At 43.2% G+C, this 230,686-nt stretch carries 219 protein-coding genes, 3 pseudogenes, 4 riboswitches and 1 other annotated feature (1 of these 227 cut by a window edge); of the genes and pseudogenes, 66 read left to right on the top strand and 156 right to left on the bottom strand.

What is annotated here, in order from left to right; genetic code table 11:
• Positions 1 to 1,247, bottom strand: the 5' portion of a protein-coding gene (mgtE, locus tag SFC25_RS15085; protein ID WP_411216077.1) for a magnesium transporter. The gene continues 118 nt to the left of window position 1, outside the view; only the first 1,247 of its 1,365 coding nucleotides appear in the window; its start codon is at positions 1,245 to 1,247; the stop codon falls past the left edge of the window.
• Between the two features lie 229 nt (positions 1,248 to 1,476).
• On the opposite strand from mgtE, the gene SFC25_RS15080 reads away from it, so the two are divergent.
• A complete protein-coding gene (locus tag SFC25_RS15080) occupies positions 1,477 to 2,655 on the top strand; it encodes an FtsW/RodA/SpoVE family cell cycle protein (RefSeq protein WP_411216076.1) in 1,179 nt (392 codons plus the stop codon).
• A 62-nt stretch (positions 2,656 to 2,717) separates the two neighbouring features.
• Positions 2,718 to 3,455, top strand: a complete 738-nt coding sequence (prpE, locus tag SFC25_RS15075; RefSeq protein ID WP_411216075.1) for a bis(5'-nucleosyl)-tetraphosphatase PrpE — start codon at positions 2,718 to 2,720, stop codon at positions 3,453 to 3,455.
• Here the strand turns inward: prpE and SFC25_RS15070 are convergent.
• The 3 genes from SFC25_RS15070 to yjbM are packed head-to-tail and all read right to left on the bottom strand — an operon-like array spanning position 3,444 to position 5,754.
• A complete protein-coding gene (locus tag SFC25_RS15070; RefSeq protein WP_411216074.1) occupies positions 3,444 to 4,307 on the bottom strand; it encodes an RluA family pseudouridine synthase in 864 nt (287 codons plus the stop codon). The genes prpE and SFC25_RS15070 overlap by 12 nt on opposite strands.
• Positions 4,308 to 4,312: 5 nt before the next feature.
• Entirely contained in the window at positions 4,313 to 5,110 is a 798-nt protein-coding gene (locus SFC25_RS15065; protein WP_411216073.1) for an NAD kinase, read from the bottom strand.
• Between the two features lie 14 nt (positions 5,111 to 5,124).
• A complete protein-coding gene (yjbM, locus tag SFC25_RS15060; RefSeq protein WP_411216072.1) occupies positions 5,125 to 5,754 on the bottom strand; it encodes a GTP diphosphokinase in 630 nt (209 codons plus the stop codon).
• Between the two features lie 132 nt (positions 5,755 to 5,886).
• Between yjbM and SFC25_RS15055 the strand changes: the two genes are divergently transcribed.
• The 5 genes from SFC25_RS15055 to SFC25_RS15035 all read left to right on the top strand — a co-directional run bounded on the left by SFC25_RS15055 (position 5,887) and on the right by SFC25_RS15035 (position 9,166).
• Entirely contained in the window at positions 5,887 to 6,465 is a 579-nt protein-coding gene (locus SFC25_RS15055; RefSeq protein ID WP_411216071.1) for a CYTH domain-containing protein, read from the top strand.
• Between the two features lie 102 nt (positions 6,466 to 6,567).
• A complete protein-coding gene (locus SFC25_RS15050; protein ID WP_411216070.1) occupies positions 6,568 to 6,969 on the top strand; it encodes a globin domain-containing protein in 402 nt (133 codons plus the stop codon).
• Positions 6,966 to 7,844: a ClpXP adapter SpxH family protein gene (locus SFC25_RS15045; protein WP_411216069.1), complete on the top strand. Its 879-nt coding sequence runs from the start codon at positions 6,966 to 6,968 to the stop codon at positions 7,842 to 7,844. The genes SFC25_RS15050 and SFC25_RS15045 overlap by 4 nt, the downstream gene beginning before the upstream one ends.
• A 102-nt stretch (positions 7,845 to 7,946) precedes the next feature.
• Positions 7,947 to 8,744, top strand: a complete 798-nt coding sequence (locus tag SFC25_RS15040) for an alpha/beta fold hydrolase (protein ID WP_411216068.1) — start codon at positions 7,947 to 7,949, stop codon at positions 8,742 to 8,744.
• Between the two features lie 236 nt (positions 8,745 to 8,980).
• Positions 8,981 to 9,166: a hypothetical protein gene (locus SFC25_RS15035; protein ID WP_411216067.1), complete on the top strand. Its 186-nt coding sequence runs from the start codon at positions 8,981 to 8,983 to the stop codon at positions 9,164 to 9,166.
• Positions 9,167 to 9,180: 14 nt separating this feature from the next.
• Here SFC25_RS15035 and pepF read toward each other — a convergent pair whose 3' ends face one another.
• From pepF to SFC25_RS14980, 11 genes are all read right to left on the bottom strand, one after another.
• Entirely contained in the window at positions 9,181 to 10,992 is a 1,812-nt protein-coding gene (gene pepF / locus SFC25_RS15030; protein ID WP_411216066.1) for an oligoendopeptidase F, read from the bottom strand.
• Positions 10,993 to 11,132: 140 nt separating this feature from the next.
• Positions 11,133 to 12,239, bottom strand: a complete 1,107-nt coding sequence (locus SFC25_RS15025; RefSeq protein WP_411216065.1) for a competence protein CoiA — start codon at positions 12,237 to 12,239, stop codon at positions 11,133 to 11,135.
• A gap of 108 nt (positions 12,240 to 12,347) precedes the next feature.
• Positions 12,348 to 13,019, bottom strand: coding sequence for an adaptor protein MecA (gene mecA / locus SFC25_RS15020; RefSeq protein ID WP_411216064.1), 672 nt, complete (start codon positions 13,017 to 13,019; stop codon positions 12,348 to 12,350).
• A gap of 284 nt (positions 13,020 to 13,303) precedes the next feature.
• Positions 13,304 to 13,699: a transcriptional regulator SpxA gene (gene spxA, locus SFC25_RS15015; protein WP_038559379.1), complete on the bottom strand. Its 396-nt coding sequence runs from the start codon at positions 13,697 to 13,699 to the stop codon at positions 13,304 to 13,306.
• 226 nt (positions 13,700 to 13,925) lie between these two features.
• The gene (locus tag SFC25_RS15010; RefSeq protein ID WP_411216063.1) at positions 13,926 to 14,516 is read right to left on the bottom strand and encodes a GNAT family N-acetyltransferase; all 591 of its coding nucleotides are present in this window, start codon (positions 14,514 to 14,516) and stop codon (positions 13,926 to 13,928) included.
• A 91-nt stretch (positions 14,517 to 14,607) separates the two neighbouring features.
• Positions 14,608 to 15,807 (bottom strand): putative glycoside hydrolase, encoded by a 1,200-nt coding sequence (locus SFC25_RS15005; protein WP_411216062.1) that lies wholly within the window; start codon positions 15,805 to 15,807, stop codon positions 14,608 to 14,610.
• 192 nt (positions 15,808 to 15,999) lie between these two features.
• Positions 16,000 to 16,944 carry an ABC transporter ATP-binding protein gene (locus tag SFC25_RS15000; RefSeq protein WP_411216061.1) on the bottom strand — a complete coding sequence of 315 codons (945 nt, stop codon included), beginning with the start codon at positions 16,942 to 16,944 and terminating at the stop codon, positions 16,000 to 16,002.
• Entirely contained in the window at positions 16,944 to 17,996 is a 1,053-nt protein-coding gene (locus SFC25_RS14995; RefSeq protein ID WP_411216060.1) for an ABC transporter ATP-binding protein, read from the bottom strand. The genes SFC25_RS15000 and SFC25_RS14995 overlap by 1 nt, the downstream gene beginning before the upstream one ends.
• Before the next feature lie 18 nt (positions 17,997 to 18,014).
• On the bottom strand, positions 18,015 to 19,166 hold the full coding sequence (gene opp3C / locus SFC25_RS14990) for an oligopeptide ABC transporter permease (protein ID WP_411216103.1): 1,152 nt from the start codon (positions 19,164 to 19,166) through the stop codon (positions 18,015 to 18,017).
• A 4-nt stretch (positions 19,167 to 19,170) separates the two neighbouring features.
• Complete coding sequence (gene opp3b / locus SFC25_RS14985) at positions 19,171 to 20,097, bottom strand: oligopeptide ABC transporter permease (RefSeq protein ID WP_411216059.1); 927 nt, start codon at positions 20,095 to 20,097, stop codon at positions 19,171 to 19,173.
• A 136-nt stretch (positions 20,098 to 20,233) separates the two neighbouring features.
• Entirely contained in the window at positions 20,234 to 21,940 is a 1,707-nt protein-coding gene (locus SFC25_RS14980) for a peptide ABC transporter substrate-binding protein (protein WP_411216058.1), read from the bottom strand.
• Positions 21,941 to 22,274: 334 nt separating this feature from the next.
• Here SFC25_RS14980 and SFC25_RS14975 point away from each other — a divergent pair, with 334 nt between their 5' ends.
• Entirely contained in the window at positions 22,275 to 22,631 is a 357-nt protein-coding gene (locus SFC25_RS14975; protein WP_411216057.1) for a DUF3899 domain-containing protein, read from the top strand.
• Positions 22,632 to 22,685: 54 nt separating this feature from the next.
• Positions 22,686 to 22,891: a binding site (T-box leader), on the top strand.
• A gap of 56 nt (positions 22,892 to 22,947) precedes the next feature.
• Positions 22,948 to 23,934 (top strand): tryptophan--tRNA ligase, encoded by a 987-nt coding sequence (gene trpS / locus SFC25_RS14970; protein ID WP_411216056.1) that lies wholly within the window; start codon positions 22,948 to 22,950, stop codon positions 23,932 to 23,934.
• 31 nt (positions 23,935 to 23,965) lie between these two features.
• Here the strand turns inward: trpS and SFC25_RS14965 are convergent, their stop codons facing one another.
• Complete coding sequence (locus tag SFC25_RS14965) at positions 23,966 to 24,718, bottom strand: YjbA family protein (RefSeq protein ID WP_411216055.1); 753 nt, start codon at positions 24,716 to 24,718, stop codon at positions 23,966 to 23,968.
• A gap of 203 nt (positions 24,719 to 24,921) precedes the next feature.
• Positions 24,922 to 26,160: a beta-ketoacyl-ACP synthase II gene (fabF, locus tag SFC25_RS14960; protein WP_411216054.1), complete on the bottom strand. Its 1,239-nt coding sequence runs from the start codon at positions 26,158 to 26,160 to the stop codon at positions 24,922 to 24,924.
• Positions 26,161 to 26,389: 229 nt separating this feature from the next.
• Here fabF and SFC25_RS14955 point away from each other — a divergent pair, with 229 nt between their 5' ends.
• The gene (locus tag SFC25_RS14955) at positions 26,390 to 26,596 is read left to right on the top strand and encodes a hypothetical protein (protein WP_411216053.1); all 207 of its coding nucleotides are present in this window, start codon (positions 26,390 to 26,392) and stop codon (positions 26,594 to 26,596) included.
• Between the two features lie 18 nt (positions 26,597 to 26,614).
• On the opposite strand, the gene SFC25_RS14950 is transcribed toward SFC25_RS14955, so the two are convergent.
• Positions 26,615 to 27,208, bottom strand: a complete 594-nt coding sequence (locus SFC25_RS14950) for a hypothetical protein (protein WP_411216052.1) — start codon at positions 27,206 to 27,208, stop codon at positions 26,615 to 26,617.
• Positions 27,209 to 27,314: 106 nt separating this feature from the next.
• On the opposite strand from SFC25_RS14950, the gene SFC25_RS14945 reads away from it, so the two are divergent.
• Entirely contained in the window at positions 27,315 to 27,494 is a 180-nt protein-coding gene (locus SFC25_RS14945; protein ID WP_411216051.1) for a DUF2929 family protein, read from the top strand.
• Positions 27,495 to 27,523: 29 nt separating this feature from the next.
• Here the strand turns inward: SFC25_RS14945 and SFC25_RS14940 are convergent, their stop codons facing one another.
• The 3 genes from SFC25_RS14940 to SFC25_RS14930 form a co-directional block, all read right to left on the bottom strand.
• On the bottom strand, positions 27,524 to 27,856 hold the full coding sequence (locus SFC25_RS14940) for a hypothetical protein (protein ID WP_411216050.1): 333 nt from the start codon (positions 27,854 to 27,856) through the stop codon (positions 27,524 to 27,526).
• A 91-nt stretch (positions 27,857 to 27,947) separates the two neighbouring features.
• Complete coding sequence (locus SFC25_RS14935; RefSeq protein WP_038559343.1) at positions 27,948 to 28,259, bottom strand: metal-sulfur cluster assembly factor; 312 nt, start codon at positions 28,257 to 28,259, stop codon at positions 27,948 to 27,950.
• A gap of 83 nt (positions 28,260 to 28,342) precedes the next feature.
• Complete coding sequence (locus SFC25_RS14930; protein WP_411216049.1) at positions 28,343 to 29,107, bottom strand: prolyl oligopeptidase family serine peptidase; 765 nt, start codon at positions 29,105 to 29,107, stop codon at positions 28,343 to 28,345.
• A gap of 155 nt (positions 29,108 to 29,262) precedes the next feature.
• Here SFC25_RS14930 and SFC25_RS14925 point away from each other — a divergent pair, with 155 nt between their 5' ends.
• The 3 genes from SFC25_RS14925 to SFC25_RS14915 all read left to right on the top strand — a co-directional run bounded on the left by SFC25_RS14925 (position 29,263) and on the right by SFC25_RS14915 (position 30,508).
• Entirely contained in the window at positions 29,263 to 30,090 is an 828-nt protein-coding gene (locus tag SFC25_RS14925) for a Cof-type HAD-IIB family hydrolase (RefSeq protein WP_411216048.1), read from the top strand.
• Positions 30,091 to 30,195: 105 nt separating this feature from the next.
• Positions 30,196 to 30,339 (top strand): hypothetical protein, encoded by a 144-nt coding sequence (locus SFC25_RS14920; RefSeq protein ID WP_170937469.1) that lies wholly within the window; start codon positions 30,196 to 30,198, stop codon positions 30,337 to 30,339.
• Position 30,340: 1 nt separating this feature from the next.
• A complete protein-coding gene (locus SFC25_RS14915) occupies positions 30,341 to 30,508 on the top strand; it encodes a DUF3813 family protein (RefSeq protein ID WP_411216047.1) in 168 nt (55 codons plus the stop codon).
• A gap of 36 nt (positions 30,509 to 30,544) precedes the next feature.
• Here SFC25_RS14915 and SFC25_RS14910 read toward each other — a convergent pair whose 3' ends face one another.
• The 4 genes from SFC25_RS14910 to SFC25_RS14895 form a co-directional block, all read right to left on the bottom strand.
• Positions 30,545 to 33,754, bottom strand: a complete 3,210-nt coding sequence (locus SFC25_RS14910; RefSeq protein ID WP_411216046.1) for an ATP-binding protein — start codon at positions 33,752 to 33,754, stop codon at positions 30,545 to 30,547.
• A complete protein-coding gene (locus tag SFC25_RS14905; protein ID WP_411216045.1) occupies positions 33,747 to 34,109 on the bottom strand; it encodes a response regulator transcription factor in 363 nt (120 codons plus the stop codon). The genes SFC25_RS14910 and SFC25_RS14905 overlap by 8 nt, the downstream gene beginning before the upstream one ends.
• A gap of 15 nt (positions 34,110 to 34,124) precedes the next feature.
• Positions 34,125 to 35,693 carry a GGDEF domain-containing response regulator gene (locus SFC25_RS14900; protein ID WP_411216044.1) on the bottom strand — a complete coding sequence of 523 codons (1,569 nt, stop codon included), beginning with the start codon at positions 35,691 to 35,693 and terminating at the stop codon, positions 34,125 to 34,127.
• An 84-nt stretch (positions 35,694 to 35,777) separates the two neighbouring features.
• Positions 35,778 to 36,218, bottom strand: a complete 441-nt coding sequence (locus SFC25_RS14895) for a hypothetical protein (protein ID WP_411216043.1) — start codon at positions 36,216 to 36,218, stop codon at positions 35,778 to 35,780.
• Between the two features lie 128 nt (positions 36,219 to 36,346).
• Here SFC25_RS14895 and SFC25_RS14890 point away from each other — a divergent pair, with 128 nt between their 5' ends.
• On the top strand, positions 36,347 to 36,610 hold the full coding sequence (locus SFC25_RS14890) for a NifU N-terminal domain-containing protein (protein WP_366249278.1): 264 nt from the start codon (positions 36,347 to 36,349) through the stop codon (positions 36,608 to 36,610).
• 32 nt (positions 36,611 to 36,642) lie between these two features.
• Here the strand turns inward: SFC25_RS14890 and SFC25_RS14885 are convergent, their stop codons facing one another.
• From SFC25_RS14885 to SFC25_RS14870, 4 genes are all read right to left on the bottom strand, one after another.
• Complete coding sequence (locus tag SFC25_RS14885) at positions 36,643 to 37,491, bottom strand: YitT family protein (protein ID WP_411216042.1); 849 nt, start codon at positions 37,489 to 37,491, stop codon at positions 36,643 to 36,645.
• 151 nt (positions 37,492 to 37,642) lie between these two features.
• Complete coding sequence (gene asnB, locus SFC25_RS14880; RefSeq protein ID WP_411216041.1) at positions 37,643 to 39,490, bottom strand: asparagine synthase (glutamine-hydrolyzing); 1,848 nt, start codon at positions 39,488 to 39,490, stop codon at positions 37,643 to 37,645.
• Between the two features lie 116 nt (positions 39,491 to 39,606).
• Complete coding sequence (locus tag SFC25_RS14875; RefSeq protein WP_411216040.1) at positions 39,607 to 39,987, bottom strand: DUF1516 family protein; 381 nt, start codon at positions 39,985 to 39,987, stop codon at positions 39,607 to 39,609.
• A 59-nt stretch (positions 39,988 to 40,046) separates the two neighbouring features.
• A complete protein-coding gene (locus SFC25_RS14870; protein ID WP_411216039.1) occupies positions 40,047 to 41,249 on the bottom strand; it encodes a DUF418 domain-containing protein in 1,203 nt (400 codons plus the stop codon).
• A gap of 124 nt (positions 41,250 to 41,373) precedes the next feature.
• Between SFC25_RS14870 and SFC25_RS14865 the strand changes: the two are divergent.
• Positions 41,374 to 41,665 (top strand): annotated as a pseudogene (locus SFC25_RS14865) (PH domain-containing protein); the annotation flags it as partial.
• A 330-nt stretch (positions 41,666 to 41,995) separates the two neighbouring features.
• On the opposite strand, the gene SFC25_RS14860 reads toward SFC25_RS14865, so the two are convergent.
• Positions 41,996 to 42,850 (bottom strand): MBL fold metallo-hydrolase, encoded by an 855-nt coding sequence (locus SFC25_RS14860; RefSeq protein WP_411216038.1) that lies wholly within the window; start codon positions 42,848 to 42,850, stop codon positions 41,996 to 41,998.
• 284 nt (positions 42,851 to 43,134) lie between these two features.
• On the opposite strand from SFC25_RS14860, the gene SFC25_RS14855 reads away from it, so the two are divergent.
• The 5 genes from SFC25_RS14855 to SFC25_RS14835 all read left to right on the top strand — a co-directional run bounded on the left by SFC25_RS14855 (position 43,135) and on the right by SFC25_RS14835 (position 48,347).
• Positions 43,135 to 44,307 carry a nucleotidyltransferase domain-containing protein gene (locus SFC25_RS14855; protein WP_411216037.1) on the top strand — a complete coding sequence of 391 codons (1,173 nt, stop codon included), beginning with the start codon at positions 43,135 to 43,137 and terminating at the stop codon, positions 44,305 to 44,307.
• On the top strand, positions 44,304 to 45,020 hold the full coding sequence (locus tag SFC25_RS14850; protein ID WP_411216036.1) for a hypothetical protein: 717 nt from the start codon (positions 44,304 to 44,306) through the stop codon (positions 45,018 to 45,020). The genes SFC25_RS14855 and SFC25_RS14850 overlap by 4 nt, the downstream gene beginning before the upstream one ends.
• A gap of 25 nt (positions 45,021 to 45,045) precedes the next feature.
• The gene (locus SFC25_RS14845) at positions 45,046 to 45,840 is read left to right on the top strand and encodes a hypothetical protein (RefSeq protein ID WP_411216035.1); all 795 of its coding nucleotides are present in this window, start codon (positions 45,046 to 45,048) and stop codon (positions 45,838 to 45,840) included.
• A 194-nt stretch (positions 45,841 to 46,034) separates the two neighbouring features.
• Positions 46,035 to 47,027, top strand: coding sequence for a hypothetical protein (locus tag SFC25_RS14840; protein WP_411216034.1), 993 nt, complete (start codon positions 46,035 to 46,037; stop codon positions 47,025 to 47,027).
• Positions 47,028 to 47,123: 96 nt separating this feature from the next.
• A complete protein-coding gene (locus tag SFC25_RS14835; RefSeq protein WP_411216033.1) occupies positions 47,124 to 48,347 on the top strand; it encodes a hypothetical protein in 1,224 nt (407 codons plus the stop codon).
• 127 nt (positions 48,348 to 48,474) lie between these two features.
• On the opposite strand, the gene SFC25_RS14830 is transcribed toward SFC25_RS14835, so the two are convergent.
• Genes SFC25_RS14830 through SFC25_RS14815 form a run of 4 tightly spaced genes read right to left on the bottom strand, consistent with a single transcriptional unit; the run spans position 48,475 to position 54,187 of the window.
• Positions 48,475 to 48,957: a DUF6262 family protein gene (locus tag SFC25_RS14830; RefSeq protein WP_411216032.1), complete on the bottom strand. Its 483-nt coding sequence runs from the start codon at positions 48,955 to 48,957 to the stop codon at positions 48,475 to 48,477.
• Positions 48,954 to 50,753: an integrase gene (locus SFC25_RS14825; protein WP_411216031.1), complete on the bottom strand. Its 1,800-nt coding sequence runs from the start codon at positions 50,751 to 50,753 to the stop codon at positions 48,954 to 48,956. Before SFC25_RS14825 ends, SFC25_RS14830 begins: the two co-directional genes overlap by 4 nt.
• Positions 50,740 to 52,989, bottom strand: coding sequence for a tyrosine-type recombinase/integrase (locus SFC25_RS14820; protein ID WP_411216030.1), 2,250 nt, complete (start codon positions 52,987 to 52,989; stop codon positions 50,740 to 50,742). Before SFC25_RS14820 ends, SFC25_RS14825 begins: the two co-directional genes overlap by 14 nt.
• Positions 52,990 to 53,011: 22 nt before the next feature.
• Positions 53,012 to 54,187 carry a tyrosine-type recombinase/integrase gene (locus tag SFC25_RS14815; RefSeq protein WP_411216029.1) on the bottom strand — a complete coding sequence of 392 codons (1,176 nt, stop codon included), beginning with the start codon at positions 54,185 to 54,187 and terminating at the stop codon, positions 53,012 to 53,014.
• Positions 54,188 to 54,579: 392 nt separating this feature from the next.
• On the opposite strand from SFC25_RS14815, the gene SFC25_RS14810 reads away from it, so the two are divergent.
• Positions 54,580 to 54,762 (top strand): YvbH-like oligomerization domain-containing protein, encoded by a 183-nt coding sequence (locus SFC25_RS14810; RefSeq protein WP_411216028.1) that lies wholly within the window; start codon positions 54,580 to 54,582, stop codon positions 54,760 to 54,762.
• 35 nt (positions 54,763 to 54,797) lie between these two features.
• On the opposite strand, the gene SFC25_RS14805 is transcribed toward SFC25_RS14810, so the two are convergent.
• Entirely contained in the window at positions 54,798 to 55,073 is a 276-nt protein-coding gene (locus SFC25_RS14805; protein WP_411216027.1) for a GNAT family N-acetyltransferase, read from the bottom strand.
• 175 nt (positions 55,074 to 55,248) lie between these two features.
• Between SFC25_RS14805 and SFC25_RS14800 the strand changes: the two genes are divergently transcribed.
• Positions 55,249 to 56,568, top strand: a complete 1,320-nt coding sequence (locus SFC25_RS14800; protein WP_411216026.1) for a DUF2254 domain-containing protein — start codon at positions 55,249 to 55,251, stop codon at positions 56,566 to 56,568.
• A 34-nt stretch (positions 56,569 to 56,602) separates the two neighbouring features.
• Here SFC25_RS14800 and addA read toward each other — a convergent pair whose 3' ends face one another.
• From addA to SFC25_RS14780, 4 genes are all read right to left on the bottom strand, one after another.
• Positions 56,603 to 60,328 carry a helicase-exonuclease AddAB subunit AddA gene (gene addA, locus SFC25_RS14795; RefSeq protein WP_411216025.1) on the bottom strand — a complete coding sequence of 1,242 codons (3,726 nt, stop codon included), beginning with the start codon at positions 60,326 to 60,328 and terminating at the stop codon, positions 56,603 to 56,605.
• The gene (addB, locus tag SFC25_RS14790; RefSeq protein WP_411216024.1) at positions 60,312 to 63,815 is read right to left on the bottom strand and encodes a helicase-exonuclease AddAB subunit AddB; all 3,504 of its coding nucleotides are present in this window, start codon (positions 63,813 to 63,815) and stop codon (positions 60,312 to 60,314) included. Before addB ends, addA begins: the two co-directional genes overlap by 17 nt.
• A gap of 128 nt (positions 63,816 to 63,943) precedes the next feature.
• Positions 63,944 to 64,486, bottom strand: coding sequence for a signal peptidase I (gene lepB / locus SFC25_RS14785; RefSeq protein WP_411216023.1), 543 nt, complete (start codon positions 64,484 to 64,486; stop codon positions 63,944 to 63,946).
• Positions 64,487 to 64,540: 54 nt separating this feature from the next.
• Positions 64,541 to 65,188 (bottom strand): TVP38/TMEM64 family protein, encoded by a 648-nt coding sequence (locus tag SFC25_RS14780; protein WP_411216022.1) that lies wholly within the window; start codon positions 65,186 to 65,188, stop codon positions 64,541 to 64,543.
• A gap of 198 nt (positions 65,189 to 65,386) precedes the next feature.
• Between SFC25_RS14780 and SFC25_RS14775 the strand changes: the two genes are divergently transcribed.
• Positions 65,387 to 65,776, top strand: a complete 390-nt coding sequence (locus SFC25_RS14775; RefSeq protein ID WP_411216021.1) for a YhjD family protein — start codon at positions 65,387 to 65,389, stop codon at positions 65,774 to 65,776.
• Here the strand turns inward: SFC25_RS14775 and SFC25_RS14770 are convergent.
• From SFC25_RS14770 to SFC25_RS14755, 4 genes are all read right to left on the bottom strand, one after another.
• Complete coding sequence (locus tag SFC25_RS14770; protein ID WP_411216020.1) at positions 65,724 to 66,248, bottom strand: competence protein ComK; 525 nt, start codon at positions 66,246 to 66,248, stop codon at positions 65,724 to 65,726. The two genes, SFC25_RS14775 and SFC25_RS14770, sit on opposite strands and share 53 nt — an antisense overlap.
• A gap of 130 nt (positions 66,249 to 66,378) precedes the next feature.
• Positions 66,379 to 67,548, bottom strand: coding sequence for a M48 family metalloprotease (locus tag SFC25_RS14765; RefSeq protein WP_411216019.1), 1,170 nt, complete (start codon positions 67,546 to 67,548; stop codon positions 66,379 to 66,381).
• A gap of 50 nt (positions 67,549 to 67,598) precedes the next feature.
• The gene (gene lplA / locus SFC25_RS14760) at positions 67,599 to 68,594 is read right to left on the bottom strand and encodes a lipoate--protein ligase (RefSeq protein ID WP_411216018.1); all 996 of its coding nucleotides are present in this window, start codon (positions 68,592 to 68,594) and stop codon (positions 67,599 to 67,601) included.
• 91 nt (positions 68,595 to 68,685) lie between these two features.
• Complete coding sequence (locus tag SFC25_RS14755; protein WP_411216017.1) at positions 68,686 to 69,462, bottom strand: MBL fold metallo-hydrolase; 777 nt, start codon at positions 69,460 to 69,462, stop codon at positions 68,686 to 68,688.
• A gap of 112 nt (positions 69,463 to 69,574) precedes the next feature.
• On the opposite strand from SFC25_RS14755, the gene SFC25_RS14750 reads away from it, so the two are divergent.
• The gene (locus SFC25_RS14750) at positions 69,575 to 70,132 is read left to right on the top strand and encodes a DUF6434 domain-containing protein (protein ID WP_411216016.1); all 558 of its coding nucleotides are present in this window, start codon (positions 69,575 to 69,577) and stop codon (positions 70,130 to 70,132) included.
• Between the two features lie 62 nt (positions 70,133 to 70,194).
• Here SFC25_RS14750 and hemY read toward each other — a convergent pair whose 3' ends face one another.
• The 4 genes from hemY to SFC25_RS14730 form a co-directional block, all read right to left on the bottom strand.
• The gene (hemY, locus tag SFC25_RS14745) at positions 70,195 to 71,616 is read right to left on the bottom strand and encodes a protoporphyrinogen oxidase (protein ID WP_411216015.1); all 1,422 of its coding nucleotides are present in this window, start codon (positions 71,614 to 71,616) and stop codon (positions 70,195 to 70,197) included.
• The gene (gene hemH, locus SFC25_RS14740; protein WP_411216014.1) at positions 71,609 to 72,556 is read right to left on the bottom strand and encodes a ferrochelatase; all 948 of its coding nucleotides are present in this window, start codon (positions 72,554 to 72,556) and stop codon (positions 71,609 to 71,611) included. The genes hemY and hemH overlap by 8 nt, the downstream gene beginning before the upstream one ends.
• 15 nt (positions 72,557 to 72,571) lie before the next feature.
• The gene (gene hemE / locus SFC25_RS14735) at positions 72,572 to 73,621 is read right to left on the bottom strand and encodes a uroporphyrinogen decarboxylase (protein WP_411216013.1); all 1,050 of its coding nucleotides are present in this window, start codon (positions 73,619 to 73,621) and stop codon (positions 72,572 to 72,574) included.
• A 123-nt stretch (positions 73,622 to 73,744) separates the two neighbouring features.
• Positions 73,745 to 75,928, bottom strand: a complete 2,184-nt coding sequence (locus SFC25_RS14730; RefSeq protein ID WP_411216012.1) for a transglycosylase domain-containing protein — start codon at positions 75,926 to 75,928, stop codon at positions 73,745 to 73,747.
• Positions 75,929 to 76,095: 167 nt separating this feature from the next.
• On the opposite strand from SFC25_RS14730, the gene SFC25_RS14725 reads away from it, so the two are divergent.
• Positions 76,096 to 76,590, top strand: coding sequence for an antibiotic biosynthesis monooxygenase family protein (locus SFC25_RS14725; protein ID WP_411216011.1), 495 nt, complete (start codon positions 76,096 to 76,098; stop codon positions 76,588 to 76,590).
• Positions 76,591 to 76,636: 46 nt separating this feature from the next.
• Here SFC25_RS14725 and SFC25_RS14720 read toward each other — a convergent pair whose 3' ends face one another.
• The gene (locus tag SFC25_RS14720) at positions 76,637 to 77,293 is read right to left on the bottom strand and encodes a phosphatase PAP2 family protein (RefSeq protein WP_411216010.1); all 657 of its coding nucleotides are present in this window, start codon (positions 77,291 to 77,293) and stop codon (positions 76,637 to 76,639) included.
• Positions 77,294 to 77,390: 97 nt separating this feature from the next.
• Between SFC25_RS14720 and SFC25_RS14715 the strand changes: the two genes are divergently transcribed.
• Positions 77,391 to 77,852: a ferritin-like domain-containing protein gene (locus tag SFC25_RS14715; protein WP_411216009.1), complete on the top strand. Its 462-nt coding sequence runs from the start codon at positions 77,391 to 77,393 to the stop codon at positions 77,850 to 77,852.
• A 124-nt stretch (positions 77,853 to 77,976) separates the two neighbouring features.
• Entirely contained in the window at positions 77,977 to 79,140 is a 1,164-nt protein-coding gene (locus tag SFC25_RS14710; RefSeq protein WP_411216008.1) for a M20 family metallopeptidase, read from the top strand.
• 38 nt (positions 79,141 to 79,178) lie between these two features.
• On the opposite strand, the gene SFC25_RS14705 is transcribed toward SFC25_RS14710, so the two are convergent.
• Genes SFC25_RS14705 through SFC25_RS14695 form a run of 3 tightly spaced genes read right to left on the bottom strand, consistent with a single transcriptional unit; the run spans position 79,179 to position 81,858 of the window.
• Positions 79,179 to 79,892: an EcsC family protein gene (locus SFC25_RS14705; RefSeq protein ID WP_411216007.1), complete on the bottom strand. Its 714-nt coding sequence runs from the start codon at positions 79,890 to 79,892 to the stop codon at positions 79,179 to 79,181.
• A 12-nt stretch (positions 79,893 to 79,904) separates the two neighbouring features.
• Positions 79,905 to 81,119 (bottom strand): ABC transporter permease, encoded by a 1,215-nt coding sequence (locus tag SFC25_RS14700; protein WP_411216006.1) that lies wholly within the window; start codon positions 81,117 to 81,119, stop codon positions 79,905 to 79,907.
• The gene (locus SFC25_RS14695) at positions 81,112 to 81,858 is read right to left on the bottom strand and encodes an ABC transporter ATP-binding protein (protein WP_411216005.1); all 747 of its coding nucleotides are present in this window, start codon (positions 81,856 to 81,858) and stop codon (positions 81,112 to 81,114) included. Before SFC25_RS14695 ends, SFC25_RS14700 begins: the two co-directional genes overlap by 8 nt.
• Before the next feature lie 440 nt (positions 81,859 to 82,298).
• Between SFC25_RS14695 and SFC25_RS14690 the strand changes: the two genes are divergently transcribed.
• Positions 82,299 to 82,724: an HIT family protein gene (locus tag SFC25_RS14690; RefSeq protein ID WP_411216004.1), complete on the top strand. Its 426-nt coding sequence runs from the start codon at positions 82,299 to 82,301 to the stop codon at positions 82,722 to 82,724.
• Positions 82,725 to 82,793: 69 nt separating this feature from the next.
• Entirely contained in the window at positions 82,794 to 83,168 is a 375-nt protein-coding gene (locus SFC25_RS14685; RefSeq protein ID WP_322787227.1) for a YtxH domain-containing protein, read from the top strand.
• Between the two features lie 29 nt (positions 83,169 to 83,197).
• Here the strand turns inward: SFC25_RS14685 and SFC25_RS14680 are convergent, their stop codons facing one another.
• From SFC25_RS14680 to SFC25_RS14650, 7 genes are all read right to left on the bottom strand, one after another.
• Positions 83,198 to 84,124: a class F sortase gene (locus SFC25_RS14680; protein WP_411216003.1), complete on the bottom strand. Its 927-nt coding sequence runs from the start codon at positions 84,122 to 84,124 to the stop codon at positions 83,198 to 83,200.
• A gap of 65 nt (positions 84,125 to 84,189) precedes the next feature.
• Positions 84,190 to 85,524: a copper amine oxidase gene (locus tag SFC25_RS14675; protein WP_411216002.1), complete on the bottom strand. Its 1,335-nt coding sequence runs from the start codon at positions 85,522 to 85,524 to the stop codon at positions 84,190 to 84,192.
• Positions 85,525 to 85,655: 131 nt separating this feature from the next.
• On the bottom strand, positions 85,656 to 86,408 hold the full coding sequence (locus tag SFC25_RS14670; RefSeq protein ID WP_411216001.1) for an anti-sigma factor: 753 nt from the start codon (positions 86,406 to 86,408) through the stop codon (positions 85,656 to 85,658).
• 1 nt (position 86,409) lies between these two features.
• Complete coding sequence (locus SFC25_RS14665) at positions 86,410 to 86,961, bottom strand: RNA polymerase sigma factor (RefSeq protein WP_102706741.1); 552 nt, start codon at positions 86,959 to 86,961, stop codon at positions 86,410 to 86,412.
• Positions 86,962 to 87,150: 189 nt separating this feature from the next.
• The gene (locus tag SFC25_RS14660) at positions 87,151 to 88,038 is read right to left on the bottom strand and encodes a glycine betaine ABC transporter substrate-binding protein (protein WP_411216000.1); all 888 of its coding nucleotides are present in this window, start codon (positions 88,036 to 88,038) and stop codon (positions 87,151 to 87,153) included.
• A 52-nt stretch (positions 88,039 to 88,090) separates the two neighbouring features.
• Positions 88,091 to 88,948: an ABC transporter permease gene (locus SFC25_RS14655; RefSeq protein ID WP_411215999.1), complete on the bottom strand. Its 858-nt coding sequence runs from the start codon at positions 88,946 to 88,948 to the stop codon at positions 88,091 to 88,093.
• Positions 88,941 to 90,137 carry a quaternary amine ABC transporter ATP-binding protein gene (locus tag SFC25_RS14650; protein ID WP_411216102.1) on the bottom strand — a complete coding sequence of 399 codons (1,197 nt, stop codon included), beginning with the start codon at positions 90,135 to 90,137 and terminating at the stop codon, positions 88,941 to 88,943. The genes SFC25_RS14655 and SFC25_RS14650 overlap by 8 nt, the downstream gene beginning before the upstream one ends.
• A 326-nt stretch (positions 90,138 to 90,463) precedes the next feature.
• Between SFC25_RS14650 and SFC25_RS14645 the strand changes: the two genes are divergently transcribed.
• A complete protein-coding gene (locus SFC25_RS14645) occupies positions 90,464 to 90,901 on the top strand; it encodes a GbsR/MarR family transcriptional regulator (RefSeq protein ID WP_411215998.1) in 438 nt (145 codons plus the stop codon).
• A gap of 89 nt (positions 90,902 to 90,990) precedes the next feature.
• Here the strand turns inward: SFC25_RS14645 and SFC25_RS14640 are convergent, their stop codons facing one another.
• The 4 genes from SFC25_RS14640 to SFC25_RS14625 form a co-directional block, all read right to left on the bottom strand.
• Positions 90,991 to 91,878 carry a glycine betaine ABC transporter substrate-binding protein gene (locus SFC25_RS14640; RefSeq protein ID WP_411215997.1) on the bottom strand — a complete coding sequence of 296 codons (888 nt, stop codon included), beginning with the start codon at positions 91,876 to 91,878 and terminating at the stop codon, positions 90,991 to 90,993.
• A gap of 55 nt (positions 91,879 to 91,933) precedes the next feature.
• Positions 91,934 to 92,788 carry an ABC transporter permease gene (locus tag SFC25_RS14635; protein WP_411215996.1) on the bottom strand — a complete coding sequence of 285 codons (855 nt, stop codon included), beginning with the start codon at positions 92,786 to 92,788 and terminating at the stop codon, positions 91,934 to 91,936.
• Positions 92,781 to 93,977 carry a quaternary amine ABC transporter ATP-binding protein gene (locus SFC25_RS14630; protein WP_411215995.1) on the bottom strand — a complete coding sequence of 399 codons (1,197 nt, stop codon included), beginning with the start codon at positions 93,975 to 93,977 and terminating at the stop codon, positions 92,781 to 92,783. The genes SFC25_RS14635 and SFC25_RS14630 overlap by 8 nt, the downstream gene beginning before the upstream one ends.
• A 459-nt stretch (positions 93,978 to 94,436) precedes the next feature.
• A complete protein-coding gene (locus SFC25_RS14625; protein ID WP_411215994.1) occupies positions 94,437 to 94,784 on the bottom strand; it encodes a DUF1878 family protein in 348 nt (115 codons plus the stop codon).
• Between the two features lie 174 nt (positions 94,785 to 94,958).
• Between SFC25_RS14625 and SFC25_RS14620 the strand changes: the two genes are divergently transcribed.
• Both SFC25_RS14620 and SFC25_RS14615 read left to right on the top strand, forming a co-directional pair.
• Positions 94,959 to 95,495 carry a DUF3267 domain-containing protein gene (locus SFC25_RS14620; RefSeq protein WP_411215993.1) on the top strand — a complete coding sequence of 179 codons (537 nt, stop codon included), beginning with the start codon at positions 94,959 to 94,961 and terminating at the stop codon, positions 95,493 to 95,495.
• A gap of 152 nt (positions 95,496 to 95,647) precedes the next feature.
• The gene (locus SFC25_RS14615; RefSeq protein ID WP_411215992.1) at positions 95,648 to 96,526 is read left to right on the top strand and encodes a peptidylprolyl isomerase; all 879 of its coding nucleotides are present in this window, start codon (positions 95,648 to 95,650) and stop codon (positions 96,524 to 96,526) included.
• Between the two features lie 48 nt (positions 96,527 to 96,574).
• On the opposite strand, the gene SFC25_RS14610 is transcribed toward SFC25_RS14615, so the two are convergent.
• The 8 genes from SFC25_RS14610 to SFC25_RS14575 form a co-directional block, all read right to left on the bottom strand.
• Complete coding sequence (locus SFC25_RS14610; protein WP_411215991.1) at positions 96,575 to 96,754, bottom strand: sporulation YhaL family protein; 180 nt, start codon at positions 96,752 to 96,754, stop codon at positions 96,575 to 96,577.
• A gap of 63 nt (positions 96,755 to 96,817) precedes the next feature.
• Complete coding sequence (locus tag SFC25_RS14605) at positions 96,818 to 98,083, bottom strand: MDR family MFS transporter (protein ID WP_411215990.1); 1,266 nt, start codon at positions 98,081 to 98,083, stop codon at positions 96,818 to 96,820.
• Positions 98,084 to 98,117: 34 nt separating this feature from the next.
• Positions 98,118 to 99,065: a 3'-5' exoribonuclease YhaM gene (gene yhaM / locus SFC25_RS14600; protein ID WP_411215989.1), complete on the bottom strand. Its 948-nt coding sequence runs from the start codon at positions 99,063 to 99,065 to the stop codon at positions 98,118 to 98,120.
• 67 nt (positions 99,066 to 99,132) lie between these two features.
• Entirely contained in the window at positions 99,133 to 99,681 is a 549-nt protein-coding gene (locus tag SFC25_RS14595; RefSeq protein ID WP_411215988.1) for a GbsR/MarR family transcriptional regulator, read from the bottom strand.
• A gap of 84 nt (positions 99,682 to 99,765) precedes the next feature.
• The gene (locus SFC25_RS14590; RefSeq protein ID WP_411215987.1) at positions 99,766 to 102,591 is read right to left on the bottom strand and encodes an ATP-binding protein; all 2,826 of its coding nucleotides are present in this window, start codon (positions 102,589 to 102,591) and stop codon (positions 99,766 to 99,768) included.
• A complete protein-coding gene (locus tag SFC25_RS14585) occupies positions 102,588 to 103,814 on the bottom strand; it encodes a metallophosphoesterase family protein (protein WP_411215986.1) in 1,227 nt (408 codons plus the stop codon). The genes SFC25_RS14590 and SFC25_RS14585 overlap by 4 nt, the downstream gene beginning before the upstream one ends.
• Positions 103,815 to 103,929: 115 nt before the next feature.
• Entirely contained in the window at positions 103,930 to 104,280 is a 351-nt protein-coding gene (locus SFC25_RS14580; RefSeq protein ID WP_411215985.1) for a YlbF/YmcA family competence regulator, read from the bottom strand.
• A 72-nt stretch (positions 104,281 to 104,352) separates the two neighbouring features.
• A complete protein-coding gene (locus tag SFC25_RS14575; protein ID WP_411215984.1) occupies positions 104,353 to 105,480 on the bottom strand; it encodes a DUF445 domain-containing protein in 1,128 nt (375 codons plus the stop codon).
• A 92-nt stretch (positions 105,481 to 105,572) separates the two neighbouring features.
• Here SFC25_RS14575 and SFC25_RS14570 point away from each other — a divergent pair, with 92 nt between their 5' ends.
• On the top strand, positions 105,573 to 106,454 hold the full coding sequence (locus SFC25_RS14570) for a PucR family transcriptional regulator (protein ID WP_411215983.1): 882 nt from the start codon (positions 105,573 to 105,575) through the stop codon (positions 106,452 to 106,454).
• Positions 106,455 to 106,499: 45 nt separating this feature from the next.
• Here SFC25_RS14570 and SFC25_RS14565 read toward each other — a convergent pair whose 3' ends face one another.
• The 6 genes from SFC25_RS14565 to SFC25_RS14540 all read right to left on the bottom strand — a co-directional run bounded on the left by SFC25_RS14565 (position 106,500) and on the right by SFC25_RS14540 (position 111,360).
• Positions 106,500 to 106,703, bottom strand: a complete 204-nt coding sequence (locus tag SFC25_RS14565; protein WP_411215982.1) for an alpha/beta-type small acid-soluble spore protein — start codon at positions 106,701 to 106,703, stop codon at positions 106,500 to 106,502.
• Between the two features lie 87 nt (positions 106,704 to 106,790).
• Positions 106,791 to 108,176, bottom strand: coding sequence for a class II fumarate hydratase (gene fumC / locus SFC25_RS14560; protein WP_411215981.1), 1,386 nt, complete (start codon positions 108,174 to 108,176; stop codon positions 106,791 to 106,793).
• 319 nt (positions 108,177 to 108,495) lie between these two features.
• Entirely contained in the window at positions 108,496 to 109,335 is an 840-nt protein-coding gene (locus SFC25_RS14555) for a M15 family metallopeptidase (protein WP_411215980.1), read from the bottom strand.
• Between the two features lie 122 nt (positions 109,336 to 109,457).
• The gene (locus tag SFC25_RS14550) at positions 109,458 to 109,697 is read right to left on the bottom strand and encodes an IDEAL domain-containing protein (protein WP_411215979.1); all 240 of its coding nucleotides are present in this window, start codon (positions 109,695 to 109,697) and stop codon (positions 109,458 to 109,460) included.
• Positions 109,698 to 109,779: 82 nt separating this feature from the next.
• Positions 109,780 to 111,048: an MFS transporter gene (locus SFC25_RS14545; protein ID WP_411215978.1), complete on the bottom strand. Its 1,269-nt coding sequence runs from the start codon at positions 111,046 to 111,048 to the stop codon at positions 109,780 to 109,782.
• A 90-nt stretch (positions 111,049 to 111,138) separates the two neighbouring features.
• Positions 111,139 to 111,360: a hypothetical protein gene (locus SFC25_RS14540; RefSeq protein ID WP_411215977.1), complete on the bottom strand. Its 222-nt coding sequence runs from the start codon at positions 111,358 to 111,360 to the stop codon at positions 111,139 to 111,141.
• 118 nt (positions 111,361 to 111,478) lie between these two features.
• Between SFC25_RS14540 and SFC25_RS14535 the strand changes: the two genes are divergently transcribed.
• A complete protein-coding gene (locus SFC25_RS14535; protein WP_411215976.1) occupies positions 111,479 to 112,339 on the top strand; it encodes a cation diffusion facilitator family transporter in 861 nt (286 codons plus the stop codon).
• Between the two features lie 36 nt (positions 112,340 to 112,375).
• On the opposite strand, the gene map is transcribed toward SFC25_RS14535, so the two are convergent.
• Together map and psiE are read right to left on the bottom strand one after the other, a co-directional pair.
• Positions 112,376 to 113,131 (bottom strand): type I methionyl aminopeptidase, encoded by a 756-nt coding sequence (gene map, locus SFC25_RS14530; protein WP_411215975.1) that lies wholly within the window; start codon positions 113,129 to 113,131, stop codon positions 112,376 to 112,378.
• Positions 113,132 to 113,229: 98 nt separating this feature from the next.
• Positions 113,230 to 113,652, bottom strand: a complete 423-nt coding sequence (gene psiE / locus SFC25_RS14525; RefSeq protein WP_411215974.1) for a phosphate-starvation-inducible protein PsiE — start codon at positions 113,650 to 113,652, stop codon at positions 113,230 to 113,232.
• Between the two features lie 145 nt (positions 113,653 to 113,797).
• On the opposite strand from psiE, the gene SFC25_RS14520 reads away from it, so the two are divergent.
• Together SFC25_RS14520 and SFC25_RS14515 are read left to right on the top strand one after the other, a co-directional pair.
• Positions 113,798 to 114,520 carry an ABC transporter ATP-binding protein gene (locus tag SFC25_RS14520; protein ID WP_411215973.1) on the top strand — a complete coding sequence of 241 codons (723 nt, stop codon included), beginning with the start codon at positions 113,798 to 113,800 and terminating at the stop codon, positions 114,518 to 114,520.
• Entirely contained in the window at positions 114,513 to 116,147 is a 1,635-nt protein-coding gene (locus SFC25_RS14515) for a putative ABC transporter permease subunit (protein ID WP_411215972.1), read from the top strand. The genes SFC25_RS14520 and SFC25_RS14515 overlap by 8 nt, the downstream gene beginning before the upstream one ends.
• Before the next feature lie 45 nt (positions 116,148 to 116,192).
• Here SFC25_RS14515 and SFC25_RS14510 read toward each other — a convergent pair whose 3' ends face one another.
• The 4 genes from SFC25_RS14510 to SFC25_RS14495 all read right to left on the bottom strand — a co-directional run bounded on the left by SFC25_RS14510 (position 116,193) and on the right by SFC25_RS14495 (position 118,505).
• Positions 116,193 to 116,315, bottom strand: coding sequence for a YjcZ family sporulation protein (locus tag SFC25_RS14510; RefSeq protein WP_411215971.1), 123 nt, complete (start codon positions 116,313 to 116,315; stop codon positions 116,193 to 116,195).
• 78 nt (positions 116,316 to 116,393) lie between these two features.
• Positions 116,394 to 117,149, bottom strand: a complete 756-nt coding sequence (locus tag SFC25_RS14505; RefSeq protein WP_411215970.1) for a (S)-benzoin forming benzil reductase — start codon at positions 117,147 to 117,149, stop codon at positions 116,394 to 116,396.
• Complete coding sequence (locus tag SFC25_RS14500; protein ID WP_411215969.1) at positions 117,146 to 117,673, bottom strand: mismatch-specific DNA-glycosylase; 528 nt, start codon at positions 117,671 to 117,673, stop codon at positions 117,146 to 117,148. The genes SFC25_RS14505 and SFC25_RS14500 overlap by 4 nt, the downstream gene beginning before the upstream one ends.
• Positions 117,674 to 117,752: 79 nt before the next feature.
• Complete coding sequence (locus tag SFC25_RS14495; RefSeq protein WP_411215968.1) at positions 117,753 to 118,505, bottom strand: C39 family peptidase; 753 nt, start codon at positions 118,503 to 118,505, stop codon at positions 117,753 to 117,755.
• 136 nt (positions 118,506 to 118,641) lie between these two features.
• Here SFC25_RS14495 and SFC25_RS14490 point away from each other — a divergent pair, with 136 nt between their 5' ends.
• Positions 118,642 to 118,776, top strand: coding sequence for a small, acid-soluble spore protein L (locus SFC25_RS14490; protein WP_141234158.1), 135 nt, complete (start codon positions 118,642 to 118,644; stop codon positions 118,774 to 118,776).
• A gap of 33 nt (positions 118,777 to 118,809) precedes the next feature.
• On the opposite strand, the gene SFC25_RS14485 is transcribed toward SFC25_RS14490, so the two are convergent.
• From SFC25_RS14485 to SFC25_RS14470, 4 genes are all read right to left on the bottom strand, one after another.
• Positions 118,810 to 119,469, bottom strand: coding sequence for a class I SAM-dependent methyltransferase (locus SFC25_RS14485; RefSeq protein ID WP_411215967.1), 660 nt, complete (start codon positions 119,467 to 119,469; stop codon positions 118,810 to 118,812).
• A 155-nt stretch (positions 119,470 to 119,624) separates the two neighbouring features.
• Complete coding sequence (locus tag SFC25_RS14480) at positions 119,625 to 120,146, bottom strand: GNAT family N-acetyltransferase (protein ID WP_411215966.1); 522 nt, start codon at positions 120,144 to 120,146, stop codon at positions 119,625 to 119,627.
• On the bottom strand, positions 120,139 to 120,738 hold the full coding sequence (locus SFC25_RS14475) for a nucleotidyltransferase family protein (RefSeq protein ID WP_411215965.1): 600 nt from the start codon (positions 120,736 to 120,738) through the stop codon (positions 120,139 to 120,141). The genes SFC25_RS14480 and SFC25_RS14475 overlap by 8 nt, the downstream gene beginning before the upstream one ends.
• Positions 120,725 to 121,030, bottom strand: coding sequence for an MGMT family protein (locus SFC25_RS14470; RefSeq protein ID WP_411215964.1), 306 nt, complete (start codon positions 121,028 to 121,030; stop codon positions 120,725 to 120,727). Before SFC25_RS14470 ends, SFC25_RS14475 begins: the two co-directional genes overlap by 14 nt.
• Positions 121,031 to 121,198: 168 nt before the next feature.
• Between SFC25_RS14470 and SFC25_RS14465 the strand changes: the two genes are divergently transcribed.
• Positions 121,199 to 121,564, top strand: a complete 366-nt coding sequence (locus SFC25_RS14465) for a thiol-disulfide oxidoreductase DCC family protein (RefSeq protein ID WP_411215963.1) — start codon at positions 121,199 to 121,201, stop codon at positions 121,562 to 121,564.
• A gap of 28 nt (positions 121,565 to 121,592) precedes the next feature.
• On the opposite strand, the gene SFC25_RS14460 is transcribed toward SFC25_RS14465, so the two are convergent.
• Complete coding sequence (locus tag SFC25_RS14460; protein WP_411215962.1) at positions 121,593 to 123,002, bottom strand: SpoVR family protein; 1,410 nt, start codon at positions 123,000 to 123,002, stop codon at positions 121,593 to 121,595.
• Positions 123,003 to 123,085: 83 nt separating this feature from the next.
• Positions 123,086 to 124,453 (bottom strand): dipeptidase, encoded by a 1,368-nt coding sequence (locus SFC25_RS14455; protein ID WP_411215961.1) that lies wholly within the window; start codon positions 124,451 to 124,453, stop codon positions 123,086 to 123,088.
• 115 nt (positions 124,454 to 124,568) lie between these two features.
• Between SFC25_RS14455 and SFC25_RS14450 the strand changes: the two genes are divergently transcribed.
• Positions 124,569 to 125,339 carry a type 1 glutamine amidotransferase domain-containing protein gene (locus tag SFC25_RS14450; RefSeq protein WP_411215960.1) on the top strand — a complete coding sequence of 257 codons (771 nt, stop codon included), beginning with the start codon at positions 124,569 to 124,571 and terminating at the stop codon, positions 125,337 to 125,339.
• A 17-nt stretch (positions 125,340 to 125,356) separates the two neighbouring features.
• On the opposite strand, the gene SFC25_RS14445 is transcribed toward SFC25_RS14450, so the two are convergent.
• From SFC25_RS14445 to SFC25_RS14430, 4 genes are read right to left on the bottom strand one after another with little or no spacing between them, the layout of a single operon-like run.
• The gene (locus SFC25_RS14445; RefSeq protein WP_411215959.1) at positions 125,357 to 126,493 is read right to left on the bottom strand and encodes a bifunctional cystathionine gamma-lyase/homocysteine desulfhydrase; all 1,137 of its coding nucleotides are present in this window, start codon (positions 126,491 to 126,493) and stop codon (positions 125,357 to 125,359) included.
• Positions 126,490 to 127,416, bottom strand: coding sequence for a PLP-dependent cysteine synthase family protein (locus SFC25_RS14440; RefSeq protein ID WP_411215958.1), 927 nt, complete (start codon positions 127,414 to 127,416; stop codon positions 126,490 to 126,492). The genes SFC25_RS14445 and SFC25_RS14440 overlap by 4 nt, the downstream gene beginning before the upstream one ends.
• A 9-nt stretch (positions 127,417 to 127,425) precedes the next feature.
• The gene (locus tag SFC25_RS14435; protein ID WP_411215957.1) at positions 127,426 to 127,890 is read right to left on the bottom strand and encodes an S-ribosylhomocysteine lyase; all 465 of its coding nucleotides are present in this window, start codon (positions 127,888 to 127,890) and stop codon (positions 127,426 to 127,428) included.
• Between the two features lie 15 nt (positions 127,891 to 127,905).
• On the bottom strand, positions 127,906 to 128,544 hold the full coding sequence (locus tag SFC25_RS14430; RefSeq protein ID WP_411215956.1) for a class I SAM-dependent DNA methyltransferase: 639 nt from the start codon (positions 128,542 to 128,544) through the stop codon (positions 127,906 to 127,908).
• Between the two features lie 217 nt (positions 128,545 to 128,761).
• Here SFC25_RS14430 and ltaE point away from each other — a divergent pair, with 217 nt between their 5' ends.
• Positions 128,762 to 129,793 (top strand): low-specificity L-threonine aldolase, encoded by a 1,032-nt coding sequence (gene ltaE / locus SFC25_RS14425; RefSeq protein ID WP_411215955.1) that lies wholly within the window; start codon positions 128,762 to 128,764, stop codon positions 129,791 to 129,793.
• A 30-nt stretch (positions 129,794 to 129,823) separates the two neighbouring features.
• Here the strand turns inward: ltaE and SFC25_RS14420 are convergent, their stop codons facing one another.
• Positions 129,824 to 130,477 carry a YhcN/YlaJ family sporulation lipoprotein gene (locus tag SFC25_RS14420; protein ID WP_411215954.1) on the bottom strand — a complete coding sequence of 218 codons (654 nt, stop codon included), beginning with the start codon at positions 130,475 to 130,477 and terminating at the stop codon, positions 129,824 to 129,826.
• 155 nt (positions 130,478 to 130,632) lie between these two features.
• Between SFC25_RS14420 and SFC25_RS14415 the strand changes: the two genes are divergently transcribed.
• The gene (locus SFC25_RS14415; RefSeq protein ID WP_374077384.1) at positions 130,633 to 130,869 is read left to right on the top strand and encodes a YhdB family protein; all 237 of its coding nucleotides are present in this window, start codon (positions 130,633 to 130,635) and stop codon (positions 130,867 to 130,869) included.
• A 36-nt stretch (positions 130,870 to 130,905) separates the two neighbouring features.
• Here the strand turns inward: SFC25_RS14415 and SFC25_RS14410 are convergent, their stop codons facing one another.
• From SFC25_RS14410 to SFC25_RS14390, 5 genes are all read right to left on the bottom strand, one after another.
• Positions 130,906 to 132,468, bottom strand: coding sequence for a GNAT family N-acetyltransferase (locus SFC25_RS14410; protein WP_411215953.1), 1,563 nt, complete (start codon positions 132,466 to 132,468; stop codon positions 130,906 to 130,908).
• Positions 132,469 to 132,604: 136 nt separating this feature from the next.
• Positions 132,605 to 133,858 (bottom strand): anti-sigma factor domain-containing protein, encoded by a 1,254-nt coding sequence (locus SFC25_RS14405; protein WP_411215952.1) that lies wholly within the window; start codon positions 133,856 to 133,858, stop codon positions 132,605 to 132,607.
• Positions 133,858 to 134,589, bottom strand: coding sequence for an RNA polymerase sigma-I factor (sigI, locus tag SFC25_RS14400; RefSeq protein ID WP_411215951.1), 732 nt, complete (start codon positions 134,587 to 134,589; stop codon positions 133,858 to 133,860). Before sigI ends, SFC25_RS14405 begins: the two co-directional genes overlap by 1 nt.
• A 266-nt stretch (positions 134,590 to 134,855) precedes the next feature.
• Positions 134,856 to 136,889 carry an ABC transporter ATP-binding protein gene (locus SFC25_RS14395; protein ID WP_411215950.1) on the bottom strand — a complete coding sequence of 678 codons (2,034 nt, stop codon included), beginning with the start codon at positions 136,887 to 136,889 and terminating at the stop codon, positions 134,856 to 134,858.
• Complete coding sequence (locus SFC25_RS14390; RefSeq protein ID WP_411215949.1) at positions 136,886 to 138,637, bottom strand: ABC transporter ATP-binding protein; 1,752 nt, start codon at positions 138,635 to 138,637, stop codon at positions 136,886 to 136,888. The genes SFC25_RS14395 and SFC25_RS14390 overlap by 4 nt, the downstream gene beginning before the upstream one ends.
• 512 nt (positions 138,638 to 139,149) lie before the next feature.
• Here SFC25_RS14390 and SFC25_RS14385 point away from each other — a divergent pair.
• Positions 139,150 to 139,716, top strand: coding sequence for a beta-class carbonic anhydrase (locus SFC25_RS14385; protein WP_411215948.1), 567 nt, complete (start codon positions 139,150 to 139,152; stop codon positions 139,714 to 139,716).
• Positions 139,717 to 139,723: 7 nt separating this feature from the next.
• Here the strand turns inward: SFC25_RS14385 and SFC25_RS14380 are convergent, their stop codons facing one another.
• From SFC25_RS14380 to SFC25_RS14340, 9 genes are all read right to left on the bottom strand, one after another.
• Positions 139,724 to 140,803: an undecaprenyldiphospho-muramoylpentapeptide beta-N-acetylglucosaminyltransferase gene (locus tag SFC25_RS14380; RefSeq protein ID WP_411215947.1), complete on the bottom strand. Its 1,080-nt coding sequence runs from the start codon at positions 140,801 to 140,803 to the stop codon at positions 139,724 to 139,726.
• A gap of 212 nt (positions 140,804 to 141,015) precedes the next feature.
• On the bottom strand, positions 141,016 to 142,179 hold the full coding sequence (gene yhbH / locus SFC25_RS14375; RefSeq protein WP_411215946.1) for a sporulation protein YhbH: 1,164 nt from the start codon (positions 142,177 to 142,179) through the stop codon (positions 141,016 to 141,018).
• Positions 142,180 to 142,260: 81 nt separating this feature from the next.
• Positions 142,261 to 143,379 carry a Ger(x)C family spore germination protein gene (locus tag SFC25_RS14370; RefSeq protein ID WP_411215945.1) on the bottom strand — a complete coding sequence of 373 codons (1,119 nt, stop codon included), beginning with the start codon at positions 143,377 to 143,379 and terminating at the stop codon, positions 142,261 to 142,263.
• A complete protein-coding gene (locus tag SFC25_RS14365) occupies positions 143,376 to 144,485 on the bottom strand; it encodes a GerAB/ArcD/ProY family transporter (RefSeq protein WP_411215944.1) in 1,110 nt (369 codons plus the stop codon). The genes SFC25_RS14370 and SFC25_RS14365 overlap by 4 nt, the downstream gene beginning before the upstream one ends.
• The gene (locus tag SFC25_RS14360) at positions 144,472 to 145,968 is read right to left on the bottom strand and encodes a spore germination protein (protein ID WP_411215943.1); all 1,497 of its coding nucleotides are present in this window, start codon (positions 145,966 to 145,968) and stop codon (positions 144,472 to 144,474) included. Before SFC25_RS14360 ends, SFC25_RS14365 begins: the two co-directional genes overlap by 14 nt.
• 114 nt (positions 145,969 to 146,082) lie before the next feature.
• A complete protein-coding gene (gene odhB, locus SFC25_RS14355) occupies positions 146,083 to 147,345 on the bottom strand; it encodes a 2-oxoglutarate dehydrogenase complex dihydrolipoyllysine-residue succinyltransferase (protein WP_411215942.1) in 1,263 nt (420 codons plus the stop codon).
• Complete coding sequence (locus tag SFC25_RS14350) at positions 147,342 to 150,185, bottom strand: 2-oxoglutarate dehydrogenase E1 component (RefSeq protein WP_411215941.1); 2,844 nt, start codon at positions 150,183 to 150,185, stop codon at positions 147,342 to 147,344. Before SFC25_RS14350 ends, odhB begins: the two co-directional genes overlap by 4 nt.
• A gap of 306 nt (positions 150,186 to 150,491) precedes the next feature.
• Positions 150,492 to 156,296 (bottom strand): lamin tail domain-containing metallophosphoesterase family protein, encoded by a 5,805-nt coding sequence (locus SFC25_RS14345; RefSeq protein ID WP_411215940.1) that lies wholly within the window; start codon positions 156,294 to 156,296, stop codon positions 150,492 to 150,494.
• 158 nt (positions 156,297 to 156,454) lie between these two features.
• The gene (locus SFC25_RS14340; RefSeq protein WP_411215939.1) at positions 156,455 to 157,351 is read right to left on the bottom strand and encodes a LysR family transcriptional regulator; all 897 of its coding nucleotides are present in this window, start codon (positions 157,349 to 157,351) and stop codon (positions 156,455 to 156,457) included.
• 94 nt (positions 157,352 to 157,445) lie between these two features.
• Between SFC25_RS14340 and SFC25_RS14335 the strand changes: the two genes are divergently transcribed.
• Positions 157,446 to 158,216 (top strand): sulfite exporter TauE/SafE family protein, encoded by a 771-nt coding sequence (locus SFC25_RS14335; RefSeq protein ID WP_411215938.1) that lies wholly within the window; start codon positions 157,446 to 157,448, stop codon positions 158,214 to 158,216.
• A 42-nt stretch (positions 158,217 to 158,258) separates the two neighbouring features.
• Here SFC25_RS14335 and SFC25_RS14330 read toward each other — a convergent pair whose 3' ends face one another.
• From SFC25_RS14330 to SFC25_RS14310, 5 genes and pseudogenes are all read right to left on the bottom strand, one after another.
• Positions 158,259 to 160,154, bottom strand: coding sequence for a PrkA family serine protein kinase (locus tag SFC25_RS14330; protein ID WP_411216101.1), 1,896 nt, complete (start codon positions 160,152 to 160,154; stop codon positions 158,259 to 158,261).
• Positions 160,155 to 160,252: 98 nt separating this feature from the next.
• Positions 160,253 to 161,275, bottom strand: coding sequence for an HD-GYP domain-containing protein (locus SFC25_RS14325; RefSeq protein ID WP_411215937.1), 1,023 nt, complete (start codon positions 161,273 to 161,275; stop codon positions 160,253 to 160,255).
• A gap of 54 nt (positions 161,276 to 161,329) precedes the next feature.
• A riboswitch (cyclic di-GMP riboswitch) is annotated at positions 161,330 to 161,415 on the bottom strand.
• Positions 161,416 to 161,486: 71 nt separating this feature from the next.
• Positions 161,487 to 161,690: pseudogene (locus tag SFC25_RS14320) on the bottom strand (helix-turn-helix domain-containing protein); the annotation flags it as partial.
• 162 nt (positions 161,691 to 161,852) lie between these two features.
• The gene (trmL, locus tag SFC25_RS14315; RefSeq protein WP_411215936.1) at positions 161,853 to 162,326 is read right to left on the bottom strand and encodes a tRNA (uridine(34)/cytosine(34)/5-carboxymethylaminomethyluridine(34)-2'-O)-methyltransferase TrmL; all 474 of its coding nucleotides are present in this window, start codon (positions 162,324 to 162,326) and stop codon (positions 161,853 to 161,855) included.
• A 55-nt stretch (positions 162,327 to 162,381) separates the two neighbouring features.
• Positions 162,382 to 163,233 carry an amidase domain-containing protein gene (locus SFC25_RS14310; RefSeq protein ID WP_411215935.1) on the bottom strand — a complete coding sequence of 284 codons (852 nt, stop codon included), beginning with the start codon at positions 163,231 to 163,233 and terminating at the stop codon, positions 162,382 to 162,384.
• A gap of 246 nt (positions 163,234 to 163,479) precedes the next feature.
• Between SFC25_RS14310 and nfsA the strand changes: the two genes are divergently transcribed.
• Complete coding sequence (gene nfsA / locus SFC25_RS14305) at positions 163,480 to 164,229, top strand: oxygen-insensitive NADPH nitroreductase (protein WP_411215934.1); 750 nt, start codon at positions 163,480 to 163,482, stop codon at positions 164,227 to 164,229.
• A 26-nt stretch (positions 164,230 to 164,255) separates the two neighbouring features.
• On the opposite strand, the gene SFC25_RS14300 is transcribed toward nfsA, so the two are convergent.
• Entirely contained in the window at positions 164,256 to 165,080 is an 825-nt protein-coding gene (locus SFC25_RS14300; protein ID WP_411215933.1) for a methyl-accepting chemotaxis protein, read from the bottom strand.
• Positions 165,081 to 165,260: 180 nt separating this feature from the next.
• Positions 165,261 to 166,409, bottom strand: a complete 1,149-nt coding sequence (gene queG, locus SFC25_RS14295) for a tRNA epoxyqueuosine(34) reductase QueG (protein WP_411215932.1) — start codon at positions 166,407 to 166,409, stop codon at positions 165,261 to 165,263.
• Between the two features lie 273 nt (positions 166,410 to 166,682).
• Here queG and dat point away from each other — a divergent pair, with 273 nt between their 5' ends.
• Positions 166,683 to 167,546 (top strand): D-amino-acid transaminase, encoded by an 864-nt coding sequence (gene dat / locus SFC25_RS14290; protein WP_411215931.1) that lies wholly within the window; start codon positions 166,683 to 166,685, stop codon positions 167,544 to 167,546.
• A 19-nt stretch (positions 167,547 to 167,565) separates the two neighbouring features.
• Here the strand turns inward: dat and SFC25_RS14285 are convergent, their stop codons facing one another.
• Both SFC25_RS14285 and SFC25_RS14280 read right to left on the bottom strand, forming a co-directional pair.
• Positions 167,566 to 167,724, bottom strand: a complete 159-nt coding sequence (locus SFC25_RS14285) for a hypothetical protein (protein ID WP_411215930.1) — start codon at positions 167,722 to 167,724, stop codon at positions 167,566 to 167,568.
• Between the two features lie 159 nt (positions 167,725 to 167,883).
• Positions 167,884 to 168,525, bottom strand: coding sequence for a TVP38/TMEM64 family protein (locus SFC25_RS14280; RefSeq protein ID WP_411215929.1), 642 nt, complete (start codon positions 168,523 to 168,525; stop codon positions 167,884 to 167,886).
• A 318-nt stretch (positions 168,526 to 168,843) separates the two neighbouring features.
• On the opposite strand from SFC25_RS14280, the gene murA reads away from it, so the two are divergent.
• The 3 genes from murA (at position 168,844) to SFC25_RS14265 (ending at position 171,470) form a co-directional block, all read left to right on the top strand.
• Complete coding sequence (gene murA / locus SFC25_RS14275; protein ID WP_411215928.1) at positions 168,844 to 170,124, top strand: UDP-N-acetylglucosamine 1-carboxyvinyltransferase; 1,281 nt, start codon at positions 168,844 to 168,846, stop codon at positions 170,122 to 170,124.
• Between the two features lie 93 nt (positions 170,125 to 170,217).
• Positions 170,218 to 170,724 (top strand): metallophosphoesterase family protein, encoded by a 507-nt coding sequence (locus SFC25_RS14270; RefSeq protein ID WP_411215927.1) that lies wholly within the window; start codon positions 170,218 to 170,220, stop codon positions 170,722 to 170,724.
• Between the two features lie 5 nt (positions 170,725 to 170,729).
• Complete coding sequence (locus SFC25_RS14265; protein WP_411215926.1) at positions 170,730 to 171,470, top strand: SDR family NAD(P)-dependent oxidoreductase; 741 nt, start codon at positions 170,730 to 170,732, stop codon at positions 171,468 to 171,470.
• Positions 171,471 to 171,508: 38 nt separating this feature from the next.
• Here SFC25_RS14265 and SFC25_RS14260 read toward each other — a convergent pair whose 3' ends face one another.
• The 9 genes from SFC25_RS14260 to SFC25_RS14220 all read right to left on the bottom strand — a co-directional run bounded on the left by SFC25_RS14260 (position 171,509) and on the right by SFC25_RS14220 (position 180,500).
• A complete protein-coding gene (locus SFC25_RS14260) occupies positions 171,509 to 172,294 on the bottom strand; it encodes a glucose 1-dehydrogenase (protein ID WP_411215925.1) in 786 nt (261 codons plus the stop codon).
• Positions 172,295 to 172,310: 16 nt separating this feature from the next.
• Positions 172,311 to 173,171 (bottom strand): GRP family sugar transporter, encoded by an 861-nt coding sequence (locus tag SFC25_RS14255; protein WP_411215924.1) that lies wholly within the window; start codon positions 173,169 to 173,171, stop codon positions 172,311 to 172,313.
• A 94-nt stretch (positions 173,172 to 173,265) separates the two neighbouring features.
• Positions 173,266 to 174,999, bottom strand: coding sequence for a thiol reductant ABC exporter subunit CydC (cydC, locus tag SFC25_RS14250; RefSeq protein WP_411215923.1), 1,734 nt, complete (start codon positions 174,997 to 174,999; stop codon positions 173,266 to 173,268).
• Positions 174,986 to 176,707, bottom strand: coding sequence for a thiol reductant ABC exporter subunit CydD (gene cydD / locus SFC25_RS14245; protein ID WP_411215922.1), 1,722 nt, complete (start codon positions 176,705 to 176,707; stop codon positions 174,986 to 174,988). The genes cydC and cydD overlap by 14 nt, the downstream gene beginning before the upstream one ends.
• Positions 176,707 to 177,723, bottom strand: a complete 1,017-nt coding sequence (cydB, locus tag SFC25_RS14240; RefSeq protein WP_411215921.1) for a cytochrome d ubiquinol oxidase subunit II — start codon at positions 177,721 to 177,723, stop codon at positions 176,707 to 176,709. Before cydB ends, cydD begins: the two co-directional genes overlap by 1 nt.
• Entirely contained in the window at positions 177,710 to 179,110 is a 1,401-nt protein-coding gene (locus SFC25_RS14235; protein ID WP_411215920.1) for a cytochrome ubiquinol oxidase subunit I, read from the bottom strand. The genes cydB and SFC25_RS14235 overlap by 14 nt, the downstream gene beginning before the upstream one ends.
• A gap of 262 nt (positions 179,111 to 179,372) precedes the next feature.
• Positions 179,373 to 179,843, bottom strand: a complete 471-nt coding sequence (locus SFC25_RS14230) for a GNAT family N-acetyltransferase (protein ID WP_411215919.1) — start codon at positions 179,841 to 179,843, stop codon at positions 179,373 to 179,375.
• Positions 179,844 to 179,855: 12 nt separating this feature from the next.
• Positions 179,856 to 180,038 (bottom strand): DUF4177 domain-containing protein, encoded by a 183-nt coding sequence (locus SFC25_RS14225; protein WP_411215918.1) that lies wholly within the window; start codon positions 180,036 to 180,038, stop codon positions 179,856 to 179,858.
• A gap of 45 nt (positions 180,039 to 180,083) precedes the next feature.
• The gene (locus tag SFC25_RS14220; protein WP_411215917.1) at positions 180,084 to 180,500 is read right to left on the bottom strand and encodes a GNAT family N-acetyltransferase; all 417 of its coding nucleotides are present in this window, start codon (positions 180,498 to 180,500) and stop codon (positions 180,084 to 180,086) included.
• Between the two features lie 260 nt (positions 180,501 to 180,760).
• Between SFC25_RS14220 and SFC25_RS14215 the strand changes: the two genes are divergently transcribed.
• Positions 180,761 to 181,258, top strand: coding sequence for a GNAT family N-acetyltransferase (locus SFC25_RS14215; protein ID WP_411215916.1), 498 nt, complete (start codon positions 180,761 to 180,763; stop codon positions 181,256 to 181,258).
• Between the two features lie 63 nt (positions 181,259 to 181,321).
• Here SFC25_RS14215 and SFC25_RS14210 read toward each other — a convergent pair whose 3' ends face one another.
• From SFC25_RS14210 to SFC25_RS14200, 3 genes are all read right to left on the bottom strand, one after another.
• On the bottom strand, positions 181,322 to 182,188 hold the full coding sequence (locus SFC25_RS14210; RefSeq protein WP_411216100.1) for a GAF domain-containing protein: 867 nt from the start codon (positions 182,186 to 182,188) through the stop codon (positions 181,322 to 181,324).
• 143 nt (positions 182,189 to 182,331) lie between these two features.
• Positions 182,332 to 182,472 (bottom strand): hypothetical protein, encoded by a 141-nt coding sequence (locus SFC25_RS14205; RefSeq protein WP_411215915.1) that lies wholly within the window; start codon positions 182,470 to 182,472, stop codon positions 182,332 to 182,334.
• A gap of 118 nt (positions 182,473 to 182,590) precedes the next feature.
• Positions 182,591 to 183,589 (bottom strand): acrylyl-CoA reductase family protein, encoded by a 999-nt coding sequence (locus SFC25_RS14200; RefSeq protein ID WP_411215914.1) that lies wholly within the window; start codon positions 183,587 to 183,589, stop codon positions 182,591 to 182,593.
• Positions 183,590 to 183,820: 231 nt separating this feature from the next.
• On the opposite strand from SFC25_RS14200, the gene SFC25_RS14195 reads away from it, so the two are divergent.
• Both SFC25_RS14195 and SFC25_RS14190 read left to right on the top strand, forming a co-directional pair.
• Positions 183,821 to 184,669, top strand: coding sequence for a YitT family protein (locus SFC25_RS14195; protein ID WP_411215913.1), 849 nt, complete (start codon positions 183,821 to 183,823; stop codon positions 184,667 to 184,669).
• A gap of 254 nt (positions 184,670 to 184,923) precedes the next feature.
• Complete coding sequence (locus tag SFC25_RS14190) at positions 184,924 to 185,934, top strand: STAS domain-containing protein (RefSeq protein ID WP_411215912.1); 1,011 nt, start codon at positions 184,924 to 184,926, stop codon at positions 185,932 to 185,934.
• Positions 185,935 to 185,953: 19 nt separating this feature from the next.
• Here the strand turns inward: SFC25_RS14190 and SFC25_RS14185 are convergent, their stop codons facing one another.
• The 4 genes from SFC25_RS14185 to celB all read right to left on the bottom strand — a co-directional run bounded on the left by SFC25_RS14185 (position 185,954) and on the right by celB (position 189,213).
• Positions 185,954 to 186,433 carry a GNAT family N-acetyltransferase gene (locus tag SFC25_RS14185; protein WP_411215911.1) on the bottom strand — a complete coding sequence of 160 codons (480 nt, stop codon included), beginning with the start codon at positions 186,431 to 186,433 and terminating at the stop codon, positions 185,954 to 185,956.
• 338 nt (positions 186,434 to 186,771) lie between these two features.
• The gene (locus SFC25_RS14180) at positions 186,772 to 187,059 is read right to left on the bottom strand and encodes a hypothetical protein (protein ID WP_411215910.1); all 288 of its coding nucleotides are present in this window, start codon (positions 187,057 to 187,059) and stop codon (positions 186,772 to 186,774) included.
• 84 nt (positions 187,060 to 187,143) lie between these two features.
• Complete coding sequence (locus SFC25_RS14175) at positions 187,144 to 187,731, bottom strand: hypothetical protein (RefSeq protein ID WP_411215909.1); 588 nt, start codon at positions 187,729 to 187,731, stop codon at positions 187,144 to 187,146.
• A gap of 168 nt (positions 187,732 to 187,899) precedes the next feature.
• Positions 187,900 to 189,213, bottom strand: a complete 1,314-nt coding sequence (gene celB, locus SFC25_RS14170; RefSeq protein ID WP_411215908.1) for a PTS cellobiose transporter subunit IIC — start codon at positions 189,211 to 189,213, stop codon at positions 187,900 to 187,902.
• Between the two features lie 203 nt (positions 189,214 to 189,416).
• Here celB and SFC25_RS14165 point away from each other — a divergent pair, with 203 nt between their 5' ends.
• Entirely contained in the window at positions 189,417 to 190,244 is an 828-nt protein-coding gene (locus tag SFC25_RS14165) for a dihydrodipicolinate synthase family protein (protein WP_411215907.1), read from the top strand.
• Positions 190,245 to 190,305: 61 nt separating this feature from the next.
• Here the strand turns inward: SFC25_RS14165 and SFC25_RS14160 are convergent, their stop codons facing one another.
• Both SFC25_RS14160 and SFC25_RS14155 read right to left on the bottom strand, forming a co-directional pair.
• Positions 190,306 to 190,476, bottom strand: coding sequence for a hypothetical protein (locus SFC25_RS14160; RefSeq protein ID WP_411215906.1), 171 nt, complete (start codon positions 190,474 to 190,476; stop codon positions 190,306 to 190,308).
• Between the two features lie 149 nt (positions 190,477 to 190,625).
• Positions 190,626 to 192,806 (bottom strand): MMPL family transporter, encoded by a 2,181-nt coding sequence (locus SFC25_RS14155; protein WP_411216099.1) that lies wholly within the window; start codon positions 192,804 to 192,806, stop codon positions 190,626 to 190,628.
• A 223-nt stretch (positions 192,807 to 193,029) separates the two neighbouring features.
• Between SFC25_RS14155 and SFC25_RS14150 the strand changes: the two genes are divergently transcribed.
• Complete coding sequence (locus SFC25_RS14150) at positions 193,030 to 193,572, top strand: TetR/AcrR family transcriptional regulator (protein ID WP_411215905.1); 543 nt, start codon at positions 193,030 to 193,032, stop codon at positions 193,570 to 193,572.
• 163 nt (positions 193,573 to 193,735) lie between these two features.
• Here the strand turns inward: SFC25_RS14150 and SFC25_RS14145 are convergent, their stop codons facing one another.
• Positions 193,736 to 194,260, bottom strand: coding sequence for a hypothetical protein (locus SFC25_RS14145; protein WP_411215904.1), 525 nt, complete (start codon positions 194,258 to 194,260; stop codon positions 193,736 to 193,738).
• Positions 194,261 to 194,360: 100 nt separating this feature from the next.
• Here SFC25_RS14145 and pdxR point away from each other — a divergent pair, with 100 nt between their 5' ends.
• Positions 194,361 to 195,821 carry a MocR-like pyridoxine biosynthesis transcription factor PdxR gene (pdxR, locus tag SFC25_RS14140; RefSeq protein WP_411215903.1) on the top strand — a complete coding sequence of 487 codons (1,461 nt, stop codon included), beginning with the start codon at positions 194,361 to 194,363 and terminating at the stop codon, positions 195,819 to 195,821.
• Positions 195,822 to 196,029: 208 nt separating this feature from the next.
• On the opposite strand, the gene SFC25_RS14135 is transcribed toward pdxR, so the two are convergent.
• From SFC25_RS14135 to SFC25_RS14110, 6 genes and pseudogenes are all read right to left on the bottom strand, one after another.
• Complete coding sequence (locus SFC25_RS14135; protein ID WP_411215902.1) at positions 196,030 to 196,854, bottom strand: MBL fold metallo-hydrolase; 825 nt, start codon at positions 196,852 to 196,854, stop codon at positions 196,030 to 196,032.
• Positions 196,855 to 197,062: 208 nt separating this feature from the next.
• Entirely contained in the window at positions 197,063 to 198,358 is a 1,296-nt protein-coding gene (locus SFC25_RS14130; RefSeq protein WP_411215901.1) for an aldehyde dehydrogenase, read from the bottom strand.
• A gap of 189 nt (positions 198,359 to 198,547) precedes the next feature.
• Positions 198,548 to 199,129: a pyridoxal 5'-phosphate synthase glutaminase subunit PdxT gene (gene pdxT / locus SFC25_RS14125; RefSeq protein ID WP_411215900.1), complete on the bottom strand. Its 582-nt coding sequence runs from the start codon at positions 199,127 to 199,129 to the stop codon at positions 198,548 to 198,550.
• An 18-nt stretch (positions 199,130 to 199,147) separates the two neighbouring features.
• The gene (pdxS, locus tag SFC25_RS14120) at positions 199,148 to 200,032 is read right to left on the bottom strand and encodes a pyridoxal 5'-phosphate synthase lyase subunit PdxS (RefSeq protein ID WP_411215899.1); all 885 of its coding nucleotides are present in this window, start codon (positions 200,030 to 200,032) and stop codon (positions 199,148 to 199,150) included.
• Between the two features lie 97 nt (positions 200,033 to 200,129).
• Entirely contained in the window at positions 200,130 to 200,324 is a 195-nt protein-coding gene (locus tag SFC25_RS14115) for a DNA polymerase IV (protein ID WP_411215898.1), read from the bottom strand.
• Between the two features lie 22 nt (positions 200,325 to 200,346).
• Positions 200,347 to 200,602: pseudogene (locus tag SFC25_RS14110) on the bottom strand (hypothetical protein); the annotation flags it as partial.
• A 249-nt stretch (positions 200,603 to 200,851) separates the two neighbouring features.
• Between SFC25_RS14110 and SFC25_RS14105 the strand changes: the two are divergent.
• Positions 200,852 to 202,093 (top strand): hypothetical protein, encoded by a 1,242-nt coding sequence (locus SFC25_RS14105; RefSeq protein WP_411215897.1) that lies wholly within the window; start codon positions 200,852 to 200,854, stop codon positions 202,091 to 202,093.
• A gap of 172 nt (positions 202,094 to 202,265) precedes the next feature.
• On the opposite strand, the gene fucO is transcribed toward SFC25_RS14105, so the two are convergent.
• The 8 genes from fucO to SFC25_RS14065 all read right to left on the bottom strand — a co-directional run bounded on the left by fucO (position 202,266) and on the right by SFC25_RS14065 (position 212,013).
• Positions 202,266 to 203,438, bottom strand: coding sequence for a lactaldehyde reductase (fucO, locus tag SFC25_RS14100; protein ID WP_411215896.1), 1,173 nt, complete (start codon positions 203,436 to 203,438; stop codon positions 202,266 to 202,268).
• A 134-nt stretch (positions 203,439 to 203,572) separates the two neighbouring features.
• The gene (aldA, locus tag SFC25_RS14095; protein ID WP_411215895.1) at positions 203,573 to 205,033 is read right to left on the bottom strand and encodes an aldehyde dehydrogenase; all 1,461 of its coding nucleotides are present in this window, start codon (positions 205,031 to 205,033) and stop codon (positions 203,573 to 203,575) included.
• Positions 205,034 to 205,614: 581 nt separating this feature from the next.
• The gene (locus tag SFC25_RS14090; RefSeq protein ID WP_411215894.1) at positions 205,615 to 206,517 is read right to left on the bottom strand and encodes a DMT family transporter; all 903 of its coding nucleotides are present in this window, start codon (positions 206,515 to 206,517) and stop codon (positions 205,615 to 205,617) included.
• Between the two features lie 135 nt (positions 206,518 to 206,652).
• A complete protein-coding gene (gene lipA / locus SFC25_RS14085) occupies positions 206,653 to 207,573 on the bottom strand; it encodes a lipoyl synthase (protein WP_411215893.1) in 921 nt (306 codons plus the stop codon).
• Positions 207,574 to 207,585: 12 nt separating this feature from the next.
• Positions 207,586 to 208,347, bottom strand: coding sequence for a lipoate--protein ligase family protein (locus SFC25_RS14080; protein ID WP_411216098.1), 762 nt, complete (start codon positions 208,345 to 208,347; stop codon positions 207,586 to 207,588).
• A 258-nt stretch (positions 208,348 to 208,605) separates the two neighbouring features.
• Positions 208,606 to 209,712, bottom strand: coding sequence for a 5-methyltetrahydropteroyltriglutamate--homocysteine S-methyltransferase (locus tag SFC25_RS14075; RefSeq protein WP_411215892.1), 1,107 nt, complete (start codon positions 209,710 to 209,712; stop codon positions 208,606 to 208,608).
• Positions 209,713 to 209,728: 16 nt separating this feature from the next.
• On the bottom strand, positions 209,729 to 210,901 hold the full coding sequence (locus SFC25_RS14070) for an aminotransferase class I/II-fold pyridoxal phosphate-dependent enzyme (protein WP_411215891.1): 1,173 nt from the start codon (positions 210,899 to 210,901) through the stop codon (positions 209,729 to 209,731).
• A gap of 11 nt (positions 210,902 to 210,912) precedes the next feature.
• Positions 210,913 to 212,013: a methionine biosynthesis PLP-dependent protein gene (locus tag SFC25_RS14065; protein WP_411215890.1), complete on the bottom strand. Its 1,101-nt coding sequence runs from the start codon at positions 212,011 to 212,013 to the stop codon at positions 210,913 to 210,915.
• 80 nt (positions 212,014 to 212,093) lie between these two features.
• A riboswitch (SAM riboswitch) is annotated at positions 212,094 to 212,197 on the bottom strand.
• 199 nt (positions 212,198 to 212,396) lie between these two features.
• Positions 212,397 to 212,500: riboswitch (SAM riboswitch) on the top strand.
• 110 nt (positions 212,501 to 212,610) lie between these two features.
• Between SFC25_RS14065 and SFC25_RS14060 the strand changes: the two genes are divergently transcribed.
• The 6 genes from SFC25_RS14060 to SFC25_RS14035 all read left to right on the top strand — a co-directional run bounded on the left by SFC25_RS14060 (position 212,611) and on the right by SFC25_RS14035 (position 219,318).
• On the top strand, positions 212,611 to 213,807 hold the full coding sequence (locus SFC25_RS14060) for a M20 metallopeptidase family protein (RefSeq protein ID WP_411215889.1): 1,197 nt from the start codon (positions 212,611 to 212,613) through the stop codon (positions 213,805 to 213,807).
• Between the two features lie 12 nt (positions 213,808 to 213,819).
• Positions 213,820 to 215,406, top strand: coding sequence for an ABC transporter substrate-binding protein (locus SFC25_RS14055; RefSeq protein WP_411215888.1), 1,587 nt, complete (start codon positions 213,820 to 213,822; stop codon positions 215,404 to 215,406).
• 69 nt (positions 215,407 to 215,475) lie between these two features.
• Positions 215,476 to 216,420, top strand: coding sequence for an ABC transporter permease (locus SFC25_RS14050; RefSeq protein WP_411215887.1), 945 nt, complete (start codon positions 215,476 to 215,478; stop codon positions 216,418 to 216,420).
• Between the two features lie 21 nt (positions 216,421 to 216,441).
• Positions 216,442 to 217,290: an ABC transporter permease gene (locus SFC25_RS14045; protein WP_411215886.1), complete on the top strand. Its 849-nt coding sequence runs from the start codon at positions 216,442 to 216,444 to the stop codon at positions 217,288 to 217,290.
• A gap of 13 nt (positions 217,291 to 217,303) precedes the next feature.
• Positions 217,304 to 218,320: an ABC transporter ATP-binding protein gene (locus tag SFC25_RS14040; protein ID WP_411215885.1), complete on the top strand. Its 1,017-nt coding sequence runs from the start codon at positions 217,304 to 217,306 to the stop codon at positions 218,318 to 218,320.
• A complete protein-coding gene (locus SFC25_RS14035; protein ID WP_411215884.1) occupies positions 218,317 to 219,318 on the top strand; it encodes an ABC transporter ATP-binding protein in 1,002 nt (333 codons plus the stop codon). Before SFC25_RS14040 ends, SFC25_RS14035 begins: the two co-directional genes overlap by 4 nt.
• A gap of 101 nt (positions 219,319 to 219,419) precedes the next feature.
• On the opposite strand, the gene SFC25_RS14030 is transcribed toward SFC25_RS14035, so the two are convergent.
• A complete protein-coding gene (locus SFC25_RS14030; protein ID WP_411215883.1) occupies positions 219,420 to 219,920 on the bottom strand; it encodes a GNAT family N-acetyltransferase in 501 nt (166 codons plus the stop codon).
• A gap of 145 nt (positions 219,921 to 220,065) precedes the next feature.
• Between SFC25_RS14030 and SFC25_RS14025 the strand changes: the two genes are divergently transcribed.
• Both SFC25_RS14025 and SFC25_RS14020 read left to right on the top strand, forming a co-directional pair.
• The gene (locus SFC25_RS14025; RefSeq protein ID WP_411215882.1) at positions 220,066 to 220,368 is read left to right on the top strand and encodes a hypothetical protein; all 303 of its coding nucleotides are present in this window, start codon (positions 220,066 to 220,068) and stop codon (positions 220,366 to 220,368) included.
• The gene (locus SFC25_RS14020; protein WP_411215881.1) at positions 220,369 to 220,572 is read left to right on the top strand and encodes a helix-turn-helix transcriptional regulator; all 204 of its coding nucleotides are present in this window, start codon (positions 220,369 to 220,371) and stop codon (positions 220,570 to 220,572) included. It begins immediately after the preceding gene.
• A 201-nt stretch (positions 220,573 to 220,773) separates the two neighbouring features.
• Here SFC25_RS14020 and SFC25_RS14015 read toward each other — a convergent pair whose 3' ends face one another.
• The 5 genes from SFC25_RS14015 to dhaK form a co-directional block, all read right to left on the bottom strand.
• Positions 220,774 to 221,340, bottom strand: a complete 567-nt coding sequence (locus SFC25_RS14015) for a histidine phosphatase family protein (protein ID WP_411216097.1) — start codon at positions 221,338 to 221,340, stop codon at positions 220,774 to 220,776.
• A 42-nt stretch (positions 221,341 to 221,382) separates the two neighbouring features.
• Positions 221,383 to 221,997: an NUDIX hydrolase gene (locus SFC25_RS14010; protein ID WP_411215880.1), complete on the bottom strand. Its 615-nt coding sequence runs from the start codon at positions 221,995 to 221,997 to the stop codon at positions 221,383 to 221,385.
• 27 nt (positions 221,998 to 222,024) lie between these two features.
• Positions 222,025 to 223,080 (bottom strand): NAD(P)H-dependent flavin oxidoreductase, encoded by a 1,056-nt coding sequence (locus SFC25_RS14005; protein ID WP_411215879.1) that lies wholly within the window; start codon positions 223,078 to 223,080, stop codon positions 222,025 to 222,027.
• An 18-nt stretch (positions 223,081 to 223,098) separates the two neighbouring features.
• Complete coding sequence (locus SFC25_RS14000; protein ID WP_411215878.1) at positions 223,099 to 223,572, bottom strand: VOC family protein; 474 nt, start codon at positions 223,570 to 223,572, stop codon at positions 223,099 to 223,101.
• A gap of 174 nt (positions 223,573 to 223,746) precedes the next feature.
• Positions 223,747 to 225,489: a dihydroxyacetone kinase subunit DhaK gene (gene dhaK / locus SFC25_RS13995; RefSeq protein ID WP_411215877.1), complete on the bottom strand. Its 1,743-nt coding sequence runs from the start codon at positions 225,487 to 225,489 to the stop codon at positions 223,747 to 223,749.
• 126 nt (positions 225,490 to 225,615) lie between these two features.
• A riboswitch (SAM riboswitch) is annotated at positions 225,616 to 225,720 on the top strand.
• Positions 225,721 to 225,820: 100 nt separating this feature from the next.
• Between dhaK and sfnG the strand changes: the two genes are divergently transcribed.
• Both sfnG and SFC25_RS13985 read left to right on the top strand, forming a co-directional pair.
• Positions 225,821 to 226,903, top strand: a complete 1,083-nt coding sequence (sfnG, locus tag SFC25_RS13990; protein ID WP_411215876.1) for a dimethylsulfone monooxygenase SfnG — start codon at positions 225,821 to 225,823, stop codon at positions 226,901 to 226,903.
• A 230-nt stretch (positions 226,904 to 227,133) separates the two neighbouring features.
• The gene (locus SFC25_RS13985) at positions 227,134 to 228,333 is read left to right on the top strand and encodes a DUF4317 domain-containing protein (protein ID WP_411215875.1); all 1,200 of its coding nucleotides are present in this window, start codon (positions 227,134 to 227,136) and stop codon (positions 228,331 to 228,333) included.
• A gap of 44 nt (positions 228,334 to 228,377) precedes the next feature.
• On the opposite strand, the gene SFC25_RS13980 is transcribed toward SFC25_RS13985, so the two are convergent.
• Positions 228,378 to 230,474, bottom strand: coding sequence for a bifunctional metallophosphatase/5'-nucleotidase (locus SFC25_RS13980; RefSeq protein WP_411215874.1), 2,097 nt, complete (start codon positions 230,472 to 230,474; stop codon positions 228,378 to 228,380).
• Between the last annotated feature and the right edge of the window lie 212 nt (positions 230,475 to 230,686).

Raw genomic sequence — 230,686 nt, 5'->3', positions numbered from 1 at the left:
TGCATAAGCAGCGGGATAATCGCTCCTGCCAGCGTAGCAATGATCAAAGTAGCAAAGATGGATAAACCGACGAGCAGACCCAGGAAAAAGTCCTGCTGCCAGAAGGCTACTACTACAGTAATAACGATACCGCAGCTAAGGCCCGTCATAATACCTGTCAGCCCTTCCCGCATCACCATACGCATTTTTCCGCGTTTGGCAACATCTCCTGTAGCCATACCACGGACCGCAACTGCCAGCGCCTGGGTACCGGTATTTCCCCCCATGCCGCCGATAAGCGGGATAAAACTCGCTAATATGGCCACTTGACTGAGCGTATTCTCAAATCGACTGATCAAGCTGGCCGTGATCATACCAAGGAAAAGGAGAACAACGAGCCATGGCAGCCTTTTGCGAGCAGACACAAAAGCACTGTCTTCCCCTCTTTCCGTATCACTGACCCCTGCTAAACGGCTGTAATCCTCATCTGCTTCTTCTTCCATGACATCGAGGATATCATCTACTGTGATGATACCAAGTATATGATTTTGAAAATCGACAACCGGCAGTGCCAGGAAATCATAATCACGCATCATTTGGGCAGCATGTTCCTGATCGTCTCCGACAGCGACACTCACGATCCTGTCGCTCATCACTTCAGAAATGAGCCAGTCTTTTTCCGCTATAATGAGGTTACGCAAAGAAATAACGCCGACCAGCTTCTTATCTAAGTCTACAACATACGTATAGTAGATAGTTTCTGCATCAGGTGCCTCTGCTCTGAGATGCAGCATCGCTTCCCGCACTGTATCTGTGGCACTGACACTGACGAATTCCGTCGTCATTATACTTCCGGCCGTCTTATCTTCATAATGCAGAAGATGCTTGATTTCATCGGCGGATTCTTTGTCCATGATCGTAATGAAACTAGCAACCTTGTTCTTATCCATTTCCTTTAGGATATCTACTGCATCATCCGCAGACATTTCGGCTAGTACCTGCGCTGCATAACGAGAGTACATCTCCGTAAAATACAGATCAGCATTTTCCCAGTTGACGTTCTCCATGATTTCTGCGGTTTCGTCAGGTGAAAGATAGGAATAAATCTGCTTCCGTATTTCTTCAGGCTGTTCCTCGAAAACAGCTGCTTGGTCATACGGGTGCAATTCTAGGTATTCTGCACGAAATTGGTCAATTTGCTGGTTAGCTAGTGCTTCCCTGATTTTATTTTGGTATAGTAAAATTTCTTGGTTTTCCAAATGATCCATACGTCTGCCTCCTCGCTTGCAAGAACACTCAATAGTAAGTAATATCTTGCTCCTTGTCAACGTAAAAACGGCTATTCTGTGAAAGGTTTAAGAAACTTTAATAGAGTTCACTTAATTTATCCGTCATTTTGTTGTAAACTGTAACAAGATTATATTCCACTCATTTGCAAAATCTAATCGCTTTTATAGCAGCTAGAGATGCGGAAGGAACGAAAGAAAGGTTTTGTGTATGAATTCTAACAAATTCCGGTTAGATCTAACAATTATATTAGTTTTGATATTGCTTTGTATCGTCTCTTCATTTACGTTGTTCGAGTTGCAGCCAACATTATCCGGCCTGGCAGCCCAAACACAATATATGCCGCGCCAGATCATGTGGTACGTACTTGGTGCTGTTGTCATTGCTGTTATGATGCTGCTCGACTATGACCGGCTTCGCCAGCTTGTGTGGATTTTCTATGGAATCGGCATCATCATGCTTTTGATGCTATTCTTCAGATTCCCAGCAGCTATCATCAATGAAGCAAACGGTGCGACAAGCTGGTTCATCCTGCCAGGTATCGGCTCGATGCAGCCTGCCGAATTTGTAAAGGTGTTTGTCGTCATCGCATTGGCTCATGTCATCATGTCCCATAACGAGAAGAATACAGTCCGCACGAATAAAACAGATTTGTTCCTGCTTGCAAAATTGTTTGCAGTTGCACTTCCACCAATGCTGTTGGTTGCTTCACAGCCAGACCTTGGCGGATTCTTGGTATTAAGTGCAATCCTTGGCGCAACCATCTTAGTCTCTGGAATAAGCTGGCGTCTCTTATTGACTATTCTCGGGATTATCTTAGGTATCGGTGTATTTGTGGCTATCCTGTCGTTTATCTTTCCGAACCAAGTTGGCGGTTTCTTACAGGAAACGATTTTCAAGCACGTGGAAAGCCGATTCCTCGGCTGGCTTTATCCGGAGAAGTATCCGGACTCCAGTTATCAGTACCGATTGGGATTGATGGCTATTGGATCAGGAATTCTTTTCGGGAAAGGTGCTTCCAACTTCCAAGTATCCATCCCGGAACGACATACGGATTATATTTTTTCTGCCATTGCGGAACAATTTGGGTTCATCGGATCAGCAATCGTGCTTTTCCTATTCTTCATCCTTATTTATCGGATGATTCAAGTAGGATTGGAGAGCAATGAGCCATTCGGCAGTTATTTGGCAGCCGGGTTCATCGGGATGTTCACGTATCAGATTTTCCAAAACATCGGAATGTCGGTAGGGCTTGTACCGATTACCGGACTTCCGCTTCCGTTCCTCAGCTACGGAGGCAGTTCGACACTCGCCTATATGATTGCAATCGGTATTGTGCTCAATATCCATTCGAGGACACGTACATTCATGTTCGAAACACAGAAATAAGCCTCATGAAAAAAGGGAAAGCTACTATAAGCTTTCCCTTTTTGTATATAGGAGTGATTCATATGAAATTAGATTTTATCGGAGATGTGCATGGCTGCTTGCCAGAGCTTCACGAGCTCTTCGGCACATTAGGATATGACATGCGTGAAGGATTGCCTGTTCACCCAGACAACCGCCGGCCATTTTTCATCGGGGATTTGACGGACCGAGGCCCTGATTCATTGGGTGTGATTGAACTCGTCTACCGTCTTGTTGAAGAAGAGCTTGGATTTTATGTGCCAGGCAATCATTGCGATAAGCTTTACCGGTATTTGCTCGGCAATAATGTTCAAGTGAAGCATGGATTGGAAACGACTGTAGCAGAGCTACAAAACTGTGAGCCGAATAAGCGCAGGAAACTATCGAATATGTTCATGCAGCTTTACAAAAAAGCCCCTCTCTATAAACAAATTCCTGATCTAGGTGTCGTTGCAGCACATGCAGGTATTAAAGAGTCCCTTATCGGCAAAGAAGGGAAAAAAGTCAAAAGCTTTGTCCTTTATGGAGATACGACTGGTGAAATGGACGAACTAGGTCGGCCGGTCAGACTGGACTGGGCCAAGCATTATCATGGGAACGATTGGATCGTCTATGGTCATACACCAGTTCTGGAGGCCCGTATCATTCATCATACGATCAATATCGATACAGGCTGTGTGTTCGGCAACAAGCTCACCGCCTGCCGCTTTCCAGAACAGACCTTACACAGTGTCCCGTCCCAGCAGCTGTTCGTCGAGGAGAAATTCCGCTCATTCGATTAGAAAGTCAGCCGGGATCGGTGAATGGAAGGTCAGGACGCGCTTTGTAAACGGATGAATGAAGCGCAGCTGCTGCGAATGCAGTGCCTGCCGGCCAATAATATCCGCACTGCCGCCATACAGTGTATCACCTGCCAGCGGGTAACCAATGGATGCCATATGAACACGGATTTGATGTGTCCTTCCAGTCGCAAGCTTGATTTCAACCAATGTATGATCAGCGTAACTGATCTGCCTGCGAAAGTGCGTGATTGCTGTCTGCCCATCTGGGCGGACTTCCCGCTCGATGATCGAGCCTTCCTTCCTGCCGATTGGTTTTGTAATTGTACCAGAGGATTCTGACACACAGCCCTCCACAAGAGCAATATACGAACGCTGGATTTCCCCTTGCTTTTGGTCGGCAGCCAATAGCGTATGAGCATAGCGATGTTTAGCGACAAGCATAAGTCCTGAAGTATCCCGGTCCAGCCTTGTCAGGATATGGACTGTATAGACAAGCCCTTGTTGTTGATAATGCCATAGCAACCCATTCGCAATCGTGCCTGATGGCTGATTCATGGATGGTATAACCGCAATCCCTGGTCGTTTATCCAAAACAAGAACATGTTCATCTTCAAATACAATAGGCAGTTCAAGCGGCTCTGCCGCCATATACGCACCGGCTTCTTCCTGCGGCAGCTCCACTTCCAAGCTATCACCGGCTTTGCCGATATGCCAAAGAGGCGCCGGCTGCTGATTGAGTGTTACCAGCTGCGGCTCCTCTTTGAAAGTCTTGAATAACCTTCTTGAAACGCCTTGCTGTTTGAGGAAATCCTTGATAACGATTTCCTCCTGCAAGGTCCAGCTTAGTTTCATAGCTTTTACCTCTTATCTGCGATGAATGAGTCATGCACTCTTTTCCAGAAAGGGAACGGGCGAAAGCGCGCAAACCGGACGCGCTGCTTCGCGACTGAACAAGTGATGGACTCGATATCTGAATGATTTTCTGTCATGTGATCGATGGCAATCAGGAAACTTTTGTCCAACGTCGGTCTTAGTGTACATGGATGATGGCTTGGCAAAATGAGCGGAGAACCAATCGTCCGAAATACCCGATTATTAATCGAAGCAAGCTCCGTCACTTGTATGGATGCCAAGGAAGGGTGAATGATGGCCCCATTCAGCGCCTTGTTATATGCTGTACTGCCGGAAGGCGTTGAGATGACAAGACCATCTCCACGGAATGTTTCGAAATGCTCTCCCTTTATGGAAACATCAAGTACAACCGAGCCATCCGGTGTTTTAACAGAGCATTCATTCAGCGCCAGATGCTCGTCCACCCTCCCATCTTTATGGGTAATGGATATATCAAGCAAAGGATACTCCACGATGTGATATGGTTTATTGGCAATCTGCAGCAGCAGTTTCTCCAATTCCTCCGGAACCCAATCAGCGTAGAATCCTAGATGTCCGGTATGGATACCGATAAATGCAGTACTGTCCAAACGATGGACATATGTATGGAAATTCTCCAAAAAAGTCCCGTCTCCCCCGACGGATATCGCAAGAGCCGGCTCCTTGTCATCATATTCGAAATTGAAATGCGCCAAATGCTCGATAATGGTTTCCTTGATCGCATTTGACTTCTCATCTCCCCGTGAAAGAACCGTATATTTCATCCCAGCTTACACCCCTATTTATGCTTTTTGATTTGCTGCTGATCATGATAAATCCGCTGCGCTTCCTGCACTTCATCCCGGATTTTGGACATTTCCTCATCCAGTCGGAATGCAGCTTCTGCCGCCGTTTTCAATCGTGTTTTCAATTCTGCAGGTATTTGACCATCGTATTTATAATTGAGCGAATGCTCATTTGTCGCCCAAAAATTCATTGCAAGTGTTCGAATCTGAATTTCGGCCAATACTTTTTTTTCACCGTGGATCGTTTCGACTGGATATTCGATTATCATATGATACGACCGATAACCGCTTTCCTTCGTTTCGACAATATAATCAATCTCATTTACGATATTGAAGTCATTCCGTGCTTTTAGCATGCCCACAACCGTATAGATGTCATCGACGAACTGTGTCACGATTCTAAGCCCGGCAATATCCTGTATTTCTTGATGTAACAGGTCGACTGTAACCTGCTTATTTGCCGCTTTTTGGAGGATGCTGCGTACTGGTTTTACCCGACCAGTGATGAATTCAATCGGAGAATGACGTGATTCATTTTCGAATTGCGAACGCATCCCCTTCAGCTTCACTTTCAGTTCTTCTACTACCTGTACATATGGTGCTAAAAATACTTCCCAGTTCATGCTCTTCATAGCCCCTTTTCTTCCCAGCAGCGTCTAGTTGTTCCAGATGCATTATATCTGCTTTCAGTGTATCATAAAAGCAGCTTGGCATAACAATGGAATACAACATATGGACACACTGGGGGTATCAGCATGCCGCAAGAGATAGAAATCGAATTCAAGAATCTGCTCACCGAAGCAGAATTCCGTAAATTATATAAAGCATTTGATATGGCAAACGCACCTGAAATACAGCAGGTGAACCATTATTTTGAAACAAATGATTTTCAGCTCAAACAGCATGGAGCAGCACTCCGGATCAGGGAAAAGAATGGGAAATATCAATCCACACTGAAACAGCCCCAAGGAGATGGGCTGCTGGAAACACATGACTATCTGACAGAGCAGGAGGCGAATTCCTGGCTGCAAGGACATATAACGCTTGGCCCTGAAATCAATAAGCAGCTGCAGGAGATGGGTATCGCAGCCGCTGATTTGACTTATGGCGGATCTTTGGAAACTATTCGCCGCGAGAAGTCATATAATGATACAATCATCGTCCTTGATAAAAGTAATTACGGTGATATAACCGATTATGAATTGGAGTTGGAAGCACAAAGCTTTGCCCATGGGGAGCGTGTTTTCCATACCGTCCTTACCGAAAATGGCATAGCGAAATGCGAGACACCGAATAAGATTGAGCGATTCTATGACAGCCTCCGAAACAGATAAGTTGCCCAACTTAGCTAGTGGCTGATAAAATAAATTTACAGTCAACCCCCACTTGGGGCAGATGTTAAGTTGATTGCTCTTTGCATAAGAAAGGAAGAATCAATGAATCAAGCTGAAACATTGTATGATGGTATTGGCGGACAAGCCATATTAGAGCAGCTGGTAGATGCATTCTACCGACGCGTGGCAGAGCATCCAGATTTAAAGCCGATTTTCCCGGATGATTTGACGGAGACCCGCCGCAAACAACAGCAGTTCCTGACACAATTCTTCGGCGGCCCGCCGCTTTATACAGAAGAGCACGGCCACCCGAAGCTAAGATACCGGCACCTCCCTTTCGAAATCACACCTATGCGCAAGGATGCATGGCTTTCCTGCATGGCAGCTGCCCTAACGGAAACTGACATAGAGGAACCGTACAGAAGCATAACATATGAACGTCTTGCGTTAACCGCACATCATATGATGAACACACCAGACGAAGAGAAAGGAGAATCGATATGAGCTGGGAATCTTCTAATTCAATACAGCAAAGGCCTGAGGATGACTGTGGCGGATTTTGCGGACTATTTCCTTCTTCGAAAAAACCCGTGGAGATTTACGTTTTTATCGATCCGCTTTGCGAAGATTGCTGGTCACTCGAGCCTTTTCTCAAAAAACTTACAATGGAATATGGTCAATATTTCACTTTACGCCCGATACTGACAGGTGATTATCAGCCGCTCGTCCGTGAACGGAGCGAGTGCAGCTACCCGAAAACGGTACTGCAGCCGGATAACATCTTGTTAAATAATGCCGTGTCCTTCCCATGGCGCACGTCACTGGCAATAAAAGCAGCGGAGCTGCAAGGAAGAAAAGCAGGTACCCGTTTCCTCCGGACTATCCAGGAAGCACTGTTTTTAAACAAACAAGATATTACTGCAGATGAAATCCTGATTGAATGTGCTAAAATCGCTAAGCTCGATTTGGAAGAATTTCGTGAGGATATGTATTCTGCTTCCGCGAAAAAAGCATTCCAATGCGATGTGAAGCTTTCAAAGGAACTGGAAATCGACGAATCTCCTTCCATTGTCTTCTTTAATGAATCCGAAGAAGATTCCGGCATTAAGATTTCTGGTTTATATAGCTACGATGTCTATGTCAATGTATTGCACCAAATGCTGCAGAGAGATCCGCAGCCGGCAGCGAAACCGCCTGTGGAGGAATTCCTTTCCAGCTATAAATTTGTCGGCAGCAGGGAAATTTCATTGATTTATGATTGGACAAATGCACAGACCGAGAAGGAAATGAAAAAGCTGCAGCTGAAACAGATGGTAGAACGCATCCCGATCAAACACGATACTTTCTGGAAATATAACATTACTTCGAAAGCTGAATAACTTTTTGCTGCACTTATTCCAAACAGCCGCACATTATGTGCGGCTGTTTTTCATTGCCTGGAATCGGGAAACGAAGAAGATGTACGAAGGAGGTCAAAAACAATGGAACAGCATTATTTCGATTCTAACGACTTACAGCTAGCTTATTTGGACAACGGTGCAGAGTCAGATTATGTCCTTGTACTGATGCACGGCTTGTTTGCACGTGCGAGTCTTTACAAGCCATTTATGGAAAGGACAGCAGATTGGCGAATCATCGCTCCTGATCTGAGAGGACACGGCAAAAGCGAGCATGCAGCAGAACTGAATAGTTATGACAGAAACGCCTACCTGCAGGATTTAGAGGCTTTACTCGAAGAAATAGGTGAAACGAAACGACTCATTCTTCTTGGCCATTCCTTATCCGGCGTGACAGCTTATCAATTCGCAGCCAAGTATCCAGACCGTGTAGATGGACTTATTATAGAAGATATGGGTCATAAAGTTTCGGGTGAACTAACATATGCCTTAGAGTTCGAGCAGCCAGCAAACACGCTTGCCGCGCTGTCACACAGCATTGAACAAGTACAGAATGAAAATCACTTCCTCTATTACGCAGAAAGTGCGTATGAAGCAAATGACGGCTGGAGGCTGTGCTTTCATCCCCAAGGGATTAAAGCATCACAGGACTATATGAATGGCGATTATACAGATACCTATCAAAAAGTCACTTGTCCGACATTGCTTATGCGTGGTGCCCACTCCCCTATCTTGTCTGAAGATGTATGGGAAGAGATGAAGCAGCTGCGGCCGGAAGCAGAAGCCGAACAATTTGATACATGCGGTCATAGCATCCATTTTGAGGATCTGGACAGCTTCACCCGCTCGGTTCACCAGTTCTTAAGAAAATGGAAAGCATAACAAAAAGGCCTGCCTTTCGGCAGACCTTTTTGCATGTATAACTTCTACTGAGGGGATGGGAGAACAATAATCCAAACAAAGGGGACTTGTTTGTGATGTTTCTCACAAATATAATGTACCATAACATATTATAGGATGGCAACTATTATGTGCACAATTTCACAAAAAAGTCACAAGCTCTCGTAGTCTAGTCTTTTCCAGATCAGCATAAAGTGATGATAGTCGGAGGTGGTAAGATGAAAGGAATCGGAATCCTGCTGATCGCCTGGGTCATTTTTGCTTTGTGTTTCAATATTCTCGGTATGCTTCATTTTGTATCCATGGCGATTACATTGCCCTTGCTGTTTCTATCATTACTGGCTGCATGTTTTTTCTTTACCAGAAAACGGACCTTCAAAGGCATGAAAAAACCGACGCGTTAGCGCCGGTTTTCTTCTTATTTCTGCAATAGTTTTTCCATTTCATCAAGCTTCGCCTCGAACACATCGAGCGCAGATAGAATGGTCTGTTTATCCGTCATATCTACTCCAGCAGACTTCAGCACCTCAATTGGGTAATCGCTGCTTCCAGCCTTCAAGAAGCCTACGTACTTATCGACAGCCGGCTCTCCCTCTTCCAGGATCTTAGCAGATAGTGCAGTAGCAGCTGCGTAGCCAGTAGCGTATTGATACACATAGTAATTGTAATAGAAATGAGGAATACGCGCCCATTCCAATCCAATTTCTTCATCAATGGTCAAACCATCACCGAAGTATTTCTTGTTCAAATCATAATACATGGACGTCAGATTCTCTGCTGTCAATACTTCTCCGTCTTGCTGATGCTTATGGATCATATGCTCAAATTCAGCAAACATTGTTTGACGGAAGACCGTACCACGGAATCCTTCCAGGAAATGATTCAGCAAATACAGCTTCTCCTGCTCATCTTCCACATTATTGATCATATATTCATTCAGCAAAGCTTCATTGCACGTAGATGCAACCTCGGCAACAAAGATGGAATAGTTGCCATAACGGTATGGCTGATTTTTGCGTGTATAATAGCTGTGCACAGAATGACCGAACTCATGCGCCAAAGTGAACAGATTGTTGACGTTGTCTTGCCAGTTCATCAGGATATAAGGGTTTGTACCGTACGCACCAGACGAGTATGCTCCGCTGCGTTTACCTTTATTTTCTTCCACATCAACCCAGCGGTTCTCGAAGCCTTCCTTCAGGATAGACTGATACTCCTCACCCAGTGGCTCCAATCCTTTTAGAACATAGTCCTTGGCTTCGTCGTATGTTACTTTCATATCGACATCTTTGACTAGCGGCGTATAAAGATCATACATATGCAAATCATCGATACCAAGCACCTTCTTGCGGAGTGCTACATAACGATGAAGCAATGGCAGACGCTCATTGACCGCTGCTACGAGGTTATCATAAACCTGTTCCGGGATCTTATTATTGTCCAGCGCAGACTGACGGGCTGACTCATAATTCCTTACTTTCGCATAAAAGTTATTTTTCTTCACTGTACCTGAAAGTGTAGAAGCAAAAGTATTGCGGAATTGACCAAAAGTATCATACATGGACTTGAATGCGTCCCGGCGGACACGCTGATCCTTTGATTCCAGGAATGTGACATAACGGCCGTGTGTCACATCTACTTCTTCCCCTTCTTCGTTCTTGATGCTCGGGAAAGTTAAATCCGCGTTATTAAGCATACCGAAAGTAGCAGAGCCATTATCTGTGACTTCGGAAGCCTGAGCAAGTAAAGTCTCTTCTTTTTCAGACAGCACATGCGCACGCTGGCGGCTTATTTCGTTCAGGGTATGCTCGTACACTTTAAGGTCATCGTTCTCTGTCAGAAACGATTGGATACGGCTCTCGTCAATCGCAAGTAATTCTGGAACAATATAGCTCATTTTGCTTGAGATCTGTGTAATCAATAGCTCCGCCTTTGATTGCAGTGCCTGATAATGCCCGTTCGTCGTATCTTGGTCATAACGCATATGCGCGTATGTATAAAGCTTGCCGATACGCTCAGACAGCTCATCCTGCAGCTTGAACATCTTAAACAAAGTGTCTGCGGATTCATCAAGCTTGCCTTGGAACGCTGAGATTTTATCTCCGTCCTCAGCCAATGCTTTACGCTCTTCTTCCCACAGGTCATCTGTCGCAAATATATTTTCAAGGTTCCAAGTTTTTTCTACTGGTACCTCACTTCGTTTTGGTAAAGATTTAGCTGATTTTGACACGAACATCCTCCTCCAATGCTGCTTACCTTTTTCTGTTCCAATTAACTATTTCGTATAGTAGCCGGGAAAATCCTTCAACTATAAGCATTTTCTCTCTTATATTATATATAAAAGCAAGAGAATCATGCGAAGAATTTACCTCAAAATAGAGATAATGCCTTTTTCTTCACGAAGGTATCAGCATCAATTTGCTCAAACCATCCGAGCTGGCATAGACGCTGCATATACGATTCCACCGGATGCGTACTGATAGGTACGGCAAAAGGTCTTGTGGCAGCTTCCCATCTTCTGCAGGCATACTTTAACCGATGAAGAGGGACGCTTTCCATTACAGATAATTGATCTAATTGCTCAAGCCACAAATCCGTCTGCCAAATATATGGCGGCACAGACATCTGATATTGTGTTTCAACAGGCTGTAAAACAGAAAGCGGTATATCTTGAAGAAGCAATCCTGCTTCATACAAGCGCATCACCCAGCTTTTAACAGAAGCAGGAGCAAATGTGAGCGGCCTCGCTACCGCTCTTGCTTGGATACTTTGCCACACCTTATGTTTTTCTTCAACATTTTGAGGGAGAACTTGGAATAAATGAGGAAAGAGTAATTTAGGAAGAGGGCGGAAAAAGAACTGACCAACAGTCTGTTTTTTTCCAGTGAGGAGAATGTTTTGGACGTTACAAAATGTTTTACTGTCCGAGCAATAATATAACATCTGTAATGGCAAGTTCTGCTTATATTGCATCAAGAAGCGCTGTTCCCTTTTTGGTAAGTCGAGCATATAAGTAGATGTACGTTTTAACCTGTTGCCGCCTAAGATCCATATAGGAACTATCCCGTTCCGCTCGTATGCTTCATTTCGCCGCAGCAGCTCTTCATCCGATATGGATGCACATTGATATTCGATTGCAAGTTCCCTTCCGCCAGCGGTATACAGAAGTAAATCTGGACGTCTTGTTGTATCTTTGACGTATTCCTCCAACTTTACGGTATAACCTTGGTTTTTCAGCCAATGGAACAGCTGCAGTTTGCCTCGCATATGGTATAAGCTTTCTCCTGTTCGGTCCAGCTCGCAGTCGTGGATTTGCTCGTGGGCGAAATGAGGAACAACCTTATTGCCTGCACGTATGATGACTGACTTTTTGCAGGAAGGACACAGAAAACGCCGCTTTCTGAAATCGTGGATCTGCTCCTTTCGATGTGCAGCAAGCAGGATCAGACTGCCATCCTCCAACTGCGCCTGCAACATAGCTATCACCTCCTTGGAGCTAGTATATAACAGGAAACAGTCAACGCAGAAAAAAGGCTCAAAAAAGCAATTTAAAAGCAAAAAAAATAGACATTCTGTAATGAATGTCTATTTACGAGGGAAGTATTGCTTCACGTTTGTAAGTGCGTCATCAGCGAAAATCACCTTGCCGTATTCTTCCAATCGGTAAATCGTTGTTTGGGAATCATAGCCGAATTCAAGTATCTGACTCAGAATATCCTCCTGCTCATCATCTCCGAGAATGGTGTCATCGAATTCCACATACAGCATATATCTGTCTTTGTAATGGAATAATTTGTTTTCAATGCCATACGTCTCTTCGAAATAGTGACTGAGCTGGATCACATCCTCGAAGTCTCGGAATTGAATAACAAAGGACAATTCTTCTTCATCCTCTTCTTCACTATCTTGCTGATGTGAACCGAATTTCTCCTCAAGGACCGAATCGACTTTCTCTTCCACAGAGGAATGGATCGTTTTATCATCTACATTCAGTTCTAAACTTTCTCCATCTTTGGAAAGCTGAGCCTTCGTTACGACAATTTCCAATCCTTTATCCATTGCCTGTACTTGAATCCAAAGCGGGCCATCGACACTGAAGTCCTCTTTATAATTGACTTCATCCATCATCTGCCAGAACAATTGCTCACTTCGTTCACGGTTATACCAAATATCTTCTTTATCGAAGCCGCGATCTTCAATATCTATATAAGATATATAAAATTTGATTGTATTCTCATTTATTCTTTCTATTTCCATGGTTTTCTCTCCCTCCAGTAAAGTGGCAGGTGAAAAACGCCCTCTTGCCTTTACACTTCCCGTATTCCCTTACCCTCAATCTAACTTTTTCTGTGTGTATTTCTATTTTATGATAAATCCTTCTGTATGGAAAACAGAAAGGCTTAAAATTGCCGAAAAAAGGCGAATGACCTTAGAAGGATTCTGTCCATTGTAGCGCATTTCAGAATATTTGTCACTTGAGGATGACTGGAAAGAAAAAAGGACGCAGATCCGAATGGATCTGCGTCCTTTTTTGTATAAGGTCAGTTGACCATACGCTGTGCTTCACGCAACTGGAAGGTACGCACAGTTCTTGGCAAGAAGCGGCGAATTTCATCCTCATTGTAACCTACTTGCAAACGTTTCTCATCAAGGATGATCGGACGTCGCAGCAGACCTGGGTTTTCTTGAATCAAGCTATATAACTTCTTCAATGGTAATTGATCTAAGTTCATATTTAGGCTTTGGAAAACCTTGGAGCGTGTAGAGATGATCTCATCTGTACCATCTTCTGTCATACGCAGGATTTCCTTGATTTCATCAAGTGATAATGTCTCGGAGAAGATGTTCCTCTCTGTGAACGGAATATCGTGCTCTTCTAACCAAGCTTTAGCTTTGCGGCAAGATGTACAACTTGGTGAGGTATAAAGTGTTACCATTTAACTTCACTCCTCAATACAGAATATGTTTCTATTTCTTTGCCCATGGAAAGATTTTATTTAAAATAATTTTAATTTAATCTCTCTATGTACAAGTATACTACAGTGGTCAAGTTATTAAAAGGCTTCCTGAAAGATACCACAGATTTTACACAAATATACGTATGCGTCGTTGTTATGGTTACTATTTACCCTGCATTCAGGGTTTCAAACACATTTTAATAAATTATTTCTGATTTTCTTTCAATGTATCAAAAATACTATCCTTTTCCGTATCCTTTGAAAATGTCAGCACTTCATCCGATGTCTGATAGGACTCTCCATACAGCTGCTTATCTTTGTACGTGTGGATTTGTTCATACATTTCCCGCATGGCGTCGAATATCTCCTCCTCTGTCTCACCATTAGGTGCCCAGTACAGGATCTCCATCGGATTTTCTTCTGCGGTGGCAAGGGAACGCCGGTTATAGCCTATCGTCTGAGCGTGCTGGAAACCTTGTTTTTCGTAGAAACGAAGACGTTTTTGGGAATCGGAATCATCATACTGCAGTGGTTCTACTTCAAGCAGGATAGGCTTTCCGCGCTGCTTCAGCTTATCAATCAGCTTGCCTCCGATGCCTTGTCCGCGCGTTTTAGCAGCAACATAGACATAATCGATAAATAGAAAATGGTCAAATTCAGCATACATCAGGACATGATCCGCGCTTTCATCCTTAAAGTATACATCTGCTTTTTCTTTCAGCAGTAATTCCATGTGTTCTTTCGATTTCATCTCTTCTATTGGAAAATACTTGCTCAGTTTCTCATACCAATTCATAAGGCATCTCCTTCAGCGACTTAATAACATAGTTATACCCGCGAACCCTCTTCATAAACAAAGCAGCCTCCCTTGAGGAGGCTGCTTTGGATCATGGTGTAAAATCGACACCTTCTGTATAGTTGTTTGCTGCATTCCAAATGAGAAATTCATCGATTCCATTCTCATTTAGCGCACGGATTTGGTCTTCTACTTCTTGCTTGCCATACTGTTTGGAAGACACCCATGGGGCCTCGAAATCCTGAATCCATGGTCTTGATACCGGTTTATTTTCAAGCTTGCCCAACACTTCATTCTCCACTTTGGCATATTCAGCTGTCAGCTCATACGGATGATCATTCGGAACATCCAATCCGAAATAAGACGTCCAATGGCTCGGATAAATCATGGAGGAGATAACATCAACATTGGATGAAATTTTGGAGAAGTTCTGACCAATCCCTGGTGCTTCCTCCAAAGTAGCTGCGTAGCCGAATATATCAACCGATGTCTGTACATCATAATTGGATAGTTCCTCTTTTGCATATGCGACAAAATCTGTTACTGCATTTACACGTTTTTGGACATTATCGGTATTTTCATCCGTATAGTCACCAAGGTCATATTGCAGTTCATCATCCTTCGTCTCAAATCCTTCCGGGAAACGGACGTAATCAAACTGGATTTCTTCGAAGCCCATCATCGCTGCTTCTTTCGCCAGTTCAACATTGTACTCCCATACTTCATGCTGGAAAGGGCTGACGAATGCTTCCCCGCGTCCATTTTTCCACACACTGCCATCTGTATTGCGGAAAGAAAGCTCCGGCTTCTTCTCCGCTAGCAACGTATCTTTAAATACAACGATACGGGCAATCGGGTAGATTTTATGCTTCTCTAATTCCTCCAGCATCTTCTGCGGATCGTCTATGTAGTTTTGTGCGATATCATAATAGGGTGATTTTTCATCGGGCTTATATGTAATGTTACCATGATCGTCTTTAATATCGATGACCATTGCATTGAGATCTGTTTCGTCCACCATCTTCACTAAACTGTCGAACTTCGCTCCCCCTGCACTGGGTCCTGTCACGTATATGCCTCTGACAGCATCGGGATAGTCAAAGGATAGATCTGATGAATATGTAAATCGTTTCATCACTTGCGGCACTTCATACGTTTCCACGGTCGAGGAGCGGGCAGTAAGCTGCTTTCCTTCCAGTTGCTCTCCTTCATTAGCTGCAAAGGCAGCTGTTGGCATTAGCACTGTAACAGCAAGTGCGGCGGTCATCATCGACTTCTTGAGTTTTCCCATTCTATCAATCTCCTATTTGGTAGTTAGTTTCATTATAAGGGAGATATTTGGCAGATGAAACCGGTTTTACCAAGTCTCTGACGAAATCTCCAAGTTTATGTCGCATTATACCCCCTCTTCCTAGTTATCCTTTTTTTTCATAGAGCAAACCTAAATATAAAAAACCGCAGCCAGAGGCTGCGGTTTTGCACATTAGTTAGTAACTGTGTTTTGTTTGTCTTTTTTGTATTCTTCAAATTCCTTTGATGTACACAATACCCAATGTCTTGGGCTGATTTCACGGAATTCCGGCTCTTCGCTTGTATCATGCTGACTCGGGTCATATACGATACGTTTGCGGTTGCGCTCGTAAATTGGATCCGGAAGCGGGATTGCGGAAAGAAGGGAGCGTGTATAAGGATGCACCGGATTCTTATAAAGCTCCTCTGCATCAGCAAGCTCAACCAGCTTCCCGAAGTACATAACACCAATCCGGTCACTGATGTATTTTACCATGGAAAGGTCATGGGCGATGAACAAGTAAGTAAGTCCTTTTTCTTTTTGAAGCTGCTTCATCAAGTTGACTACCTGTGCCTGGATTGATACATCAAGTGCTGAAATCGGCTCGTCGGCGATGATGAATTCTGGGTCTACAGCCAATGCACGCGCGATACCCAAACGCTGACGCTGACCGCCACTGAACTCATGAGGATAGCGGTTGGCGTGCTCTTTGTTCAAACCAACTGTTTCCAGCAATTCATATACTTTCGCTTTTCGCTCATCAGCGTTTTTTGCCAAGCCATGGATATCGATTCCTTCTGCAATGATATCCATAACAGTCATACGCGGGTTCAAGGAAGAATACGGATCCTGGAAAATCATTTGCATCTGACGGTTGAATTTCTTCAATTCAGATTTGTTTTTCTTTCCTTGTACGTTTTCTCCTTTGAAAAGCACTTCACCATCTGTGGAGTTATATAAACGGATGATAGAGCGGCCAGTTGTGGATTTACCACAGCCTGACTCGCCTACAAGACCGAATGTCTCTCCTTTATAAATATCAAACGTCAATCCATCTACTGCTTTGACGACGTTATTTCTTCCAAGTTTGAAATGCTGCTTCAGATTCTTGATCTCAAGTAATTTTTCCTGACTCATTATCGCGTCGCCTCCTCGGAATGATCCATTGACTCGATCCGCTTCTTAACAGACTCAGGCGGCTCGACTTTCGGTGCATCTTCATGCAATAGCCATGTTGCCGCATAATGCGTGTCAGACACTTTGAACATTGGCGGCTGCTCAACAAAATCAATTTCAAGTGCGAATTTGTTACGCGCTGCAAACGCATCCCCTTTTGGAGGTGCAATCAAATCAGGTGGTGTACCTGGAATCGCGAACAGTTCCTCTTCATCACTATCAAGTGTCGGCATGGAACCAAGCAGACCCCATGTATACGGATGTTTTGGATTGTAGAACACTTCATCAGTCGTTCCGATCTCAACTATCTTACCTGCGTACATTACGGCTACCCGGTCTGCTACGTTGGCAACTACCCCAAGGTCGTGCGTAATGAAGATGATGGATGTGTCTACTTTTCGTTGGATGTCTTTCATCAATTCTAGAATTTGAGCTTGAATTGTTACATCCAATGCAGTTGTCGGTTCATCCGCAATTAATATGCGCGGATTGCATGCAAGTGCCATAGCTATTACGACACGCTGACGCATACCGCCTGAGAACTGGTGCGGGTATTGCTTCATACGTGATTCCGGATTCGGAATTTGCACTAAATTCATCAATTCAATTGCTTTTTTCTTCGCTTCTTCCTTGCCAAGTTTTTGATGCTTAAGCAAGCCTTCCATGATCTGCGTACCGACCTTCATCGTCGGGTTAAGAGATGTCATTGGATCCTGGAAGATCATCGCCATCTCCTTACCACGGATAGCTTGCATATTTTTGTCTTTCAATTTGGTTATATCTTTATCATCAAAAAGGATAGAACCCTCTTTCACAAAGCCATGCGGCTGCGGGAGCAACCCCATCAATGCTTTTGTCGTTACAGATTTACCAGAGCCTGATTCACCAACGATTGCAAGTGTTTCCCCTTTTTTCAGATCAAAGGAAACGCCCCTTACTGCTTGTACTTCACCGCTATGGGTCTTAAATGAAACTTTGAGGTCATTCACCTCAAGGATATTATCTTTTTTCAAGGTAGTCGCCTCCTTTAATTATTTTCTCATCTTAGGATCGAATGCGTCACGTAGTCCGTCTCCAAGAATATTGAACACGATCATAAGGACTGAGATTATGACTGCTGGGAATACAAGCAACGATGGTGTAGTCAATAATGTTTTGAATCCGTCATTGATCAATGTACCAAGTGATGCTGCTGGTGAAGGCAGACCAAGTCCAATGAAACTTAGGAATGCTTCGAAGAAGATAGCTGATGGGATCGAGAACATTGTATTAACAATAATCAGACCCATAACATTTGGAACTAAGTGCCTTGCGATGATCTTCCGGTTAGGTGCTCCTAATGTGCGGGCTGCGAGAACAAACTCATGTCCTTTAAGCTTCAGCACCTCACCACGAACTATTCTGGCCATACTTGTCCAGCCTGTTATCGTAAGTGCAATGATTATCGCCCAAATACCCGGATCAAGAATCAGGATCATCAATATTACTACAACTAAGTTCGGTATACCGATGATAACTTCTAAGAAACGCATCATATAGTTATCCACGCGGCCGCCATAATAAGCAGCGATACCACCATATGCAACACCGATCACCAAGTCAATTATTGCAGCAGCAACTGCAATTAGAAGGGAAACTCGCGTACCATCCCAAACACGTGTCCATACATCACGTCCTAAACGGTCGGTTCCGAAATAGAAGTATTCATCTTCTACTCCTTTAGCAGCATATTTATCATACGTAGCTTTTACTTCAGCGGAGTTAGGACTTCCGTCTCCCTCGCTGACAGTTTCAAATGTAATAAAGTCAGTTTGATTATCAAACTGTAAATTAGCTTTCATTTCAGCAGCTTGTACATTATTACCATTAAAAGTTTTGGTTTCTGTTCCATCCAAGCCAAGGAAAGAAATGTCTTCAAGTACAGGAATTCTCGGACCCATCAATGAACGATTTAGATCCTGTTCTTTATACGTATAGTCACTTGCAATTGGAGCGAATATACTCATCAGAACGATAACAAGCAAAAGAAACAGTGAAATCATAAAAAATACATTCTTCCGCAGGCTTCTTACTGCGTCCTGCAGTAGTGTCGTACTTTTACGAGCCATGACATCACTTTGCTCTTGGGTGCGGTCAGCAGGACGGAAAAGGTTTTTATCCAGCTCTTTTTTTCGGTTTTCCATCATCTCAGTCCTTTCCAGAAAGCCTAATTCTAGGGTCGATCAATCCGTACAAGATATCGATGATCAATATCATTACAATGAACACGACTGCGAAGAACATTGTCGTACCCATGATGATTGGGAAATCATTCGAGGTAACAGATGTTACGAATTGTTCGCCGATTCCAGGAATTGAGAAGATCTGCTCGATAACCAGCGTACCTGTAAGCAGTCCTACAGCCAGTGGTCCTAAAATTGTAATCAATGGAATTAAAGCATTTCGGATACCGTGCTTGAAGATGATAGCTGCGCCTGCAAGGCCTTTTGCTCTTGCAGTAGTGATATAATCCTCATTTAACACTTCAATCATTTCAGTTCTCATGAATCGAGCGCATGTAGCCATCGGGAAGATTGCTAAAGCAATTGTTGGCAAGATCGAGTATTCAAATCCATTCCAAGTGGCAACTGGAAGGACACCCCATTTTACAGCCACAAAATATTGCAGCAAGCCCGCAAATACAAAGGACGGGATTGATGTACCCAATACAGCGATGATTGTAGATAAATAATCTGATATACCATTGTGATAGATTGCTGACACTAGTCCAAGTAATATACCCAAAACGGTACCGATAATTAAGGCTTGAATACCTAGTTGAGCTGATGGTCCAATACGATCCCCAAGTATGTCGGATACTTCTCGATTATCATATTTAAAGGAAATACCCAAATCTCCTTGGACAAGTCCTCCTAGATAGTTTACATACTGAACTGGAATTGGATCATTCAATCCATACTTTTCATAAATTACTTCTTGCTGTGCTTCAGTTAATTTGTTTGCATTTGCCAAAGGAGATCCCGGCAAAAGCTTCATTAACACGAATGAAATAGTAGCTATTAGAAATAGCGTGATTATCATGTAGATGACTCGCTGCCCTATATAACGTGCCATAAGAGCACCTCCTGAATTAATTGTCGAAAAATTCCCTATTATTCGATAACGCTCACCAATGGAAAAGAGAGTATACGCCAATAACGGGCTATACTCTCTTTCTCCTCATTCACTTCATATAAGTTTATTTTTAAACTTATTCTTCTGCAGCAGCGTTATCTGCATATGCCCATTTGTATTCAAAGTCGTTTCCGGCTGGGTTAGAGAATACGCCTTGCAATTTCGGGCTCTGTAGGTAGGAGTAACCTGCTTGATACAAAGGAGCAATTGCTGCATCCTCAAGCAATACTTTCTCTGCATCCAGGAAATTCTGCCAACGAGCTTCTGGGTTTGTCGCATTGTCAGTAGAAGCTTGCTCTACTAAAGAATCATATTCTTCACTTGAATATGCCATACGATTGTTTTCCCCATCAGTAACAAATAGGTTCATGAAAGTGTAAGGGTCGATATAATCCGGTCCCCATCCTGATACTTGGATATCAAAGTCTCCGGCAGTATCCAGGTCAAGTCTTTGTTGGAATGGTACTTGCATTGTTTCGATTGTAAGTCCTTCCAGGTTACTTTCTAACTGTTCTTTCAAGTAATCTACAATCTGAACAGAAATATCTGCGTCACCTGTAAGGATTTCAAGTGTGATTTCGTCTTGTCCAAGCTCTTCTTTCGCTGTAGCCCAAGCTTCTTTAGCTGCTTCTACATCGTAAGTCAATAGGTCACCATTAGCTTCACGGAAGTCCTTACCATCTGGACCTTTTACAAAGTCTTTAGGCATTAATCCGTTAGATACTGTAGAACCATTGTTCAATACCACGTTAACAAGACCATCTTTGTCGATTGCTTGCGCAATAGCTTTACGTGCATTCAGATTCGCAAGTGGAGTTTCTTCACCTGTGCGATTTTGGTTCAATTTCAAATACCAAGAAGCCATGTCTGGTACTGGTAAGTAATCAGGGTCATTAATACGTTGATCAACAAACTCAGCAGTCAATGAAGTACGATCAACTGCGCCAGTATCATAAAGGTTCACACCAGTAGCTGTATCTTTAACAACTTGAAGATTGATTTCTTCTAGCTGTACAGTATCAGCATCCCAGTACGTATCGTTTTTTACAAATTTCATTGTGCTTCCGTGGTTCCATTCTGTCATTTTGAAAGGACCGTTAGAAAGCAGGTTATCTGCTTCAAGTGCATAGTTTTCGCCTTGTTCTTCAACGAATTTTTGATTCAAAGGCATGAATGTAGGGAATGTAGTTAATGACTCGAAATATGGAACCGGCTTTTCAAGCTGTACTTCCAATGTATAGTCGTCAACTGCTTTAACACCTAGCTCGTCAAGTTCAGCTTCACCTTGGTTAACTTCAGTAGCGTTTTTAATGACGCCACTCATCATGTATGGACCGTATTCAGAACCTGTATCAGGATTGATAGCTCTTTGCCAAGCATAAACGAAGTCATTTGCTGTTACAGGATCACCGTTTTCCCACTCCGCATCTTCACGAAGTTTGAATGTCCAAGTAAGACCATCTTCACTAACTTCCGGATCGCCAGTAGCAATACCTTCTGCTAGGGAACCATCTTCGGCTAGACGGTATAGACCTTCTTGAATTTCGGAAGTCCACTGAATACCATATTGGTCATCCGCAAGTGAGGAATCCATAGATGGAATCTCATCACCGATTGTTAGATTGAATACTTGATCGCCGTTAGCAGAGCCTGAAGCGCTATCTCCGCTTCCGCCTTCTCCGCCGCCGCTGCCGCCTGAGCTGTCAGAGCCACCGGAACATGCAGCAAGGAATGAACTTAGTACTAAAACAAGTGCAAGCAATAGCCAGTTCGTCTTTCTCATGTAAAACATGACCTCCCCAAAAATTCTAAATTTTATCACTTTTCTACGAACAACTTGTTCGCAATTAGAATTATACAAGTTTTCTCACAATTTGTGCACCCCTAATTTTATACGAAATTTACAAAAGTGCGAAAACATTGCATTTTCATAACAAAAAATAGGACAAATTTACTAGTTTATTTTGCGTATTTCATGCTTAATTTTATACTTTTTACACAATTCCAAGTATAATTACCCCTATGAACAATCATACGCAATAGGAATAAATGTTCCCCAACTCCCTTTCATTCTTGTGCTATAATTGTTCATAATCTTTTGAAGGCGGTAATGTATATTGTTTGGTAAAAGGAACTTGATTCTATTATTGATTAATCTGGCAATCACAGGATTGCTTTTCTTCTTATCAGATCAGCACAATCTTCTTACTTTGATAAACTCACTCTTTTATGTTGCTTTCTTTTATTTTATCGCAGCGCTGTTGTTGTTCGTCATAAAAGGAAGAGTACTTGATGGGATAACGAGAAGTTTCCGGAGATTTGGCAAGTATATGAGCAGAGGGATGCTCGACTTTGAAGAAAATGGAGAGCCATCTGAATGGGTAAATCGTTCTTTCCTCAGCTTTATGCAATGTCAAGCTGCTGTCTTAATTGGACTGATGCTTATCCTCCTTGCGATATACTATCTTATCTGACAGACCGGCTTGCAAACCGGTCGCAACATGCATATAATGAATAACTAACAGAATATAAAAGCGACGAAGAAAATATAGTACGATACTCCTCTGGTTCAAGAGAGCTTGTGGCTGGTGGGAACAAGCACCATGGGTAGCGGAAATTGGGTTTTTGGAGCTGCGGGATCATCTCCCGCCGTCTAAGCAGGCGTTATCTGCAACAAGTGATCCTTCGTACAGGAGGATAATTAGGGTGGCACCGCGGTCTATTCGTCCCTGCAGCATATGCAGGTAAGCGAATGGATTTTTTTGTGTCTTTTTTAGGAGGATAATTAACATGAAAACTATTTTTTCAGGTATTCAGCCAAGCGGCAGCTTGACACTGGGCAACTACATCGGCGCTCTTAGCCAATTTCCTGCGTTGCAGGAAGAGAATCAATGCTACTTCTGTATAGTGGATGAGCATGCCATCACTGTACCGCAGGACAGATTGAAGCTAAAGCAGCAGATCCGTTCACTCGCAGCACTTTATCTGGCTGCTGGAATCGATCCGGAGAAGTCTGTTCTCTTCATTCAATCCGAAGTGCCTGCGCACACGCAGCTGGGATGGATGATTCAATCCATCAGCTATATAGGTGAATTGGAACGTATGACACAGTACAAGGACAAATCTGCTGGAAAAGATGGCGTTTCAGCTGCTTTACTGACGTATCCGCCGCTTATGGCTGCCGATATTCTTCTATACAATACGGATATCGTGCCTGTTGGCGATGATCAGAAGCAGCATTTGGAGCTGACACGCAATGTAGCGGAACGATTCAACAACCGTTTCAATAACATCTTTACAATTCCGGATATCCAGATTACAAAAGTCGGTGCTCGGATTATGTCCCTTCAGGAACCGACGAAGAAGATGAGTAAATCGGATGTGAACCTGAAAGCTTCTATCTTCATCCTGGACGAACCAAAGCAAATCGAGAAGAAAATCAAGAGTGCGGTTACCGATTCCGAGGGCGTCGTGCGCTATGATAAAGAAAACAAACCAGGTGTCAGCAACCTGCTAACAATTTATTCGGTTGCGACTAATAAAACAATTGAAGAAAGCGAGCAGGAATTTGCAGGCAGCGGATATGGTGAATTCAAACAAGCCGTTGCGGATGCAGTCGTGAACATGCTTGCTCCTATCCAGAAGCGTTATTATGAATGGATGGAAAGCGATGCGTTGGATGAAGTGCTTGATAAGGGCGCGGAACGCGCACAAGCAGTTGCAAACAAAACATTACGTAAAGCAAAAAAAGCGATGGGATTAGGTCGCGGAAAATAAAAATAACCGGCAGATGATTGCCGGTTATTTTTTATGAAGTTTTTGCTTGATCATTTTGCTCCAGTTCCCATAGTTTTTCATAGAAAGGCTGGCCCTTTACCATTTTTTCACAGAGTTCTTCCTGTTTTTTGCTCCAGCCGACAGAAACTCCATCATATAGCTTCTGCCATGCTTCCTGAAATGCCAATGATCGATTCAGATGATACTCCTCTGGTTTCCATTCTGTCAGCCAGTATCTGACCTGTTCCAAATTTTCACTCGTCTCAAGCTGATCCATCGTCATCATCAAGAGCTGCTTCAGCTGTCGCTCCTTCCTTGTGAGTCCGACCATTAAATCGGGCTTCAGGGATAGGATGTGGTACTCTTTCTTTTCCTCTTCTTCTTGCCAGTTAAAGATCTCGGGCTGGGCATCTTCAATCATCTGGTAAACAAGCCGCTCTTGCCGCGGAATAAGCCTGCTTTTTCTGACAGGTGTAATATACCCCATCGTATCGATTGCAAGGATTGCTTTACCGTTCGTTACAATGCAAGCATAATCGATGGCAATGCGTTCTTGATTTTTCCTTAGGAAAGCTTTGCGGTGAATCATATCCAACATTTGCTTCGGAAGCTCCCTCAAGTCATTCTCGATGTATGCGAACAGCGCATCTTCTATGTAGAGCAGCGGAACCTGATCGAGCAGCTCGATACCGTCTTCCTTTCGCCACTCATGAAAGGAGCATACATTATAGCCATTTTCTTCACCTTCAAACCAGTTCACCCAAATATCATGCATAAATAACATAGATATAACCCTCACTTTACTTTTCGATTCTGCTAATCCGACTCCGGAACGCGCTTGCATGCAGCTGAACCATTGGGTGTAGGAGCGCGCGCCGTGTGGCTTGTAGTAGGATACATTATGACCAACCAGCAAGGATTTATTCTTGAATTATATGATTGAAGCAAATAAAAAAAACCTCCTATTATAATAGGAGGTTTTGTAAATTACTGATATTGTTTGAAAACTAGTGCAGCATTATGGCCGCCAAAACCAAGGGAGTTACTTAAAGCGGCACGGACTTTCTTCTCGCGCTTTTCGTTTGGTACATAATCCAGGTCACAAAGCGGATCTTTCTCAGTTTGATTGATTGTTGGCGGGATCATGCCTTCTTGAATTGCTTTGACACAAATAATCGCTTCTACTGCTCCAGCAGCACCAAGCATATGTCCTGTCATTGATTTTGTTGAAGAAATAGCAGTCTGGTAAGCATGGTCGCCCAGAAGCTGTTTCAAAGCTGCAGTTTCGAACTTATCATTAAGCTCTGTGCTTGTCCCATGTGCATTCACATAGTCGATATCCTCTGCCTGCAACCCTGCATCCTCGATTGCTTGACGCATCGCACGCACAGCACCCTCGCCTTCTGGAGCTGGGGCAGTGATATGATAGGCATCACCTGATGCTCCGTAACCGACGATTTCCGCATAAATCGTTGCACCGCGTTCCAAAGCGGAATCAAGTGATTCTAAAATCAAGATACCCGCTCCTTCTCCCATTACGAAACCATCTCGGTTAGCATCGAATGGACGGCTAGCTGTTTTCGGATCATCATTGAAGGATAGTGCTTTTGCAGCAGAGAAGCCTGCGAAAGCCATTTTTGTCAAAGGCGCTTCTGATCCGCCTGTGATCATCGCATCTGCATCACCGCGTTCGATAACTTTAAAAGCATCACCAATCGAGTTTGCTCCGGATGCACACGCTGTAACGGAGCAGGAGTTGATCCCCTTTGCACCAAGCTGGATGGATACTTGTCCGGAAGCCATATCCGGAATCATCATCGGTACAAAAAATGGACTCACTCGACGCGGACCTTTTGTCATTAGTTTCTCAAACTGTTCTTCATATGTTCCCATTCCGCCAATACCGGAACCGATCCATACTCCAATACGGTTTGCATTTTCCTCTGTGATTTCCAGTTTCGCATCTTCCACAGCCATTTTACTCGCTGCTACCGCATATTGTGTGAAAAGATCCATGCGTTTCGCATCTTTCTTTTCCATATAATCTTCAGGGTTGAAGTCCTTTACTTCCGCTGCCACTTTTGCAGGGTAATCATCTTTATTAACTCGGGTCAAGACATCAACACCCGATTTACCTTCCAAGAGATTCTGCCACGTTGTAGCTGCGTCATTTCCAACTGGTGTCACCGCACCTAGTCCCGTGACAACTACTCTTTTCTTTTCCATACGATTGTTTCCTCCTTCTTCAGCAATAAAGATATGCTGAAGCTGTTCTGACTGGTCTGTTTTAAAATGATGACCATAATAAAGTGCTTAATCTGAAATATATTGTAACGTATTTTTTCTGTTCTGTAAGCTCTTAAGTGAAAACTAAATATCTTCCCTTCCAATAAATAGGTGAAGACATAGACAAGATACAGTCTCCATACATACTGTAGATTATGGAGGTGCGATAATGAGAAGAGACGATCGTATGGATGAATTCCTTTTTGGCAAGAGAAGGAATGCAGTGCCGGAACAAGCGGAATCAAAAAAAGAAGAACAAAAAAAAGAATTCAATTTAATGGAGACAGCAGGTACAATCATGGAAACATATGAGCAGCTTTCTCCATATGTAAAACACCTGAAAAACCACGCTGCAAAATTCATAAAAAAGAAATGAAGATTGGACGGAGCAGGTTTATCCATAAAAGAATCTGAATTGTGCATAGTGTTTGTGTAAAGCAGATAAATCATCCTTTATATTACGTGTGAGAGCGATAGCTGCTCGATCTTCCTGCTCCGGACACACCTCTTTTGAATAAAAGCGATAGTTGTCGATATCTTCATTTCCTGACAGCAGCTTGCTGATTGTTTGCATCACAGGTTTTATCGGGAGCGCATTTCTTTGGAAGTACTCATCATCAAATAGTATTCGTTTGCCATTCCATTCAACTGCTTCCTCATCCCTTGGCATCCATTCACCGTATAAAATCGGTAACATAATTTGTTTTTCACGTTCTGGGGTATCGTCTGCAGCATAACAGATATCTATGCTGGATTTATTTTCAATACTTTTATCCACTGCTCCGAAGAAACTGATATATGCTTTATAATCTGTATTTCTCATTCCTTCGCGGAACATCGCATGACGTCCGATGTACATACTTAAATGTGTCTCTTTGTCTGTTAAGGATTGCCCATGCAGACCTGATACTTCATGACCATCTTCCAATAATGCCTGCACTAGATGATACCCTTCCCAGGAATAACACTGACTGACGAGGAAATGCATGAAATTCACTTCTCCTATCATGTGAGGATTTGCACAAGAATCATTTTCTTTTTGAGCGGAACCTGCTATGATAGAAGTATATGTGTGAATGATAGAGGTGATACTAATGCGGTTTGTCGCAACAATTATTTGGGCTTTCGTCCTTAGTGCTGTCGCAGCTTTTGTACTGACGAGCATGTCCGGTGATCCATACGATATGTCACTAGTTATCGTTATGACAATCATCTTCAGTCTTGGTGTATGGATTGTATCTGCAGTCCTTCCAAACGGAGAAGAACACGAATAAAACCTTGCCATCTGGCAAGGTTTTTTCTTTTACCACGGAATAAGACTAAGTGCTGCCAAACCAACAAGCGGTAAAACCAGCCGGCGAAAACGTCCGCCTGGATATCCATATCCATACCCGTATCCATACCCCGGGTATCCAAATGGATTGCGGTAATCGTCGTCGTCATCCTCTTCTACAAAATCATACTGCTCATCTGCTGGTATTGCGAGATGGACATACTCGTCATCCACATCCAAAACAATCCCATCCATCTGATAGCCATCCATCAGCTGAATAAGGACATATTGATTTTTGTGCTGCCTGCACATTTCCATCATATGATGAGATTGCGTATACGTTTGTTCATAAGAATTCGTCACGATGAACACTCCCCCTTTACACCCACAGCCTATGCCAGGGAAGAGTCCTGTGTGCAAAAAAAGCCCTCTTGCCGAGCAAGAGGGCTTACTATTAATCCGGAATACCGAGTGCTATCTTTGCATAGCGCGACATGCGATCCTTAGACCACGGCGGGCTCCATACTATATTCACTTTCGTTTCCTTCACTTCTGGAATATCCATTAGAACGCGTTTGACATCTTGTTCGATATGGCCAGCCAACGGGCAGCCCATTGCAGTCAATGTCATTGTCACGATACCTGTACCATCTTCATCTATATCCACTCCGTACACCAAACCAAGGTTAACGATATCAATTCCCAATTCAGGATCGATTACGTTTTCCAGAGCACCGAGCATATTCTCTTCCAATGCTTGATCCATTCCTGCTCCTCCTTTATATCAGTTCATGAAACTGTTTGTCTGCATCTATTTAAACATATTTTCGTCAAAATAGAAATAAACTGCTATAGTACCTTCTCCAGCCATGCCGTTCCGGCGAGCATCGCTTTTCTGGAAACTTTGTGGCCAGTTCCCGCTTCCGTGACATATGTAAACTGCTCCTGGTCTGCGGCTTCATATTCCAGTGCCTCATAGAAACTACGGGAATGTATATATGGCACGACAGGATCTTGATCACCGTGCCAGAAGAACAATGGCCGGTCGCCGATTGTCTCTGGATGCAGGGATAGATCAATTTTCTCAAGCGAGCTGAACATCTGCTCCAATTCTTCATCTGCTATATTCATGTCGACGCCGGATTTTTTTACTGCATCCACCATCCCGCGGGCAAATGCCGCAATCTTTGGAGAGCCCATCATGACCATACCTGCTTTGATCCAATCAAATTGTGTCAGCGCCGCACAAGTGGTGATACCTCCCATACTGGTACCGCCAATTGCAAAGCGATCATTCTGTATCAATCCTTTTTCGGATGCGTACTGGTGAAGCTGCTGCAAATCATGCAAATTTTCCTTCACGATTGCGAAGAATTCCATTTGGCGTTTGCTTGAGCTAACGTTATCTTCCCGGATACCATGGTGGAGAGCTTCCGGTAAAAGTACACGATAGCCCTTGGCTGCCAGCATGTACGCAATTGGGAGATTATGTTCCCTGGCACTTGTGAAACCATGGAAATATGTAAACACAGGAAGTTCCTGGTCTTCGGTACCTGCTTGTTCTATACGAAGCAAAGGCACCTCGTTCCAGACTTCTTCTTTAATGACGATCATTTGCTTCATCCTCTTCTACGTTTTCCATTACCTACTGCTTCATCTTAGTATGCCCAGGCATCTTTTGTAAATCGATACTCCTTCGTCTTGACGATTTCTTTACAGATACGTAAGAGAAGGATACACTATAATGTACAATATAGAGGTGATAATAAATGGAAAAACATTTGATAGCACTTGATTTGGATGGAACACTTTTAACAGATGATAAACATATCTCTGAAAAGAACAAGCAAGCCATAGCGGCAGCAATACATGCTGGTCATGTCGTCGTTATCGCAACAGGAAGACCGCACCGTGCTTCCCTGGCTTATTATCGTGAACTCGGGCTTACAACCCCGATGGTGAATTTCAACGGAGCCCTCATCCATCATCCGGATGATAAAAAATGGGACGCTGTCCACTCCCCGATGCCGGTCCGTACGGCACGCAAAATTGTGGATACATGCAATAAGCTTGATGTAAAAAATATCATTGCAGAAGTGATGGACGATGTTTATATCGATCGCTTTGACCAATACTTATTGGATTTGTTTCATTTGGAGGAAGAAGATGATCCGATTAAAGTCGGCAGCCTGACGCAGGCGCTGCAGGATGATCCAACTTCCCTGCTTATTTATCCGCATGAAAACCAAGTTGCTTCCATTCGGGAGACGCTCGAAAAAGAGCACGCTGAAGTAATTGAGCATCGACGCTGGGGTGCACCATATCACATCATCGAGATCATCCGCAAAGGGCTGAGCAAGGCAGTTGGTCTGCAAAAGATCTCACATTATTATGGTATTCCACAGAAAAATATCATCGCCTTCGGTGACGAAGACAATGATTTGGAAATGATCGAGTATGCTGGCGCAGGAGTTGCAATGGGTAATGCAATCGGACCATTGAAAGAAATCGCCAACTATACAACAGGTTCGAATATGGAGGATGGCATCGCATCCTTCCTACACTCTTATTTGAAGCTGGAAGTACCGGCTAATTAACAATTTTTACAATTCATACTTCCTTCGTGCAAGGAGCAAACTAAAAGCGTAATCGGGTAAAGCCGGTTATGCTTTTACTTCTTTAGACGTTCGGAGGGGTAACGAATGAGTAAGAGGAGTAAATCAAAACGGTTCACAAGTCAAGGAGCGCAATCGGTTAGGCAGCATGACGATGTTTTTGTCTACCGTGAACGCTTCAGCGATAGTGTGAAGAAGCATCAATCAGAAAGCCATAATGGAGGGTTTTAGGATGGAAAACTTCTTCGAGAGAGCCAAGCAAAAAGTGCAGGGCTTGACAAATAAGCCAAGCCAGGATGACTCTGCAACAGCGCATGAGGCCATTCAATCTGCATACAACGATGCAACTGGTGAAGAAAAGCAGCAATTGCAGGACTTCGAGCAAAAGCTCGACCAGTAACAAAAAGAGGCAGATCCTTACGGATCTGCCTCTTCCTTATTCCTCTTCTTTTTTAAATGCAATAATTCCTTTGTTTCCATGCTGCAGGATAGCTTGCAAGATGACTGTCGACAGCTTATTAGGCGGGTATGGTTTGATCAAGTAATGATTGATGTGATAGTGCTTTGCCTTGTCCATTTCCTGAATAGCACTAGAAATGAAAATTGGAATGTGCTGCAGTTCTGGATCTTGTTTTATTTCATGAATGACATCCCAGCCATCCACACCATCGCCAAGCATCAAATCGATTACGAATGCTGCTGGCTTTATTTGTGACAGCTGTTTGATCAGCGCTTCTCCTGTAACAAATCTGGTTACGGAAAAGCCGGCATCTTTCAGTTCATCCTCCAGAAGGAGCGCCAAACTGCGATCATCCTCAAGCAGAATAATTTGGCGGCCGCGTTCGACATCAGGCAAGGAGGACTTATCTGCTTCAACCAATGGCAACACAATTGTGAAGACACTGCCCTCCCCCTCGGCAGATCTAACCATGATCTTTCCGTCATGCGCCTCAACGATTTCTTTGCAAATTGCAAGTCCTAATCCAGTACCTCCGATTTTACGGCTGCTGGAATTATCAAGCCGATTGAATTTCTGGAACAACCGTCCGAGTTCCTGATCTGGTATACCTATACCCTCATCCGAAATATGGACATAAAGCTGATGCTCCTGCTGCTGCACAGAAACAACCACATCTCCGCCTTCCGGGGAAAACTTGATAGCATTACTGAGCAGATTCGTCAATACTTGAATCATTTTATCCCGATCCACACTTACATGATCGTAGGTACTATTCTGCTGCAGAACTAGATTATGGTTTGTGTTTGTAGATTGGAAGTTCTCCATAACCTGCTCCACAATTGGGGTGAAAGACTGTTTCTCTTTCACATATTCCTGCTTTCCTGCTTCCATACGCTGCAAATCAAGAAAATCATTAATTAGATTCGTCAGCCTTGTTGCTTCCTGATGAATCGTTTGCAAATATCTCGCTTGGCGTTCCGGCTTCAGATCCTTCGTAATCATCAGTTCTGTATAGCCAAGCACACTAGCCAGCGGTGTTCTGAGTTCATGGCTGACCGTACTGACCAAGTTGGATTTCATTTGATCCACTTCATATTCCGCAGTAATATCGCGGTAAACGAAAAGGGTACCAATCTTCTCATCATGACGTTTGATGCCGACATGATAGAGAAGCAGCACTTTATTCTGCATTCCGCTCACTCGAAGCCTCAAACCAGTCTCAGGCTGTTCCTCTTCAAAAATAGCTTGTTTCACATATGCCTCAAATGCTTCTTTATTTTCAATGTATGTCTTGCTGTATTCCATCCAGCTATCATAATCATTGCAAGCGTCCCGTCGGGATTGTACGGCAGCCAGTTGCAGGTATACTTGCCAGTTGGCATTGTACTGCAGTAAATCCCCATTTTTACTGACAAATTGGATACCTTCATTCACATTATCGATGATATCCTGGTTAAGCTGTCTATTGTATTCTGTGAGCTCATAGGATTCGATCTTATCAAGGAATAAGCTGAGTCTATTCAGGATCCAATTCATTTCTTTCTTCTCCGACTCCCGGAAAGGCAGCTGGAATCTCGTACAGATAAAAACAGCGACCAGTTCTCCAGAAGAGTTCTGCACTGGAATATGAAGATCTTCGCTCATACCTGCTTCACGGTATCCAGCTTCCCCTTTATCTGCTTGTCTTTCGAGTACAAATGGTTCCGGGTTTTCTTTCAGGCGTTGTATCACAGTCTGGAAATGTGCTGCTACCGGCTCATCAAATTGTTTTGAAACACCAATTGCAGCCCACTCAGGAGTCTCCGTCATGAATATGACACCGTGGTCATATTGATAAAGTGCAGCAAGTTCTTTGATGATTGTATCCAGAAGTGCTTGCTTTTCCATCGTAACTGATAATGTGTTATTCATACGGTTCATTCGTTCAATGCCTTTTTTGGTTTCCTCGGTCTCTCGCAAAGAATCTCGGAGCATCCTCTCTGACTCGACAATTCGTGTAATATCCTGCTCGATTACAATAAGCTGCTCCAAAACCTGTTCTTCATTTGAATACGGTACGATTGTTGCATGAACCCAATAGCTAGTCCCATCTTTTTTCCCATGCTCCAGCGTGCCGCTCCACGCCTGCCCTTTAAATAGCTCAGGAAAAGCCTTGTTTATTTCAGATGTATCCTCTTCATGTGCGACAATACTAAGAAAATTCCTTCCAATAAGTTCTTTTTCCGGATACTGAGAAATCGAACTGAAATTCTCATTCACCTGTTTGACGACACCTTTATCGTCGAGGACCAACACCATGGAAGATTCATTCAATGCCCAATTCAGATTACGCAGATCATTGACAAAGCTCTCAAGCTGTTCTTGCTGTTCTGTCAGACGCGTATTCTTTTCGGATAGATTTTGTTCCCGATTTCGTATCCGCTTCGCCATATCCCGGAAGGCATCCGACAATATACCAATTTCGTCGTTACGCTCAAGCGGAGCAAGTGTTACATCCTTCCCTTGAGCCACATCATAGGAAGCAAGGGATAACTCATATAAAGGCTTCCCGATGTTCCGTGTGAACTGCCGGTTAAAGAATAACAAAATACCGAAGATCAGCAGGACAAAGAGAAACAGCATATACGATTCCCTCGTGTTATCCAACATGAATTCATTATGCAGTTCGGTTACAGCATCCTCGTTATACTGCCTTAGACTTTCTGTGATACGGAGAATATCATTGATTTCTGTTATCCGCTCATTAGCAGTACTATCCGTAATCTGCTCAAGGTTATCAGACGCAATAGCCTCCTGGAGCTGGGGGTAATAAGTATCCCAATATAAAGCCTCAAAATCCTGCAGACGAGCAAGGTTCTCACGTTCCTGCTGGGAGAGCTCGAACGCTTCCAGCTCATTAAGGTTATCCACCAAAGAAGCATGGGACCTCTCTCCATTCTGCCTCTCCTGTTCATTGGTATAAAGGGCATATCCCCGCATATGAAATACCATATCAGTGAAATCATTCTTTATATTCTGCAGAACGCCTCGCTTCTCAACAAGAATATTGCGCTCCTGTTCATATTCCTTATTCGTGGAATAATGCATATAAAAGAAGGCAGCTATGCCTACCAACGTAGCGAGCAGAACAAAGAATAGGATATAGAGGAATTGCCGCCTAATCGATTTTCGGAAGTAATTAGGCATCGAGAATATCCTCTACTAATAAAATCAGCTGCGCAGGACTAAACGGTTTGGCCATATAATAAGGTATACCCGCTCTTTTCGTCTCTTCGATATCAGATTGCTGCGTCTTTGCTGTCAGCATAATGATAGGACAATTCTGCTTCCATTCCGCTGAAAGTGCCTGGGCTACTTCGATACCTGTCTTTCCTGGCATCATATTATCCAGGATCACCAAATCAAAGTGGTTTGCTTGCATCTTTTCCAGCGCTTCGTTTCCATCAGCTGCATTTTCAATCTCATGACCTTCATCTTCCAATGTGTCAGTAATTAACATACGCAATACTTCTTCATCATCTGCCACTAATATCTTCGCCATTTTGTTTCTCCTCTCTTAGGTGCGCAGTGTCAGCCTTTTAATTCTTGCTGCCACTTCTTCGACATGGAATGGTTTGGTCATATAATCGTCCGCCCCAAGCTCTAGTGCCTTCACTACATCCTGGTTATCCTGTCTGCCTGTCAGCATCATGACAAACACATTCTTCTCATTCGAATAGGTGCGTAAAGCTGTCAGCACTTCGAGTCCATCCATATCCGGCATGACGCCATCAAGGAGGACAATGTGTTTGCCCGCTTGTCTAATCCAATCGGATTCAAGTAAGGAGCTGCCGGCTGCAAATGCCTTGAGCTGGACACGGTATCCATCCATCCGCAATCCTTCCAGACTATCAGAAAGCAAAGAGCGTATAATCCTATCATCATCTACTACTGATAGATAAAGTGTTTTGTAGGGACCCTCTTCCATTTGATGCTGACATGATTCGTATACATTCACTTGCTGCTTCCCATTACGTTTCCCGAAATACAGCGCTTGATCTGCTTGTTCAATCAGCTCATCCAGCGAGAATCGTTCATCATTTACTTTCGATGCCACACCTGCTGTAAAGGATGCATAAATAGTTGTCTGCGCTAGCTCATGCGTCTTGTGCATGAAACCTTCCAGAATTTCACGTAAGCGGTTCGCTGCAAGTTCGGATGTAATACCTGGCATTAAAAGAAGAAACTCTTCTCCTCCAAACCTGACTACATAATCCTCTTCTCTCACAGCACCTTTCAAAAAAGCAGCAAAATTACGCAGCACAATATCACCGCTAGCGTGACCATATGTATCATTCACTTGTTTGAAATTATCAAGATCAAGCACCGCACAAGTCAATTCTGACTCGCGTCCAGCCGGAAAGCTCGCTAAGAATGACCGATTATATACTTGTGTTAACGGATCGACAACGACTCGCTGCTCCATCGTATCCAAAAGTTTTAATCGGTTAAAAATGAGTTCGATCACCAATTCATCCACTTCATGTTGATCGATTATGTCTGTGATGCCATTCCGGAAGTATCGCTGCTTTTCCTCAAAGTCTAGATTTCCGCCAATAAACATTATTAAAGAGAACATTTTCTGCTGAACATAAACAGTATCTTCTTTCGTGATATGATCTCGCCAGCTGCCATCTATCAACGTTATAAGCGGATGTGCATCATAAAGATGGGCAATTGCGCGTTCCTTGTCCGCCGCTACAATTACTTGAAGCCCTTCCTTTTCAATACGCTCTCTCGCTCGCATGAGCCAGTCATTATTACTGGATATCAGCAGCACAGGCTCCTGTCTGATGAATTCCCTGGGTCTGGAAGGAAGTTCTGCCTGCTGCTGCATTTTTGCTTCGATTGCTTCTATTATCGGCATCCAATTATCCTTAGGCAGACGTTCCCCTTCTAGTTCCGCTATAAGGTGCAGCTGATCCTCCGCCACTTCCGACAAGGTATTTAGACCTATAGATGCACCTGTTCCTTTGATTTGATGGACAATTTGATACAAATCTCCTTTTCGTATCATGTCCTGCTGCTTAAACATCGCAAAACTTTCATTGATTTTTGCCGTAAATATCTCTTGGTACTTCTTCAATCAACACACCTCTATCTTTATTAAGCACTTAACTCTTGGTGTATTAGCTAAGATTGCAGGTTGATTATATCACAACAACAACCTTCAGCTTTGATTCCCTAAAAATTTACTTTTATAAAATATATCTGTTAAAGTTATTACCAATAGACCATACAATAAGTGTCCGCCAAACCAGATAATGATGGCTGACCAATCGTTTACACCAGGTACTGGCTGTTTGGCAACCAGTGACAAAGGAAAGTAAACAAAGGCCGCACAGATACTTAATCCAATACCGATCATCCATCTGCCTATCCGGCATCTTTTCCTCAACCAGAAGTAAACCAGGACAATTGCCCAGGAAATAATGATATGAAAGAGATTCAGCATAAATCCATTCCAATCCACTTGTCGGATAAGCGGAATGAAATCGACGTTCAGTAGTAATGTGTAAACTTTAACAGTAGTAATTTGCTGCCAAAAATACATCCAGACTGATAGCACGACGCCTGTTAAACTGCCAATCCACAGAACACGAAGTAACATTCCGAATTCCTCCTCTTCTTCTTTCACTACCCATACACGTTTCTGGTTAAGCAAGTTATTTCACGCTTTTTAATTCGTTCCCTATCTGCTATGATAGTGGTAAGTATGGACGCTAGGAGGGCAATAGCATGAGTATAAGAGTGGAAAATACACCGAATCCAAACGCAAAGAAATTCACTACTGATAAAATTATCTTTGAAGGCAACGGCAGTGTGTCTGTCATGCCTGGACAAACGAGCGAATACGACATCATGAATCAGCTGATGACAGTTGAGGGTGTCGATAATGTTTTCGGTTTTCAAAATTTCATTACAATCAACAAGCTTCCTAACGCAGATTGGGACGAGCTTTCTGCGAAAGTCGTCGCTGTCATGGAAGAAGCAGGCTATTAAAAAGGCTGAGGAGCAAGGATGCTCCTCAGCTTTTATTTATCTTTACGGAAGAATCCATAGATACCAGCTGTTTCTACAACGTTCATGAAAGCTGATGGATCTACTTCTTTAATGATATGCTCCAAATCATATAATTCATATCGGGTGATGACGAGCATCAGCATATTTTTATCCTGCTGTGTGTACCCACCTTTTACTGGAATGATCGTAATACCCCGTACCATTTTATTATAAATTGCTTTCGACAGCTCGTCCGATTTGGTTGTGACAATCATCGCTGTCACCTTCTCATAACGTGTATGAATCGCATCGATCACTCGAGTCGATACATACAGTGTGACCAATGTATATAGGGCATTCGCCGGTTCATTGAGAACACCGGCAAGAATGATGATTACGCCATTCAAAAGCAAAAAATACGTACCAACCGGTCTATCCTTCAGACGGGATAGAATCATGACCACGATGTCCATACCTCCGGTAGATGCTCCCCATTTCAGCGTCAGACCAACACCGACACCGGCAATAACGCCGCCGAATACAGCATTCAAGATAATATCATCCGACAGAGCCTGAATCGGAAGCAGCTCCAGCATGACTGTCATACAAGCAACCGAAAAGAGACTATAAATCGTAAAACCTTTGCCCACCTTCATCCAGCCTAGGATAGCTACTGGAACATTCAATATGAAAAGCCAAATCCCTGTACCAATCGAGGTGATGCCAAGTACCTGTGAAAAGAAATCGAATAAAAGCTGTGCAGCACCGGTAAACCCGCTGCCATATACACTTGCAGGTATCAGGAAGAAATTCAGTGCCACTGCATTGAGCAAAGCTCCGAAAATAACGACCACGATACGTTTTACTTCAAAATAGAACAATTATGTACCTCCTCATAAGTCCCATACATTAAAAAGCTTGCACAGAACGGCTGAAAGCTATTCCTGCGCAAAGCCCGCGAATCATTATAGCTGAAATCACTCCGAATGAAAATAGTTTTATTATGTAAGGAGCTAATAATAGCTCCCATCGTCATACCCGGATCTTTACATCATTATGTCGCAGCCAAAAGTCGATCTGTCCCAGATGTGCGAGCAGCTGTGGACCAGTCATCAATTGACCGAACCAAGGAGCAGTCACATCCTGCCCCTTGCTTTTGACTAGTGCGTCAATAGCTTTCCGGTCGAATAAGTCGAATAATCGTGCATCATCATCCCGGAGGATTTCTTCCATCCACTGCACGACAGCAGCCGTATAAACTGGATTATGCGTCTTAGGATATGGACTTTTCTTCCGATAAAGTACGTCATCCGGCAGGATTCCTTCGAGGGCTTTTCGAAGTATCCCCTTTTCTTTATTGCCATACGTCTTTATTTCCCATGGGATATTCCAAACATATTCCACCAATCGATGATCACTAAACGGAACTCGGGCCTCGAAGCTTGCTCCCATGCTCATTCGGTCTTTTCGATCAAGCAATGTAGGCATGAACCAATGCATATTCAAGTAAAACATTTGTCTTCGCTTCGCTGCTTCGGCTTCCTCACCGGGCAGCAGTGGCGTTTCATCAATTGTAGCCTGATACCTATCAAGCATATAGCCATGTAAATCAAGGTCTTCCTGCCATTCTTTTTTCAGCAGACTGTTACGGACTTGAGCCGAGCGGATCCAAGGGAAGCCTTCTCTATTCAAGTCATCCTCCCTGTAAAACCATGGGTAGCCGCCAAAAATTTCATCTGCACATTCTCCTGACAGTGCTACCGTAACGTTCTCCTTGATCCGCTCACAGAACCAGAACAAAGAGGCATCAACATCCGCCATACCCGGCAGATCGCGGAGAATGGTCGCTTCCTTCAGGAAGCCAGCTAATAACAGGTTATCCATTACATATGTCTTGTGATTCGTACCAAAAGCCTTCTGCATTTTCTCTACAAATGTCTGGTCACTTGCCGGCTGGAAATCGCTTTTCTTGAAAAATGTATCGTTCCCATCAAAATCAATAGAGAATGTCGATAGTGGCCCTTTGCCTGTTTCCTTATAGTGGTTCGCAGCAATTGCCGTTATCGCGCTGGAATCTACTCCTCCTGAGAGGAAGGTACCAAGCGGTACATCCGATACAAGCTGCCGAATTACCGAGTCTGTGAGCAGTTCCCTTACTTTTGCAGCAGTTTCTTCTATTGAATCCGTATGCTCTTTACTTTCCACATTCCAATAACGAGTCAGCTTTAAGCCATTCCGATCGAATTTTCCAATGTGAGCTGCCCGTAATTCCTTGATGCCTTTGAAAACACCATGGCCAGGTGTCCGTGATGGACCGAGCGCCAAAATCTCCGAAACGCCTTCCTTATCAAGTACTGCTTCCACTTCCGGATGAGCAAGGATTGCTTTCAATTCTGAACCTATCAACAATCCGCCATCTTGTTCCATATAGAAAAATGGTTTTACGCCTAATCGATCTCTCGCAAAAAAGAGGCTTTCCGTTTTGTCGTGCCAAATGGCAAATGCAAAGATTCCATTGAATTTTTCGACACATGCTTCCTGCCATTCGATATAACTCTTCAGCAGCACTTCCGTATCGGAATGTCCTTGAAAGGACCATCCACGCTGCTTCAATTCCTTCCGGATATCTTCTGTGTTGTAAAGCTCACCATTGTAAATCAATGTATAAGTCCCGCGCTCATCAGTGTGCTGCATCGGCTGTTTGCCTCCTGCAGCATCTACCACAATCAGTCGCCGGTGACCGAACAGGACATGTGGTGCGCCCCAATCATTGTACTCATCCGGACCCCGTTTCGATAATGTCTGAGCCATCTTCTGGATCACAGGTTGTTCCTGCACCAGATTTCGTTTGAAATTAACCCACCCGGTAATACCGCACATATGCCCGCTCTACTCCTTTTCTCGCCTATGTCATATATCAAGCCGTTACTTCTACAACATATGAAAAGCGGCGATAAACGTGAGCAAAAGAAAAAAACCTGCCAAAGAAGGCAGGTTTATGGCAGGAATCCCATCGGAAGGATACCGAAGCCAAGCAATAATGTAATCACCAGCGCGATGAAGAAGATAATCCACCAAGCTTTTGCGGATTTTTCCTTCTTCAGTTTCACAAGGATCATCTCCATGCAGACGATGACAATCAATCCGGCAATACCCTTGATGACTGCTTGGACAGTAAAGGAAGATCCAGATGCATCAAAATATCTCCATAACAGTACAAAACCTGTATACAGGATAAGCAGGTAATCAAGCCGAAGGATCATATGCGGAATTGTTGCCTGCTTTACTTTCCTCTCGCTATAAAGAACAAGCGCAAAGAAGAAGAGCAAAAGACCCAGTCCCCAGCCGATTATATGTGTAAGTATCATTCCGTCCATGGTGCGCCTCCTTTTATTATGTACCCGTACATCATACCATGATTCCCATATTTACCGCATCAAGACACACGCTGTTCGTTTTTCTTCCGAAGCGGCTGAATTTTCCCATACGTCAGTATGCGCCACAGCCATTCAATCGGTCCGAAGGTGAAATAACGGAACCAGATTCTGCTCATCATCACTTGGAGAATGAAGACACCGACTACAAAGCACACAAAACCTAACAAGGAGAACTCCGCATATAAACCGAACCCGATATTGTAGAACAAGACGAACATCAATACCGATTGGAACAAATAATTGGACAAAGACATGCGTCCAACATAGCTCAACTGACGTGCAATCCAGCTGAAAACAGGCAGATTTGAAACGAGCGTTATCAAGGAGAGATAAAACAACGCGCATGCTGGTCCGCCAATAGAGTCCTGAACAATGCTCAGCCAATAGGGTGCACCAATCAAATACGGTCCAGCTTTAAAGACCAGAAATAGAAAGCCTGTTATGACCGTAAACCAAATAAGCTTGCGGCGATTGGACACCGGATCATGAAACAGCTTCACACGAGCAAGGTATGCGCCTAGCATCAACAATGGGAGCAGCAAGAACACGTTGAGGATTATGCCGCCAACGCCATTCATTGACCAATCCGCTAGATTCTGCTGCAAGATATCAATGTATGTTCCATTACTATAAGCTGCAATTTTGCTAGGTATATCATTCAAACTGACCAGCATTTCTTCCATGCCTTCCTCGAACATCGATGCTGCTAGATATAATACGGTAAACAGCAGGACCACCGGGAGAAGCAAAACCGGGATCATCGTCAGCAAGACCCATCTTGGTGTGTAAAGAAAAGGAATAAGCAATAATCCTAGAATCGCATATGTAAAGAGAATGTCACCATACCAAATAAGAAATGCATGTACTGCTCCCAGACCAAGCAGCACGATCATCCTTCTGCTTAGGAACCAACCCGGCTTGATGCCGTCACGTTTTCGGCTATCGAATATAAGCTGCATTCCGAATCCAAATAATATGGAAAATAACGTATAGAAACTAGCTTGGAAAAATATATCGATGCCGCCCAACAAAAAAGTATCAAGTGGTGAATCCCATTCAGGGGAGTCAAATCCTGGCATATAGTAAGGAGACCCGAATGAAGGTGCGTTCACCATGAAAATGCCGAGTATTGCTGCCCCTCTTGCCGCGTCTATCCAGTGCAGCCTGTTTGTCTGCGGCATAGGTCTTAATGTCTCCTTCATGTATTTCCGCCTTTCTTTTTTTGAATTAGTACAGATGCACCATTTAACAAAAAAATATGGTTGTCTTCTGTCAAAATTGCTAAAATTAGTATATCACATGCTGCATAGCGGAAAGGGTTAAATTATGTTTAAGAAACTAGCTTCCGATGCTCTAGGCCTCTCAGATATCGGTAAGATCATTCCTCCAAGTGATTATGATAAGACAGATGCTGATGATTATGTCATGAATGAAGATAACGAAAAAATCTACTTTTTGATTAAAACGAAGCAGGATGAGTATTGCTTTACAAATCTCGCTATCATCCCATGTTGACGGTGAAAGTGCCGTTTCTTCCAAACGTACTCTCCGGCGTTATCCATATATGCAGCATCGTATCAGCAATGTTTATTTGGAAACAGCCGGTAAAGTGGACTTATTTAGTTAACTACGAATTGTGTACTATTAATGTATACTATTGATTTTCAACTTTTCACGTTACTCTTCATTAAAACCACCTTTTCACATTGTGTATAAATCTCCTATTTATCCTTAACCTACCCTAGGCTCACATATCTGATCGTTGAAGTACGAACTCAATAATTTTAAATAACACAGAAGACCTATTTTATAGTAATAACTATAAAATAGGTCTTCTAAAATCTAATATGATCATGGCTAATTTTTTTGTTAAGTATAAAAAACAGCCACCTCCATAAGAAAGTGGGCGCCTCGTTATTGAACTAAAGCTACCCGTTAGCTTAAAAAATTAAACTCTTACCAATTGCGTGTCATAAGCAAACTCTACATTTAAACCAGAACTTTTCAACTTCCTTTCTAACTCTTTAAATTCACTAAAACTCAACCCATTCGGTTCTTCGATGTGCGTTAAGATAACATGCTTAGCATCAAGAGTATTGACAATTTCTAATGTTTCATTAAAGGTTGCTTCTTCCTTAAAAACAGGATGGTCTTCGGGTAATAATCTTTCGCCGCTTAATGGATGAAATTCGAATATACCTACTGGTAATATAGCGAGGTCGACACCAATTACATCCTTATTTGGTTTCCAATTATTCAACTCATCAGTAGCAATAAGCACTTTTTTACTATCGCTTTCAATTATAAAAGCATAAACATAATCCTCCGCCAATCTAAATGGAAAAACTTTTGTGTTGTTCAAGACTAAATTCTCTCCATCATTTAGTCGATTTATGTTAGCAAATCCTTGTGATTCAAAAAAGTTTAAATGGTCACTACTACCAAGAAATGCTTTGAAATCTATATCTACTTGTTCAGGAAGGTAAACTTCTATTTTATTATGATGAGGGGGATAGTTAATCCAATCCGCACTGATAGATTCTATAATTCTTCTTCCCATAACATGGTCTGGGTGCCAATGGGAATATATAATCCCGCTAACATTATCAATGGTAGAACGGTTGATTTGATGGTAAATATCTTCTGGTGTATCTATCAATAAATTAGGACCATGTACAAATATACTTGGACCCATTCTACTAAATGGTACTCCTTTATTTATTGCCTCTAAACACACATTACACTTACAAAGTGGTCGTGGTATCGTTATTGCACCACCTGTTCCAAGAAATTCAATTTCCAATTCGAACAACCCCCTTTAAACATTTTCACATTATAAAATATATACAGTTATAATGATTATCTTCTAAAACATTACTGCCCTGTTTGTTCAATAAGCTACTTCAAAATCTGATTGTACCATAAAGTGGATAATGATTACCTTTTCCTAGAAAAATCTATACAAAAAAAGCTATTATCAAAAGATTAATAAAAGTTAAACCTACATATTGTAGGAACAAACATTCTATGTTACTATATTTAGTGTATTTAATTGGTAACATAATCCATTAGTAGAGGTGATATGTAGTGCCAGAAACAACGCATAAGAAAAGTGTTTTAGTTGAAATGATTAATGAATTAGATTTACCTGATTATGTTGTAGAGAAAACAATCCAAAGATATAAGTCATTGGGCGAATGGTTTGGTAGAGAAGGTAGTTCATTTAAAGATGTAGATATAGACATCTTCCCACAAGGTTCTTTTGCGTTAGGTACTACCATAAAACCTATAAACGATAAAGAAGAGTATGACTTAGATATGGGATGTAAAATCAATATCTCTAATTTTAAATCTCTTTTTTCGCAAGAGCAGTTAAAAGAGAAGGTTGGAGCTGAGCTTGAAGATTATCGGGTTGCAAAAGGTATTAAAAAAGAATTAGAAGAGAAGCACCGTTGTTGGAGACTAGAGTACATGGATGAAATAAGATTCCACTTAGATATAGTACCCTGCATTCCATTAAATGACGTTAATCAAGGTGATTATAAGAAGCAGTTAGAAGATGTTTTTAATTATTCGGAGTCTCTAAATAACTCCGTAGTGGATGCTGCAATAAATATAACTGATGATCGAAATGCTAATTATAGCATTATAACACCAGATTGGAATATTAGTAATCCTCAAGGTTACTTGAAATGGTTTGAGAGTCGAATGACAACAGATGAATCAAGAATCTTTAATAGTGCTTCGATAACACCAGTTCCACTTTACAATCGAAAAACAATACTGCAAAGGTGTATTCAATTATTAAAAAGGCATCGGGATAACATGTTTGGGGATAATGAGAGCAAACCAATTTCTATTATAATAACAACATTGGCAGCTAGAGCCTTCAATGGAGAAGCAAATTTAGAAGAAGCAATTTTAAACCTATTGGAAAATATGCCATCATATATTAACACAAGCGGTCCCAGAGTACCGAATCCAGTGAATCCTAATGAAGATTTCACTGATAGGTGGGATACCCCAGAAGGACAAGAATTAGATTTAGAAGGGAACTTCAAAAATTGGTTGTTACAAGCAAGGGTTGACTTTAACAACTTATTAGAAACTAAAAGCTATGAAACTGCTAGTTTAATTTTAAATAATAAGTTCTCTATGAATATAGATACTGACTTTCTAAAAGTTAATTCACAACCCACTAAAGAAAAACCTAGAATTGTAACTTCCCTACCTAAAAATCCACCAAAACCTTGGGGGTGACGGACATAAATATTAAAGAACTTGAAAAGTTTCTGCAAGCACATCCTCAAATGTCTCTAGCTCCTTCAAATAAAGAAGCGTTTATAGTACAAGGGGTTTTATCTTTTGATATTCAAGATGATTCGTATGGGAATATAAAGGATGAATTTCAGCTAAAAGTTGTTATTCCTAAGAGTTTTCCAAGAGATATCCCTATCGTCTATGAACTTGATGAGAGATTCCCTAAGATCGCAGATTATCATGTGTATGCAGATTCTTCTTTATGTTTAGGATCGCCTATGAGCTTAAAGAAACGAATAAAGGACAATCCTACATTGGAAGATTTCATTCAGACTTGCGTAGTTCCTTACTTTTTTGCAATTGCATTGAAACTTCAAGGGAAGGACAACTTTGTATTTGGTGAGTTATATCACGGTACATTAGGAATTATCCAAGATTATTTAGAGGTATTTGACCTTAATAATGTCCAACAAGTTATTGATTTACTAGAGATACTGAGTCTTAAATCCAATAAAGGAAATAAAAACATTTGCCCCTGCGGATGTAATCGTATAGTAACAAAGTGTCCTCTTCATAAGAAGATAGTTGAATATAGAAACGTTATGAGCAGAAAAGAATACGCCGAGGAAAGAGAAATCATCACAAAATATTATAACGAATGGAAAGAATACCAATCAAAAAATGCAACAAAAAAATTAATTCCATCAGTATAGTAACTGATTAGAGGTGCTAGGGATAGTGAAGAAAGTTCTCTTACAATGTTCTATAATTTTGTTACCAGCATTAATAGGTATCTTTTATCCTATTCAGAAGATTTTTTATGGATTGCTTTCTTTATTAACAATAGATGTAACAAAGTTTGATGAAATTTTAAAAAGCATTATTAGTAATGAAAGAATAATATCTATTATTTGTGGTATTATCTTTTCCATATTAATTTATATATGGAGGACAAAGGCTAATAAAGATAAGCAATTCAATACGGCAGACAAATATAACAAGTATCCAATATGGGTATTTTGGTTAGCTAGTAAGGGGCTTGGATACGGAAAAGTCAGTCTAGTTAGAGTACCTATATACTTACAATACAAGTTGCTATTAAAGGATACATTTCATGAAACACTTGTAGACGAAGTAGAAGAAAAAGTACTACCAGTTGTTCTGACCGAAAGAAATATGGATCATGATTCTAAGGAATTAAATTTAGTCTTAATTGATACCTACAATATTACTGATGAACAGATTCCATCAGACAAAATTCAACTTCCCACTATTATCATTAAAAGTGGGAATGAGATAGACAGCAATCGATCGTTTAATCCAGAGTTTATTAAAGAAATAAGAAAAAAAACCCATGCACTTAGCAAGAATTATATTCAATTGAATGTGTTTTCTACGACTAACACAAATCATAATACGTCAATTGTGAATAAGTGTTTCAAAAACGGTGGTAGAACGGGATTTAAAAACGTTTATGTATATCAAGCATCAAGAAGTAATCATGTGTTTAATGACTCTTATAAAGTATTATAAGAATGATGACTAATAACTAAATATAACTTGACGAATAATTTAAATTAATAATTACATATGGAAAAAGCTTTACTTCTTGGAAGTAGAGCCTTTTTCATTTGGAATTCGTGAAGAAAAGCAGGACATAATTATAACCATCTTGCATGTAATCTAACTTGAAGAAAAGTAAATAATTTAATATCAGGAGAATATATATGAGTGTAAAAGTATTAAATAGTTATTACTTATATTATAAAAATGTACTTAAAAATAAAAATCTACCGAATGATCAACTTAAATTAGAAATGCAAAATAAATTCGGAGAAAATAACTTAATAGAAATAAGAGACTGGGGAAGAACAACTAGTTTCAAATCATTAAATATTAGAAAAGGTGAATCAGAAGAATATGTAATTCCCTTACAGTCACCTGAAGAAATACTGTCTCTAAGTAAAACATTTGGCGAGAAACTATTAGAGGATTACAATTGGGTAATTCCACCCTATATTCAAAAGCGTATTATTAATGAAATGATTAAAATAACAAAAATAGATGATGTAGAAATTCTATACAAGTCAACCTATACTCCTATATATTTCGCTTCACAATTAACAAGTACATATCGTGAAATTACTTTATTTCAAAAATATATATCCCTTGTCGAAGAAGCAATTGGATGTTTTTTATTAGGAAAAACCGCTGCCGCAATAACTTTGTTACTTACAATATTAGAGGGCATTGCAAGAGAATTTTGTGATGAACATTCACTTTTATATAATAAGCATGGTTCATCGAGTGCATTTGAAACCTCTATAAAGTACCGAAAGAAAACATGGAGAGATAATGTTTTACTTTATGATTATGAAAATAAAATTAATCAAATTCTCCCTAGTGATTATATGAATGACGAGCTTTTAATAAAAGCGGATGAAGCAATGGATATGTTTGTTTCTTTCGAAAAGTATGGTTTAGATTATTTATATAAATCTGGCTCGGATTTTACTTTAAACCGTCATAGTATTTTACATGGATATAATAGAGATTACTATATACCATTAAATTTTTATAGACTGTTTTCATGCCTAGAAATGCTATCTGTAGTAGTATCCAATAATTTCATGCCAAAAGAGTCAGATCAGCACGAAGAAACGCTTAAAATACTATCAAGATTTCAGGTTCTCGGAAATTTACGTAGGTTTTTCAAATAATAGGATTATCAAAAGTTACTATTGACATAGGAGGTAAAAACAATTAACTTTGCTAATTTATCTATAGAAGCCTCGTACGATTTATTAAGTCAAACAATGGATTTTCAAAACCTAACTCAACAGCATTTAAAAGAATTAATTGATGAATTTGAATCTCTAAATTTTAATATCTCTTCCGTGAATAGTGCTAAACTAATTATTCATGAGGCTTCACATTATCTTGATAATCTGGTTACTTTATCTGGACAAGAAATGCTTGTTAAAACTTATAATGCCTTTAATGAATATGAGCAGTTTAACCAAGCGCTGAATAATAATGCAGCTAAGCCAACTGTACAAAATATTATTGATTTCCTTAACGCATATAACAATTGGACAAATAGAAGTTTCACAACTTTACTGAGCAATGATTCTTATAAGCCTGGATTTAAAAACTGGTCATTTAATTATAGTACAGATAGAAGCTTAGACATTTATAATCAACCAAATGGACCCGAGATTATGTTGTTCACTTTCAAACATCAAGATAGACCATTTGCAAAAATCCCATTTTCTATTGAAGCGCTTTGGGAAACTAATGCAATGTGGGCCGAGATAACCTATCATTTTGAAGTGGCAAGGCAATTAGAAAGAGATGGAATGATTGTAGAAGGCAATGATATGCAAAAAAAGTATGAGGAATATCTATATAACCCAAATTTGTTTGTCTATTCCATAGCTGCTCATCTCACTTCTTCCCTAATAAATATAGGGGATATACTAAACGCATTCAAATTAAGTAAAGCACTTTCAAGTATTAGTTTAAATTTACCTTTTCGATACTATAGTCAGTTAAGGAAGACAAATGGTAAAGTATTTAAAGGTTTGGTCAACAAATTATTAAACAATACTACCAATCTTAATCCATGTACTATTTACTTAGTTTTATTGGAAAATGTAGTTGAATCCGGTATTAATCTCAATGATTTAATAAGTAACGATGGAATAGATTTAAATCAGATTCTTTTTATTAATAATCTGCCAGATAAATCACTTTTAAAAGAAGAAATTCTGTCAAATATGTATAGACTAAACCTTCAGGTTGACGGACCGCATACAGAACTTTATAAATTTCATAAGGACACCGGAATAAATTTATTCACTGTCCATGGTATAGAAGGAGGACTTAATGTTCACCCTGGCTTCTTAATTGATTTGGCTAATAAATCACAAGCTTGCATTTTTCAAGGTTGGGATGAAGAAGCATTACTAGCAGATGAATCAGAAGCGCTGAAGAGGAGGGATTACTTCCAGATACTTTTCAAAAAAATTATTACCTAACATCTTTGCTTTATGCTTCTACTTTATCTTAATATGGAAAAAACGAGAGATTAGTGACAAGAGTTCTCAAATTACATTTGATATATAAATATATAAAAAGCTCTACTTCAAATGGAAGTAAAGCTTTTTATATTCTATGTACATGAACTAGATCGTGCAATCTCTGACATTCTGCTAAAAGTTTCATATTTTTTTCTTTTAATTCTCCTAGCTCAATTTCCTTCACCTCTCTCCTTTTTCTTTCTATCTCTAACTCATCTTCTAATTTATTTTTTTTCTTTTGAATATTAATGATCTGCCTATTTAATTCATCAATTAGATTTTTAAGTACACCGTGCTCTTTAGAGTATTTAACCTCCAACTTCTTTTCTGCCCTCGATTTTTCTGTATATCTCTCTTCCCATAAATTTTTATTCCATACTTTTAGAGTATGTTCTTTATACAGTGCAGAGCGTGATAGATCAGTATAAGATTGAAGTTTTTTAGCAGTAACCGGACTATTTTCTCCTTCAAAATCTTTTATGTCTTGGATGGCTTGATTGATTATATCAATTGTATTTTGCCGACGTTCGTGTTGATACTTTTCAATACCTTTATTTATTTTAATCATTCCACTGTATCACTCCTTAATTGCAACTTTTGTTTAATATTTCTTTTATACTTATCTACACCAATGTCACAAATTTGTATAATTCTTTCTAAGCAATTAACATTCCTTATGGCATTCTCATTAGACGCAGCACGTTTAGGTTGGCCAGTGGTATCATTCATAATACCTCTCCAATATGTTAGTTCCTTTTTATAATCTTCATAATACTCTGCTTTAGGTACAAACCAGTTACATTCGTAACATTCAAAATGTATTGACGTACCATCTGGCTTACAACCAGATATCATACTACATAGTCCAACACCTTTTTTACTGTTTGCTTCCCAGGTAAGATACATTCTAGGATCTTTATTAAGACGTTCAAGCACTTTAGAATCATCTAAGTTAAAGATGCGTCCTTTAAATTCGACAGGAGCTTTCTCTGGACTTTTTAAGCCCGTTGATTCCATCCACATCTTCTTATGCATTTCCTTTTGTTGATGAACATAATTCATCGGCATTGCAGTTCCTTTGTCATTTCTAATAGCAAGTATTTGATCCATTGTATATCCACCAATATAAAGCCTATCAGTTGTGGCGTTATGCCTAAACTGATGACTTGTGATTTTATAAATCTCTCCATCACTGTCGGTTACATTACACAATACTGCTATTCTATTTAAAACGTTATTAAATCTTGTACTGGGAAAAGGCATTAGCTGGTCAAATCTTTTAGTTAATCCTTTCCTCAATCTATCTCTAATTGTGTAATCATGAATCGAATATCCAACTTGATTCATCTTCTCTGATATCTGCTTAGGTGTATCTTCTGGGAATCTTTGTTGATATTCAATTATCTTTTGATAGATATCACCTGGTATGTAAGATTTAATCCTGCCATTCTTAATGGTAAGTTTAAAAACTAATGACAAAAAGAGAAAATTGCTGTATCTTTCTTCAATTGAATGATTCTCAAGTAGTTTTTGTGTCTGCCTTTGAACCTTTTTTATTAATTCAACAATATATTTACCGTGTCCTGAATTTATTATAGGAATTGTTTTTATTTCTTCTGTTATATAGCCACCACTCTGTTTTGTAGTGGGTATGTTAATTACATACATATTGTAGAGTGATTTCAAGCAGTTTATAGGAATGGATGTGACCTCTGTAATCCTATTAGGAAATGAACGTTGCAACCAATAAGCGAGTCTATAGACGTCTGGAATCTCATGCTTTTCATCCTTCATAATTCTATCAAATTGCTTAACCACTTCTGGGGGAATGTACTTATTAGGGTCTGAGATTATTTCTACTCTAAATGGATTTTTAGTCTTAATAGCTAATCTGTCTGGAAACTCTGGAAAAGCACTCATTAGTGAAAAGAATTCCTTTAATACAGCATATTTTCTCATTTTAACATTTTCAGAGTAGCTTCTTTGTTCTCTTAATTTCTTTTCATAGTAATCAATAATTCTACGATTAATTCTTGATAAAGGTAGTGAAGGAAATTCCTCTCTAAAAAATATTAGAAAGTGATTTATATTACCTACTTTTTCTTTAATTACAGGAATACTATTATTTGACATAAGAGAATAATATTTAACCCAAACTCTAAATTCTTCCGTTATAAAACTAAAGACTATGGTATAACTAGACTTTTCGGACGAAGATTTATGCTTTTTATTACAATACCATTTATCATCTTCAAACTGAAAATTTCCATATTGATGCGATTTTAACTTCAACTGTAGTTTAAATGATTCAATATCAGTATTTATTTGCAATGACTTCTTAACTTTATTCTTAGTATTGCTCAATAGAAATTCCTCTCCTTTTAGCGAAGTTTTCTATCTTTTCTATAGTGTTTACGTATACATTAAGTAAATGCGATTCTTGTTGATAGTCTCGATATTCTTGATAGTTTTCAATACCAGAGTTTTTATATTCTTCCTCTAATTCTTTAAGATACTTTTCCTGCTCTCGATATAAGTGATACCATTTTGGTAATTTCTGTGGACCGGATATTAGCATCTTGCATCCTACGCACTTCTTTTTGTGACAAGGGCCGAATGATACATGTTTGACACATGTTCCATGCCCTTCTGGAGTCTCTCTTGAACCTAATTGTATTTCTTTAAAAAGAGCTTGTTTTTCTACCGTATTGTATGTGTCCTTAACTTCCTCACTAATTGTTTCTTCGAATAACTCTTGAAACATTTTGTGATCTAAGTCGGCAATCTTTTTCGCTTCTACATCTCTATAGTATCTTGCAGAAGTTCTCTCTGAATGATTAATATAATCCGCTACTTTTCTCAATGAATGACCCTTTGATAGTAAATCTACTATTACAGTCTTCCTACATTGATGATTAGTGTAGTGGAAGGGGTTCTTATTTTCATCGAATATATTATATTTTTTAATCAATCTATTTATGGATGTTGCCAGGGGTCTTCCCACAAACTCAACAACCTCTGAATGTCTATTGATTGTAACGAATATTTTATCTGTGTCTGCTACGAGTCTTAAATCAGAAGTTAATTGTTTTTGATTCTCTACAGCTTCTACTACAATGTCCGAAACCGGAATTGTATGATATTTTGACTCTCCACTCAAAATCCTTTGACTTTCCATTTTAGTATTTAAATATGTGAATAAATTGGTTCCAATTTCCTCATCGAATGTTATACAACTAGAAGTAATAGCTTGTATGTCTGAGAATCGTAATCCGGTGTTCATCATAATTGTCCAAGCATTTTGATACATATCCGGTAACTCATGCATTACTTTTTCAATCTTCTCTATTACTTCTTCTGGAATATAATTTGTACTTTTACTAAACGACTTTATATTTGGCATCTTGATTTCGCTGAATGGATTACTTTGTTCTGAATCTATCTTTTCAATATACCAATCTAAGAATTGGCCTGCTTGTTGATATAAGTTATATATGTAGGGCAATTTAAAGTACCGTTGACCGTCTGCCTTTTTTAATTGTTGTAGATGATCTAAAAGATGGAGAAGATGATAGTAATTTATATTGAATATAGAATCAACATTATAAGGTAGTTCTGCAAAGTGTTTAATAATAGTTGTAATTGCGTGTACACGCTTATATAAAGCTTTATATTTAATTGCTGTCATTTTATACAATTCATCTATGTGAATTTTTAAATACCTTTTATCATTTTCTGAAAGACCTGAGTAAACTAATGTATGTTTCCTAAATCCTTGTAAGCGCTTTTCTCTTAAAATCCAAATATCATCTTCTAACTTATATGAGGAGGGGGTACCACTTAGAGTATTGTATATATGCGTTGCTACTTCATTTAAAATATTTAATCTGCTAATCTGATTAAATGGTGTACCTACTTCATGTTTTCTTGTCGAACCTTTAAATATGTATCTTACAATTTCAACTTTTGATAATGACATTTCTTGATCAATTAACTTTTCTCCAACTCTCCATAGAAATGCCTCAAAGATCTCTTTGTACTCAATACTGGAATAAATCCTTTTAATTAATGATTTGTCTCCAAGGGATGGAGAGAGCCTCCGTATAGAAACAATATCATCACGTTGACATGCGACAATGAACATGCTGAACCTTTCCCTTAAGAACTTTTGAATCGTTTTTACTGGCGTTGTTATTTCATTGATAATCTCGGCTCTCATTGTAAGTTTACCAGTCAAAGCCTCGGTTACATTATTAGTCTTCATATATCTGAGTATTGTTTTATAAGTAACCTTATTTACATTTAATTCATTAAAAAAATAAGAGCATAAAAACGAGCAATAATCTTCAAATTCCTTTGGACATAAATATTCCATAAACCGGAATAAAGTAGCATTAATATTTTTATATTCTTCAAGAGTTTTAGCAATTCCTGATGTGTCTTTTTCAACTAAGAAACTTCTTAAATTATGAAGTATTTCTACAAGGTCGGATTCTATAAAAGAAACCGGTTTTCTAAGGTGAAATTCATGTTCGTTTATACAGATGACTTTAAAACCATTTCTATCCACTTCTTTTTCTAAGATACTTATATTAAACAAATGAATTATCCTCCCCGGCCCTCTATAGCTTTTTAGCTTGCCTTTCAACAATATCTTTGGCTATTTCAGCTCTTTTTCTTGAATCAAAGACCTTTACATAATTTTTAAGTGAATCAATAGTATTCCAACCCATCTGTTCCTTAATAAAACCTTCAGTTACTTTACCTTCTTCTAATAATTCTAAAAGGTATTGTGCATGAGTGCTTCTACCAGCGTGAGTGATAGTTTCTTCGGGATTTAAACCAGCTCGGTTGGCTGCTCCTTTCAGTATCTTTAAATAGTTCCTTCTTTCTAAGGGATTCCCTTGACCAGGACCTTTATGATTTAAAAATAGGAACTGAGAAAATTTAATGTCTGATTCAAACCTATCCGAACGGATATAATCAATAATTTCCTCGTTTAATGAATCACTGATGTACAATTCACGCTCTTTAGATTTCACGGTAGCATCATTTAAGTTATCATAGTTTTTTTCGAGTTTTAGTATTCCATTGTGAAAATCATAGTGATTCAAATGTAGTCCTAGACACTCACCTATTCTCATGCCAGTTTCCAACAATATTTTAAAAACTATTTTATCTCTTCTTACTAAGAGAGCATCAAGAAGTGCTTCAATTTGAGATTCACTATACCATTTTAAATGGTTACGCCTCTCTTGATATTTAAGCTTACTTGTAATATTATTTTCAGCTACCTCAAAATTGTATATTTGACCAAAAAGAAATCTTTTTCTTAGGTATCTTCTTCCAGTTCTTTTATTACCCTTTGCTCCGTATTTAATGGGGTTTTGTTCTATCATATCTTGATCTTCTAACCATTCATAAAATCCTTTAATTACACTTATATATTGTGCAATAGAGCTAAAAGAACGTTTCCCCTCCATTTTCACCATAACTTCATCACCGTATAAAAGATACTTAATGAATTCCTCTATAATAACTGACGAGCGGACATTTCTATAATGAATTTTATATCTTACTTTCAAGAATCTAAGAAATATCACTAATTTATTTGCATAACTTTCGCCAGTCTTATAACTATTTAAACTTGTTATTTCTAACCATCTATTAACCTCATATAGAGGTAAATCATCTTCAGTTATGTAATATTGGTAGTTGTAATTTTCAGTATTTGATATATACTTCATGCCTTTTTCCACTTTTAAACCATATGTTTCTCTAACAACGTAACCTGACATTATTATCCTCCTAGCTTAAAAAACTATCTTACCGATTCTATTCTGGTATATAAGCTCTTTTCTAACTAGCTAGTTGTAATTTTTTATCAAATATTCCTTTTAACGTCACTATTATCGTATAATAATTTGAAAATATTGTAAAGTAGACACCAGGATTGAGTGTATACTATTTGTCTATGAAGAATCCTGCATTAAATTGTAATATGTAAACTATTAAAACAATAGAATACACATAGTTAACTAAAGATCTGGATATCGAAATTAAATTCTCAATTGATAATCAAGTAATCAGTATCGACGTAAAGAAGGACCAAATCGATCAGCTGAAAGATTTATATAAAGCCCTGCTGCGCATCGCAGAAATCAATTATGAAAACAGCTTGTACACAGATATGGCACATACCAGCCTGGATAAAGCAGCAGCTATCCTGCAGCAATCCCGGTATACGGATGGTACGCTGGATGAGACGTACAAAAAACTGACTGAATTCGGCTTTGAATGGCTAAGCTCCACAAAAGATAAATACCATGCACATGACTTCGGTGCTGTTTACGAAAAATATATCAATAACTAAAAAAGAGTGACTCGTATGATGCGAGTCACTCTTTTTCATAGCGGTCCTTCCCAAACTCCGTCGTATTTCTTATCCGTACTCAATACCTCATGCGCAAATGTACATACAGGCACAATTTGTTTCTTTTGTTCCTTGGCATAATCCACTACTCGATCTATCAATTGTTTCCCAATACCTGCACCTTGCTTATCTTCTATCACCATTGTATGTTCGATGACAATATCATCTGATTCTCTGAATGTCACCTCTGCATCAGGCTGGTCACTGTTTCCGATATAAAAACGCCCTTTTTCTTGCTTGATGTCAGCCATCGTACCACTCCTTCCTTTCCTTACTCTACCCGCATGATCAGTCAGGTATTCATCTGGTCAGCAGGTGTTTGCCGCTTCCAAATGTAGGGTAAAATCGAAAGATGAAACTTTAAGTAGAAAGGCGTCCTATATGCTTATCAAATTCTTACCGAGACCTATACGAAAATATCTACATATGACAAAGCGACAGCGAAAGTATGAGGCACAGCTCAACCTTTGGGTGATGCCAACCATCTATATCGCCGGGACACTTGTTCTCGTATCAATTCCGCTTTTATTAGATCTCTACTTTAATCTGCCGACGAAGACAAATGGATTCTTTAATGCTTCCGCATCAAATACTGGCACTCTCGTCAGCGCATTAGTCAGTGGTACACTGCTTCTGGCGGCTTATACACTGAACTCCATACTAGTGGTGTTAACGAGTTTCAGTTCAGAGTATTCTCCACGTATGTTATTCAACTTTATCTCTGATCGGACGACACAGCATATTCTCGGTCTATTCTATGGAAGCTTTGTCTTTATGCTGATCTCCTTCCTGTTCGTCACAAACAGTTCCCGGGATTATTTTACGGCTGTGCCAATTTCCAGTACGCTGGTCACACTTGCCGCCGTTATAGGCTTTGCTATATTTGTGAACCATACGACTACATGGATGCAAATGCATAATATTGTGGATGCGATGAAAAACGAGTCAGAAAGGATCATCCAGTCAACATTAATTGATGAGCTGGAGCCTTACCGGTCTGATGAGCCTGGCTACACATTTGAGGATTATACGAGTTACACGTGCAAAGCATCTGGTTCTGGTTATGTCCAGCTGATTAACTTTGTGGATATGATCAAGCAGGCTAAGGAAGACAACGTTGTTGTAAAAATGAATGCCAAAGCAGGTGATTTCGTTTTAAAGGGCAACCGATTGTTCAGCTATCGCGGACCTGGCGCGCAGGATGTGCAAATTGAGAAATACAGCAAGCTCATCCAAATCGGGCATAAACGTTCCGAGATACAAGACGTAGATATGAGTATGAACAAACTAAGTGAAGTTGCCATCAAGTCGATTGGAAATGATGATCCAACCTCTGCAATCAATACTTTTCATCAAATGGCGGATCTGATGATCAATATTGATGCGTCCACCACATTGCATCCTTATTTACAGGACGAAGATGAGCAAACACGCGTTGTCTATAACACAGTGACTTTTTCTACTTATCTGCATGAAGGCTTTGGTCGGATACGGCACTATACACAAAAAGACTATCTGCTCATCTTAGAAATGATCCAGATTTTCATCCGGATGACGGATTCGATATCCGAAAAGAATTTCCCGATTATCTGGGAGTTCGCCAAGGACACGATACTCCATATTTCAGGTTCTGCTTTTTTCCAGGCAGACCGGGATCGCTTACTTCAATATCTAAAACATCTCGCAGACGTCACCGGCTACGCAAAAGATTATTATCAGCTGGAACGACATCTGCAGCCAAATTAAAAAAAGGAGACAGCAATACTTGCTGTCTCCTTTCTTATACTTGCCGCAAGAAACCTTTATCAAAGAAATATAGATATCTTTCCTTGACCGGTTTCTTCCAGATTCGTTCAATTGCTGTAGCATATAGTTCAATCTGTACCCGGTACTTCTCTGTCAGAATCTCAGCTCTTCTATTCGGATCTTCTCCATAAAGCGTATCCGTTTTATAATCCAAAAGTACAAGTCCATCTTCTTCCACAAGAATTTGATCGACCACACCCTGTACGACTACTTTATCAGAAGCTGCATCTGTCCAGTCGTTGTACAGTTCATTCGCAGGCAGTGCCAGTGTAAAAGGTGTTTCCCGATAGAAGTGTTCCGCTTGGCGAATGCGATCTGCTATTGGGGAATCCAGGAAATCAAGTATCCGCTCCACATCAATCGATGCTGCAGCATCCTGCTGTAAAAATTCCTTATCTACCAATTCCAGCAGAAATTCCTCCAGCTTCTTCTTATCCCATTCCTTTTTGATATCCAGCTGCTGCAGGACAGCATGAACAGCACTGCCTCGTTCTGCCGGTGTAAGTTCCTTCTCTTCCTGCAGAAAACGTGGTCTGCTGGAAATTGGGGCTCTTTGCTGAATACGGTTCATTACGCCGATATCGCTGTAGCTGTCCCGAATTTCCCGCTGACGCTTAATTTCAGTCACGGTCTGCTTTGCCCGAAACTTTGTTGCTTCCGTGTGCGGATACTGATAAGTCAGACGCTTTGCCACTTCATCTTTCCATTCCGGATCTTCTTCTCCTGGATGCCATTCAGAAATACGCTGAAGCAACTCTTGGTTTGCTTCTTCTTCCTGTTCATCAGACGTTAGGTAGTCCCTGCTTTCTTGGATGCGTATACGCCACTGGGAACTATCTGCCGTGATTTCAGTCGGCAGCTGCCGGGACAGCTCTTCTGCTCTCAGTTCGATGGCTTGTTCATGCCGCATTAGCGCAGGTGCCACCCAATCCAAATAAGACGTTGCTTCCAAGCGATAATGCGAAGGCAGTACCCAAGACGGATGTTCCGCCACCTGATGCCACTTTTGCAGCTTTTTCTCCAATGATGCGACATTACCGACCATGACCAATTTTTCTTTTGCGCGTGTCAAGGCAACATAAAGCACCCGCATCTCTTCTGCAAGTGACTCCCGCTGCTTCTCTGCCTTTAATGCATGGTAAATCAAAGTAGGATACATAAGTCGTTTCACTGGATCAATATATTTACTGCCAAACCCTAAATCTTTATGCAGTAAATAGCGTTCTCTCAAGTCCTGCTGATTGAATGTTTTATCCATCGCACCCGTTATGACGACAGGAAACTCAAGACCCTTGCTTTTATGGATCGTCATGATCCGTACTACATCTTCCTGTTCACCTAAAGCCTTCGCCGCTCCAAGATCGTCTCCGCGTTCCTCCATTCTTTCGATGAACTTCACGAAGCGGAACAATCCGCGGAATGATGTATTCTCGTAGTTTCGCGCCCGATCATAAAGGGCGCGCAGATTCGCCTGACGCTGCCGGCCGCCTGGAATACCGCCCACAAAATCGTAGTAGCCCGTTTCCCTCATGATTGACCAAATCAGAGCTGACAGCGCACCCTGTCTTGCCTCCATTCTCCAGGAACGAAGCCACTCCATCAGCCGTTCGATTTTGATAGAGATCTCATCATTGGCAGTCCGAATATAAGCCCTAGCAGCTTCGTAATAGCTGCTTCGCTGGTCAGCCAGTCTTATTTTGGCAAGATCATCTTCCTTCAGACCGATGATAGGAGAACGCAAAACGGCAGCGAACGGTATATCCTGAAGCGGATTATCGATTATTTTCAGCACACTCATCATCACTTTGATTTCAATGGCTTCCAGATAGCCTGTCGAAAGCTCTGCGTATACCGGGATGCCTTGCTGTTTCAGCTCTTCCACAATCGCCGGCGCCCATGTCATGGAGCGCAGCAGGATGACAATATCGCGATATTGTATATCGCGCTGCTGCTGTGTGGATTTATCGACAACTTTCATTGCATCGTGACCATCGTGACCAATCCATTGCTGAATCATCCTGCTGTACGCACGGCCTTCCAGCTGTGCTTTTTCCAAATCCTCCACCATTTCGGTATCGGTGTCAGCGTCTTCCGTTTCTTCCGTACCATCACGATTGATAATGACTAATTCAACGTCAGTATCATCCTGCTTCAAATCATCATACATTTTATTTGCATAGATGAGCTCCGCTTCCTTTTCATACTGCATTTCCCCGACATCTTCTGAGAAAAGCTGACGGAAAATATAGTTCGCCCCGTCCAGAACCTGCTGCCGGCTGCGGAAATTGCTGGCTAAATCAATGCGCATACCAGGATGTTCTGGGTCAGAGAAAGTTTTATATTTATTCAAGAATAACGTCGGTTCAGCATGACGGAAGCGATAGATACTCTGTTTGACATCTCCAACCATGAACATATTCCCGCTTCCTGAACGGTCAGAAAGCAATGTAACCAATGTTTCCTGTACCAGGTTTGTATCCTGGTATTCATCTAATAATAATTCCTTGAATCGATTCTGATAGCTTTGGGCAATGCTTGAAGCTATGATCTGTTCCGGTGTGCTGTTTTCATCGATCAGCACTTCCAGGCAAAAATGCTCCAAATCTGAGAAATCGACCAGTGCCCGCTCCCGTTTTTCCAATTGATAACGGCTGCGGAATTGCTTGACTAATAATGCGAGCTGCTGGATTGATGGGTAAAGCTCGAGCATATCTGATAAATAGACTTCAAGCTTTCGAGCAAACCAGTCGCCGGCAAGCTTGCCCCATCTCTTCTTATAAGAATCACGCAATGCTTTTGCCTGCGATTTTTTCATGTCATCACAGTCAACCTTTTTACCGGAAAGTCTGCCGAATGACTGCTCTTTGATGAAACTTACAGCATCATCCCAGCTTCCTTCCACAAGCAGTTTCGCTTCAGCAATGAACTTCCTTTCAGCCTCGAACGTTTCTGCGTAATGATACGGTCCATCCGGTTCGCGTGTCAGCGCGAGAGCTTGATCTGCTTCCTGCAGCATCGCCTGCAGCTGATCGTTTGCCTCACGCTTCAACACTTGAAGCCATGGCAATTCATTCTCATCCTGGATAGCCGACACATTATACAGCTCCGCCATCTGATCAAGCCAAGCCTCCGGATATGGATTCTGGGTAGCAAAATCATACAATTTCAGAATAAGATCTTCTACTTCCAAGTCATTGCGGTCATTGCTGAAACGGTCAACTACGCCAAAGAAAGCTGCTTGCTCCTCGCCTTCCTTACCGTACCATTCTTCAAGCAAATCCCCGATTACTTCCTGGCGGATCAAATCTGCTTCCAAATCATCTGCAATACGGAACCCTGGATCCAAGTCCAGAAGATACGCATACTTGCGTACAACGTCCAGGCAGAACGAGTGGAGCGTGGAAATAGACGCGTTCTGCAATAATGACAGCTGCTTGCGAAGATGCTGTGAGGAAGGATTCTCCTCAAGCGCCTTTTCAAGGGCTGTTCCTATCCGGCTGCGCATCTCTTGCGCCGCTGCATTCGTGAAAGTCACGACCAGCAGCTGATCGATATCAACCTGATCGTTTTGATTCACAAGCTTTTGTATGATACGTTCAACCAAAACAGCAGTTTTCCCAGAACCTGCAGCAGCTGCGACTAAGATATCATGACCTTTCGCGTCAATAGCCAGCTGTTGTTCATCAGTCCACTTTACCATGTCGTTCCACCTCCTTTTTAATGCTATTCAAAACATCTTCATCCTTCATATCTTTTATTGCACGATACTGATTGCCGGCAAGTGATGCGTCAAATTGGCACACTGCCTTGAAATCACAAAATGTACAAGCACTTCTATCATGATGGCGATACGGATTCAAGTGCACCCCGCCATTAGTTATATCCAGCCCAGCTTGTTCCATTAAAAATCTAGTATGCTGCTGCAGCGCATGGAAAGTGTCTTGATCTGCCGTCTGGGAGCCAGCTCGGAATGCACCATCCTTTTTCAGGCCTGCCGGAATGATTTTACTCATCCCTGATTCCAGTGATGTATCCATCATCCGGGCAACAGATTCGTTTTCAAGCAGCATGCCCTGCATTTTGAATTTCTTGAATATCTCATCCTCAATATCCACCTGTGATCTGCTTGATTGGGAGATGAGCGGATTATGCACATGGAAGTACAGCACGCCTGCCGGGGTGGCCTTGAGACCGAGCCACTGCTCCGAATGAGACAAAACAACATCCAGATAAGCAAGCATCTGGAGCGCAAGACCATAGTAGACTTCTGTCAGATTCAGCGCTTTGCTGCTGGATTTATAATCAATGATACGAAGAAACAAATCTTCCTGATCGATTGCCTTGTCGACGCGGTCAATTCGCCCTCTCAGCTGTACATCGTAGCCATTTGGCAGTGTGATTTCAATCGGCGGCAGTGTCTGGTTCTCCCCGAAGTCTAGCTCGAGCCCGACCGGAGAAAATTTGCTTTGCCGCGCCTGTTCACTCAGCGTGTAGGCAGCACGTGCAATTATTTCCTGAAGCTTTTGCTGGATATATTTGAACCGATTGGAGCTATGGAGAATCTGGTTCTGCAGTACAGGTGCGAGGCTGCCCATCGCCCGTTTTGCATATCCTGTTGCATCTTCCCGGTTGAGCTGTGCATAATTCCGGTCCTCCAGCTGCACCCAGTCTGTGATTTGCTTTAATGCTTCATGGAAAAGCTGTCCGATATCCGGGGCATCCAGCTTGTATGTCCGTCTGTTTTCCAGACCAAGACTGTACTTGGCAAAATGCTGATAAGAACAGCGATAGTAAGTTTCCAAGCGAGATACACTTGCCTTCACCTTTTTCGGGAAAAGCTGCTCCTTCGTCTCTTCTGCCAAATCCTCTGTTTCATTCCGATATAAGAGACTTTGGAGTATCCTGCCTGTGAGCTCCTCCTTGCTCTCGTGGCTGATGAACCAGTTCAATACGCTATCCCAAACAGGATGAACTGGATAACTCCGCATTTTGCGGGCCAGCTGGGTCGTAAGCGCAGACCGGCTCTGGTCGATGGTAGCAACAAAACGAGCCGTATCCAGGCTGTCCTCCGGATCCTGCAGCATGCGCTCGTCACAGCACCAGTCGAACAGGTCCTTCATGCGCTGTACAAGGGAAGAAGCCATTTTTGCTTTTCCTTCCTGGTCACTGATCGGATAGCTTACCCAAAGCCGCTCACTTGCTGCCGTAAACGCAAGATACATATAAAAGCTTTCATCCAGCAGCTGGCGCTTGCTTCCGGCTGCAAGCTGCAAGCCGTATACAGCCAGTACTTCCCGGTCTTCCTCGCTGATAAGTCCATCAGGCTTCGGCTTCATCGGCCACACACCTTCGTTGACTCCGAGCAGGAAAGCACATTTCAATCCGCTCACCTTACTATGGTCGATCGTACCGACAATCACCTGATCCAGGCTAGGCGGAATATGGGCAAATTCAAGTGATTCAAAACCAGTCTCCATCGTGTGTCGGAAAACTTGCAGGGAAACGCGTTCGTCCCCGACAATCTCCACTGCTTCATCCAACAGCTGAAGTACACTGTCCCAAACCTGATCTTGCTCCCTTGCTCTTTCCAATTCGCCGCGATCATCAAATACAACTTGCATTGCCTCAAGACGCTGCGGTACTTGCAGCTGTTCCAGCCAATTGTAAACAGCAACCGAGCGCTCGCGGAATGTCTTGCCTTCCCGCAGCTTCCGATCAAATTTTTTCATCGCATCCGCTACTTGACGACGGTAATGATTGATCCGTTTCTGGGTTTCCAATTCCTTATCTGTTTGACGCGTTGTATCAAAACCGCGGAACCGCTGGAAAATCCAGTCTTCCTTCTGCAGCCAGCGATCCCTGGAGCGGATACCATATTCCAGGCAATAGTTCTCCAGTTCATCAATCGCTTCTTCCGTCAGCGGATAGACTTCATCGGTAGCTGGGATGAGGCCTGTCTTCAATACACGGAACACAGCTTCATATCGCCAATTCCCGTCAACAACTTCCATCCCTGAGCGGATCAGTTCCAGCAGCGGATGATGGATCATCGGCTTTTTCTGATCGATGAAAACAGGTATATGATAATCCGCAAATACTGTTTCAATCAGTTCATGGTATACATCCGCCTGTCTGAGCAGCAACGCAATATCTTGATAACGGTAGCCTTTTTCCCGTACGAGCTTCACAATCTCCTGCGCCGCACCTTCCACCTCTGCTCTTGGGTGGACTGCCTGTGCCAAAGTGATTGGTACTTCCTGTTTAAATGTCGGGGCTGGACGAGTTTCCAAATGCTTCTCCAAATGAAGGAAAGCAGGATTATTCCCGAAGCGCCCATCAGAGGGACTCAGCTGCTCGATTGACGTAATCGGTACGTTTCTTTCCTGTGCCGTCTGCTTGATCTGAAGGAATGTATCATGTGTACGTGCGAACAAATCCAGCTCGTCGACATCCTGACGGTTTGCACCGTCCAATGTAAGCGTTACTGTCACTTGCTCTGCTTCTGTCATCAGTGCACCAATCACCTCCAGCTCCTGCGGCGTGAATTGATGGAACCCATCCAGATAAATCTCTGATCCTTTGATAGAACGCGACAATGGTATTTTAGATGCCAGCAAATGCAGCTGGTCCTCGCTGTCGATATACTTATCCCGTAAAAGAGCGGTCAGCCGATCGTAAATATAGCTGATATCCTCCAGCTTATCCCGAAGTGTAACTTCAGGGGAATGCTGCTGCTGGAACTGCTCCATCTCCCGGATTTGGGCATGAAGAAGCTCCGGCGTGACACGATAGCGCTTCAGCTCCGTGATCATGCTTTCCAGCTGTCCCATAAAACCGTTCTTCTCGATTGCTTTCTGAAAGACATTCCAGTCAGATTTACGTTCCTCGGTAATTTTCCGGAGCATCATTTGTACACCTGTCGATGTTATGAACTGCTTAGTCGCACCGCCTGTCTCCTGCAGGACATACCAAGCCAGCCGCGACAGACTGTATACCTGCGCACGGATGCTGCCTTCAACTCCGGTCTGCCTGATCAGTGCCTGCTCCTGCTGGAAGGTCATTTGATCCGGAACCAAATAAAATATATTCGACCCCATCGGATCATTGTTTAATTTAGCTGCAATTTCATCGAGACATGCACGGCTCTTTCCCGCTCCGGACCGGCCGATGATAAAACGTACACCCATTCTAAGCTCCACTCCTGTCTTCCAATCTAGTAATCTTATTCTATCATGTTCAGCGGTTTAAAGGAAAACAGATGCGCACATTTGTTCGCTTGTATATACTGGAAAAGCTCCTTATCAAAGATAAGGAGCTAAACCCCAAGTCCCGAAGCGGACATTGGCCAGAACTGGGCATCTACTTTCCCGACAACTTGTTCAATCGGAATGAAGCCAAATGAGCGGCTATCAAGGCTGTCCCTGCGGTTGTCACCCATTACGAACAGCATTCCGTCTGGTACTGTCGTACGCCCGGTAACGTCTTTCAATGTGAAATCATATGTCAGCTGACCATCGACATCCTTCTTATAATTTTCCAGATAATGCTCCGGTCTGTATTCACCGTTTACGAACAGTCTGTCATTCCTTACTTCCACTGCATCCCCCGGCATTCCAATGACACGCTTCACATAATCCTCATCCTCTGTTGCGTGAAAAACGATGACATCGAAACGTTGGATACTATCTGCGTCGTTCATGAACTTGTTCACCATCAGGAAGTTACCGTCCTGCAAGGTCGGCTCCATTGACTCCCCTTCCACACGATAATCCGCAAAGATTAATTCCCTGGAACAGAAAATCAAAAGCACGATGCCGGCAAACAGGAAGAAAAACTTCCAACGTTTTTTCTTTTTCATGTGCTTTCCTCCGGTGTAAGTGTTTTGCAACACTTTACCCCGGCTTGAATATCTTTAATCCTTATGTGATTGCTCCTGCTTCCCATTCTTCTTCTTCAATCTTCCTTCTACGTACTTCCCTATCATCCAAAACAGGATGATTGCAACAGCTACGACGACCGTCTTGATCGGGTTCTCCGCAAAGGAAGTCAGACTGTCACCAACATAAGCAATAGAAAATATCATCAGCGCTTTACCGAGAAATACCGCCAAAGCGAACTGCTGCAGACTGATCCTCGATAAGCCGGCGACTACATTGATGATAGCCGAGGGCGAAAATGGAAAGCATAAAAGAATGAATAACGGGCCAAAACCATGACGATCCAGCCATTCGGTTATTCGATTTACTTGTTTATTATGCCGCAGCCAATTGATCACACGTGTATGTCGGTACCGGCGTATCAGCCAGAAAACAGTAATCGCTCCAAGCGACGTACCAATCCACGAATATAGGAAGCCCCATAGCAGGCCGTACGCCACAGTGTTCGTCAGTACGAAGACAACAAGCGGCAGAAACGGCAGGAAAGCTTCCAAATAGGGAAGCAAAATGCCGGGTATAGGACCCAGATTCTCATATCGATCAAGCAGGGACTTTGCATAATCGTCCCATGTTCCATTACGGAACATTTCCATTAAGTCGTTCCATCCAAAACCTAAGACCATCTAACCATTCTCCTATTCCCAGCAAAACATCTTTTATCTATTCTAAACGAAAAGCCCAAGCATGCAAAGTCTGACAGGATAATCCCTTCTTTTCCTGCATTTGGTTAGTCAATTTGAAAATTACCTGTAGTATCCTGTTTTCACTTTGCATACAATAGGGTATACTAGAACACATGTTCGTATTAGGAGGAAAGGCATATGCGTTGTCTTAGTGAGTCGGAATATAAGCTGGGATCCCGCTTTCTGTTTCTATCAATGGCCATTGTTGTCCTGCAGCAGGATATCCGGATTGTAGAAGAAGGAAAGCATAAGATAAAAGCGCATCTGTTACATACATTACAATCGATGGAGAAAGCTGCATTGGAGGAGCGCCGACAGCTGCGCATCCAGCTTCGTCAGCATAATATGCAGATTGTGACAGCAGAGAAAAACGACGCCTTCACCACCTTCCTTTTCATCACGAAGGAATGTGAGGAAAAGCGGAACTATTTCAATCCCGCAATTCGGAAGAAAGTCGAGGCCATTTTGATGGAGCTTACACAAAAGGCTCCGCAATCTGGTCCCCGCCATACTTCCACAAATGCCTGATCCGCTTATCCAGCAAAAATCGGTATTGCGCAGTTCGCTGTACCTGGTTCATCATGGATCCATATGACACATCAAGGATGAGTGTATGGCCATTTTTAAATGTGAGGGTTGTTCGCTGATGCGGGGCGGCTTCTATCCGCTTGATGTGGGAATGGGAAATCCAGGAGCATGCATGGGAGAGCGGCGAAGAGGTAGGAAAGAAATACATACCGCTGACGGGGTCTATCGATATCGGGGCCTTGTGTGTGATTCCGCATATATCCTTCACACCTGCCTGTCTTCCTTTTAAGCTGCTTCCATAGAACTTGCAAGCCAAATCGATGAATCTGCTCGGAGGAGTGCGAAAGGTAAAACTATCTTCTGTTTCGATAACCTCACAGCCAGGCTGGCCGTTTTCGAGGAGCTTCGGCAGTACAGCCATTGTAAGCGGTGTGAGTTCTGCCATGGTTGGATTTTGTTCTATCTGCTGCATCTTAAAACATCCTTTCTGATGCAGGGAAAAGAGGGATTGATTCTACAATAGCAAAATCTCAAGTCTAAAAACAGGAGAAATCCGCTTTCTTAATAGAATCCTTACAAAAACAGGTAGAGAGCTTATTTCTCTACCTGTTTTCCTGATAAGATTCAATTGTTTCAATACGCTCCTGATTAGATGGATGCGTAGAGCGCAGCCATTCGAACAGCGGCCAAGGATTCGGATCGCCTTTGGAAACCTGCTGCATATTCTGGAACATGCGAATGCCTGCTTCAGTATCAGGTGCATGCTCCAGCGCATAAGTATCTGCCTGCCGCTCCATTTCCCGCGATACATAAAGGGACACAGGCTGACTTGCAAACTGCAATGTGCTAAGGATAAGCAGGAAGAAAGGCACTGCTCTAAGCTGATACGCACGTATCTGTCTTTTAGCCAATAACTTGTCTGATAGTCTTTTTGCCACCCAAAGGAGAATAAAACCAAGAACAAGAAAACCTGCAGTCCCCCAGTACACATGATGCAGTACATAATGACCGATTTCATGGGCGACGATGAACAGCACCTCGTCTTGGTCCAAGCCGTCGACGGTCGTATCATATAGTACCACACGAGCACTGCCGAAAAGCCCCGTCACATATGCATTATACGTAACTGTTTTAGAGCTTTTATCGACTTCCAGCAGTGTTGCATCGGGAATTCCAGCCTCACCAGCCAGCTGTTCTATCTCTGTTCGCAGCTCCCCATCCCGAAGGTGATAGAAATCTTCATAAAGGGGATCAATCCACATCGGCTGGACATAAACAACAAAAATGGCACTTGGTACAAGCAGCAGCCAAAGAAGCAGCCACCACTTTTTACGGAATCTTTTCATTAGAAACTGCGATACGAAAACAACTGCTGTGACAGCCAAATAAAAGAGAAATAAGCTTAGTACATATTCTCCTGCCCAATCCAAGAACGGCTGGACACTGATCTGTGCATGGCGCGCATTCCAATAACCCGCTATCCGGAATGGCAGCTGAATGATGCCGTAGCAGACAGCCAAAAGGAGCAGATAAAAGGCTGTCGCAACAACTTTAGGCAGTCGCTGTTCCATTTTAGCAGCGACTGCCTGCAGCTTATCGCTCTTCCAAACTGCATAAAGGAATAGCGGCAATAACGGAAGCCTTGAAAAATAAACGGCATGACCGATACTTGCGTAAGTGCTCACACCGCTATTCCACTCCGTATAGAAGAACGGAAAGAATATCCAGATTGCCAAAAGAAAAATCATATAAGCAAGCAGTACCCGTTTCATCCGATTCCTCCTGTAAAAAAGAGACGGCCCGGAGGTCGTCTCATAGATGATCAATACATAAGATCAATAAAGTCATCCTTCTCGATCTTACCTAGGTAGTGGCTCACATTTACATCTGCCAGTGCTTGCTGAATCGACTCGCGTTCATAACGGACACCTTTCAGCTTTTCTTCAAGCTCTCCGACTTCGCCGACTCCAAAGTAATCACCGAAAACGCGGATTTGCTCAATGATGCCGTTCTTCACATCCAGGCGGATATCAACATTCCCTGATGGGAATTTATGCGTCTGCTGAATATTGAAGCTCGGCGACTTGCCGTAGTTCCATTCCCATTTCTGATAGCGTTCTTCACTGATTTTATGGATTGCTTTCCAATCTTCTTCTGTCAGCTTGTAACGCGGTACATCCTTTGTATCCTCCACATTGAAAATATAGCGAAGCAGGATGTCCTTGAATTCGTCCATAGGAATTTTGTTATCCATGAATTCCGAGATATTCGCTACACGGCTTCTGATAGATTTGATTCCTTTGGATTCGATTTTCTCTTTCTTCACCTTCAAAGCGGAAACGACATGTTCGATCTCTGAATCGTACATCAATGTACCATGACTGAACATCAATCCGCGAGTCGAGAATTGCGCATTTCCGGAAATCTTGCGTTCACCAACAAGTAAATCATTCCGCCCTTTCAATTCTGCTGGTACACCAAGCTTATTCAAAGCATCCGTAACCGGCTTTGTGAATTTAGCAAAGTCCTGGAAGCTGTTGCCATCATCCTGTGTAATGAAGCTGAAATTCAAATTCCCTAAATCATGGTATACAGCTCCGCCTCCGGATAAGCGGCGTACTACCTTTATACCGTTATCGTCAACGTACTTTGTATTGATTTCTTCAATCGTGTTCTGGTTCCGGCCGATGATGATGGATGGTTCATTGATATAAAAAAGCAAATATGTATCGTCTTTGCCGAAGTTTTTTAGCACATACTCCTCGATCGCAAGGTTGATCCTTGGATCTGTAATACCTTCATTATCGATAAAACGCAAAATAAAGACCCCCAGTGTCAGAAATTGTTTACCCTAGTAATATTCTACCGAATCCTCAGCATGATAGCAATTCAGATAAAACGGGAAGGTGTTACCCTTCCCATGTGAGCCCTTCGTATGCAAGGTTTACTTTCCCGCTGTAGACACTGCTTGCTTCTTCCAGCAGCTGCCTGTGTTCCCCGAAGTGCGGCAAATGACTGAGAAAGAGATGCTTCACACCAGCTTTCTCCGCAATGCCGCCCACCTGCAGGCTGTTCATATGACCGGCAGACTCTCCATCCTGATGCTGGTAGAAATTACAATCCGTGATAAGCAGATCGGCATCCTTGCTGAACTCCGCCCATCCCTCCAAATAACTGGAATCAGCTGTATAAACGATATCAGAGACACCATCTGTAATCCGCATCCCATAGCACGGTACGGGATGTTTTGTTTTCATAAATGTGATAGCAAAAGGCCCAATGCTCAAAATTTCATCCGGCTTGTAGGCAATACCCTCGGTAAATTTATGCGTCAGGTTCTTAAAGCCCTCTTCATCTTCCTCGTGACCATAAATCGGCAGCACGTCTTCTGTACCTTTCAAGCTGTTCTGTACTTGCCAAACATGCTGCAGAGCTCCGATGTCTGCGATATGATCCGGATGATAGTGACTTACGACAACCGCATTCAATTCCTTCGGATCGATGAAAGCCGGCATCCTCGATAGCGCACCGCTTCCGCAATCCAGCAGCAAGGCATACCCGTCCTTTTCCACTAAATAACAAGAGCTTGCACTCTCTCTGCCTGGGTATGCACCCCAAAATCCTATCACTGTCAATTTCATACTTTCTGCACCTCTCCTTCTACTGTTACCATTACCGAAATCCATGCATATAAACCACCTAATCTGTAAGGAGTTCTCCAGTCAAGGACTAGTCTCCTTTCTGTACATATGACATAATATAACAAAAAGAGAAAAAAACGCATGTGGGGGAAATATCATGAGACCAGAATTGACGCGTATCACAAATGCAGATGATTTTTTAGATTATTATTGGCTGAAGGAAGAACTTGTCCAATTCTGCCGGGAAAACGAATTGCCTGTCTCCGGTTCCAAGATGGAAATCACAGCAAGAATTGAAAGCTTTCTGCGGGACGGTCTCATAGAAAAACCAAAACAAAAAAAATCACGCAAAAGAAAGAAATCAAACGAACCACTCAGCTACTCTACTATCATCACAGAAGACCATCGATGCAGCCAGAAAGTACGAGCATTCTTTAAACAGGAAATCGGACCGCATTTCCATTTTTCGACCTACATACAAGACTACTTCCGGGCAAATATCGGCAAAACATACGCAGATGCCATCAATGCGTGGCATGAGGAAGAAACCCGCAAGCAAGACTCTGCTTACAAGAAAGACATTGCCCCTCAGTTCGAATATAACCGATTCATCCGTGACTTTTTCTCTAACCCTATAAATAAAGGAAAATCGCGCAGTCAAGCTATCGAGGCTTGGAACAAGAAAAAAAGCAAGCCATACTCCCATAGTTCCTGATAGCTTCAAGAGCTTAAATATGCTGTCGAGATCAAAAAGAATAATTAAAAAAAGCTTCTCCCTCAGGAGAAGCTTTTTTCGCGTAAGTAAGCAAGTACATTTTGTACCGCTTGTTCGCCACTATCAATACAATCCGGGATACCGATTCCATCGTAGGAACCACCTGCAAGGAATACTCCTGGAAGGTGAATGGCCATATTGGCGCGCACATCAGCGACACGCTGCAAATGGCCGACTACGTATTGCGGCATCGCTTTTTTCCAGCGGCTGACCACGGAAAATTGCGGCTTGCTTTTTATTTTCATGATTTTATTCAAATCTTTTAAAGCGATCCGGACAATTTCCTCATCGGATAAATCCACTATACCGCTGTCATCTGGTCTGCCCACGTAGCAGCGGAGCATGACTTTGCCTTCTGGCGTCGTACCTTCCCACTTTTTATGTGTCCACGTACATGCTGTAATCCGGTACTTACTGTTGCGTGAGATCACAAAACCTGTACCATCGATATCCTTCTTGATAGCAGAGGCATCGAATGTCATCGCTACCGTTGCAACAGATGTTGCCTTCATCTCTTTCAGCTGTTCCATGAAGTCATACTGACTGAACATGCGCTGAACCGCAAAGAAAGGTGAAGCAAGCACTGCGGCATCCGCACGGAATACTTCACCATTGCCGAGCAGCAAATGATAATGATCTGCTTTGCGTTCGATATGATCGACACTTGTTTCCAGATGAACAGTACCAGGATCAAGCTTTGCTTCCATACCTTCCACCAACGACCCAAGTCCGTTCTTCAAAGAAAGGAATGCACCCGGAGGCTTTACATCTTTCTTCTGTTTAGGAGGTTTTGGCATCGTCGCCTGCAATCCTTTGATAACACTTCCATACTGCTGTTCTACTTCATAGAATTTTGGATAAGTTGCCATCAAACTCAATTCATCGATTTCACCCGCATATACGCCAGACAAAAGCGGCTCCAGCACATTCTCTACCAGCTCATCACCGAAGCGTCGGCGGAAGAATAATCCCATGGATTGATCCTGTGCTTCTTTTCCTTTTGGCAGCATCGGTTCAACGCTTATACGCGCTTTTGCTTTGGTAGAAAGCAAACGTGACTGATAAAACGGCTTTAATTCCGTCGGTACACCCATAAAGGCCCGTTTTGGCATCTTATGCAGCTTCTTGCCAGCCAGGATATAGGACTGTCCCGTATTGTTCCGAACAAGATCCTTCTCCATGCCGATGTCATGAATGAGACGGGATGCTGATTCCTTACGTGCTAAAAAAGAATCAGGACCGCGTTCAATTACAAATCCATCTTTTTTAAGCGTGTCAATCTTTCCGCCAAGATGGCTGGACGCTTCAAACAGCTTTACTTCATAATCCAGACGATAGGCGCGTATCTGCTTCTGAAGGTAATAAGCGGTCGTCAGGCCGGCAATACCGCCCCCGACGATCGCTATCTGTTTTTTCTCAGCCATGACGCTCAACTCGTGCCTGCTGCTCCAATACCACCTTCGCCAATGTATTGATGAACTGCTGGTCTGTATTCGGCATTGCAGGACGGTAGTATTTTGCGCCTAATTCGTCACAAACGACCTTACACTCATAATCATTATCATAAAGCACTTCCAAATGGTCAGCGATGAAGCCGACTGGTGCATATACGAAGGAACGATAGCCCTTTTTCTCGTAAAGCTCGCGAGTAAGATCCTGTACATCCGGTCCAAGCCAAGGATCTGGTGTATTACCTTCACTCTGCCAGCCAAGCTCTACATTCTTGATACCAGTCTGTTCTTGGATCAAATCTGCTGTACGTTTCAGCTGATCAGGGTATGGATCGCCATTTTGAAGGATTTTTTCTGGAAGACTGTGAGCAGATACGATCAGTGCTGCTTTATCACGCTCTTCTTTGTCCATACCCGCAAAGATTTCAGAAATATTATCTGACCAATATTTGATGAAGCCTGGTTCGTCATACCAGCTTTCCACAGACGTGATTTGAAGATTGCCAGCTTCTGCAGCTGCTTTATGAGCACGCTCGTTGTAAGATTTCACACTGAATGTGCTGTAGTGTGGTGCCAATACGATTGAAATAGCTTCTGTAATACCATCCTTCGCCATTTCAGCCACACCGTCTTCGATGGAAGGCTCGATATGCTTCAATCCAAGATAAGCTTTGAATTCGATAGCATCCTGATACTTATTCAAAGCAGTTTCCATTGCATCAGCTTGTTCCTGCGTAATACGTGCAAGCGGGGAAATACCGCCGATTGCTTTATAACGGCTAGTCAAATCTTCGAGCATTTCCGGTGTAGGCTTACGTCCGTGACGGATATCTGTATAATAACGTTCAATGTCTTCTTCTTTATAAGGCGTACCGTACGCCATAACTAGTAAACCAACTTTTTTCTTTGTCATGTCTTACACCTCGGGTTATAAATTAGAGTTTTGTTTAACGGAATACGAATGGATGAAGGCAGTCAGCTTCTTCAGCACACTTGGCTGGATTTCCGGCGTGACGCCATGACCAAGATTGAACACATGCGGTCCAGATTCCCGGCCCTGGTCCAAAATCGATTTAGCTCTTTCCTCCAGAACACTCCATTCGCTTGTCAGGAATGCTGGGTCAAGATTACCTTGAAGCGTCTTCGTGATACCTTTTTCCCTTGCTTCTTTAATGGAGATTCTCCAGTCAAGTCCTATTACATCCACCGGCAAATCGTTCCATTCCATGATCAGATGACTTGCTCCTACACCGAATAGGATAAGCGGAACATTTGTCTCACGAAGCTCATTGAATATACGCTCCATTGTCGGCTTGATGTACATACGATAATCTGCTGCATTCAAAGCCCCTACCCATGAGTCGAAAATCTGGATAGCTGATGCTCCGGCTGCCACTTGTGCTTTCGCATAAGTGATAGATACTTCCGCAAGCTTATCCATCAATGCAAACCATGCAGCTGGGTCACTATACATAAGCGACTTTGTCTTATGATAGTTTCTGGATGGTCCGCCTTCGATCATGTAGCTAGCCAATGTAAACGGCGCCCCTGAAAAACCAATCAGCGGTACTTCCAGCTGTTCTTCTGTCAGCAGCTTGATCGTATCCAGTATGTATGGAACGTCACGCTTTGGATCCAGCGTGCCAAGCTTCTCCACATCTTGGATGCTGCGGATAGGGTTGGCGATCACAGGACCGATTCCTGACTTGATATCGACATCTACGCCAATACCTGGCAGTGGTGTCATGATATCTTTATATAAAATTGCTGCATCGACATCATACTGTTCGACTGGCAGTCTTGTCACATAAGCTGCTAGCTCAGGCTGATGCGTAATTTCAAACAGAGAATATTTCTCTTTGAGCTCGCGGTATTCTTTTTGCGATCTCCCTGCTTGGCGCATATACCAAACTGGCGTGTAATCCGTTGCTTCTCCGCGGAATGCACGCAGCATTGTATCATTTTTGATGTTAGGCATAATCGTTCTCCTTCGTCTCCTCATTATCCGTTCCCACTATACGAAATTTCATAAGTATTTGTATAGCATTTGACTCATAAAAACCCCATTTTTTGCAGAATTGTGTCAGAGTCGTGAAAATCGTCAGAATCCGAAACCAGATAGGACAGTATGGTTGGATTCAGCACCGCTTTCATCTGTCAGCGGATTGAACGGAACTACATAATAGGTGGCGTCTTTCAACGGATTGACTTTATCCACTGTAAAGGATCCTTTTCCTTGTACTTCCCCGATTTTCTCTGCACCATCGTCTGTTTCTTTGTAAATATGATAGATGATTCGCTTATCATCGCTTGCTGTCCAGGTCAAATCAGCATTAACGATCCGAAGACCCCCGAAACCGTAGGATATAGAAGCATCCGTAATGGTCGGCAATTCAACCGGACCGCCGATATCTTCTGCGTTTTCCGGCTTCTCGAAGCTTGTCGACATTGTCCTATATTGAGAAACTTGCCGCAAAATTGATTTCGTGAGCGCTGTCGGCATCGAACTGCCGCTCTCCAGATAGTTCTTATCGTTTGTTTTGTCGTAACCCATCCAGCTTACTGCGACATATTCTGGTGTGTATCCAGCAAACCAGGCATCCTTATCCGCACCATCCACAGTCGGATGCTGCGTCGTTCCTGTCTTTCCAGCCAGAGCCCCGTAATACGTACCAGCCGTTCCGGTACCCCCGGTGATGACTCCTTGCAGCATACGTGTCATATCCCAGGCAGTCTGTTCCGAGAATACGTCTTCTGTTTGCGGTTCTGCCTTGAAGGCAGCTTCCCCATTACGGTCATAAATCGCATTGATGGATTGTGATTCAATCCATTGTCCTTCATGTGCAAATGTCCGGAATCCTTCCGCTATTTGAAGCGGCGTCAAGCCTTCCTTCAAGCCGCCAAGGGCAATTGACAGACCTTTATCCTCCGGCAGGTCGATATGCATTTTCTCCAAATACGATTTGCTTGTTTTGATACCGATTTGGTCAAGCAGCCAAACAGCTGTCGTATTCTTCGATTCCTGCAAGGCCTCATACATTGTGATGTCGCCTTCATACTGGTCGTTGTAGTTCGATACAGAATACTTTCCATTGTCATAAGTCTTCTTCTCATCAGGCAGCTCACTGTATGCGTTGTAATCGCCTGTATCCAATGCCGGCCCGTAAACCGCTAGCGGCTTCATGACAGATCCTGGCTGCCGCTGAACTGTCACCCGGTTCAAATCCCCGTATTGAAACTCACGGGCTCCTACTGCTGCGACGATTTTGCCTGAATTCTGATCAAGCATCACAAAGGCTCCTTCAATGCTATCGGTCGAACCATCGAAATACGTATCATCCTGCATCGTATTGTAAGCTGTGCGCTGGATGTCTTCATCCACATTCACCACGATACGATATCCGCCTGTACGCAGATTTTCCAAAGATAGATCATATTTCTCCTGTGCTTCTTCTGCTACCAAATCAATATAACTCTCGATCCAAGGACGCTCTTGTTCTTCCTCAGGCTCGGTTACGCCAAGTTCCTCCGCTTGAGCAGCTTCCTTTTCATCGGCTGTTATATAACCCTGCTCTTCCATCTCATCCAGCACAAGATTACGTCTTTCTTTTGCCAAGTCCGGATTATTATTCGGCGAGTACGTATTCGGTGCTTTTGACAAAGCTGCCAGCATCGCACTTTCCGAGAGCGTCAAGTCGCTTGCACTCTTATTGAAGTAATAATTGGCTGCGGACTCTATTCCATAAAGGCCATGTGCAAAATAAATTTCATTCAGATAATATTCGAGGATCTGCTTCTTCGTGTAATGTCTCTCCAAGTATATAGCAGCCATCGCTTCCTTCGCTTTTCGAGTGAAGGTCTTATCATTTTTGAAAAAGAGATTTTTGGCTGTCTGCTGTGTAATTGTGCTTCCGCCTTCTACTTTGCTCATTGCCAGAATATCACGATACAAAGCTCGTGCCGTCGCACGGAGATCAATACCATGATGACTGTAGAACCTGGCGTCTTCTATGGAAACAAAAGCATTTTTTACATGTTCGGAAATCTCATCGAATTTGACAGGCTCCCGGTTTTCTTCATAGAATTCCGCTATGACTTCCCCATCCTGGTTCTCGACTGTTGAAGCTGCCTTCAACGTCAGATCATCTTTATCAATAACGAGTCTTCCCCCGAAAAATAACAGGATATAGACAGCCGTGATGCCCGCTAAAATAATACCCGTTCCGAAAAGGTACAATGTCTTCCTGCGCATCCGTTTATGCTGCTTATGCTCTGATCGTTTCATAACGTTTCTTTCACCTCTTACAAATCCCCCATGTTCATTCTATAACCCTTATTATACGACAAAAAATGCCATTTACCCATCTTTCTATCCATTGGAGCCCCAGCTTGCATTACGCAATGTGTAATTGCTACACTGACTTTAACATACTGCCAGGAGGTTGAATACAAATGATCGCACACTTTACAAGCGGTACGACTGATTTCCTTCGCCAGCTGAAGGCAAAGAATGAAGCAAAAATTTGGGTATTTGAAGGAGCAGAGGGAGCCCTCGCTTATACAGAAGAACCAAATGCTGCTATATTTTCAGCACCACGCAGCTATGAGCAGGTGACTGGCACAGGTGACCTTCCGGATAAGGGGTATATTGCTATCAACAATATTCCCGTCACAGAGGAAGGCCGTCCGATTTTTGAAGATGTTTTTAAACGCAGAGCCGGCAAAATAGATCAAACTCCTGGGTTCAAAGCGCTCCGGGTGCTGCGGCCTCAGGAAGGAAACACCTATCTTGTGCTGACAGCATGGCAATCCAAGCAGCATTTCGAAGATTGGAAAACGTCAGAAGCTTTCCAGCAGGCTCATAAAAAAGATGCTGATAAGCCGAAGAAACCTCCATTTAGCGGAGGTCCGGCATACGTCACCACGTATCATATCGACAACGATTAATAAAACAAGGCCTGTCCGACTGTACGTACGGACAGGCCTTGTTTTATTAATGGGAACGTATCTTTTCTCTTTTCCCAAGCTTATGCTGCAGCCACTTGTATAACAAAATCCAAATGATAAGAAAGATCATCCCGTATGCAAAGCCGGCCAGCACATCCGTCAAGTAGTGAACCCGGAGAACATACCGGCTAAAGCCAACCAACACGACGATAAAAACTGCCAGGGATGCAGCGATTTTCCGCTGGCTATCATTTAAGTAATGCCAAAGGAAATACAGGATGATGCCATATGTAATAAACGACACCATGGAATGACCTGACGGAAAGCTGAATCCTTCGCCATCCACTAACGCCAAAATCGTCGGGCGTTCTCTTTCTACCAATTGCTTAATGAGAAAATTGAACTGATAACCCAGAGCGGCAGCTGTAAATACAATACCTGCTCCGATTAAATCTCGTTTTCCTATTGCTAAAAACAGTCCAAATGAAAATGCGAGCACGCTTAAAACAATGCTCGATCCAAGCTCTGTAACCCAGCGGAATACATCATACAGAAATGTCCCCTGCAAGGATTCCGCAAACGGTGCTGTCCACTGATCGAGCAGCGGATCTGCGTGCAGCCTGACATCAATTGTGAGTATCACAGCTGCTATAATGGCAATTGTAAATAACAGAATGTATCTGTTCTTATGCTGGATTTCCATTTTGTCACCTCTGACTGATTGTACTATGTCACTTGTTTAGAAAACAAATCCAAGGGGAATATATCCTACAGATAGCCAATCAGAAAGGATGATAAACATGGCAGACAATGTTAGAAAAATCAAAGATGACTCTCAATTACAGGAACTTATTGATGGCTTGAACCTAGACTTGGCAAATGAATATGCCGCTTCCATCATGTATACAACATACAGCTCCGCTGTTTCAGGCCTATATCGTGCGTATTTGAAACCATTTTTCGAGGATGAAATAACAGACGAAATCGGACATGCAAAATATTTGGCAGATAAGATTGTGACACTCGGCGGTGTGCCAACTACTGTTCCGGCTGAAGTTCCGTATCACACCGATGTAAAGAAAATGCTGACAGAAGCACGGGATGCGGAGCAGGATACCATTGATCGCTATGAAAAACGCAGACAGCAGGCAGAAGATCTTAACTTGACTGAGCTTGCTACCAAGCTGGAAGATTTAATTGCGGATGAGACGAATCACCGCGATGAGCTCAACCGTCTTTTGAGCGACTCCCGCTTATCTTAAATTACGGAGCCCATAACCCTTTGGTTATGGGTTTTCTTATGTATTTTCTGAATAAATCAATAATTATTAATAGGAAATATGCTATACTAGTCTTATTTCATATGAATAAGGAGGCTGGTGCAGCATGCTAGCGAATTTTTTTAACAAAATCGATGAACTGTATGAAGATATGGTTGCCACGAGAAGATACCTTCATCAGCATCCCGAACTGTCCTTTAAAGAAGAAAAGACAGCAGCATATATTGCAAATACATATGAGGAACTTGGTATACCCTGCGAAAAGAATGTTGGCGGTAACGGAGTAGTTGCCACTCTCAAAGGCGGAAAACCTGGTAAGAAGATTGCCTTGCGAGCGGATTTCGATGCGTTGCCAATCCAAGAAGAAAATGATGTTCCTTACAAATCCACCGTACCAAATGTGATGCATGCATGCGGTCATGATGGACATACAGCAACGTTGCTTGGTATTGCCAAAGCAGCCAAAGCGTTGCAGGAAGAATTACCAGGCACGCTTGTTTTCGTCCACCAGCATGCAGAAGAATATGCACCGGGCGGAGCGAAGCCGATAATTGAAACTGGTATATTAGATGATGTAGATGCCGTGTTCGGAACACACCTCTGGTCGAACACACCGCTTGGCACAATCGAAACAGCGGATAAAGAATTCATGGCAGGAGCTGATCGCTTCGAAATTGAAATCATCGGTAAAGGCGGTCACGGTGCCCAGCCACACCAGACGAAAGATGCCGTTCTTATCGGATCTCAAGTCGTAACGGCGCTTCAGCAAATCATAAGCCGCCGATTGGATCCATTGTCAACAGCTGTCATCACTGTCGGTACTTTCGAAGCTGGTGCAGCGTTCAACGTCGTCGCCGGAACAGCAAAGCTTACCGGAACAGTCCGTACATTTGACACTGCTGTCCAGGAACAGATCAAAGTGGAAATTGAAAATGTACTAAAAGGTATTACAACAGCCAACGGTGCAAGCTACACATATGACTACATCGAAGGATACCCGCCAGTAATCAATCATCCTGCAGAAGCACAATTGGTACTGGACGCTTCAAAACAAGTCGCGGAAGTTAAAGAAGCAAACAAGGTTCTTCCTACCATGACTGGTGAAGATTTCTCTTATTACTTACATGACAAACCCGGAGCTTTCTTCTTCACCGGTGCAAAGAAAGAAGATCATTATTATCCGCACCACCATCCGAAATTCGACTTTGATGAAAAAGCAATGAGCATTGCTGCAAAGACATTACTCAGCACATGTATTGCTTACCAATAAAAAAAGATCAGCGTGAAAACCAATCACGCTGATCTTTTTTATGTTAACATGCGGATACGATAGGCATGCATGGCAGCTGTACCCAGTTGTTCGAGAAACTTACCGTTGATGATGGCTCCGACGAAAGCTCCGACACCCGGCAGCATCTGCACCATTTTGATCAAATCGATATGATCGCGGTACTCCTGCTGCAGCACCCGCCAATTTACATCCTCAATGGCCCCGGTAACTTTATTCCAATGACGGATTTCTTCCCACAGCTTCACTCTCGTATCACTGCTTGAGAAAGTGGCACTGAAAATCTGCAGCAGGAAAACGCGTTCGCTGAATCCTGTCACATCAAAGCCATAGATTCGGCCTATATCGAACAAGCACTTCATTTTGATGCTAAGAAGAAGCGGAAAGTCAGCCATTCCTAAGAGTATTCCTCCAGCCCCAGTACCAGCACCTTCCAGTCTCGCCGTCGTTTTATAGCGATTGATGACTTTGCGGACCTCTTTTTCACGTTGCTCAAAACTCCATTTTTCATCGACTTTGATTGGATAGATGTAGTTAGAGGACGTCAGACTGAGTTCGATCATTTGCCGAATTGCTGTTGTGATTGCCGTATGGACCGCTGCTGGAATTTTATCGGTAATCACATCCTGGGTACCTTTCGAAAGTCGCTGAAACCTGCCGCCGCGACGCTGCAGGGAATGGTAATAAAACATCGCTTCCTTCAATTTTCTTTCCTTATAATAGTCTTCCTCCATCTGGATCTCCCCCTATTTCAACCGTTTCGGTACATACATACGGACAAATCCGAGACCGAAGGCAAGTCCTGCAACAAGTGCCAAAGCGAAACCGACCACATCGACATGCAGAAGGAAAACAAGACTAAGCAGCACAGCTTGAATGATGGCCAGCTGCTGAAGAAGAGACAGTAACGCACGTTTGCGCGTGTCGCCAGCTACCGGATAAAGATCCATCCAGGCGATAGTACGGTGATGCTTCCACATACCTATTAACTGGAATCCTGTCAAATAAATGAATAACAAAGCAAACGCCAGCTGCACCCAAAGATTCGGAATGAAGTAAATGATAACTCCTGCCAAAATTGTCAGCCGAAGAAAGAGCCCGAAATAGTCCCCGCCTCTGACAAAAGTGACCCGGAACAAATAATCATATGTGTGTTTCTGTGCAAAAGGAACTCGCTTCGTGAAGAGATTGACAATAGACTGCCTTTTATGCACTTTTGTTTTCAAGTGCGGTACATCAGCAAATTGGTTCGCAATACGATAAAATGCCTGCATCCGTGCTTGATCTTTTTCAATCAGCAAGTCCCAAGCCAGCCCACCCTGCCTCCGGCTGATCGTATAGTCTACAAAAAGAAGTACGACAAACAGAACCGTCAAAACAGCAGCAGCGATGAAATTGCCTCGCAAGAACAACCAAAAGCTTCCGACATTCAGCACCAATCGAATTGTCTGCTCGATTCTTCTTATGTTGACATTTCGTATCTTCAGCATCCACCAATTCATGTGAAGATTCCAGAGCTTGAATACAAGCAGAACAACAAATACAAGCAGATAGGATGTAAAGCCCTCTCCTAAGTCTGCCGCAAAGAATAAAGGCGCCAGCGCCGCTGCAGCTAATATCAATAAGTAAAGCTGCGTAAAGAAACTGTAGCCGATCGTCAATTTGAAATAACGGTGCAGCTTAGGTTCAAGCGGCAGCAGGAATATCATATCTGCTTCTTTCAATAAAGTCCGCACAGGGCTGTAACTTGCCAGGAGGCCGAATACAGCACCAATTAATAGCGCAGCAGGAAAGTCCGGAGCTAATCCCTCAAGCCACTGCTGATAATAATAAGCGAGTCCCGAGATCAAAAATAGCATCGCTATCATCAGATGCTGGTTGAATATGTACCGCAAATAGCGATTCATTTCTTTCATATGCTCGGTAAGCCGCTGTTTGAAAAATGTTTCTGCATTAAACATGGCTGTCTTCTTCTTTCGTCAGCTGTACATACACATCATCCAGCGTGGCATCTCGCATGTCAAATTCATTGCGAAGCTCGTCCATTGTACCAGCCGCCCGGAGTTTTCCATCATGCAAAATGACAATACGATCGCAATAGCGCTCGGCTGTAGCCAGGATATGTGTCGACATGAGGACACCGGCACCGTTTTCCTTCGCCTGATTCATCAGCTGTAAATAGGATTGGATTCCCAGCGGGTCGAGTCCGACGAAGGGCTCGTCCACGATGTAAAGATCAGGCTCGACAAGGAAAGAACACATGATCATTACTTTCTGACGCATCCCCTTTGAAAAATGAATAGGGAACATCTTCAGTTTCTTTTCAAGCCGGAATTCCTTCAATAAAGGAGGAAGGCGTTTATCAAAGTCCTCCTTTGACAGATTATATGCTTGCGCAGTGAGTCGCAGATGGTCGTATAACGTCAATTCATCATACAGTACTGGCATTTCCGGTATATAGGAGAAATTGCTTCGATATGTTTCAGGTGAAGCAGCAAATGTGCTACCATTGATCTGGATGCTGCCGCCCTTCGGCTGCATAAGACCGATGATATGCTTGATTGTTGTACTTTTACCAGCTCCGTTGAGGCCTATGAGTCCGACGATTTCCCCTGCATCAACTTTGAACGATATATCGTGCAGGACATTTTTATGTGTATATCCACCTGTCAGTGAATCAATATGTAATAAAGGCTGCATTAACCTTTCCCCTTTCTAAAGCACGCTTCTGCTAAAAGTTTACCAAAGCACGCCGTATTTGCCAAAATAAAACGGTTATAACCTGCGCCAGCCTGCACATACTAATTTCGAAGCAAAGAAGTTGCCAAGGGGTTTCCAAAGCAGGACCCATTCTTAAAAAAATGAGGTGTTGGTAGGAGATACAGACCGCTACGTCCGAAAAGTAAGCTGATTTACATTTGTAAGCAAGCTGAAAGTGTACTGGCGCTAACTGCGTAAGCCGCTGTACAGTTCGAAATGGTTTTACTCTTGGCAACCTTGCTTCCAAGGCAGACACTCCCAAAACGCGAAGAATTCCAATATTCCGGCCGTTACGGGATGTCTGCCTATTTTATTCGACTTACTTTACAAGCATGTCCATTCCTTTATACAATATGTATACACGTTAAAGGAGTGATCGTATGCACGAAAAGGATTGCATCTTCTGTAAAATCGCTGCTGGTGAACTGCCATCTGCGAAAGTTTATGAGGATGAACACGTACTTGCTTTTATGGATATCGGCCAGGTGACGAAGGGGCATACCCTTATCATCCCGAAAACACATACGAAGAATATATACGAAACACCGCCTGAAGTGGCAAAAGAAGTATTTTCCCGAGTACCACAGATTGCCAATGCGATCAAGGAAGCGTTCCAGCCGGCTGGATTGAACGTGTTGAGCAATACAGAAGCTGCTGCAGGTCAAACCGTTTTCCATCTGCATGTGCATCTTATCCCGAGATATGGAAAAGGCGATGGCTTCCACGCTACCTTTGAACAGCATGACAATGTTGCCAGTGAACATCTTGGTGAATTGGCGGAAAAAATCAGCAGTAAAATCCAGTAAGATTGTCTCAATAGGTTTCACTGCTACATAGGAAGAGAAAATAGTATAATGAAGTAGGAAGGAGTGGATATGATGGCAAGTGGCAAATCAATCGCTTTAGGTATACTCGTAGGCAGCACAGTCAGCGCTGCAATCACGTTGCTGACTGCACCGTCCTCCGGCAGTGAACTGCGCGCAGATGCTAAACAGCGCAGTGACGAATGGAAGGTAACATTCAATAACTTGAAGAATGAAGGTACACAATTGAAAGAACAGATCGCCAGAACGTCTAAGGAAGGCGCTGTTATGTTCAAAGAATTATCGGCTGATGTTAAAACTTCTATTGATAGCTGGAAACGCACGGTTGAACCGCACCAAAAGAATATCCAGAAAAGCCTGTCTCAAATCGAGAAAAGCTTGAAAGAACTGGAAGAAAAAGCAAATCAAAAGAACGGCAACGAATAAAAAATGCTCTCCGTTATGGAGAGCATTTTTTATTTCATTTCATTCATTTCGGATTCTTGTTCGTCCATATCAACCGCCGTCACCGCATACGTCGCATCCTGATCATCAATTGAAATATTCTTCCGTTCAAAGGCAGCTACACTTGTAACTAGCTCTCTCTTTTCCCCATTCAATTTGTAGATACGATACCCAACAATATCTTCATCTCGTACCGCATGCCAGCTCAACGCGTTTGTACTCTTCTTTACCTCGGTAGGCGCTTGCGGCAGTTTTGGCTTATCTTGCTTAAGCTCTGTTGTCACAACCAGACGATCCGGATGTGTCTGCCGTTCATGGTCGAATGTGCCTGTACAAGTAATCAGATTCAGTATAGCCTTGTCTGATGCACCAAATATTTGTCTGATTGGTGCATCTTCAGCCGGATACGCATGCATCTCCTTCACAACAAAGGTCAGTTTCTTTCCATCCTTATCTGTAATGTACACTTCATCGCCCTCTTCCAGGTCGGTCAAGTAAAAAAACACTGCCGGTCCCTTCTTACTATCAACGTGGCCAGCGATGACAGAACTACCTGCACTGCCTGGTTCATAACCCGGCTCATACCATCCAGTAATATGATCGTCTGCCGGTACTTCCATCTCTCCGTTCTCCAGTTCCCCCTTCGGTTGTACAGTTGCATCAACATCAATTGCCGGAATTTCAATTCGATCCGGTACTATTCCTTCCATTTGCTTCTTTCTCTCTTCTCGAATTTGATCTAGCTTCTGACTCTGTTTTTCCAAAAGAGGAAATTCCGCAACCTTCTGATCTGAAAATTCATTTTCAGTACTCGTTTGTTCCGTTTTGGTTTCAGTTGTTGGCGGCGGCGCTGCCTGGCGCTGGAATGGATTCATCTTGAGAAGGAAAAAACCGATTACCAGAACACCTGTAATGAGATAAAGTATCGTCAATCGCATCGTATCACCTGCCTATAGCAGAAAGAAGAGAGGACCCACGCCTCTCTCCATTCTAGTGTTTTATTTTATTTTAATTTATTTGCTTTTCTTTGAATAAGGAATCCACTACCGACAACAAATAAACCAGCAGCAGTTACCCAAATGATAGATGCTGCGTGGTCATTGCCGTCGCCTAAGCCTGTATTCGGCATTGCTTCCGGCATGTTCTGACCCGCAAACATATCGGGGTTCTGTTTCACAATTGCATCGCTCAATGTCTGCCCTATTGTGAACATAAAAGCATATCCATCACGATATGTTTGATAAGATTGTTCATAATCACCAGCAACATGCTGTTCAAAAGTCATAATGACACTATTCTCATGCTGCATGATTGCGTCTTTGGCTGCATCCGCTGGTAAGTTTCCTTCTGTTGCAGTACCTAGGAATTCACCGAACTTTGACGCAAAATCATTTTCCAATCTGCTCTTCGCAGCATCGATAGCCTCTTGATCCTCATTTGCTACCGCGCTTGCCAAGTCACCTTGTGCATTGATGTGATCTGTTGTCCATATTTGTTCAAACTGATCCGCACCTTCATCACCATAAACAGAAGCGATAGCTGCTTTGAAGTCAGCTGTGTTCTGATCTTCAGCCCATGTCACGAAGTCATAATCCTCTGCTCCCATTGCTCCTTTAGCCAAACTCATTTCAGCTAAGGCGAAATGCTCAGCAGCTAATTTATTCATTGCTGAACGAAGATCTGCTGCTTGCGTATCAACTGCAGTGTTTTCGAATTTATCAGGGCTTTGTGCTGTAATCGCTCCGGACAACGCTTTACTGATATCGAAAATATTATCAAAGCCTTTTAAATAATCGGAATAAGCTGATTTATAATCACCTTCTACATACGCATCAAATGTATCCTGTACATAATCTTCATGTGCCTGTACAGCTTCAATTGCTGCTTCTTCCGGAAGATTGCCTTCTGTTGCTGTTGCCAGGAAGGATCCAAATTCATTTGCGAAATCCTCCACTTCCTGCTCCGCTTTTGCTTCAGCTTCCTCGTCTCCATCCCTTACAGCCTTAGCCAAGTCATCTGTATACATATTATGCGGAGTGAAAATGTCTTCGAATTGCTGAGCTGCTTCCTCACCATAAATCGATGCAATTACTGGAGTCATATCTTCTCCGTTCTGTTCTAATGCCGCTTGCGCCGCAGCTGCATCTGGCGCACCATCATACGTTTTCATCATGGATTCCACCGCAAGTGTATAATGTTCGGAAAGTAAATGATCCAAATTCGCTCGCAGGTCAGCTGCGGGTGTAGTAACTGTTGGAGCTTCTTCCGCTTGTACGCCGACGGCCGGGAAAACAAGTGCAAGTCCTAGTGCTGGTGCCAGTAATTTTTTCATTTTCATGTGTATCTCTCCCTTTTTGTATTGAAAGACTTTCCTTTCTCTATAACTGGCTAACGCATAGAGTTCTAAAGTGGATCACTATTTTTTTAAAAAAATAAAAAAAGCTGCATCATGTATGATGCAGCTCTCCTTTATGTCAATGGAGCACTCAATAACATATCACCCTGCGGTGTTTCGCTTTCTGGTGTAGGTTCCTTTGTTATAGCTACAGTATCCCAATCTTGCAATTCTTCATCCAAACTGAAGGAAACTGCTCCTTTTCCTTCGGTATCCGGAAGAAAAGTACCTGCACGAGATGGGACGCCATCTTTGAGGAGCCACACCTGATAGGCTTCTTCTCCTTCGAGCGCCTCCAGATTAGCTGCCTGTACGATTAATTCACCTCGCTCACCCTGACCTACGATCGCTGCACTGCCTTGAGCTTCATACCCCTCACTGGCAGCCAAATCGACAGCCTTCCGTGTTTCATCCAAATCAATCGTCCGTTCTTCTGGTATATCATCTTCAGTATTTTCCCTCTCATTCATAACCAAATAAACATTACCAAGTAGAGATGCCGCTAAAGCTGCGGCTAGAACCGGCATGACAATTCGACGCTTCTGCCGTTTCGAAGTATCAGTTGATTGTGGAATAACTGTCTTAACAGAATTGCTCTCTCCATGCTCCTCGGAAAAGATATGATCCAATACACGATTCTTCATACCTGCAGGGGGGGTAACTGCTTCCGATGCATACGGCAAATCATCCATCATTTGCTGCAGTTCTTCTAATTCTTCCCGACAAGAAGGACAAGTTGCCAAGTGCTTTTCAAATTCAGCAGATTCTTCGTTTGTCAGCTGTCCATTCAAGTAATCCAATAGCCGTTCACAATTGTTTTCTTGCATCCTATACCCCCCCTTTCTCTTTCACCAATTTGCTTTTCATATGTTTTAAAGCCAAACGGACACGCCCTTTGACCGTACCGAGCGGAATATCCAGCTGACGTGACAGCTCTGCTTGAGAATATCCTTTGTAATACAGCATTTCGATAATTTGCTGCTGCTCCTTGCTCAAATCTCCCATCGCCTTTCGCAGAATCTCACCTTTTTCTTTCCACTCCACAATGTCTTCTACTACATCCTGATCTGCTTTATCGTCGTTCTTTTCTTCAACTGGTGCCGGGGCCCGCTGCTTCTTCCTGATCAAATCGATACAGGTATGTCTGGTAACCGTCAGCAGCCAAGAAGAGAACTTCCCTTTTTGCTCGCTATAAATATCTCGCTTCGTCCAAAGCTTCAAGAATACTTCTTGCACCGCTTCTTCTGCGATTTCCTGCTGCTGAGTCATGCGGAAGGAGAAGGAGTAAATCAGTTTTTCGTATTTATCATATAGCGTTTCGAGCGCTTGCTTGTCCCCTTGCTGAGTCATGGTATATAACTCAACATCATTTCGACTCATAGCTGCTCCTCATTTCATAAGTAGAATATCTTCCTTGCATAGCGTACCAAAATTCATGTGAAGTAGATAGTCTGTAAGCTAACGGCCGACAGTGACTTTTGGATCACTATACTGTTAATGTAGACCTTCATAATTCTTGTTTATAGGAAAAACCCCTTCCAAAGGGAAGAGGTTTTTCCTATAATTCATTTATTTCGCTTCCAGATCCTCAATAGAATCTGCATCTACATAGTTTGGAACAACTAATCCAGTTTTCGCACCTTCCAAGTTAGGTCCCAAATCGACAACTTGATCCTTGTATTGCCCATACAGATCACCGTGGGTTGTGGGCAGCCAAGCTGCTACCATGGCATCAGCTTCTCCGTTGGCAATCGACTGCCACATAACTGCATTATCAAGCGGGGTAATGGAAGTATTATAGCCCAAGTCGTCCAGTACAACTTTCATCACATTCGTAGAAGCAACTTCAGAATCCCACTCCACATATGCGAGGCTGACCTCCTGGCCGCTACCTTCCTCTGCTCCTTCTGTCCATTCAGCTACATGATCAGCGTGTCCATCAACCCAATTCCGGGCAGCTTCTGCTGGATCCGTACCTTCACTAACTTCCAGCATGACTTCTCCCATATCGTCCGTCGACCAGTTGAATTGATCAAGCACTGTGTTAGCACCTGGTACATCATCAGCAAATCCTTGGCGCGTCATCGTGTTGATTGTTTCTTCACTTCCGAATGAACCCTTCGGATCTTCGAGGTATTTCAGATCATACTTACTGAACATCCAATGCGGAGTCCAACCAGTAATGATGATCGGTTCTTCATCCTTGATAGCCTCACCTAGAGTTGTAGCCATGGCACCGCTGGAGGATGGCTGCAATGTCCAACCATTCAGCTGGTCATACTCTTCGATTGCTCTTTCAGTTGCACTCATAACACCTGCTCCAGCTTCGATTCCAGTAATTGTGTAATCTACTTGTTCGCTGAAGCTGTCTGAACTAGAACTGTCATTACCGCACCCTGCTGCCACTAATGTCAACGCTAGCCCTGCTGCTGCACCTAATGTTTTCCACTTTTTCATGTAATCGAACTCCCCTTTTCCTTTAGTTATTGAAAGCCTGTTTCAGGCTATATCACTTATTTGATCTATCTTTGTAGATGTTCTGTGTAAAACGGTCAATGATGATTGCAAGTACTACGATGCTTAGCCCCGCTACGAAACCAGGACCAACCTGTGCTCGCTGTAAGGAAGACAGTACTTCACGGCCAAGACCTGGTGCACCAATCATGGATGCGATTACGACCATGGAAAGAGCCAGCATAACAGTTTGGTTGATACCAGCCATGATTGTGTACTTCGCCATCGGCAATTCCACTTTAAATAGCTTCTGTGGTCCTGTTGAACCGAAGGCATCTGCCGCCTCTACCAGCTCCTCCGAAACTTGGCGGATACCAAGATTCGTGAAACGGACAGTTGGAGGTGTTGCAAAAATCAGGGAAGCAAAAATACCCGGTACAACCCCGATGCTGAAGAAAGCAACTGCGGGAATTAAATAGACGAAGGCAGGCATTGTCTGCATGAAGTCAAGAATCGGCGTGATGATCGTTTGCGCAATTTTACTTTTGGACATCAGGATACCAATCGGAATACCGATGATAATGCACAAAATACTGGATGTCAGTACAAGTGTAAACGTATCAATCAATTGATCCCATAACCCTTGATTCCAAATGAACAGCAATCCTACAATACTGAATATTGCTAATCCGAATTTCTTACCTGTCATGAAGAAGGCCAATATTGCGACTAGCAAAATGAAAATGACAGGAGGAATAGCATCGAGACCTGATGTGATTACATCCATTAAATCTCCTAGTCCATCCTTAATTGGATCGAACAAGAAAGCAAATGTATCTGTTAGCCAACTAACAAAATCAGTTGTCCATTCTGCAACTGGCAAAGCCTCTATATTTTCCATAAAATTAAGCATTCCCGTTCACCTCACCCTCACCAGCAAGCGCACCGATAACTGCACCTCTGACGATAATTCCTAATAGCTTGCCGTTCTCCGTGACTGCTAACGGAACCGGCGAATCGTGGATGACCGCGAACAAGTCATGCAGCGGTGTGTCCTTCTCTACTGTCGGCACATCTCGCTGGATAATTTCCGATAGGTTTTTCACTTCGTTCTTTCTGGCTTCATTCGCTGCATCGGCAGTGATGATTCCTTGCAGTGCTCTTTTGCTATCGACAACCAGGATGCTCGACAGACCTGCTTCCCTCATACGCTCCAATGCCACACGAGGTCCATGTTTTTCTATGTTGACAGTTTCTGGTCTTTTCATGATCTGCTGAGCAGTGAGTACTTTCGCGCGATCCACATCTTCGACGAACTTCTCGACATAACTATTGGCCGGATTCATGAGGATTTCTTCAGGCGTACCGATTTGGACAATGTTTCCGTCTTTCATCAATGCGATGCGGTCACCGATACGGAGTGCCTCGTCCAAATCATGTGTGATGAATAAGATCGTTTTTTTCATTGTTTCTTGCAGGTCCAATAGTTCATCTTGCATATCTTTCCGGATAAGCGGATCCAAGGCAGAAAAAGCTTCATCCATCAGCATCACTTCAGGATCATTTGCCAGCGCACGTGCCAGTCCGACACGCTGCTGCATCCCTCCGGATAATTGATCTGGATATTGGTCAAGATAGCTTCCCAGTCCAACAAGCTCCAAGGATGTCTTCGCTTTTTCGCTTCTTTCTTGTTTGCTCATTCCTTGCACTTCCAGTCCATATTCTGCATTCTGCAAAATCGTTCTGTTCGGAAATAATCCGAATCGCTGGAATACCATACTCAGCTTTTGCCGGCGTACTCGGCGAAGCTCCTTCTTATCCATCTTCGCTAAGTTTTCTCCATCAATATAAACATCGCCTGTTGTAGGCTCGATCAGGCGGTTGATCAGACGGACCAATGTCGATTTACCACTCCCTGAAAGACCCATGATGACGAAGATTTCACCCGCTTCCACTTCGAATGATGCACGATTCACACCAACTGTGCTTCCAGTTTCTTTTAAAATCTCTTCCTTTGTCTTGCCGGCTTCTGCCAATTGCAATGCAGCCTTCGTATTCTTACCGAATACCTTGGAGAGATTTTCTACTTTTATAATCGGCACAGCATTCACCTCTTTTTTCTGTAACATGATTGTCATCATTAAGATAACTCTTTGTAACAATGACTCGACTCAATTTATGTTAAAGAAAAAGTTCATACAACACAAACTCTATAAATTGTCATTTCAGTCCATAAAGTTCGTACAGAATATACTGAACAAACTTTAACGGCACTTTTCCTCCTATTTCCTCCTTTATGCTCTTAAATGCTGTGTAAGATAGCAGTTCCTTTAACCTTTCATATCATGTAAGCTTAGTACAACTGCAAGGGTAAGGGGAGGTAACAACTATAGTGAATGAAAGAATTTCATCATACGAGGCGCTTATAATGGAATTGACGAGGACAGGTGAAATGTTTCGTTTGTCAGCCACTGAGGCCCGGCTGCTTGCCGTGTTATATATTGAGAACCGTTCACTTACCTTGGATCAAATGGCAAAGTTCATCGGAAAAAGTAAAACAGCTGTAAATATAGCTATCCGTAATTTATCTCACTTGGAACTCGTTGATCGTGTGTGGGTCAAAGGCTCAAGGAAGGATTATTATACGAATGTCGAGCCTTTATATAAAAAGCTGATGACACTGCAAGTCAAACAATGGCATACCCAGACAAACCGGCAGTTTGAAGCTATGGAGCAGTTAAGACAGACCATTCCGGAAGATGATCCCGATTGGAAGCATATGCAGGAGAAACTATCCAGCAGCCTTCAATTCCACGAGGACGCAGCTGCAATACTCGAAAAAATAACCGCTACCAGCTCGAGCTGATAGCGGTTTAATTTGGAATCTTTATTTTATCCGTTCAGAAATATTCATTCTATTGAAAAACCCCTTCCTATAGGAAGGGGTCTCCATAATCAATCTTTAGGCTGCAAATCTTCGATAGAATCTGCATCTACATAACTAGGAACGACTAAACCAGTTCTTGCACCTTCGAGGCTGGCACCCAAATCAACAATTTGATCCTTATATTCCTCGTAAAGATCACCATGCGTCGTAGGCAGCCATGCGGATGCTGTTGCATCTGCCTCGCCCTGCGCCACTGCCTGCCACATGATAGCATTATCAAGCGGAGTTATCTCTGTTTTATAGCCTAAATCATCCAAGACAACTTTCAAGACATTAGTAGATGCAACCTCGGAATCCCATTCTACATAAACCAGACTTACTTCCTGTCCAGTGCCTTCTTCAGCACCCTTTGTCCATTCCGACACCTTATCAGCGTGCGCATCTACCCATTTTCGTGCTGCTTCTGCCGGATCAGCTCCATTATTTATCTCCAGCATCACTTCTTCCATATCCTCAACATCCCAGTTAAACTGATCAAGGACCTTATTGGCACCAGGTATATCATCTGCAAAACCTTGGCGTGTGAGTGTATGAAGGGCTTCTGCTCCGCCGTAGGAGCCTTTTGGATCTTCCAGATATTTAAGGTCATATTTCGCGAACATCCAGTGCGGGGTCCAGCCTGTGATAATAATCGGCTTCTTGTCCTCGATAGCATCATCCAGCGCAATTGTCATAACACCACTTGAAGACGGCATGATCTCCCAGCCGTCAAGCTGATAGTCTTCAAATGCCTTTTCCGTTGCCTTCATGACGCCGGCACCCGCTTCGATACCTGTTACTGTGTAATCCACTTGCTGACTGAGGCTGTCTGAGCTGGAGCTTTCATTTCCGCAGCCTGCTGCTACCAGTGTCATTGCCAGACCAGCTGCGACACCTAGTGTTTTCCACTTCTTCATGTAACCGAACTCTCCTTTTATCACCTAACGGAAAGCCTGTTACAGGCTTTATCAGTTATTTTGATTTGTTCTTATAAATGTTTTGTGTAAACCGGTCAATGATGATAGCCAGCACAAAAATACAGAGTCCAGCTACGAATCCAGGACCAACCTGTGCACGCTGCAAGGATGCCAATACTTCACGGCCAAGACCAGGTGCACCGATCATGGAAGCAATAACGACCATGGATAGAGCAAGCATAACCGTTTGGTTGACACCTGCCATGATTGTGTATTTTGCCATAGGCAGCTCTACTTTGAATAACTTCTGCGGTCCAGTCGATCCGAAAGCATCCGCTGCTTCGACTAACTCATCGGATACTTGGCGAATACCAAGATTCGTAAAACGGACTGTTGGCGGTGTTGCAAATACCAGGGAAGCAAAAATACCCGGAACAACACCAATACTGAAGAAAGCAACAGCTGGAATCAGGTAAACGAAAGCTGGCATTGTTTGCATAAAGTCCAGTATAGGTGTAATGATAGTTTCGGCAATCTTACTTTTTGCCATTAGGATACCAATCGGGATACCGATGATGACACAAAGGATACTGGCAGTCAGCACAAGTGTGAACGTTTCAATCAGCTGACCCCAAAGATCTTGATTCCAGATAAACAATAAACCAATAATGCTGAATATCGCTAAACCAAATTTCTTCCCAGTCATGAAAAAGGCCAATATAGCAACAACCAAAATGAAAATAACTGGAGGAATGGCAGACAAGCCATCCGTAATGATGCTCATGAAGCTTCCCAAACCTTCCTTGATCGGATCGAATAAGAAGGCAAATGTATTTGTCATCCAGTCGACGAAAGTAGTCATCCACTCTCCAACTGGTATTGTATTAATATTTTCCATGAAATTAAGCATGGTCATTCACCTCGCCCTCACCAGCAAGCGCACCGATAACAGCACCTCTGACGATAATTCCCAATAACTTTCCGTTCTCTGTGACTGCTATCGGAATTGGCGAATCATGGATGACTGCGAATAAGTCATGCAGCGGTGTATCCTTTTCCACTGTCGGTACATCCCGCTGAATGATTTCTGATAGATTTTTCACTTCGTTCTTTCTAGCTTCATTCGCTGCATCAGCCGTAATGATCCCTTGCAGCATGCGTTTGCTATCCACCACAAAGATACTGGATAGACCTGCTTCACGCATGCGCTCAAGCGCAACACGAGGACCATGCTTATCTATATTGACTGTTTCTGGTCGTTTCATGATTTGGTGGGCATTAAGTACTTTTGCCCGGTCAACGTCCTCAACGAATTTCTCAACAAATTTATTTGCCGGATTGATAAGTATTTCCTCAGGCGTACCGATTTGAACGATATGACCGTCCTTCATCAAGGCGATGCGATCACCAATGCGGAGTGCCTCATCTAAATCATGCGTGATAAACAGGATCGTCTTCTTCATTGTTTCCTGCAAATCCAATAACTCATCCTGCATATCTTTGCGTATAAGTGGATCAAGTGCTGAGAAAGCTTCATCCATCAGCATCACCTCGGGATCATTTGCCAGTGCACGTGCCAGTCCGACACGCTGCTGCATCCCTCCGGATAATTGATCTGGATATTGGTCAAGATAGCTTCCCAAACCAACAAGCTCCAAGGACTCTTTCGCTTTTTTCGTTCTTTCCTGTTTGCTGATTCCTTGTACTTCCAATCCGTATTCTGTATTCTGCAGAATCGTGCGGTTCGGGAATAGACCGAATCGCTGGAATACCATGCTCAGCTTTTCCCGGCGAACACGGCGGAGTTCCTTTTTGTCCATCTTCGCCAGATTTTCTCCATCAATATAAATGTTACCTGTTGTCGGTTCGATCAGACGATTAATGAGTCGAACCAAAGTGGATTTACCACTTCCTGAAAGACCCATGATAACGAAGATTTCACCGGCTTCTACTTCAAATGATGCGCGATTGACACCAACTGTGCTTCCTGTTTCTTTTAGAATCTCCTCTTTTGTCTTACCGGCTTCCGCTAATTGCAGAGCAGTCTTTGTATTTTTTCCGAATACTTTAGAAAGATTTTCTACTTTGATAATCGGCACAGTATTCACCTCTTTTTCACTAGTCTTCTGTAACTTATCTGTAATAATTAGGAATATTTTCCCATAGCGTTGTTTCGACCCTATTAATACTAAACATAAAAAACAAACAAATCAAACAAAATGAATCGTTGTATCTGAACGTATAGTACGTACAGAATATACTGTACAAAGTATACGTTTGTTTTGCATCTATTTACGCCAAAATGCTCCTATATGCTGTGAGATAGTATATTTTCGTTTCATGAAGGGTTCACGCAATTCAAAGAAAAAGCAACATGAATGGCGCTGTTTTCCTGTCTGTTACAGAGACTTCCTTGACGGCTATATTATATGTAGAAAATCGTCCAATCACTCTATAGCAGCGTGCAAATTAAATGGACAGGATTAGATTTTCACTCAAATAACTATCCCTTACCCTAACCAGGCTGTTGATAAAAAAATAACCGCCATCAGCTCATGCTAATAGCGGTTTTTCATATCCAATAAAATCAGTTCATCTACCAGACCTTTATATGTATCATCCTGCTTCTCCTCACGAAGTGCCAGCAGCACATCCCAATAATACAGCTTCTCGGGCAGCATACCGACGAATTCCAGGAGCAGCGACGTGTAATCAAGCAAGCCTTCTTCCTTTTGCTCCTTATATAAGCGGTTAAGCCGCTGGAGCATTTTCAGGACAGCAGCATACTCCTCCTCATTTATATTCCGTTCAATGAGAAGCTTACGAAAAGGGTATTTATCCAACACTCCAGTCTCTGCAATCAAATGCAGATGAAAAGACAGCGTACTCTTTTTTTCTTCCTCCATAAAAACGCTTCCTTTGTCTCTCAAACTGACCGTTTCCTATGAACGGATCTTGTTCTTATATTTTAAAGTAAAATTTCCAGGAAAGCTATTGATTTTCCCGATCAAACGTACTATTATCTCTTAAGTGAAGAAAGCTCACCCTATTTTTAAGTCAACTGAAGGGAGCAACCGGACATGAATTGCTGGAGAAGTGTCGATGTGAAGAAAGATCTCGGTACCAATCGGATATGCCTTATTTCCTCGATGATCGGAATTCTGACTTTCATCATTCTTTATCCGATGCTGACGCTGATCCATCCAAAAATGGAAATGAAAGAAACAGGTCTCATACTTGTATTAATTTCTCTATATTTACTTCCATTCATCCACGGGATCACGCATTTGATTCCTTTTTGGATGACAGGGAAGCGCTGTGAGTATAAACTGCATTGGCTCGGACAATTTATCCCGAACCTGCATTTCAAGGTCAGGAATGAAACAAGCCGCATTATTCCGTTTATTTCCTTGATCATGCCGACTGTACTAATTACACTGCCCTTGCTTGCGGCGGCGATTTTCATGGATACAATGCCTATCTATTATATCCTTCTTATCAGTGTGAATGCAGCTATGACATTTTCAGACGGCTTTTACCTTTCTAACTTATTGCAGGCGCCGCGAAAGTGTGTCATTGCAGGAACAGACAAAAGCTATGATATTTTAGTTAAATGACGCTCCCTCCTGGAGCGTTTTTACATATGGAAAAACTGTGGAATTGCCTCCACAGGTTGCCTTTTACCCTTGAATATATGATATATTGTCTTATGGGGAAACGGCGGACAAGCCGCCAATCAAATATAAGTGGATTAGGAGTGTTTGTTTTCATGAAGAAATTGGCTATCGCTGCAGTATTCGCGACAAGCGTTGTCGCACTATCAGCATGTGGTTCCGGTGAGACAGTGGTAGAATCAAAAGCTGGGGACATCTCTAAAGAGGATTACTATCAGGAACTAAGTGACAAATACGGTTCTCAAGTATTGCAGACAATGGTTCTGGAAAAGGCCCTTGACGATAAATATGATGTGGACAAAGAACAAATTGACGAACAGGTGGACACACTGAAGGATCAGTACGGAGATACTTTTGAATCTGTCCTGCAGCAAGCCGGTTATGCAGATGAAGACGCCTTCCGTGAATCTGTGAAAACAAGCCTTCTTCAACAACAGGCAATTGCAGACGGCGTGGATGTTTCTGATGAAGAAATACAAACTCGCTATGATCATATGAAAACAGATTTAAATGCAAGCCACATTCTTGTTGCTGATGAAGATACAGCGAAAGAAGTAAAACAAAAGCTTGATGACGGTGAAGAGTGGGATAAACTTGTTGAAGAATATTCCACTGATACTGGCACAGTAGAAAATAACGGCTCTTTGGACTGGTTCACTGCTGGTACAATGGATGCTGCTTTTGAAGATGCTGCTTACAAACTGAAAAAAGGTGAAATCAGTGATCCAGTAGAATCCAGTTTTGGCTGGCACATCATTCGCTTGGATGATACTCGTGATACGGAAGAGGAAGTTGGTTCCCTTGATGAAGAACGTGATCAAATCAAGACAGAACTAGCTATCCAAAAAGTAGATTCCGCTGAGCAGCAAGAGAAAATCAACAAAATCTTGAAAGATGCAGACTTTGATATCAAAATCGACGAATACAAAGATTTGATCGATGATATGACTTCTACATCAACAACTTCCGGCTGATAAAGGAAAAGGAAAAAGACCGAAACGAATTCGTTTCGGTCTTTCTTTTTACTTTTTATCTGCACGTCTTGCTTTCTCTTCCTCCATGCGCTCCATATAAACATTTCCTTCACGCTCGATGAATTGTTTCTCTGTTTGATAATCATGCCGCTGCGTACGGAATGCCATGAAGCCGCTGCCGACCATGCAGAGAAAAACAAGCATGACCCACAATGGAATATCCGGCATTGTAATACCCCCTTGTCCTTGTTGTGTAATATCTATGCCAGCGGACAAGGATTTAGACATAGATTATGATGCCGCTCGCTGTTCTTTGTGATAGCGCTTGAACATCATATTATAGACGAAGGCACTGACAAGAGCCAACAAGGCAAGGATAGTGAATGTGAGCTGATAACTCATATAGCTTACGAGCACAAGGCTGAGCGGTGCAAGTACCTTCCCAAGCGTAAAGCGAAGACTTGCTGCTGAAAAGTATTGTCCACGGCTTTCTTCTGAAGCCAATGTCGCAACAAAGCTTTCCTGCAAGCCGACTACCATAAGCTCCCCGATTGTAAATAGGATGATTGCGACTACAAAAATCCAGAAGCTTTCCGTCAACCCGTAAAGCCAAATACCAGCCGCATAGGCAATACTTGATGCGACAAATACACGGGCAATCCGGAATTTGGTGACAAACTTTGTTGTGAATACCGTAAATATAGCTACTAATAGACCATTTAAAGCCAGGATAAGTGAAAACGCTTGTTTTCCATCCACTTCTATCCGGAAATCACCAAGTGCAAAGACAGTTTGATTGGAGATGACCTCGCTCGTATAAACAGCTATCAGGATATCCAGCTGCATGAACGTTTGCGCCACAAGCACACCCGCCACGATGAAAAGGAGGAAAGTCCGGTCTCTGGCAATGATGCGATACGTCTGAAGTTCTTTCCAGACGGCTTTGTACCATGCAGCATGTTCTGCTTTTTCCAGTCTCTTCTGCGGCACTGTTTCCCGAATGAATACTTGCATGATTACAAATAGAATGGCAGTAAGCAGGAATCCAGCCAGCAGCATCTGGAAACGGTACGAGTAAAATAGCACGGTCCCGATTAATGGTCCTACCACTACAGCAATATTAACGCTTGTATAAAAGACAGCAAAAACCGATGCCCGATGTTTTTCCTGAACTACATCCGCTACCATGGCATGTGATGCAGGCCAATACAGCGCACTCCAAATGCCCAGGAAGCTGAATGAAAGGAATGTCAGGGCCGATGACGTCAGCCACGGTGAATTCGCAAATGCGAACACCAGGAAGGTAACAGATTGCCCAGCAACTGCGATACTCATCATCCTTCTCCGGCCAAAACGATCAGCACAATATCCACCTACCAAACTTGCCAGCACGGAAAGCACTTGGGATAACATGAGCAGCCATCCAGCCCTGTCTTTCCCGAATGCATCCTGGAAAAAGATCGTCATGAACGGGAAGTAGGCCCAGAACAAGAAGTTCATCATAGCTTCCCCAAGTAAGCGGATCTTTAGATTCCGATCCCAATCCTTCCATCTCATAGTATTCCCTCTATTCTATTTTTCTCTCTATCTTTCACTCCCGCTCGAAAGCAGGTTTATAAAAGCTGCGGTTCTCCAAAGAAAAGACACGCTCCGAAAAATCTCCCGGCGCTACTTTATCCATGACACGCTGCAGCGTATTCATTTTCGCATCAATCAAGTCGATCATATGAAGGAGCTCGGCTTCACGCACGAGCGGCGGCTTCGGACTGCCCCATTCCCCTTTTCCATGGTGACTTAAGATCATATGCTGCAAAATCATCACTTCTTCAGCTTCGATTTGCAATTCCCTTGCTGCTTGGGCAATCTCATCCGACATGATCGAAATGTGGCCAAGCAGCTTTCCTTCCACCGTGTAGGTAGGATTCGTAGCCCCGGACAATTCCCGCAGTTTACCGATATCATGGAGGATGATTCCTGCATAAAGCAGATCTTTATTGATTTCCGGATATAAGTTTTTCAACTCGCGCGCGATACGCAGCATCGATACGACATGGAATGCAAGTCCGGAAACAAACTCGTGATGATTACGTACGGCTGCTGGATAAGCAAGCAGCTGCTCCTGATAATTGGATAGGAAATATCGCGTTATTCGCTGCAAATTCGGATTTTCCATATCAAAAATAAATGATGTCAATTCTTCCAGCAGCTGTTCCTTCGAAAGCGGCGCTCGCTTGACGAAGTCATGTGCATGCACGCCATCATTCGGTTCTGCCAACCGAATAGCTTGTATTTTAAGCTGCAGACGTCCGCGGAAAGCGTTCACCTCACCTTGGACTTTAATTACTTGATCTGCTTGATATCGCTGTTCATCCGCAGGTGAAGCATCCCAGAGCTTCGCCTCGATATCTCCGGTATCATCACCTAATATCAATGTCAAAAAAGCCTTTCCATTACTTGCGATAGCTTTGTCTGCTTGTTTGATCAGCAGAAAGCTATCGAATTTATCTCCGACCTGGAAATACCCAATACCTTTTTTCAACGCTATTCTCCTCCCTCATAAATACAGCCCTTACTATGCTAGCAAGGGCATCATGCTCCAATGCCCTTTATCTCTTTGGCGGCTTTGGAACGTATTTGAATATTTCTCCTGATTCAACCACATGTATGAATTGCAGAAGCCACGTGTAATAATCACGAGCGTACAGAAGGCGGTCAATGTCTTTATCGATCTTGCCAATCAGTTCCGGATCATCAGCATATTCCTTCAGCTGCTTCAGTTCCTCAATCGTCTCCTCCGCTTCTTCCAAATTCGATTGAGTGCTTTTCTCCCACTTATTACCGAAAATTGACGTAAAAGATTTGTACCAGTCTTCCTCCGATTTATATAGATCCTTCCGCATACCTTTCTTATATGCCGTTTCTACCATTTTCATCTCGGCTAATGCTCTGACACCTGTGGACATGCTCGTCTTGCTCATTTCCAAAGCATCTCTCATATCATCCAATGTCATTGGTTGATCCGCAAAATAAAGCGCACCATATAGTCGGCCAACAGATGAGGTAATCCCATATAAATTCATATTCTTAGCAATAACCTGTATGAATTTTTCGATCGATTCCTCGTATTTAGCCCAATTTTCTTCGTTACTCGGCACTGCCCGACCCTCCAGCTTACAAAAATCCAATTTTTATCTTAATAAGTTTACCATTATTATCGCCTTTTTGCGAATGCTAAAACGTTACAATGAGCCAGTTTTCTGCGTTTTTTCAAGCTGGAACAATGTAAACTCCTGAGTCCATTCAGATATGGGTGCTTCCCATGTAAACAAAATGATTTGCTGCACATCTGCAGCAGCCTGGAGTATAGGCAGAAAGCGCGCTCTTCTTCCACGATCTGTATGATTGAATGCATCGTCAATCAATAACGGTAAGCTCTGCTGTGCACCAAGGTTCCGTGAGAGCGCCAGCCGCAGGCAAATATAAAGCTGTTCAATCGTGCCTCTGGAAAGCTGCTCCACAGCGATATTTCTGCTGTATTGATCCTTTACAACCAAACTCCCTGCCTCAGTCAGTCCCAGTCCGCTATACTGATCTGCCACTTTGGAAAATAATTCACTTGCTTCGCCAAGGACGAGTGGGAATCGTTCTTCCTGAAACGATCTTTTTGTTTGAAGCAGCATATCATAAGCGAGTTTTTGTACAGCCCACTTTCGTCCAGCAGCTGTCAGCATCTGCTTCTGCTGCTGCAGCTCATGATAAGCTGCAGATGCTGTTGTATCTGATTCCAAGTCAGCAAGCTTCACTTGCAGCTTGGCAGCACGCTGCCGATTGTTATCCAGCTCTTCTTCCACAAGCCCCTGTTCCGTTTCAAGTCTGGCGATTACTTGCTCTACCTTATCCTGTTTGTTTTCCAATTCTTCTGATGCATGCTCTCCATCAGGCAGGATAGCTCTTATCTGCAGATGATAATGGTCCAATTCTTCCATAAGCTGTGTCCTATTTCGAAATTGTTCAGCTAACACCAGGAACTGTTTGTCATCTTTAGCTTCGGCACTTCTAAGAAGATTTGCCTTTTGTTCCTGCAAAGGCTTGAGCTGCTTATCCAGACTGTGTATGTGCTGCTGTATTTCCTGCTGGCGAACAATCAGCTGTTCTTTCGCATGTCTTAGCTTTTGCTGTGTCTCGATCACATATTCTGCTTGTTCAATTGTTTTTTCTGTTGATAAATCGTTCGGCAGATTCAAGATGCTACGCAGCCGATCAGAAGAATTCGCAAAGCGAAGCTGCTGCGCTTCGTGCTCTTTGTTGACCTTGTTCAGCATATCTGCCAGCTGGGCCCTTGTTCTCCACTCTTGGACGGCCTTTTCCCAATGAACCAGCGGCACGTCCTTTAAGGAAGGGAACACCTCCAGCTGCATCGCTTTCTTTTGCTGCAAACTTTCCCTTTGGATCTCCTGCTTTGACTGATCCTGCTGTAAATCCATAAGCTGTACTTCCAAGGGATGACGCTGCTCCTCCAATTGACGCCAGCGAACTCGCAGTTCCTGCTGTTCTGCCAGTTTTTCTGATATATAGGAAGAGCGCTCAGGATTACTGAAAGGCCGATGAGCCATACGCCAATTCAAGACTGCACCGATCAGAAGAAAAATTCCGCTTCCAGCCAAGAGCCAATTTGCACTCAGAATACCAATACCACTTACTAGCACCGAAAAAACTAGCAAGAGGGTAATTGGTGAGAATGCTGTCTTACGCGAATGATTTGCTGCATGTTTTCTGTCTTTCTTGTGATGGAGTTCCCGATATTCTTTTTCTGATAGTAAGCTTCGATGGATCCTTTCTTGCAGATGATCAATTTTATCTATTTCCTGTCTTTTTGCAGCGATAGCTTGTTGAATACGTTCCCTCTCGGCATGCAGGATCATCATTTGTTCCTGGAGCGTACGCCATTGCTCGGCAGCTTCCGCCATACTAGAATCCCAAGTGAATTTTTCTGGATATGGGTAGCTGAGGCGCACACCTGCTAATTGATTTTGAAGGTGATCACGTTCTTGTTCTATTTGCTGCATTCTTTCATTTATGGCTACCCAATCCGTCCTGGCTGCCAGATCATACAATTCCTTATACAAGTTATCTTTCAAAAGCTGGTCTTCTGCTGACACCAAATCTTTATGGATCAAAGCAGATTCCTTTGCATGGACATGATATTGGGCTTCCAAAGGCTGCAGCTGATGCTGGATTTTCTGCATCACCTCGAATCCATCAGATGGAAATCCCTCAACATGCGAAAGTTGGTTCAGCTGTCCCTTGGCGAATGACGCTTTCTTCTGCCATGGTATGGCCTGTAATAGTTTCTTCTGGACACTCATCTGCGCGCGCAGGTCCGCTTTTCGCTTCTGTAATTCCTCTGCTTTATAAAGTATTTCCTGTAATTTCTCTTTATCCGGAAGATATGCTGCTTCCTTTCCTGTCAGCTCGAAAACAAAGCGTTCCTGTTCGGAGAAGGTTTGCAGCAATGCATTGATTTTTGGCTTCCTTCCGTGTGGACGAAATAGCTGCTGCAATTCCTGCTGGAGCTTTTTTTCCAGCTTGTGAACGACAGCTGACCCTGTTTGCCCTGCATCCAATAGGACTTGTCCCAGCTGCTCCTTGTCTGTCAGCTGCAAGGAAACAAGTGCCTGCGTATCTAATGTGAAAACTTGGCGAAATGCAGAAGCATCCATGCCGCCAAGCTGACTATCAAGCCATTGCTGATCTTTTTGCTCGGAACCTATATAACAAACAGCCTGTCCATTGTGCTGGTCAAGGATCCGTTCGACAACTGCTTCTCCATCAGGTAAACAGAGATGGAGCCGTCCGCCTGGAGTACCGCCTGTTCTTGGTTTATAGGCTTCAAGCTCCCTTGGACGCATCCCGAATAACATGTATATTAGAAAGGCTTTCAGGGTGGATTTGCCAGCCTCATTTTCTCCCTGTACGATAACAAGCGAGCTGTCCTGGAAATCGAACGTATAATCATGCCATTTACCAAAATCATAAATATGTCCGCCGCTGATGCGCATCGTCATTCTACCTCCAATAAAGTTTGGATCAGCAGTTGTTTCGCTTCCTCCAGCATTCCCTGTAATTCTTCCTCGGTATAAGACTGCTTGATTTTACGGAACTGACGGTTTCCCATCAACTCCTCCAAACTGCGTGTCATTTCATCCGCTGTATAAGTAGTTTTGTACAGCGCAGCAGTAAAATCGTTTCGCTCCAGGAGCTGCTCTTCCTTCAAGTCAAGCGTTGCCTGAACAGAAAAACCAGCAAGCAGGAGCTGGCTGCCAAGAAGCTGCTGCTCATTTATAATCTCCATCAACTCATCCAAACGTTCCTCCTGACTCCACCGCATCAACAAATGTGCAGGCCCATGGAAGACTACGTGGAGGACTGCATGACCAAACGCTTCTTCCCAATTCCTACACCTTTCTACCAAGTCCCGTTCCACTTCATATAATGATGCTCCTTCTTTGACATCTATTCCCACTGTTTCGAACCGAATATCCTGTAAAGGAAGAAACGTCCTTGTACACGATTGTCCCTCCAATTCCACCAAATAGCAGCCCTTTTCCCCGGACTCTTTCCGATGTCTGCCCTGAATATTTCCCGGGTAGACAATTGGCGGCTGTTCGGACAATACTTCGCGCTTATGGATATGCCCCAGCGCCCAATAATCAAAGCCGGTCTGTCTCAGCTCATCTAGACTGAAGGGTGCATAGACATCTGCATCACTTCCTGTCCCCAGACTGCCGTGAAGCATGCCTATCTGATGAATCCCTTCTCCTTTTGCTTCGTATTCCAGAGCCTTTTTTGTTTTGATATGTCTTGTCGTATAACTGAAACCATGGATTGCCGCTGCTGGCTCGCCCTTCTTCTCATAGAAGAAGGTTTCCACTTTGTCAGACTGGAAGATATGTACATTATCCGGATACGTCATCATTGGTTTTGCACCTGTGAAATCGTGATTTCCATACAGCATGTACACATCGATACATTGCTCATCAAGTTCTTTAAAAGCTTCGCGCAAAGCAACGAGTGCTTTGAGAGATTGCCTATTGGAATCAAAGATATCCCCTGCCAGTAAGACAAAATCCACTTTATTGGTTGTTGCACTTCGTACTAGCTGTTTCAATGCTTGGAAGGTACTGTCCTGCAAACGGCTTTTCATAGCTGGATGCGCAGCAGTCAACCCTTCCATTTGGCTGTCCAGATGAAGATCGGCAGCATGAATGAAGGTTAGTTTAGGCAGCATAAAGGGTCCTTTCTAATAGTCGTTTGCTTCTATAGTAGCATGCACGCTTTACGAATGCACGTTCGGTTTCAAAACAAAAGAAAACCTCCCTGCCATATGGCAAAGAGGTTATTTCTTACTCCTCCGGCTGACCGTAAAGCTCTTCCAAAGGTTTTGTGATGATTCGGCTGATATCATTGATTGCAATGTTCAAACGCTGTTCTTGCTCCATCAATTTCGCAATCTGTTCGTTCTGCTGAACTACTTGGACCACGCTCTGCGCTTTTTGTACTTCTTCTTCCGTAATTTCTTGACCTTGCATTTGTTTTTGCTGCAATTCAAGTTGGATGTTACGGAAGTTTTCGAACATCTGCTTGGAAGATGCGTCGTTCATTACCGTATCATAAGCGGCTTTCAAGCCTTTGAATTCTTCACTTTCGCGGATTGCTTTTTCTAAGTCATACGCATGATCGTACATATTAGCCATGGGTACGTACCTCCTCATTTTTACTCAAGTTCCACTATAACAAACCGACAGAGCGCTGTATAGTTCGAGCCATCAGATAAAGAGTGCGATAACTCCCTGGACGATTCCAATGATACCACCCAGCAGGAACCCGAGGTATGTGATCAATTTGAATTCCTTGTTGGAAATGGCCAGGACAAGCTCTTCAACACGTTCCAGCGGGAAGCCGGATACTTCTTTTTCGACCATCTTGGCAAGCTCCAATTGTTCCATAATAACAGGCACCTGTTCAGAAAGACGTTGAAGTACTCGTCCAACCAATAGAGTCAGCTTACTTTCAAATACATCGTCATGTATGTCTTGCATGTATACTTTGATCGGCGTATCCAGCAGCTCATCAAATGGTATCGATTTCCTGACTACTTGCTGAATGGCATCTTCCACTGTTTCTTGTCCGATGGTTTCTGTCACTTCGCCTACTTTCTTGCTCATCAGCTTATTCAGCTCATTAGTGAGCAGCTGATGGAGCCAGCGATGTGTGCCCTCTGCCCCTACTGATTCAATAATCACAGGCTGAATTTTATCAACCGCACTATTAGGGTCCATAAAGGAGGATAGCATGCTGCCAAGAAATCCTCTTCCTTGCAGAAAGCTTTGGACAAGCTCCTGTATCTTCCGCCTGCCGTCATAGCTATCCACATAAGTCACAAGCATATGCTGGATATGCAAACCTGCCCTGTCAGCTGCTGCTTCTGTCTTTTCTTTCAATTCTTCCGGCAGCAGGCTGCCTAGTTCCTTCTCCGCCTGTTTTTCCAGCTGTGTTATTAATAACGCAGCAGTTTTTGTATGCAGTTCATCTGTTTCAACAGTTATATTCAAATCAGACAATAGTTGACGAGGTGTACGCTCAGAACGAAGGAAACGGAACAGCTCCTGCTTAGCCCATGTGTTAACCTTCATTTGGAAGTTTTCATCAATCAGTTTAGCTTGCATTCCTTTTGGCGTAAGTAAATGATCAACAACCGTTTTTCCAAGCGACCGGGCCAAGTCACTTCTGCGTTTAGGAATCAATCCCGGGGTAAATGGAACCCGCCATTTCCCTATATATATAGCTCGATGGGGCTTAAACAGCATCTTAATCGCCAAGTAATTCGTGATACCGCCAATCAAGGCACCAATAAGCGCCATGGACAAAATCAACCAGATATCTCCACTATTCATGTTGTATCGACCTTTCTGTTTACTTCGGTTTTAGTATAATACAAATGACACCAATTACAAAGAAACAGATTGTCTGGATAGGAGAAGTGCGTATGATAGAGGAACTGGAAAGACTATTTTCAGGTATAAAAACGGCAGACAGCCTCAATGGACTCGATACAAATACGTACCATTGGTTTCGATTGGAGGATGGGGAGCTTATCGGTCTGCCCGCTGATCAGCTGAACGGACGCGAGCTTGCCTTGCTTCATCACATTGGTTCGCCCGTCACCATACCGACTGGCAGCAGTACAGATACAGCCTGGTATCAGCTGCTCCACAACGAAAGTAAGACGGATGAATTAACGGAAAATTCCTTATATGCTTCCGGCTGCCGCTTCATTTTCTTTACTATAGAAGGGCATGTTAAACCTGAGGTGTTCAGGGAAGCAATGGACAGTCTGACCGATCATCCACTAGCATGCCTCTGGTTCACGAAACAGACGGGTATGCTGATTGAAAGCCGTCAGGCGGAACCTATTTCTTATGAAAAAATCGTCGATATGCTTATGTATGATTTATCTGTTCCGCTCCGACTATTTGTAAGTCCTTGGCTCCATTCAGTGAAAGATGCTTCAGAACAATATGAGTGGCTGCTTACAGCATACAGACAGATTCCATCCCATTCAGCCAAACACGTGCTTCATTTCCATGATGCTCTACCTCAGCTGATCAGTATGCTGCTTCCAGAGACGGACCGTAAATATATCATGCATCACATCCTGCAAGGATTGAATGAGGATGTCGAACTTCTCCGTACGGTCCGTATGTATTTTACTTGCAACCAAAATCTTACTCTGACAGCGAAGAAATTATATATACACCGCAATAGCCTGAATTATCGTTTGGACAAGTTAACAGAGAAAACCGGTCTCGACATCCGGAAATTCCAGGATGCTTTTGCCCTTTACTTGGCCCTGCATAACCTTCCATAAAGAAAGAGGCACCTAAACGGTGCCTCCCTTGCCATCAATATTCAATTAGAATTGTCCGCCGCTAAGCTGAGACTGCGCAGAAGCTACAAGACGTTTAGTGATCTCTCCACCGACAGATCCGTTTGCACGAGAAGTTTCGTTGCCATCAAGACCTACACCGAATTCTTGTGCGATTTCGTATTTCATTTGATCTAGTGCTTGTTGTACGCCAGGTACTAGCAATTGGTTTGAGCTGTTGTTGTTCGCCATGTTTGTTCACCTCCTATGCCTATAGTTTGGGCAGGAAGGCGTTTTTTATCAGGCTTACTTATTGGTACTGCTGGTCAAACATGGCAATCATTTCGGATAGGTCATTTCCTCAGGTTTGATGTACGAATCAAATTGTTCTTCTGTCAGTAATCCGCTAGCTATCGCTGCTTCTTTCAATGTTGAATTTTCCGCAAATGCTTTTTTAGCAATCTTCGCAGCATTTTCATAACCGATATGCGGGTTCAAAGCAGTAACAAGCATCAAGCTATCATGAAGATTTTTTGCGATTTTTTCCCGGTTCGGTTCAAGACCAACCACACATCGGTCATTAAAGGACAACATACTATCTGCCAAAAGCTGCGCAGATTGGATGAAGTTATAAGCAATGACCGGTTTGAAAACATTCAGTTCGAAATTTCCTTGGCTAGCTGCAAATCCGATTGCAGCATCATTTCCCATCACTTGAACAGCTACCATTGTAACTGCTTCGCTCTGCGTAGGATTGACTTTACCAGGCATGATGGAGCTGCCAGGTTCATTAGCAGGAATCTCGATTTCACCAATTCCGCAGCGCGGCCCGCTTGCCAGCCAGCGCACATCATTGGCTATCTTCATCATATCAGCTGCAAGACCCTTCAGCGCACCATGCGCATACACAATTTCATCATGACTTGTAAGAGCATGGAACTTGTTTACCGCAGAACTGAATTCTTTGCCGCTGGCTTCGGATAGTTCGCGGCAAACCTTCTCAGAGAAATCAGGATGTGCATTCAATCCTGTTCCGACTGCTGTACCGCCGATAGCCAATTCCTGCACAAAAGGCAGGCTTGTCCTGATCATCTGTTCGGATTTTTCCAGCATTCGATGCCAGCCGCTGATTTCCTGCCCGAGCGTGAGCGGTGTTGCGTCCTGTAAATGCGTACGGCCTATTTTCACGATATCCTGATATGCATCAGATTTTTCCTTCAACGTTGTTTTAAGCTGATCCAAAGCTGGCAATACCACATCTTCCAGCTGGGTCACAGCTGCTATATGTAGAGCTGTCGGGTAAGTGTCGTTGGAGCTTTGAGACTTGTTGACATCATCATTTGGATGCAAACGCACTTCTTTTCCATGTTCTTCAAGCCACTTGTTTCCGACAAAAGCGATCACTTCATTGACGTTCATATTCGATTGTGTCCCGCTGCCTGTCTGCCAGACAACTAGTGGAAAATGCTCATCCAGCTCGCCGCTAATAATCTGATCTGCGGCATAACCGATTGCATCACTTTTATCTTTTTCCAGTAAACCTAAATCATGATTTGCCTTTGCGGCACTTTTCTTGAGTAAAGCGAAAGCGTATACAATTTCTTTCGGCATTCTTTCTGTACCTATCGGAAAATTCTCTCTGCTTCGCTGTGTTTGTGCTCCCCAAAACTTGTCTGCAGGAACCTGAATTTCACCAATAGTATCCTTCTCCATACGAAATTCCATTTTACTTCCCCTCTCCAAAGTCTTCATTTGATAAGGCACCTTTATTGTAACAAAAAATCACCAAATTTGCGGCTATCATCTTCGGAAGGTTGGCCATCTTTTCATTTTTGAAAAAATTTAATAATTTCGCTACCTTTCCTGTTTACAATATGTTAGAATCGAGTTGAGTTAATAATCAATCAATTTATTCCGTGCAGTACCTATAAGCACACTTGGACAAGTAAGTCTTTGGCATACATACTAATTATGCCGCTAAATCTGTATGTGACCTCCCATCACATAAATTGGAGCCACTGCCCATTAGGACAGTGGCTCTTTTTCAGCTCTTCAGATCGGACTCCATTTGGAAATGCTCCTCCAATGTTGTTCCTTCTTCATATATTTGCTTCGCCAGATCTTTTCCGACATAACGGATGTGCCATGGCTCATAGCTGTAACCGGTAATATCGGACTTTCCTTCCGGATAGCGAATGATATAGCCATATTCATGTGCATGCTCTGCCAGCCATTTTCCTTCATCTGTATCGATGAACGTTTCCTCCAGCGCCAACGCCATCTCTGCAGAAGTCAAATCGATAGCAAGCCCTGTTTGGTGTTCACTGCGGCCAGGTCTGGAAGATACTTTATCCGTCTCTTCTTGTCCTTGGGTCGCCACATTATTTTCGTAAATTTCCTTTTGCCTTGCTTCTGAACGGTATCCGCTTGCTGCTACCAGTTCCATTCCGTCCTTCTGGGAAGCGGCAAACAGCTCTTCCAATGCTTCTGCTGCTTCCTTACGCATTTTCCGCTTTTCCAGGTGCTCACTGAAGTAAAAAGGCACGTCCGGCTCAACTAAGTCCTTTGGTTCCCAGCCATCCGGAAACTTCCTGGTTTTGTTTACGACAACTTCGATACTATCGGGGTTATCAACCGTTACCGGCTTCTCGATTGTGCCTACCACATCTTCCGCTTCTTCTTGATGCTGATCAGGCTTAGCCTCAGCTGTCTGCTCCCCGGCAGCTTTATCTTCTTCCTGCGGCTGCTCTGCCTGCTGATTCTCTGTCTGCTTTTCGGCAGTAGTATTTTCATTTGTGTCTTGATTCTGGCTTGTTTGCTGATTTTGACATCCAGCTGCAACTAACACAGCGCTAAGCGCAGCAAACAGCATCAAACGCTTCATTTCTAAAATCTCCTCTTCGTACATCTCGTTTTGAGGATATTATAGCATAGGTGCCACTATTTTTCGCACGTAAAAAGACCTGCCTTGTCCAATGACGAAACAGGTCCTGTAAAATTATTATGTTATTCGAACGTATAGGGGCGGTAAGCTGCACTTAACTCTTTGAATCGTTCCGTGTCTCTTTGGTCTATACACTCATTGATTTGTGCTTCCAGTCTACTCTTGTTCCAGGTAAAATAAAATTCATCCAGCATAAGTCTTGTGGCCAGCTTCACTTCAAACGAAATTTCCCGTTTAGCAGTAACATAAGCACGCTTCCTCTTCGTTCTTTGCAGACGATAGACAACTTTATGCTTTTTCATGGAACGATTCCCCCTGGTTCCTTTTTTCCATTATGCTGGATTCACATTAATTTTGCAACAATTTTCTGATTTGTTCGTTAAATTAATGTAAATGCGGAACAGGGTGATGTTTTTGTTCATTCGGATCAGGCGGTTTGACAAATTTCAATGTCAGTAATGCTGCAACAAAAGCTGCTCCAGCAAATGTAACGATCAACCAAATAAAATCCACTTTCAACAAAATGGCTACAGCAGGCGGACCAGCGGCAACACCGACATATCGCATGGCACTTAATAATGACGTGATTGTTCCGCGGACATCCTTTTCCATATTACTTGTAACCAAAGAATCCAAACAAGGCAGTCCGGCTCCAATTCCTACACCAGCAACAAGGAAAACCGCCATCATGAAGAAAACGCCCTTCGAGAAATAGAGAGCGATTGTTACGACACCTGCAACGACCACTCCTGTGAAAATAATCCATTTCATCAGCTTTCCGTTATTTTTAATCCATTTACCTGTCAGATAGGATGCCAGGCACAACGCAGCCAGTGGTATTGCCAAAACTGCACCCTTCAGTATACCGTGCATGCCATATTCCTCTTCCAGTACTGTACTCAAGTAGAACAAAATGCCGAAGAGAATAAACATAAGAATGGCACCAATCAAGAAAGTAGCTGTCAGCCAGCCTCCATGTTCATGGAATGTCGCTTTCGTGTTTTTCATAAATGTCTTGAAATCATTGCCTTTTTTATCATCTTTCGGCTTTTTGATAAGAAAGAGGATCAATAAGAAGGATATAGCACAAAAAACGGGGATTGCATAAAAAGGCAGATACCAGATAAACCCTGCCAACAGCGCTCCGAGTACAGGACTCAATACTTTTCCGAAAGTATTGGCTGTTTCCACAATACCTAATGTGGCACTGACATCTTCTTCTTTTTCAAACATATCCCCGACAAGCGGTAGTACAACTGGTGCTGCACCAGCAACACCTATTCCCTGGAGAATCCTTCCTATCAAAATCCAGATATACGGATTATCACTGCCAACGGCAAATATACCGGCTATAAGTCCGCCAGCTCCAGCAATAACCAGTGAAGGCAGAATGACCGCTTTCCGTCCGAATCGGTCAGATAAGAAGCCTGCGATAGGTATGAATATGATGGCTACAATGGAATAGAATGTGATGATGAAACTTGATTGCAGCTTGGTTATGTCCAATTCCTCTTCCATCAAAGGCAACACCGGCAGCAGCATGCTGTTCCCAAGTGTCATGATCAAAGGGATAGATGCCAATGCTACAATTGCCCAGCGCATATCCTTTGGTGATTTACCTAATTTACTTGTTGAAGCATTCTTTTCACCCATATGTCGTCTCCTGCCTTTCACAAACTACTTTCATTTTCTGCAAGACAGGAGTTTTTTATCCAATAAAAAAAATCCCAGATAAATCTGGGATTAATTTGCCTGCATCAGGGCTTGATGATCTGCATAAGTCCAGTAACAATTACGCCAGCCTTGTTCACGGGCCAGCTTCTCGAAGTTTTCTGCATCGCTTCCGTAAAAGCGGATGATCGCTCGCTCCGGCGTCTCTGCTTCAGGGCCGATCACGATATCCAGTTCCTTGTAAAACCGTACCCCTTCCAAGCTGCCTTCAATAATGATCTTTTCCTGACTCATTTTTTTCAACCCCTTCGTATAATGATCTCGCAGAAGAATATAATGTATTATCTTGTACCCATTCTGGACAGGCATTAACCGTTCCTGCTTCAGAATCAGATCGGAGGAAATTTTACATATGGGCCAGTATGATAATCTGAAAGCTGGTGAGAGAGGAGCTTTGCTCAGCATCGCAGCGTATTTGCTGCTATCCTTCATCAAATTGCTTGTCGCCTATATCGGGGATTCAGATGCCTTGCTTGCCGATGGGCTGAACAATACAACAGATGTCGTAGCTTCCGTCGCCGTACTAGTCGGTCTGCGCATTTCCCGCAAACCGCCTGACTCCGACCACAGATACGGGCATTTCCGGGCGGAAACAATTGCTTCTCTCGTTGCAGCCTTTATCATGATCTCTGTTGGTCTCCATGTTCTATTTGATACATTTGAGCGTTTAATGGAACCTGATTATGTTCAGCCAGATATGCTCACAGGCTGGACCGCTTTGGGCGCAGCCATTGTCATGATGCTCGTATACCGTTACAATTCCGCCTTGGCCAAGCGAATCAAAAGCCCGGCCCTTATGGCAGCCGCGCAGGATAACAGATCTGATGGCTTGGTCAGTATAGGTGCTTTTGTGGGGATCTTCGGTGCCCAATTCGGCTATTATTGGCTTGATCCGCTGGCTGGGTTCATCGTCGGGATACTGATTTGCAAGACAGCATGGGATATTTTCTATGATGCTACTTATTCCCTTACGGATGGATATGATGTGGACAGGTTGTCAAAAATCCGTCACAGTATCCTCGAGGATAAAGATGTTTTGGAGGTAGTCGAAATCAAGGCGAGGCTGCACGGAAATCAATCTCTCGTAGATGTCATCATCCGGGTCGATGCCTCCCTCAATGTGAAAGAAAGCCATGCCATTACAGAAAGATTGGAAAGAATACTCATCAGGAAGCATGACATCTTTCATACTTTCATCCATATCGAGCCATGAAAAAAGCCTATACCAACTAGTGGTATAGGCTCCTCTTTATTCTTCATCCTGATTTGTCAGGATGACTGGACCATCTTTTGTGATGACGATCGTATGTTCATATTGAGCGGACAAAGAACCGTCAACTGTACGAGCAGTCCAGTTGTTATCGTCCATCTGGCTGCCCCATTCGCCGATATTGAGCATCGGTTCGATTGTGATGACCATACCTTCTTTCAGGCGTGGTCCTTTGTTTGGCAAACCAAAGTGCGGAATATGCGGATCTTCATGGATGGTAGGTCCAATTCCATGTCCTGTGAAATCACGCACGACTGAAAAGCCTTCTGCTTCTGCGTATTGCTGGATTGCATGGCCGATGTCACCGATCCTCGCACCAGGCTGAGCTTTTTCAATTCCTTTGTATAAGGATTCTTTAGTTACGTCAAGCAAGCGCTGTGCCGCTTCACTGATCTCACCGACCCCATAGGTCCATGCAGAGTCTGCTAGACCGCCATTTAAGTTTACAACCATATCGATTGTTACGATATCACCATTTTTCAATGGTTCATTTCTTGGGAATCCGTGACAGATTTCATCATTGATAGAAGCACAAGTTGCATATGCATAGCCATTGTAGCCCTTCTGTTCAGCTGTTGCGCCATGCTTAGCCAAATAGCCTTCTACGAATGAATCAATTTCCATTGTTGTGACCCCTGGCTTGATCATGTTACGAATTTCTTTATGGATATCGGCAAGCAGCTGACCTGCTGCCCGCATCATTTCTATCTCACGCGCACTTTTGCGATTAATCATTTGTTTCTCTTCCTTTCTGACGACAAAGCTTACTTTTCCACTATAGAGTGTATCATACTATGCCAAATCGTTTAAATTGTTGCGCTGATTATTTTTATTCATTCCAACGGTTCATTGTCCTTCATATTGGAATGGTTGGCAATCAGCAGCGCAAATACAAGCAAGACTATCGCTAACGCATAAAGAAGGATTGTGAGGGGGTTTTCATGGTCAATGATAATGAGCCGAATGATTGCAGTAATTCCTATGTAAATAAAATAGCGAAGCGGAAAATGGTAGTCATGCGTAAAGTACTTGATTATTAAACTGATGAATTCAAAATAAAGAAAATAAACGATGATTCCTTCTGCTAAGTAAAAGTAGCTTACTTCTTCATTACGGATTAGCAGCACATCAAAGATAAATACTGTTTTCTTCAATAAGAAAACGACTAGGATCATCGCAAGGATGGTCAAGGTAACATTTAATACTGATTGAAGAAATACAGCTATGAATGCCGTTTTCTTTTGCAGTTCCCGCATTCTTCCCCCTCCTATGCTTGTCTTAAATATACTGACATAAGTGAAGATATATGCGATACAGATATAGACTTTTTTAATATAAGATGCCCTTGAATAATTGGAAAGGAAAGGCCAGAATGGAAGTAATAGACAAGGAGGTCATGCAGTGATACAAATCGATCATGTACATAAGCAGTATGGAAATAAGAAGGCTGTCAGCGATGTCAGTCTGACAGTCCCTAGCGGAAAGATATTCGGGTTCCTGGGACCAAATGGCGCTGGAAAATCAACCACGATTAAAATGGTGACTGGTATTCTGCCAGTTGATTCAGGGACTATCTCCGTTAATGGGAAGGACATCACTACGGACACAATCGCTGCGAAAAAGGAATTCGGCTATGTTCCGGACAGTCCAGATTTATTCCTGCGTCTGAAGGGCTTGGATTATCTTCATTTCCTCAGTGATATTTATGGAATTGCCGCTGATGTGAGGGAAGCAAGGATTGAGGAGTACAGCAAGATGTTCAGCATTTATGAAGCTTTAGGAGATCAGATTAAAACGTATTCGCATGGCATGCGTCAAAAGCTTTTTATAACTGGCATGCTCGTGCAGCAGCCCTCTGTTTGGATTCTGGACGAGCCAATGACCGGTTTGGATCCAAAATCTTCTTATCAACTGAAGGAACTGATGCGAAGTCACGCAGCGAACGGCAACACTGTCTTTTTCTCCTCTCATGTATTGGAGGTCGTGGAACAGCTTTGTGATGAAGTGGCCATTATACGGAAGGGTGAGCTGCTCTTCCAAGGTACCTTAACGGAAATGCGGAAGAGATTCCAATCAGATGAAAGCTTGGAGCATATCTTCCTGGAGCTGACTCAGGATGCGTAAGCCGATACAATCCCTCATCCGAATCCAGCTGAAGATGCAATATGCAAATGTATTCCGGAAACCGAGTGTAATTATCGGATTGGTATTCGGGGTAATTGGACTACTCTTTATTGGTATGATGTTCGGCGGGTATATGCTGCAGATCATTGCTGTTATGTACAGCTTGTTGGAGCCATCCGGCAATACAGACGCGATTCTGGGTTCCATATTTTTAATGAATTTCTTCCTTATTTTCATCTTATCAATCATGTTAATCATGAACACGTTCTACTTTACGGAGGATATTACATCATTCCTTCATCTGCCAGTCCACTCTTATCAGCTGCTTATCGCCAAGTCGCTGAATCCGCTACTGTATGTTTATTTGCTTACAGCAGCCATGTATTTACCGGTCAGCATTTTTTATGGGATTTTAAGCGATGCTGGTTTCATGTATTTTGTCTGCGTCCTGCTCCTCTTCTTCCTAATTCCAACGATACCTTATGCGTTGGCGGCTGCTGTGGTCATGTTTGCCATGCAGTTTGTCAATAAGGGTAAGAACAAGGATAGAAGTAAAGTCATCGGCGGTATCATCGGATTTGCTTTACTCATCTTACTGAATGTCGTCTTACGTCTACAGCAGGATCCCGAGCAAATCGCAAAAGTGATAGCCAACAATGCAGAAGAAGGCGGTCTCCTGCAGATCGCAACAATGTACTACCCGCCTGCTTCGCTGATGTCACATACACTTACTACTGCGGGGTCATGGCTAAGCCTGCTTTACTTTGTCCTTGTACTGCTGCTTGCAATCGCTGCGGGGCTTCTCTTCTTTGCAGCTGCGCAGAAATTCTATCTGAAAGGCGCATTAGGTATTAATACTGGTTCAGGCAAAGTATTCAGCGGCAAAGGTCTAGCTCGCAAACCAAAGTCAATAATCAGAGCATATTGCTCAAAAGAAATACAGACCATTTTCCGGACGCCGACATTCTTTCTGCAATGTGTCGCTGGAGCTTTTGTCATGCCTGCACTACTGGTTGTGATTTTCTTCATGGGGGATTTTGCTTCTGCTACAACCATGATGGAAGGATTAAGCGGCAGCATGTTATTTGTGGTCATCCTTTTCGCGAATGTCTTTTCAATCGGGCTGAATCCGATCAGCATCATCAGCTTCTCAAAAGATGGGCACAGCTGGGAAGCACATCTGTTCCTGCCATTAACCATGAGACAGATTGTCTTTGCCAAACTGCAAGCTGCGTTCCTTATCAATTTACTGCCGCTCACTGTTTTATTTGTGATCGCTGTACCCGTGATACAGATGAATGTATGGGAAGCATTGATATGGGTGGTTATAGCTTTGTTGGTTAATGCCGCAGTTACTGTCGTCGGAATGGTCTGCGACTTACTTTATCCGAAACTCGGCTGGACAGAAGAGACCGAGCTATTCCAAAACAGGCTTGCAACTTTAATGTCCATAGTAATATCGGCGGGGGCATTCGTTTTTCTGTTTGCTATGCTGCTTATCCTGGAGATGTCGATGCCTGTTTCGTTTATTGTCACAGTGTTGTACATCAGTACAGTTATTTTCCTTCTATTCTATATCGTCAGCAGGCTGCTGAAGACTGCAGACCGAACGACTCTCTCCAGATAAAAAGAAGCTTTGCACAATATTGTGCAAAGCTTCTTTATTTATGAATTAATAGCCGTAGCCGTATCCGTAATCGTGGCCACCTACATAGGATGAACCGACAATAATCAAAAGGATGAATAGTACAACCAAAAACGCGAAGCCGAAGCCTCCCTCATTCCCTTTAGACATTTTACTTCCTCCTTCTCTTACAGGATACTGCATTGTATGTGCAGAACCCATAAAGGAGAGGGCATATACCTAGGCCATTTAAACATAATCCTTTACTGCATAACGTTTTCCGTTTTCGATTTTACTTCCAGTAAGAATATCTGCTAGTACACCTGCGACAAACATCGGATCCCTAAGCGACTTGTTTGTTACGTAATCCTTGAACTTTTGTACTTCTTGGAATTGTTCCGGTTCGCTCGAACGAATATCCGCCTGCATATCCGTATCCATGATGCCGGGATTGTAAGCAATGGCGATATTACCAGTATCAGCTTCTGCTTCTTCGAGTGCTACTGTCTCCGTATACCTGTTCAGACCTGCTTTTGATGTGCTATAAGCACTCCAGCCATGCACCGAACGTTCCGCTGCACCGGATGTCACATTCACGATAACAAGCGGGATGTTATATGCTTTAGCATATTTGAGAAAAATGGAGCACGCCAGCATCGGTGCAGTTAGATTGATGGCCATATGCGCTTCCCATTCAGAAAGACTGTAAGCATCAGCAGTTGCAATAGGTCCAACCACACCGGCATTGTTGATCAAGTAGACTGTATCATTAGCTTTTGTAAAAATGTCTTTTGCTAATTCCTCAAAAACATTTGCACAAGCCGCTGTATCCTGCAAGTCACCATAACGGTATGTATAGCTGGCATTATCCTTTCCTTCATAAGAAGGCAGATTGTCGCTATTTTTTCTTGCGACTCCGAACACTTGCATTCCTTTATTCATCAATTGCTTGGCGATGGCTTCCCCCAGCCCGCGGGAAGCTCCTGTCACTACTGCTGTTTTCATTTTTTCTCCTCCAATTCTTGTAATATAGCTGGAATCCCTGCATAAATACCGACGATTTCCTTCATCGACATTCGCACTAATCCACTTGAAGACGGCGCAACAAATTCTATTACATCGTGCGTCACCGAAGACTCCTGAATGCCCCAGCCAGTCTGTTTCACCTTACTGTATTGCTGATAAACACCTTTACCGACAAAACAAGCCACTTGCGGACGATAAAAGGCAAGTTTCTCACGGAGCACCTGTGCCCCTACTATGTATTCTTCCTTGGTTATATCCGCTGCAGCCTTGGTCGGCCTTGCTACTATATTCGTAAAACCTATCCCCTTAGCCAGCAGATCCTGATCTTCAAAAGGTTCACATTTCCGTTCTGTAATACCTGCTTGATATAGGATATTCCAGAAGCGGTTATTTCGATTTGCGTAGTGATGACCAGTTTCGCTTGAGCGTACACTCGGATTAAAACCGATGAACAAAAGCCGCAGTCCTTTTTTGATATGATCCGGTATTGGTTCAAGATTCATTGGAGCACCTCCGATCTTCTTACATTGTAGCTTGCAGATTCCGATGACGCAAAAAAAGCACAGCTTTGCTGTGCTTTTATCAGTTTTCTATATAAATTGCCTGGCTGCCAAGCTGCTCCCAAGCTTTCTCGAAATTCTCGCGGTCCACTTCCTGGTCTTTTTGGCCATATGGGTTATTGATGAATACAGTGTCTTCTGTATAACCCGTGACTGCCACGCTGTGAACGCTGTACGTTACATCAACTTCTCCATTTGGTGTGTCCCATGTTTGTATGTCATTAACCGGGGCAAGACTTGCAGTTGTAATGATCCAAACCGGATTGCCATTATCCAAAGGCTGATAAATAGCATCTTCTACTGTTTTCCCAGTCATATCGACTGCTTTATCACCTGCTACTTGTTTCGCGACATCCATGACAGGACCATGATATACGCCAAGTCCTGGTCCATTGGGCATGTCCCCTACGAATCCTTCATTTGGATCGCCATGAAGACCGTTATCATAATTAAGCGGTACATTTGCGATCTGATCTGCCAAGTCATTCTTTGTGACATCATATCCAGCATACTGGAGTATCATCGCCAAGCTCGTTACCTCACAGCCATTATATAATTGTGGTGCATCCAATTGATTGATCAAAGGTACATTCAATGGCCCGTCTTCAACGGCAGACAACTCAGGTGTATCTTTTTTATTCGTAACCTCTGTTTTTCTTGCTGCAGATTCTGATTCTGCCCGCAAATCATCCGACCGATTCTGGTAGGTTAAAACTGCCAAGACAAGCGAAGTAGCAGCGAGGCATACCAAGATTACGACATATATATTTTTCATCCTTTTCTCTCCTGTTGGATAGCTAGTTAGAAATTATGATACTAATTATAGAGTAGCCAAGCTAATGATTACAATATACGCGGTTATTTTAATAAGATTTAGTTCAAATGCCATACTAACAAAGAGGTGATTTCAAATGAGCAGAAAAAAAAGCCAGTATGAGAAAGCGGCTACCAGTGTAAACAGACAAGGACTTTCTGAAGACGCAGCAAATCAGGAACCAAAAAGCCAATTGGAGCAGCGTGCCAAGAAAAAGAATACAAAGATATGAAAAAACACAGCCTCATCTTCAGAGGCTGTGTTTTTATTTTTTCCGTGCTACGACGAACCAAAGCTGGGCATCCTGTTCCGCACCTGCTTTAAAATCCACTCGCTGTTTATGAAGTGTCAATTCGACAACTTGATAGTTATCCTCCAGCAGTGCATACAATTCTTCTTCCTGGAAGAAATGTGCAATCCGGTCATGAACGAGGAAAGTATCCTTTTCCATTTCCAATCCTGCACCATACAGCTTCTCATCTCTTGCTGACAAGCAAGAAAAAATCAGCAATCCATCCTTGCGCAGCAATGACGTGAAATGGTCCAGCAGCTGTTTTCGCTCTTCTTCTGTATACATATGAAGTATACTTGATAGATAAATGCCATCGAATCTTTCTGTCGAAGAAAATGGCAGATTCAAATAATCCCCAACAAAATGATTTACATTTGACAAACCGACTGCCTTTGCATGGCTGCTGGCACGCTCGATTGCCACTTCTGATATGTCACAAGCTGTCACTTCAAATGCATACTCCCCAAAGAAGTTGCTATTCCTTCCATATCCGCATCCTGGTACGAATAACTGCTTCGCTTGATCTGCAGCAAAATATGGATAAGCCATGACAGCTGATGGTGTTGCTTCCGTTCCCCAAATGTCCCCTGCTTCAAAACGACTATTCCAATATGTTTGTAACATCATACTCATAGCGCCATTTCCCCCAGCATAGAGTTATATATACTTTCGGTAAATTATTTTACAAAGAATTTACTAAGCATAGTGTAACATGTTTGGACAAGGTTGAAAGGGTTATTTCTAAAAAAAGATTGTAAAGTAATACTTACTACAATTTGTGCATTTCTTCACTTATTCCACTCTTCACGCAGCAGCCCCATACGAATTGAGTCATAGTACTCTCCATTATAATATCTGCATTTCCTCATGCAGGCTTCCATCTTCATTCCAAGCTTTTCTCCTAATCGCACCATTCGTTTGTTTCCTGACCAAGTCGTATAACCTACCCTTACAATCGGCAGCGTATTAAATAGATGGGTGATCCATTGCCGGAGTGCTTCTGTTCCATATCCTCCATTCCAATAAGCAGGATCAAAGATCGTGATACCCATCTCCAGCCACTTGGAAGGTTCATGTTCCCAGTAATAACCCACAGTTCCAATGACGGTTCCGTCTGTTTCCATCACCCATTGGTCTGGGGAGTTTTCACCAAAGCGAAAGCTTGCCAAAAATTCATCCTTCGGCACGTGAACAAAACCAAAATAAGGTGCGTCCCATTTCTTCCACTCTGGCTCCTTTTCTCCATATTTCAGTTCCCAAAGAACCGGACCATCTTCTTTTCTCACCGGTCTGATATTCACATTAATCATCTTGCAATTCCTCCATTCGAACCTGCGGCCAAAGCAGATGCCAGTTTTTCTGTTTTACTCTTTTAAGATAGATAGAGTGATTGCTTGTACCTCTTTTGTATAGTGGAGACGGTGCAACTCGGCAAGCAAGTAAATCATCCACTCCATATGGTGCAATCAAATGTAATCCATCCCCATTCATCCTCACGCCAATGCTAGTAGCCGTCTCTGTGTAGCAAGCTATTGCATGTTCTGTATTTCTAAAGGCAGGCATGTTATTCACTTCATGCATTCTTGCCTGGTTTTTCACTGACCATGGTACATCTGGTATCATTTGCAGTAGCATACTTTCATATTTCTTCTCTATCACTTTACTTGTATCGAAAGCATCAAAATACACAACATCTACATCAGGAAGAGGAGTACGCCTCGTATACCCATGTTGGATATCCCAAACCTTAGACCTGACAAAACCGGCACTTATACAGAAATCCGGCAGCTGTAATCTGGCTGCTGCGCCAAGTACCTCCATCATCCACTTGTCTTGTCTGATTGCTTCCAGTACATCTTTTTCTGTTTTAAGCATTTTGGCGTGTATCTTATTCAGGCTCATAGCGATACACCTCCAAATCGACTCGGCCATTCAAGATTTCCAGTCCTTCTTCATACAATCTCTCCAGCTGTTCATTCCGTGTCTCTTCATCTTGTATCTTCAATTTTCCATCGGCACTGATGACACGATGCCACGGAAGATCATGTTTTCGGCTCATACTATGTAATATCCGTGATACCTGCCTGGCTCCACGCGCTTTCCCTGCTGCAGCGCCGATTTGCCCATACGTCATCACTTTTCCTTTTGGTATCGATTTGATGATACCAATCACTTTTTCGGTGAAGGGATCCATCTCATGCCCTCCTTTTTTAGAACTATCTGTCAATTAGTATAGCAAACTTCCAGCTGCTGTGAAATTGACTTAAAAATATGATAGACTCTATCTAAATAGTCTAGTAGGTCAACTTCTGTTTAACATCATGCTGGACGGGCTATGTAGTAAACGAGAGGAGAATGTGTAATGAAGCATATTGTATTTTTTGACGCAAGCTGCCCACTTTGTTCAACTGCAAAGCAAGTCATCCAAAAATTGGATTGGCTCGATAATGTAAAATGGATTCCGGTACAAAATATCGAGAATTATGAGCGTTTCCGTTTCCTTGCCAAGGGTGATGTATATGACCGCATTCATATGATGTCTTTCAAAGGTGATATCTACAAAGGACATGAAACTGTTAAAAAGATTTTGACGCTGCTGCCGGTTACCGCAGTGTTAGGATGGCTTTTGTATCTCCCATTCCTTGATCCTTACTTGGAATCCCTGTATAAATGGGTGTCTGATAACCGCCACGACTGGTTCGGTACAAAACAACTGAAAGCAATTTAAAAAAGAAGGGGCTGCTGCCCCTTCTTTTTTACAAATATTTCTTCAATACTCGTTTTCCTTCATAGCTGAATAACACATGTTTTCCTTCAATATACGTCTCCATGTGGACGAATCTTCCCCATAGCTGATAAAAATATGGAAGTGTCCGTTCTAGATATGTTAAATCCAATTCGACACCTTCATAATGATGCTTCAGGTACAGTTCACCATTAGACATATAATCGCCGTCAGTTACAGTCAAATAAGGAAAACCTCCATTTACCCGCATCGTAATTAACTGATCACGTACTGCTTCCCAGTCTTTATCGGTGATTTTATATTCATTTCCTTGTTTCTGGAACAAATACATATCTTCTCGGTGCACGAGGTCTTTTGTCAGGTAATTTCGAAGGAACGATATATCCGACTCTATTTCCCGAACCTCGAACATTTTCTCTCTGCCAGAGCCTGGCTTCACACCATACCGTTTCATTTCTTCGGTCGGATTGTCAAACCTCTCTTCGATATCTTCAAAGATCTTGATACCGAGATAATATGGATTGATCTGGGATGGAGAAGGCTGGACGACACCAGCATTGAGCTTTGCATACTCGATTGCTTCATCACTTGTCAGATCCATCTCTCGTAGAATGCGTGCATGCCAGTAGGAGGCCCAGCCTTCATTCATGATCTTTGTTTCAAGCTGCGGCCAGAAATACAGCATCTCCTGCCGCATCATTGTCAGTATATCCCGTTGCCAGTCTTCCAATGTTCGGCTGTATTCCTCTATAAACAGAAGAATATCTTTTTCCGGACGAGGCGGGAATGCTTTTCGTTTTCTTTCTTTTTTATCTTTTGATTTTCCTCGATCAACAAACCAAAGATCATCGTATTCCGTCGCCTTTTCTGGACTTTCATCTGTCTCATCATCATTAATATCCCAGCCCAGCTTCGGACGCAGCAAGGATGGATCGATATGCTCCTGAATTGCCAGTACCGCATCAAGGAAATCCTCGACTTCCTTCTTGCCAAATTCTTTTTCATATGCAGCAATACGTTCCGCCGTAGCTGCCATACTATCGACCATATTCCGGTTTGTATTTTGGAACCTTACATTATTTTTAAAGAAATCACAATGCGCAAGGACATGGGCAACAATCAATTTATTCTGAACCAGACTATTGGAATTCAATAAAAAGGCATAACAAGGATTGCTATTGATAACAAGCTCATAAATCTTACTCAAACCAAGATCATATTGCAGCTTCATCTTATGAAATTGCTTCCCGAAGCTCCAATGCGTAAATCTCGTCGGCATACCATAAGCACCAAATGTATAGATGATATCAGCAGGACAGATTTCATAGCGCATCGGGTAGAAATCCAGGCCAAAGCCCTTTGCGATTTCCGTTATTTCCCCAATAGCCCTTTCCAATGCGTGTGTATCGGATTGCAGCACGGGCCTTCTCCCCTTTGTACGTAATAGTACTCATACATATGCCGGGAAGACAGAAAAAAGACACCCGTCTGGGTGTCTTTTTTTCATTCGCTTACTTTTTGATAATAATAAACCAGCGTCTCCATTCCTTTATCAAAGCTTTCCAGCGGGAAGCTTTCATTCGGGGAGTGCAGTCTGTCCTCAGGTGTTCCGAAGCCAAGCAGAACTACTGGCATCTGGTAAACCGTATCAATCCATTCCACAACAGGAATCGAGCCTCCCATACGTACGAAGACCGTTTCTTTACCGAAGGCCTGTGTCAGGCTCTCCGCTGCTTTTTGAATCAGCGGGTGATTCGGATCGACTTTGTACGCTTTCGCTTTGAAGGGTTCTGGTCTCACTTCAACACGTACGCCAGCAGGTGCATGCTTCTCGATATGTGCCGTAATTTTCTCTACGATATCAACTGGATCTTGTCCAGGAACGAGACGGCTCGTAATCTTAGCAGTTGCCTCAGCCGGGATGATGGTTTTCGTTCCTTCTCCTTGGTAACCGCCGTACATACCGTTGATTTCCAAAGTCGGACGAGCCATTGTATGCTCCTTGGCAGTGTATCCTTTTTCAGAAACTGCTTCCGGTACACCAACAGTCTGGACAAAGTCTTCACCCGGTGCCTGTGCCATCAGTTTGCGTTCTTCCTCAGGCAATTCTTCCACACCATCATAGAAGCCTTCTACTTGTACGACTTCTTCTTCATCCTTCAAGGAACTCAGGATATGAGCCAATGCCTGAAGCGGGTTACGGACGGCCCCTCCATACATACCAGAATGCAAATCACGATCTGGTCCGTATACAGAGAACTCAAGCGCTGCAGCACCTTTCAAGCCGTAAAGCATCGTTGGCTGCCCTGCTTCTACCATCCCGGAATCACTGATGATAGCAAAATCGGCTTGGAACTGCTCGGTTTGCTCATGCAGCACTGCGTGCAAATTCGTACTCCCGATTTCTTCTTCCCCTTCGATACATACTTTCACATTGATCGGCAACGCGCCTTCTGTTTTCATGAAAGCTTCAAATACTGCCAGGTGCATGAATACTTGACCTTTGTCGTCACTTACGCCTCGAGCGTAAATCCGTCCATTGCGTTCTGTCGGCTCAAATGGCTCGCTGTCCCAAAGCGGAAGCGGATCTGCCGGCTGGACATCATAATGTCCGTAGAAAAGTGCAGTCGGTTTATCCGGACCTGCACCAAGCCATTCACCTGTTACGATCGGATGACGCTCTGTTTCTTGGATCGTCACGTTATCGAAACCGATTTCCTTTAAATAATCAGCCGTAAAGCCAGCTGTTTTTGCAACGTCTTCCTTATATGTACTATCTGTGCTGATGCTGGGGATCCGAAGATATGTATAAAGCTTCTCCAGCAATCCCTCCCGATTTTCCTGTAAATAAGCGACAACTTGATTCGTCATAAATGCCACCCTTTCCTTTTCTTACTAGTGTAGCATAAATCGGCTGATTCTTGTTTAGCTTGTACCTGCCGGTGGAACTTAAAAAGAAATACACAGTTACGTCAGGAGGAGAACAATGGGTAATGTATTGATTGTCGCAACGAATCATGACAGCCTGAAACAGACACCCCATACAACAGGACTCTGGTTCAGCGAGCTGACGAATTTTTACGATAAGCTAAAAACACGCCATATCATGACTATCATCAGTCCAAAGGGTGGAAATATTCCGATAGATCATCGCAGTCTTACAGGGTTATTCAAAAGCCACAAGCTGCGTAAATACTACCGGGCTCCAGGATTCAGGAGATTATTGGAGAACAGCCTGTCCCCAAAAGAAGTGAATGCTGCCGATTATGATGCCATTTATTTTACTGGAGGTCACGGTACAATGTGGGACTTCCCTGAAAATAAGGAGCTGCAGCAGCTGACGAGGAATATCTATGAAAATGGAGGCATTGTTGCCGCAGTTTGTCATGGCCCTGCTGCATTGCTGAACGTAAAGCTGTCTGACGGAACCTACTTATTACAAGATAAGACAGTCACAGGTTATTCTGACCGCGAAGAAACAGCTAGCCTGAATAAGCATGAGATTCCTTATAGTTTGGAAGAGCAGCTTAAAATTCGTGCACTTACGTATCACAAAGCGAAAGTACCATTCAAAGGACATGTGGAAGCAGATGACAGACTGATTACCGGTCAAAACCCAGCAAGTGTGAAAGATGTAGCCAAAGCAGTCATCAATCGCATTGAACAAAAGGAATTTGCCGAAAACCCTCGTTCCTTCCGCGCTGTACTGCGAATTCCAGAAGAAGAACAGATTTTAAGAAGAAAGCCAGCCCCGTAAACGGAGCTGGCTTTTTATCAATCTTCCATTGCTTGCTTCAAGTCTTCGATCAAATCTTCGCTATCTTCAATACCAACGCTGATTCGGACTAAACCATCCGTAATTCCTAATTCAGCTCTGCGCTCACTCGGAATGGAAGCATGTGTCATCTTGGCTGGAAGGGAAATAAGACTTTCCACTGCACCAAGACTTTCCGCTAAAACGAAGTATTTTGTCTTGCGCAGTACTTGATCTGCTTTTTCACCGCTGCCGACATCAAAGGAAATCATACCGCCAAAGCCTTCTGCTTGGCTTGCAGCAATATCATGGCCTTTATGCTCAGGCAGCCCTGGATAATAGATTGTGCTGACTCCTGGGTGAGCCTTCAGGAATTCGACAAGCTTGACGCTATTCTTCTCGATAGCTTCCATGCGGATACCAAGTGTCTTGATTCCGCGAAGAAGCAGCCAGCTGTCCTGCGGCCCAAGTACAGCACCAGCAGAGTTCTGGATGAAGTGGAGCTCATCAGCTAGTTTATCGCTGTTTACAACAACAAGCCCTGACACGACATCGCTATGGCCGCCAATATACTTCGTCGCACTATGAAGTACGATATCCGCTCCCAGATCAAGCGGGTTCTGCCAATAAGGTGTCGCGAATGTATTATCGACAATCAGCAGCAAATCATGCTTCTTCGCAATCTCCGCCATTTTCTTGATATCAGTGATCTTCAATAACGGATTGGTCGGTGTTTCAACATAAATTGCTTTTGTTTCTGGTTTGATAGCTTTTTCAACTGCTTCTGGTGAACTTGTATCAACGAATGTATGACCTAACTGGTAGCGACTCAGCACTTTTGTCGCAAGGCGGTAGCTGCCGCCATACACATCGTCCGTCATGACAACATGGCTGCCTGCTTCAAACAGCATCATCACAGAAGTAATAGCCGCCATGCCAGAGCTGAATGCAAAGCCTCTTTTCCCGTTTTCCAATGCAGCAATCGTCTCTTCCAATGCATGCCTCGTAGGATTTCCTGTACGGGAATATTCATAGCCCGTATGTTCACCAGGTCCTGGCTGTTTATACGTACTTACTTGGTATATAGGAACACTGACTGCTCCCGTTTTTTCGTCCGATGTTATACCACCGTGAATCATTTTTGTTTTCCGTCTCATCGTAATCCTCCTTGGTAAATCTGCTGGCTGAGATAGCGCTCACTGCTATCCGGGAAAATGGTCACAATCGTCGTCCCCGGCTTTGCCTGCTCTGCTTCTTTCAGCGCTGCAGTGAAGGCAGATCCAGAGGAACTGCCAACAAGCAGCCCTTCTTTGGAAGCCAATTCTTTTACGTAATAAAATGCATCGTCATCTGTGATCGTATGAATGGCATCAAAATATGCTGTATCCATATAATCTGGTAAAAACTCCATGCCTATGCCCTCTGTACGGTGGGATCCCGGAGCTCCTCCGTTTAGGATGGAACCCTCCGGCTCCACGATGACTGTCTTCACAGCAGGGTTCTGATCCTTCAAATAACGAGCTGTTCCCATGAATGTACCGCCTGTACCGCCGCCGGCAACGAAAATATCAACTTTACCTTCGAGATCACGCCATATTTCCGGTCCGAGCGTTTTATAGTATGTTTCTGGGTTGGCAGGGTTGGCAAATTGCTGCGGGCAGTAGCTGTCAGGAATTTCATCCAGCAGTTCTTTTGCCTTTTGGATGGCACCTGTCATCCCTTCGGATGTGGGTGTGTTGATCACCTTGGCTCCAAGTGCCCGCATGAGCTCTTGTTTTTCCTGACTGAATTTCTCTGGTACACAGAAGATGACGGTCACATTCCGTTTCAAGGCTGCCAGTGCAATACCAATCCCAGTATTCCCTGCAGTCGGTTCAATGATCGTTCCATTTTCCTTCAGTTTTCCTGTCCGGAAAGCCTCATCTATCAAGTTGACACCGAGGCGATCCTTTACACTACCTCCGGGGTTATAAAACTCCAGTTTCGCAAATAAACGAACTCCCTCCGGAAGAGAAAAGTTCGTTATTTGCACAATCGGTGTATTCCCAATCAGTTCGTGTACTGAATTATAAACAGCCATTTTCTCCCTCTATTCAGCGAAAACTTGACGCCATTCATCTTTTTTGGAAAGCATTTCTTTCGCGATCTCCTGTGCACCTTCCAGGCTGTGGTTTGCTGCCCAGCCGCACTGCACTTCGTTGCAAGCAGGCACTTCAGCTGCTTCCAGTACATCTTGCAGCGTTTTCTCCAATGCAACTAGGATGTCATCATAGCTGTCATTGTTCAGAATGGATACATAGAAACCTGTTTGGCAGCCCATCGGACCGATATCAAGGATGTTATCGATGTGATTGCGGATATTCTCGGCCATCAAATGCTCCAAGGAATGCAAGCCTGGCATTTCCATATATTCCTTGTTTGGCTGCTTGAAGCGGATATCATATTTATATACTTTATCGTGTGCTCCCTCTGTCGTACCAACTAATCGTACATACGGTGCAGCAACTTTAGTATGGTCTAGGTTGAAGCTTTCTACATTCATTTTCTTTGTCATGATTGTCTCTCTCCCTTACGCTTTTTCTGCTGTGATCAAATAGACGAAGCGGTTCATTTGCTTAAATGTAACATGAAAACCATGCGTTTGAAAAATGGTACGAAGCACTTCCATCGTCGTATAATATTCTGTCGTCAAATCCTGGACAAGTCTGTCGTAGCCTTTATCTTTCTCTTCCTGGATCAGCTGGTCACGTCCCTCATCACTTGAGAATACCGTATCAGCAAATATTACTTTTCCGCCTTTAGGCAGCAGCTCTGCATACTTAGAGATGGCCTGCTCCTTCTCAACGTCTGTCAGGTGGTGGAAAGCCCATGTACTTACGATGGCAGAAACCTCATGAGGAGGCTCTGGAAAAGAGAGAAAATCACCGTCCACTATTCGAAGCTGCGGGAATTTCCTTGATGCATGTTCGCGCATCTCTTTAGAAGGTTCAATACCAGTAACATTCAATCCTTTAGCTAACAGCTTTTCGGAAAGGTTGCCTGTTCCAACCCCGAACTCCAGTGTGTTTCCTTCTGCAGCATCCGCGACTGTTTGCAATATTTCATTATATTTATCAAATACTTCTTTATATTGTGGATCCTGGCCAGTAACCGTATCATCATACGTCTCTGCCCATTCATCGAACATATCGATAAATTCGCGGCCCATTTCATCACCTCAAGTGTATTATCTTGCATATCCAAGTAAACGAATAAGGATTATCATGTTTATGACAGAAGAATACCATAGTACCCCAGTTTATTCAATGAAAAGTTATGATGTCAGTCATATATTCCCCTTTTCGGGAATACAAGATCACAACTATAAAAATAGTGGAAAAGTTACAAATTCATACTATATAATAAGATAGAGAGGAGTGGTCGTCATGATCGATCTGCGTAGTGATACGGTCACCAAGCCATCAGAAGCGATGCGAAAAGCTGCTTATGAAGCAGAGGTCGGAGATGATGTCTATGGAGAAGATCCAGCTGTAAATGAGCTAGAGGAAACGGTTGCCGATTTACTTGGAAAGGAAGCCGCACTATTCGTGCCAAGCGGTACTCAGGGGAATCAAATCGCAGTACTTTCTCATTGCAACCCTGGTAATGAAATCATCCTGGAAGAGGAATCGCATATCTTCCTCTATGAGGGTGCAGCTACATCTATTTTTGCTGGTGTGCAGACACGTACACTGAAAGGGGAACGTGGCGCCATATGTCCAGAAGGATTAGCCGGTGCTATCCGTAAGGACGATATCCACTTTCCGGAAACAGGCTTGATTTGTCTTGAAAATACGCATAACAAAGCTGGCGGAGCTGTCATCCCGATTGAAAATATGATGGTAATTGCCCAGATAGCACGTGAACATAACATTCCGATACATTTGGATGGAGCACGCTTATTCAATGCTTCTGTTGCTTCAGGCATTAGCGTAGCAAAATATGCGCAGCTGACCGATACGGTCCAAGTTTGTCTTTCCAAAGGTTTGGGAGCACCTGTCGGTTCTGTCCTGGCGGGGTCCGAAGTGTTTATAAAGAAAGCTAAGAAATGGAGAAAACGTCTTGGAGGCGGCATGCGCCAAGTTGGAATCTTGGCAGCTCCAGGCCTGGTTGCATTGCGTGAGAATGTAGAGCGCCTCGCAGATGACCACGAAAATGCGAAGCTGCTGGCAGAAGGTCTGGCTGAGATTGACGGTATTGAAATAATGAATCGGGTCGAAACAAATATCGTACTTGCAGATGTGCAAGGTACTGGCATGACAGCAGATGCATATGTACAGCTGCTCAAGGAACAGCAAGTCCTCGCAAATGCATTCGGTCCTTACAGTGTTCGTTTTGTCACACACTATGATGTTGGAAAAGGCGCGATAAAGAAAGCTTTAGCAGTTGCTTCATCGCTTTCCAAACAGCCAAATTAAAAAAGGGGCTCCCGCATGGGAGCCTCTTTTTTATCTTTCGTTATTTGGGAAGACGCGGTTCAGCATATTGCCGAATTCAAGGAAGAAGCCTTGTACTGGCTGACCTTCATCGATTTTATTGTTGTAATCCTCTGCCATTCCTAGAAAATCTGGATCTGCGGATACATATACATTATCGATATCTTCGTCAACGGATTTCACTGCTTTTTCCACATCATTTTTCATCTCGTCTGTTACGTCATTATTGTTGTTATTACCAGTAGCTGTGTTGCCCATTCCATTGTTACCCGTGTTGCCGTTGTTTCCATTATTTCCGTTATTACCATCGTTTCCATTAATACCGTTGTTACCGTTATTGTTATCGTCCTTCATATCGACAGCCACAAAAGCATTGTTATCCGTTGTAAATACATACGCTCTATCTACACCTTCAACTTCTTCCACTTTTCTTGCTACATCATCTGCAACTTGGTAACGCGGCTGCTGATCATCACCATTTTTCTGACGATCATCGCCATCTCCTGTATTATCCGTATTCCGGTGTACCAAATTGTTGTCCGTATTATTGAATCTCGTCGGTTCTACATTGCCCATGCCAGTGTCATTGTTATTATCGTCATTCTGACAAGCTGTAAGCGTAATCGCAGCAAGGGCAGCCATGCTGATTAATTTCCACTTTTTCATTGGTGTTTCCTCCTTTGATTTGCCATACTGCGCTTAGTATGTACGGTTTTTTTCACCCTATACAAAGGAGGAGACCCTGCTGCTTATATCTGCCAGCAATGTTCTTGCTGATTGGAGAGATACTATCTATACCCTGACAGGAAGGGGATTGCGCAATGAAAGTCCAGGATTACGAAAAAGCACTGCTATTTACGATTTGGGGACAGTGGGATGATCTGCTTGTCCTCATGGTACGCACAAAGGATGATATGCTTTCCAAGCGGATTGAAATCTTTTTGCACGCCTTTCATTATCCCTCCGAACAGCACGCCGTCGTGAAATCACATGAAGAGCTGATTCAATATATCGATCATGCACTAGGTCATACCACTTTGTATGCTTTGGACATGTAAAATAAGACTCGAGCATGCAGCTCGAGTCTTATTCATTTACTGATCCTCCGGCGTTTCGCTTTCCAGATTCTTGAACTTTAATTCGAATAAGTCTTTTCGGCGATCATGTAAGTGACGAACAGTACCTGTCTTACGCTGTCGCTGCAAAATCTCCAAATCGACATCGCCAACAACAACTGTCTCGATATTCGGCGGACACTCTCCAACAATTCCATCACGCGCAAATTCAAAATCAGAAGGTGTGAAAATACCTGACTGGGCATATTGGATATCCATATTCTCTACTTGAGTCAAGTTACCGACCGTTCCTGCAATGACAGTATACACTTGGTTTTCGACTGCACGAGCCTGTGCACAATAACGAACTCGCAAGTAGCCTTGGCGATCATCCGTACAGAATGGAACAAAGATGATATTCGCGCCTTGATCAACCGCATAGCGTGCCAGCTCAGGGAATTCGATATCATAACAAATCTGGATGGCAATTCGGCCGCAATCCGTATCAAACACTTTCACCGTGTCCCCAGGCTGGATGCCCCACCATTTTCTCTCATTCGGTGTAACATGTATTTTATATTGCTTCTCAATTGTCCCATCCCGTCGGAACAGATAGGCAATATTATATATATGATCGTCCTCTTCCACAAAGTGCGAGCCTCCGACAATGTTGACATTGTAGCGGACAGCCAGACTAGTGAATAGCTCGATATACTGCTCCGTGAATTCAGATAGTTTCCGTACTGCTTTTGAAGGTACTTTTTCTTCAAGGAAGCTCATAAGCTGTGTGGTGAAGATTTCGGGAAATACCGCAAAGTCGGAGCCGAAATCATAGGCGACATCCACATAATATTCCACTTGCCTTGCAAATTCCTCAAATGATTCGATTTGCTTCATCATATATTGTATAACCGTGATTCGTACCGGATAAGAAGTCTTGAAGTGGCGTTTTGACTTTGCATGATATTCAATATTATTCCACTCCATAAGGGTAGCGAACGTAGCGGATTGCTTGTCATCGGGCAAATAATCACGGTTGATCCGCATGACGCGGAATCCGTTCATCATTTGGAAAGTAAGTACAGGATCATAGATATTCTGTGATTCCACTTCCTCCACATACTCCCGCGGTGTCATTTCATCCTTGTACTTATGGTAATTCGGAATTCTCCCGCCGATGATGATGCTCTTCAAATTCATCTCTGCGGCCAGTTCCCTCCTAGCTTCATAAAGACGCTTCCCTATCTTCATGCCGCGATAATCCGGATGCACCATAACTTCAATGCCATACAAATTGAAACCATCTGGATTATGGTTTGTGATATATCCTTCATCCGTGATGTCATCCCACGTATGTCGATCGTCGTATTCATCAAAGTTGACGATCAAGCTGGAACAGCTTCCAATGATTTTACCGTCAACTTCCACGCAAAATTGACCTTCTGGGAATATATCAATATGGCTTTTCAAGTGGCTTTTTTTCCATGGCTCCATGCCCGGAAAGCACAGTTTCTGCATGTCCAGGATTTGATCAATATCTGCTTCCGTAATATTACGTAAAACAACCTTCTTCTCAAACTGTGACAAATCAAGTTCAGACATAGTAGGTATCCTCTCTATTCAGCAAAGTTCACTACTTTTTACCCTTCTTCATATACATGTAGTCCTATTATGAGCTAAAAGCCTGTCTAAAATCGATACTTCCGGACACTGATTACCTACTCCGTCCTAAAAAAGTTTAGTCGTCGTCACGATCTCCATCTCTTTCATCATCACGTGCATCTCTTTTTTCATTTTCTCGTTCATTTCCTTGCTCTCTCGCAGAGGATTGTTTAGATTCTCCGGGTTTATTTCCATGATTATATTTTTTATTTTCTTTTTGTCTCTTCGACTCTTCTTTTTCCACTTGCTTTTCTTTTGCTCGTGATTCCTTCTGAGCTTCCTTCAGCTGCTTTTCAGCTTCTTTTGCACGCTTTTTTTCATCCTTATTTTGTTTCGCTTCTTCTTTTGCTTTTTCTTTTTCTTCCTTCATTGTTTCTCTTGATCGCACCGCTTCTTCATTCTTTTTCTGTTCAGCTGGTGCTTTTAGCGGTTTGGCTTCTGCCTGTTCCGCCTCTTTATTTACTAAATTTTCCCCTTGCTGATCCGCCTTCTCTCTCTTTTCAGAGGATTGTGTTCCAGCAAGCGCAGGCTCTATGTCATTGTCCTCATTTGTCTGAAGGGATGTCTCTTCCGCTTCTGCTCCATCTTCTTCCACATCATCTTTATAAAAATCTTTAATAATAGCTGAATCCGATTGTGTAAGAGCAGGTACAGACTTGGATGAGCCTCCATCCAGAATGGACTCCGCCATGATCTCATTCATGGACTTTTGCTCGTCCTGCGCTGTTTCGCGTACCTTATCGGGTACTTGGTACGAAGCAATATGTAATGTATCGTTAAAACCGTTGATTGAACCCTCCAAAATATTCGTCAGCTGTTTGTCCTCTTGCTTGGTATCAATATAATTCACACCAATAATAATACTTTCCGAGTCAGCTAAAAGACCTAAGTCACTCGATATCCGCAATATACTTGCCGCAACCGTCTTAACATTCTCACCTTGCCAATCATCCAGATTAGCGAGAACTGTTTTCGCATCAGTATTCAAAGCTGCCACAGAGACAACATCCATACGATTATTCACTTTCAATTCAATGCTCGGATTAAAATCCAAACTTACATAAGCGTATGCTTTGTTGCCGTTGTACCAGGAATAAACCGGGAATAAAGCCATAACAAATACAAGGACCAATACGGCAACCCGCATGAAATTCTTCATGGAAGGTGTCCAATGCCTGATTGTTGTTCTCCGGACCAGTTCATGTGCACTGAATTCGACTTCTTGCCCGATTTCAGCCTGCCCTTGTGCACTGATTTCCAGGAATGTGCCTTCACTGGTCAGTACAATTGTGCTGCGGCGGCTTTGCTTCACGACGACTCCTCTCTTCACTAACTCACCCCCTTCATGTAGTCCTTCAGGTAGATATAATCCTCACTCAGTATAATGAAAATAGCGAGAATATACTTCCTGTTCCTTTCCAGCGTCTTCTTACTTACTGTTACCTTTTCGACAAGCTGCTTAATCGGGATTTTCTTTTTTCGTATCACATAATCCCGCAGCTCATCATCCTCATGAAGGATTTTGGCTGCTTCGATTGCCGATTCCCTTGCATCACGGTGCTTTGGTGCAACACGGATCAGCTCCTGGAAGGATAGCTTGTATTCCTTCAGTTTCTTATCGTACTCCTCAATTTCAGCACGGCGATACCACGCTTCCGTTTCCTGATTATAAGCCGTTTGGGCAGCTTCCGCCTCCCGCGGATTTTCACTGTCATCTTCATACAGCTCATCCAGTGAAGCAGCAGGAAGACGGATTCGTTCACGTCTGATATAGTCAATCGTCTTTCGCTTGATCACAAGCTTGGCAAACGAAAGGAAGGAGCTTCCTTTGTCATCTGCATAAGCCAGCATCGCTTCATTGAAAGCCGAAAGGCCAATACTGAACTCTTCATCCTTGGAAGGATCGATAAATCTGCGGCAAACCTCGGAAACAGATTTGGCTATGAAAGGCTGATAGTTCTCAATCAGCTCATTCTGCATCTCGGTATTCCCGGCCTGCACTTGTTTGATCTGTTCTTCTAATTTTCCGCGGTTAGGATCATTAGACTGGCGTAGATACAAGACCTATCACCTCCAGCCTTCTATATTTTTCGTAACATAATTGTAATTTTCGGGTGTAACCATATAATTTCATTTGTGAATTTCGTATAAGTTCAATCGTAATTTTTATATATGACATATGACTTACTCCAATACATAACCAATATGCCTATCATACAACACCTTGAGTGGGACCTGCTTCTCAAAATAATTACAAAAAAATTAAATCTCTGCAACAATAACCCCCATAAAAAAAGCCGTCCTGTATAATCAGGACGGTTTTTTTATTAACCCGCAGACTGTTCGATGCCGCTTTGCTGCATCAAATACATCTGATAATATTGACCCTGTTTCTCCAATAGGGACATATGATTGCCTTGTTCCAGTATCTTCCCGTGATCAAGGACAAAGATCTGGTCAGCATGCATGATCGTCGAAAGCCGATGTGCAATAACCAATGTTGTCCTTCCCTGTTTCAGAACATCCAAAGCCCGTTGGATAATGGCTTCTGTTTCCGTATCAATATTGGCTGTTGCTTCATCAAGGATAAGAATGGATGGATTGAAAGCCAATGCCCTCGCAAATGAGACAAGCTGGCGTTCTCCCATAGAAAGAGTAGAGCCGCCTTCCTTAACTGGTTCATCATATTGCTTCGGCAGCTTGGAGATGAATTGATCCGCTCCTACTGCTTGCAGGGCCTGGATTGCCATTTCCCGAGAAATATCTGGGTTGTTCATTGTTACATTCGTCAGAATCGTACCAGTGAATAGAAATGGATCCTGCAGTACGATTCCCATACTGCTTCGAACCTGTTGGCGTGACATTTCTTTTGTATCGACACCATCGATCGTTATTTTACCCTTTTGATGATCATAAAACCGGAATAGCAAATTCATGATAGAACTTTTCCCAGAACCAGTATGCCCAACAAAGGCTGCCGTCTGACCGCTTTTGACCTCAAAGCTAAGATCCTTCAAAACATAATCTTTATCATTATAAGCAAAGCTGACATGTTCAAAAGCAATCTCTCCGCGATTCTTCTCACGTTTAGCTTCCGAGTCCACATCTTCCCCCTGCTGATCAAGCAGCTGGAATACCCGGGAGGCCGCAACACGTGCCTGCTCAAGAAGCGGCAGCTGGTTCACAGCATCTGTGACCGGATTGAATAATCGGTTCAGATAATCGACAAAGGCATAAAGAACACCGACAGTTACAATCGAGCCGCCTGTTACGGCAGCTCCGCCGAAATACCAGATGAATGCAACAAAAGCCAAATTACGAAGCACCGTCACCAAGTTGTGTGAGGTCAAGGCACTAAGCTTCATGAGTTTACGCTGATACGTGAAGTTCCGCGTATTCAGCACTTCGAATTCGTCTTTCGTCTCTTTTTCCCGATTGAATGCCTGAATGATTGGCATACCTTGGATCGATTCATTGATACTGCCATTAATCTCACTCACTGTTTTTCGGACGACTTTATTGTATTTGGTGCCAAAGTATTTATACACCTTCATCCATGCCCAGAAAATCGGAATGACGAGCAAGCAAATAGCAGCCAGCCGGGCATTCAGGAAGAACATCGCAACGAAAATACCGGCCATGTACACGAAACTCGTGACAAAGGTTGCTAGTACCCGTTCATATAAATCACGAATTGCCTCTGTATCATTTGTAATCCGAGCTACTATCGTACCAGCTGGACGATCCACATAATAATTGATTGGGACACGCTGCGTATGGGCAAAGATATCATTCCGCATCGTGCGGACAATTTTATTGGAAGCCTGCTGGAGCAGGAATGTCTTCCAAAACTGGAATATTGCTGCGATGAAAAGAAGCGCTGCATAGACAATCAAAAGTATGATGATTGGCTGGAACTGCGGACTGAAAAATTCATACAATTGACCAGCTGAAAGTCTCGTGCCCTCTGCTTCTTCTGCCCCTCCAGGACTATCAACCGTAATCATCCCATTCTCAAATGATCTGCTGCCATCCAAAGGCAGCACCGCATCTGTAAAATAAAAGTGCCTGCCAATCTGCAGTATCGTTGCTTCACCGACTGCATCCTCTTTCGTTTGTATTTCATCTGACCTTACATATGTCTTTCCCTCATAATTCACTGTTTTATCGTTTTCATCTTCGATCTCATACCAAGTAGCTTCGATACCGAGGATATGATGGTCAATGATCCGAGCGGCGATTAAAGGTCCTGCCAGCTCCAATACCACTGCAATCAGCAAGCAGACAAGACCGATATTGATCGTCTTTTTGTTGCTTAGAGCATATCTGAATAGTCTTCGTTCTGTTGTATTTTTCTTCATGAGGAGATAACCTCCTTATCCTCTAGCTGCTGCAAGTAATACTGGCTTGCATACCAGCCGTTTGCAGCCAAAAGTTCTTCATGCGTGCCTTGTTCCATAATCTTGCCCGCATCCAGCACAATGATCAGTTCTGCATGCTTCACTGCCGATAGGCGGTGAGCTGAGATGATTGTTGTTTTATCCTGTCTCTCTTTTTTCAAGTGTTTGATAATATTAGCCTCGGTCTTACCGTCGACCGCACTCATCGAATCATCGAGAATCAATATTTCCGGATTCTTGATAAATGCACGCGCCAGAGCTACACGCTGCTTTTGGCCTCCTGAAAGCGTTACACCGCTTTCTCCGACTTTCGTATCCAGTCCTTCTGGCAGGCTTTGAATATCCGTCAGAAAATGAGCGAGTTCCATTACACGGAATATCTCTTCATCGGACGCATCATGTTTACCATAACGGATGTTCTCTCTGATCGATTTTGAGAATAGAATCTGTTCCTGCGGTACATAGCCGATCCAGCTGCGAGTCTTTTCCAATGTAAACTGTTCAATCGGCGTACCTCCAAGAAGCAATTTCCCTTCTCCCGGGGGATACTGTCGAAGCAGCTGCTTGAACAGCGTAGATTTACCGGCCCCAGTCTTTCCGACAACACCTAGTGTTGTTCCCTGTTTGATTTCCAGGGTGATATTTTGAAGACGTTCTGTATCATTCCCTGGATAGCGGAAGCTGACAGAATCGAAAACAATATCTCCTGGCTTTTCCTTGTCAGCAGGTTCAGATGGGTCTGTTACATCAGCTGGATAATCGAGTGTCGTGTTGACACGATCAAGTGAAGCATTACCGCGCTGCAGGACATTGATCAGTTCCCCTACTGCGAACATCGGCCAAATCAGCATGCCAAGATACATATTGAACGACACTAAATTCCCCAGTGTGATTTCATTCCGGAAGACGAGCAAGGCGCCATAGCCGATACCGATTGTATAGGAAAGCCCAACAAGGATCTTCATTGTCGGCTCAAACAAAGCATCGATCTTGGCTACTTTGATATTTTTTTGATAGACATCCTCCGTCATATCCTGGAATCGCTGCTCATCTTGTTTTTCTTGAACGAACGCCCGTGTGACACGTATGCCGCGTATCGATTCCAATACTTCATTATTTAAGTTACCGAAAGCTTCTTGCGCCTCTGTGAAGCGCTCATTGATTGCTTCACCGTATTTATGCATCACGATTGCCATGATAGGCATCGGGATGAGCGCTACTAGTGTCAGCTCCCAACTGATTGAAAACCCCATGATTCCGATGATCATCAGCATGAAAATACTCGAGTCGACCAAAGTCAGTACACCGAAGCCGCTTGTCATATAGATAGCCCTTAAATCATTCGTACCTTGGGCCATCAGATCACCTACTTTTTTCTTATCAAAGAACGTAGGTGTCATACGGAAGAAATGTCCCATCAGCTTGGAACGCATCAGCCTTTCCAGGATGGCGGATCCACTGAACAGCGTGTAATCCCATACGTAGGAAATGACGTAGTGCAAGACAATCAGAATAAGGAACAGGCCCATAACCTGCCATAGTCTCTCTGTTGTCAGAGAGTTATAATTAATCTCATCAATTGTCAGGCCAATCAGTTTCGGAGGGATCAGCCCGATCAAGCTTGCAATAATTAGTGCGATAATCGCGATTGTATATCGCTTCCAATATTTCAGGAAAAACCAATCCAACTTTTTCAATACATCAAACATACTTTCCCCAACCTTCTCTCGCAAATTTGTCTCCGTTGTTCAGCTAGCCATCATCATTCCAATCTTCTCCCCATTGTTTCGTCTGAACTTTCAGCATAGCCTTTCCTCCTTGTTTTCTAGTTATGATTAAAAGCCGAAAGGGAACTCCGACTCGTATCAACATTCCTTTGAAATTGCGCATAAAAAAAACGCGCACGCCCGCAGACGTACACGTTCCCAGAAGTAAGCAGCAAGCGATATGCGGCAGACTCCGTCCAGATAAAGTAATCCCTATAAAGATTCCGAACAAAGGAGGAGCTGCCCATTATGAAGTTGGCTGAAAAAAGCTATTATCCGGTTATTCATTTTGGGTTCCTCCTTTCAATTGTTATTTTATGCATAATAAGTATATACATACCGGTTTAAAAAGGTCAACGTAATTTTCAAATAATTTGAGCAATAAGGAATAGGTAAACACTTGTCTTGATATGGTAAACTAAAGAAGATAACTAAAAAAAGGAGTGTCACGATCTATGTTATTAGATGACATCTTGGCTCATAACCAAAAATTCGTAGAAGACAAAGCATATGCACAGTATGAAACAGACAAGTTTCCTTCCAAGAAAGCTGTCATACTAACCTGTATGGATGCGCGCTTGCTTGAATTGCTGCCAAAAGCAGTTAATTTGAAGAATGGAGATGCAAAAATCATTCAAAATGCTGGCGCAATGCTCGTTGACACTTCTGACAGTGCCATGAAAAGTATCTTAGTAGCCATTCATGCCTTAAAGGGTGAAGAAGTATTTGTAATCGGTCATAAAGACTGCGGCATGCACCATCTGCACGGTTCTGATATGCTGGAACAAATCAGCAAACAAGGCGGAGACGTTGAGACATACTTGCGCCAGTCAGCCAGTGAAGATGTTGCCAATACATGGTTCGATGGGTTCAACAGTGTTGAGGAATCTGTAGAAAGCAGTGCTTCCTTGATCGCGAATCACCCATTGCTTCCAAAGCAAGTACCAGTACATGCACTTGTAATCGACCCAGCAACTGGTGAACTTACTGTCATCCGCAACGGATACGAAAAAACCAACTGACAAATTGTCAGTTGGTTTTTTTTGCATGTTCTTTTATGATTTCAATTACACGTTGTTTTGCTTCTTGGCTTTCATAATGGCTCATAGCACGCAGAATTTCATTTTTATGTTCTTTGAGATCCTGCAAATGCTGAACCAAGGAAGCACTTGTCAAATCCTCTTCTTCTAACACATCTGCATAGCCTTGTTTCTTAAAGGAGCTTGCATTGAGAAGCTGATCTCCCCGGCTGGCTTTACGAGATAACGGCACTAGGAGCATCGGCTTACGCAGCGCCAAGAATTCAAAGATAGCATTCGAGCCGGCACGCGACAAGACGAAATCTGATGCTGCGAACAAGTCGTTCAGCCCTTCATTCACATATTCGAATTGAACATAGCCTTCTTTATTGATTGCTTCATCCAGTTGATTCTTACCGCAAATGTGAATGATTTGGAATTCCTGAAGCAAGGTATCCAGGCTGGAGCGGACTGCATCATTGATTACTTTGGAACCACCGCTTCCTCCCATGATTAACAAAACAGCCTTATCTGGTGAAAAGCCTAGATTCTCCAAACCGACCCGGCGGTTGCCCTGAATCAGCTCATCACGTACAACTGCTCCAACCCATTCTGCTTTCTTGGCAGAAACATGTGATACAGTTTCAGCAAATGTAGTCACAATCTTCTTCGCGAATGGCATAGCCAGCTTATTCGCAAGCCCCGGAGTTATATCTGATTCATGGATAACAGCGGGAATATGACGGAGCCATGATGCGAACAAGACTGGAACCGATACGAATCCACCTTTGGAGAAAATCACATGCGGTTTCACTTTCCCCATGATTCGATATGCCTGCATGGTGCCTTTCATTACTTTGAAAGGATCCTTGAAGTTCTCTTTGGACATATACCTTCTTAGTTTTCCTGTTGAGATACTATGATAGGTCACGCCTTCCATCGGTTCAATGAGGTCACGCTCTATTCCATTTTTTGAACCAATGTAATCGATCTTCCAACCTTCCTGCCTGAATACAGGAATCAAGGCCACGTTCACGATTACATGGCCGGCAGTGCCGCCCCCCGTAAATAGAATCCGTTTTTCCTTCATGTTGTAAATCCTTCCCTTTCCCATTAAAAGCACTTCTCTATTTAATATATCTGTAATTTATTTGTAATATAAACGAAACATTTTATCGCCTATTCTATCCTAAAGGATATTTTAGAAAAAAGAAAGGGCTTTTTGTCATATGACCAATATATGCTTTTTCCATATCCATTTTGCCTAAAAACAGAAAAAAACAGCAGTGAAAGACCTGCTGTTCAGACGGAAACTTCTGTTTCTTCATTCGAGAAGAAGCGCTGCATGGCATAGAAAACGTCGGTTTTCTTACGCAGCACATAATACCGGAATTTCGGATGGTCCATTTTACGGAAAATCTGCATCAGCGTAGAATGGCGGTTATACTGGTTAACCTCTCCGTAGCCGAACATGCTTGATTTCTCGATAAGCTGATTGATCAAACCAATGCAGCGACTATTGTCAGAAGTGAGGTTATCACCATCTGAAAAATGGAACGGATAAATATTATATGCAGATGGCGGGTACTTCTCGTCTATTAATTGCAACGCTTTCCTATAAGCAGAGGAACAAATCGTTCCGCCGCTTTCCCCTTTGGAGAAAAAGGACTCTTCATCGACAACATTTGCCTCCGTATGATGGGCAATGAATTCGATTTCCACTGTTTCATATTTTGTCCGGAGGAATCTTGTCATCCAAAAGAAGAAGCTTCTTGCCACATACTTTTCCCAATTCCCCATACTTCCGCTCGTATCCAGCATAGCAAGCACGACAGCCTTCGAATCCGGTTTTTCAATCGCGTCCCAGGTTTTGTAGCGTACATCTTCTGGATAAATGGGAGCAAATGCTGCTGTACCGCTCAGCGCATTACGCTTGAACGCTTCCAGCATTGTCCGTTTTTTGTCGATATTCCCGACTAGTCCTGTCTTGCGGATGTCATGAAACGCAATATCCGTCACAATCATCTGCTGTTCATCTTTTTGCTCCAGATTCGGCAGCTCCAGCTGGCTGTAGAAATTCTCTTCCAGTTCCTCAAATGATACTTCAGCTTCGTAATAATCCTGTCCAGGCTGATCCCCAGCTTCCCCTTGTCCCTTGCCAGGTGCCTTCTGCTGACCGCCGGCACGGCCCAGCACATCTCCTACTTTACTGTCGCCTTTTCCTTGGCCGGCATGTTTGTTCTTGTCTTGGCTATAGCGGATTTTGTATTCATCCAAAGACCTGATCGGTATTTTGATCAGATCCTTCCCATTAGACATGATTATATTTTCTTCCGTGATCAAATCGGGCAGCTTGTTCTTTAATACTTCCTGGACCTTCTCCTGATGCCGCTTTTGATCATCATATCCTTTTCGATGGAGGGACCAGTCTTCTTCTGACACTGCAAAATGATTGGAATCACTCATTCGCCAGCCTCCTTAAGATAATTAGTCTATCTTATGCGGGAGTGCTGCTATTGATTAAACAAACTATAGAAAACTGTTAAATTATCTGAAAATTCCGCGCGAACGGATGTTCACTTTGACATGCGGAACGATTTTAATCTCTTTGAAATCCTTATCCCAATCGAGCTTCTTCCAATGAGAGGGATAATGACCGTATATGCTCCTGCCGATTCCAAACACATCGCTATTCGCTTCTTGGATTGTTTTGATCGTTTCATTTGCTTGGTCAGTCAATGACTGTTCCAGGTTTTTTTTGACCTCAGGTAAATCTTTCAAAGCAAGATGATCCTGCGGGTATTCTTGAATCATTACAGTCAGATTCAATGTTATATCGGTCCTTACTTTATTCTGCTTATCTGGCTTCGACTTGATTTTACTGGAAAAATCCTCAATATTAATGGTCGTATAGTTATCTGCTTCCGGCTTCCTGCCATCAAATATCTTAGTAGTAATGCGGGCTACTTTACCTTTAACCTTCTTCATCAGTAAAAAGAGCGTCGTATGTTCGAAAGGAATATCCTTCCCGGTATAACTTGATTTATGGAACAGCGCCAACCCTTCATAAGACACTGTTTTCCCACCGTCCCCAACTTTTAAGAGTGGTAAGCTAAAGTCTTCCCCTTCCTCATAAAGCTCGGAACCGATCGCTTGCAAACTGGTCTCGAGTGTATTCGTTGTTTCCACTTCGGATTCAACTATACCTTCTATATATTCACTCGGGCGTGTTTCGGATTTAGGAACTACTTTCAGCGCTTGTTCTGCGTTACCCTTTACTACCACAGGCACCACATCCAGATGCATTCTCGGATCCCGGTAATAGGCATCCACATACGGATAGATATCCTGACGGGCAAGTTTATCTCCAAAAAGAACAACATCGAGCTGTGTCGGACTGTAAGTAGATGATAAACGTCTATCAATATTCGTTCTTGCTTCCGAGGATGTGTTTCCAGTTGCCGTAAGAAATTGGGTTGATTCCTGCCCTGGTCCTTGTGCGCTATTCTGTACATTTGGTATGAGGATGGTATTCGTATATATACCATCCTCTGTCAAATCATAGGCAGCCGAAATTCCGAGCTTCACTTCTTTGAATTCCCTAGTGTCCCAGCATCCCGACAAAAAAAGCGTACAGCTCAGCAATATGATAGTCAGCTTTTTCATTGCTCTGCCTCCTTTTGCTTATCCTTTCTGCGCACGTAAGATAGAAGGAATAATAGAATCGGTATGTATATCGTGAAGTATTCCGTAATTAAATCCTGGAAGTTGATAATACCTCTAATATTCTTCTCATTAAGTCCTCCCCAATAAGAAACAGCTAAGACTATGATGGAAGATGAATATACATTCAACATCTTTTTCTTCGGCTTCGGAATCTTAGCAAACGCCCTTTCAGCACCATACAGATAAGCTGCAAAAGCTGTCATAGCAAAAACGGTCCACATGGCAAGGACAAAAATATCTATCCTTGTGATGATGACAGAGTCAGCAGTTCTCAGCATGTAAAGAACAGGCTGTGACACATGTTCAATCTGGTCTGATCCGAAATGTGCAAAAGAAACAATGACTGTATACAAGTAGAAAAAGATAACAATCAAGTTAGCACCGATAAGCGTTCTGTTTTTCTGCTTGGAGCTGCCCTGTGTATAGGGCAGAAAAAGCAACAGCAGCACATAACTGCTCAAGGAATAGATGGTGACGCGGATACCTTCCATAAACCCTGAAAAGGAGGCTTGGCCAATCGGGAGCAGATAAATGAACTTTGCATCCACAAACCCGAACAGAAACAATACTGATATAAGAAACAAAATAACCGCAAAAAAGGTGAATACCTTGGCAATGACCGTAAGTCCTCCCGAAATGGTATAGAGAGCACTGATGAGCAAGAGCAGATAAAGTACCATAATTGGCGTTTCCGGTAGCAGCCATTGGTTGATCAGTTCACCGTAAGAAGTCAGAAGGTAAATAGCAACTACAAGAAAATACACATAGTAGCCAAATCCAGCTACATTGCCTAACGGTTTCCCAAAACTGCTTCTTAAAATCTCAAACAAACTTTCCCCTGGATAACATTTGCTTACATGTACCATCAGCACTACAAAGACGATGGAAATTGCGCCACCAACCAATAAGGGGATCCACCCATCTGCTCCCACTTCTTTATGCAGGACAGTAGAGAGATTTAGGATATCGACACCAATTTGACTCTGAATAAAGATATAGGCAAGCTGAGATAATGTGATTTTCTGCTGTGTATCACTTTTTGCCATATTGCTCACCCAGTTCATTGGACTTGTATGGGCGCGGTGATTCCAATTGTTCCGGCCGGCGCTTCATCAGGAATTGCGGCACCCGGATCACTGTATCCTTTAGATCCCGGAATTGGATCGGTGTAAAGTAACTAAGCCCTAATGATTCCATCCGGCAAAGATGAATCAGTACCATCAATAATCCAAAAGCTATCCCGATAAATCCAAGAACAGAGCTAAGAATGATTAATGGAAAAGTCAAAATCCTTAATGAATCACTCATTTCATTCGATGGCACAACAAACGAAGCCAGGGAAGTGAGGGCAATAACGATTACCATCAAGTTAGAGACCAATCCCGCTGTAACAATCGCATCACCGATAACAAGACCGCCGACAATACCGATTGTCGAACCAATCGGTGATGGCAGCCTGATACCGGATTCCCGTATCAGTTCAATGACGATCACCATCAAGACTGCTTCTACTATAGGCGGATAAGCAATATCACGAATGGCTCCTAATACTGGGGAAATCAGCGCTTCCGGAATAACTTCAAAATGAAAGCCAACTACCGCTATATAAAAGGAAGGCAGCGTTATCGCAAGAATAAAACTGAACAAGCGGATTAGACGAATATATGTTGCAACTAGCCAGCGGGTATTGTAATCATCAGGTGATTGATAAAATGCGTAAAAAGTAACCGGTGCAATCAGACATGTAGGGTTGTTAGCAAATAAAATAGCAATCCTTCCCTCCATAAGTTGTGCTACTGTCTTATCTGGCCTTTCCGTACTCAAAAATTGCGGAAAAATGCTATAACTGCGATCCTCGATATACTCACTGAATGCCCCTGCACTCAATAATGCATCACTGCTGATGTTTTTCACCCTTTTTTCCATTTCCTGAACGACATCCGGCTTCACTACACCATCCACATAGATTAAAGCAATTTCTGATTCTGTATAATCGCCAACCGTCTGCTTTTTTATTGTGAGGCTTCGATGCTGAATACGTCGGCGAATGAGGTTGATATTCTGCTTGATGTCCTCATTAAACCCATCATGCGATCCTTTAATGACCTTTTCATTCATCGGCTCCGTGATAGCCCTTGTCACATTCTGCTGCACATTGAAGAAGTAACAAGCCGCGTTTCCTTCTACTAAATAAACAGCCTTCCCTTCCAGAAGTGCAGTTACTGCTTTATTGAGATCATCACTTTCTTCCCGATCTTTAATTCTGTGAATATCTCCATCCATCTCCCTTAGCGGTACAAAAATATACCGCTGCATCTTATCAGGATCTGTAATGTCATCCAAGTAAACCAATGCTTGTTTATTACCTGGAAGCAAACGGACTTTTAAATCGTTCGAATTTCTCAATTCTTCCTGGATGTAGCGAATGTTTTTCTCAAGAGATGCTGTGGATCGATGCGGCGGCATCTTGTCTTCTCTTATGACTTTTTCTTGTACCGGCTGGCTCTTCTTCTGTTTGAAAAAACCCATGGCGACGCACCTCTCCTTGTTTCATTTCCGTTAGTTTGTGCAGGTGCAGGAAAGATATGTAGGAAATGAGAACACAAAAAAACCGCCCTAATACTAGGACGGTCTTTCTATTGTTTATCCTTCCAAGAGGAGATCGTACGGATCTTCAAGCAATTGCTTGATGCGTACAAGGAACTGGACTGCATCTTTTCCATCGACGATACGATGATCGTAGGAAAGTGCAAGGTACATCATTGGACGAATCTGGATTGTATCATCTGGCATGGCAATTGGTCGTTTTTGAATTGTATGCATACCTAGAATCCCAACTTGAGGTGTATTCAGGATCGGCGTTGAAACGAGTGATCCGAAGATACCGCCGTTTGTAATAGTGAATGAACCTCCGTTCAGTTCATCCAAGCTGAGCTCTTTATTGCGAGCTTTCTTGCCTAATCGGGAAATCTCACTTTCAATACCCGCAAAGTCTAGTCGATCAGCATCTCGCACGACTGGTACAACTAATCCATCATCAGTCGATACTGCAATGCCAACATCGTAGAATTTCTTAAGTACAATTTCATTACCTTGAATCTCTGCATTGATATAAGGGAATTCTTTCAATGCCCCGACAACTGCTTTCGTAAAGAAGGACATAAATCCAAGCTTTACGTCATGCTTTTCGAGGAATTTATCCTTTCGTTCACTGCGCAGTTTCATGACTGCTGTCATATCGACTTCATTGAACGTAGTCAGCATGGCGGACGTGTGTTGTGCTTCCACAAGTCTATTTGCAATCGTCTGACGGCGGCGAGTCATTTTTACGCGCTCGACAGGTTTTTCGAATTCTGTCTTTGCCGATTGCTTCGTTTTATCATCTTTCGCCTGTTTTGCAGGTTTTTCCTTCGGTTTTGCTGCTTCCTCGACATCTTCCGGACGAACTCTGCCAAATGGATCACGCGCTGAGATTTCATCGAGGCTTATACCTAGTTCACGAGCACGCTTACGTGCTGCAGGAGTTGCCAGCGTATTTTTTGCTGCAGCAGGTTCAGCTGCTTCAACTTTTGTCTCTTCCTTCGTCTCTTCAGCCGGAGCCTCCGCGACAGCTGCTGCTTCTGCTTTCGTCTCTTCAGCAGCAGATGCATCTGCTTCGCCGCCTGCTTCTCCATTTTCATCGACTGTAGCGATAATATCTCCTACTTCCACATCATCGCCAGCTTCCTTCAGCAGTTCCTTCACTACACCGCTGTATTCCGCATTGACTTCCACATTAACCTTATCTGTTTCCAATTCGAGAACAGGATCTCCTTTCTCGACATGGTCACCTGGATTGACTAACCACTCGGAGATTGTTCCCTCTGTAATTGATTCTGCCAGCTCTGGTACTTTCAGTTCCTTCATACGCTAACTCCTCCCTTGGACAGCTTTAAGGCTTGATTGATGATCTGCTTCTGCTCTGTTTTATGGATTGCAGGCTTTCCTACTGCAGGTGATGCACGATCCGGTCGGCCGATATATTCTAGTGTCTGGTCTTCTGAAAGGATTGCTTCAATTCTGTCACGGACGAATGTCCAAGCTCCCATGTTACGTGGTTCTTCCTGCACCCATCTAACTTCACTGATAGATGGATAATCTTCCAGTATTTGTTTGATTTTCTGGGCTGGGAATGGATAAAGCTGCTCCAGACGGACGATATGAAGTTCTTCAAATGCACCCGCTTCTTTCTCCATCGCCTCTTCCAGGTCCACCATTACTTTTCCGCTTCCTAATACAAGAGTTCTAGCTGTTTCAGCCGTCGCTTCGTTGTTAGGCTGAACGCGCAAGGACGAGAAGCTGCCTTCTGTGAATTCTTCCAGCTTACTTGCCAAACGGGCACTCCGCATCAAGCTTTTTGGTGTCATGAGTACAAGAGGTCTTGCTTCTTCCCTGCCACCAAGTTTTGCTTGTCGGCGGAGCAGGTGGAACAGCTGGGCGGAACTTGTTACATTAGCGATAATCAAATTATTCTCTGCCGCAAGCTGAAGGAATCTCTCCACCCGGCCGCTTGAATGTTCCGGACCTTGTCCTTCGTATCCATGCGGCAGCAGCATAGCCATATTGGACTTTTCGCCCCATTTAGCACGGCCAGCTGCAATAAATTGATCAAAAAGAACCTGTCCAGTATTCGCAAAGTCACCGAATTGTGCTTCCCAAAGTACAAAAGCATCCGGATTGTGTACACTATAGCCGTATTCAAAGCCAATAACGCCTGCTTCCGACAGCGGACTATTATGAAGCGCAAATGATTTTGCTTCGTCCAATCCATGCAGTGGTGAATATGTCGCGTCCGTTTCGATATCATGCAGTACAGCATGCCTGTGGGCAAATGTTCCCCGTTCTGAATCCTGGCCGGTCAGACGTATCGGCGTACCTTCCTGCAAGATGCTGGCATAAGCCAATACCTCACCAACAGCCCAGTCTGCTTTGCCTTCTTCTTCAAATGCCTGATGCCGTTTGCTGATTATCTTGATCAGCTTCTTAAAGACTTGGAATCCTTCCGGTCTTTTTTGAAGCTGTCTATTGAGGGAGAACAATGTATCTGCCGGGACACTCGTCTTGATATCGGGCAGATCGCATTTCAAAGCTTCCGGTTCTGGTTTCGGCAGCTTTTCCTTTGCATCTTCTTCCTTCATATTCTGGAAGATGTCTTTCAAATGGTCACCGACTTGCGCACTTAGAGCATCGTAGCCTTCTTGTGCTGTGATGACTTTTTCTTCTTCCAGTTTCGCAGAGAAGATTTTCGCTACCGTATCATGTGCATCGATATCCTGATAAAGGATCGGCTGTGTCGAACGCGGTTCGTCCATCTCGTTATGTCCATAGCGCCGGTAACCGACAAGATCAATCAGGATGCTCTTGTGGAAACGCTGTCGGTAACGGAAAGCCAGCAATGCTGCCGCCACACATGCAAGTGGATCATCAGCATTCACGTGGACGACTGGAATTTCGAAGCCTTTCGCTAAATCACTGGCGTATCGCGTAGAACGCCCGTCACGGCGATTCGTTGTGAAGCCGACCTGATTATTAGCGATTATATGCACAGAACCAGCAGTCGTATATCCCGGCAAATCTCCTAAGTTAAGCGTTTCAGCGACAACACCTTCCCCAATGAAAGCAGCATCACCATGGATGAGGATACTAAGCGCTTTTGACGGATCTTGATCCGGATATCCCGGCTGTGAAGTATTATCCTGTGCCGCTCTTGTAAATCCTTCTACAATCGGATTCACAAATTCCAAGTGGGACGGGTTGTTTGCCAATGTGATCGTTGTATGCTTCTCTTTTCCTTCATGATGTTCCGCTACAGCACCAAAATGATACTTCACGTCACCTGTCCAGCCGCCATGCAGCCCTTTTGAACCTTCAGAAGGAAGCAATTCTTTCTCACCAGTGTGATTGAATTCAGAGAAGATAAGATCGAAAGGCTTGCCTAATACATGTGCAAGAACAGATAACCTTCCTCTATGTGCCATGCCAAGCATCACTTCATCAGTATCAGCGAGACACGCTTCTTTAATGATGGAATCCAGCATCGGAACCATCGCTTCAAGACCTTCAATGGAAAAGCGCTTCTGACCGACGAAAGTGCGCGCCAGGAAAGATTCGAAACCTTCTACATCTGTAAGCCGTTTCAAAATCTCTTTCTTGTCAGCTTCACTCCATCCAGGAATATAGGATGCAGTCTCGATCTGTTCCTGAAGCCACTTGCGCTCTTCATGATTACCGACATGATCATACTCGAAGGAAGTGGTACCTGCATACCTTTCCTTCAGCAGCTGCACGGCATCCAATGCCGTATGTACATTATTCGGAGCGTCTTCCCAGACAAAGCTTGCCGGTATATCCCGCAAGTCAGATTCAGTCAGCTGGAAATCCTCCATTTTAGTCAGCACCGTTGTGTCTGCATGCTCCCCGCCTACCGGATAAATATCCGCTTCCAGATGGCCATAACGGCGAATTGCTTCTACTAGCTGAATCGCTGCCGTGATTTTCTTGATGGATGCTTCGGATACACCACTAGGAGCGTCTTCCCCTTGACGCTGCATGATCCTTGGCTCTCCATGTGTATCGAATAGTTCCTTCAATGATGCTTCCACTGATTCCGGATCTTGCCTGTATTTGTCGTATTGCTCTTCCACATAACCCATATTCGGTCCATGGAAGTTCTCCCAGAATCTTTCGCTAGATTCCTTTTGTCCCACGACTGTTCCCCCCAATAGAAGTAACTTTTTTTGATTAGCAAAGGCTTAGAAATTGGAAATTATTTTAAGTGGCTTACTACGATTTCACACTCTCAATATACCGTAACGAGACAAAAGATACAACTAAAACAAGAAATTTTTTAAAACGCTTTCTTTATTGATATATAAGGGTTTATATTAATCCCTTTCATAAATATCATCATTTTGAAAGCGTTTTTACATTTTTGTTTCTGTAAGAAAAAATCATTGCTTTTTTAAATTAAAAAAAGGATAATCGGAAAGCTTTTTTCCAATTATCCTCCATCTTTATTTGTTTGCTGTTCTTCTTTTATTAAACCAATACAATGTTCCGCCTAACACCAACAGTACAGCGCCAGCCAAAAGATAATTGAATAGCTGACCTGCTGTGTCAGGAAGAATTCCGCCGAATGGTGTCGTTTTTTTAAGGTCAGCAGGTACATGCGATACAGTATTCACTGTATTGTCACCTGATGGCTTCGTTTGATTCACTGGAATACTTGTATTGCCATTTTGATTGTTAGTCCCATTTTGATCATCAGTGCCAGGCTTCCCACCGGAATCAGCTGGTGGATTTTCTCCTCCGCCGATTATTGGATCCTCCTGCCCGCCGTCTGCTCCATCATCTCCTGAAGGATCCTCAGCTGGCGGTTCATTGCCATTGTCACCTGGTGCAGGAGCTCCACCGCCAGTAGTGAATGTCCATAGATCTGATTTCACCTTGCCGCCATGCTCATCCTCTGCGACAGCATACCAGGCATATTCATGGTCAGAGGTCAATCCATCCCAAGTAATAGAAGCAATTTCTCCACTTTTAACATCTTCTGCTTTACCTATTTCCTTCGTCCCGAAAACATTTACTTCTACATAGTTAGTAGCCACGCGTTTCTTTTGTGCATCCAATTCAAGCCCGATAGAGAACTCGTCTGTTCCCGGGAACTCTTCTTCATCATAATAATTGTAATCATCCATATATGGAGAATACGTTTTTACTTTAATTTGATCTGTCTCGGCATCAAAGAGCAAGATTCGCATATAACCTTGTCCGCCTTCAGGACCTGCCTGATAATCGGCAAGCATTTGATAGACTTTACGATCGGTTACGCCATCGCCATCGTCGTCGATTTCATCAATGAGCATATCGGCAGCATGATAGTGACCGCAAAGAACAGCAAACACATTTTCATTGTCCAGGACAAGCTCTTGGTAGAGTTTTTCACCCACTGGATGACGGTTTCCGGATGAAAGCAGATACTCATGGAAGTTCAAAATCGCCTTCCGATCCGGATGTGCTTTCAGGACCGAATCTGCCCATGCAATACCTTCATCATCGATGCCCCAGCCAAGATAAACCATAATATAGTCATTGCCATTAGAGGAAATCAAATCATAATGTCCTCTGTTATTCTTATAAGAACCACCATACCAAGGTTTATCCTTGAAACGGTCCTCTCCGAAATATCGATAATAATCGGTATAGTCATTACTTTTTTGCTCCACATCATGGTTTCCGGCCAATACACCGTATGGAACGCCAGCATCATCCAGCACCTGCATCGCTTTGTCTGCGACTTCCCATTGATATTCCTGGTCTGAGAAGTTCACCAAATCACCAGTATGGAATACATAATCAATGTTGAGTTTGTCCTTGTTATCCGCTATCCAATTCACTTGCTCGTTGTAGATATGCGGATAACTCTCAGAATAATACTGCGTATCGGACATCCAGACGAAACTATAATCATAATCCTCATCTTCAATTGCGATTTCATCCTGGATAAGCACATTGATCTTATAGTCTTTCACAAAGTCATCGACATTTACGGACCCTTTCAGATCAAAGTCCTCATCTCCTGCTACTTTGTAATCGATCAACTGCCAATCTTCTTCCTGGTGGTTCCACGCATACATGGAAACCTTGCGTCCTGGCAGGGAATTACCGCTCCAGTTGACTTCGACGACATGTTTGTCGTCAACATCCTTGGAAACAGGAACCTCAAATCGATGGTAAGGGAACTGCGTTTCGCTGTCGTTGATCAGATACTTGTCATCTACATCAGCAACCTTATCAATATCATCGCTGCTGAATGCTTCTTCCCCTTCTGGTGCATAGTCGGATGGCGGCTCATAATCGGCTGCATTCTTGTACGCTTTGATTTCACTATCTTGGCTGACTTTATATTTATGCCCTTGATAGAAAGTTACGTCCATGTCATCTCCGGTAGGGTCTGTCACCTTAACTTCAAGTTCCGGATTCTTTCCGATATTCCCCGCTTCATCCTCTGGTTTGATCAATTCCGGAGCAGCTGGGTGCTCTTCAGGAGTGGTGAAATTAATTGTACGAACTTCTTCATTTCCGGCTCTATCCTTTGCGCGCAGCACAAGTGTATGATCCCCACTTGCTAAGGTCGCAGAAGAAGTCTCATAAGGAAGTTTAATTTCTTCCCCATCCAGCTTTGCCGTAAAGCTATCAAGACCGCTTAACGCATCATCCGCACTTGCCTCGATCGTGAATGGACCTTTGTACGTTTTTCCATCTTCCATTGTTGTTTCAATGACAGGTACGGTATTGTCGACTGTCACGGAAACTTTGTCAGATGCTTCTCCATACTTTGCTTCAATCGTATGCGTACCATCTTCTGTTTCTGTTGTATCCCATTCATATGCATTTGCCTGGAATTTCTCTGGCTCAATGTTGAAAGTAAAGTCTTGAACTGGACGATAATTACCGTTATCCCCAATATCGATTACTTGATTGGGATCCGCAAACGCTGGATCGTACAATACAGTTCCATCTCCTAATACTAACCGGACATTTTTAGCATCAAAGTCGTCCCGGTTTTCTGGAGATTCCAACTGGAACGGAGAAGCCTTATTTCCGGCATGGATACTGATTGTATTCTTTCCAGCCTTCAACGTATCCGGGTCAACAGGAACTGTAATAGTCGTGTACGTATCGATCCAGTCATCGAATATACGCAGTACTTCGCCATCCTGTACAACTGCATTTTGGAAATACGTATTGATGCCATTCACATCAAACGCGAAATAAGCTTCCGTTTCCAGTGCTTTGTCTGTCTGCTGGACTTCTTTCCCATCTATCAGCAAAGCTGTTTCCTGATCTGCGTTATCAGAAGTGGCTTTCAGCTTATATGTTCCAGAAATCAACTGCCCTTCTTCCACGTTCAAACGCGGACTGGACTCTTTCTGATCACGCTCGATACTTACTCGTTTCGTTTCTGTTTTCGTTTCATTGAATCCATCTGTTGCAGCAAAATAATATTCCACGTAATCTTTCGCGATCAGCTCTGGTGTGTAAACCGTATGATGGTAGTAGCCTGTCTGTTCATTTTTAGTTAGATCAACCCGCTTGAAGTCACTCGTATCATCTGTACGATAGAAGACGGATACACGTTTGACACCTTTATCATCTGAGGCATCTGCAGAAATTTGCAGATCTTCCGTCTGGTTAATGGTATCTTTGTCTGTCAGATCTTCCACTTTCGGTGCCGTAAGATCTTCTTCTACTTGAATAGGTTCGCCTGGCACTTGATCGGAAGTGACACTTCCAGGAGTACCAAGGGCTGAACCAGCATTCAGCTTCAGCATATTTGTCGTGCCATCAAGCGGATACTTGAAGTTGATTCCCATATTAGCGACCGTATCCTTGACGCCAGACACCTCGTTATACGTTGCCATTGTAATTGTACTTCCAGCCTTTGTCGCAACACCGACACCGCGCTGGTCGCCATTGGCCATCCCGCCGGACTGGACTGTGAACAAGTTTTCGCCAAGGGTTAAATTCGTCCCGTAATTCTTATTGAAATCATCAGCAGTAAAATCATTATTGGAACCGTTGATAATCCAGAATACAGCAGTCTCTCCGGGCTGGATGACTGGACTTTCGTCCGGCTTCCAAGAGGTCACTCTAGTATCAGGGTACATGTACGTCAATTCATAGTCCTGCATATCAACCGGAGCTGTGGTATTGTTGTAAACTTCGATAAATTCATATCCGTCGGCCCCATTTACATTCGAAGAATCAGGGACCAATTCTGTCACTAGTAAGGATGGGAGCGCGGAGAAGTCTGTATCCGGCTGTTTCACTTCCACTTTATAAGTGTCGGTTTTGGCACTGTTGAACCCATCGGAAGTTTCTATATAATATTCCAGCGTTCCAGCTTCCAGTTCAGCAGTAGGAATTTCTGCTTTATACAATTCTCCTGTATGCTCCATACTGTATTGCTCGAATTCATCCGTTCCCTCTTTTTTGATATAAAGCGTCACATGCTGGATGAAATTCTCTTCTTTAATTGCAGCTTCGATTTGAAGCAATGCAGGAATGGTAACTGTCTTCACCGGCTCATGACTAATTTCCGGAGCTGTTTCATCTTCTTCAACCTTAACGGTTTCTGCTGGAACTTGCCCATCAATCAATCCGCCAGGAGAAGCGTTCAGCTGCAGTCCTACCTTCGTCATCTGCGCGGTACCGGAAGCTTTGTACGTGATTCCTTGATTTGGATACGTATCATCGATTCCCTCTGAATCATTATAGCTTGCTGCTGCAAGCTGAGCCCCGCTGTCAGTTTGGAACGCAATCGTTCGGGCAGATCCATTCGCCATCCCATCATTGTGGATTTCAATTACTTGCTCTTCTGTCAAATCAGTCTGGTAATGGCTGTTAAAATCAGCTAGACCAAGGGATTGGTTCGCACCATTCTTGATCCAGATCACAGCCTTTCCCTTAGGATCCAATATGACGGAGCGATCGATATTCCAATCCGTCTGTCTTCCATCAGGATATTGATAGGAAAGTTTATAATCCTTCAAATCCATCGACTGATTGGAGTTGTTATAAACCTCTATGAACTCATATGCATCAGCTCCACCAGCATTATCACTGTCTGGGACGATTTCAGTGATAAGAACCGGCGGCTGTGTCTGCGGATCAGGCTCGGTAACGGCTATTTGTATGCTTTGCAGCCCATTGTCAGGAAAACGCAATGGCGTATCTCCGCTAATCACATCAATGCTGTATTGGAAGTTCGGGCTCCATAACACTTCTTTCGGGACGACAGCCTCCCAATTGCCGTCACCTTTGTCTGCCATATCCACCTTTTGTTCGCTCATGCCGGGGGCAGTGACGTATGTGAGGACTGCAGAATCTGCATTCCCGTTTTCAATAGCTGCACGGATGACAAGATCCTTGCTGCTATCTGCATTGGTGATTGCTTCGTGAACGAGTGCAGGCTGTTCAGGCTGCTCCTCCTGGGCCGGCTCATCTGCTGCTTTTGTTTCTACCTGTACATCTTTTTCGGACTCTTTACTCTCTTCAGCTGGCTGTTCTTCTTCTGCAGCATCAGCTTGTCCTTCTTGTTCTTCAACCTTTGTTTCTGATTCAGCTGCTTGATCCGCTGCTGAATCCGCAGCTTGATCCTCAGAAGCAGGGTCTTCTGTCACATTTTCCTCAGGGGAATCCTGCTGCGAGTCTTCCAGTGGTTCTTCTTGTTCAGCTTGCTCTATCTTTTCCGAACCGGGTGATGGTGCTGCCAGAATGGTCGGTGTCTCTTGATCATTTGCGAAGTGGATACTTTCTTCCTGGTCCACATCCTGGAAGTGGAAGACAGAAACGGAGGTCTGCTCAGTAGTTGAATCCGTAATGGAAAGCTGCTGTTCATCGTCTTTGAATATGTAGGGTTCTGTCACATTGGTGAATGATGCGTCTGTCAATTCTGTCCCGAAGTGACTGTTGAATGCTTCGACTGTGGTCTCATGGTTCAAAGCAAGTACTGCATAGCCGTCTGCCGGAATTTGCTCCTCTTGCTCTTGTACAGTAAGCGTATGTTCCCGATCGGTTGTGTATGTGATGTCTAGATCTTTCCAGGATTTCGCTTCCTCTGTTCCATTATGTACTTCAATAAAAGATAACGCCTCAGCACCCTGCTTCTCGCTGCCATATACCTCCGTGATCGAAACCTTGTCCTCCCGAAGCTTTTCCTCTGCATTTACGGCTGGAATGGATGCAGGTAAAACAGCCTGCATAAGCAGTAAACATGCGCTGAGACCAGCCGCCATTCGATATGTACGCTTCATATAGCTCCCCCTATCTTTTATCGGGGATTGTCTCCCCGCATTCATTCTAGAATTTATGTATTAAGGATCAATAAAGAGATTGTAAATTGTTGTCATAATACTTCGACAAAAACCGATAAAGTGTTAACCAGAAAAAAATAAAGCGACATCAAGCCGCTTTATTCTCCAAATTTTGTTGAGTAAGTAACAATCTGTTCAATAAAATGCTCGCTAGCCGGAGAACGCACACTTCCCTCACGCCAAGCTACACCTATCTGCCTTTCTGTCGGTTCGATGAGCGGAATGCTTCTGACATGATGCATATGCAGTGTTTCCAAGGATGGAAGCAGAGCAATGCCCTGTCCTGCGGCAACAAAACCCAGTATAGTCATCATATCCTCACTTTCGAACGCAACTTTTGGCTCCAATCCATATTTTTCGACCATTTGTTCAAACATTACCCGGGCACTATAGCCTGGGCGAATAAGCAGGAAGGGCTCGTCTTCTATCTGGTGCAACGCCAGCTGTTCTTCATTTGCAAGCGGATGCGTATCTGATACAAAAACATAAAGCTGGTCTGTCCATAGCTTTCGCCAGGTTAGGCCCTCCACTCCTTGATCCATATTACAGATGCATAAATCAAGCTTTCCTTCCCTTAACTGATTGATCAATTCCTCTGTCGAACCTTGATTCAATGAAAACTCAACGGACGGGTAAATCTCCTTGTACTGTTTTAACAAACGAGGTATATGCTGCAGTCCTTGCGATCTCATAAATCCAAGTGTAATTTCCCCATACTGCGGATCCTTCATCTTCCGTATATGCTTTTCTGCTTTCGCCATTTCATCCAAGATTTTGACAGCATGTGTATAAAAAGCATCCCCGTAACGGCTGCGAACAATTCCTCGCCCCCTTTTCTCAAAAAGCGGGACTCCCAGCTGTTCCTCCAGCTTCTGAATCGACCGGCTCAAGGCTGGCTGCGAGATGGCCAAGGCCCTTGCTGCCTGAAGGTAATGTTCTCGCTCTGCTACTTCCTTGAAATAAACTAACTGCTGCCACTCCATATTTTCACCCATACCTTTTCTGCATTATTCATATGTTATTTATGCATTATACAATACTATTTCATTATGGTTAACTAAAAGTACAACTAGAAATGAGGGAACTATTATGGCTATTGAAATTATCCTTATTATGATTGCCGCAGGCCTTATTGTCGGCTTTGTCGGTGCCGGAGGATCAGGATTCATCATCAGCATCCTGACAGTGTTGTTCGGTTTCCCGATTCACGTTGCATTAGGCACTGCTCTCACATCGATGCTGTTTTCATCATTTTCAGGTGCAGTGAGTCACTACCGAGAAGGAAATGTGACATTGCGGGCTGGATTGATCATCGGGATCTTCGGTGCAGTTGGCGCCTTCATCAGCTCTCATTTTTCCGGAATCATTCCGGAAGATATCCTGAATTACCTTACAGCTGGAATGCTCGTACTATCTGGTGTAGTTCTTTGTATCCGTCTTTTATTGATGGGCAAACCTTCTAAAAAAGAAAATACAGTAAGTGCATTTATCTACCAAAACAAAATTGTTTACTTCATATCAGCCGCCTTGCTAGGCATCATTACAGGAGCACTGTCCGGATTGTTTGGAATAGGTTCCGCTCCATTCATCCAAATTGGACTGCTTATCCTGCTCGGACTTTCTGCGCAGCAATCTGCCGGTACTACGATGATGATTATCATTCCAATCGCCTTAGCTGGCGGAGTCGGCTATGCACAGCTCGGATTCCTTGATATCAAACTACTATTGGAAGTAGTTGCAGGAACGATGATTGGTTCATATGTTGGGGCGAAATTCACAAAACGTGTCCGTCCCGTCTACTTGAAGACAGCGATGGTACTGCTTCCGATATTTGCTGGTTTCCTGCTATTATCTGCATAAGACACACAAAAATAAGCCGCCGGGATCCCCGGCGGCTTATTTTTATCTGTTCAACAAACTTCCTACATAACGCAGCAGGTCGTTTGCCGATGTGGAATTATAATCATATTCGTCAATCAATGTTGCGACTACTTCGTTCATTTTCTTCAACTGCTGCTCATCTGGCGTTTTTGTGGACGTGGTGATTTTCACTACATCCTTCAGATCAGCAAACAGCTTTTTCTGGATTGCTTCGCGCAGCCGTTCATGAGATTGATAGTCGAACTTCTTCCCTTTTCGTGCATACGCCGAGATCCGGATAAGGATCTCCTCACGGAAAGCTTTTTTCGCATTCTCCGAAATTCCGATTTGCTCCTCGATGGAGCGCATCAGCTTTTCATCAGAAGGCATCTCTTCCCCTGTCAGTGGATCATGGAGCTTTGTCTTGTTGCAATAAGCTTCTACATTATCCAAATAGTTATCCATCAATGTTTTGGCTGACTCTTCATAAGAATAGACAAATGCTTTTTGTACTTCTTTCTTCGCGATTTCATCATATTCTTTACGGGCTACTGCAATGTAGTTCAAGTAACGTTCGCGGTCTTCTTTCGAGATGGATGCGTGGCTGCTAAGCCCATCCTTCAAGGACCGAAGTACATCCAATGCACTGATTGAACGCATTTCCTTCTTGATGATTGTACTGGAAATTCGGTTGATCACATAACGCGGATCAATGCCGCTCATCCCTTCATCACTGTGTTCTTTTTTTAGTTCCTGGATATCTGCGTCGCTGAATCCTTCCAGCTGCTTCCCATTATAGAGATGCATTTTCTTCAGCAAGCTGATACCGCCTTGGTTTGATTCTTTCAATCTGGTAAGAATGGTGAACATTGCAGCAATCTTCAGTGTATGCGGGGCGATATGGACATCTTTGATATCACTCTCCGAAATCATCTTTTGATAGATTTTTTCTTCTTCATCTACTTTAAGATTGTAAGGAACCGGCATGACGATCATCCGTGAATGCAATGCTTCATTCTTCTTATTCGAAATGAAGGAACGATACTCTGATTCATTTGTGTGCGCGACTATCAATTCATCGGCACTGATCAAAGCAAAGCGGCCGGCTTTGAAGTTTCCTTCCTGCGTCAAGGAAAGCAGATGCCAAAGAAACTTCTCATCGCATTTCAGCATTTCCTGGAATTCCATCAAACCGCGATTGGCTTTATTGAGCTCTCCGTCAAAGCGATATGCCCTCGGATCTGATTCTGATCCGTATTCTGCAATGGTTGAGAAATCGATGGAACCAGTCAGATCGGCAATATCCTGTGATTTTGGATCGGAAGGGCTGAACGTACCGATTCCTGAACGTTTATCTTCCGAAAAGAAAATCCGTTCCACGACAACATCCTCGATCCTTCCATCATACTCTTCTTCCAGTCTCATTAAGTTTAAAGGGGAAAGATTTCCCTCAATCCGGATGCCATACTCTTCTTCAAACTCTTTTCGCAGGTGTACCGGAATAAGGTGAAGAGGATCCTCGTGCATCGGGCAGCCTTTTATGGCATAAACTGCACCTTCATCTGTCAGTGTATATTCCTCCAGCCCACGTTTGAGCAGACTGACAAGCGTGGATTTACCTCCGCTTACCGGTCCCATGAGCAGTAGAATCCGTTTGCGGACATCCAACCTTCTGGCAGCCGGATGGAAGTATTCTTCCACTAGCTTTTCAAGCGGTTCTTCCAAACCGAATAATGCATCCTTGAAGAAGCTGTAGTTTTTTACACCATCTTCTTCTTCAATGCCTTTATGCTTGATCATATTATATACACGGGAATGTGCAGATTGAGCAAGATAAGGCCGGTCTTTCAACAAACGCAGATAATCAGCGAGCGTTCCTTCCCAGTGGAGCTTCTCTTGTTCCTGGCGATATTGCTGTACCTTATCCAATATATTCATCATTCATTAACCTCCCAGGCATTGTTAAACAAAAGGCGATTACCTTAATGTATGCCCAGGGTTTGGCTATCATGCCAGCAAATCCAATTAGGCTCTGCTTACGGTTTTTGCTTCCATCCAATTTCCATATACGATTCGTTCGTATATGTATCCAGCATCACATCATCAAGCTGCATAGCTTTTTTATCATTAGGGAATATATGCATCAACTGGGCAAGTTTCTTCACGATTTTTTTCGGATAAGCTTCCGACATCTCCAGCATCAATTGAATGGCTTCCGCAGCTGGCAGTACTTCCCGATAGGTACGGGAAAGTGTCAAAGCTGAAAACGTATCGACTACAGCCAAAATCTGAAGATCCACCCCTAATTCCGGTAAATAAGCGCCATCTGGATAACCCTTCCTATTCAGCCGTTCATGATGGCTTCGTGCATAGCGGCCGAGTAAAGGCTCACCTGCTTGGTGCAGGAGCGCTTCTCCTTTGACCGTATGTGTTTGCACAATCTCGTATTCATCTTTTGTGAGTGTTGTTGTTTTATCGAGAATTTCACGTGGTATTTCCAGCTTGCCGATATCATGGAATAAATACCCGGTTGCACAAAGATCCAGCTGGACGACGTTCATATGATAAGCGAGCATCGTGCCGATAACAAAAACATCCAGTGAGTGGATGAATGCATACGGATCTCTTTCCTCAAGCATATGCCAAAGACTGCTTCTCCCCATTGTCTTCAGACTTTTGATATACAAATCCTTCAAGAAACGAATGCTTTCTTCCTCATAAAGCAATTTTCCATAGCGATATTCAAAAGCGATGTAAGATAGATTTGTGTAAAAATGCTTCTCCATACTCCGCTTATATGTTGCTTGATGATCCGTTTCTTTCTCCAGCAGCTGTTGTATCATCTGCTGAAGCCGATCTGTCTTGCTGAATACATCAGCAGCTTCCTCTTCCTCTGTTTCAACAATGACCGAAGGAACTCTGTTATGCTTGAGCTGTTCCAGTAAAGCTGCCGTGATGACTGTCCCTTTATCCAATTTTGTTTTGTCTGCCAGAACAATATCACTGCCCAAATAATCACCTAGTAGTATATCTTGGATGCGTTTACGTTTTAAAATCAATTTCATTCTCCTTTTTCAAAAAAAGCTGCCATGCGAGGCAGCCTGAGAATCCATCTTCGCAACTGGCTGGCATAGAATCTCATTCCTTAGCCCCTCAAGTTTTGCGTAACTGCCTTTCAACAGTGCTGCCGTATATGTATGTAATTGTTTCCTGGTTGTGTTCTGCTGACAAATCAAGCAGCTTATGATAGTCCTCTTTTGTCGGCAGAAGGTCAACCATTTCCACATTCAGTGCTATCGCCAACTTACTGATGCCAACAAAAGAAATATTCCGCTTACCGTTTTCAATATCGGAGTAGTACGATCGATTAAAACCCGCCAAGCCAGCCAATTCTTCCTGTGTCAGCATCTGTTTTTTTCTCAGATATCGAAGTTTATCTCCAAATGCCCGAAGCAATAGCGTGTAATCTCTCATATTATTCATGCACTCCATTATACCTTGTCACTTCATTAAATCCACCGGATATAAGTGACATTAGTATAATGCTACCAAATAAAACATGTTAAAGTACTATATTTACCCCAATTTATCTATGCCTAAACAACTATAAAAAATAAACTGCACGCTAGGTGCAGTTTAAGATAATCCATCGAAGCGCTGCTGTCGGAGAGCTTCATAAATAATGATTGCAGCCGTATTAGACAGATTCAAAGAACGCACTTTATCTGTCATATGTATACGGAGGCATTGTTCCTCTTTCCCTACAAGCAAATCTTTCGGAATACCCGTCGACTCCCGACCGAAAACGAATAGCAGATCTTGGTCGGTATCGCTGAAATCATAATCGGAATAATGCTTGGTACCGAAGTTCTCTATATAATAAAAGACACCTTCCGGAAATTTTTCATATAGCTCATCTATACTATCGTAGTAATGGATATCTACGTCATGCCAATAATCCAATCCTGATCTTCTCAGCATTTTGTCATCCGTCGAGAAACCAAGCGGACGAATCAGATGCAAAGCTGTATCTGTCGCAAGGCAGGTACGAGCAATGTTTCCTGTATTAGCTGGAATTTCCGGCTGGAATAGTACGATATGTCTTGGCATTTACTTTCACCTCTGCTTTTCTACTTTCAACCTTACCAGTATAGCACAGCAGAGATCATAGCCCAATCTGGAAAAATTTATAGACAACATTCTTTGTATAAGCGGGAGAATCAACGTATGCCCAGTGACGCATTCTGCTGTTGGCAGTGTGTGCATTGACCAAAGGCTCGCCTTGTGCATTGCGGGCTACCACTATCGTATTATGGTTGAAATTACCATCACCCTCAAAATCATAGCAAATCACATCTCCAGGCCGCAGCATTCTGGCATCGGCTACTTCCTTACCGCGCAACCCTTGTTTTGATCCGCTTAAATACCATCGCAAAGCATTCGCTACTGTGAAACTATAGCTCCAGTTATCCCCATTGAACCACCATCCTGAATTCCTATCCGGTTCTCCCCGCATCGGTGCCCCGCCTGCCCGCAGGCATTGGGAAATAAAATTTGTACAGTCGACTTCGAACTTTTTGTAAGCAGGATTATAATCATTCCACCATCTCTCGGCATACTGTACAGCTGCCCTTCTGTCGTATGTGAATTGCCTGTCGAAATCCTGATCGTTGCTCTCGTATACAACAAGCCCTTGAACATGAGGCTGGACAGCATCCTCAATTCGTTCGTCATGGATGATTTGTCCGTCTCGCAAACGGGCTACATGTGTATGCACTTCTTCTTCATGATACGTAGCGTGCTGTTTGTGCACGAGAAAAGTTGCACATAAACGATAGGTGATGATGTCTTCCTCTCCATCATGCTCTTCACTTACTATTGTTCCTTCTCCTCGAATCTGGGCAACCTTCGCTCCATCTTTTTCATGGGAAGCAATTCGGTTGACGAGCCAATTCCCAGTCTTCTTCCCATCAACTTCCCGCAACCAATACTCTGCCAGCTGTTCACTCTTCCCCATCTCTATCCCTCCTGTTCTTTCTGCGATATGACATGGCATATCCCCGCAGGAGGAGCAGGCCTCCTACGACGAATACGGATAAAACTGTCATGAATGTCTCCATGCTCCCACCTCACTTGTATGTATGTAGAATCATGACAGTATATGCTTCACCCGCTTGTCAGATTCTATTTATGAAAGCGCAAACATTTTTTAGTTACAAATGTGACAAATTTGTGTATCCTTATAAAAAAGGGGGAGAATACGATGTCTGATGTGTTGCAAACCATCCTTAACCACAAATCAGTAAGATCATTTACGTCTGAGCGCCTTACAGAGGAACAGATCAAAGAACTCGTCACCGCTGCTCAAGCAGCATCCTCGTCGAGCTTCCTCCAGGCGTACTCCATCATAGGTGTTAGCGATCCTCTAGTGAAAAAAGAGCTTAGCACTTATGCTGGGAGCCAGGAGTATGTCGTAAATAATGGCCACTTCTTTGTTTTTTGTGCTGATTTCTACCGCCATAAAGAAATGGCAAGCAATCTGCGGGCAGACATCTCTGAAACGATTCAAGGTACTGAAGCTTTACTAATCGGTACCATCGACGCTTCACTCGCCGCTCAAAACCTTGCTATTGCAGCAGAATCGATGGGATTGGGAATTTGTTATATAGGCGGCCTCCGAAATAATCTGGCCGGCGTTTCTGCAAGCCTTGGTGTTCCGGCACATGTATTGCCGCTGTTTGGGATTGCTGTTGGTTATCCAGAGAAAGTGAATGAAAAGAAACCGCGGCTTCCTTTCAGAAGCGTTTATCATGAAAATAGATATAACGTGGATAAAGGAATGCTGAATGCACAGTTGGAGGAATATGACCGTACCATCCAGTCCTACTATGTGGATCGGACTGAGAACAGCCGGAAAACAACTTGGACCGAGCAGACTACAGATAATCTCCGTATACCAAAACGTGTATATATGAAGGATTTCATTTCGCAGAAGGGTTGGGCAAAGCATTAAAATAAGGCCGCTCCTGCGGCCTTATTTCATGAAGATGTAACTGTTTTGAAAAATGCTTCCATATCTTCGCCCAAAAGATGCAATTGGTCGATAAGCTGGCTGAAGTCATTCACTAAATCCGCTTGCTCACCAGATGCGTTACGAATTTGATCCACACTTCCGGATAAGGCGGTAATATTATTCTTAATATTCTCCAGTGAGATGCCCATACTTTTCGTAACATCTGTTGTTTGGGTGGAGAGTTTCCTAACTTCACTTGCAACGACAGCAAAACCCGCACCAGCTTTTCCGGCACGTGCTGCTTCGATTGATGCATTCAATCCTAAGATATTAGTCTGCTGCTGAATCTGGGAGATTTCACTGATGGAACCAGCTGTTGTTTCTGTCAGCAGCATGGATTCCTGCGACTGGGCTGCAATCTCCTCACTAGAAGCTGCGAGCTCTTCCGAATGGGCCGAAACAGTATGCAGCTTATCCTGCAGACCATCAATTATCTGTCGCAGATTACCGATATACCCTTCCATTTTTTCTTGTGCATCCAGAGGTATCGCGATTGCAAAAGCACCAACCACATCCTTATCTTCATTTCGAATCGGAAAAGACTTCGCATGAAGAGGAATACCATATACTTCCTTAGGTAATAAAACCGAACCATATTGGCCCGCTAATGCGGCACTTAAATTTTTATCCCCAGCTGGTATAGGACTTCCTACTTGAATTCCAAAATCCACCTTTGCAGTAGGCAGATAACTCAAGAATTTTTCTCTATCTGTAATTCCGATCATTGTATCGGTGCCGATCATTTTTTGCAGATCTTCCGCTGATTCGACTAGACTATGTAATAATTCCATAATGATCCCTTCATTTCTTGTATGCTTATTCGATAGTATCAGACAATAGTTTTAGGTATTTCATACCATTCTAAGCTCAAAAAAATATCTCTGCATTCCATCTGGTTACTATATACCCAGTCTTTCAAATAACTAAACCTTGCAAAATAAAAAAAGGAGCATTTTAAATGTGCTCCTTTTTCAATGCGTCTCTGCATATTCCTTTTCAAATTGCAGCCCTTTTCGCATCTCTTCCAGTACTTGTTCGTCCTGCTCTATGTTCATCGCTTTTCTCACTGCATCAAAACCTTCAGGCAGACCAATTTTGCCTATTGCCCAAGCTGCTGTCCCACGAATGACAGGTCGGGGATCTTGATTCATCAGTTCAATCAAATCCGGTACTGCTGATGTAGTTTTATAATGCGCAATAGCCAATATTGCATTCCGCTGAATCGGTTTCTTGCCGCGCCAAGAACCAGAAATAAGACCAAACTTTGCTTTGAATTCTTTATTCGACATCTTGAGTAACGGTTTCAGCAGCGGTTTCACAATTTCTGGATCCGGCTCCATTTCTCCATGGAGATGGAAGTCCATGCCTTTGTTCTTCGGACATACAAGCTGGCATGTATCACAGCCATAAATACGGTTCCCAATTTTTGTACGAAATTCATCTGGCAGGAAATCCTTTGTCTGCGTAAGATAAGCAATACAGCGCTGTGCGTTCAGCTGACCGCCTTGGACCAAAGCTCCTGTAGGGCAGGAATCAATGCACTTTGTGCATGTACCGCAACTATCTTCCACAGCTTCATCCGGTAAAAATGGAATGTTGGTGATCACTTCACCAAGGTATACATATGATCCGAATTCCGGTGTAATAACAAAACTGTTCTTAGCACTGAAACCAATACCTGCACGCTCTGCTACAGCACGATCGGATAACTCACCTGTATCGACCATCGATCGATAAGTGAAGCCCTCGACCCTTTCTGCGAGAAAGGTCGTCAGCTTATTCATCCGGTCCCGCAGCACTTCATGGTAATCCATTCCCCAGGAGGCCCGGCAAAACAATCCGCGCGGCTCTTCCTTCGTACTTTTTGGTGCATTCGGCAGTCTGGAAGGATATGCGAGCGCAATTGCGATAATGGATTGAGCAGAAGGCATAAGCTTCTTCGGTTCCGTCCGTTCCTCGATTGTACCTTTCTCAAAGCCTGACTGATAATTATTCTCCTGCTGCTGTTTCAGTCTTTCCTTCAGCTCCTGAAAAACATCTGCTGTCGTAAACCTTATCTTGTCTACACCAATCTTCTTGCTGTAGGCAATCAGCTCCTGCTTCAGTTGTTCTGTATCCATTATGCGGCCTCCTTTCTTTTATCATTATTCCATAATATACATAGTAAAAACGCAATGCCTCGTTACGTTTAAAACGAGACACTGCGTTGGCTCAAGGGTAGTTAACAAGTGCGAGAAAAGCGAAATGATTACCCCGGTTTATAAATAGTATGTTAAGTAGTATAACAAGGTTTTTACATGCACGCAACATTCTAAACATATTTCGACAAATTTTTTTCTCGCCTTTGCTTAATCCTCTGCTATACTGGATTTTAACAAGAGGGAGGTATGGATATGAGCTTATATGATTATTTGTTAACACAAGATGGGATAGTCACGAAAGAATCACTTTTATATCCCTTTGAGGAACGAGGCTTGCAATTCGGGGACGGCGTTTACGAGGTCATTCGTATCTATCAAGGGACATTTGATTTGCTGGAGGAGCATATCGATCGGCTTTATCGTTCTGCTGAAGCGATTAGGCTGGAGGTTCCATTTTCCAAAGAGGCATTGATTGCTTCCCTCCACCAGCTGACAGACAAGAATAACGTTCAAACAGATGCAAAGCTTTATCTGCAAATCACTCGCGGGTCTGCACCCCGTGAACATAGTTTCCCGGATGTACCAAGTAATTTCTATGCTTATATCGAACCTAGTGAACGACCTGTTTCATTGCTTCAGCAAGGCGTACGTGCTGTTTTGGCAGATGATATCAGATGGGATTTATGCTATATCAAAAGTCTGAATTTACTGCCAAATATATTAGCTAAGCAAACAGCTAAAGAAAAAGGAGCTTTGGAAGCTATTCTCCATAGGGATGGTATAGTTACGGAAGGCTCGTCCTCCAATGTATTCATCATTAAAGATCAGATTCTTTACACGCATCCTGCAGAAAAGAACATTCTGCATGGCTGTGTCCGCGGCAGAGTATTGGCTCTTGCACCGAAAGCAGGATTGCAGGTAGAGGAAACAGCTTTTACAACTGATCAGCTTCTCCAGGCAGACGAGGTATTTATCACCAGTACAACCAGCGAAATCATGCCAGTCATCGAAATTGAAGAAAAACAAATCGGTACCGGTAAGCCGGGTGATTACACACGTTCTCTCCAGCTTTCCTATGAGAAAGAAAGCGGAATCCAAGCTACAGCATTCGTATAAAAAAAGACCAATAGGCAGCCTATTGGTCTTTTATCTGTTTCTTTGTTCCTATGACGTCCTGTTCAAAAACTTGCAGTTCCATCTTAGAAATTTCAGCTTCTCCATACCTTACTTTCTCATAAATTGCGAGACTTGTATCATCGATATCGATGCGATGCGGGTAAGCCATTCCTGCCAAGTCTCGAAGCTTTCTCTCCCCTTTTTATACTTCTTCGCATATCTTTCCAGCTGAAACAAATGCACATATCACCTCTAATTGGAATATTATTCAAATCAACTGAACTCAGCATAACTCCTGCGTTCTAAAGAATATAAAAAAAGACAGCCTCAGCTGTCATTATGTCAGTATTTCCTTTATCTTTTCTCTTTTCCAAAAGCCTATCAGAGCACAAATCAATATAATCAATAGAATAAAAGCGATATACGTATAGTTTAAGGATACGATACTTGATCCGACAAGTGCATAAGTCATCGTTCCTGGAAGCACGCCCAATATACTGGCGGCCATATATTGCTTGAATTTAACACGTGTCAGACCGGCAACATAACTGACCAGATCATAATTGAAAACCGGCAGCACCCGCATGACCAATACATAAAAGAAACCTTCGTCATGCAATTTCTGCTTGATTTTCTCCACTCTTTCGCCTAATTTCTTCTCCCCGAACTTTCCGGAGAAAAAGTGAGCTAGGAAATACGCGACAATTGCAGCGCCTGCGGAACCAATTAAAATGAAGATGGTCCCCTTTACAAAGCCGAACGCTAAGCCGCCAGCAATCGATAATACAGAGGAAGGAAAAAAAATGACGGGTTTGACCGCATAGATTCCCATGTAGATCAATGGAGAAACGATCCCAAATGAAACAATCCACCCTTGGATATCCTCAGGTGACAGTTTAATATGTTCCCGGACGAACCAAAACAGAAAAAGTACAAGCAGCGCGATAGCCGTGCCCTTGACAACCTTTTTTCCTTTCATGATGAGCCTGCCTTTCCTTTGGTATAGTCCAGTCCTGTTTATTGTAGCACAAAAGTCTGTTACCGCTAGTATATGAAGCTCTTACCTCAGGGGTTCAAAGATATAGGTAAAAACTGCATACAGGAATACTTATTCCCTATCTACTTCTTGGCTGATTAATGGTAAAATGAAGTTTATGTGCATATGAGAGCAGATAAAAAGCGCTGAAGACTGTTCAGAATTACCGAAATTAAACAGTGATGATAGGTATATTCCTATTTTCTTAATTTCTTTAGTTCCTGATATTCTGCGCTGTAATTAGACAAGGAGCGTAATAGAGTGGACAATGCATGGTTTGAAGTCAGAAATAGCGGCCCGCTAACTGGGGAAGTTACCATCCCGGGTGCAAAAAACAGTGCGCTTGCACTGGTTGTGGCAGGCTGTTTGACAGATGAGACAATTACGATTCATGATATACCCGCAATCCGGGATATCTTATTGATAAAAGAACTTGCCGAAGATATCGGTTTGCATATGGAAGAGAAAGAGAAAAATACGTATGACCTTACCGGCAGACATATTACATCCGGGAAACTTGATTTAGCAAAAACATCGGATTTCCGTGCATCGTATTACTTTGTAGGAGCTTTGCTGCATAAAGTAAAAACTGTCCAAATTGGTTATCCAGGCGGAGATGACTTCGGTTCACGCCCAATTGATCAGCATGTGAAGGCTCTTTCTGCACTTGGAGCAACATTCGAATTCAAGCAGCAGTATTATGAAGTGACCAGCGAGAAATTGACTGGTGCAGAGATTACATTTGATGTCATCACATCAGGTGCTACCATCAATGCGATGCTGGCAGCAGCTAAAGCGGAAGGACGCACCACACTGCATAACGCTGCAAAAGATCCCGAGGTAGTTGATTTAGCGAACCTCCTGAACTTAATGGGAGCAAAAATCAAAGGTGCAGGCACAGAGAAGATTACAATTGACGGCGTGGAGTCTCTTCATGGCGGAATTGAACACACAGTAATTCCCGATCGTTTGATTGCTGGAGCATTTTTGATGGCTGCAGGTGTTACCAATGGGAAGATTACAGTTAAAAATGTCATCCCTGAGCACTTAGCAAGCTGTACGAATAAACTGATCGAGCTAGGTATGACAATAACAGAAGACGATGACTCGATGACAGCTTCAGGAACTGCACTGCAAGGTGCACGTATCCAGACAGGCATGTATCCGGAACTTGCAACTGATTTGCAGCAGCCTCTTACTACACTGCTCACTTTAGCAGCTGGCTCTAGCACGATTCTGGACAAAGTCTACCCTAACCGTAATGGACATGTCGCAGAGCTGAAGAAACTTGGCGCAGACATCGAAGTGGTTGATCATCAGATCCTGATTCACGGTGTTGCTAAACTGACAGGCGCAACAGTAAAAGCACATGACGTTCGCGCTGGTACTTCTTTAATTTTAGCTGGTCTTGCAGCTGATGGTGTGACTAAGATCACGGATGTGAAGCATATTCAGCGTGGTTACGAGGATATCGTCGGGCTGTTCACACAGCTTGGTGCAGATATCACATTGCATCAGCCCGAGCATCAGACTCAAATCTAACATCGACCGCTCCCCAGCTAATGGGTGAGCGGTTTTTTTATGATTGCTGAAACATGCTTTGGGGTACTATGAGATTGATTGGAGGAGAAGCTGATGCGAATCACCATCTTAGCTGATACACATATGCCGCGCATGGCAAAGGTTTGGCCAGCTGCACTGCTCCCCTATCTGGAACAGGCTGACCACATCATCCATGCTGGTGATTTCCAGGACAGTCGGGTTCTTGATTCACTTGCTTCTTTCGCTCCAGTTACAGCTGTTTCCGGAAATATAGATAGTCCCGAGCTGATTGACAACTTGCCCAAAAAACAGCTCCTTAGCTTTCATGGATTAAAGATTGGTTTAACACATGGACATGGTAAAGGGAAATCCACTGAACAGCGAGCAAAGCTGGCATTTGAAGGAGAACAACTCGATCTGCTTATTTTCGGCCATTCACATATTCCTGTTCATAAGGAAGAAGCAGGTCTGGTCCTATTCAATCCAGGATCTCCAACGGATAAGCGGCGGCAGGAACAATTTTCATTCGGGGAATTGATTGTCAATGAGGATGGTACATGGTCCCTGAAACACATTTTTTATAAAGATAAGAAAGGATGATTGTTATGGATTTCACAGGCAAAGTAGTGGTCGTTACTGGTGCAGGAAACGGGATTGGAAAGGCTGTTGCCCTTCAGTATGCTGCAAATGGCGCAAAAGTTGCTGCAGTTGATTTGGATCAAGCAGCTGTCGAACAAACTGTACAGGAAATGGCAGGAGAAGGACTCGCTCTCCAAGCTGACATGCGGAATCACCGGGACGTGACTGACTTTATGAAGCAAGCCTTTGACCATTTTGGACAAATTGATATTTTGATCAACAACGCTGGTATCAGTGCGTTCAAGAATATGTTTGAACTAGAGGTCGAAGAATGGGATAGTATCATCAACACAAATTTGCGCGGCACTTTCCTGGCCAGCAGAGAAGCAGCTGGATATATGAAGGAAAGCGGAAAAGGCGGATCGATCGTAAACATCGCATCGACTCGCGCGACTATGTCGGAACCAGATACGGAAGCATATGCCGCTACCAAAGGCGGTATCGTCGCTCTGACTCATGCACTTGCCATGTCTTTGCAGGACGACTATATAACGGTAAATAGCATCAGTCCAGGTTGGATTGAAACAAAAGAATACGATAGCCTGCGACCTGTCGATCATGATCAGCATCCCTCCAAACGGGTTGGAACGCCATCGGATATTGCCAGAGCTTGCGTTTTCCTGACATCAGCTGAAAATAATTTCATCAATGGTGAAAACCTTGTGGTGGATGGCGGAATGACACGTAAGTTGATATATGAACATTAAAAAAAGACAATGCCCGCACGGGCATTGTCTTTTTTCTTTTATCCTCTTCCTGCTTGGAAGCTTGGATATTTGGTCATACCGCCATCTGCAAATAATGTTATACCTGTTACGTAGCTGGATTCATCAGAAGCAAGCCAAACTGCGACTGCTGCGATTTCCTCTGGTTTTCCGATATACCCCATTGGAATCATGCTCTCTACATCTGCTTTTTGCTTTGGATCTGCAAATTTCTCAGCATTGATCGGCGTGTTGATAGCTCCTGGCCCAATATTGTTCACACGAATCTGCTTTGGAGCATATTCAAGTGCCAATGTTTCTGTCAATAACTTTACCCCGCCTTTACTAGCTGCATAATGGGCAAATAATGGCCAAGGAATCATTTCATGTACACTGGACATATTGATGATATTTCCTTTTACATCATTCTCGACAAAGTACTTTAATGCTTCCCGTGATCCCAGGAACGCACCTGTCAAATTCGTCCCGATGACACGGTCCCAGTCCTTCAGCGATAATTCATGGGAAGGAACAGGATTCTCCACGCCGGCATTGTTGATCATGATATCCAATTTACCGAATGAATCGATAGCTGTCTGGACTAGTTTTTTGACATCCTCTTCCACCATTACATTTCCTTGTATGGCTACTGCATCACTGCCGCTTTCCTTGATTGCCTGTACTACCTCATCAGCTTTCTCGCCATTATTGTAATAATTCACGACAACTTTGGCACCTTCCTGACCAAAACGCAGAGCCATCGCTCTTCCCAAACCAGTAGATGAACCTGTAATGACTACTACTTTTCCTTGCAAACTCGGATACATAAGAAACGCTCCTTTATTATGATTTTGTATAGCCTAAAAGGAAACCTGCGATAACGATCAGAATGATTCCGATGCTGATGCTGATCAGCTGGCCTCTTGTTTTCTTCTCACCTAATATGAAGATACCGCCCAGAGTGGAAATGACGATTCCCATTTGAGATAAAGAAAAGCTAGTCGCAACGCCAACTCGCGGCTGCGAGATAAACAAAAACATATTCCCTGTTGCCCAAATCAAACCTGGAATGATGTTCTTTATGGTATAGAAATCATACGGTCTGTATTTCACTGTCAAAATAATTCCGCCTGCCACCATGCCGACAGCCTGAGGGAATAAAGCCGTCCATCCATCGACCCCGAATAGTCTGGCAATGACGACATAAACCAGATAACCGACTGTAGAAATAGCGATGAAAGTCAGGCCTTTTCGGAAAGCTCCCCGGCTTGCCTCGTCCTCTTGTTCTCCTTTAGCACGTTTAGAAGTGAGCATTGCACCTGCGATAATCAGCACTAATGCCAGAATTCCAAGAATGACCGATCTGGCTGTATTCCATTCGCCGAAAACAATCACACCAAATAGGGAAGTGGATACGAGCTGTGCGCCAGTTGAAATCGGCATTGTTCTCGATACGCCAATTGCATGAACACTTTTGAGCTGAAAGGTTTGACCAAGTGACCAGAACACCCCAGATAAAAATCCTATTAAAAAGATGAATCCCGTCAACTCCGGCCGCACGAAGAAATATAGTACAATCGAGAGCAGCAATGCACCGATAGTCGTACCGAGGATTTGGTGATAAGGGGTTCCGCCAAGCTTGACATTGAATAACACGATACTGCCCCAGAACAATGCAGGCAGGACGGCAAGAAGGATATCCATCACGTCACTCCATTTCAATTATGCGTTACCGGTAGTATGATGAGCTTTCTATCGATTTATGCATAAAAAAAATCCAAAGCGATATCGCTTTGGATCAAACGCGCTGGAATGCCGCCGGGCGGTCCAGTTCGTATAGTTTGCGGTAATGCGCTGATTCGTGCAGCAATTGTGCATGCGTTCCGCGCATTTTGATTTTTCCTTCTTCTAGGAAAATGATCTCATCCATCTGTTCCATTCCGACTAGATGGTGTGTCACCCACAGTAAGGATTTGCCGGTCAAACTATTAAAAATCGTATCCAGCAATTCACGTTCCGTGATCGGGTCAAGCCCTACAGTCGGCTCATCCAGCATGACAATCGGTGTATCTTGGAGCAGCACCCGCGCCAGCGCAATACGCTGACGTTCGCCGCCTGAAAATCGCTGCCCGGTTTCCTGCATGGATGTCTGATACCCTTCAGGCTGACTGGCTACTAAATCATGCAGTTTGACTTGTTTCATAACAGCTTTCACTTGTGCTTCCGTTGCTGTTTCATTTGCCAAAAGCAGGTTATTGGCAACACTAGTATAGAAAAGATATGGATTTTGATTCAATACAGAAACGAGCTTTGTCATATACGGGCGAATGGCAGATGCTTCATATCCATTGATGCGGACAGATCCGAAATCCGGCACAAGCATCCCTTGCAGAAGCTTGAGCAAGGTAGATTTACCCGCACCACTCTTTCCGATAATGGCAATCTTCTTACCTTGCGTCAGTTCGAGTGATAAGTTCTTGATGACACTGTCCTGTTCCTCATACCCAAAATCTACTCTATCCACCGTCAACTGAGCATTCTCAAACGAACCTTGATAGGATACAGCTTCTACAGTTGTTTCCTGATCTGATTCCAGCTCAGTGACCCGATTGAGTGACTCCTCATACCGAGGATATTTTTCCACTGCATTTGAAACGGGTAAAATCGCTTCTGATAATGGAATGATGACAAGCACAAAAGCAGCAATGAAGACATCCGCTATTCTGCCATCCACAAACAGACTTGCTCCAAAAGCAAGCATTGTGACAAGCATCGCTGCAACAACAACCTGTCCGATGAATTCCCGATAATAGGACCAGTTCTTCGACCGTTTATCAGCTTTGTCCTGTGTTTCCTGACGCTGGAAGAAGTGACTGAAGAAATGCTGTTTTTGTCCGCTCAGCAGCCAGTCATGGATACCAAGGAAACCATCTGTCACATATTGATAAAGCTGATCTTTATCCTTCTTGTAAGTCTGATTGGCTGCACGCATGTGCAGAAGCGAGAAGATCGGCATAACGACAACCAGCACAAAGAAGTAAATCGCCATGAGCAAAGCAAATCCAACACTGAAGTATCCGAGTGCACAAATACTGATCACATATAAAAGAACAGCAGATGCAGTAGGCAGAATTGTTCGCAGGTACAAATCCTGCAGACTTTCAATATCCTCTGCCAATATACCGAGCACCTCTCCGGTTTTCATCGACTTGCTTGTTGCTGCCTTCGGCTCAACCAGATGATAAAGCCTGGTCCGCATCTTTGCCAGCACACGGAGAATGAAATCATGACTCACCAGTCGTTCGGAATAGCGGAAAACAGAACGTCCAAGTCCGAATGCCCGAACGAGCACAATCGGTACATACACAAGCAGGATATTCTCAGGACGAAGTGAAGATTTAGAAATCAAAAAGCCAGATGTGAACATCAATGCCGCAGCTGATCCAACCGTCAGCATACTAAGCAGCAGAATGGTCAGCATGCGATATTTATATTGTTTAACATACGGCATGATCCAGTCACGATGCTTCATGATTATCCCCCATTTGTGCTTCCAGCAAACGGACATATAAGCCGCGGTTTGCCATTAATTGTTCATGCGTGCCACACTCTGCAATTCTGCCGTTATCCATGACAACAATAAGATCCATTTCCTGCATCCAATGAAGTCGATGGGATGCGAAGAACAACAGTTTATTTGCAGCAAGCTCCTCGATTACTTCTTTCAATTCATATTCTGTTTCAATATCAAGCTGCGCTGTCGGTTCATCCAGCAGCACAATCGAACGGTCACTTAAGAATGCCCGCGCCAACACAACACGCTGCGCCTGACCGCCGCTTAAGCTGCGGGCTCCTTCTCCAATCAAGGTGTCGGATCCTTCAGGCAGCTTATCGACAACTTCTCTGAGACCTGCATAATCAATCGCTTCTTCCACTCGATCATCTGATGCTTCCGGCGCATAAAATCTTACGTTGTCTTTGATGCTGCCTTGGAATATGAATGGGTGCTGCGGAATGTATGCAGTCTGTTTCTGCCATACTTCAGCTGTGAAATCCACAGGCTTCCCGTCCAATTCCATTTGGCCTGAAACAGGATCAATAAAACCACTGAGCAGGTCAACAAAAGTAGACTTGCCAGCACCGCTCGCTCCGATCAAGCCAACCTTCTGATTCCCTTTGATTCTAAGATTTATATCTGACAAAGCAGGACGATCATTGTCGTACGTAACTGTTACATCGTTCAAGATAAGCTCACTATCTTCTCTCCACGTACCTGCTTCATTTCCTTGATGCTTCTCTTTAGCGAGTTTGATAACAGCAAGCATCTGATCACCGGCATCTTTACCATCCAATGTAGCATGATAATCATTCCCCACCTCACGGATCGGGAGGAAATATTCCGGTGCCAACAGCAGGATCATCAAAGCAGGTTCAAGCAAAAGTGTGCCATCAATCAACCGCAGACCGAGTGTTACAGCCACAAAAGCAATCGCAAGCTGCGTGAAGAGGTCCAGCGCAAACGAGGAAAGGAATGCAATCCGCAATGTACCTAAGGTAGATTTGCGATATTGCCCGCTTACTTTCTCAATCGTTTCGCCATGTTCTTTGCTTCGGCCGAGGAACTTCAAAGTTTCCAATCCTCTTAGCGAATCAACAAAATGATTGGAAAGCATACGGTATGCCTTCCATTGACTGTCCATTTTCTTCTGTGCAGCCAATCCCAGCAGAATCATGAAAGCAATCAATATTGGAATGGTAACCAACAAGATAACTGCAGAGATATCATCGTGCATCCAAATATAAATTAGTACCAGCCATGGCGTGATCATATTGGAAACAAGCTTCGGCAGGAACAGCTCCAGATAGTCCCGCAGCTTACCTGCTCCCTCCAGCAAAAAGGTAACCAGATTGCCGGTTCCTTCCTGTCTGGTGTAGCGTGGTCCCAGCTTGAATACACTTTCCAAAAATGCTTTTCGCATATCCTCGACCGTTGCTTCTGCGAAGCGGAAACATATTTTTTTTATGATGAGCTGCAAAAGCTGCCTAGCAAGAAAGGCTGCTATAAAGCAGCCTATCAGTGGTATTTGGGAAGCAAAGCTTTCCCCATGGAATAGAAGCGTGATGGCCTCCGCCAGCCATTTCGCTTGAAAGATAATGGCCACAGCTTGCAGCAGCGTCAATGCGGATAGCCCTAGCAGCACCGTTTTTATTCCTTTATAAGCCATTAAATTTCTGCCCATTAGTATTCCATATGCTCCTTATGATCTACACGTTTACGGAAAACGTAGTAGCTCCAAATTTGATAGCCTAACACGAATGGAAGCAAAGCCAAACTGATATAGGTCATGACTTTCAAAGAATAATCCCCTGATGATGCAGACTGTACAGTCATGCTGTATGCTTCACTGATGGAACTGATCATTACCCGTGGGAACAGACCAATAAACACAGAAGCAATCAGCAGGATCATGATCAAACCAGACATCAGGAATGCCCATCCATCACGTTTCCGTGTGATGAAGTAGCCAGATGCGATATAAACCAGAATACCGACCATGAATAGATACTCTAAAATATTGCCATGAACACTGAACATATCTGTTTTAAAGAATGTCATCCCGAGAAATGCAATTAATAAAATGGCATTGATCGGCAGCAAGTTTTTCGCTGCACGACGGCAGCGTTCACGTAATGTGTCCATCAAACGTAGCGTACCAAAGATAAGACCATGCCATACGCAAAGCATTGTCAATGTCACACCGCCAAGTACTGTGTATAAGTTGACGACATCGGACACGCCAGCATGCATGTGCATATTCTCATCAATCGGTACACCTTGGATCAAGGCAGTGAACATGATACCGAAAGTCAGCGGCGGAATGATACTGCCGAAGAGAATCACCCAATCCCACGTTTTGCGCCACGTCGGGTGTTCTGCTTTACCGCGGAACTCGAATGCTACCCCCCGGCCGATCAGACCGAACAAAATGAAAGCAAAGCAAAGATAAAAACCGCTCAGCATGGACGCATACCAGTTAGGAAAGGCTGCGAACATCGCACCAATAGCTGTGATCAGCCATACTTCATTCGCATCCCAATATGGGCCGATTGAATTGATGAATGCGCGTTTTTCCAAATCATCTTTAGCTACAAATTTACTTGCAATCCCGACGCCGAAGTCGAAGCCTTCCAGGAAGAAGAAGCCAACGAACAAAACAGCGACCAGGATGAACCAGAATTCATTAAGAGAAAGCATGTTGACCCTCCTTCGTGAATGGATCTGCGATTGGTTCTGTTTCTTCTATATCATGCTCTGGTCCTTTTTTGATCTCACGGACGAACAATGTAATCATGACCGCGAATAGAATCAAATACAGGGCCGAGAATGTGATAAGGGAGAAAAGAACTTCTCCTGCTGTGACACCAGCACTGACCGCATCCTCTGTTTTCATATAACCGAACACAACCCAAGGCTGACGACCTATCTCAGTCATGATCCAACCGGCAGAGTTGCCGATGAACGGGAAGCTGATTGCAACGATCATGATGCGCAAATACCATTTACTATTCACAAGTTTCTTACGTGCATAAAGATAAGCACCCCAGATGGATAAAGCAAGAACTGCTCCGCCTAATACCGTCATGACACGGAAACTCCAGAATGTGGTCTTAACGGGCGGAATGTAATTGCCTGGACCATATAGCTCTGTATAACGTTCCTGCAACGAATTCATACCTTCAACGGAACCGCTGAACTCACCGTAGGATAAGAAACTTAACACATAAGGGATTTTTAGTTCTCCCGTGTTTTCTTTCGCTTCTGTATCGATATTGGCGAATACTGTCCAAGGGGCAGGGTCGGCACTATCTTCCCATAGACCTTCACTGGCAGCCATTTTCATTGGCTGTGTTTCAACTAAATATAATGCTTGCTCGTGACCAGATAATGCGATACCGATACCGCTGATCAAAGCGACGACAATAGCAATTTTAAAAGAACCTTTATAGAAAGCTACATGTTTCTTGCGCAGGAGCGCAATAGCACTGATACCTACGATAAATAATGCACCAGTCGCAAACGAACCGAAGACTGTGTGCGGGAATTCTACCCAAAGCTGACCATTTGTCAGTATTGCCAAGAAGTCGTTCATTTCAAGTCTGCCATTTTGCAGTACTTCTCCGACTGGATGCTGCATGAATGAGTTCGCAGACAGAATAAAGAATGCGGAGAAAATCGTACCTAGCGACACTAGCCAAATACATAATGCATGCACCCATTTCGGCAAGCGATCCCATCCGAAAATCCATAAGCCAAGGAAAGTGGACTCCATGAAGAATGCAAGCAACGCTTCTATAGCAAGCGGTGCACCAAAAACGTCCCCTACAAAACGGGAGTATTCCGACCAGTTCATTCCAAATTGGAATTCTTGTAATATACCGGTGACAACACCGACTGCAAAGTTGATTAGGAATAAATGTCCCCAGAACTTCGCCATTTTTTTATATTTATCATCTTTTTTGACAACATACATCGTTTCCATGATTGCAATGATGAATGCCAATCCTATACTTAACGGAACGAATAGGAAGTGGAACAACGTCGTTGATGCAAACTGGATACGCGAAAGCTCTACAACATCCATTTTGCCGCCTTCTTTCTTTTCATAATTTTTATCGAAACTTTGTGAAGTTAGTCACAAGGTTCTGTTACATTTAGTATACTCCTGCTTTCCCATTTGGCATTGTGAAATATTGAACAATTTGTGGCGTAATCGTCACAGCTTTGTTAACAAACAAAAAAATCCCTTAAGCAAGGGATTTTCAAGTAGGTAATATGAATTTATTTTGACATTAAATTGTGCACTGCTTCTTCATTTATTCGGCTGTATTGCTGTACCTTCAATATTATAAATCCTTGATATACCACACATCACAAGCATAGTGCTCCGTTTCACTTAGAGGCTTGTCCAAGCGTTGAAACCCTTGCTTCAGATAAAAACGATTTGCAGCGGACATATTACTCAGTGTCTCCAAGTAGCAGCGGCTGTAGTGCCGTCCAGCAAAAGCAAGTGCTGTTTGAAGTAAATCTTGGGCAACACCCGTTCCGCGTGTATCCTTGGCTGCATACATTTTCTGGAGCTCACAAACTCCCGGAAATCCTTCTACAGGACCAATTCCACAGCCGGCCACAATCGTTCCCTCCTCCTCTACAACCCAATATTTCGAGCCCGGCTGCTGGTACAAAGAATAGAAACGACCAAGCTCCGGATCACTCCAAGCTGTCCCAGGCTTATCAGCACCAAACTCCTTTAAGCATGTACGAATCAGCTGCTCAACTGGCTGATTGTCTTTTTCTTCTATTTCCCTAATTCGCATATTTCCCACCTCTTACGCTTCTCTTTCAAAAATCAGCTCGATACTTAGTGCCATCCCGTCATGGCCTGGAATCGGGTTCATACTATGTAAGCGCCAGCCTTTTCGAGCGTATTCCTGCACAACTTCCCGATAGTCCGTTTTCATCTTGCCAGAAAAAGCCTTCATCTCAATTGTTTCAAATGCGTATGTCACCATTTCTGTTCCCCCCTCATCCTTCTTACGTAAACAAGCTGTAAATTTCTACAGCCTTTTGACTAAATAATATTGGGTATGTCCAATCGGATGATCCTCTACTTTCCCGAACACCGTATAACCATGTTTCTCATAGAAAGCAGGAGCCTGGAAACTAAAGCTATCCAATTTGATAAGCCTTGCACCTTTTTGTTTGGCAAAATTCTCAGCTTCAGCCAGCAGCTTTGCCCCGAGGCCTTCCTTTCGCTTTGTTTCCTCTACCCAAAGAAAATCAATGTGCATATGATGCCAGAAAAGAGTACATGTAATTCCGCCTATTATGCTGTCTGCTTCGTCCCGAACCGTAAACGCAGCAGTTTCCTTAGGTGACTTTGCTTCGTCTGGCAGCTTTTCAACATTGTATGCAATCAGTCTTTCCCGGATATATTCGCTTGCTTCGGCATCATTTTCCTGTATTATCTTCATTCTTGCTTCCTCCCCTCCTTAAAGTGATATACCAGCGTCTTCTTCATTTAATTCTTCTCTCCTTATTTTACCATTACCTATTGGATTGTATAGAGAATACTAGGAATACAAAATTACATGAATCTCGGTAATTTACCTTGCGCCTGCATTTCCCATCTGTTAAAAATCCCTATGAAAAATCATGCTGTTTCATTAGGAGATGACTTAACGCCTGAATCTTTAGTAATATATTGGTAATGACGAGAAATGAGGAGATTCCTTTGGTTATTAGAGAGATAAGAGTTGAAGATGCAGAAACGTTTATACATCTAGTAAAAGAAGTGGAGAGCAAATCCGATTTTATGCTCATGGAAGCCAGCGAAAGAAAAACGACCTCTGACCAACAACGAAAACAACTAGAACGGTTTGAACAACAAAACAATTCAACTATATTTGTAGCCGAAGAAAAAGGTAAACTAGTTGGGTATGTAATAGCAATAGGCGGTACGGTTAAAAGAACAAAACATTCCGCTTATCTTGTGATAGGCATCTTGCAAGAATATAGAGCAAAAGGAATAGGCACCCAATTGTTTGATAACGTGACGAACTGGGCTCCAAAACATAACATTTCAAGGTTAGAATTAACCGTTGTAACAGAAAACAAAGCTGGAGTTGCATTATATAAGAAAAGTGGATTTGATATAGAAGGGACGAGAAGGAATTCGCTCATTATTAACGGCAGGAGCTATGATGAGTATTGTATGTCAAAGCTATTGTAGAATCCTGAATATAAAAAAGAGCTTGAGGCATGAGTCTCAAGCTCTTTTTTTGTTCCATACAGATTATAAACTGTCACGCTTCTCCAATTTCAATCCGATCTTATTCAAAGCACGCTCCAAATTAGCTTCAATCATTATATCTTTCAGTTCCATCTGCAGAGATAAAGCTTTTAATGCTAAATCTGGATGAAATCCGGTCAGAATTGGTTTTACTCCGATAAGCTTCAGTAAAGTAGCTATCTTTAGTAAGGAATTACTAACAACATGGTCAATTTGAGAGATGCCCGATAAGTCGATGACAAGATAATCTAAATTCAGGTCCAGACTTTTCTGCAACGATAGCTGAATGATTTTTTCAGCTCTATCCTCATTGATGAACCCGATAATTGGAAGCACTGCTACTCCAGAAGTAATTGGAACAAATGGTGCCGATAAATTTTGTATTTGCTTATTGGCGTTATCTAGCTCAAGCACAAACGTCAAAAGTGATGCCATGGTTTCGAATAAACGGATATGCTCCTGCGTAAACGGAAACGATTTGGAATCAAGCCCGCAAATGGTTCCATAATTTTCTCCGTTCTCAAAATAAATAGGAATTCCGATAAAGCTGCCGCCAGCAAGGTTCTTTGCAACATCGAGTGATTGAGAGAGTTCGCTCTTCGCCAAGTCAGGGATAATCAGTATCTCTCTCCCATGATCCACACTTAGCTTGCATAATGTCTCATTAAAAGGAAGCTTCTCTCCTTCTTGAAGGAGCTTTTCCTTCTGATTGACTACTTTGATTATCTCATTATGAACGTTATCATTTTTTGCAATGAACAACGTATTAATTCTCACGAATTCACTGATAATATTCAGCACGCCTTGTGCTGCCTCATCGAAATTCTTAAAGGCATTTACACTTTTGGTCATCTCTGCAACTGTTTTCATTTCCAATTACCTTTCTCCTTAACATAATACAATTATCATACCTTTACCCTAAATAAATTATGTTATAACACATTTAATAAAGAAAAGTTAGTAAAATTTTCACATAAAAAAAGTGCGCTGAATAATCAGCGCACTTTACACATTTAGTTAGCTTTTCTATATGTTTCTGTCTGAGTTTCCGTTACATTAGCAAATTGCTCTGCGTCCTGCTTGACCATTTTCATCCAAGTTGCAAAACAGCCAACAACACAAGCTACCGCGAACACAATTAAAAGATAAATCATTTTTGTGCACCTCACATAGTCATTTGATTATGATTATGCCATGGTTAGGCGCAGAGGAAAACAATTTGTGACGACGTTCACAAACAGTTCATATTTCACTGACACATTAATGTCACATTCATTCGCCGATACGGACAAGATATCTGCCGCGGGCATGGCCATGCAATAATTTAGGCAATGCTTCCGGCAATTGTTCCAGTGACAATTCTTCTATAACAAAGCGTTCCAAGTCTCCTGGATTGAAAGCAGTAGCCAGCTGAAGCCACACTTTATCACGAGTTGGTTTCGGACAATAAACGGAGTCGATTCCAAGTAGGTTGATTCCGCGAAGTATGAATGGGAAAACAGAAGTCGGCACTTTGCCGCCAGCAGTTAAACCACTCACTGCGGCCGACCCATTATACTTAAGCTGGCTTAGGACCGATGCAAGGGGCTCCCCGCCGACCGGATCGACTGCCGCTGCCCATCTCTGACTTGCAATCTGCTTAAGGTTGCCGTCATACACCTCGTCGCGCGAAATGATATGAGTAGCTCCAAGCTCTTTAAGGTATGCATGTTCCTCTTGTTTACCTGTACTTGCTTCCACTTCGAAGCCAAGCTTGTACAAAATAGCTACCGCAAAGCTTCCGACTCCTCCAGTTGCACCGGTAACAAGCACTGGACCGTTCTCTTTATTCAGTCCATTTTCCAACAGACGCTGGACCGAAAGTGCCGCTGTAAATCCGGCTGTACCGATGATCATTGCCTCTCTTGTGGTCATTCCTTCCGGCACAGGCACGATATAATCGGCTGGCACACGTGCGTATTCGCTGTATCCGCCATGACGAGAAACGCCTATTTCATAACTAGTGGCAATCACGTGGTCACCCGGCTGGAATCGCTCATCCTCGGAAGATACGACTTCTCCAGCCAAATCTATTCCAGGAACGATTGGGTAAGACTTCACAACGTTTCCATCTGGTATCGTTGCCAAACTGTCTTTGTAGTTCACACCTGAATAGTGCACCTTGATCAGTACTTCCCCCGCCGGTAATTGGTCAACTGTCATTTCTTCTACCTGTACGGAGAAATCTTCTCCTTGTTTATTTGCAATCAATGCTTTGAATGTATCTTTCATGTGCATACCCTCCTACTATATCCATACTAGTCTTTTTCATAATCAGACACAATTTATGCGCATTTTGCTGAGGAATTCAATTTCTGTATGATAGTACCCTTTCTACCACTTTTACAAAACCGGAGATAATCCTTCAAAATATTGTCAAGTAATATGGTAAGCTATATTGCAGTGTGTTATAATCTCGTGGTCTATCAGAGAAGAAACAACATTTTTAAAGGAGGTTATCAGATGAAACAGATAAAGCAGCACTTCTTCAAAGACCTGGTATTCCTCATTGCTGGATCCTTTCTATTCGCCCTGGCAGTGAATATTTTCGCCATTCCAAGTGAATTGGGAGAAGGCGGCGTAACAGGTGTCACTATTATTTTATTTTATGCTCTTGGGTGGGCCCCAAGTATTATGAACCTAATCTTAAATGGACTTTTGCTTATTATAGGATATCGTTTTTTAGACAAACAGACTGTTTTTTATACTATTATCGTCGTCATACTGAATTCTTTTTTCCTTCATATAACAGAGAGCTGGGAGATAGCTTCTGATCAAGTACTAGTAAACGCTGTCTTTGGAGGTTTGTTCGCTGGTGTCGGCATTGGCCTTGTACTTAAGGTAGGCGGCACGACAGCAGGTACGGCAATTCTGGCACGGCTTGCGAATAAATACCTCGATTGGAATACAAGCTTCGCCCTGCTTTTCTTTGATTTAATCGTTGTGGCAGCTTCCTGGTTCATCATTGGCACGGAGAAACTTTTAATTACTGTCATCATGTTATATATCGCAACGAAGGTGATGGAGTTTGTCATTGAAGGATTAAATCCGAAGAAAGCCGTCTTCATCATCTCAAACCAAAAGGATACGATTGCCAAGACAATCTCTACACAGCTTGACAGAGGTGTCACACTGCTGGAAGGACGAGGATACTATACACAGAACCAGAAGGAGATTCTGTATGTAGTCATAAATAAGCAAGAATTGCTTCCTTTGAAGAAGATAGTCCGCTCTATCGATACAAAAGCATTCATTACGTTATACGATGTGCGCGATGTTTTCGGCGAAGGATTTATGGATATTACGAAATAAGACAAAAGTGTACCCCTCTTGGTGCGCTTTTGTCTTATTCTTCCTCAAGGGTTGTATAGTTTTAACATATTGAATTGTTTGGATTGCAATCCAGCATCAATTTCTAATGTGTGCTATGGTTGGTATAATGCACCGTTTTAGAGAAATGATAGTATAAGAATAGCTGACACACTGCAAAGAACTAGCATTGTATCCAGATAAAATTTATAATGATACGTGGACGATAAAACGCACGAAAAAGGAGTACGGAACCATTGGAAAAGATAGAAATTGGCGGCCTCCAGTTTGGATGGGAACTGGATAAAGGCAGATTCATATATGAAGAGCAGGATTCAGTCCTTTTTTGGATTTCCAGTGCTATGCGTGAATTCTTTGACACGATAGAGGAGATTTCAGGAGAAGAGGTTTCCAATCTTGTTTTCGAAACAACAGGATATCGGCAAGGCCTTGTTGTAGGGGAATATTTCCAAAACAAACCTGACGTTGGCATCCACAAAGCTGCTGAACTAATAACAAACACATATGCTTCTGCAGGCTGGGGAAGGACCACCATCAAGGATCTTGATCCAGAAAAACACACACTGACAGCTGAACTAATCGACAGCTGGGAACATAAAATTAACATTGCACAAGGAAAAACGGAAGGCGGCTGCTTCTTACCAGCGCATTACGCAGGTATCTTCAGCGGTATGTTCGGAACAAATGTATGGTACAAGGTGGAGCATTATCAATTGGAAGGCTATGAGAGCACCATCATCCATTACTTCCCTTCAGATATTACTGTTTCGGAGAATATCCACCAGTTAGCCCGAAAGAAAGAATCACAGAAAATCATGGAACTGGAAGCAACAGTTGAGGATAAGACCAGGGAATTGAAAAAACTGGTACGTGATTTATCTTCACCGATTATTCCTGTACTTGATCATGTCGTTGTTGTTCCTTTGATCGGTAAATATGATGAAGAGCGATCAGAGGAGCTGCTATTTAAGACATTGGAGAATTTACCAGCATATAAAGCACGATACTTGCTGCTCGATTTAACTGGATTGGATAAGGACGTCAGCCAATATACAGCAAATCTTATCAGCAAGGTTGGATCAGCTTCATCGCTTATAGGTACACAGACATTATTAGTCGGTATTTCACCAGAGCTTGGCTTACAAATTACCAACTCTGGCATCTCGCTTGAAGCATTCGATTGTTTTCAGACATTGCAGCATGGCATTTATTATGCGCTTGGGCAAATGGGTAAACAAATCATCTAAAGGTAATACACCTCTCCATTTAGCTGGAGAGGTTTTTTATTTCCAGCACCATCCTGATAAATGGGTATACTGAACCGTTTGTCTGCTGGTCAAAACTTTCTGTATGTCGGAAGCCAATTCGTTCGTATAACGTAATTGCCCGCTTATTGAAAGCAGCTACAGCAAGTGAAATTCTTTCTGGATGATAGGCTCCTATGATGTAATGAACGAGATAGGACACAAATTTCTGACCGAGACCCTTCCCAGTCAGATCAGGACGCATGCCAAGCCCTATTTCCGCTTCCTCTTCTTCTAACTGGATACTGCAAAAGCCAATGACCTCTTCCCTCTGCATCACCACAAAAACCTTTCCTTCCCTTGCTTTAAAATCGAGGAATTCAGCCATGTCTTCTTCATCTTGATCCATATCATAAAAAGCATAGATGCCTTCGTATCTCCATGTGTTCGCAATCAATTCAGCCTGTGTCTGCATCATTGGTACAATCTGATACATAGTCATTTTCTCTGCCTCCTGGACGCTTGCCATTCTGCCATATAAGCCTGCTGCCGTCTACGGTTATATGTCCTAAATAATAGATAAACAGAGGTAATAACACTTATAACAATCAGAAGGATAAGCGCAATAATCGCAACGGTGTAAAAGGATAATGCTGTCATAAAATTCTCCCTCTTCTTTATTAACTCTATTATAAATAGAAAACAAATGGAAAACCATGAACTTATGCAACTACTACAAATTAATGTGACTGACTCCAGGACATATATTGAAAGTTCGTATACCACTAACAGAAAAAAGCACACAAAAAAACCGGCTATGCTTTCATAGCCGGTTTTTTATCATTTGTTCACTTTATCTTCCGCTTCCTTAATTTCTTCTTCAGTCGGCGTGATTGTATTAGCCACCCATTCTTCTCGATAAGCATGATCTAAAGCAGTCAAGCCTTTTTCTGTATCATCTGTTTTTGCATCAGGACTTGGCAGCTTGTCCTCTCGCTCCTTATCTTGCAAATTCGATCCAGTCACGTCTGGACCATCCTTCTTGCGTTTCAAATAAGAAAAGGTTCCTGCTGCTGCGGCTACTGCGACTGTTCCTCCTGCGATCCATCCAATATTCGTTTTCTTCATTTTGTTACTTCCCTCCACTCATTTGTGTTGATTCAGTAACTCTCTGATTATATATTCCTTGTTTACGCTTTCTTCAAACTAGTATTAAGCTTCTTGTTTCAGTTCGAACTCTACGAGATTTTCTCCAAGGACGCTGAGTGTGATGTGGTTGTCACTCATATTGATATAGCCATATTTGGAGCTGGAGGTATCTGTAATGCTTTGTCTGAGATTCCCCGGCACCTTTCGCTCCCCATTTTTATAGCATGTATAGATGTGATCGATCGTCACATCCGGTATATGCAGGACATTCTTCAAATAGTAGACTGCCACTGTATTGAATTTGATATTGGAATTCACTTCATATCGCTCAAGGAAATCACGGAATGGTTCCACGCCGCTTTTGCCTAGTAAGTCAAGGTCTTTCACCATGCTATAGGAGTCTTTATTCCGGCGGATCGGACGCTTCTTGATTGACTGGACTCGATTGGAGTCGACGACTGAAATGTGCTGCACTGTTTCTGGTTCTGGCTCCTCCGTTGCTGCTGCCGCCTCATAGCTATAACCCTGCTCACCAAGATAGCTCTTTACCATTATGTCGAAAACCTTGCCTTGCAGATTTTCCGGAAACTTCTGTATCACTGTCGAAATGCGTTCCATTTCTGCTACTAATGCCTCGTACGACGTCGTCATAATTCCCCTCCCATAGCTTTTTCTATTTGTTTCTCGATTGTTTATGCTATTTCCTGCAAAGATTTCAATTTTTCTATATTGAAAGATTGCCTACGTAACCATTCCACTATCCTTATCTTTTCACACCTTCTTCAGATTATAGCATTTCTATGTAGAAAGAAGAGCAGATTACTGCTCTTCTCCCCCTCCAGCTTCTTCCTTTGCTTTTTGTTTATCCCACAATCGGAAAAATGGATAATATATCAGAAATGACAGGATGATTATGACAATCTGCAAAATTGCTCCCGATATACTTCCTGTGATTAAATACCCCTGTAAAATAGGCGGCATCGTCCACGGAGGCACAATACCGATTGGCTTTGCAACGATTCCCCAATCCATAGCCAGATACGTCATCAAAACCGAGATGAGAGGTGTCAATATGAAGGGCACGATCAAGAGCGGATTCATGACGATAGGCATCCCGAATAATACCGGTTCATTGATATTGAATATACCTGGCCCGATACTCAGCCTCCCCAGCTGCTTCATCTGCTGGCTTTTTGCGAACAAAAGCATTGCCAGTACAAGACCGAGCGTTGTTCCTGAGCCTCCGATAAAGACTATGTCATTGATTTCGTTTGTTACGATATGCTGCACAGGTTCGCCAAGTTCAAAGGATTTAGCATTCTCTGCTGTCAACGTCAGCCAAATTGGCCCTGTCACTGCTCCGACAATTGTTGCTCCGTGCAAGCCAGTACTCCAAAGCAATGTAATCAACAAGAAAATGATCATGGTACCAGCAAGACTTGTTCCAATAGATGTGAGCGGCTTTTGCAGCAGCACGGTGATGACGTTATGGATACTGCCGAAGGAACCTACGTTTTCAACCAGTAATCGGATGACCCAAATAGCAATGATCGCGAAAAATCCTGGTATCAAAGCTGTAAACGAACGCGCGACTGCAGGAGGTACACCATCTGGCAGCTTAATCACCAGATTGCGCTGTACGATCAATCGATAAATTTCTGTACATAGCAGGGCGATCAGCATCCCAACGAAAAGCCCTTTGCTTGTGAACATCGCTGTTTGATAAGCAGTTTCAGTGATATCTACGCCTTCTGGTGTCTTGCCGATTATATACGTTACATATGGTGTTCCAACAAAATAAGCTGATAAAGATACAGCGCCAGCCGCGAGCGGGTCCACTTTATATGACTCAGCTAAACGATAACCAATCCCGAAAACGGCAATTAAGGTCATCAATTCAAACGTGCCTCGATATGGGTACAATAAGCTTTCCTTAAGCTGTGGTCGTTCAGCAAGGAAATCCATATATGACTGGATTGGGAAATTGGCAAGAATTAAAAAGAAAGAACCGATAATGATAAGCGGCATCGATAAAATAAGTCCATCACGGAGTGCATTTAAATGTCGCTGCTGCGCTACCTTCGCAGCGACAGGCATTACCTTCTCCTCCAGGAACTGATTCACTTTACTCATGACTGTACCTCCTCAGCGATTTACAGCAGTTTATGTAAACGCTTTCAATTTGATGAAGTTTTTTCTGCCCAATTATCTTCTATACAAATCATGACGTACTAAGGTATCGTGAGTACTACATACACTTTTTGCCTTTTAGAGCAACAGATAATAGTAAAGCTTCCTGTATTGAGGAGGGAGCTTTATCCGAAGGAGTTAAGAACATGTTGAAAGAAATTTATCACATTGCTGTACCTACAGCTTTTAAAGCCGACGAAACACTCGATACAGAACACACTTTAAGTCACATAAGACAACTATATGGTCAAGGTATTCGCTCTGTACTGATTTGCGGATCTACAGGTGAACAGCATAGTCTTGACTTGAATGAAAAAATTGAGCTTTTAAAAGCAATAGAAAAAGAAGGGTTGCTCGTAAAGGAAATGGAGATTATCTTCGGTGTGTCCGCCATCAGACAATTTGAAGCGGAAGCACTTGCATCTGAAATCAGAAAAACTAATATTGCTGCAATTCTTTTAGGCTATCCACCCTACCTCATACCAACTCAAAAGGAGGCGCTCTCATATTCAAAGAGTATTGTTTCTTTAGCCGGGAAACCAGTGATCTTATACAATAACCCGGCTCGCACAGGCTTTGATTTATCAGTGGAAAGTGTACTGGAACTTGCGAGATTAGATTCGGTTATTGGCTTAAAAGAAGCAGGAGATCCTAGCAAAGCTACCGATATATTGAGAAATCTATCAGAAGTTCCATTTTATCTTTATGCTGGTGGAGAGAAAGACTTAATGCGGAAAATCTCATATGGCTTTTCACGTTTATCATCTATTGCTGGTAATTTAGCTCCTATTAAGATTCGATCATGGTTCGAAAGTCTGCTATCTGGAAATAAGTTAGAGCAAAAGGAACTGGACAGCGTTTCTGCCGTCATAGAATTGATCTCCAAAGGCTCGCCACTTGTTAACTTAAAAAGGGAATTGAATAATCAGGGTGCTGAATTAGGTAAATGCAGAAGACCTCTAGGGCATAGTTAAATTCAAAGAAATAGGACCGTTCAAAACCTTGCATGAACGGTCCTATTTCTTATCCTTGTGTTTAGTTTAATAGCTTTGGTTTATCTATTAGCTGCTGCAGTATTCCTTGCATGATTTTATTGATTTTCGTATTCACTTCATCCAGACCGAATTTGTACACGGCTGTAAATCTTGTAAGTTCTGTTTTCAATACTTTAAGCTGTGTTATATTTTCATGTGTCAGTGACTGCATATTAGCGTTCCTTTCTACTTGCTGCACAGATTGGGCGTAGTTTCTTCCCTGCCCTACTTCATTTTAACAGGATTTTCTCCATACATATTAAGAACAGTGTCCATTATAAGAAAAGAGACGTTCTACATGAGAACGCCTCTCCCTTTATACTAGCTTGATTTTCTTTCTTTTTCTTTCTCGTGAAGGAGTGCTTCTCCTTCTATGTCAATGTTCGGCAAAATTTTATCGAGCCATTTCGGCATATACCATGCCGCATTGCCCATCAAGGACATAACAGCTGGCACAATTGTCATCCGAACAACGAAGGCATCGAACAGAACACCAAATGTCAGCGCCATGCCGATTGATTTGATCATCGCATCAGGAGTTACCATGAAGCCGACGAATACTGACATCATAATCAAACCTGCTGCCACGACAACTTTACCGCTATCGCGCATACCAGCTAGTATGGCTTCCTTCGGATCACGAGTTTGGGAGTATACCTCCCGCATCCGGCTTACGAGGAATACTTCATAGTCCATCGCCAAACCAAATAGGATGCCGATAGCAATAATTGGAAGAAATGCGAGTATTGGACTTTCTCCTGGGAAGCCAAACAAATTGATCATGTTCCCGTCCTGCACAACAAATGTAACAAATCCTAATGTTGCTCCAATAGAAAGCAGGAAACCTAAAACTGCTTTAAGCGGCAGTAGGATCGATCTGAATACCAATACAAGCAGTACATATGCAAGACCTACGATCAGTAATGCGAAGATTGGCAATGCATCATTCAGTTTCTGCGCTATATCAATGTTGACGGAAGCAGTACCTGTAACGAGCAATTCCATATCTTCATTGGACAAGTCTCTGATTTCATTTACAATATCTTTTGTTTCCTGATCATTAGGTCCAGTTTCCGGTGTCACACTGATGATAAAAACATCACCAGCTTCATTCGGCATCGCTGGAGTAACGGTTTTTACATCATCCAATTCACTGATATCCTGGCTGACAGCTTGTAAATCCTGCTGCACTTCCTCCGCATTTTCGTCTGCATCAATTTTGGCTGCTACGATTAAGGTAGAATGGAAGCCTTCGCCATATGCATCCGCCAATATATCATACGCTTTGCGTTCTGTAGTATCTTCTTGTTTTGCAGTTCCATCGTCTGGCAAACCTAGATTCATATGAGTGAATGGGATAGCAATAACCAAAAGGATTGCTACAGCAAGGAATGTAACAAGCAATGGCCGTCTCGTAACAAATTTACCCCACTTATTGCTGCCAGGCCTGCTTTCTGTCGTCCGCGTGATTTTCTTCAGGAATCGATTTCCTTTAGAAGGAGCAATTCGGTGACCAAGCATGCCAAGGATTGCAGGCAGTACCGTAATCGATACTACTACAGACAAAAAGATACTGATGGAAGCCGCTACTCCCATTACAGTCAAGAATGGAATTCCTGTTACAGCAAGGCCCAACAGACCGATAATAACTGTCAATCCTGCGAATACAACGGCACTGCCGGAAGTACCTATAGCAATCGCCACTGACTCTTTGACAGAATTACCCTCATCCAGCTGCTGTCTGAATCGAGTCATGATGAATAAAGCGTAATCTATTCCTACCGCAATACCGAGCATCGCTGCCAACGTCAGCGAGACATTCTGCATTTCAAAGAAGTTGGAACCGATCACGATTGTCAGCAAGCTTATTCCCAATCCAATCAATGCTGATAGAATTGGCATACCTGCTGCTAGGAAACTAGTAAACGTCACTGCCAACACAAGGAAGGCAACAATGATCCCAACAATCTCGCCTGCACCTAAATGCATACCGGAGAATTCTACGTCCCCAGTCAATTCTGTCTGGATTCCCGCTTCGCGAGTCTCTTCGACTTTCTCCGTCACATTATCGATCGACTCTTGCGTTACTTCTGCTGCCTCATCCTTGAAAATAACAGTACCGTAACCGACCGTTCTATCTTCATTCAAATTCTGAAGCTGAACTGGTGTTGCTACGGAGACAACGTCCGAATCATCTTCTTGAATACTGTTCAGCATATCTGTAATAACTTTATTGGATTCCTCGGAATCGAGTGTCTCACCATCCGAGGCCTTGAATACAACCTGTACTTGTGCTCCCGCTGCCGAATCAGGGAATGCATCCTTCAGCAAATCATTGGCTTCTTCCGCGGGTGTATTCGGAATACTCAAATCCTCATTAAATGCCGTTCCCAAGCTAACTGTTACGATAGCTAAGGCGATAAGAAGTGCCAAAGCTCCGAATACAACGCTTTTTTTATAGTTTACTGCCCATTTCCCTAACCTATATAGAAGTTTTGCTATTGTAATCTCCTCCAGTGTCTTCTGCTGCATACAAACATGTTAGTAGTAAGGATGCTGTGTTCAAAGCACGTTTGACTCTGCTTACACATTCGGATAAACTTGCTTCATCATTAACACTAACGTTTGTATTTACATTTGTAAGTATACTAACGTATCAATATCTTTCAATAATTATGTGATAATTTGAGCATAAAACGAACAGAACGAAGGGAAGTGTTAGTTTTTGAGGAAATCCAGACAGGATAGCTTATACTCGCAGCAATATATCATGGAAGCTTTGAATCAATTACTGGAAGAAAACGATCTTGAAGATATCACGATAACGGAGATTTGTAAGAAAGCGGGAGTTGCCCGGGTTACGTTTTACAAGTACTATCACACAATTTATGATGTGATGAATGCATCTGTAGAAGTAAGTATCAAGCGTGCTATAGAGCAGCTCTCTAACATAAACACAACAGATAATATACAGGATGTCATTGCAGACATTACTGCTGGAATAGCTGCCAATCCGACTTCCCTTCAGCGTCAGATAAACGCTAATACGCATGGGGTAATTCTTGATTATTTCATACATGCAATCAGTCGCCTTTCGCAAGCAGATACCGTCTTCAGTAAAAAGCTGAACCACGCAGAGGTATTATTCATAGCAGGCGGCATGTTCAGTATCATCATCCAGTGGTTCAAGAATGACTTGCAAGAGTCTCCTCAGTCCGTCGCGGCAATGATCATAGATTCCCTTCCTAGTTCAGCTCTAAAGAAGTGAATGCCGAAAAAGAGAAAGGCTGATGCTCTTTCTCTTTATTAGTATATTACAGAAATCTTTTAAAGCAGATGGAACAGATGAATCCAGGCCATAGAAGCATTATCTGCACATTTATTAAATGTAGATACAATGAACGTAATTCTAAATAAAATGTAATTCTCTATCAACGTTGTATCACAACATACTGCCGATCACACCATCTGAATTTCCGAGCCAGATCAGCTATCTGATTTTCTCTGCTTATCGGAAAAGACGCTCCTCCGGAAATGTATAGACCAGCAGTCAAATGAATCACAGTATCACACACTGTAAGGCGGTCAGCATCTTCTTCCCCATCCAAGCAAGTATATAGCTCTACGTTCTCTCCATAACCCAGTTGCTCTTCTACAAAGCGGAAAAGAGCTTCATAAGAAAGCCTTTCGTCAGCACATTCCAATTCATACACAAATTTATTGGTAACATGCGGTATGACAAGTTCCTTTTGACGTTCTATCGTTATACCAAGACAATCATCTTTTGTCTTATATATAAGCCAGTATTTCTGTCCCTTCCACTCATGCATCTGTCTAAAATAGACTTTTCTCAGCTCATTTTCATCTATTTGTTCAGCAAGAATCCACAACGGATTGCTCCCATAATCACCTTGCTTGAGTCTTTTATTAGCGGCTAAATAATGCTTTTCTGTCATGTCATCCACCTGCTCCCTCGTTCATCTAGCACCTAGTTACAAGAAACATGTTATACTAACAGCACACTATAACAAGCTATAACACATAGGGGCAATCTAGATGATTACAATCAATAAAAATGAAGCTATTCCGCTTTCCAAACAGATATATGTTTCTTTCGTAGATAAAATCCGTTCTGGTTTATTATCAGGCGGAACAAAGCTGCCAACTGTAAGACAGCTGTCTAAAGATCTTGAGGTTAGTCTCGTCACGGTTATGAAGGCGTATAAACAGCTTGAAGAAGATGGATTTCTGGAATTAAGCAAGGGAAAAGGCACGTATGTAAAAACACAGCAGCAATCAGAACCAAGTAAAACTGGACAGGATTTTGACTGGCAGCTGAGCATACCCGATTATTTGCACCGTTCCCAATATGCACGTTTTCAGGATTCGGATGCAAGTTACCATTTTTCCTCCTCCATGATCGATCCAGCTTTATTTCCGAATCAATACATGGATCAGTTGATTGCACAAGTATTCATGCAAAATCCTCGTATTCTTTCGCAGTATGGCGGCATACAAGGAGATTTGGCACTACGTGAAAAAATGGTTCAAAACATGGAGAAATCCAAAATCATAACCACGCCAGAAAATTTGCTGATCACAAGCGGATCCCAGCAAGGTATCGACCTTGTCGCCCGTACATTTATCGGGCCTGGTGATGTTGTCATCATGGAGGCACCGACCTATCCAGGTGCCATTGATGTTTTCCGCAGCCGCGGCGCAACAATCCTTACAGTTCCGGTTGATGAAAATGGCATGCGCGTGGATATGCTGCATAGCTTATGTGAAAAACATAAACCAAAACTAATTTATACAACGCCGACATTCCATAATCCGACCGGCACTATCATGCCGCTGCAGCGTCGTAAAGTGCTGCTCGATATCGCCGAAAGCCATCATTGTTTGATCATGGAGGATGATCCTTTCAGCGATATCTATTTTGACCGCAAGCCACCGCTGCCAATCAAAAGTATGGACAAAACAGGACATGTGATTTATTTAAAGGGCTTAAGCAAAACGATTGCACCTGGATGCCGGATCGGCCTTATTGCAGCTTCAGGGTCGATTTTCAAACGCCTGTATGCAGCAAAAGCGAATATGGACCTAGGCAGCCCGCTTTTGCCGCAAAAGGTAATCCTTCCATTAGTGGATTCTACCAAGATGGAACAGCATTTGAAACGACTGCGAGCTGCACTGAAGAGCCGGCGGGATACCGTGCTGGCAGTACTGTCAGAGCAGGCACCAACTGGCGTTACCTGGCATATTCCAAAAGGCGGCTTGAATGTCTGGATCCAGCTGCCCGCTTGGCTGGACAGCAATGTCCTTTTATATGAAGCGAACAAGCGCAACGTCTCCTTTCTGACAGGCTCAGCTTGCTTTGCCATCGAAAATGAACATAGTACATTCCGCCTTAGCTACTCCTATGCAAATGAAAAGCTATTACGGGAAGGCGTCATGATTTTATGTGATATTATGCAGGCAATGCAGCCAGCAAGCTCTTCTTCGCCTACCTTTTGATTCACGGTTGAAAAAGCAATTCCTAGAAGGGTAACTTTTAACTTATTTAGATTCAGTTAATTGCATCACCAAAAATTGATTAGGCCAAAAAAAGAAGACGATTCCACCACCTTATGGAATCGTCTTCTTTTTTTGGCTTCGTTATGCTCTAGCCCCTGATAGTACAAAACATTCCATTGTTGTAGTGTTCATGTGAGAATTATTTGTTTTATGTATCAAAAAGCGTTCCATTTAACGCAGCTAAATATCTGTTTATGGATAATTCGACTTTATGTTTAGCATCTTCATGTATTACGCGGTTGAAAGCGTCATACATACTAGAGAACTGTAATCCTTCGAGTTTCCGTTGAATCCTTTCAACAGTTGTAGTTGGAAGAGGGATAAGGTTGGGATAACTATACATCAAACTAACCCAGTTTCGATCTGCGACTATTCGAATAATGTCACCTGTTAATAAAACTCCATTATTGTTGCTGCCCTTCCTCCATTCTAATATTGCTGCTCCTTTGTAATGTCCGCCTATTCTATGAAGTGTAATACCATCTGATAATTCAAGAGATTCGCCTGACCAAAATTTAATACGCTCGCTTTTTCTCGTTACCCATTTTCTATCATCTTCATGTATATAAATTGGGCAGTTGAATTCTTCCGCCCATTCAACTTGACTTGAATAATAATGGGGATGAGATAGAGCTATAGCATTTAGTCCTCCAATAGTATTAATTTGATTGATTGTTTGTTTATCTAAGTATGTAATACAATCCCATAGTAAATTAAAGTATCCATCTTGGACTATGAAAGCACTTTGACCTATTCCTAGACTTGGTTCAGTCTTAATACTGGAAATTCCTGCAGCTTCATCTTTTATAACATTAATATAAATACCACTATTAATTAATTCATTTAAAGTTGTCCACCTTTGCCCTTCCATGCTAACATATTGTCTTTCTTCTTCACATATAGTGCAATTTACCGGATAATCCATAGACTCTGTATACTGAACTCCACAAGTTTGGCATATATAATTCTTCATGATACCCTCCCTTTATCTTGGAATGATTTCATAATAATACAATTATTTACACTGTAACAATGAATAAGCACCGATACTTTAAGTGCACCTTTATACGGCATTAGCAAAAGACTAAACCTAATGGTTAAAGTAACTCATTTATCACATACTTATTAGTCAAAAAAAGAGGAGTCAGTCCCCAGACTGACTCCTCTTTCTTATATATACATCATCGCTTCAAGATGCTCTTATAATGGGAAAAAGTCTCAAAGCTTGCTTTACCATGGTATGCTCCCATACCGCTTGCCCCAACTCCTCCAAATGGTAGGTAGTGGGAAGTCATATGGCTGATTGTGTCGTTGATTGCACCACCGCCAAATGAGATAGTGTTTAAAATCTCTTCATGGAAGTCTTTATCTTCCGAGAACAGATAAAGTGCCAGTGGTTTAGGTCGTCTCACAATTCGATCGATGATGTCAGCCGGATCATCATATGTGATAACCGGTAGGATTGGTCCAAAGATTTCATCCTGCATAATTGGATCATCCCACGAAATAGAATCAAGAATTGTGGGCTCAATAATAAGTTGGGAACGGTCGGATTGTCCGCCTGCCGCAACTGTTCCATTGTTCAGGAATCCTGCTAGTCGATCAAAATGTCTTTCGCTGACCACATGTCCGAAGTTCGGGTTTTGGACGATGTTATCGCCGTATGCTGCAGTTATTACATCCTTCAGTTTTTCCAACAGTGTTTCTTTCACACTGCTATGAACAAGAAGGTAATCTGGTGCTACACATGTTTGGCCTGCATTTGCGAATTTGCCGCGAGCAATTCGCTGTGCTGCTTCATCCAAATTTGCATCCTTATGAACAATTGTCGGGCTTTTACCGCCAAGCTCCAATGTCATAGGAGTCAAATGCTTAGCTGCAGCTTCTGCTACAATTTTACCGACTCCCGTGCTGCCGGTGAAGAAAATGTAATCAAAGTCTTCTTTGAGCAGTGCTGTGCTTGTTTCCACTTCCCCTTCCACTACACGCAGATATGCTTCTGGGAAGTTTTCATTAAATATAGTTGAAAGTATAGCTGATGTTTTCGGCGTCAATTCAGACGGTTTCAATACAGCAGTGTTTCCAGCAGCAATTGCTCCTACCAATGGAGAAACCGCCAGCTGGAATGGATAGTTCCATGGTGCGATTACGAGTGCTGAGCCATAAGGCTCTGGCTTGATGAAGCTTTTCGCTCCTTCATGGGAGACAGCTGTAGGGACTTCTTTTGTTTCAACCCATGATTCCAAATTCTCTATAGTAAAGTTGATTTCAGCTAAAACCAGCCCTACCTCTGCCCGTTTAGCTTCCATTTCAGATTTATTCAAATCCTGCTTCACTGCGTCCAGGATGCTCTGTTCATGCGTCTGAATTAAATTTTTCAATTTATTTAATGTATCTATACGAAACTGTACATCTTTCGTTTGTCCGCTTCTGAAGAAAGTACGCTGACTCATTAAAAGGTCCTGATAGTTTTCCATCTTAAGGTCTCCTTTGCAATGTTGAGATGATCCACCTCATTGCATCCAATTAGTTGACGTATCAAATATTCAACGAGGAAAAATATAATACACAGCAGAATAGATTGCAAGGGATACGAATTGGAAGGGAAATGATCCACACAACAAAAAGAAGATCACAAAATGATCTTCTTTTTGAAAAATGCTATTTTATACTTTTACAGCCGCTTCTTTTACCATCTCCAAGAAGTACCCCATCAACCGAGTATCTGCAGTAAGCTCAGGATGAAAAGCAGTCGCCAAATAGTGTCCATCTCTTGCTGCTACAATACGTCCTGTATCTTGACTCAGCACTTCAACACCTGGTCCTGCCTCGATAATATAAGGCGCACGGATGAATACCGCAGGGAAATCTTGTGCCACACCTTTGATTTCAAGCTCTGTTTCAAAGCTGTCTACCTGACGGCCGAAAGCATTTCGTTCCACTGTCACATCCATCAAACCAAGATGACTCGTCTCCTGGTTGTTAATTCTTTTTGCCAGCAGAATCATTCCTGCACAAGTACCGAAGATTGGTTTTCCAGCTGCGCCAAAAGCTCTTAACGGCTCCAGGAAATCATACCGATCGATAAGCCTGCGCATGGCAGTACTCTCACCGCCTGGCAAAATCAAACCGTCCAATTCTGCCAGCTGTTCCGCTCGCTTGACGAGAATAGCTTCCGCTCCGACGGCTTCTACTGTCCGCGCATGCTCCTGCACTGCACCTTGAAGTGCCAACACACCAATTTTCATTGAGCAGATCTCCTTTCCTTACCAGCCGCGTTCTTGCATTCTGTTTTCTGGAGATAGGCTTGCGATGTCGATTCCTTTCATCGGTGTGCCCAGTCCTTTGGAAAGCTCGGCAATCAGCTTATAATCCTGATAATGTGTTGTTGCTTCCACGATGGCTTTCGCAAATTTCGCTGGGTTATCGGACTTGAAGATACCAGAACCTACAAAGACGCCGTCTGCTCCAAGCTGCATCATCAGTGCTGCATCTGCGGGAGTCGCCACACCGCCAGCAGCAAAGTTTACAACCGGAAGCTTGCCAGCTTCACGAATTTGAAGCAGCACGTCATATGGTGCACCAAGATCTTTGGCAAATGTCATCACTTCAGCCAAATCCATAGAGATTAGCTTGCGTACCTGTGATTGCACTTTACGCATATGACGTACAGCCTCGACGATATTACCCGTTCCAGGCTCACCTTTTGTACGAAGCATGGAAGCACCTTCCCCGATACGGCGGGCAGCTTCACCAAGATCGCGGCTTCCGCATACGAACGGTACCGTGAATTCCCGCTTGTTCAAGTGAAACTCTTCATCTGCCGGGGTTAGCACTTCACTTTCATCTATGTAATCGACGCCCATCGCTTCCAGCACACGTGCTTCCACAATATGTCCGATTCGGGCCTTAGCCATGACCGGAATAGACACAGCATTCAATACCTCTTCTGTAATTGTCGGATCCGCCATTCGCGCAACGCCGCCAGCAGCACGAATATCAGAAGGCACACGCTCAAGTGCCATAACAGCTACTGCACCAGCCTCTTCAGCAATCTTTGCCTGCTCTGCATTAATGACATCCATGATGACGCCGCCCTTTTGCATTTCCGCCATACCACGTTTTACTAAATCCGTTCCTGTTTTCGCCATGTTGACTCCTCCTATTTCTCTTCCGTTGTCGGAAAAGTTTGATAGGGGTATTGTACATATCATCAGGGTATAACACGCAAGGTTGGAGTATAACAATTCAGTCTGCTTTATGTTTTTGTAGCAGATAATCATATTCTTCCCAAAAGTCTTCATACATTTCTTTGTCGAACTCCTCGTCTGGCTTTTTCATCTGCGAACTCTCGAATAATGCTTTTTTTGCTTGTTTTGCAAACTGCAAGATCTTTTGTTTATACAAAGTAGTCTTAACGGATTCACTTATATCTTGGTACACAAGACCTTTCCTTCTATCAGGCTAGTGCTTGTAAATTTAACGAAATCTGACAGAAATACCTCGTCCCCTTTGTGCTGAACCGACCAGTGGATAGAGATTGGACACCCAGACATTAGCAGCGCTCCACAACCATGGAGAATCAACCCTTCCTCACACTTTGGAAAACATACATAGTCCGAATCTAGTGTCCGTAACAAAGCTAATGCTGATTCACTGATTCCCCACTCTTCTCCAATTCCGGTTTGTGTAATGACAGTACTACCCACTTCCAAATGTATTTCTCCATGAGAGCATAGATCTTCTACCTCGTTGGAAAGCCAATATTGTTATTCTATTTTCAAGTTAAAAATAGTCATTTTTTCACCTCTATATCTTCTGTTTAGTAATCGTTCCGTAAAGATATCTATAGAGGCAATCATTATCTACTAATTTTAATTAAAAAAGGGAAATTATTTACTTTAATTAAATATTTCCCTTTATAATAGGTATTATGAACCAAAACAAATATAGAGAGGGAAAAATGTAGCATGTTCACTAAAATATTGACTGTAATAATAGCAGCTGCAGTACTTAGTGCAGGAGGTTATTACACCTACACTGAAATTATTAGCCCTGAAAAAAAGGAAGCTGCAGCAGAAACACCAGTTGCAAAAGAAGAAAAAGTAAAAGAATTCAATGATGATGAAGTTAAAACAGCAGCAGAGAAGAGCGTTGAGCAAGTTTATGCTGCACTCCAAAAGGGACAAAAGGAATACGGTTTTGTAAAGGGCGATTATGATATCGATAAATTGAAAGAAATTATCCAACCTGTGGCAACTGAAAGTTTCTTAGAAAATAAAATGCCAGAATTAGCCGAAGCTACATATTGTGAATGCGATGCAAACCTAGAACCAAACCTTGCTTTCGATTCACGGGTAGAAATTACAAAAGAAAATGAGAACTATATTGTGACGGCAATAGCGGCTGGAAATGATATGGACAATAATGCATATGTCTACACGATAAAACTAGTTAATGACAAGAACGCGTTAAAATTAGATGATTGGTCATCCGAACAACCCACAGAGAATCTTAAATTGACTTCTGATGAAGCAGCAGCACTTCTGGAAGCAACATATGAAGATGACTTTGAAAATATATCGGAATATGATGCAGAAGGAGACAAGATTTATGTTTTCACTAACAGCACCAATTGGGAGATAGGCGTCAACTCTGTTAACGGCAGGCTTACACAAAGTACTGCTGAACAAGAGCCTACTGATGCTGATGCTGCTTCAAGTGATTCAACTGTTGCAGAAGATCAAGAAACAGAGGAAGAGCCAGTTGAAGAAGTATCTAATGAAACCGAAACATCTGTAGAAGATACTCCAGTGGAACCGGAGGAAGCCGCTGAATCTACAGAAACTGCTGAGCCAGTATCAGAGGAAACTTCAACGAATGTATCCGACTATAATGGTTTCTGGAGCACAGGTAATAATGATGGATCCCCTTACATTAACTTTGAAGCAATTGATGAAAATACAGCCCATGTGATGGTTACGTCAGATCAACCACCAAATGCAATCCGCATGGCATCTGCGGAGGGAACAATTACGATCACTGATAATCAAGCTACACTTCATTATGATGAGGACGGTCAAGGGAACCAGGGAGATATCCACTTCGTATTTGGTGCTGGACAAATAACCGTCACAACAACGTTGACGCAAAAGGGTGAAAGTCCCTTCTGGATGTTCTTTGATGGTACACATGTGTTATATCCTAATTAATTTATTCTGTTATTATTTTTGCTATTTTTCAATAAGAATACTTAAACGTACACATTATGCTTTTTATAAAGAGCAATTGCTAATCTGAAGTTGATAAATAATAATCAATCCACATATAAAAAAGGTATACGTAAACGTTCGTGTTTACGTATACCTTTTCTTCATCCAGAACTTATTTATTTTTTACAGGAAGTGAGAAGGCAGTTTTATAAACTTCAAGAATCGACTCTTTTGTACATGGACGTGGATTACCTCCGGTACACACATCAGCCATAGCAGCTTCTGCCAACGCATCGAGATCTTCCTCTTTCACACCAATCTCGTCCAATGTTTGAGGAATATTAAGGTCAATGGATAATTGACGGACAGCTTCAATAGCAGCATGACGATATTCGTCTTGCATCATATCATCAACTCCTTCAACCCCCATTGCACGAGCGATTTCCTTGAACTTTTCACCAGTGTAATCTTTGTTGAATTCCAAAACATATGGCAGCAGTACAGCATTGGCTATGCCGTGAGGCGTATTATAGAATGCGCCTAATGGATGAGCCATGCCGTGCACCACGCCAAGACCTACGTTAGAGAAAGCCATACCTGTCATATATTGTCCAAGAGCCATGTCTTCGCGACCCTTAGGATCATTATTGACAGCATCCCGAAGCGAACGGGAAATCAATTCGATAGCCTTTAAGTTTAACGTATCAGCAAGCTCCCAAGCAGCTTGTGTCGTATATCCTTCAATGGCATGTGTCAATGCATCCATCCCAGTGGCAGCAGATAATCCATGCGGCATGGAGGACATCATGATAGGATCAACGACTGCAACGATTGGAATATCGTGCGGGTCGACACAAACGAATTTCCGGCGTTTCTCCTCATCCGTAATAACGTAGTTGATGGTAGTTTCAGCAGCTGTTCCAGCTGTTGTAGCAACAGCAATCATCGGAACTGCTTTGTTTTTGGTTGGAGCAGTGCCTTCCAAGGAAACTACATCAGCAAATTCCGGGTTATTGATGATAATACCGATACCTTTACCAGTATCTTGAGGAGAACCTCCCCCAATAGCGATAATATAGTCGGCACCCGCGTTTTTAAAGGCCTCGACACCAGCTTTAACGATAGCAACAGTCGGATTGGCTTTCACTTGGTCAAAGATGTCATATGGCAGGTTAGCGTCATCTAGTAAATCAGTTACCTTTTTAACTACACCGAACTTAACTAAATCAGCGTCCGTAACAATCAATGCTTTTTGGAATCCGCGATTTTGCACTTCACCAACGATTTCGTTAATAGCTCCAGCACCATGGTAACTAGTTTCATTCAAGATAAAACGATAAGCCATTTCAAAGACCTCCATTTTATTTTTAATAGACTGGTTGATTCCTTTTTGTTGCTTCACATAGCTATGTGTATATTGGCCTCTTATACTTCCCGTCATATGATGTAGAAAATTCCAGCTTGTTTTTAACGACAAGATTATTTCTTCTCTTGGTTATACTGCAGATACACAACATGTGTTTGCAGGTACTCATCTAGTCCGTGTTTTCCATCCGCACCGCCAATACCCGATTTTTTCCATCCTGCATGGAATCCTTGTATTGCTTCAAAGTTTTCGCGATTGACATATGTCTCTCCAAACTCTAATTCCTTGCTTGCACGCATCGTTACATCAAGATTTTGAGTGTAGATAGAAGACGTCAAGCCAAATTCACAATCGTTTGCCTGTCTTAAAGCATCGTCTAAATCCTTGAATGTCGCAATAGGAAGAACAGGACCGAAAATTTCTTGCTGCATAATGTTCATCTCATTATTTACATTTACGAGAACAGTTGGTTCATAGAAATACCCTTTATCTCGGGCAGCACGTTTACCGCCTGTCAAAATCTTGGCACCGTCAGCTACTGCTTCTTGTACCATTCGATCTACAGATTCAAGCGCATCATTGCTAATAAGAGGTCCCATATCAATATCCCCATCAACTAATGGGTCACCGTAGCTTACTTCTGCCATTGCTTTTGTTACCTTTGAGATAAACGCTTCGGCAATATCTTCATGAACATATACACGTTCCGTACAGTTACATACCTGTCCAGTATTAATGATGCGAGAATCGATGACGGAACGCACCGCCAGATCCAGATCAGCATCATCCATAACAATAGCTGGCGCTTTTCCTCCCAATTCCAGTGATACTTTTGTAATATTATCTGCCGCAGCACGCATCACGGCAGCTCCAGCATTATAACTTCCTGTCAAACTAACCATGCCTATATCTTCATTTTTCGCCATTTCTTGACCAACTGTTCGTCCGCTGCCTGTCACGATATTGATGACACCTTTAGGCAGACCCACTTTTTCAATAATCTTTGCAAACTCCAAAGCATTATTAGGGGATAAATCACTTGGCTTCAAGACAATTGTATTCCCCGTGACTAAAGCAGGCGCTGCTTTACGAGCAACGAGGAAAAAAGGAAAATTCCAAGGTAAGATACCAGCAATGACTCCAATAGGCTCTTTATGAACAAATATCTGTTCATTTGGTCGATCACTTTGGACTATTTCTCCTTCATAGCGTCTTGCCCACCCAGCCATATAATCGATGTAATCGGCTGTAAAGTTTACCTCTGTTTTAGCTAGAGCCAGCGTTTTTCCCATTTCCTCTGATATTGTTTGTGCTAAGATTTCTTCGTTGTTACGTATCTCTTTAGAAATTTCCAGTAAGTAATTGCCTCTTTCAAAGGCGGGTATTTTCTTCCACTTTTTCTGTGCACGCTTAGCTGAGTCAATTGCTGCTCTTACATCTGCAACAGTTCCTCTAGGGATCTCTGAAATAATTTCCTCAGTAGCAGGATTCACAACGTTTAGTGTTTCCTGGGAACTAGAGTCTACAAATTCACCATCTATGAACATTTGATACTTCTTCGTAGTAATCTCCATGAATTTTCTCCTTTCAAATATCGTAAGCAATTGAAAAACAGCCCGTCAGTGCAAGCGCTATCATTTTTAAGTATCATTCATTCTTTCTAATTAACTGATATAGTAAAATCATCTAGGGTGTTGGGAATATGGACAGGAGTAACGTTCTTTTAGAAGCCGGAAATTATAAAGTACTGCTACCTTCGCTTAGCGATGCTGTACTGATCCAGGAAGTTAAGATGAAAAGTGCGTATGTCAAATTCATCTAAGAGGTCAGGAGAAAATGTACATAGTTCCTTCTAAATTACTTCAATCAGAAAGATTTTCTTTGTGAGGAGGTAAAACATGTCACATACTATACTGTCATTCTCAATATTGGTTTTAACCACCTTTCCTTTTTTTGACATCTAATCATCCAGTCATCAGATGACTCAATATCTAATGTTATTTAAACATCAACTAGATATATTTGTCAATTTATAATCTAGTAAATCCCCTATGAAACTTAAATATGAAACTTTCTCTTTAGTGTCTACTTATTAACCAAGACAAATAAAGAGGAAGCAGTCCCCTACTTATGAGTGCTTCCTCTCTATTAACTGTTAACGTACTTCCTGTTTACTTTCCTCCACCACTCGATACTCACTATTCTGCCGAACCAAAAACAGAAGAACCCCTATCAACGCAATAGCCCCTCCAACAATTTGCAGCGTGCTTAGCTTCTCCCCTAATAACCAGACTGCAAGGAGTGTAGCACCTACTGGTTCTCCCAATACACTCATCGAAATCGTTGTCGAATTCACATAATTCAAGAGCATATTGAATATGACATGCGCTACTGTTGGGAAGATAGCTAACAGCAAGAATATCTTCCACTCACCAAAATCATATCCGCGAACAGGAACCCCAGTCACTAAATTGTAAATATTAAGCCATACAGCTGCTGAAAGGAAGACACAGAAACTGTATATCCAATGTGATACTTTTTTTACATTTTTCTGCCCGATCAATAAATAGCCAACAACAGCAATTACACATAGTAAGGATAAGAGGTCACCGATCAAAACGGATGGCGTTTGCAAACCGAAATCTCCCCACCCTACCATGACAACTCCAATGATAGAAATACCGATAGTCAAGATTACAGCTTTTGACGCCCTCTCTCTATAAATCAAGAATCCCCCTATCATCGCGACAATCGGCTGAAGTGAAAGAATGATCGTCGAGCTTGCCACAGTCGTCAGTTTCAAGGAACTGAACCAGAGAGCGAAATGTGCTGCAAGACAAGCACCTGATAATACGAAGGCCAGCGCTTCTCTTCTTCCAATCTTTTTAAACTCTTTTCTTTTTATCCATACAATCGGAACCAGCAACAGACACGCTAAATACATTCGGTTCATACTGAGGATAGTAGCCGGTGCATCAGACCATTTGACGAAGATGGCCGCGAAAGAAATGGCGATGATGGATATAACTAATAAAATGGCGGTTTGATTTTGTTTCATATGAGGCACCTTCTTACAGTTTATAGAATTGAATATCGAATACATTCATTCTAGCCCTTCGCTTGCCATGTTGTCTTGATAAAATTTTAACTTTTAATAAAAAAGGCCATGCATATTTGCATGCCCTCTACTATTTTAGTGACAACCGCCAAACTGGCGCTGTCTTGCTTCTGGATTCACTTGTTCATCCGCATGATAGGAGGAGCGGACCATCGGGCCTGATTCGCAGTGACGGAAGCCCTTTTGTAAGGCTATTTCTTTCAGCTCGGCGAATTCGTCTGGGTGGTAATACTTCTGTACTTTCAGGTGCTTGAATGATGGCTGCAAGTATTGGCCGATTGTCATAATATCAACACGATGTTCCAGCAAATCGTCCATGGCTTGCACAATCTCTTCCTTCGTCTCTCCTAAACCTAGCATGATGCTTGATTTTGTCGGTGTTTCCGGAGATATTGTTTTGACACGGTCAAGTAATTCCAGTGACCGGTCATATGTAGCACGATGTCGGACAGAAGGTGTCAAGCGTCGTACTGTTTCGATATTATGGTTGAAGATATCCGGCTTGGCATCCATCAGTGTCTTGATGCTCTCGTACGTTCCTTTCATGTCGGATGGCAGTACCTCTACTGTTGTATTCGGCATCCTGCGATGGATGGCACGGACTGTTTCCGCAAATACTGCTGAACCTCCATCTTCCAGATCATCTCTTGCAACAGCTGTGACAACCGCATGCCGCAGTCCCATTTTAGCAACAGAATCAGCGACACGCTCTGGTTCTGCCCAGTCCAGTTCTGTCGGCTTGCCAGAAGTTACCGCACAGAAGCGGCAGCCTCTTGTACATATAGAACCCAAAATCATGAATGTTGCCGTTTTCCGTACCGACCAGCACTCATAAATATTTGGGCATTTCGCCTCTTCACATACTGTATGTAAATTCATTTCCCGCATCATTTTCTTTAAATCCATATAATCTTCATTCGTGTTGAAATCAATCTTCAGCCACTCAGGCTTTCGAAGCATACCTTCCCTGCGTTGCGCCATCGTTTTCTTCACCATTTTCGTTCCTCCTTAACGTGCATATAAGAATTCATGATTTTGGTATTTCTCTTTGGCAAGTTCTTTGATTGTTTGTAGTTGTTCTTCTTCCAGTTCAAGTTTTTCGAATGTTACACCTAGTCCTCTTTGGAAACCATCATAAAAGGCATCTCTTATTTCTTCCATAGTGGTCTGTTCAGAGATAAATTCTTGCAAACTTACAGCTTTGTTCCTAAAGCTCTTGTAAGCACGCTCTTTGACACGGTCACTTGGGTAGACGAACAATTCCAGCAGATCTTCTTGCTTCAGCCAGATAGGAATCGACCCGTGCTGTAGGATGACACCTTTTTGCCTCGTCTGCGCACTGCCAGCTGCCTTCTTTCCGTCCACATTGATCTCATACCAGGAAGCTTCCTCAAAGCAATTGGCTGTACCCTTCGGTTTGGAGTCAGCTGGTAAGGCGAACTCCGCTTGGATGCCCAAGTTATCAAAACCAATCAGCAGCCCTTGTGATAAAACTTTGTACGCTTCTTTGATAGTTGATGGTACTCCTGGATGATCTTCCGATACGATAATGCTGTACGTCAGTTCTTGATGGTGCAGTACTGCCTGACCTCCAGTTGGACGGCGCACCAATTCAAACCCTCGCTTTTTAATTTCTTCTAAGTTGAATCGTTTCTTTGTCTTCTGGAAATACCCCACGGAGAAACCGCCAGGCTTCCAGCCGTAAAAACGCAACACAGGGGCGATCCGTCCTTCACGGTGCCATTGCATGAGCATTTCATCCGCAGCCATATTAAAGGCAGGCGAATGATCACCGTCGTCCCAGAAAACCCATTTCCGCACGCTGTCACCTTCTTATTTACAAAGTTCAAATAATATTAACAATTTAATTCTAACGAACGGGAGATCGGGGAAGCAACCGCTTTCTCAAAAGCCTACTTTCCTACTAGGATTAAATACTCCCAATTACTTACCAATTCCCAGAGTACTTACTTAACTATGAGGATCTTAATGGCCAGTAAAAAAGCCGTCAAAATGGACGGCTTTTTCTTACGCTTGTGGCCAAACTGTCTTTGCAACATCAACGATGAAGCGCAGTTTTTCCCATTGTTCTTCCTCTGTCAGTTTATTGCCATGATGAGTGGAGGCAAAGCCGCATTGCGGACTTAAACAGATCTGATCAAGAGAAATATATTTGGATGCCTCCTCTATACGGCTGATAACAGCATCCTTATCTTCCAATTCCCCAAATTTGGATGTGACTACGCCCAATACGACTCTTGGACCATCATTCGGAATATATTTAAGAGGTTCGAATGTTCCGGAACGTTCATCATCATACTCGAGGAAGAAACCATCGACTTTCTCCTTTGCCAACAAGTCCTGGGCAATAAGGTCATAGCTTCCTCCGAACATATAAGTAGAACGGTAGTTTCCTCGACAAAGATGCGTCGTCACCGTAAGATCTTCTGGTTTCCCTTCCAATACACCATTGATTACGCGGCGAGCCAAGTCAATCAGGAATTCCCGGGAATGCTCTCCATCGAATTTCGTATCAGGCGAAGACAGGGTTGCAATGTAGACATCATCCAACTGCAAATAACGCACTCCAGCATCATAGAAAGCTTGAATTGCATCTTTATATGCTTGGATGACATCAGCTGCAAAATCCTCGATATCTGGATAAATCGAATGATCACGAATATCTGTATGGAAGAGCTGATTCGGACTCGGAATTGTCTGTTTAGCTACTGCCCTGCCAGCGACGATATCCTGGAATACTTTATAATCCTCGATAAATGGGTGATCAGGATTGAACGAAACCTTGCCAGTATTTTTTATATTATACCGTTCTGTCTCTTCCCCTTTAAACAAATAGCCGGTATCCGGAACATAACCTGTGATGCCGTTAAGATGCTCCAAAAAGTCTGTATGCCAGAATCTTCTCCGGAATTCTCCGTCTGTCACAAGCTCCAAGCCGACTTCAATTTGCTTGTCTACAATTCTTTTGATCTCTGACGTTTCGATATCACGAAGATCTTGTTTGCTGATCAGGCCTTCTTTAAATTGCTGTCTTGCTTTGTGCAGTACATCTGGACGAAGCAAGCTCCCTACGTGATCTGCTCTGAATGGTGCCGTTTTTGTTTTCGTTGTCATGTTCATCTCTCCCATTTTAGTTTTTTACTTTTTCTATTACTCTTTCAGCAGCCTTTAAGGCTTGCTGCAGATCTCCAATGAGATCCTCCACATGCTCCAGGCCAACAGATAACCGCAAGAGTCCATCTGATATACCTCGTTTCTTACGCTCTGCTTCCGGCATGGCAGCATGTGACATCGTTGCCGGGTACGAAAGAATGGATTCTACCGCGCCGAGACTGACAGCAAAGATCGGGATGCGTAGCTGTTCCACAAAGATCTTTGCGTGTTCCCTGCTCGGCAAGGCGAACGATAGTACTGCTCCATTTCCAATGGCCTGCCCGGTATGTATGTCATGTCCATTATGCGTAGGCAAGCCAGGGTAGAAGACATCTTCCACTAACGGATGATCAAGCAGGAACAAAGCTATCCTCTCCGCCGTTTCCGATGACTGACGCAATCTTGTACCTAACGTCTTTATCCCTTGTAGCAGCAGATAGCTGTCCTGGGCACCTAGAATGGCACCAAACGTATTCTGGATAAAAGCCAGTCGTTCTCCCAGTTCTGTATCCTTTGTAATCAGCAGCCCAGCGATAATATCACTGTGCCCTGACAGAAACTTGGTAGCACTGTGGATGACCACATCTATACCTAGTGCCAATGGCTGCTGATACAGCGGCGTCAAAAATGTGTTGTCCAAGAAAGTTAAACAATCATGTTGCTTTGCTATCTGGACCACGGCCCGAATGTCAGTCACCTTCAAACACGGATTGGACGGTGTCTCCAAGTAAATGACCTTAGTGTTTGGTCGTACAGCTGCTTCTACAGCATCCAAATCGGTTAGGTCAACAAAGGAATGACTGATCTGGAATTTTGGAAGGATTTCTGTTACGAAACGATACGTTCCGCCGTACACATCCTCTGTCACTATCACATGATCCCCCGCTGACAGCAGCATGAATGCAGAGGAAATTGCTGCCATGCCAGATGAAAAAGCTAATGCGTCTCTCCCGGACTCTAGTTCAGCAGCCTTTTGCTCCAGTGCTTTTCGTGTCGGATTACCGGTACGACTATAATCGAATGGACCGAAATCATCAAAGCTCTCCTGGTGGAAGGTTGACGATAGGTAGATCGGGACGTTAACCGCACCTGTTCTCTGCTCTTTGTATGATCCCCGTATACACGTTGTTTCCGCTTGTTGTTCTCCCATATGTTGACCTCCTAATCCAGTTTGGCGAATGCTTGCTGTAAATCATGAATCAAATCCTCCGCTTCTTCAATCCCGACCGAGAAACGGAGCAAACAATCGCAAATTCCTCTGGCTTCCCGTTCCTCTAAAGGGATATCCGCATGTGTCTGTGTTGTAGGATATGTGATAAAGCTTTCCACTCCGCCAAGACTTTCGGCAAAGGTGATGACGTTCAGGCTGCGAAGGAATGTATCGATCCAGCTGCTTTTCTGGACCCGGAAGGATAGCATGCCGCCTTTGCCTGTATACAGGACATCTTTCACCTTCGGCTCTTCAGCCAGATAGCCCGCGATACGCTGTGCATTTACTTGATGCTGCCGCATTCGAAGCGGCAGCGTCTTCAAACCGCGTATGAGCAGCCAGGAATCAAGCGGAGATAAGACAGCTCCTGTACCGTTTTGCAATAACGCTAACCGATCGGATAATGCATTACCTTTACTCACAACAAGTCCGGCTAATACGTCATTGTGGCCGCCTATATATTTCGTCGCACTATGGATGACGATATCTGCTCCTTCTGTTAGCGGCTGCTGGTAATACGGTGTCAGAAACGTATTATCCACAATTAACAGTAAGTTGTGTGCTTTTGCCAGCTGCGCATAAGCAGCAATATCAATTTCCTGCATGAGTGGGTTTGTCGGTGTTTCAAGGAAAATTGCTTTTGTATCGTCCGTTATCAATAGCGCAGTCTCTTCGACGGAATGAAATGGCGCATAAATTGGCGAGACGTCATAGGCGTCTGAATAGAAATCAAACAGCCGATAGGTGCCTCCATAAATATCCTCCGGCACTAGCAGGGAATCGCCCGAACGGAAAAGTGACAATACGAGTTGGATTGCCGCCATGCCTGAGCTGCACGCAAATGCCCGGTCGCCTTTTTCCAGCTCTGCAAAACCTTCTTCCAACACAGACCGAGTAGGATTTTTTGTTCTTGAATAATCGTACCCGGTAGACTCGCCGATTCCGCTGTGTGCATAAGCAGTGGACAGATAAACTGGAGGGTTGACTGCTCCTGTTGCTCCATCACTGCGATTGCCAAGCTGCACAAATGCTGTTTCTAAACTATTTCCCATACTGCTTCTCACCCTTCTCTTCAACAAAAAAAGAACCTTCTCCCCAAAAAGGAAGAAGGTTCAGTCAAGACCGAATCAGCTTCTTATCTTTAAGGCGGATACCTTTTGGATTTAGCACCGTGTCTTCTCAGACTGGTTGCTGAGACATCACTGGGCCAAGTCCCTCCGTCTCTCTTGATAAGAAAAGTTCTATATAATTTTTTATATTAAAGCTATGTTATCACATAAGAATGAACAGTCAAGCATTATTTAAAATTTTCTGCCAAATGAATTTTTTTTTGATGGAATTTTTAGCGCAGTTATGCTGATCAGGAAAAATAGTGACAAAAAATAGGATTGACAGCCAGAACTTTTCGGTCTATCCTTTTCCTTACAACTGATATTTCTTATCGAGATTGGTGGAGGGAATGGCCCAACGAAACCAAAGCAACAGGCTGCAAACCGCAGTACTGTGCTAATTCCAGGTGTTTAACACTGAAGATAAGAAGAGCGGAAAGTCTGTAAAAGACCCTCTTCTGTCTGGAAGAGGGTCTTTTTTTAGACTTAATCCCGATTAATTTCATTGGAAATATCAAGATTGTTACAGGAGGTTGGAAAATGGAACAGATCAAGCAGACGCTTGCGGAAGTACATACGGAGTTAGAAGACAATTTTACAGAAGTCGTTGAGTGGAGACGTTATTTGCATCAGCATCCAGAATTGAGTTTCAAGGAAACAGAAACAGCCCGTTTCATCGCTGATAAGCTGCGCAGCTTCGGCTACGAAGATATCCAGACAAACATCGGCGGCTTTGGCATCGTCGCTGCACTTACAGGTAAAACTGCCGGACCGACAATTGCGCTGCGAGCCGATTTCGATGCCCTGCCGATAGAAGATGAAAAAGACACAGCCTATCGATCCAAGACACCTGGCGTGATGCATGCTTGCGGTCATGACGGTCATACTGCTGCTCTGCTCGGAACTGCCAAAGCATTGATCAAACATAAGGATAATCTGAAAGGTAAAGTGGTCTTTTTGTTCCAGCCAGCAGAGGAAGTTCCTCCAGGCGGTGCAAAAGCGATGATTGAAGATGGTGCACTTGATGGTGTGGATTATGTCTACGGTGCCCACCTTAATTCAGCTGCCCCTATCGGAAAGATCGGTGTTGGCGAAGGGTTCAAGATGGCTGCGGTAGATAAATTTGCGATCACCATCCAGGGAAAAGGCGGTCACGGTGCAGCCCCTCATGAGGCTGTCGATCCGATTGTCATCGGAAGTGATATTGTCAGCGCCCTTCAAAAGATCGTCAGCCGCAGAGTCAACCCGCTGGAATCCGCAGTCGTGACACTCGGTGTGTTCCAATCTGGCCAAGCATTCAACGTTATTCCGGATACTGCAAAATTGGAAGGAACAGTGCGAACATTTAATTCCGACATCCGTCAGCAGGTAAGAAAACAAATAGAGTCTATTGTAGACGGAATCGCAACTGGATTCGGCGCAACCTACTCGATTGATTATCTGCACGGTTACCCTGCTCTTTATAACCACCCAGAAGAAACTGCGCTTCTGCAGCGTCTATTTGCTGAAGAATTCGGTGAAGAACAGGTCATTCCGCTTGATACCGGAATGGGAGCAGAGGATTTCGCTTATTACTTACAGGATAAACCAGGAAGCTTCTTTAAAGTTGGGTCCCGCAATGAGGATACAGACACCCATTATCCACATCACCACCCCAAGTTTGACATCGATGAGCGTGCTTTGCTCATCACGGAAAAAGCATTCACGAAAATCGTATTCTCGTTATTGGGAAGCTAAGGAGGAAGAAGATTGATTAAGAAATTTGCACTTATATTATTCGGCCTGATGGCCACCATCGCCCTATTCGGGTGCTCCAGCAATTCCAGCAGCAGCAGTTCAGGCGCAAGCGGCGGAGAACCTGTGGAAGGCGGCGACTTGAACGTTGCGATGACTGCCGATCCTGATACGCTTGACTGGATGTATTCCGGAGAAAGTGCTGCCAGAAAAATTGGCTGGCATATATACGAAGGCTTGTTTGCACTAGATCATGATTATCAAGTACGCCCTTTGCTTGCTGATGATTATACCGTCAGTGATGATAAGAAAACCTATACGATCACGCTCCGTGACGGACTGAAATTCCATAACGGGCAAGACGTAACAGCCGAGGACGCAAAAGCATCAATCGACCGCTGGCTGAAGGTCTCTTCTGTCGGTAAGATCACTGCAACGCATGTTGACTCAGTCCAAGCAACAGATGATCTGACATTGGTCATTACGCTCAGCGATCCGTATACCGCTTTGCTGACTGATATGTCCGCACCAAAAGCATCAGCAGTCATCATTCCAGCTGACATTGCGGAAGCTGCAGGTGAACAGCCGCTGACAAACGAGCAGCTGATCGGTACAGGACCATTCAAATTTGATTCCTGGAAGCGCGGGAATGAAATCGTCCTAGCTAAATTCGAAGACTATCAATCACGTGAAGAAGACTGGGGCGGTTTGACGGGTAAGAAAACCGCATACCTGGATACGATTCACTTTAAAATCGTAAAAGATCCTCAAGTTATGCTGAACGGTTTGAAGACAGATCTTTATGATTACGTACAGTCCATTCCGCTTGATTTGTATGATGTTGTCGATACGACTCCAAATGTCGAACCAGCTATTTCCAGCAATGGCTATTCCGTCATTACACCGGATAAGTCAGAAGCACCTTTCGATGACATCAAGGTCAGGGAAGCCCTGCATGCTGCACTGGATAAAGAAGCAATCGCAAAAGCAACGTACGGCAGCAGCGAGTTCTATAATCTGGATGGAGCCTTATTCACACCAGATCAGACAGCTCTTTATTCAGATCAAAACATCGATAACTTCGACGCGTTTGATCAGGATGAAGCTAAAAAACTGCTGGAAGAGAGTTCCTATGATGGGCAGCCAGTGAAGATCATTTTCTCGAATGACCATGCCGAGTATAAGAAAATTGCCGAAATCGCAGAACAGCAGCTTGAGGCAGTTGGCTTCAACGTCGAGCTGGAGTCCTACGAATGGGCAACTTACCTGGAAAAATGGAGCGATGGCGCTAACTGGGATATGGTCGTAGTCGGCTGGTCTCCATTCTTCTCACCTAACCAAGCTGGTGTAGTAAGCCAGGATTCCAACAGCAGCGGCTGGTATAACAGCGATAGCTGGCAGGAGCTTATCGCACAGTGGGGTGAAGCGGAAGATGAAGCCGCTCAGCAAGAAATCCTCGCTGAGCTGAACAAGACGATTTATGACGAGCTTCCATTTGAGAAAGTAAGCAACCTTTCCACATTGGATGCACGTACTTCCAAGCTTGAGGATTATGATGATTGGTATGGTCCTCGCTTCTGGAATACATGGAAATCACAGTAATGCCCCGAGAAAATCGCCTGCGTTACCGCTGGCGATTTTCTTCCATTTCTAAATAAAGGAGTGACGCATGTGCTTAGTTATACAATCCGCAGATTGTTATCTATCATCCCCGTTATGCTTGTTGTCAGTATCATTGTATTCCTGCTCGTTCACCTGACACCCGGAAATCCAGCCTTCATCATCCTTGGAGAAGATGCATCACCAGAAGCCATTGCACAGCTTGAAGAGCAGCTTGGATTGAATGAGCCTTTGTATATCCAATTCTTCGATTGGCTCAAACAAGTCATCACAGGCGACCTTGGTACGAGTGTCTATTCTGCCCAGCCAGTGACGGAACTGATCTTTGGCAACTTTGGACCGACAATCAGTTTGATGGTATTGTCCCTGCTCTTTATTTTGGTCATCTCCATTCCGCTTGCCATCCTGATTGTGTCCTTGCGTAAAACAATCCTGGATCCGTTATTTACCAATGCTTCCCTTCTTGGTGTATCCATTCCGGAATTCTGGCTTGCGATTTTGCTTGTGCTCGTTTTTGGCGTAACATTCCCGATTTTTCCGGTTGCAGGTTATATGCCGCTTGCGGAAGGCTTCGGTCCATGGATATATCATTTGCTGCTGCCTGCTTTTGTACTGGCATTAGTGGAAATCGGCATCATTGCCCGAATGCTCCGGGACAGCATGCTTGATTCCGTGAACCAGGATTATACAAAAACAGCACGGGCAAAAGGCGTTCGAGAACGCGATGTATTGATGAAGCATGTTTTCTCCAATGCGCTCATTCCGACTACAACAGTTCTTGGTGCCACAGTGGCAGGTCTGCTTGGCGGTACGGTTATCATTGAAACACTTTTCACCATCCCAGGTATCGGGCAGCTTTTGATCGATTCGATTCACCGGCGGGATTATCCGGTTATCCAAGGCGTCGTGCTATTCATCGCCGCGATCTATGTCCTGGTCAACCTGATCGTCGATCTTTTGTATGCATTCCTTGATCCGAGGATCCGCTATGACTGAGCCGAAGGAGGTACATTAACGATGATGTCCAAGAAGCGAAATATAATTGCACTGACTATTTTCTTACTCGTTGCGTTAGCCACTATCACTGCAAATCTGTGGCTGCCGGTTTCCCCAGTAGCGATAGATGCCAATCAGCGTCTGCTTGCACCATCCAGCGCTCACTGGTTTGGTACAGATGATTTTGGCCGGGATATCTTTGCCCGGGTTATTGTAGCTGCTCGTGTGTCATTAGCCGTCGGTGTCATCGTTGCTGTCGTTGCAACTGTGATTGGTACACTGATTGGTCTGGTATCCGGCTATTTCCGCAAAACTGATTTTATCTTGATGCGGATTGTAGATGGTTTCCTTGCCTTCCCTGCCCTATTGCTTGCTCTAGCACTGGTTGCGGCTTTAGGCGGAAGTATTACGAATATCGTCATTGCCCTGACGATAGCCTTCTTCCCAGTTATGGCCCGGGTGGTACGCTCTGCTGTGCTGCAAATCAATAACGCACAATACATTGAAGCTGCGAGAACGACAGGCACGAATAATATGGTGATCATTTTCCGTTATATCCTGCCGAATGTCCTTTCTCCAATTATTGTGCAAAGTACGTTCATCTTTGCCAAAGCAATACTGGCTGAAGCAGCCCTGAGTTTTCTTGGTGTCGGAGTCAACCCATCCACACCGACCTGGGGAAATATGCTGCAGGAATCACAGATTTATATCACGATCGCTCCGTGGTTCTCGATCTTTCCTGGTATCGCAATCGTCATTACCGTTTTGTCGCTGAACATACTTGGTGACGGGCTCCGCGATGCTTTTGACCCACATAGCGTCAAGAAAAAACGGAAACGCAAACCAAAGCAAACAGCACCTGCTGCCTAGAGGAGGTTTCATTATGCTAGAAGTCAATGATCTGTATGTACACCTGGATACACCAGCTGGCCTCGTCAAAGCTGTTGATGGTGTATCCTTCCGGCTGGAAGCCGGGCAGACAATCGGTATTGTCGGGGAATCTGGCAGCGGGAAAAGTGTACTCGCCCACTCCCTGACAAAGCTCAATCCAGAACCGCCGGCAACGTATCCTAAGGGCGAAATTCTGTTCGAAGGTGAGAACATCCTGACAATGGATAAAAAGCGCCTGCGTAAGTTACGGGGAAAAGAAATCGCCATGATCTTTCAAGATCCGATGTCGAGCCTTAATCCTGTTTTCAAGATTGGCAGACAACTGATGGAAGCCATCCAAACTCATCAGAAACTGCCTAAAAAAGAAGCTCGCCAAAAAGCAATCGAGCTACTGACAGATGTCGGCATCCCTGATCCAGAGCGACGGATGCAAAATTATCCGCATCAATTTTCCGGCGGGATGCGCCAGCGCGTTCTCATCGCCATTGCACTGGCAGCCAGACCAAAACTGCTTATCGCAGATGAACCGACAACCGCATTGGATGTAACCATTCAGGCTCAGATCATCGAGTTATTGAAAAGCATCCAGCAGAAATATGGAACAGCGATCATAATGATCACCCATGATCTAGGCGTCGTGGCAAATCTGGCAGATAAAATCCTCGTCATGTATGCTGGTAAAATTGTTGAATCCGGCAGTACAGCAGACATTTTCTATAACACAGCAATGCCGTATACATGGTCGCTGCTGCGCTCTATCCCAAGACTTGATGCAGGGGCTCCAGAGAGGCTTCTCCATATCGAGGGGCATCCGCCGAATTTGGTTCATCCGCCAAAAGGCTGCAACTTCCATCCGCGCTGTCCATTTGCGAGAGATGCCTGCCTTCAGGCTGACCCGCCACTCTCTGAACGTGGAACAAACCATATGGCTGCGTGTATACTCAGCAAGCCGGAATTCGATAAAGAAAAACAAACTGTAGCAGAACGGAAAGGAGTGCTGCTGTCATGACTGCATTATTGGAAATAAAAGATTTGCACGTACATTTTCCAATCAAGAACGGTGTTTTACAAAAGACAACAGGTCATGTAAAAGCCTTGAATGGTATAGATTTGACTGTAAAAAAAGGTGAGATACTTGGGATTGTAGGAGAATCCGGCTGCGGGAAAAGCACACTTGCCCGCAGCATCGTCGGACTGCAGAAGCCTACTTCCGGGGACATTCTTTTTGAAGGAAACACGTATACAGACGCATCTGCCAAAGATCTATACGAGTTGCGGCGCAATATGCAAATGGTATTCCAGGACCCGTATACCAGTTTGAATCCGCGTATGAAAGTGAGCGAAAGTATCGCCGCTCCGCTTAAGGCATACAAAAAGACCAAGAACCTGGAATCTCGTGTGAAAGAGCTGATGGAACTCGTCGGATTGAATCCCGATGACCATTATAACCGGCTTCCGCATGAGTTCTCCGGAGGACAGCGCCAGCGGATTGGTATTGCGCGCGCAATTGCTTTGGAGCCGCAGCTGATCGTCTGTGACGAACCAGTCAGTGCGCTAGATGTCTCCGTCCAAGCCCAAGTGATCAACTTATTCCAGGATCTTCAGAAGAAATTGGACTTGACGTATGTATTCATCGCGCATGACCTTTCCGTCATCAATCACATCGCCGACCGTGTCGCCGTCATGTACCTCGGCAAAGTGATGGAGAGATCCAACCGGGAATCTTTCCAGACACATGCGCAGCATCCGTATACAAATGCACTTCTATCCGCGGTGCCACTGCCTGATCCAGACAAAGAACGCGCACGGGAACGCATCGTCTTAAGAGGCGAACTGCCTTCCCCCGCTAATCCGCCATCAGGCTGCGTGTTCCACACCCGCTGCCCGAAAGCGACGGAATTCTGTAAGACTAACGTCCCCGTTCCGGAAGAGCGCGGCGTACCAGGACAGGAAGTGGCTTGCTTCTTTCCTGTAGGCGCGGAAGAGAAAGCGAGAATTACATTATGAGGAAGAATCTTAATTTATTATATTTAGACTAGAGAGTAAAAGTATTGTTACTATAAGGATCCTGCATATTAGATATTTAATATGCGGGATCTTATTTTAAATCAGATCTTTCTAGAATGTCTTAATTTAATATAAGCTGGATATTCTGGGTCAGCTTTGTCATATTGAAATTTGAATCCTTTGGCTTCGTAAAAAGGAATCCCTTTCCTATTCCCTTTTTGTACAGATACCCATTGTTCTTTGGCTCCGTATTCCTCTTTTTGTTGCTTTGTGATTGCATCGAGTAATTTAGTTCCAATGCCTTCTTTTCTTCTTGTAGGATCAAGATATATGACGAACAACTCACCTACCTCATCACCTATCATTCCACCTCCAGCTGCTCCAATTACTTTTCCTTCCTCAACCGCTACAAAATACCCGCCCCAATCACGATTCGAAATTGTTACTTCTTTTAAAATTCGTTCGTGATTATAAAAGTCCTTAATAACTCTTTCAATCCACTCTTTTGAGTGGGTGTCACCATATGTAGCCCAGTATCCTTCTGTACACACACGAGCAATACCTTCAACGTGACTTTCATTAGCCTTCATAATTTTAATCATTTAAATCAAAATCCTTTCTGCTTTAATGAAAATATTAGTATTATAGATGAATGCTTGAAATGTAAAAAGTATTTGACATTTTTGAAGCTAATGCTACAATATCAAGTGTCAAATACTTTTTACATTTTTAAGGAGTGAAATGAAAATGGATTGGGTTAAAATTGTGTATTCAGCTATATTGTTAGTTTGCGGAATCCTGATTTTTGTTGCAACATTTTCTAAAAAGGGTGATGAAAGAAGGAAGTTTATAAAGACAAAGGCTCAATCATATGCGTTTATCATCGTTATAGGAATGCTCATTTTAGAAGTTGCACAGTCCATTTTTCTGACTATCCAGGGGAATACTTCTTATAATGGCAATGGTATCTCGCCAATAGTGTTTTTGACAGTGATTTCAATTATATATCTGGTAACATTGCTAATTTACCGAAAAAAATATGGTGATTAAATGAAAAACAACATTAAAGAATTGCGGAAATCAGCGAAATTATCCCAGGAAGAATTGGCTAAACTCTGCAAGGTCTCCAGACAGACAATAAATGCAATTGAAAATGATAAATACGACCCTACATTACAATTAGCGTTTGAAATAGCTTCTGTATTGGATACCACAGTTGATGAACTTTTCATCCGTGAATCTAATGGAAAGTGATAAAAGACCTCACAACGAGGTCTTTTTTATATACTTCTCGACTTATTAGCAGTGCTGGAGTTTGACTTTGACCAGCTACTTTATTCTACCAATTTACCAAACTGTAACAAATAACCTGCTGTACACGTTATTTTGACGTTCCATAACAAATCATGTACTAATCTTTACATGTAATAAGGCAGGCTGCATTATATGTACGCTTTACAGTGGGAGCTTATTTATCTTCGACAGATCATTCCCATTGAATTCCATCCTGTATATATCAGGCTTGGTTGATTGTAATAAGAAATCCAAATCATATTGACTGTCATAATACCCCATCATCAGTGTCATGACAGCACCATGTGTACCTATCACTATTTTAGATCCCTGACAGGTTCTCAGAAGATCCTCCAATACTGCTACAGCCCTTTTCTGACAAGCTGCATTCGACTCTGCTCCTGGCAGGGAGAAGTTGGGATCAGCAAAGGATTTCTTCAACAAAGGTAAAAGTTCCTTATCAGATATCCGCGTATTACCAGATGTAAAGGCTCTTTCCCGCAGATCCTCAATTTTCTCTACTTCTTTTCCAGCATATTCTGCCAAGCCTCGGATTGTTTCAACCGCACGGGTATATGGACTAGAAACAAACACTCCTATTCCTTCTTCCTTGAAGGACTCGGCAATTTTTATAGCATCCCGCTTTCCTTTGTCAGTCAAACCTCTCGTTCTTTCATTGCCTTCCTTAGGTGATTCGCCATGTCTGACCATATAAATGATAGTAGTTATGCTTACACCTCCAATCCTTAATCTCACTGTCAGAAATTAAGACTAATCAAACACGCTAGGTTTTTCGGGGTTACGCAAAGATTCGAACAGCATCGTGACCTGGGCCTCCGTATTTCTTTTCAGTGACAATGGCGGCAGCTCCGATTCACCAAAAAAGCCAATTTCACTCGTTTCCACACTTTCCTGTGCTCCCCCGCCAACAATCTCGCATTGAAGGAAGATCTTGTAGTAGTGGAACATTTGCGGTTTGTCAGTATGCTTATCCGAATCCAGGACCGCTAAAAGCTTCTTCGGCACAACGTCGTAGCCCGACTCCTCTTTGATTTCCTTCACGGCATTCTCACTCGCCGACAGCCCTACCTCACAAAAACCGCCTGGCAGCGACCAGCGTTCATCCATCTTCTCCTTCACTAAAAGCAGCTTTCCATCCTGGAATACGACTCCGCGTATGTCCAGTTTCGGAGTAGGATACCCTTTTTGTGCTGCAAGTGCTTCTCCTACTTCCTCAGCTGACTGACCTGTATAGTTTGAAATAATCTCCACGCTTAGCTGCTGTAGTTCTGCATATCTTTCCTGATCGAATACATCTTTAGTAAAATGCAGTCCTGCTTGGGAGATCGCCTGTATTCTTCTTGCCCATTCCAACCATTTTTCCAAGACTATCACCTATTATTCATTATCGTTTTATGCTTCGTCTACTAGTTTATGCATCAATTCCTCTGCAGTGATAGGCTCTGCTAAATTTGGGTTTTGCCCACACCATAGGGACATCATGTTTCTATCACTATTTTGTGCGGCTGCGGAGCGGATAGACTTTGTCAATGTATTCTGGATAGGAAAATCAGGCAGCTTCTGTTCAACATTCCGCATGTCACGGATAAAGTCATTCTCGATGCCTCTGGCTGCCTTGCCGGAGAACGCTCTTGTCAAGGTTGTCTTGTCCTCTTGCTGTCCCTCAAGAATAGCTTGTTTATGTAATATATTTGCACCGCTTTCTTTACATGTTAAAAACGCAGTTCCGAGCTGTGCAGCTTGCGCCCCTAAACATTGGGCCGCCAGTACGCCGCGGCGGTCCATTATACCTCCAGCAGCAATGACCGGAATTTGTACCTTATCGACAGTTTGCGGTATCAGGGCCATCAGTCCAATCATGCTTTGTTCCACTCCCGCCATGAAGTTGCCTCGATGGCCGCCTGCCTCACTTCCCTGCAGGACAACTGCATCCATTCCAACTGCCTCAATTGCCATCGCCTCTGACAGAGTAGTTGCTGTACCGATTGTGTATGTACCCGCTTGTTTCAAAGATTGGATGACATCAGGAGAAGGGATACCAAAAGTGAACGAACACACTGGCACTTGTTCTTCTATTACGATTTTCACTTGATCAAGGAATACTTTTAGGGTTTGTTCATAAGAGATGAATTCACTCTTTGCACCTGAAACGCCTAGTTTTTCCTGAAAAGGCTGAAGTGATAGCTGTGCCCTGTGAATGACATCCTTCTCTTCTTGGTAAGGACTTGGTACAAATAAATTGATACCAAATGGTTTGTCTGTTCCAGCCTTTACTTCTTCTATTTCGTGTCGGGTGCTTTCAGCATTCAGATAACCAGCTCCAATCATCCCTAACCCGCCTGCTTCAGATACAGCCGTCACTAATTCAGCTGTTGTTATTCCTCCCGCCATGGGTGCTTGGATAATTGGATGAGAGATGGATAAGGCTTCAAGTAAACGGTTGGTCATTTTCTGACTTCTCCTTTCCTATTCTGCACTCTGATTAATAGCGTTTTCTTTCTCCCATTCACTCAAATACATTCTTGAAGTAATATTGTTTGGGTTAGCTATCTTCGTTATCAGCTCCAAACTATTTCCGTCCGGATCATTAAAATGGATCTTTGCATGTGCCATTCCATCATGCGCCATCACAAAAGGCTCATGGGGACCAAATCCAAAAGCCTCCCTCGGCTGATATCCTCTATCTTTCAACCATTCGGATGCTCCTTTTAGATTTTCCAAACTTACTTGAAATGCAATATGTCTGATTGACGGATGATAGGCAAGCTCCGCTTTATCTGATTCCCAGAGACCAAGCCAGCTGTGATCTTTTTTTATCCAAAAGAAAGCTAACCTATTTTCATGGATATGGGAGAGCTCGAGCCCCAGCCCTTCATAAAACTTGATAGATTGGTGCAAATTACGCACTGGGAGATGTGCTTCGTATAAACCTTCTATCATTTCTTCCCCTCCTCTATTATCTTTTTCTATCAATATATACAATCTTATATCAGAAAAGGATTGTTAATATGACATATAGTTTTTATTTATAAGGTATGGCCCTGACACGGCTGCTACAGACGAATGTAAAAGGCTGTGGAGAAAGCTCCACAGCCATTTCTAATCATGCAGCTATCACTTTAGACTATCAGCCAACTCTGTAAAGATAACTCCTAATGCATGCGCTCCTGCATCCGGATAACCAAGGCTGCGCTCTCCTACCGTACCTGCGCGTCCCATCCTTGCAACGATTTCCTTCGTCTTATCAGCGCCAGTCACTGCAGCCTCAGCACCTTTTTTGAAGGCTGTCTTCACGCTGTCACTATCTGCCGCACTCTGCTTCCAGCTGTCCGCACATGGCGCTAACGCATCAATCAATGTCTTATCCCCGACCTCGGCTCCGCGGCCAAATGAACGTTCTCCAATATCCTGGATGGCAGAGACGACACGCCGCAGCAGTTCCGCGAATTCTGTTACAGAAAGTCCTTGCTTCCCTTCTGCTGCTTTTCCGGCAGCTCGGAATGCACCACCCCAGATCGGACCTGATGCACCGCCGCAATGTTCCATGATTACCATGGAAGAGGCATCGAAGAAGCTTGCTATCGTCAGGTCATCTTGTCCGATGATCTGTTTCCATTCACGTTTCAGCTGACGGAAGCCTTTCGCGACACTGTTACCGAAATCACCATCGCCAGCGTGGGTATCCAGCTTATTGAAGGCAGCTTCATTTTCAATGATAATCTCGCTCATTTTATCTACTAAGTAGATGATGTTTTCCAGTGTGATAGAGTCCTCTTTTACTATTGCATATGAATTATCCGTTTCTACCTGGTAGGATACATCGGCATTATCTGCTATTTCTTGGAAATCAGAAAATGCTGGCTGCTCCACAGGTCCATCAATCTTGAAAGCCGGTGTATCAGACTGGCTGGAAAGCAGTGTACGCAGCTCATCATCCAGTGACATGATTGTTACGGAAACACCTGCCATATCAATGCTGGTCATATAGTTTCCTACGAATATCCGGTTTACCTTTATATTCCGTTCAGCCAGTTCACGATTGACCGATTGATTGAACAGATACAATTCTTGTAATGGTGTTCCGCCAAATCCGTTAATCAATAAAGCTGCATCTTCTTCCGGCTGTCCTTCCTTCAGCAGATCATCAACCATCTGTTTGGCTAGCTCGTCAGCTGAAAGAACTTTTTCCCGTCGTATGCCAGGTTCCCCATGAATCCCGACGCCATACTCCATTTCATCCTCTGCAAGCTTGAAGGTCGGTTCACCTCCTGGCAATGTACAGGACGTCAACGCAACACCGATGCTGCGCGTATGGGAAACAGCTTTTTCCGCTACCGCCTTCACCTGCTGCAAGTCACGGCCCGCGGCTGCAGCTGCTCCGGCGACCTTATGTACAAGCACGACGCCAGCGACACCTCGTCTTCCTACTGTATACAGACTATCTTCCACTGCAATATCATCATCGACCTTCACATAATCTACTTCCAGCCCATCTTCTTTCGCGAGGTGGGCCGCGTTTTTGAAGTTCATAATATCCCCGCTGTAATTCTTGATGATAAGAAGTGTACCTTTTTCTCCTGCCGTCTCCTTGATAGCTTGATACACTTGGATTTGGGAAGGAGAAGCAAACATATCGCCACATACCGCTGCATCCAGCATACCTTCCCCGACAAAGCCTGCATGAGAAGGCTCATGCCCGCTTCCTCCCCCGCTGATTAAGGTAACCTTATTTGTCTGCGGCTGTTTTCGTTTGATCACTTTATACTTCTTCAATAATTCAAGTTCCGGGTGAGCCAATACCAATCCGTGACACATCTCCAGGACAACATCCTCTGGTCGGTTAATGATTTTTTTCATCGGTTATCCTCCTCTTATACAAGCAAAAGTGTCTTTCTTCCTACAGCTTAACAGAACAATTCAGGAATTGCACAAACTAGATTGACAAGTCTGAATACTTTGTTTACAATCACTAAAAAAATAGTTTTCTTATCAAGAGAGGCGGAGGGACTGACCCTGTGAAGCCTCGGCAACCGACTGTCAGCAGCACGGTGCCAATTTCAGAAGGATATTGCGTCCTGAAGATGAGAAGCGTGAACGGATGGTAGTTACATACCCGCAGCCCTTCTCTATTGTAGAGAAGGGCTGTTTTCGTACACGTCTTGATAAGCGGGCTGGTGGAGGGTAAATCATGACGAATATAAAATTTGCTTATTGGGTACCGAATGTGAGCGGCGGGCTGGTCATATCCAAATTGCCTCAGAAAACGGACTGGAGTTTTGCGGCGAACAAACGTTACGCGCAAATCGCTGAGCATAACGGCTTTGAATATGCTTTGCTGCAAACACGTTTCATCGCAAGCTATGGTGCTGATAAACAGCTTGAAGCGATAACCCTCGCTTCTGCCCTGGCAACCGTCACCGAAAAATTGAACCTAATCTCCGCTGTTCATCCAGGGCTTTGGCATCCAGCTGTTTACGCTAAAATGCTTGCTACTCTGGACCATATCAGCGGCGGACGTGCCGCTGTCAATGTTGTCAGTGGCTGGTTCAAACAGGAATTCATCAGCTACGGTGAGCATTGGCTGGACCATGATGAACGCTACCGTCGTTCCGAAGAGTTCATCCGTGTGCTCCGGGCATTGTGGGAAGAAGAGCATGCTACCTATCGAGGAGACTTTTACAGGCTATCCGACGCCCCTTTGAAACCAAAACCAGAAAAGCAAATCCCTATATTCCAAGGCGGCAATTCCGAAGTGGCCCGTGACATGGCTGCTCGTGTTTCCGATTATTATTTCATGAACGGCAATACACTCGAAGGCTTTCAGCAGCAAATCCAAGACGTGAAAGCTCGTGCCGCCAAACAAGGCCGTGATGTAAAGTTCGCTGTAAATGGCTTCGCCATCGTCCGTGACACAGAAGAAGAAGCTGTATCCCTGCTGCGTGATATTGTAAGCCATGCCGATACGGAAGCTGTCGAAGGCTTCCGTGAGTCCGTCAAGGACGCTGGTCAAGCAACCCGCAGCAAGCAAGGCATGTGGGCAGACTCTTCCTATGAGGATCTTGTTCAATACAACGATGGCTTCAAAACCGGCCTGATCGGCACTGCAGAACAAGTTGCTGAGCAAATTATCAAACTGAAACAAATTGGTGTCGACCTTGTTCTAACTGGCCACTTCCATTACGAAGAAGATCTGGAGCGCTTCGGTCGCAAGGTTATTCCGCTTGTTCGGGAAAAAGAAGCCGCACTGGAGGATGTAAAGCAGCCCATTTGATATGGGCTGCTTTTATTTTGTGAACTCGATAATCAATAATAGCAAACATCATTTTTATTTAGGACTTTCTTCCGCTAATTCGTTTATCTTCTTATCTTAAACCAAACTATCCATCGTCCTTTTTGATATATTTTCAAAATCCAACATTAAAAGTGCCGTTTCGCAATCTATCTCTATGTTAAAATAAGTGAACATGCTTTTCACTCTATCAATAAGGAACGGGAATCGATATGAATAAAAAAGACATTGCAACTATCCGCAGGCAGTTCAAAAAAGGCAATGATAAACTTAAAATCTCTGATATTTTCAATGTATATATCATGAAAGAATCCAGTGACATTTATCATCATGAAAGTATGCCTTTCGGTATGCTGGATGAGGATCAGCAGGAGCTATTCCTCGGTAATTTCAAGAAGGTGCTCGCTGGCCAGCTGGATGAAAAATTATTCGAACTGAAATTCAAACGGGATGCCGAAGACAGCAGCCAGTTTATCCTGCACCGAGGCTTACTTACCAATGATGTGGAAGAATGGACTAACGATATGCTGAAGCTCGTTGCCAAGATGCTGCAGGACAGACAGTATGAGCACGACGTGGTCATCTCATTTATTAAGGCTGAATACCTGAAAGCCCAGAAACGCCAGGGTGATGATCCAGAGGAAAGTGCCAATGATACGATGTACTCCCACTCCTTCCTTCTGTGCAGCATTAATAAGACGCAGGAACCGAAAAAAGAATTGGAATTCGACTATGTGGAAAGAGAATTCAAATACAACGTCACAGTAAATCCTGTCATCAACTTGCAAGCACCACTATCAGGCTTTTTGTTCCCTTGCTTCAACGATAGTGCCGCTGACGTGAACCATGTCCTCTACTCTACTGCAAAAGCATTCGAGCCAGACACAGCATTTATTGAAGATGTTTTAAATGCTGAAGAAATCATGACAGCAAGAGATGATAAAAGCGTCTTTGAAGAGATAGTCAAAGATATCACTGGTGATCAGCTTAATACTTCTGCACTTGCCAGTGTGTATGAGGAAATCAATCGCGTGGTCGAAGAAAATGAAGAAGACGAAGCACCTAAGCTTGATCGGCAGGATATCCAGCGTGTCCTGACAATGAGCGGTGTAGAAGATGTGACCCCAGAAAAAGTGGAACACGCTTATCAAAAGGTCATTGACGATGAGAAATATGAAATGAAGGCAACCAGTGTATTGCCAAAGTACAATTCCAAATCGATTAAAATCAAAACGAAGGTTGCCAATATTGCAATCAGCCCGGAAGATCTGCGCTACGTACGGCAAGTTGTCTTCAACAATAAACGCTGCATCATGATTGAAGTTGAGGAAGATACCGTTATTGAAGGGTTTAAAATGGCAGAAGAGGCCTTGGTTAATAAAGTTAACAGAGAAGAAGTTGAACAGTTATAAAGAAAAAAGGATGCTGCATCACGCAGCATCCTTTTTTGTATGAGTTAAGCTTTCGCTTTCTTCCTTTTGAAGATAAAGAGAACTGCACCAACAGCAAGCAATACTGCTCCCGCCAGCATGTACGTATACATATTTGTTGCCGTGTGTGGAAGCTTACTTCCACTGCTGATCGGGCTGGTATTGTCATCAGAGACTTTTACTACGCTTCCACCTGTACTGCTGCCGTTGCCGCCATTATTTTGGCTGCTTGGAGGTGGTGTGCTGTCTTTATCATCCTGATTATTTTTATCTTCGTCTGAAGGTTGAGTATCATCTTTCGGGTCTTCCTGTGGTTTGTCCCCTGGATTGTCATCTTGATCGTTACCATCATCATCCGGATCTGGCTTGTTCGGATCTGGGGTTACTGGAACTTCTGGATCTTCTGGTGTTTCATCATTCGGATCTCCTGCCGGTGGTTCTGTCGGCTCCGGATCAGCTCCTAGCAAGTCAGTAATACGACCCTCTATGACTGGATCAACAACACCTTTCAAATCTTCCACCATGTAGTCACGGAATTGTTCCCAATCGATTTCACCAAGATCCTGCACGCGTCCTTCTGCATACGCTTGGGCGAATACTTCATAACCGTCTCCGCCTTTGGCAGTGAAGTTATTTGTTGTTACCAAATAGGTTTGATCTGGATTGATATCCACATATTCTTCACCGTTTTTCACTTGCATGCTTACAACACGGGAACCTGCTTCCTTTGTGCTGTCATAAGCAAACTTCATACCGGAAACTTGCAGGAAGCCGCCGCTTTCTTCCGGAGCCATGCGAACACTGTACTCAAGGATCTGCTTGATTTCATCTCCAGTCAATTGCACAACTGCCGGGTCATTTCCGAACGGTAATACTGTAATGACTTCCCCGACTGTAATCGGACCTTGATCAATTGCCGCCCGGATTCCGCCGCCATTTTGCATAGCAATCGATACTTCCGGCATTTTCTCCTTTGTTTTGGCAAGCATTGCATCCGTAATTAGATTTCCTAATTCCGTTTCGTTTGCCCGCACACTGACGTCACTGTCAGTAAGTCTAGGGTTGGTAAGCGGTTTTTGTGCTACTGCTCCTGTCTCTTGATTAGACACTTGATCAACTTCCGATTTATACGCAGTAAGTGTATTAAGTGCTTCTGGATCTGCTTGTTTTTGTGTTACATCTATCAAATGACCAGCAGATTCTGTTACAACGCCTTGCTCGTTAAAGAGTACATCAAGTTCCCCTAGATATTGTGCATATTGATATGCCTGTACAATAACTGTAGGGTCTTTTGCAGCACCATTTTCATCCGTCGCAACAACAGTCGGCTCATTTAACTGTGTATGAGAATGACCGCCCACAATGACATCAATCCCGTCAACCTGCTCTGCCAGCATCAAATCATTACCGACTGAAGGGTTGCTGTCATAGCCAAGGTGAGAAATAGCGACGATTTTATTAACTCCCATGTCTTCAAACGCTGCAACTGCCCGCTCTGCTTCGGCGGCATAATTCGTAATCTTTGCAGCACCTGGGCTCGATGTCATCAAAGTCTCTTCCGTAGTGAGTCCGAAGATACCAATCTTCTCTCCGTTTACTTCCTTCACCATTCCATCGTATACCGTGCTATCCAGCGCATCTTCTGTAAATGTATTGCTAACTCGGCCGCCCGCAAAAGGATCAGCGGATAAGTCCACGTTCGCGGATACAAATGGGAAGTTTGCACCTTCGATGAATTTGTTCAAAGAAGCATGACCATTCTCACTGGAACCAAGGTCAAATTCATGGTTCCCGAACGTCATTGCATCAATATCCATCATGTTTAACAGCGCCAAATCCGCTTGCCCTTGAAATTGATTGAAATAAAGCGTTCCAGAAAAAACATCTCCTGCATTAAATAGCAAAGCATTTGGCTTATCTGCACGAACTTCCTTCACCGCTGTCACCATATTCGCCAGCGGCTCCACACGCGCGTGTGTATCATTCATATGCATGATCGTCAAAGAAAAATCTTCTCCATTTTCATCAGCAGCGTATGTACTGGTTGGTAAAACTATCGATGATAGAATAGCTATAATTGCCGCACTGCTAAGTGAAAACTTGAAACGCCTCTTACCTTTCATAAGATCAATACCCCCAAATTAATAGTGAATTTCCGACAAAGCGCACTACTCCACTATGCCAGCCTTGTCGACTCTTCTACATTATTGTAGACGCCGCCTCTTATACACATCTCCGAGCCCACGCGACTAATTCGAATCTCGTCTGCCGTCTTCTTCTTGAAAAACAAAAACGACCTTGAACACCATACATAATCTTATTTCATTAAAGTTTT

This window comes from Terribacillus saccharophilus (assembly GCF_046592595.1).
Taxonomy (GTDB): Bacteria; Bacillota; Bacilli; order Bacillales; family Amphibacillaceae; genus Terribacillus; species Terribacillus saccharophilus_C.
The sequence above is the reverse complement of the archived record's forward strand: the minus strand, read 5'-3'. Positions and strand labels throughout refer to the sequence as shown.

What these genes read in the sequence shown, in the direction of transcription:
- SFC25_RS14480 (WP_411215966.1), bottom strand. Translation starts at nt 120,146, where the DNA reads ATGATTAATGTGAATATCAGACCGGTGAGAAAAGAAGATGGTCCGGTT.
- SFC25_RS14635 (WP_411215996.1), bottom strand. Translation starts at nt 92,788, where the DNA reads ATGCTTAATTTCATGGAAAATATTAATACAATACCAGTTGGAGAGTGG.
- cydC (WP_411215923.1), bottom strand. Translation starts at nt 174,999, where the DNA reads ATGAAGCATCGTGACTGGATCATGCCGTATGTTAAACAATATAAATAT.
- SFC25_RS14465 (WP_411215963.1), top strand. Translation starts at nt 121,199, where the DNA reads ATGAAGCATATTGTATTTTTTGACGCAAGCTGCCCACTTTGTTCAACT.
- SFC25_RS14645 (WP_411215998.1), top strand. Translation starts at nt 90,464, where the DNA reads ATGGAATTGACGAGGACAGGTGAAATGTTTCGTTTGTCAGCCACTGAG.
- SFC25_RS14575 (WP_411215984.1), bottom strand. Translation starts at nt 105,480, where the DNA reads ATGAATAGTGGAGATATCTGGTTGATTTTGTCCATGGCGCTTATTGGT.
- SFC25_RS14570 (WP_411215983.1), top strand. Translation starts at nt 105,573, where the DNA reads ATGATAGAGGAACTGGAAAGACTATTTTCAGGTATAAAAACGGCAGAC.
- SFC25_RS14805 (WP_411216027.1), bottom strand. Translation starts at nt 55,073, where the DNA reads ATGGCTGACATCAAGCAAGAAAAAGGGCGTTTTTATATCGGAAACAGT.
- SFC25_RS14420 (WP_411215954.1), bottom strand. Translation starts at nt 130,477, where the DNA reads ATGAAAAAGTGGAAATTAATCAGCATGGCTGCCCTTGCTGCGATTACG.
- SFC25_RS14675 (WP_411216002.1), bottom strand. Translation starts at nt 85,524, where the DNA reads ATGAAAATGAAAAAATTACTGGCACCAGCACTAGGACTTGCACTTGTT.
- SFC25_RS14235 (WP_411215920.1), bottom strand. Translation starts at nt 179,110, where the DNA reads ATGGATGTTGTAGAGCTTTCGCGTATCCAGTTTGCATCAACGACGTTG.
- SFC25_RS14020 (WP_411215881.1), top strand. Translation starts at nt 220,369, where the DNA reads ATGAAAAACAACATTAAAGAATTGCGGAAATCAGCGAAATTATCCCAG.
- SFC25_RS14905 (WP_411216045.1), bottom strand. Translation starts at nt 34,109, where the DNA reads ATGGCGAAGATATTAGTGGCAGATGATGAAGAAGTATTGCGTATGTTA.
- SFC25_RS14045 (WP_411215886.1), top strand. Translation starts at nt 216,442, where the DNA reads ATGATGTCCAAGAAGCGAAATATAATTGCACTGACTATTTTCTTACTC.
- SFC25_RS14980 (WP_411216058.1), bottom strand. Translation starts at nt 21,940, where the DNA reads ATGAGAAAGACGAACTGGCTATTGCTTGCACTTGTTTTAGTACTAAGT.
- SFC25_RS14720 (WP_411216010.1), bottom strand. Translation starts at nt 77,293, where the DNA reads ATGGAAATCCAGCATAAGAACAGATACATTCTGTTATTTACAATTGCC.
- SFC25_RS14210 (WP_411216100.1), bottom strand. Translation starts at nt 182,188, where the DNA reads ATGAAAACAGTTGCAGAGATGACCAAAAGTGTAAATGCCTTTAAGAAT.
- SFC25_RS14490 (WP_141234158.1), top strand. Translation starts at nt 118,642, where the DNA reads ATGAGCAGAAAAAAAAGCCAGTATGAGAAAGCGGCTACCAGTGTAAAC.
- SFC25_RS14965 (WP_411216055.1), bottom strand. Translation starts at nt 24,718, where the DNA reads ATGTTATTTATGCATGATATTTGGGTGAACTGGTTTGAAGGTGAAGAA.
- SFC25_RS14345 (WP_411215940.1), bottom strand. Translation starts at nt 156,296, where the DNA reads ATGAAGCGTACATATCGAATGGCGGCTGGTCTCAGCGCATGTTTACTG.
- SFC25_RS14025 (WP_411215882.1), top strand. Translation starts at nt 220,066, where the DNA reads ATGGATTGGGTTAAAATTGTGTATTCAGCTATATTGTTAGTTTGCGGA.
- SFC25_RS14700 (WP_411216006.1), bottom strand. Translation starts at nt 81,119, where the DNA reads ATGTTTAATGCAGAAACATTTTTCAAACAGCGGCTTACCGAGCATATG.
- SFC25_RS14180 (WP_411215910.1), bottom strand. Translation starts at nt 187,059, where the DNA reads ATGAAGAAAACGAATATTGGATGGATCGCAGGAGGAACAGTCGCAGTA.
- fumC (WP_411215981.1), bottom strand. Translation starts at nt 108,176, where the DNA reads ATGGAATTTCGTATGGAGAAGGATACTATTGGTGAAATTCAGGTTCCT.
- SFC25_RS14430 (WP_411215956.1), bottom strand. Translation starts at nt 128,544, where the DNA reads ATGGGCCGCGAATTTATCGATATGTTCGATGAATGGGCAGAGACGTAT.
- SFC25_RS14935 (WP_038559343.1), bottom strand. Translation starts at nt 28,259, where the DNA reads ATGGATCAAGCATTGGAAGAGAATATGCTCGGTGCTCTGGAAAACGTA.
- SFC25_RS14680 (WP_411216003.1), bottom strand. Translation starts at nt 84,124, where the DNA reads ATGCGATTGACGATACTTTATCTCATTACAGGTGTTCTGGTAATCGGT.
- SFC25_RS14270 (WP_411215927.1), top strand. Translation starts at nt 170,218, where the DNA reads ATGCGAATCACCATCTTAGCTGATACACATATGCCGCGCATGGCAAAG.
- SFC25_RS14105 (WP_411215897.1), top strand. Translation starts at nt 200,852, where the DNA reads ATGTTCACTAAAATATTGACTGTAATAATAGCAGCTGCAGTACTTAGT.
- SFC25_RS14685 (WP_322787227.1), top strand. Translation starts at nt 82,794, where the DNA reads ATGATGGCAAGTGGCAAATCAATCGCTTTAGGTATACTCGTAGGCAGC.
- SFC25_RS14830 (WP_411216032.1), bottom strand. Translation starts at nt 48,957, where the DNA reads ATGATTAAAATAAATAAAGGTATTGAAAAGTATCAACACGAACGTCGG.
- SFC25_RS14875 (WP_411216040.1), bottom strand. Translation starts at nt 39,987, where the DNA reads ATGGACGGAATGATACTTACACATATAATCGGCTGGGGACTGGGTCTT.
- queG (WP_411215932.1), bottom strand. Translation starts at nt 166,409, where the DNA reads ATGGATACAGAACAACTGAAGCAGGAGCTGATTGCCTACAGCAAGAAG.
- aldA (WP_411215895.1), bottom strand. Translation starts at nt 205,033, where the DNA reads ATGGAGATTACTACGAAGAAGTATCAAATGTTCATAGATGGTGAATTT.
- fabF (WP_411216054.1), bottom strand. Translation starts at nt 26,160, where the DNA reads ATGGAAAAGAAAAGAGTAGTTGTCACGGGACTAGGTGCGGTGACACCA.
- SFC25_RS14715 (WP_411216009.1), top strand. Translation starts at nt 77,391, where the DNA reads ATGGCAGACAATGTTAGAAAAATCAAAGATGACTCTCAATTACAGGAA.
- SFC25_RS15065 (WP_411216073.1), bottom strand. Translation starts at nt 5,110, where the DNA reads ATGAAATATACGGTTCTTTCACGGGGAGATGAGAAGTCAAATGCGATC.
- yhbH (WP_411215946.1), bottom strand. Translation starts at nt 142,179, where the DNA reads ATGAGTGATTCCAATCATTTTGCAGTGTCAGAAGAAGACTGGTCCCTC.
- SFC25_RS14385 (WP_411215948.1), top strand. Translation starts at nt 139,150, where the DNA reads ATGTTATTAGATGACATCTTGGCTCATAACCAAAAATTCGTAGAAGAC.
- SFC25_RS14470 (WP_411215964.1), bottom strand. Translation starts at nt 121,030, where the DNA reads ATGGATCCCTTCACCGAAAAAGTGATTGGTATCATCAAATCGATACCA.
- cydB (WP_411215921.1), bottom strand. Translation starts at nt 177,723, where the DNA reads ATGCTTTCTCTTAATGAATTCTGGTTCATCCTGGTCGCTGTTTTGTTC.
- SFC25_RS14005 (WP_411215879.1), bottom strand. Translation starts at nt 223,080, where the DNA reads ATGACCAACCGTTTACTTGAAGCCTTATCCATCTCTCATCCAATTATC.
- SFC25_RS14620 (WP_411215993.1), top strand. Translation starts at nt 94,959, where the DNA reads ATGAATTGCTGGAGAAGTGTCGATGTGAAGAAAGATCTCGGTACCAAT.
- SFC25_RS14615 (WP_411215992.1), top strand. Translation starts at nt 95,648, where the DNA reads ATGAAGAAATTGGCTATCGCTGCAGTATTCGCGACAAGCGTTGTCGCA.
- SFC25_RS15040 (WP_411216068.1), top strand. Translation starts at nt 7,947, where the DNA reads ATGGAACAGCATTATTTCGATTCTAACGACTTACAGCTAGCTTATTTG.
- SFC25_RS14950 (WP_411216052.1), bottom strand. Translation starts at nt 27,208, where the DNA reads ATGCATTTCCTCGTCAGTCAGTGTTATTCCTGGGAAGGGTATCATCTA.
- SFC25_RS14495 (WP_411215968.1), bottom strand. Translation starts at nt 118,505, where the DNA reads ATGAAAAATATATATGTCGTAATCTTGGTATGCCTCGCTGCTACTTCG.
- SFC25_RS14510 (WP_411215971.1), bottom strand. Translation starts at nt 116,315, where the DNA reads ATGTCTAAAGGGAATGAGGGAGGCTTCGGCTTCGCGTTTTTGGTTGTA.
- SFC25_RS14370 (WP_411215945.1), bottom strand. Translation starts at nt 143,379, where the DNA reads ATGAAAAAGCTGACTATCATATTGCTGAGCTGTACGCTTTTTTTGTCG.
- SFC25_RS14925 (WP_411216048.1), top strand. Translation starts at nt 29,263, where the DNA reads ATGGAAAAACATTTGATAGCACTTGATTTGGATGGAACACTTTTAACA.
- SFC25_RS14070 (WP_411215891.1), bottom strand. Translation starts at nt 210,901, where the DNA reads ATGGGAGAACAACAAGCGGAAACAACGTGTATACGGGGATCATACAAA.
- lepB (WP_411216023.1), bottom strand. Translation starts at nt 64,486, where the DNA reads ATGAAAAAGAAAAAACGTTGGAAGTTTTTCTTCCTGTTTGCCGGCATC.
- SFC25_RS14770 (WP_411216020.1), bottom strand. Translation starts at nt 66,248, where the DNA reads ATGCAGCAGATAGAACAAAATCCAACCATGGCAGAACTCACACCGCTT.
- SFC25_RS14185 (WP_411215911.1), bottom strand. Translation starts at nt 186,433, where the DNA reads ATGACTATGTATCAGATTGTACCAATGATGCAGACACAGGCTGAATTG.
- SFC25_RS14340 (WP_411215939.1), bottom strand. Translation starts at nt 157,351, where the DNA reads ATGGGTGAAAATATGGAGTGGCAGCAGTTAGTTTATTTCAAGGAAGTA.
- SFC25_RS14535 (WP_411215976.1), top strand. Translation starts at nt 111,479, where the DNA reads ATGGGCCAGTATGATAATCTGAAAGCTGGTGAGAGAGGAGCTTTGCTC.
- SFC25_RS14175 (WP_411215909.1), bottom strand. Translation starts at nt 187,731, where the DNA reads ATGACGACGTCGTACGAGGCATTAGTAGCAGAAATGGAACGCATTTCG.
- pdxS (WP_411215899.1), bottom strand. Translation starts at nt 200,032, where the DNA reads ATGGCGAAAACAGGAACGGATTTAGTAAAACGTGGTATGGCGGAAATG.
- SFC25_RS15045 (WP_411216069.1), top strand. Translation starts at nt 6,966, where the DNA reads ATGAGCTGGGAATCTTCTAATTCAATACAGCAAAGGCCTGAGGATGAC.
- SFC25_RS14230 (WP_411215919.1), bottom strand. Translation starts at nt 179,843, where the DNA reads ATGCGAATTAGGGAAATAGAAGAAAAAGACAATCAGCCAGTTGAGCAG.
- hemY (WP_411216015.1), bottom strand. Translation starts at nt 71,616, where the DNA reads ATGGCTGAGAAAAAACAGATAGCGATCGTCGGGGGCGGTATTGCCGGC.
- SFC25_RS15000 (WP_411216061.1), bottom strand. Translation starts at nt 16,944, where the DNA reads ATGAGTCAGGAAAAATTACTTGAGATCAAGAATCTGAAGCAGCATTTC.
- SFC25_RS14765 (WP_411216019.1), bottom strand. Translation starts at nt 67,548, where the DNA reads ATGAAACGGGTACTGCTTGCTTATATGATTTTTCTTTTGGCAATCTGG.
- SFC25_RS14605 (WP_411215990.1), bottom strand. Translation starts at nt 98,083, where the DNA reads ATGAGATGGAAGGATTGGGATCGGAATCTAAAGATCCGCTTACTTGGG.
- SFC25_RS14910 (WP_411216046.1), bottom strand. Translation starts at nt 33,754, where the DNA reads ATGCCTAATTACTTCCGAAAATCGATTAGGCGGCAATTCCTCTATATC.
- trmL (WP_411215936.1), bottom strand. Translation starts at nt 162,326, where the DNA reads ATGCCAAGACATATCGTACTATTCCAGCCGGAAATTCCAGCTAATACA.
- addB (WP_411216024.1), bottom strand. Translation starts at nt 63,815, where the DNA reads ATGGGTGTACGTTTTATCATCGGCCGGTCCGGAGCGGGAAAGAGCCGT.
- SFC25_RS15025 (WP_411216065.1), bottom strand. Translation starts at nt 12,239, where the DNA reads ATGTTGCAGGCGCAGTTGGAGGATGGCAGTCTGATCCTGCTTGCTGCA.
- SFC25_RS15055 (WP_411216071.1), top strand. Translation starts at nt 5,887, where the DNA reads ATGCCGCAAGAGATAGAAATCGAATTCAAGAATCTGCTCACCGAAGCA.
- SFC25_RS14955 (WP_411216053.1), top strand. Translation starts at nt 26,390, where the DNA reads ATGAGAAGAGACGATCGTATGGATGAATTCCTTTTTGGCAAGAGAAGG.
- SFC25_RS14730 (WP_411216012.1), bottom strand. Translation starts at nt 75,928, where the DNA reads ATGAAACGATCAGAGCATAAGCAGCATAAACGGATGCGCAGGAAGACA.
- ltaE (WP_411215955.1), top strand. Translation starts at nt 128,762, where the DNA reads ATGATCGATCTGCGTAGTGATACGGTCACCAAGCCATCAGAAGCGATG.
- SFC25_RS14075 (WP_411215892.1), bottom strand. Translation starts at nt 209,712, where the DNA reads ATGACAACGAAAACAAAAACGGCACCATTCAGAGCAGATCACGTAGGG.
- dhaK (WP_411215877.1), bottom strand. Translation starts at nt 225,489, where the DNA reads ATGAAAAAAATCATTAACCGACCAGAGGATGTTGTCCTGGAGATGTGT.
- SFC25_RS14065 (WP_411215890.1), bottom strand. Translation starts at nt 212,013, where the DNA reads ATGGGAAATAGTTTAGAAACAGCATTTGTGCAGCTTGGCAATCGCAGT.
- SFC25_RS14455 (WP_411215961.1), bottom strand. Translation starts at nt 124,453, where the DNA reads ATGACGAATCAAGTTGTCGCTTATTTACAGGAAAATCGGGAGGGATTG.
- SFC25_RS14395 (WP_411215950.1), bottom strand. Translation starts at nt 136,889, where the DNA reads ATGAAGAAAAATACAACAGAACGAAGACTATTCAGATATGCTCTAAGC.
- SFC25_RS15035 (WP_411216067.1), top strand. Translation starts at nt 8,981, where the DNA reads ATGAAAGGAATCGGAATCCTGCTGATCGCCTGGGTCATTTTTGCTTTG.
- SFC25_RS14130 (WP_411215901.1), bottom strand. Translation starts at nt 198,358, where the DNA reads ATGGAAAACTATCAGGACCTTTTAATGAGTCAGCGTACTTTCTTCAGA.
- SFC25_RS14445 (WP_411215959.1), bottom strand. Translation starts at nt 126,493, where the DNA reads ATGAGACGGAAAACAAAAATGATTCACGGTGGTATAACATCGGACGAA.
- SFC25_RS14550 (WP_411215979.1), bottom strand. Translation starts at nt 109,697, where the DNA reads ATGAAAAAGCATAAAGTTGTCTATCGTCTGCAAAGAACGAAGAGGAAG.
- SFC25_RS15070 (WP_411216074.1), bottom strand. Translation starts at nt 4,307, where the DNA reads ATGAAACTAAGCTGGACCTTGCAGGAGGAAATCGTTATCAAGGATTTC.
- SFC25_RS14580 (WP_411215985.1), bottom strand. Translation starts at nt 104,280, where the DNA reads ATGGCTAATATGTACGATCATGCGTATGACTTAGAAAAAGCAATCCGC.
- SFC25_RS14755 (WP_411216017.1), bottom strand. Translation starts at nt 69,462, where the DNA reads ATGGATTTCGGTAATGGTAACAGTAGAAGGAGAGGTGCAGAAAGTATG.
- SFC25_RS14365 (WP_411215944.1), bottom strand. Translation starts at nt 144,485, where the DNA reads ATGGCAAAAAGTGATACACAGCAGAAAATCACATTATCTCAGCTTGCC.
- SFC25_RS14145 (WP_411215904.1), bottom strand. Translation starts at nt 194,260, where the DNA reads ATGACAGAAAAGCATTATTTAGCCGCTAATAAAAGACTCAAGCAAGGT.
- SFC25_RS14665 (WP_102706741.1), bottom strand. Translation starts at nt 86,961, where the DNA reads ATGAGTCGAAATGATGTTGAGTTATATACCATGACTCAGCAAGGGGAC.
- SFC25_RS14690 (WP_411216004.1), top strand. Translation starts at nt 82,299, where the DNA reads ATGCACGAAAAGGATTGCATCTTCTGTAAAATCGCTGCTGGTGAACTG.
- SFC25_RS14205 (WP_411215915.1), bottom strand. Translation starts at nt 182,472, where the DNA reads ATGATTTATCTTTTAATTGTGTTCGCGGTAGCTTGTGTTGTTGGCTGT.
- SFC25_RS14540 (WP_411215977.1), bottom strand. Translation starts at nt 111,360, where the DNA reads ATGAGTCAGGAAAAGATCATTATTGAAGGCAGCTTGGAAGGGGTACGG.
- SFC25_RS14280 (WP_411215929.1), bottom strand. Translation starts at nt 168,525, where the DNA reads ATGAAAGGAAAAAAGGTTGTCAAGGGCACGGCTATCGCGCTGCTTGTA.
- SFC25_RS13980 (WP_411215874.1), bottom strand. Translation starts at nt 230,474, where the DNA reads ATGAAAGGTAAGAGGCGTTTCAAGTTTTCACTTAGCAGTGCGGCAATT.
- SFC25_RS14915 (WP_411216047.1), top strand. Translation starts at nt 30,341, where the DNA reads ATGGAAAACTTCTTCGAGAGAGCCAAGCAAAAAGTGCAGGGCTTGACA.
- SFC25_RS14565 (WP_411215982.1), bottom strand. Translation starts at nt 106,703, where the DNA reads ATGGCGAACAACAACAGCTCAAACCAATTGCTAGTACCTGGCGTACAA.
- SFC25_RS14410 (WP_411215953.1), bottom strand. Translation starts at nt 132,468, where the DNA reads ATGTCTGAACTTGATTTGTCACAGTTTGAGAAGAAGGTTGTTTTACGT.
- SFC25_RS14440 (WP_411215958.1), bottom strand. Translation starts at nt 127,416, where the DNA reads ATGGCTGTTTATAATTCAGTACACGAACTGATTGGGAATACACCGATT.
- SFC25_RS14725 (WP_411216011.1), top strand. Translation starts at nt 76,096, where the DNA reads ATGATCGCACACTTTACAAGCGGTACGACTGATTTCCTTCGCCAGCTG.
- SFC25_RS13985 (WP_411215875.1), top strand. Translation starts at nt 227,134, where the DNA reads ATGAATAAAAAAGACATTGCAACTATCCGCAGGCAGTTCAAAAAAGGC.
- psiE (WP_411215974.1), bottom strand. Translation starts at nt 113,652, where the DNA reads ATGCGGGAACTGCAAAAGAAAACGGCATTCATAGCTGTATTTCTTCAA.
- SFC25_RS14515 (WP_411215972.1), top strand. Translation starts at nt 114,513, where the DNA reads ATGCGTAAGCCGATACAATCCCTCATCCGAATCCAGCTGAAGATGCAA.
- opp3C (WP_411216103.1), bottom strand. Translation starts at nt 19,166, where the DNA reads ATGGAAAACCGAAAAAAAGAGCTGGATAAAAACCTTTTCCGTCCTGCT.
- trpS (WP_411216056.1), top strand. Translation starts at nt 22,948, where the DNA reads ATGAAAACTATTTTTTCAGGTATTCAGCCAAGCGGCAGCTTGACACTG.
- SFC25_RS14160 (WP_411215906.1), bottom strand. Translation starts at nt 190,476, where the DNA reads ATGCAGTCACTGACACATGAAAATATAACACAGCTTAAAGTATTGAAA.
- SFC25_RS14780 (WP_411216022.1), bottom strand. Translation starts at nt 65,188, where the DNA reads ATGGTCTTAGGTTTTGGATGGAACGACTTAATGGAAATGTTCCGTAAT.
- SFC25_RS14660 (WP_411216000.1), bottom strand. Translation starts at nt 88,038, where the DNA reads ATGAAAAAGTGGAAAACATTAGGTGCAGCAGCAGGGCTAGCGTTGACA.
- odhB (WP_411215942.1), bottom strand. Translation starts at nt 147,345, where the DNA reads ATGAAGGAACTGAAAGTACCAGAGCTGGCAGAATCAATTACAGAGGGA.
- SFC25_RS14310 (WP_411215935.1), bottom strand. Translation starts at nt 163,233, where the DNA reads ATGGGGAAGAGTGAACAGCTGGCAGAGTATTGGTTGCGGGAAGTTGAT.
- lipA (WP_411215893.1), bottom strand. Translation starts at nt 207,573, where the DNA reads ATGGTGAAGAAAACGATGGCGCAACGCAGGGAAGGTATGCTTCGAAAG.
- prpE (WP_411216075.1), top strand. Translation starts at nt 2,718, where the DNA reads ATGAAATTAGATTTTATCGGAGATGTGCATGGCTGCTTGCCAGAGCTT.
- SFC25_RS14360 (WP_411215943.1), bottom strand. Translation starts at nt 145,968, where the DNA reads ATGGGTTTTTTCAAACAGAAGAAGAGCCAGCCGGTACAAGAAAAAGTC.
- SFC25_RS14090 (WP_411215894.1), bottom strand. Translation starts at nt 206,517, where the DNA reads ATGAAACAAAATCAAACCGCCATTTTATTAGTTATATCCATCATCGCC.
- SFC25_RS14505 (WP_411215970.1), bottom strand. Translation starts at nt 117,149, where the DNA reads ATGAAAACAGCAGTAGTGACAGGAGCTTCCCGCGGGCTGGGGGAAGCC.
- sfnG (WP_411215876.1), top strand. Translation starts at nt 225,821, where the DNA reads ATGACGAATATAAAATTTGCTTATTGGGTACCGAATGTGAGCGGCGGG.
- SFC25_RS14220 (WP_411215917.1), bottom strand. Translation starts at nt 180,500, where the DNA reads ATGAAGATAATACAGGAAAATGATGCCGAAGCAAGCGAATATATCCGG.
- SFC25_RS14890 (WP_366249278.1), top strand. Translation starts at nt 36,347, where the DNA reads ATGAGTATAAGAGTGGAAAATACACCGAATCCAAACGCAAAGAAATTC.
- SFC25_RS15010 (WP_411216063.1), bottom strand. Translation starts at nt 14,516, where the DNA reads ATGAATTGGTATGAGAAACTGAGCAAGTATTTTCCAATAGAAGAGATG.
- SFC25_RS14380 (WP_411215947.1), bottom strand. Translation starts at nt 140,803, where the DNA reads ATGAAGGAAAAACGGATTCTATTTACGGGGGGCGGCACTGCCGGCCAT.
- SFC25_RS14945 (WP_411216051.1), top strand. Translation starts at nt 27,315, where the DNA reads ATGCGGTTTGTCGCAACAATTATTTGGGCTTTCGTCCTTAGTGCTGTC.
- SFC25_RS14200 (WP_411215914.1), bottom strand. Translation starts at nt 183,589, where the DNA reads ATGAAAGATACATTCAAAGCATTGATTGCAAATAAACAAGGAGAAGAT.
- SFC25_RS14610 (WP_411215991.1), bottom strand. Translation starts at nt 96,754, where the DNA reads ATGCCGGATATTCCATTGTGGGTCATGCTTGTTTTTCTCTGCATGGTC.
- SFC25_RS14590 (WP_411215987.1), bottom strand. Translation starts at nt 102,591, where the DNA reads ATGACGATGCGCATCAGCGGCGGACATATTTATGATTTTGGTAAATGG.
- celB (WP_411215908.1), bottom strand. Translation starts at nt 189,213, where the DNA reads ATGAGTAAAGTGAATCAGTTCCTGGAGGAGAAGGTAATGCCTGTCGCT.
- SFC25_RS14030 (WP_411215883.1), bottom strand. Translation starts at nt 219,920, where the DNA reads ATGATTAAAATTATGAAGGCTAATGAAAGTCACGTTGAAGGTATTGCT.
- cydD (WP_411215922.1), bottom strand. Translation starts at nt 176,707, where the DNA reads ATGGGCAGAAATTTAATGGCTTATAAAGGAATAAAAACGGTGCTGCTA.
- map (WP_411215975.1), bottom strand. Translation starts at nt 113,131, where the DNA reads ATGATTAATCGCAAAAGTGCGCGTGAGATAGAAATGATGCGGGCAGCA.
- SFC25_RS14195 (WP_411215913.1), top strand. Translation starts at nt 183,821, where the DNA reads ATGAAACAGATAAAGCAGCACTTCTTCAAAGACCTGGTATTCCTCATT.
- SFC25_RS14585 (WP_411215986.1), bottom strand. Translation starts at nt 103,814, where the DNA reads ATGCTGCCTAAACTAACCTTCATTCATGCTGCCGATCTTCATCTGGAC.
- SFC25_RS14640 (WP_411215997.1), bottom strand. Translation starts at nt 91,878, where the DNA reads ATGAAGAAGTGGAAAACACTAGGTGTCGCAGCTGGTCTGGCAATGACA.
- SFC25_RS14655 (WP_411215999.1), bottom strand. Translation starts at nt 88,948, where the DNA reads ATGCTTAATTTTATGGAAAATATAGAGGCTTTGCCAGTTGCAGAATGG.
- SFC25_RS14625 (WP_411215994.1), bottom strand. Translation starts at nt 94,784, where the DNA reads ATGGAGGAAGAAAAAAAGAGTACGCTGTCTTTTCATCTGCATTTGATT.
- pdxT (WP_411215900.1), bottom strand. Translation starts at nt 199,129, where the DNA reads ATGAAAATTGGTGTGTTGGCACTTCAAGGTGCAGTGCAGGAGCATGCG.
- nfsA (WP_411215934.1), top strand. Translation starts at nt 163,480, where the DNA reads ATGTCTGATGTGTTGCAAACCATCCTTAACCACAAATCAGTAAGATCA.
- SFC25_RS14390 (WP_411215949.1), bottom strand. Translation starts at nt 138,637, where the DNA reads ATGTTTGATGTATTGAAAAAGTTGGATTGGTTTTTCCTGAAATATTGG.
- SFC25_RS14705 (WP_411216007.1), bottom strand. Translation starts at nt 79,892, where the DNA reads ATGGAGGAAGACTATTATAAGGAAAGAAAATTGAAGGAAGCGATGTTT.
- SFC25_RS14500 (WP_411215969.1), bottom strand. Translation starts at nt 117,673, where the DNA reads ATGAATCTTGAACCAATACCGGATCATATCAAAAAAGGACTGCGGCTT.
- SFC25_RS14300 (WP_411215933.1), bottom strand. Translation starts at nt 165,080, where the DNA reads ATGGAATTATTACATAGTCTAGTCGAATCAGCGGAAGATCTGCAAAAA.
- SFC25_RS14775 (WP_411216021.1), top strand. Translation starts at nt 65,387, where the DNA reads ATGCGTTGTCTTAGTGAGTCGGAATATAAGCTGGGATCCCGCTTTCTG.
- SFC25_RS15005 (WP_411216062.1), bottom strand. Translation starts at nt 15,807, where the DNA reads ATGGGAAAACTCAAGAAGTCGATGATGACCGCCGCACTTGCTGTTACA.
- fucO (WP_411215896.1), bottom strand. Translation starts at nt 203,438, where the DNA reads ATGGCTTATCGTTTTATCTTGAATGAAACTAGTTACCATGGTGCTGGA.
- SFC25_RS15080 (WP_411216076.1), top strand. Translation starts at nt 1,477, where the DNA reads ATGAATTCTAACAAATTCCGGTTAGATCTAACAATTATATTAGTTTTG.
- SFC25_RS14485 (WP_411215967.1), bottom strand. Translation starts at nt 119,469, where the DNA reads ATGAGTATGATGTTACAAACATATTGGAATAGTCGTTTTGAAGCAGGG.
- SFC25_RS15050 (WP_411216070.1), top strand. Translation starts at nt 6,568, where the DNA reads ATGAATCAAGCTGAAACATTGTATGATGGTATTGGCGGACAAGCCATA.
- SFC25_RS14135 (WP_411215902.1), bottom strand. Translation starts at nt 196,854, where the DNA reads ATGAAGAATTATATATGCCAAACTTGTGGAGTTCAGTATACAGAGTCT.
- SFC25_RS14225 (WP_411215918.1), bottom strand. Translation starts at nt 180,038, where the DNA reads ATGGTGACATACGCATTTGAAACAATTGAGATGAAGGCTTTTTCTGGC.
- SFC25_RS14000 (WP_411215878.1), bottom strand. Translation starts at nt 223,572, where the DNA reads ATGATAGAAGGTTTATACGAAGCACATCTCCCAGTGCGTAATTTGCAC.
- SFC25_RS14265 (WP_411215926.1), top strand. Translation starts at nt 170,730, where the DNA reads ATGGATTTCACAGGCAAAGTAGTGGTCGTTACTGGTGCAGGAAACGGG.
- mecA (WP_411216064.1), bottom strand. Translation starts at nt 13,019, where the DNA reads ATGGAAATAGAAAGAATAAATGAGAATACAATCAAATTTTATATATCT.
- yjbM (WP_411216072.1), bottom strand. Translation starts at nt 5,754, where the DNA reads ATGAACTGGGAAGTATTTTTAGCACCATATGTACAGGTAGTAGAAGAA.
- SFC25_RS14800 (WP_411216026.1), top strand. Translation starts at nt 55,249, where the DNA reads ATGACAAAGCGACAGCGAAAGTATGAGGCACAGCTCAACCTTTGGGTG.
- SFC25_RS14710 (WP_411216008.1), top strand. Translation starts at nt 77,977, where the DNA reads ATGCTAGCGAATTTTTTTAACAAAATCGATGAACTGTATGAAGATATG.
- SFC25_RS14475 (WP_411215965.1), bottom strand. Translation starts at nt 120,738, where the DNA reads ATGAGCCTGAATAAGATACACGCCAAAATGCTTAAAACAGAAAAAGAT.
- SFC25_RS14670 (WP_411216001.1), bottom strand. Translation starts at nt 86,408, where the DNA reads ATGCAAGAAAACAATTGTGAACGGCTATTGGATTACTTGAATGGACAG.
- SFC25_RS14555 (WP_411215980.1), bottom strand. Translation starts at nt 109,335, where the DNA reads ATGAAGCGTTTGATGCTGTTTGCTGCGCTTAGCGCTGTGTTAGTTGCA.
- SFC25_RS14895 (WP_411216043.1), bottom strand. Translation starts at nt 36,218, where the DNA reads ATGTTACTTCGTGTTCTGTGGATTGGCAGTTTAACAGGCGTCGTGCTA.
- SFC25_RS14080 (WP_411216098.1), bottom strand. Translation starts at nt 208,347, where the DNA reads ATGGCTGCGGATGAAATGCTCATGCAATGGCACCGTGAAGGACGGATC.
- SFC25_RS14335 (WP_411215938.1), top strand. Translation starts at nt 157,446, where the DNA reads ATGGCTATTGAAATTATCCTTATTATGATTGCCGCAGGCCTTATTGTC.
- SFC25_RS14840 (WP_411216034.1), top strand. Translation starts at nt 46,035, where the DNA reads ATGAGTGTAAAAGTATTAAATAGTTATTACTTATATTATAAAAATGTA.
- hemH (WP_411216014.1), bottom strand. Translation starts at nt 72,556, where the DNA reads ATGACAAAGAAAAAAGTTGGTTTACTAGTTATGGCGTACGGTACGCCT.
- dat (WP_411215931.1), top strand. Translation starts at nt 166,683, where the DNA reads ATGAGCTTATATGATTATTTGTTAACACAAGATGGGATAGTCACGAAA.
- SFC25_RS14920 (WP_170937469.1), top strand. Translation starts at nt 30,196, where the DNA reads ATGAGTAAGAGGAGTAAATCAAAACGGTTCACAAGTCAAGGAGCGCAA.
- opp3b (WP_411216059.1), bottom strand. Translation starts at nt 20,097, where the DNA reads ATGGCACGTTATATAGGGCAGCGAGTCATCTACATGATAATCACGCTA.
- SFC25_RS14060 (WP_411215889.1), top strand. Translation starts at nt 212,611, where the DNA reads ATGGAACAGATCAAGCAGACGCTTGCGGAAGTACATACGGAGTTAGAA.
- SFC25_RS14815 (WP_411216029.1), bottom strand. Translation starts at nt 54,187, where the DNA reads ATGTCAGGTTACGTTGTTAGAGAAACATATGGTTTAAAAGTGGAAAAA.
- hemE (WP_411216013.1), bottom strand. Translation starts at nt 73,621, where the DNA reads ATGCCTAACATCAAAAATGATACAATGCTGCGTGCATTCCGCGGAGAA.
- asnB (WP_411216041.1), bottom strand. Translation starts at nt 39,490, where the DNA reads ATGTGCGGTATTACCGGGTGGGTTAATTTCAAACGAAATCTGGTGCAG.
- spxA (WP_038559379.1), bottom strand. Translation starts at nt 13,699, where the DNA reads ATGGTAACACTTTATACCTCACCAAGTTGTACATCTTGCCGCAAAGCT.
- SFC25_RS14750 (WP_411216016.1), top strand. Translation starts at nt 69,575, where the DNA reads ATGAGACCAGAATTGACGCGTATCACAAATGCAGATGATTTTTTAGAT.
- SFC25_RS14260 (WP_411215925.1), bottom strand. Translation starts at nt 172,294, where the DNA reads ATGTATCCGAGTTTGCAAGGAAAAGTAGTAGTCATTACAGGTTCATCT.
- SFC25_RS14435 (WP_411215957.1), bottom strand. Translation starts at nt 127,890, where the DNA reads ATGACAAAGAAAATGAATGTAGAAAGCTTCAACCTAGACCATACTAAA.
- SFC25_RS14870 (WP_411216039.1), bottom strand. Translation starts at nt 41,249, where the DNA reads ATGAAGGAGACATTAAGACCTATGCCGCAGACAAACAGGCTGCACTGG.
- SFC25_RS14040 (WP_411215885.1), top strand. Translation starts at nt 217,304, where the DNA reads ATGCTAGAAGTCAATGATCTGTATGTACACCTGGATACACCAGCTGGC.
- SFC25_RS14165 (WP_411215907.1), top strand. Translation starts at nt 189,417, where the DNA reads ATGTTGAAAGAAATTTATCACATTGCTGTACCTACAGCTTTTAAAGCC.
- SFC25_RS14450 (WP_411215960.1), top strand. Translation starts at nt 124,569, where the DNA reads ATGGGTAATGTATTGATTGTCGCAACGAATCATGACAGCCTGAAACAG.
- SFC25_RS14695 (WP_411216005.1), bottom strand. Translation starts at nt 81,858, where the DNA reads ATGCAGCCTTTATTACATATTGATTCACTGACAGGTGGATATACACAT.
- SFC25_RS14545 (WP_411215978.1), bottom strand. Translation starts at nt 111,048, where the DNA reads ATGGGTGAAAAGAATGCTTCAACAAGTAAATTAGGTAAATCACCAAAG.
- SFC25_RS14255 (WP_411215924.1), bottom strand. Translation starts at nt 173,171, where the DNA reads ATGGATATCCTTCTTGCCGTCCTGCCTGCATTGTTCTGGGGCAGTATC.
- addA (WP_411216025.1), bottom strand. Translation starts at nt 60,328, where the DNA reads ATGGTAAAGTGGACTGATGAACAACAGCTGGCTATTGACGCGAAAGGT.
- pdxR (WP_411215903.1), top strand. Translation starts at nt 194,361, where the DNA reads ATGATTACAATCAATAAAAATGAAGCTATTCCGCTTTCCAAACAGATA.
- SFC25_RS14835 (WP_411216033.1), top strand. Translation starts at nt 47,124, where the DNA reads ATGGATTTTCAAAACCTAACTCAACAGCATTTAAAAGAATTAATTGAT.
- SFC25_RS14330 (WP_411216101.1), bottom strand. Translation starts at nt 160,154, where the DNA reads ATGAATATATTGGATAAGGTACAGCAATATCGCCAGGAACAAGAGAAG.
- SFC25_RS14810 (WP_411216028.1), top strand. Translation starts at nt 54,580, where the DNA reads ATGGCACATACCAGCCTGGATAAAGCAGCAGCTATCCTGCAGCAATCC.
- SFC25_RS14415 (WP_374077384.1), top strand. Translation starts at nt 130,633, where the DNA reads ATGAAAGTCCAGGATTACGAAAAAGCACTGCTATTTACGATTTGGGGA.
- SFC25_RS14035 (WP_411215884.1), top strand. Translation starts at nt 218,317, where the DNA reads ATGACTGCATTATTGGAAATAAAAGATTTGCACGTACATTTTCCAATC.
- SFC25_RS14930 (WP_411216049.1), bottom strand. Translation starts at nt 29,107, where the DNA reads ATGATCGTCATTAAAGAAGAAGTCTGGAACGAGGTGCCTTTGCTTCGT.